Source organism: Archangium gephyra (genome assembly GCF_049060025.1).
Classification (GTDB): Bacteria; Myxococcota; Myxococcia; order Myxococcales; family Myxococcaceae; genus Archangium; species Archangium gephyra_A.
The window spans coordinates 6,771,749-6,998,288 of sequence record NZ_JBMEQQ010000002.1 but is presented as its reverse complement, the minus strand read 5'-3'; the positions used below and the strand labels follow the sequence as shown (position 1 = coordinate 6,998,288).

At 70.0% G+C, this 226,540-nt stretch carries 197 protein-coding genes and 12 pseudogenes (2 of these 209 cut by a window edge); 112 read left to right on the top strand and 97 right to left on the bottom strand.

Annotated elements, in window-relative coordinates:
- The 11 genes from ACN28I_RS30385 to ACN28I_RS30335 form a co-directional block, all read right to left on the bottom strand.
- Positions 1–409, bottom strand: partial view of a cytochrome c oxidase subunit 3 family protein gene (locus tag ACN28I_RS30385; RefSeq protein ID WP_420945410.1) — the 5' portion only. The gene continues 230 nt to the left of window position 1, outside the view; only the first 409 of its 639 coding nucleotides appear in the window; the start codon lies at positions 407–409; its stop codon lies off the left edge, out of view.
- Positions 399–2,021: a cbb3-type cytochrome c oxidase subunit I gene (locus ACN28I_RS30380; RefSeq protein WP_420945409.1), complete on the bottom strand. Its 1,623-nt coding sequence runs from the start codon at positions 2,019–2,021 to the stop codon at positions 399–401. The genes ACN28I_RS30385 and ACN28I_RS30380 overlap by 11 nt, the downstream gene beginning before the upstream one ends.
- Positions 1,999–3,120 carry a cytochrome c oxidase subunit II gene (coxB, locus tag ACN28I_RS30375; protein WP_420948747.1) on the bottom strand — a complete coding sequence of 374 codons (1,122 nt, stop codon included), beginning with the start codon at positions 3,118–3,120 and terminating at the stop codon, positions 1,999–2,001. The genes ACN28I_RS30380 and coxB overlap by 23 nt, the downstream gene beginning before the upstream one ends.
- Positions 3,121–3,149: 29 nt before the next feature.
- Positions 3,150–3,548: a hypothetical protein gene (locus ACN28I_RS30370; protein WP_420945408.1), complete on the bottom strand. Its 399-nt coding sequence runs from the start codon at positions 3,546–3,548 to the stop codon at positions 3,150–3,152.
- On the bottom strand, positions 3,545–4,726 hold the full coding sequence (locus ACN28I_RS30365; protein ID WP_420945407.1) for a hypothetical protein: 1,182 nt from the start codon (positions 4,724–4,726) through the stop codon (positions 3,545–3,547). Before ACN28I_RS30365 ends, ACN28I_RS30370 begins: the two co-directional genes overlap by 4 nt.
- A complete protein-coding gene (locus ACN28I_RS30360; RefSeq protein ID WP_420945406.1) occupies positions 4,723–5,313 on the bottom strand; it encodes a c-type cytochrome in 591 nt (196 codons plus the stop codon). The genes ACN28I_RS30365 and ACN28I_RS30360 overlap by 4 nt, the downstream gene beginning before the upstream one ends.
- The gene (locus tag ACN28I_RS30355; RefSeq protein WP_420945405.1) at positions 5,310–5,843 is read right to left on the bottom strand and encodes a DUF3341 domain-containing protein; all 534 of its coding nucleotides are present in this window, start codon (positions 5,841–5,843) and stop codon (positions 5,310–5,312) included. The genes ACN28I_RS30360 and ACN28I_RS30355 overlap by 4 nt, the downstream gene beginning before the upstream one ends.
- A 3-nt stretch (positions 5,844–5,846) precedes the next feature.
- Positions 5,847–7,226, bottom strand: coding sequence for an NrfD/PsrC family molybdoenzyme membrane anchor subunit (gene nrfD, locus ACN28I_RS30350; RefSeq protein ID WP_420945404.1), 1,380 nt, complete (start codon positions 7,224–7,226; stop codon positions 5,847–5,849).
- On the bottom strand, positions 7,166–10,234 hold the full coding sequence (locus ACN28I_RS30345; RefSeq protein WP_420945403.1) for a TAT-variant-translocated molybdopterin oxidoreductase: 3,069 nt from the start codon (positions 10,232–10,234) through the stop codon (positions 7,166–7,168). Before ACN28I_RS30345 ends, nrfD begins: the two co-directional genes overlap by 61 nt.
- Positions 10,222–10,869, bottom strand: a complete 648-nt coding sequence (locus tag ACN28I_RS30340) for a cytochrome c3 family protein (RefSeq protein WP_420945402.1) — start codon at positions 10,867–10,869, stop codon at positions 10,222–10,224. The genes ACN28I_RS30345 and ACN28I_RS30340 overlap by 13 nt, the downstream gene beginning before the upstream one ends.
- A gap of 155 nt (positions 10,870–11,024) precedes the next feature.
- On the bottom strand, positions 11,025–11,405 hold the full coding sequence (locus ACN28I_RS30335) for a phage holin family protein (protein ID WP_420945401.1): 381 nt from the start codon (positions 11,403–11,405) through the stop codon (positions 11,025–11,027).
- 295 nt (positions 11,406–11,700) lie between these two features.
- Between ACN28I_RS30335 and ACN28I_RS30330 the strand changes: the two genes are divergently transcribed.
- On the top strand, positions 11,701–12,249 hold the full coding sequence (locus tag ACN28I_RS30330; RefSeq protein ID WP_420945400.1) for a hypothetical protein: 549 nt from the start codon (positions 11,701–11,703) through the stop codon (positions 12,247–12,249).
- 5 nt (positions 12,250–12,254) lie between these two features.
- On the opposite strand, the gene ACN28I_RS30325 is transcribed toward ACN28I_RS30330, so the two are convergent.
- From ACN28I_RS30325 to ACN28I_RS30315, 3 genes are all read right to left on the bottom strand, one after another.
- Positions 12,255–13,031, bottom strand: a complete 777-nt coding sequence (locus ACN28I_RS30325; RefSeq protein WP_420945399.1) for a DUF3226 domain-containing protein — start codon at positions 13,029–13,031, stop codon at positions 12,255–12,257.
- Positions 13,032–13,033: 2 nt separating this feature from the next.
- Positions 13,034–14,158, bottom strand: coding sequence for an AAA family ATPase (locus tag ACN28I_RS30320; RefSeq protein WP_420945398.1), 1,125 nt, complete (start codon positions 14,156–14,158; stop codon positions 13,034–13,036).
- A gap of 197 nt (positions 14,159–14,355) precedes the next feature.
- A complete protein-coding gene (locus tag ACN28I_RS30315) occupies positions 14,356–15,270 on the bottom strand; it encodes a UbiA family prenyltransferase (protein WP_420945397.1) in 915 nt (304 codons plus the stop codon).
- 473 nt (positions 15,271–15,743) lie between these two features.
- On the opposite strand from ACN28I_RS30315, the gene ACN28I_RS30310 reads away from it, so the two are divergent.
- The 3 genes from ACN28I_RS30310 (at position 15,744) to ACN28I_RS30300 (ending at position 18,023) form a co-directional block, all read left to right on the top strand.
- Complete coding sequence (locus ACN28I_RS30310; protein WP_420945396.1) at positions 15,744–16,154, top strand: hypothetical protein; 411 nt, start codon at positions 15,744–15,746, stop codon at positions 16,152–16,154.
- 154 nt (positions 16,155–16,308) lie between these two features.
- Positions 16,309–16,740 (top strand): CBS domain-containing protein, encoded by a 432-nt coding sequence (locus ACN28I_RS30305; protein ID WP_420945395.1) that lies wholly within the window; start codon positions 16,309–16,311, stop codon positions 16,738–16,740.
- 131 nt (positions 16,741–16,871) lie between these two features.
- On the top strand, positions 16,872–18,023 hold the full coding sequence (locus ACN28I_RS30300; protein WP_420945394.1) for a site-2 protease family protein: 1,152 nt from the start codon (positions 16,872–16,874) through the stop codon (positions 18,021–18,023).
- Positions 18,024–18,056: 33 nt separating this feature from the next.
- Here ACN28I_RS30300 and ACN28I_RS30295 read toward each other — a convergent pair whose 3' ends face one another.
- Positions 18,057–18,560 carry a hypothetical protein gene (locus ACN28I_RS30295; protein WP_420945393.1) on the bottom strand — a complete coding sequence of 168 codons (504 nt, stop codon included), beginning with the start codon at positions 18,558–18,560 and terminating at the stop codon, positions 18,057–18,059.
- Positions 18,561–18,934: 374 nt separating this feature from the next.
- Between ACN28I_RS30295 and ACN28I_RS30290 the strand changes: the two are divergent.
- A pseudogene (locus tag ACN28I_RS30290) lies at positions 18,935–20,518 on the top strand (gamma-glutamyltransferase family protein); the annotation flags it as partial.
- 306 nt (positions 20,519–20,824) lie between these two features.
- On the opposite strand, the gene ACN28I_RS30285 reads toward ACN28I_RS30290, so the two are convergent.
- The gene (locus tag ACN28I_RS30285) at positions 20,825–22,270 is read right to left on the bottom strand and encodes an ATP-binding protein (RefSeq protein WP_420945392.1); all 1,446 of its coding nucleotides are present in this window, start codon (positions 22,268–22,270) and stop codon (positions 20,825–20,827) included.
- Positions 22,271–22,646: 376 nt separating this feature from the next.
- Between ACN28I_RS30285 and egtB the strand changes: the two genes are divergently transcribed.
- The 3 genes from egtB to ACN28I_RS30270 all read left to right on the top strand — a co-directional run bounded on the left by egtB (position 22,647) and on the right by ACN28I_RS30270 (position 26,058).
- Positions 22,647–23,978, top strand: a complete 1,332-nt coding sequence (egtB, locus tag ACN28I_RS30280) for an ergothioneine biosynthesis protein EgtB (RefSeq protein ID WP_420945391.1) — start codon at positions 22,647–22,649, stop codon at positions 23,976–23,978.
- A 3-nt stretch (positions 23,979–23,981) separates the two neighbouring features.
- Positions 23,982–25,007 (top strand): L-histidine N(alpha)-methyltransferase, encoded by a 1,026-nt coding sequence (gene egtD, locus ACN28I_RS30275; protein ID WP_420945390.1) that lies wholly within the window; start codon positions 23,982–23,984, stop codon positions 25,005–25,007.
- A gap of 268 nt (positions 25,008–25,275) precedes the next feature.
- Positions 25,276–26,058 (top strand): GntR family transcriptional regulator, encoded by a 783-nt coding sequence (locus tag ACN28I_RS30270; protein WP_420945389.1) that lies wholly within the window; start codon positions 25,276–25,278, stop codon positions 26,056–26,058.
- A 207-nt stretch (positions 26,059–26,265) separates the two neighbouring features.
- On the opposite strand, the pseudogene ACN28I_RS30265 reads toward ACN28I_RS30270, so the two are convergent.
- A pseudogene (locus ACN28I_RS30265) lies at positions 26,266–26,577 on the bottom strand (formate/nitrite transporter family protein); the annotation flags it as partial.
- Positions 26,578–26,662: 85 nt separating this feature from the next.
- Positions 26,663–27,058: pseudogene (locus tag ACN28I_RS30260) on the bottom strand (formate/nitrite transporter family protein); the annotation flags it as partial.
- A gap of 188 nt (positions 27,059–27,246) precedes the next feature.
- Here ACN28I_RS30260 and ACN28I_RS30255 point away from each other — a divergent pair.
- Positions 27,247–27,432 carry a hypothetical protein gene (locus tag ACN28I_RS30255; protein WP_420945388.1) on the top strand — a complete coding sequence of 62 codons (186 nt, stop codon included), beginning with the start codon at positions 27,247–27,249 and terminating at the stop codon, positions 27,430–27,432.
- Between the two features lie 122 nt (positions 27,433–27,554).
- Positions 27,555–28,226: a DUF2231 domain-containing protein gene (locus ACN28I_RS30250; RefSeq protein WP_420945387.1), complete on the top strand. Its 672-nt coding sequence runs from the start codon at positions 27,555–27,557 to the stop codon at positions 28,224–28,226.
- 672 nt (positions 28,227–28,898) lie between these two features.
- Here the strand turns inward: ACN28I_RS30250 and ACN28I_RS30245 are convergent.
- From ACN28I_RS30245 to ubiE, 12 genes and pseudogenes are all read right to left on the bottom strand, one after another.
- Positions 28,899–29,462 carry a hypothetical protein gene (locus ACN28I_RS30245; protein WP_420945386.1) on the bottom strand — a complete coding sequence of 188 codons (564 nt, stop codon included), beginning with the start codon at positions 29,460–29,462 and terminating at the stop codon, positions 28,899–28,901.
- Positions 29,462–29,914: a bactofilin family protein gene (locus ACN28I_RS30240; RefSeq protein ID WP_420945385.1), complete on the bottom strand. Its 453-nt coding sequence runs from the start codon at positions 29,912–29,914 to the stop codon at positions 29,462–29,464. Before ACN28I_RS30240 ends, ACN28I_RS30245 begins: the two co-directional genes overlap by 1 nt.
- A gap of 3 nt (positions 29,915–29,917) precedes the next feature.
- A pseudogene (locus ACN28I_RS30235) lies at positions 29,918–30,833 on the bottom strand (ParB/RepB/Spo0J family partition protein).
- Between the two features lie 208 nt (positions 30,834–31,041).
- Positions 31,042–31,833 (bottom strand): ParA family protein, encoded by a 792-nt coding sequence (locus ACN28I_RS30230; protein WP_420945384.1) that lies wholly within the window; start codon positions 31,831–31,833, stop codon positions 31,042–31,044.
- 2,784 nt (positions 31,834–34,617) lie between these two features.
- Entirely contained in the window at positions 34,618–35,043 is a 426-nt protein-coding gene (locus ACN28I_RS30225) for a hypothetical protein (protein WP_420945383.1), read from the bottom strand.
- 360 nt (positions 35,044–35,403) lie between these two features.
- Positions 35,404–35,583, bottom strand: a complete 180-nt coding sequence (locus ACN28I_RS30220) for a hypothetical protein (protein WP_420945382.1) — start codon at positions 35,581–35,583, stop codon at positions 35,404–35,406.
- Between the two features lie 516 nt (positions 35,584–36,099).
- Complete coding sequence (locus ACN28I_RS30215) at positions 36,100–37,443, bottom strand: sensor histidine kinase (protein WP_420945381.1); 1,344 nt, start codon at positions 37,441–37,443, stop codon at positions 36,100–36,102.
- 378 nt (positions 37,444–37,821) lie between these two features.
- Positions 37,822–38,478 carry a 16S rRNA (guanine(527)-N(7))-methyltransferase RsmG gene (rsmG, locus tag ACN28I_RS30210; RefSeq protein ID WP_420945380.1) on the bottom strand — a complete coding sequence of 219 codons (657 nt, stop codon included), beginning with the start codon at positions 38,476–38,478 and terminating at the stop codon, positions 37,822–37,824.
- A gap of 97 nt (positions 38,479–38,575) precedes the next feature.
- A complete protein-coding gene (gene mnmG, locus ACN28I_RS30205) occupies positions 38,576–40,426 on the bottom strand; it encodes a tRNA uridine-5-carboxymethylaminomethyl(34) synthesis enzyme MnmG (RefSeq protein ID WP_420945379.1) in 1,851 nt (616 codons plus the stop codon).
- Positions 40,427–40,624: 198 nt separating this feature from the next.
- Positions 40,625–42,556, bottom strand: a complete 1,932-nt coding sequence (locus ACN28I_RS30200; protein ID WP_420945378.1) for an ATP-binding protein — start codon at positions 42,554–42,556, stop codon at positions 40,625–40,627.
- Positions 42,516–43,706: an ABC transporter substrate-binding protein gene (locus ACN28I_RS30195; RefSeq protein ID WP_420945377.1), complete on the bottom strand. Its 1,191-nt coding sequence runs from the start codon at positions 43,704–43,706 to the stop codon at positions 42,516–42,518. Before ACN28I_RS30195 ends, ACN28I_RS30200 begins: the two co-directional genes overlap by 41 nt.
- Positions 43,707–43,902: 196 nt before the next feature.
- The gene (gene ubiE / locus ACN28I_RS30190; protein WP_420945376.1) at positions 43,903–44,643 is read right to left on the bottom strand and encodes a bifunctional demethylmenaquinone methyltransferase/2-methoxy-6-polyprenyl-1,4-benzoquinol methylase UbiE; all 741 of its coding nucleotides are present in this window, start codon (positions 44,641–44,643) and stop codon (positions 43,903–43,905) included.
- A 274-nt stretch (positions 44,644–44,917) separates the two neighbouring features.
- Between ubiE and ACN28I_RS30185 the strand changes: the two genes are divergently transcribed.
- From ACN28I_RS30185 to ACN28I_RS30170, 4 genes are all read left to right on the top strand, one after another.
- On the top strand, positions 44,918–45,478 hold the full coding sequence (locus ACN28I_RS30185; RefSeq protein ID WP_420948746.1) for a Uma2 family endonuclease: 561 nt from the start codon (positions 44,918–44,920) through the stop codon (positions 45,476–45,478).
- A gap of 125 nt (positions 45,479–45,603) precedes the next feature.
- Entirely contained in the window at positions 45,604–46,029 is a 426-nt protein-coding gene (locus ACN28I_RS30180) for a hypothetical protein (RefSeq protein ID WP_420945375.1), read from the top strand.
- Between the two features lie 143 nt (positions 46,030–46,172).
- Positions 46,173–46,628 (top strand): VOC family protein, encoded by a 456-nt coding sequence (locus ACN28I_RS30175; RefSeq protein WP_420945374.1) that lies wholly within the window; start codon positions 46,173–46,175, stop codon positions 46,626–46,628.
- Positions 46,629–46,833: 205 nt separating this feature from the next.
- Entirely contained in the window at positions 46,834–47,370 is a 537-nt protein-coding gene (locus ACN28I_RS30170; RefSeq protein ID WP_420945373.1) for a DsbA family protein, read from the top strand.
- 11 nt (positions 47,371–47,381) lie between these two features.
- Here the strand turns inward: ACN28I_RS30170 and ACN28I_RS30165 are convergent, their stop codons facing one another.
- Positions 47,382–48,077, bottom strand: a complete 696-nt coding sequence (locus tag ACN28I_RS30165; protein WP_420945372.1) for a hypothetical protein — start codon at positions 48,075–48,077, stop codon at positions 47,382–47,384.
- Between the two features lie 139 nt (positions 48,078–48,216).
- Here ACN28I_RS30165 and ACN28I_RS30160 point away from each other — a divergent pair.
- A pseudogene (locus ACN28I_RS30160) lies at positions 48,217–49,071 on the top strand (hypothetical protein); the annotation flags it as partial.
- Between the two features lie 133 nt (positions 49,072–49,204).
- Positions 49,205–50,008, top strand: coding sequence for a TOPRIM nucleotidyl transferase/hydrolase domain-containing protein (locus ACN28I_RS30155; RefSeq protein ID WP_420945371.1), 804 nt, complete (start codon positions 49,205–49,207; stop codon positions 50,006–50,008).
- Positions 50,009–50,106: 98 nt separating this feature from the next.
- Here ACN28I_RS30155 and ACN28I_RS30150 read toward each other — a convergent pair whose 3' ends face one another.
- Positions 50,107–52,929 carry a M16 family metallopeptidase gene (locus ACN28I_RS30150; protein WP_420945370.1) on the bottom strand — a complete coding sequence of 941 codons (2,823 nt, stop codon included), beginning with the start codon at positions 52,927–52,929 and terminating at the stop codon, positions 50,107–50,109.
- Positions 52,930–53,199: 270 nt separating this feature from the next.
- Here ACN28I_RS30150 and ACN28I_RS30145 point away from each other — a divergent pair, with 270 nt between their 5' ends.
- Genes ACN28I_RS30145 through ACN28I_RS30135 form a run of 3 tightly spaced genes read left to right on the top strand, consistent with a single transcriptional unit; the run spans position 53,200 to position 55,143 of the window.
- On the top strand, positions 53,200–54,033 hold the full coding sequence (locus tag ACN28I_RS30145) for a class I SAM-dependent methyltransferase (protein ID WP_420945369.1): 834 nt from the start codon (positions 53,200–53,202) through the stop codon (positions 54,031–54,033).
- Between the two features lie 25 nt (positions 54,034–54,058).
- A complete protein-coding gene (locus ACN28I_RS30140; protein WP_420945368.1) occupies positions 54,059–54,523 on the top strand; it encodes a DUF6968 family protein in 465 nt (154 codons plus the stop codon).
- Entirely contained in the window at positions 54,520–55,143 is a 624-nt protein-coding gene (locus ACN28I_RS30135; RefSeq protein ID WP_420945367.1) for an imm11 family protein, read from the top strand. The genes ACN28I_RS30140 and ACN28I_RS30135 overlap by 4 nt, the downstream gene beginning before the upstream one ends.
- A 9-nt stretch (positions 55,144–55,152) precedes the next feature.
- On the opposite strand, the gene ACN28I_RS30130 is transcribed toward ACN28I_RS30135, so the two are convergent.
- Positions 55,153–56,112, bottom strand: coding sequence for an alpha/beta fold hydrolase (locus ACN28I_RS30130; protein ID WP_420945366.1), 960 nt, complete (start codon positions 56,110–56,112; stop codon positions 55,153–55,155).
- A gap of 325 nt (positions 56,113–56,437) precedes the next feature.
- Between ACN28I_RS30130 and sppA the strand changes: the two genes are divergently transcribed.
- The 3 genes from sppA to ACN28I_RS30115 all read left to right on the top strand — a co-directional run bounded on the left by sppA (position 56,438) and on the right by ACN28I_RS30115 (position 60,238).
- Positions 56,438–58,234 (top strand): signal peptide peptidase SppA, encoded by a 1,797-nt coding sequence (gene sppA / locus ACN28I_RS30125; RefSeq protein ID WP_420945365.1) that lies wholly within the window; start codon positions 56,438–56,440, stop codon positions 58,232–58,234.
- A gap of 119 nt (positions 58,235–58,353) precedes the next feature.
- Entirely contained in the window at positions 58,354–58,833 is a 480-nt protein-coding gene (locus ACN28I_RS30120; RefSeq protein WP_420945364.1) for a hypothetical protein, read from the top strand.
- 319 nt (positions 58,834–59,152) lie between these two features.
- Positions 59,153–60,238 (top strand): hypothetical protein, encoded by a 1,086-nt coding sequence (locus ACN28I_RS30115; protein WP_420945363.1) that lies wholly within the window; start codon positions 59,153–59,155, stop codon positions 60,236–60,238.
- Between the two features lie 16 nt (positions 60,239–60,254).
- Here ACN28I_RS30115 and ACN28I_RS30110 read toward each other — a convergent pair.
- The 10 genes and pseudogenes from ACN28I_RS30110 to rpmH all read right to left on the bottom strand — a co-directional run bounded on the left by ACN28I_RS30110 (position 60,255) and on the right by rpmH (position 67,549).
- A pseudogene (locus ACN28I_RS30110) lies at positions 60,255–60,841 on the bottom strand (Uma2 family endonuclease).
- 98 nt (positions 60,842–60,939) lie between these two features.
- A complete protein-coding gene (locus ACN28I_RS30105) occupies positions 60,940–62,406 on the bottom strand; it encodes a tRNA modification GTPase (RefSeq protein WP_420948745.1) in 1,467 nt (488 codons plus the stop codon).
- A gap of 56 nt (positions 62,407–62,462) precedes the next feature.
- The gene (locus tag ACN28I_RS30100; RefSeq protein WP_420945362.1) at positions 62,463–63,638 is read right to left on the bottom strand and encodes a hypothetical protein; all 1,176 of its coding nucleotides are present in this window, start codon (positions 63,636–63,638) and stop codon (positions 62,463–62,465) included.
- Between the two features lie 227 nt (positions 63,639–63,865).
- On the bottom strand, positions 63,866–64,096 hold the full coding sequence (locus tag ACN28I_RS30095) for a hypothetical protein (protein ID WP_420945361.1): 231 nt from the start codon (positions 64,094–64,096) through the stop codon (positions 63,866–63,868).
- Between the two features lie 36 nt (positions 64,097–64,132).
- Entirely contained in the window at positions 64,133–64,912 is a 780-nt protein-coding gene (locus ACN28I_RS30090; RefSeq protein ID WP_420945360.1) for a hypothetical protein, read from the bottom strand.
- Positions 64,909–66,747 carry a membrane protein insertase YidC gene (gene yidC, locus ACN28I_RS30085; RefSeq protein ID WP_420945359.1) on the bottom strand — a complete coding sequence of 613 codons (1,839 nt, stop codon included), beginning with the start codon at positions 66,745–66,747 and terminating at the stop codon, positions 64,909–64,911. Before yidC ends, ACN28I_RS30090 begins: the two co-directional genes overlap by 4 nt.
- Positions 66,748–66,763: 16 nt before the next feature.
- The gene (gene yidD / locus ACN28I_RS30080) at positions 66,764–66,982 is read right to left on the bottom strand and encodes a membrane protein insertion efficiency factor YidD (protein ID WP_420948744.1); all 219 of its coding nucleotides are present in this window, start codon (positions 66,980–66,982) and stop codon (positions 66,764–66,766) included.
- Entirely contained in the window at positions 66,979–67,176 is a 198-nt protein-coding gene (locus ACN28I_RS30075) for a hypothetical protein (RefSeq protein WP_420948903.1), read from the bottom strand. Before ACN28I_RS30075 ends, yidD begins: the two co-directional genes overlap by 4 nt.
- A gap of 4 nt (positions 67,177–67,180) precedes the next feature.
- Positions 67,181–67,381 (bottom strand): annotated as a pseudogene (locus tag ACN28I_RS30070) (ribonuclease P protein component); the annotation flags it as partial.
- A gap of 15 nt (positions 67,382–67,396) precedes the next feature.
- Complete coding sequence (rpmH, locus tag ACN28I_RS30065; protein ID WP_375769294.1) at positions 67,397–67,549, bottom strand: 50S ribosomal protein L34; 153 nt, start codon at positions 67,547–67,549, stop codon at positions 67,397–67,399.
- A 370-nt stretch (positions 67,550–67,919) separates the two neighbouring features.
- Between rpmH and dnaA the strand changes: the two genes are divergently transcribed.
- From dnaA to ACN28I_RS30040, 5 genes are all read left to right on the top strand, one after another.
- Complete coding sequence (gene dnaA / locus ACN28I_RS30060; protein ID WP_420945358.1) at positions 67,920–69,272, top strand: chromosomal replication initiator protein DnaA; 1,353 nt, start codon at positions 67,920–67,922, stop codon at positions 69,270–69,272.
- Between the two features lie 113 nt (positions 69,273–69,385).
- Positions 69,386–69,976 (top strand): hypothetical protein, encoded by a 591-nt coding sequence (locus tag ACN28I_RS30055; RefSeq protein WP_420945357.1) that lies wholly within the window; start codon positions 69,386–69,388, stop codon positions 69,974–69,976.
- Between the two features lie 165 nt (positions 69,977–70,141).
- On the top strand, positions 70,142–70,768 hold the full coding sequence (locus ACN28I_RS30050) for an NAD(P)-dependent oxidoreductase (protein WP_420945356.1): 627 nt from the start codon (positions 70,142–70,144) through the stop codon (positions 70,766–70,768).
- Between the two features lie 215 nt (positions 70,769–70,983).
- Positions 70,984–71,823, top strand: coding sequence for an alpha/beta hydrolase (locus ACN28I_RS30045; protein WP_420945355.1), 840 nt, complete (start codon positions 70,984–70,986; stop codon positions 71,821–71,823).
- Between the two features lie 36 nt (positions 71,824–71,859).
- On the top strand, positions 71,860–72,513 hold the full coding sequence (locus tag ACN28I_RS30040; RefSeq protein WP_420945354.1) for a hypothetical protein: 654 nt from the start codon (positions 71,860–71,862) through the stop codon (positions 72,511–72,513).
- Here ACN28I_RS30040 and ACN28I_RS30035 read toward each other — a convergent pair.
- Positions 72,482–72,997, bottom strand: coding sequence for a secretin and TonB N-terminal domain-containing protein (locus ACN28I_RS30035; RefSeq protein WP_420945353.1), 516 nt, complete (start codon positions 72,995–72,997; stop codon positions 72,482–72,484). The two genes, ACN28I_RS30040 and ACN28I_RS30035, sit on opposite strands and share 32 nt — an antisense overlap.
- Before the next feature lie 359 nt (positions 72,998–73,356).
- The gene (locus ACN28I_RS30030; protein ID WP_420945352.1) at positions 73,357–74,151 is read right to left on the bottom strand and encodes a DUF4190 domain-containing protein; all 795 of its coding nucleotides are present in this window, start codon (positions 74,149–74,151) and stop codon (positions 73,357–73,359) included.
- 127 nt (positions 74,152–74,278) lie between these two features.
- On the opposite strand from ACN28I_RS30030, the gene ACN28I_RS30025 reads away from it, so the two are divergent.
- The 12 genes from ACN28I_RS30025 (at position 74,279) to ACN28I_RS29970 (ending at position 85,985) form a co-directional block, all read left to right on the top strand.
- A complete protein-coding gene (locus ACN28I_RS30025) occupies positions 74,279–74,494 on the top strand; it encodes a hypothetical protein (RefSeq protein WP_420945351.1) in 216 nt (71 codons plus the stop codon).
- 89 nt (positions 74,495–74,583) lie between these two features.
- Positions 74,584–75,969, top strand: coding sequence for a cytochrome P450 (locus ACN28I_RS30020; protein ID WP_420945350.1), 1,386 nt, complete (start codon positions 74,584–74,586; stop codon positions 75,967–75,969).
- Positions 75,970–76,067: 98 nt separating this feature from the next.
- Positions 76,068–76,811 (top strand): hypothetical protein, encoded by a 744-nt coding sequence (locus tag ACN28I_RS30015; protein ID WP_420945349.1) that lies wholly within the window; start codon positions 76,068–76,070, stop codon positions 76,809–76,811.
- Positions 76,812–76,897: 86 nt separating this feature from the next.
- On the top strand, positions 76,898–77,698 hold the full coding sequence (locus tag ACN28I_RS30010; RefSeq protein ID WP_420945348.1) for a hypothetical protein: 801 nt from the start codon (positions 76,898–76,900) through the stop codon (positions 77,696–77,698).
- 185 nt (positions 77,699–77,883) lie between these two features.
- On the top strand, positions 77,884–78,579 hold the full coding sequence (locus ACN28I_RS30005) for a hypothetical protein (protein WP_420945347.1): 696 nt from the start codon (positions 77,884–77,886) through the stop codon (positions 78,577–78,579).
- Complete coding sequence (locus ACN28I_RS30000; protein WP_420945346.1) at positions 78,521–79,222, top strand: hypothetical protein; 702 nt, start codon at positions 78,521–78,523, stop codon at positions 79,220–79,222. Before ACN28I_RS30005 ends, ACN28I_RS30000 begins: the two co-directional genes overlap by 59 nt.
- Before the next feature lie 354 nt (positions 79,223–79,576).
- Positions 79,577–79,846 (top strand): helix-turn-helix domain-containing protein, encoded by a 270-nt coding sequence (locus ACN28I_RS29995; RefSeq protein ID WP_420940706.1) that lies wholly within the window; start codon positions 79,577–79,579, stop codon positions 79,844–79,846.
- Between the two features lie 22 nt (positions 79,847–79,868).
- Complete coding sequence (locus tag ACN28I_RS29990) at positions 79,869–80,651, top strand: IS630 family transposase (protein ID WP_420940705.1); 783 nt, start codon at positions 79,869–79,871, stop codon at positions 80,649–80,651.
- 145 nt (positions 80,652–80,796) lie between these two features.
- A complete protein-coding gene (locus ACN28I_RS29985; RefSeq protein WP_420945345.1) occupies positions 80,797–81,519 on the top strand; it encodes a class I SAM-dependent methyltransferase in 723 nt (240 codons plus the stop codon).
- Between the two features lie 75 nt (positions 81,520–81,594).
- On the top strand, positions 81,595–82,929 hold the full coding sequence (locus ACN28I_RS29980; RefSeq protein WP_420945344.1) for a sensor histidine kinase: 1,335 nt from the start codon (positions 81,595–81,597) through the stop codon (positions 82,927–82,929).
- Between the two features lie 150 nt (positions 82,930–83,079).
- A complete protein-coding gene (locus ACN28I_RS29975) occupies positions 83,080–84,489 on the top strand; it encodes a M16 family metallopeptidase (RefSeq protein ID WP_420945343.1) in 1,410 nt (469 codons plus the stop codon).
- Positions 84,489–85,985 (top strand): M16 family metallopeptidase, encoded by a 1,497-nt coding sequence (locus ACN28I_RS29970; RefSeq protein WP_420945342.1) that lies wholly within the window; start codon positions 84,489–84,491, stop codon positions 85,983–85,985. Before ACN28I_RS29975 ends, ACN28I_RS29970 begins: the two co-directional genes overlap by 1 nt.
- 178 nt (positions 85,986–86,163) lie before the next feature.
- Here ACN28I_RS29970 and ACN28I_RS29965 read toward each other — a convergent pair whose 3' ends face one another.
- Positions 86,164–86,457: a hypothetical protein gene (locus ACN28I_RS29965; protein WP_420945341.1), complete on the bottom strand. Its 294-nt coding sequence runs from the start codon at positions 86,455–86,457 to the stop codon at positions 86,164–86,166.
- 158 nt (positions 86,458–86,615) lie between these two features.
- Here ACN28I_RS29965 and ACN28I_RS29960 point away from each other — a divergent pair, with 158 nt between their 5' ends.
- On the top strand, positions 86,616–87,419 hold the full coding sequence (locus ACN28I_RS29960) for a DUF4190 domain-containing protein (RefSeq protein WP_420945340.1): 804 nt from the start codon (positions 86,616–86,618) through the stop codon (positions 87,417–87,419).
- A 111-nt stretch (positions 87,420–87,530) separates the two neighbouring features.
- Here ACN28I_RS29960 and ACN28I_RS29955 read toward each other — a convergent pair whose 3' ends face one another.
- Together ACN28I_RS29955 and ACN28I_RS29950 are read right to left on the bottom strand one after the other, a co-directional pair.
- Entirely contained in the window at positions 87,531–88,106 is a 576-nt protein-coding gene (locus ACN28I_RS29955; protein ID WP_420945339.1) for a 3-keto-disaccharide hydrolase, read from the bottom strand.
- 3 nt (positions 88,107–88,109) lie between these two features.
- Positions 88,110–88,937 carry a YciC family protein gene (locus tag ACN28I_RS29950; RefSeq protein WP_420945338.1) on the bottom strand — a complete coding sequence of 276 codons (828 nt, stop codon included), beginning with the start codon at positions 88,935–88,937 and terminating at the stop codon, positions 88,110–88,112.
- Positions 88,938–89,157: 220 nt separating this feature from the next.
- On the opposite strand from ACN28I_RS29950, the gene ACN28I_RS29945 reads away from it, so the two are divergent.
- The 5 genes from ACN28I_RS29945 to ACN28I_RS29925 all read left to right on the top strand — a co-directional run bounded on the left by ACN28I_RS29945 (position 89,158) and on the right by ACN28I_RS29925 (position 93,190).
- Complete coding sequence (locus ACN28I_RS29945) at positions 89,158–89,373, top strand: hypothetical protein (protein ID WP_420945337.1); 216 nt, start codon at positions 89,158–89,160, stop codon at positions 89,371–89,373.
- Between the two features lie 303 nt (positions 89,374–89,676).
- A complete protein-coding gene (locus tag ACN28I_RS29940) occupies positions 89,677–90,498 on the top strand; it encodes an acyl-CoA thioesterase (RefSeq protein ID WP_420945336.1) in 822 nt (273 codons plus the stop codon).
- Positions 90,499–90,653: 155 nt separating this feature from the next.
- Positions 90,654–91,025, top strand: coding sequence for a hypothetical protein (locus tag ACN28I_RS29935; RefSeq protein WP_420945335.1), 372 nt, complete (start codon positions 90,654–90,656; stop codon positions 91,023–91,025).
- A 244-nt stretch (positions 91,026–91,269) separates the two neighbouring features.
- On the top strand, positions 91,270–91,746 hold the full coding sequence (locus ACN28I_RS29930) for a hypothetical protein (protein ID WP_420945334.1): 477 nt from the start codon (positions 91,270–91,272) through the stop codon (positions 91,744–91,746).
- 271 nt (positions 91,747–92,017) lie between these two features.
- Positions 92,018–93,190: a hypothetical protein gene (locus ACN28I_RS29925; protein ID WP_420945333.1), complete on the top strand. Its 1,173-nt coding sequence runs from the start codon at positions 92,018–92,020 to the stop codon at positions 93,188–93,190.
- Positions 93,191–93,253: 63 nt separating this feature from the next.
- On the opposite strand, the gene ACN28I_RS29920 is transcribed toward ACN28I_RS29925, so the two are convergent.
- Both ACN28I_RS29920 and ACN28I_RS29915 read right to left on the bottom strand, forming a co-directional pair.
- Positions 93,254–94,537 (bottom strand): MFS transporter, encoded by a 1,284-nt coding sequence (locus tag ACN28I_RS29920; protein ID WP_420945332.1) that lies wholly within the window; start codon positions 94,535–94,537, stop codon positions 93,254–93,256.
- 299 nt (positions 94,538–94,836) lie between these two features.
- Entirely contained in the window at positions 94,837–96,423 is a 1,587-nt protein-coding gene (locus tag ACN28I_RS29915) for a CapA family protein (protein WP_420945331.1), read from the bottom strand.
- A 149-nt stretch (positions 96,424–96,572) separates the two neighbouring features.
- On the opposite strand from ACN28I_RS29915, the gene ACN28I_RS29910 reads away from it, so the two are divergent.
- Positions 96,573–96,944 carry a hypothetical protein gene (locus ACN28I_RS29910; protein ID WP_420945330.1) on the top strand — a complete coding sequence of 124 codons (372 nt, stop codon included), beginning with the start codon at positions 96,573–96,575 and terminating at the stop codon, positions 96,942–96,944.
- Positions 96,945–97,016: 72 nt separating this feature from the next.
- On the opposite strand, the gene ACN28I_RS29905 is transcribed toward ACN28I_RS29910, so the two are convergent.
- Positions 97,017–97,493, bottom strand: a complete 477-nt coding sequence (locus tag ACN28I_RS29905) for a hypothetical protein (RefSeq protein WP_420945329.1) — start codon at positions 97,491–97,493, stop codon at positions 97,017–97,019.
- A 349-nt stretch (positions 97,494–97,842) separates the two neighbouring features.
- Here ACN28I_RS29905 and ACN28I_RS29900 point away from each other — a divergent pair, with 349 nt between their 5' ends.
- Both ACN28I_RS29900 and ACN28I_RS29895 read left to right on the top strand, forming a co-directional pair.
- Positions 97,843–98,742: a metallophosphoesterase family protein gene (locus ACN28I_RS29900; RefSeq protein ID WP_420945328.1), complete on the top strand. Its 900-nt coding sequence runs from the start codon at positions 97,843–97,845 to the stop codon at positions 98,740–98,742.
- A gap of 157 nt (positions 98,743–98,899) precedes the next feature.
- Positions 98,900–100,102, top strand: coding sequence for a hypothetical protein (locus ACN28I_RS29895; protein WP_420945327.1), 1,203 nt, complete (start codon positions 98,900–98,902; stop codon positions 100,100–100,102).
- A 125-nt stretch (positions 100,103–100,227) separates the two neighbouring features.
- On the opposite strand, the gene ACN28I_RS29890 is transcribed toward ACN28I_RS29895, so the two are convergent.
- Positions 100,228–100,836, bottom strand: a complete 609-nt coding sequence (locus ACN28I_RS29890) for an imm11 family protein (RefSeq protein ID WP_420945326.1) — start codon at positions 100,834–100,836, stop codon at positions 100,228–100,230.
- Complete coding sequence (locus tag ACN28I_RS29885; RefSeq protein WP_420945325.1) at positions 100,833–102,194, bottom strand: AHH domain-containing protein; 1,362 nt, start codon at positions 102,192–102,194, stop codon at positions 100,833–100,835. The genes ACN28I_RS29890 and ACN28I_RS29885 overlap by 4 nt, the downstream gene beginning before the upstream one ends.
- A gap of 137 nt (positions 102,195–102,331) precedes the next feature.
- Between ACN28I_RS29885 and ACN28I_RS29880 the strand changes: the two genes are divergently transcribed.
- Together ACN28I_RS29880 and ACN28I_RS29875 are read left to right on the top strand one after the other, a co-directional pair.
- On the top strand, positions 102,332–103,270 hold the full coding sequence (locus ACN28I_RS29880) for a DUF2381 family protein (RefSeq protein WP_420945324.1): 939 nt from the start codon (positions 102,332–102,334) through the stop codon (positions 103,268–103,270).
- An 11-nt stretch (positions 103,271–103,281) separates the two neighbouring features.
- Complete coding sequence (locus tag ACN28I_RS29875) at positions 103,282–103,773, top strand: serine/threonine protein kinase (protein ID WP_420945323.1); 492 nt, start codon at positions 103,282–103,284, stop codon at positions 103,771–103,773.
- 24 nt (positions 103,774–103,797) lie between these two features.
- Here the strand turns inward: ACN28I_RS29875 and ACN28I_RS29870 are convergent, their stop codons facing one another.
- Together ACN28I_RS29870 and ACN28I_RS29865 are read right to left on the bottom strand one after the other, a co-directional pair.
- A complete protein-coding gene (locus ACN28I_RS29870; RefSeq protein WP_420945322.1) occupies positions 103,798–104,142 on the bottom strand; it encodes a hypothetical protein in 345 nt (114 codons plus the stop codon).
- Between the two features lie 1,050 nt (positions 104,143–105,192).
- On the bottom strand, positions 105,193–105,654 hold the full coding sequence (locus tag ACN28I_RS29865; RefSeq protein ID WP_420945321.1) for an SMI1/KNR4 family protein: 462 nt from the start codon (positions 105,652–105,654) through the stop codon (positions 105,193–105,195).
- Between the two features lie 213 nt (positions 105,655–105,867).
- Here ACN28I_RS29865 and ACN28I_RS29860 point away from each other — a divergent pair.
- From ACN28I_RS29860 to ACN28I_RS29850, 3 genes and pseudogenes are all read left to right on the top strand, one after another.
- Positions 105,868–107,056: pseudogene (locus ACN28I_RS29860) on the top strand (winged helix-turn-helix domain-containing protein).
- A 31-nt stretch (positions 107,057–107,087) separates the two neighbouring features.
- The gene (locus tag ACN28I_RS29855) at positions 107,088–107,639 is read left to right on the top strand and encodes a GNAT family N-acetyltransferase (protein ID WP_420945320.1); all 552 of its coding nucleotides are present in this window, start codon (positions 107,088–107,090) and stop codon (positions 107,637–107,639) included.
- A pseudogene (locus ACN28I_RS29850) lies at positions 107,636–107,713 on the top strand (hypothetical protein); the annotation flags it as partial. The gene ACN28I_RS29855 and the pseudogene ACN28I_RS29850, both read left to right, overlap by 4 nt.
- Here the strand turns inward: ACN28I_RS29850 and ACN28I_RS29845 are convergent.
- Complete coding sequence (locus ACN28I_RS29845; protein ID WP_420948902.1) at positions 107,686–107,949, bottom strand: hypothetical protein; 264 nt, start codon at positions 107,947–107,949, stop codon at positions 107,686–107,688. The pseudogene ACN28I_RS29850 and the gene ACN28I_RS29845 overlap by 28 nt on opposite strands.
- A 32-nt stretch (positions 107,950–107,981) precedes the next feature.
- On the opposite strand from ACN28I_RS29845, the gene ACN28I_RS29840 reads away from it, so the two are divergent.
- Positions 107,982–108,431 (top strand): hypothetical protein, encoded by a 450-nt coding sequence (locus tag ACN28I_RS29840; protein ID WP_420948901.1) that lies wholly within the window; start codon positions 107,982–107,984, stop codon positions 108,429–108,431.
- 29 nt (positions 108,432–108,460) lie between these two features.
- Positions 108,461–110,017 (top strand): alpha/beta hydrolase-fold protein, encoded by a 1,557-nt coding sequence (locus tag ACN28I_RS29835; RefSeq protein WP_420945319.1) that lies wholly within the window; start codon positions 108,461–108,463, stop codon positions 110,015–110,017.
- Positions 110,018–110,099: 82 nt separating this feature from the next.
- Here the strand turns inward: ACN28I_RS29835 and ACN28I_RS29830 are convergent, their stop codons facing one another.
- Positions 110,100–110,879 (bottom strand): tRNA1(Val) (adenine(37)-N6)-methyltransferase, encoded by a 780-nt coding sequence (locus tag ACN28I_RS29830; RefSeq protein ID WP_420945318.1) that lies wholly within the window; start codon positions 110,877–110,879, stop codon positions 110,100–110,102.
- A 128-nt stretch (positions 110,880–111,007) separates the two neighbouring features.
- Here ACN28I_RS29830 and ACN28I_RS29825 point away from each other — a divergent pair, with 128 nt between their 5' ends.
- From ACN28I_RS29825 to ACN28I_RS29810, 4 genes are all read left to right on the top strand, one after another.
- Positions 111,008–111,520: a hypothetical protein gene (locus ACN28I_RS29825; protein WP_420945317.1), complete on the top strand. Its 513-nt coding sequence runs from the start codon at positions 111,008–111,010 to the stop codon at positions 111,518–111,520.
- On the top strand, positions 111,521–112,045 hold the full coding sequence (gene nrfH / locus ACN28I_RS29820) for a cytochrome c nitrite reductase small subunit (protein WP_420945316.1): 525 nt from the start codon (positions 111,521–111,523) through the stop codon (positions 112,043–112,045). It abuts the gene before it with no gap.
- 30 nt (positions 112,046–112,075) lie between these two features.
- Positions 112,076–113,581 (top strand): ammonia-forming cytochrome c nitrite reductase subunit c552, encoded by a 1,506-nt coding sequence (locus tag ACN28I_RS29815; protein WP_420945315.1) that lies wholly within the window; start codon positions 112,076–112,078, stop codon positions 113,579–113,581.
- Positions 113,582–113,765: 184 nt separating this feature from the next.
- Positions 113,766–114,326 (top strand): hypothetical protein, encoded by a 561-nt coding sequence (locus ACN28I_RS29810; RefSeq protein WP_420945314.1) that lies wholly within the window; start codon positions 113,766–113,768, stop codon positions 114,324–114,326.
- A gap of 15 nt (positions 114,327–114,341) precedes the next feature.
- Here the strand turns inward: ACN28I_RS29810 and gshB are convergent, their stop codons facing one another.
- Both gshB and ACN28I_RS29800 read right to left on the bottom strand, forming a co-directional pair.
- Complete coding sequence (gene gshB / locus ACN28I_RS29805; RefSeq protein WP_420945313.1) at positions 114,342–115,301, bottom strand: glutathione synthase; 960 nt, start codon at positions 115,299–115,301, stop codon at positions 114,342–114,344.
- Positions 115,302–115,404: 103 nt separating this feature from the next.
- Positions 115,405–115,626: a hypothetical protein gene (locus ACN28I_RS29800; RefSeq protein ID WP_420945312.1), complete on the bottom strand. Its 222-nt coding sequence runs from the start codon at positions 115,624–115,626 to the stop codon at positions 115,405–115,407.
- 966 nt (positions 115,627–116,592) lie between these two features.
- On the opposite strand from ACN28I_RS29800, the gene ACN28I_RS29795 reads away from it, so the two are divergent.
- From ACN28I_RS29795 to ACN28I_RS29780, 4 genes are read left to right on the top strand one after another with little or no spacing between them, the layout of a single operon-like run.
- Positions 116,593–117,855: an endonuclease domain-containing protein gene (locus ACN28I_RS29795; RefSeq protein ID WP_420945311.1), complete on the top strand. Its 1,263-nt coding sequence runs from the start codon at positions 116,593–116,595 to the stop codon at positions 117,853–117,855.
- Entirely contained in the window at positions 117,842–118,855 is a 1,014-nt protein-coding gene (locus tag ACN28I_RS29790) for a hypothetical protein (RefSeq protein WP_420945310.1), read from the top strand. The genes ACN28I_RS29795 and ACN28I_RS29790 overlap by 14 nt, the downstream gene beginning before the upstream one ends.
- 34 nt (positions 118,856–118,889) lie before the next feature.
- The gene (locus ACN28I_RS29785) at positions 118,890–122,144 is read left to right on the top strand and encodes a helicase HerA domain-containing protein (RefSeq protein WP_420945309.1); all 3,255 of its coding nucleotides are present in this window, start codon (positions 118,890–118,892) and stop codon (positions 122,142–122,144) included.
- 16 nt (positions 122,145–122,160) lie between these two features.
- A complete protein-coding gene (locus ACN28I_RS29780; RefSeq protein ID WP_420945308.1) occupies positions 122,161–122,478 on the top strand; it encodes a DUF1330 domain-containing protein in 318 nt (105 codons plus the stop codon).
- Between the two features lie 52 nt (positions 122,479–122,530).
- Here the strand turns inward: ACN28I_RS29780 and ACN28I_RS29775 are convergent, their stop codons facing one another.
- Entirely contained in the window at positions 122,531–124,294 is a 1,764-nt protein-coding gene (locus tag ACN28I_RS29775) for a protein kinase domain-containing protein (RefSeq protein WP_420945307.1), read from the bottom strand.
- Between the two features lie 295 nt (positions 124,295–124,589).
- Entirely contained in the window at positions 124,590–124,877 is a 288-nt protein-coding gene (locus ACN28I_RS29770) for a hypothetical protein (RefSeq protein WP_420945306.1), read from the bottom strand.
- Between the two features lie 200 nt (positions 124,878–125,077).
- Between ACN28I_RS29770 and ACN28I_RS29765 the strand changes: the two genes are divergently transcribed.
- The 4 genes from ACN28I_RS29765 to ACN28I_RS29750 all read left to right on the top strand — a co-directional run bounded on the left by ACN28I_RS29765 (position 125,078) and on the right by ACN28I_RS29750 (position 129,676).
- Positions 125,078–127,261 (top strand): tenascin-X, encoded by a 2,184-nt coding sequence (locus ACN28I_RS29765; RefSeq protein WP_420945305.1) that lies wholly within the window; start codon positions 125,078–125,080, stop codon positions 127,259–127,261.
- Between the two features lie 90 nt (positions 127,262–127,351).
- Complete coding sequence (locus tag ACN28I_RS29760; RefSeq protein WP_420945304.1) at positions 127,352–127,996, top strand: hypothetical protein; 645 nt, start codon at positions 127,352–127,354, stop codon at positions 127,994–127,996.
- 26 nt (positions 127,997–128,022) lie between these two features.
- Positions 128,023–128,496: a hypothetical protein gene (locus tag ACN28I_RS29755; RefSeq protein ID WP_420945303.1), complete on the top strand. Its 474-nt coding sequence runs from the start codon at positions 128,023–128,025 to the stop codon at positions 128,494–128,496.
- A 145-nt stretch (positions 128,497–128,641) separates the two neighbouring features.
- Positions 128,642–129,676 (top strand): phytoene/squalene synthase family protein, encoded by a 1,035-nt coding sequence (locus ACN28I_RS29750; protein ID WP_420945302.1) that lies wholly within the window; start codon positions 128,642–128,644, stop codon positions 129,674–129,676.
- Between the two features lie 93 nt (positions 129,677–129,769).
- Here the strand turns inward: ACN28I_RS29750 and ACN28I_RS29745 are convergent, their stop codons facing one another.
- Positions 129,770–130,750, bottom strand: a complete 981-nt coding sequence (locus ACN28I_RS29745) for an aldo/keto reductase (protein WP_420945301.1) — start codon at positions 130,748–130,750, stop codon at positions 129,770–129,772.
- A gap of 212 nt (positions 130,751–130,962) precedes the next feature.
- Here ACN28I_RS29745 and msrB point away from each other — a divergent pair, with 212 nt between their 5' ends.
- Entirely contained in the window at positions 130,963–131,442 is a 480-nt protein-coding gene (gene msrB / locus ACN28I_RS29740) for a peptide-methionine (R)-S-oxide reductase MsrB (protein ID WP_420945300.1), read from the top strand.
- A 13-nt stretch (positions 131,443–131,455) separates the two neighbouring features.
- Here the strand turns inward: msrB and ACN28I_RS29735 are convergent, their stop codons facing one another.
- Both ACN28I_RS29735 and ACN28I_RS29730 read right to left on the bottom strand, forming a co-directional pair.
- Positions 131,456–131,905: a DUF938 domain-containing protein gene (locus ACN28I_RS29735; protein WP_420945299.1), complete on the bottom strand. Its 450-nt coding sequence runs from the start codon at positions 131,903–131,905 to the stop codon at positions 131,456–131,458.
- 73 nt (positions 131,906–131,978) lie between these two features.
- Positions 131,979–132,056: pseudogene (locus ACN28I_RS29730) on the bottom strand (SAM-dependent methyltransferase); the annotation flags it as partial.
- Between the two features lie 187 nt (positions 132,057–132,243).
- On the opposite strand from ACN28I_RS29730, the gene ACN28I_RS29725 reads away from it, so the two are divergent.
- On the top strand, positions 132,244–133,698 hold the full coding sequence (locus ACN28I_RS29725) for a cyclic nucleotide-binding domain-containing protein (RefSeq protein ID WP_420945298.1): 1,455 nt from the start codon (positions 132,244–132,246) through the stop codon (positions 133,696–133,698).
- Between the two features lie 95 nt (positions 133,699–133,793).
- On the opposite strand, the gene ACN28I_RS29720 is transcribed toward ACN28I_RS29725, so the two are convergent.
- A complete protein-coding gene (locus ACN28I_RS29720; RefSeq protein WP_420945297.1) occupies positions 133,794–134,492 on the bottom strand; it encodes a head GIN domain-containing protein in 699 nt (232 codons plus the stop codon).
- Positions 134,493–134,586: 94 nt separating this feature from the next.
- On the bottom strand, positions 134,587–137,571 hold the full coding sequence (locus ACN28I_RS29715) for a protein kinase domain-containing protein (RefSeq protein ID WP_420945296.1): 2,985 nt from the start codon (positions 137,569–137,571) through the stop codon (positions 134,587–134,589).
- Between the two features lie 461 nt (positions 137,572–138,032).
- On the opposite strand from ACN28I_RS29715, the gene ACN28I_RS29710 reads away from it, so the two are divergent.
- The 5 genes from ACN28I_RS29710 to ACN28I_RS29690 all read left to right on the top strand — a co-directional run bounded on the left by ACN28I_RS29710 (position 138,033) and on the right by ACN28I_RS29690 (position 144,162).
- The gene (locus ACN28I_RS29710) at positions 138,033–140,096 is read left to right on the top strand and encodes a PilZ domain-containing protein (protein ID WP_420945295.1); all 2,064 of its coding nucleotides are present in this window, start codon (positions 138,033–138,035) and stop codon (positions 140,094–140,096) included.
- A gap of 231 nt (positions 140,097–140,327) precedes the next feature.
- Positions 140,328–140,696 (top strand): hypothetical protein, encoded by a 369-nt coding sequence (locus ACN28I_RS29705; protein ID WP_420945294.1) that lies wholly within the window; start codon positions 140,328–140,330, stop codon positions 140,694–140,696.
- A gap of 104 nt (positions 140,697–140,800) precedes the next feature.
- Entirely contained in the window at positions 140,801–142,018 is a 1,218-nt protein-coding gene (locus tag ACN28I_RS29700) for an ATP-binding protein (RefSeq protein ID WP_420945293.1), read from the top strand.
- Positions 142,019–142,622: 604 nt separating this feature from the next.
- The gene (locus ACN28I_RS29695; RefSeq protein WP_420945292.1) at positions 142,623–143,570 is read left to right on the top strand and encodes a hypothetical protein; all 948 of its coding nucleotides are present in this window, start codon (positions 142,623–142,625) and stop codon (positions 143,568–143,570) included.
- Positions 143,482–144,162: a hypothetical protein gene (locus ACN28I_RS29690; protein WP_420945291.1), complete on the top strand. Its 681-nt coding sequence runs from the start codon at positions 143,482–143,484 to the stop codon at positions 144,160–144,162. Before ACN28I_RS29695 ends, ACN28I_RS29690 begins: the two co-directional genes overlap by 89 nt.
- Before the next feature lie 9 nt (positions 144,163–144,171).
- Here ACN28I_RS29690 and ACN28I_RS29685 read toward each other — a convergent pair whose 3' ends face one another.
- Positions 144,172–144,795 carry a Uma2 family endonuclease gene (locus tag ACN28I_RS29685; protein ID WP_420945290.1) on the bottom strand — a complete coding sequence of 208 codons (624 nt, stop codon included), beginning with the start codon at positions 144,793–144,795 and terminating at the stop codon, positions 144,172–144,174.
- Between the two features lie 51 nt (positions 144,796–144,846).
- A complete protein-coding gene (locus ACN28I_RS29680) occupies positions 144,847–146,271 on the bottom strand; it encodes a hypothetical protein (protein WP_420945289.1) in 1,425 nt (474 codons plus the stop codon).
- 185 nt (positions 146,272–146,456) lie between these two features.
- Between ACN28I_RS29680 and ACN28I_RS29675 the strand changes: the two genes are divergently transcribed.
- Positions 146,457–151,745 (top strand): trifunctional serine/threonine-protein kinase/ATP-binding protein/sensor histidine kinase, encoded by a 5,289-nt coding sequence (locus ACN28I_RS29675; protein WP_420945288.1) that lies wholly within the window; start codon positions 146,457–146,459, stop codon positions 151,743–151,745.
- 7 nt (positions 151,746–151,752) lie between these two features.
- Here ACN28I_RS29675 and ACN28I_RS29670 read toward each other — a convergent pair whose 3' ends face one another.
- Positions 151,753–153,588, bottom strand: a complete 1,836-nt coding sequence (locus ACN28I_RS29670) for a bifunctional metallophosphatase/5'-nucleotidase (RefSeq protein ID WP_420945287.1) — start codon at positions 153,586–153,588, stop codon at positions 151,753–151,755.
- Between the two features lie 149 nt (positions 153,589–153,737).
- Entirely contained in the window at positions 153,738–154,307 is a 570-nt protein-coding gene (locus ACN28I_RS29665) for a hypothetical protein (protein ID WP_420945286.1), read from the bottom strand.
- 70 nt (positions 154,308–154,377) lie between these two features.
- Between ACN28I_RS29665 and ACN28I_RS29660 the strand changes: the two genes are divergently transcribed.
- The 4 genes from ACN28I_RS29660 to ACN28I_RS29645 all read left to right on the top strand — a co-directional run bounded on the left by ACN28I_RS29660 (position 154,378) and on the right by ACN28I_RS29645 (position 158,549).
- Positions 154,378–154,629: a hypothetical protein gene (locus tag ACN28I_RS29660; protein ID WP_420945285.1), complete on the top strand. Its 252-nt coding sequence runs from the start codon at positions 154,378–154,380 to the stop codon at positions 154,627–154,629.
- Positions 154,630–155,266: 637 nt separating this feature from the next.
- A complete protein-coding gene (locus tag ACN28I_RS29655) occupies positions 155,267–156,325 on the top strand; it encodes a hypothetical protein (protein ID WP_420945284.1) in 1,059 nt (352 codons plus the stop codon).
- A gap of 59 nt (positions 156,326–156,384) precedes the next feature.
- Positions 156,385–156,681 carry a hypothetical protein gene (locus tag ACN28I_RS29650; RefSeq protein ID WP_420945283.1) on the top strand — a complete coding sequence of 99 codons (297 nt, stop codon included), beginning with the start codon at positions 156,385–156,387 and terminating at the stop codon, positions 156,679–156,681.
- A complete protein-coding gene (locus tag ACN28I_RS29645; protein ID WP_420945282.1) occupies positions 156,678–158,549 on the top strand; it encodes an ABC transporter substrate-binding protein in 1,872 nt (623 codons plus the stop codon). Before ACN28I_RS29650 ends, ACN28I_RS29645 begins: the two co-directional genes overlap by 4 nt.
- Before the next feature lie 9 nt (positions 158,550–158,558).
- On the opposite strand, the gene ACN28I_RS29640 is transcribed toward ACN28I_RS29645, so the two are convergent.
- On the bottom strand, positions 158,559–161,183 hold the full coding sequence (locus ACN28I_RS29640; protein ID WP_420945281.1) for an SBBP repeat-containing protein: 2,625 nt from the start codon (positions 161,181–161,183) through the stop codon (positions 158,559–158,561).
- Positions 161,184–161,470: 287 nt separating this feature from the next.
- Here ACN28I_RS29640 and ACN28I_RS29635 point away from each other — a divergent pair, with 287 nt between their 5' ends.
- Entirely contained in the window at positions 161,471–163,573 is a 2,103-nt protein-coding gene (locus tag ACN28I_RS29635; RefSeq protein WP_420945280.1) for a hypothetical protein, read from the top strand.
- Positions 163,574–163,657: 84 nt separating this feature from the next.
- Here ACN28I_RS29635 and ACN28I_RS29630 read toward each other — a convergent pair whose 3' ends face one another.
- The 4 genes from ACN28I_RS29630 to ACN28I_RS29615 all read right to left on the bottom strand — a co-directional run bounded on the left by ACN28I_RS29630 (position 163,658) and on the right by ACN28I_RS29615 (position 170,362).
- Entirely contained in the window at positions 163,658–165,766 is a 2,109-nt protein-coding gene (locus ACN28I_RS29630; protein ID WP_420948743.1) for a kelch repeat-containing protein, read from the bottom strand.
- The gene (locus tag ACN28I_RS29625; protein WP_420945279.1) at positions 165,670–166,839 is read right to left on the bottom strand and encodes a Kelch repeat-containing protein; all 1,170 of its coding nucleotides are present in this window, start codon (positions 166,837–166,839) and stop codon (positions 165,670–165,672) included. The genes ACN28I_RS29630 and ACN28I_RS29625 overlap by 97 nt, the downstream gene beginning before the upstream one ends.
- A 222-nt stretch (positions 166,840–167,061) precedes the next feature.
- Positions 167,062–169,074, bottom strand: a complete 2,013-nt coding sequence (locus ACN28I_RS29620; protein ID WP_420945278.1) for a Kelch repeat-containing protein — start codon at positions 169,072–169,074, stop codon at positions 167,062–167,064.
- Between the two features lie 682 nt (positions 169,075–169,756).
- The gene (locus ACN28I_RS29615) at positions 169,757–170,362 is read right to left on the bottom strand and encodes a hypothetical protein (protein WP_420945277.1); all 606 of its coding nucleotides are present in this window, start codon (positions 170,360–170,362) and stop codon (positions 169,757–169,759) included.
- Positions 170,363–170,497: 135 nt separating this feature from the next.
- Between ACN28I_RS29615 and ACN28I_RS29610 the strand changes: the two genes are divergently transcribed.
- The 7 genes from ACN28I_RS29610 (at position 170,498) to ACN28I_RS29580 (ending at position 178,136) form a co-directional block, all read left to right on the top strand.
- Positions 170,498–171,592 carry a glucose 1-dehydrogenase gene (locus ACN28I_RS29610; protein ID WP_420945276.1) on the top strand — a complete coding sequence of 365 codons (1,095 nt, stop codon included), beginning with the start codon at positions 170,498–170,500 and terminating at the stop codon, positions 171,590–171,592.
- Positions 171,593–171,694: 102 nt separating this feature from the next.
- On the top strand, positions 171,695–172,336 hold the full coding sequence (locus ACN28I_RS29605) for a cyclase family protein (RefSeq protein ID WP_420945275.1): 642 nt from the start codon (positions 171,695–171,697) through the stop codon (positions 172,334–172,336).
- 120 nt (positions 172,337–172,456) lie between these two features.
- On the top strand, positions 172,457–174,316 hold the full coding sequence (locus ACN28I_RS29600) for a glycoside hydrolase family 15 protein (protein WP_420945274.1): 1,860 nt from the start codon (positions 172,457–172,459) through the stop codon (positions 174,314–174,316).
- A gap of 109 nt (positions 174,317–174,425) precedes the next feature.
- Positions 174,426–175,778: a hypothetical protein gene (locus ACN28I_RS29595; protein ID WP_420945273.1), complete on the top strand. Its 1,353-nt coding sequence runs from the start codon at positions 174,426–174,428 to the stop codon at positions 175,776–175,778.
- 146 nt (positions 175,779–175,924) lie between these two features.
- On the top strand, positions 175,925–176,827 hold the full coding sequence (locus ACN28I_RS29590) for a TIGR04222 domain-containing membrane protein (RefSeq protein ID WP_420945272.1): 903 nt from the start codon (positions 175,925–175,927) through the stop codon (positions 176,825–176,827).
- The gene (locus ACN28I_RS29585) at positions 176,824–177,660 is read left to right on the top strand and encodes a DUF692 domain-containing protein (RefSeq protein ID WP_420945271.1); all 837 of its coding nucleotides are present in this window, start codon (positions 176,824–176,826) and stop codon (positions 177,658–177,660) included. The genes ACN28I_RS29590 and ACN28I_RS29585 overlap by 4 nt, the downstream gene beginning before the upstream one ends.
- Positions 177,657–178,136, top strand: coding sequence for a hypothetical protein (locus tag ACN28I_RS29580; RefSeq protein WP_420945270.1), 480 nt, complete (start codon positions 177,657–177,659; stop codon positions 178,134–178,136). Before ACN28I_RS29585 ends, ACN28I_RS29580 begins: the two co-directional genes overlap by 4 nt.
- 107 nt (positions 178,137–178,243) lie before the next feature.
- Here the strand turns inward: ACN28I_RS29580 and ACN28I_RS29575 are convergent.
- Positions 178,244–178,648, bottom strand: a pseudogene (locus ACN28I_RS29575) (DinB family protein); the annotation flags it as partial.
- Positions 178,649–178,894: 246 nt separating this feature from the next.
- Here ACN28I_RS29575 and ACN28I_RS29570 point away from each other — a divergent pair.
- From ACN28I_RS29570 to ACN28I_RS29560, 3 genes are read left to right on the top strand one after another with little or no spacing between them, the layout of a single operon-like run.
- A complete protein-coding gene (locus ACN28I_RS29570) occupies positions 178,895–182,488 on the top strand; it encodes a hypothetical protein (protein WP_420945269.1) in 3,594 nt (1,197 codons plus the stop codon).
- Positions 182,489–182,516: 28 nt separating this feature from the next.
- On the top strand, positions 182,517–183,071 hold the full coding sequence (locus ACN28I_RS29565; RefSeq protein ID WP_420945268.1) for a DUF2071 domain-containing protein: 555 nt from the start codon (positions 182,517–182,519) through the stop codon (positions 183,069–183,071).
- Positions 183,046–183,315 (top strand): DUF2071 domain-containing protein, encoded by a 270-nt coding sequence (locus tag ACN28I_RS29560; protein ID WP_420945267.1) that lies wholly within the window; start codon positions 183,046–183,048, stop codon positions 183,313–183,315. Before ACN28I_RS29565 ends, ACN28I_RS29560 begins: the two co-directional genes overlap by 26 nt.
- Positions 183,316–183,327: 12 nt before the next feature.
- Here the strand turns inward: ACN28I_RS29560 and ACN28I_RS29555 are convergent, their stop codons facing one another.
- From ACN28I_RS29555 to ACN28I_RS29535, 5 genes are all read right to left on the bottom strand, one after another.
- A complete protein-coding gene (locus tag ACN28I_RS29555; RefSeq protein ID WP_420945266.1) occupies positions 183,328–184,197 on the bottom strand; it encodes an SDR family oxidoreductase in 870 nt (289 codons plus the stop codon).
- Positions 184,178–184,795, bottom strand: a complete 618-nt coding sequence (locus ACN28I_RS29550; protein ID WP_420945265.1) for a TetR/AcrR family transcriptional regulator — start codon at positions 184,793–184,795, stop codon at positions 184,178–184,180. Before ACN28I_RS29550 ends, ACN28I_RS29555 begins: the two co-directional genes overlap by 20 nt.
- A gap of 60 nt (positions 184,796–184,855) precedes the next feature.
- Positions 184,856–185,536, bottom strand: a complete 681-nt coding sequence (locus ACN28I_RS29545) for an alpha/beta fold hydrolase (RefSeq protein ID WP_420945264.1) — start codon at positions 185,534–185,536, stop codon at positions 184,856–184,858.
- A 301-nt stretch (positions 185,537–185,837) separates the two neighbouring features.
- The gene (locus ACN28I_RS29540; protein ID WP_420945263.1) at positions 185,838–187,127 is read right to left on the bottom strand and encodes an adenylate/guanylate cyclase domain-containing protein; all 1,290 of its coding nucleotides are present in this window, start codon (positions 187,125–187,127) and stop codon (positions 185,838–185,840) included.
- Between the two features lie 43 nt (positions 187,128–187,170).
- On the bottom strand, positions 187,171–188,934 hold the full coding sequence (locus ACN28I_RS29535) for a hypothetical protein (RefSeq protein WP_420945262.1): 1,764 nt from the start codon (positions 188,932–188,934) through the stop codon (positions 187,171–187,173).
- A gap of 118 nt (positions 188,935–189,052) precedes the next feature.
- On the opposite strand from ACN28I_RS29535, the gene ACN28I_RS29530 reads away from it, so the two are divergent.
- Together ACN28I_RS29530 and ACN28I_RS29525 are read left to right on the top strand one after the other, a co-directional pair.
- Positions 189,053–189,370 (top strand): hypothetical protein, encoded by a 318-nt coding sequence (locus tag ACN28I_RS29530; RefSeq protein ID WP_420945261.1) that lies wholly within the window; start codon positions 189,053–189,055, stop codon positions 189,368–189,370.
- A gap of 31 nt (positions 189,371–189,401) precedes the next feature.
- Positions 189,402–189,719 (top strand): hypothetical protein, encoded by a 318-nt coding sequence (locus tag ACN28I_RS29525; RefSeq protein WP_420945260.1) that lies wholly within the window; start codon positions 189,402–189,404, stop codon positions 189,717–189,719.
- Between the two features lie 27 nt (positions 189,720–189,746).
- Here the strand turns inward: ACN28I_RS29525 and ACN28I_RS29520 are convergent, their stop codons facing one another.
- Positions 189,747–190,238 carry an SMI1/KNR4 family protein gene (locus ACN28I_RS29520; RefSeq protein WP_420945259.1) on the bottom strand — a complete coding sequence of 164 codons (492 nt, stop codon included), beginning with the start codon at positions 190,236–190,238 and terminating at the stop codon, positions 189,747–189,749.
- 131 nt (positions 190,239–190,369) lie between these two features.
- On the opposite strand from ACN28I_RS29520, the gene ACN28I_RS29515 reads away from it, so the two are divergent.
- The 6 genes from ACN28I_RS29515 to ACN28I_RS29490 all read left to right on the top strand — a co-directional run bounded on the left by ACN28I_RS29515 (position 190,370) and on the right by ACN28I_RS29490 (position 195,945).
- On the top strand, positions 190,370–191,230 hold the full coding sequence (locus tag ACN28I_RS29515) for a DUF2381 family protein (RefSeq protein WP_420945258.1): 861 nt from the start codon (positions 190,370–190,372) through the stop codon (positions 191,228–191,230).
- Positions 191,227–192,534 carry a serine/threonine-protein kinase gene (locus ACN28I_RS29510; protein WP_420945257.1) on the top strand — a complete coding sequence of 436 codons (1,308 nt, stop codon included), beginning with the start codon at positions 191,227–191,229 and terminating at the stop codon, positions 192,532–192,534. The genes ACN28I_RS29515 and ACN28I_RS29510 overlap by 4 nt, the downstream gene beginning before the upstream one ends.
- A 40-nt stretch (positions 192,535–192,574) precedes the next feature.
- Positions 192,575–193,027 carry a hypothetical protein gene (locus ACN28I_RS29505; protein ID WP_420945256.1) on the top strand — a complete coding sequence of 151 codons (453 nt, stop codon included), beginning with the start codon at positions 192,575–192,577 and terminating at the stop codon, positions 193,025–193,027.
- Between the two features lie 89 nt (positions 193,028–193,116).
- Positions 193,117–194,058 carry an HNH endonuclease gene (locus tag ACN28I_RS29500; RefSeq protein ID WP_420945255.1) on the top strand — a complete coding sequence of 314 codons (942 nt, stop codon included), beginning with the start codon at positions 193,117–193,119 and terminating at the stop codon, positions 194,056–194,058.
- 317 nt (positions 194,059–194,375) lie between these two features.
- Positions 194,376–195,347, top strand: a complete 972-nt coding sequence (locus ACN28I_RS29495) for a hypothetical protein (RefSeq protein WP_420945254.1) — start codon at positions 194,376–194,378, stop codon at positions 195,345–195,347.
- 4 nt (positions 195,348–195,351) lie between these two features.
- Positions 195,352–195,945, top strand: a complete 594-nt coding sequence (locus ACN28I_RS29490; RefSeq protein ID WP_420945253.1) for a hypothetical protein — start codon at positions 195,352–195,354, stop codon at positions 195,943–195,945.
- A 33-nt stretch (positions 195,946–195,978) separates the two neighbouring features.
- On the opposite strand, the gene ACN28I_RS29485 is transcribed toward ACN28I_RS29490, so the two are convergent.
- The gene (locus ACN28I_RS29485) at positions 195,979–197,973 is read right to left on the bottom strand and encodes a hypothetical protein (protein ID WP_420945252.1); all 1,995 of its coding nucleotides are present in this window, start codon (positions 197,971–197,973) and stop codon (positions 195,979–195,981) included.
- Between the two features lie 597 nt (positions 197,974–198,570).
- Between ACN28I_RS29485 and ACN28I_RS29480 the strand changes: the two genes are divergently transcribed.
- The 3 genes from ACN28I_RS29480 (at position 198,571) to ACN28I_RS29470 (ending at position 201,446) form a co-directional block, all read left to right on the top strand.
- Complete coding sequence (locus ACN28I_RS29480) at positions 198,571–199,023, top strand: YdcF family protein (RefSeq protein ID WP_420945251.1); 453 nt, start codon at positions 198,571–198,573, stop codon at positions 199,021–199,023.
- Between the two features lie 125 nt (positions 199,024–199,148).
- Positions 199,149–200,309, top strand: coding sequence for an App1 family protein (locus tag ACN28I_RS29475; protein ID WP_420945250.1), 1,161 nt, complete (start codon positions 199,149–199,151; stop codon positions 200,307–200,309).
- Between the two features lie 135 nt (positions 200,310–200,444).
- A complete protein-coding gene (locus tag ACN28I_RS29470) occupies positions 200,445–201,446 on the top strand; it encodes a hypothetical protein (RefSeq protein ID WP_420945249.1) in 1,002 nt (333 codons plus the stop codon).
- A 56-nt stretch (positions 201,447–201,502) separates the two neighbouring features.
- Here ACN28I_RS29470 and ACN28I_RS29465 read toward each other — a convergent pair whose 3' ends face one another.
- The 4 genes from ACN28I_RS29465 to ACN28I_RS29450 all read right to left on the bottom strand — a co-directional run bounded on the left by ACN28I_RS29465 (position 201,503) and on the right by ACN28I_RS29450 (position 208,736).
- Positions 201,503–204,067 (bottom strand): AAA family ATPase, encoded by a 2,565-nt coding sequence (locus tag ACN28I_RS29465; RefSeq protein ID WP_420945248.1) that lies wholly within the window; start codon positions 204,065–204,067, stop codon positions 201,503–201,505.
- Positions 204,064–205,485 carry a hypothetical protein gene (locus ACN28I_RS29460; protein WP_420945247.1) on the bottom strand — a complete coding sequence of 474 codons (1,422 nt, stop codon included), beginning with the start codon at positions 205,483–205,485 and terminating at the stop codon, positions 204,064–204,066. The genes ACN28I_RS29465 and ACN28I_RS29460 overlap by 4 nt, the downstream gene beginning before the upstream one ends.
- 36 nt (positions 205,486–205,521) lie before the next feature.
- Positions 205,522–206,337 (bottom strand): RelA/SpoT domain-containing protein, encoded by an 816-nt coding sequence (locus ACN28I_RS29455; RefSeq protein ID WP_420945246.1) that lies wholly within the window; start codon positions 206,335–206,337, stop codon positions 205,522–205,524.
- A 713-nt stretch (positions 206,338–207,050) separates the two neighbouring features.
- On the bottom strand, positions 207,051–208,736 hold the full coding sequence (locus ACN28I_RS29450) for a hypothetical protein (RefSeq protein WP_420945245.1): 1,686 nt from the start codon (positions 208,734–208,736) through the stop codon (positions 207,051–207,053).
- 219 nt (positions 208,737–208,955) lie between these two features.
- Here ACN28I_RS29450 and ACN28I_RS29445 point away from each other — a divergent pair.
- The 3 genes and pseudogenes from ACN28I_RS29445 to ACN28I_RS29435 all read left to right on the top strand — a co-directional run.
- Positions 208,956–209,945 (top strand): annotated as a pseudogene (locus tag ACN28I_RS29445) (PAS domain S-box protein); the annotation flags it as partial.
- Positions 209,946–210,258: 313 nt separating this feature from the next.
- On the top strand, positions 210,259–211,257 hold the full coding sequence (locus ACN28I_RS29440) for a GAF domain-containing sensor histidine kinase (RefSeq protein WP_420948742.1): 999 nt from the start codon (positions 210,259–210,261) through the stop codon (positions 211,255–211,257).
- Positions 211,258–211,314: 57 nt separating this feature from the next.
- Positions 211,315–212,058: a hypothetical protein gene (locus ACN28I_RS29435; protein WP_420945244.1), complete on the top strand. Its 744-nt coding sequence runs from the start codon at positions 211,315–211,317 to the stop codon at positions 212,056–212,058.
- Between the two features lie 110 nt (positions 212,059–212,168).
- Here the strand turns inward: ACN28I_RS29435 and ACN28I_RS29430 are convergent, their stop codons facing one another.
- The 3 genes from ACN28I_RS29430 to ACN28I_RS29420 all read right to left on the bottom strand — a co-directional run bounded on the left by ACN28I_RS29430 (position 212,169) and on the right by ACN28I_RS29420 (position 214,758).
- Positions 212,169–212,822, bottom strand: a complete 654-nt coding sequence (locus tag ACN28I_RS29430) for a DUF4276 family protein (RefSeq protein WP_420945243.1) — start codon at positions 212,820–212,822, stop codon at positions 212,169–212,171.
- Positions 212,823–212,824: 2 nt separating this feature from the next.
- Entirely contained in the window at positions 212,825–213,757 is a 933-nt protein-coding gene (locus tag ACN28I_RS29425) for an AAA family ATPase (RefSeq protein ID WP_420945242.1), read from the bottom strand.
- Positions 213,758–213,822: 65 nt separating this feature from the next.
- Complete coding sequence (locus tag ACN28I_RS29420; RefSeq protein WP_420945241.1) at positions 213,823–214,758, bottom strand: MBL fold metallo-hydrolase; 936 nt, start codon at positions 214,756–214,758, stop codon at positions 213,823–213,825.
- Between the two features lie 241 nt (positions 214,759–214,999).
- On the opposite strand from ACN28I_RS29420, the gene ACN28I_RS29415 reads away from it, so the two are divergent.
- Genes ACN28I_RS29415 through ACN28I_RS29405 form a run of 3 tightly spaced genes read left to right on the top strand, consistent with a single transcriptional unit; the run spans position 215,000 to position 217,067 of the window.
- Positions 215,000–215,533, top strand: a complete 534-nt coding sequence (locus ACN28I_RS29415) for a hypothetical protein (protein WP_420945240.1) — start codon at positions 215,000–215,002, stop codon at positions 215,531–215,533.
- Entirely contained in the window at positions 215,530–216,543 is a 1,014-nt protein-coding gene (locus tag ACN28I_RS29410) for a M28 family peptidase (RefSeq protein WP_420945239.1), read from the top strand. The genes ACN28I_RS29415 and ACN28I_RS29410 overlap by 4 nt, the downstream gene beginning before the upstream one ends.
- Entirely contained in the window at positions 216,540–217,067 is a 528-nt protein-coding gene (locus ACN28I_RS29405; RefSeq protein WP_420945238.1) for a hypothetical protein, read from the top strand. Before ACN28I_RS29410 ends, ACN28I_RS29405 begins: the two co-directional genes overlap by 4 nt.
- Before the next feature lie 16 nt (positions 217,068–217,083).
- Here ACN28I_RS29405 and ACN28I_RS29400 read toward each other — a convergent pair whose 3' ends face one another.
- From ACN28I_RS29400 to ACN28I_RS29385, 4 genes are all read right to left on the bottom strand, one after another.
- Entirely contained in the window at positions 217,084–217,599 is a 516-nt protein-coding gene (locus ACN28I_RS29400) for a hypothetical protein (RefSeq protein WP_420945237.1), read from the bottom strand.
- 356 nt (positions 217,600–217,955) lie between these two features.
- Positions 217,956–218,843 carry a TIGR02266 family protein gene (locus ACN28I_RS29395; RefSeq protein ID WP_420945236.1) on the bottom strand — a complete coding sequence of 296 codons (888 nt, stop codon included), beginning with the start codon at positions 218,841–218,843 and terminating at the stop codon, positions 217,956–217,958.
- A 101-nt stretch (positions 218,844–218,944) separates the two neighbouring features.
- Positions 218,945–219,655: a hypothetical protein gene (locus ACN28I_RS29390; protein ID WP_420945235.1), complete on the bottom strand. Its 711-nt coding sequence runs from the start codon at positions 219,653–219,655 to the stop codon at positions 218,945–218,947.
- Positions 219,652–220,701, bottom strand: coding sequence for a tryptophan dimethylallyltransferase family protein (locus tag ACN28I_RS29385; protein WP_420945234.1), 1,050 nt, complete (start codon positions 220,699–220,701; stop codon positions 219,652–219,654). The genes ACN28I_RS29390 and ACN28I_RS29385 overlap by 4 nt, the downstream gene beginning before the upstream one ends.
- Positions 220,702–221,239: 538 nt before the next feature.
- Between ACN28I_RS29385 and ACN28I_RS29380 the strand changes: the two genes are divergently transcribed.
- Positions 221,240–221,602, top strand: coding sequence for a hypothetical protein (locus tag ACN28I_RS29380; RefSeq protein WP_420945233.1), 363 nt, complete (start codon positions 221,240–221,242; stop codon positions 221,600–221,602).
- A 119-nt stretch (positions 221,603–221,721) separates the two neighbouring features.
- Here ACN28I_RS29380 and ACN28I_RS29375 read toward each other — a convergent pair whose 3' ends face one another.
- Complete coding sequence (locus ACN28I_RS29375) at positions 221,722–223,074, bottom strand: RtcB family protein (RefSeq protein WP_420945232.1); 1,353 nt, start codon at positions 223,072–223,074, stop codon at positions 221,722–221,724.
- A 195-nt stretch (positions 223,075–223,269) separates the two neighbouring features.
- On the opposite strand from ACN28I_RS29375, the gene ACN28I_RS29370 reads away from it, so the two are divergent.
- Positions 223,270–223,566, top strand: a complete 297-nt coding sequence (locus ACN28I_RS29370) for a hypothetical protein (RefSeq protein ID WP_420945231.1) — start codon at positions 223,270–223,272, stop codon at positions 223,564–223,566.
- Positions 223,567–223,827: 261 nt separating this feature from the next.
- Here the strand turns inward: ACN28I_RS29370 and ACN28I_RS29365 are convergent, their stop codons facing one another.
- The gene (locus ACN28I_RS29365) at positions 223,828–224,475 is read right to left on the bottom strand and encodes a tetratricopeptide repeat protein (RefSeq protein ID WP_420948741.1); all 648 of its coding nucleotides are present in this window, start codon (positions 224,473–224,475) and stop codon (positions 223,828–223,830) included.
- Between the two features lie 206 nt (positions 224,476–224,681).
- Complete coding sequence (locus ACN28I_RS29360) at positions 224,682–225,422, bottom strand: hypothetical protein (protein ID WP_420948900.1); 741 nt, start codon at positions 225,420–225,422, stop codon at positions 224,682–224,684.
- Here ACN28I_RS29360 and ACN28I_RS29355 point away from each other — a divergent pair.
- From ACN28I_RS29355 to ACN28I_RS29345, 3 genes are all read left to right on the top strand, one after another.
- The gene (locus ACN28I_RS29355) at positions 225,346–225,678 is read left to right on the top strand and encodes a sigma-70 family RNA polymerase sigma factor (protein ID WP_420948740.1); all 333 of its coding nucleotides are present in this window, start codon (positions 225,346–225,348) and stop codon (positions 225,676–225,678) included. The genes ACN28I_RS29360 and ACN28I_RS29355 overlap by 77 nt on opposite strands.
- A gap of 79 nt (positions 225,679–225,757) precedes the next feature.
- A complete protein-coding gene (locus ACN28I_RS29350; protein ID WP_420945230.1) occupies positions 225,758–226,108 on the top strand; it encodes a pilus assembly protein N-terminal domain-containing protein in 351 nt (116 codons plus the stop codon).
- A 53-nt stretch (positions 226,109–226,161) separates the two neighbouring features.
- Positions 226,162–226,540: the 5' end (the start) of a protein kinase domain-containing protein gene (locus ACN28I_RS29345; RefSeq protein WP_420945229.1), read on the top strand. The gene runs 1,031 nt beyond the window's last position; only the first 379 of its 1,410 coding nucleotides appear in the window; the start codon lies at positions 226,162–226,164; its stop codon lies beyond the right edge, outside the window.

The window sequence follows — 226,540 nt, the reverse complement described above, 5'->3', positions numbered from 1 at the left end:
ACTCCGCCAGCCGGTAGTACTCCCCGGGCAGCGCTCCGTCCGTCCAGTGCTTCCAGTACTCCCAGCCCTTGATGCCGAGGAACCCCACCCCCATCCCCATCGCCACCAACAGCACCAGCGCCGTCAGGAATTGTCTCCCCTGCCGGATGTAATGCACCGCCAACGCCACGAAGAGGCTGCTCGTCACCAGCAACAGCGTCTGCACCGTCGCCCACCCCGCCTCCAGGTGCTTGCTCGCCTCGATGAAGACGTCCGGGTAGTAGTACCGGTACACCGCGTAGCCCACGAACAGGTTCGTGAAGAGCAGCACCTCCGAGCCCAGGAAGATCCACATCCCGAGCTGCGCCGCCTTGCTCTGGTTCTCCCGGCTCCCGAAGTGCTCCTCCCACGGTGACGTTTCAGTAGACACGGGGCGCCTCGGGCACGGTGTAGTCGTGGACCTCGCGCTCGAACCTCGGCGCCTCCGTGAAGTTGTGCGGCGCCGGGGGCGAGCCGCTGTGCCACTCGTACCCCTTCGAGCCCCAGGGGTTGGGCGTGCTCTCCGGCCCGTACCTCAGCGACCACAGCAGGTACACCGCGATGAGCGAGAACCCGAACGCCAACAGCGAGGCCCCCGCCGTGCTCAGCACGTTCAGCCACTGCAGCTCCGCCGGGTACTGGTAGTAGCGCCGCGGCATCCCCAGGTTCCCCAACAGGAACTGCGGCAGGAACGTCACGATGAAGCCGAAGATGATGGTGCTCGCCGCCAGGAACGACCAGCGCTCCGGGTACACCCTCCCGAACATCTTCGGCCACCAGTAGTGCAGCGCCGCCAGGAACGCCATCAGCACCGCCCCCACCATGATGTAGTGGAAGTGCGCCACGATGAAGTACGTGTCGTGCCAGTGCACGTCCAGTGACGTCGTCGCCACCGCCACCCCCGTCATCCCCCCGAACATCAGCAGGAAGATGAACCCCAACACGTAGAGCAGCGGCACCTTCAGGTCGATGCTCCCCCCGTACATCGTCGCCACCCAGTTGAAGATCTTGATGGCCGTGAAGATGGCCACCAACATGCTCAACACCCCGAAGAACCCCGAGCCGAACGTCGACTGCCCCGACACGAACATGTGGTGGCCCCACGAGAAGAACCCCACGACCGCAATCCCAAACGTCGACGCGGCGATCATCTTGTAACCGAAGATGTTCTTCCGGCTGAAGGCACACACCACCTCGGTGATGACCCCCATCGCCGGCAACACCATGATGTAGACCGCCGGGTGCGAGTAGAACCAGAACATGTGCTGGAAGAGCACCGGGTCTCCTCCCCTCGCCGGGTCGAAGATGCCCACCCCCATCACCCGCTCGAAGAACACCAGCAGCAACACCATCCCCAGCACCGGTGTCGCCACCACCTGGATGATCGACGTCCCGTAGATCGCCCAGACGAACAGCGGGATGCGGCTCCAGTGCATCCCCGGCGCTCGCAGCGTGTGCACCGTGGTGATGAAGTTCAGCCCCGTGATGATGGTGGAGAACCCGATGACGAACACCCCCATCAAGATGGGGGTCACCGCCGTCGGCGAGGTCGTGCTGTACGGCGTGTAGAACGTCCACCCCGTGTCCGCCCCGCTCCACAGCATCCCGAACAGCGTCAGCGCCGCTCCCGCCACGTAGATGTACACCGAGGCCAGGTTCAGCCTCGGAAAGGCCACGTCCTTCGCCCCTAGCATGATCGGCAGCACGAAGTTGCCGAACGCCGACGGAATCGCCGGAATCATGAACAGCCACACCATCGTCACCCCGTGCAGGGTGAACATCCGGTTGTATGTCATCGCGCTGATGATCGTCGGCCCCGGTGTGAGCAGCTCGATCCGTATCACCATCGCGAAGATGCCCCCGAGCAGCAGCGCCAGGATGACCAGCACCAGGAACATCACGCCGATCCGCTTGTGGTCGCGCGTCAGCAGCCACGAGCCCACCGTCGTCTCGTGGTTGAGATACGTCACGGCTGGCTGACTACTTTCCGCCGACGGGTTCATACGCGGGCCCCTCCGACCGGATGGTCTCCAGCCGCGCACTGCGCAGCGTCTTGATGTACTCGACCAGCGCCGCCACCTCCGCCGCCTCCAGCACTCCCAGGTACGTCGGCATCACCGGCTCGAACCCCGCCACGATCCGCACCTGCGGCTTCATCATCGACTCCGTCAGGTATGCCTCGTCCGCCACCACCGTCTCGCCGCTCGTCAGCCGCTCCCGCCGCCCGTACAGGTCCAGCCACGTCGGCCCGATGTGCGCCGTCCCATCCACCGTGTGGCACTTCAGGCATCCCCGCTCCGCCGCCACCCGCTCGCCTCGCTCCGCCAGCGTTCCCCGCTCGCCGGACATCAGCTCGCCGTGGGGTTGCTGGGCGTCGTAGCGCGCCGCCTGCCGCGCGGGCTTCCGGGGTGATTCGCGCTCGAGGGCGCTGGGGGTCGCGTCCCGGCGCGCCACCATGCCCCTCCGCTGCTCCTGCATCCACGCCTCGTAGTCCTCCGGCGAGAGCGCCACGACCTCGGCCCACATCTCCGAGTGCTTCAGCCCGCAGTACTCCGCGCACATCACCCGGTAGCTCCCCGGCTTCGTCACCTCGAACCACGTCTGGGTATAGGCCCCCGGCAGGGCGTCCTGCTTGATGCGGAACGCCGGCACGTAGAAGGAATGGATGACGTCCCGGCTCGTCAGCAACAGCCGCACCGGCTTGCCCACCGGCACCCGGAGCACTCCGATGGCGTTGGGGCCCTCGGGATAGGTGAACTTCCACATCCACTGCTTGCCCACCACGTACACGTCCATCGCGTCCGGCGGCGGCGTCTGCATCCGGATGAAGTCGTGGTACCCCATGAAGAACCACACCAGGAACGTCGTGAGCGGCAGCCCCACGAAGAGCACCTCCCACCCCAACGTCCCCTGCACCTTCCTCGTCACCTCCGTCTCCGAGCGTCTCCGGTACCGGATGAGGAAGTACGCCGCCGTCCCGAAGATGAGCGTCGCCGCCACCATCGTCGTCGTGATGATGATGTAGTGCAGGAAGTCCACGTCCCTCGCCACCGTGGACGCCTGCTCCGGCAGGAAGAGCATCCGCCGGAAGAGCTCGTTCACCGTCCCCCCGAGCGATTCGTCCGCTGGCGTCATCGCCCGCCTCCGTCCCGCTGCGGCTGCCCCGCCACCACGCGCTCGATGGCCCGCTCGATGGGGATGTGCACCACCCCCGCGTCCCGGTCCACCCAGCCGTACCCGTGCAGCCGCCGCTGTTGCCCGGCCTTCTCGTCCTCCGCCCGGGTGTCCAGCGGGATGAGCCCCGTGTTGACGATGTTGATCTCCGCCCTCCCCAGCTCCCGCGGCTCCGAGGGCCCCGCCGGGTTGAGGTTCTTCAGGCGCTGCTGGAGCTGCGCCCACGTTCCCACCACGAAGAACGTGAAGAGGATGAGGGCCCCGGCGATGACCCCGCTCACACGCCTCCCGCTCACCGGCCGCTGCTCGCGCTCGGGCGTCTTCCACTCCACCTTGGATTCGTCCTCGCCGCTCATTCGCCGTACCCCAGCGACTCGTGCAGGTAGGGGTCTCCCACCGGCACCGTGGCGTGTCCTCGGAGTCTCCACAGCGTGAAGGCCACCGCCGCTCCTCCCACTCCCACGAACGCCGAGACGTCCGCCCAGTGCAGGCTCGGCCCTCCAGGGCTCACCACCGGAATCACCAGCCACCACGTGTCCACGACGTGCGCCGCCAGCAGCCACCCCGCCGCCACCGTCAGCGTCCTCCGGTGCTGCTTGAAGGGCCTCGACAGCAACACCAGGAACGGGAACACGAAGCGCGCGTTCACGATGAACAGCGCCACCGGCTCCCACGCGCCCCTCGCTCGCAGCACGTACCAGGGCACCTCGTGCGGCAGGTCCGCGATCCAGAGGAGGAAGAACTGGCTGAACGCCATGTAGGCCCAGAAGACGCTGAAGGCGAACAGGAACTTGCCCAGGCTCGCCCGGTGCGAGTCATTGACCAGCTCGCCATACAGGTTCGGCCCTCGTGCCAGTGTCGTCGCCAGCGTCAGCATCGCCAGCGCCCCCACGAACGCCCCCGAGAACCAATACAGCCCATACACCGTCGAGACGAACAGCGGCTCCAGCGACATCAGCCAGTCCAGCGACGCGAAGGACATCGCCAGCGCCACCACCGGCAGCGCCCCCGCTCCCAGCCACCACTGCCACCGCGTGAGCTGGAGGTCTCCCGTCTCGTCCTGCTTCCGGGACCAGCGCAGCAACAGCTCGCCCACCGCGCTCCACACCGCGAAGTACAGCACCGAGCGCACCACCCAGAACGGGAGGTTCAGCCAGGCCCGCTTGTGCTCGAGCTTCTTCAGGTCCTTCTCGGGCAAAGGCGGTGGTTCCCCGAGCCACGGGTAGAGGTGGCTCGCCCCCACGAGGATCGGCAGGAAGAGCAGCGCGAACAGGGGCAGCGTCGCCGCCATCGTCTCCAGCATGCGCCGCAGCACCACCGGCCAGCGCGCCTTCGACGCGTGCCACGCCCCCAGCAGCACCAGCGACGCCACCGCGATTCCCGCCCAGTACGCGAAGGCGAACAGGTACCCGAAGAGCGCTCGCCGCGTGTCCACCGCGAGCCCGAGCCCCGTCACGCCGAGCCCCACCGCGCCCACCGCCGCGGCGGCCAGCATCGGCCCTCGTCCTCCCGTGAAGCGCTCCATCACCTTCATGGAGTGCCCTCCTTCTGGAGTCGCGGCATCTCCTCGGGCGGTACGTCCTCCAGCCCCGCCCGCTGGCTCTCCTGGAGCGCTCGCACGTACGCCACCACCGCCCACCGCTGCTCCGGCGTCAGCTTCTCCGCGTACGCCGGCATCAGCCCGTACCCCTGGCTGATCACGTCGTAGTAGTACCCGTCCGGGTACGCCGGCAGCTCCACCAGCGACGGCGGCTCGCGCAGCCCCATGTTCCTCGCCACCTGCGCCACCCCGTCCCCCAGCAGCCCGTGGCACGTCGCACAGTAGATGTCGAAGGACTTCTGACCGCTCTCCACCAGCTCCGTCGTGAGCGTGAGAGGGATTGTCTCCACGTACCCGCCATCCGGCGTGTCCCGGCCCGTGAGGTAGAAGCGATCCTTGCCTCGCCGGTTCCTCGGCACCGTTCCCGCGGGCGGCTGGCGCATCGCCCGCTCGTCCGCGAAGAAGGTGTTCTCCCGGTAGGGCAGCGCCTTGGGCTGCTGCTTCATCCCTCCCCAGCCCTGGAAGTCCACCGGGCAGCCCGCCAGCACCCACGCCAGCGGCACGAGGAGCAGGCGCCTCATTCCTTCTCCTCCACCACCGCAGTGTTCCTCGCCGCCAGCTCGCGCAGGTGGCGCAACACCGGCTCGGCTTCCTCCCTCCGCTTCGTGGTGACGCTCACCCAGAAGCCTCCCGTCGATGCCGTCCGGAAGGACTCCAGCTCGAAGAGCGGATGGTGCGGCCTCGGGAAGCGGAACAGCCACATCAGCCCGAAGAAGAGCGTCAGCGCCGCGAACAGCACCATCGTCTCGAACGTGATGGGCACGAAGGCCGCTCCCGCGTGCGGCGGCCGGTTGCCCACGTTCAGTGGGTAGTCCACCGCGTTCGTCCACCACTGCAGCGCGTACGCGCCCCCCGCTCCCGTCAGCCCCGCCGCGAAGGCCCACCCCCGCAGCGGCGAGGGCTTCAGCTCCAGCACCTCCTCGATTCCCTCCACCGGGTACGGCGAGAAGGCATCCAGGGTGTCCTTCGCGTAGCCCAGCTCGCCCAGCCGCCGCAGGGCCTTCTTCACCTCGTCTCCCGAGCCGAACTCTCCCACCACCCAGTAGCGCATGGCTCAGGCCTCCTTCTCGCGCGGGTCGGGGTCCGGCTCCTTCGTCAGCTCGTGGTGCAGCTCCTTCACCTCGCTGATGGGCACCGGCGGAATGAACTTCAGGAAGAGCAGGAACAGCATCCCGAAGAAGCCCATCGAGCCGAACAACAGCCCGAAGTCCACCCACGTGGGCGAGTAGTGCTCCCAGCTCCGCGGCAGGAAGTCATGCGCCAGCGACGGCACGATGATGGTGAAGCGCTCCAGCCACATGCCCACGTCCACCGCCAGCGCGGCGAACCACACCACCACCACGTTGCCGCGCAGCTTGGGGAACCAGAAGAGCTGCGGCACCAGAACGTTCGTGGCCATCTGCAGCCAGAAGATCCACCCCCACGTGCCCGTGCGCTTGAAGGCATACGCGGCCATCTCGTACTCGTCCCCGCTGTACCAGGCGAAGAAGTGCTCCTGCAGGTAGCCGTACGAGACCATCAGCCCCGTGGCCAGCAGCAGCTTCGTCAGGATGTCCACGTGCTTGTCTGTAATCACATGGTGCAGGCCCAGCGGTCGGCGCACCGGCAACAGCAGCGTCAGCACCAGCGCGATTCCCGAGAAGATGGCCCCCGCCACGAAGTACGGCGGGAAGATGGTCGAGTGCCACCCCGGCACCAGCGAGATGGCGAAGTCGAAGCTGACGATGGTGTGCACGCTGAGCACCAGCGGCGTCGCCAGCCCCGCCAGCAGCAGGTACGCCGTGCGCCAGTGGTGCCAGTGTCTCGCCGAGCCCGTCCACCCCAGCGAGAACAGCCCGTACCAGAACTGTCTCCGCGGCGTGGCCGCCCGGTCGCGTGCCGCCGCCAGGTCCGGCAACAGGCCCAGGTACCAGAACAGCAGCGACACCAGGAAGTACGTGGTGATGGCCACCATGTCCCACGGCAGCGCGCTCTTGAACTGCGGCCACACGTCCATGGTGCTCGGGTACGGCACCAGCCAGTAGAAGAGCCACGGCCTTCCCAGGTGCAAGAGCGGGAAGAGTCCCGCCTGCATCACCGCGAAGAGCGTCATCGCCTCGGCGAAGCGGTTCACCGACGCCCGCCACTTCTGCTGGAAGAGCACCAGGATGGCCGAGATCAGCGTCCCCGCGTGCCCAAAGCCAATCCACCACACGAAGTCGATGATGCCGAATGCCCACGCCACCGGGATGTTGTTGCCCCAGGCCCCGATGCCCTTCACCAGAGTCACCGCGATCGCCAGCCCGAACAGCCCCGTCCCTCCCAGCGTCAGGAGGAACAGCGCCCACCACACCCGCCCCGCCTTCCGCTCGATGGGCCTCAACAGCGAGCCCGTCAGGCTCTCCGCGCTCTGCGCTCCTTGGATGAGCGGAATGGGCTCCAGCGGATCAGCCATGCTCGAGCTTCCGGGTTCGGATTCTTGATGCGCGCCAGGTACGCCGTGCGCGGCTTCGTCCCCAGCTCGTGCAGCACCGCGTAGTGTCTGGGGTCCTCGTGGCGCTTCGCGACCTCGGACGCCTTGTCGTGCAGCGAGCCGAAGACAATCGCTTCCGTGGGACACACCTGCGCGCACGCCGACTGGAGCGTCCGCGTGTCGATGGGCCGCTGCTCCTTGCGCGCCTCGATGCGCGCCCGCTCGATGCGCTGCACGCAGTACGTGCACTTCTCCATCACTCCGCGCATCCGCACCGTGACGTCCGGGTTGAAGCCCAGCTTCTCCAGCTCCGTCACCTTCGGCCGGTACTCCAGGTAGTTGAACCGGCGCACCTTGTACGGGCAGTTGTTGCTGCAGTACCTCGTGCCAATGCACCGGTTGTAGACCATCTCGTTGAGGCCCTCGTCCGAGTGGACTGTGGCGTTCACCGGGCACACGTACTCGCACGGCGCCGCCTCGCAGTGCTGGCACATCATCGGCTGCGGTATCGCCTTCGGCTCCTCCGGCGGGCCCTCGAAGTACCGGTCCACCCTCAGCCAGTACATCTCCCGGCCCCGCTCCATCTGCTCCCGCCCCACCACCGGGATGTTGTTCTCCGCCTGGCACGCCACCGTGCACGCCCCACACCCGATGCACCGGTTCAGGTCCACCGCCATCGCCCACTGGTAGCCCTCTTCGTATTTGAAGGGCTCGTACAGACTCTCCACCGGGCCCTTCAGGTGCTTCAGGTACTCGGGCCGCTTCTTCTCGAACTCCTCCAGCGTGTCCTGGATGGCGATTTCCCGGCCCTCCATCGCCCAGTGGTCCTGGGACGTCGCGTAGCGTCCGCGTCCCTCGGACTTCTCGGCCTGCAGGCCCTCCGCGAACCACGGTGCGTCCGCGTGCCTCAGCAGGTACGCGTTGACTCCCAGCTCCTCGGGCTCGTCCGGGTTGCCGCTCCACTCGCGCCCCCAGCCCAGCTCCAGTGACACCGTGTCGTCCGCGTGCCCGGGCAGCACGTACACCGGTGCCTCCACCCAGCGCCCCCGGAACGTCAGTTTGACCTTGTCCCGGGGTTTCAGGAACAGGCGCTCGGCCGTGCTCGGGCTCAGCAGCGCCGCGTTGCTCCACGAGAGCATCGTCAGCGGGTCCGGCAGCTCCTGCAGCCACGCGTTGTGGAAGTACCGCCCGTCCCGCACCTTGTAGCCGGGCAGCAGGTTCAGCTCGAGGCCTTGCCAGGGTTTGCGCGCGAAGGAACGGATGCTCGCCTCCACCGCTCCCGCGTCCAGCGTGGCCGTGACACCTTGGGCCTGGGTGCCGGGAATCGTGCCCACCGCCAGCCACTGGTCCCACGTGTCATCGAAGGCCGCGCCCGAGGCTCCCGCCCTCCGCTGCCAGTGCGCCTTCACGAGTTGGTGGGGCGTCTGCTCCGCCACTCCCGCGAACGGGGAGAGCACGTCCAGCTCCGTCAGCCCCTGGAAGAGCGGCTCGATGAGCGGCTGGAGGATGCTCGCCGTCCCGTCCACCGCCCGCGTGTCTCCCCAGGACTCCAGCACGTGCGCCGCCGGGAGCACCCAGGCGGTGTGCTTCGAGGTCTCGTCCTCTCGCGAGGACAGGTACACCGCGTTGGGCACCGCGCTCAGTGCCGCCCCCAGTGTCACCCCCACCGGCGCCGTGTAGACGGGGTTGAAGGCTGTCACCACCAGCGTGTCCACCCGGCCCGCGCTCGCTGCTTCGGACAGTTCGCGCAACACCTCCGGCCCGCTGCGCACGGCCTCCACTCCGGGCTCGTAGAGCGTGATGAGTCTTGGGTGGCTCCCGAGTGCCTGGTTGAGCAGGTGCGCCACCGCGTGCACCCTCGGCGGTTGCCGCTCGCCTACCACCACCACCGCGCGCTCCCCGTTCCTCGCCAGGTCTCCCGCTACCGCTCGCACCTCGCGCGCCTTCTCCGGCCAGCCCAGCTCCAGCTCCCGGTAGCGCTCCAGTCCCGGGAGTGGGTGCGTGCGGGCCAGTTCCCCCAGCACCGCCAGGGCGAAGCGCTCCACCTCCGAGGGCTTCATCCGGAAGCGGTGGTCCGCGTTCATCCCCGTCACGCTGTAGTGGGCCTCCGCCACGTACAGCCGGCTCATCGCACCTCGCTCCGGTGTCCTCGAGCGGGAGAACTCGCGCGCCTCTCTCAGGGAATGGGGGCCCTGGGTGAGGAAGTCCGCGTCCAGGGACAGCACCGCGCGTGCCTCGTCGTAGCGCACCCGCGTCTCCAGCGGCCGGCCGTACGCGAGCCTCGCCCCCTCGTACACGTTGTCCCTCGAGAGGGCGTGGTACGTCTCCACTCGCGCCCTCGGGAAACGCTGGCGGATTCGCTCCACCAGCTCGCGTCTTGTCGGGGACGCCGAGGGCTCCAGCAGCAGCCACAGGCCCTCACCTCCGTTCGCCTCCAGTTGGCTCGCGTGCCTCGTCTGCTCCTGGAGGTATGTCTTGAAGGAGCGCGGGGTGCCTCGCTGCTTCACGCCTCGCACCCGTGTCGTGTCGTAGAGGTCCACCAGGAGTGCCTGTGCGAGGTGGTTCGTCGCTCCGAGGCTCGCCGGGTGGTCCGGGTTGCCCTCCACCTTCGTCGGCCGGCCCTCCCAGCTCGTCACCACCAGCCCCGCTCCGTAGCCCTCGGGTGCCCACGCCGTCGCGTAGGCGTTGGGAAGGCCCGGCGTTACCTCCGGGGGTTGGAAGGTGTACGGCATCACCTTCTCCGCCGGCTTCTTGCACGCCGCCAGCCCCGCCAGCGCCGCTGTCGTCCCCGCCAGTTGCAGGAAGCGGCGGCGGTCCAGGCCCCGCGGGGGCTCGGCCGCTCCCGGGGGGAATTCCCGCTCCGCCGCCCTCGCCAGCTCCGGTGAGCCCTGGAGCTCCTCCAGGCTGCGCCAGGCTCGCGGACGCTCGCCTCCCGCCCCCGGCGGGTCCTGCACCACGGGCAATGGATAGCGGTCGGTCAGCGGTGGCATGTCGTGCAGTTCGTTCGGGGTTGGACGTCGTAGCGCCTCGCCAGCTCCTCGGGTGTTGGGTCCCCGGGGCCGGGTTGCCAGCGCATCGCGGTGATGGCTTCCCGGGGGCGCAGGTTCGGCACCGGGTCGCGGTGGCAGTCCAGGCACCACCCCATCGACAGCGGCTGCGCCTGCTGCACCGAGGGCATCAGGTCCACCCTCCCGTGGCACGTCACGCACCCCACTCCCTTGCTCACGTGGATGGCGTGGTTGAAGTAGACGAAGTCCGGCAGGTCGTGCACCCGGCTCCAGGGAATCGGCCGGTCCGCGAAGTAGAACTGGCGCACCGGCTCGAGCAGCGGACTCTGGTTCCAGATCTGCGCGTGGCAGCCCATGCACGTGGCTTGCGAGGGATAGCCCGCGCTCGGGGAGTCCTCGACCGTGCTGTGGCAGTAGCGGCAGTCGATCGCCTCGTCCCCCGCGTGGTGCCGGTGGTCGAACTGCACCGGCTGCGGGATGGGCTGCCGCATGTTCTGCGCGAGCGGGCTGCGCGCGTACGCCCAGAGCCCCACCGCCCCGAGCGCCGGTGCGGCCAGCAGCCCCGCGGCGACGGCTCGGACCACCGTGTTCGCGCGAGGTGTGAAGATCCAGGCCATAGAGCGCCCTGGATGACCGCGCTCGGATGCCCGGCTCCCAGGGCTTTCGACCCTAGAGAGCGCCTCGGGGGGCAACAATCACCGCGTTTCACCGGCTTCCAGTTGTGAACCGTGAGTGCACGGGAACTGTCTGGAATCGCGCGGGGGGCTATGGCTCAGGAGAGGTGCTCCTTCAGCACCGTCGCTCCCTCCTTCAGCGCCGCCTTCGTCTGCGACAACGGCTCCTGCGGCATCGTCCTCAACCCCACTACTCCCAACGCCACCGAGCCTCCCAGCAACCCCAGTCCCGCCAGCAGCACTCCCCTCACCGGGTTGCGAGGCATCGCCATCGCCGCCGCCAACACCAGCGCGCTCAACCCCGTCATCCCCATCCACGCGCTCGCCCCCAACAGCAGGCTCCCCTTCGCCGCCTCCCGCGCGTCCTCCTTCAGCTCCCCTTCCGCCCTCCTCATCCCCGCTCGCGCCACCCTCCTCCCCTGCGTCATCAGCTCCGACAGGATGGAATCGCTCGATCCCTGGCCCTTCCGCTCGTCCATGCTCGCCTCTCTCGTGACGCGCCTTCGACTCACCGTAGGGACGCCCTCGCCTCCCGCGCAGTCCCTCCCCCTCGCCCCGCTCTTCCACCGGCCAGCCAGGGGTCCCGTGTCTGCCTGCCTGCCTCCGACGGTCCTCTGTCCCCGGCTCCTGTCCCGGGCGCGTTCTTCCCAAACCTGTCCGACAGTTGGACAAGTTCGTGACGCGCGCGCTCCGGAGGGCTTCCTCTCCGGCCCCGCCCGCCTAGCATGCGCCCTCCCCCACTCGGCCCTCGGGCCAGGAGGTGTCGCCTTGCCGATGGTGCTCTCGAACCGCTTCGCCCTGTGTCTCGCCGTGCTCGCCGCCAGCGGCTGTGCGCGCCAGCAACGCGTGGAATCCGCCCGGCCCCAGGCTCCCTCCGTCACCCGGTGCTCCAACCCCACCGGCCAGTACTCGATTGCCTACCCCTCCGCGTGGAAGACCAATACCGGCAATGCCGTGGAGCCCTGCCGCTTCTTCCACCCCTCTCCCTTCGAGGTCCAGCCCCACAGCGAGGAGCCCCTCGTCGCCGTCTCCGTCAAGCGCGAGCCCATGACGCTCGAGTCCTTCGTCCAGGGCAACACCGGCTCCAGCTACGAGGTCCTCCAACAGCAGAAGCTCACCCTCGCCGGCCGCCCCGCCGTGCGTCTGGAATTGCGCGCCACCCAGGAGTCTCCCCTGCTCCCTCCCGGCACCCGCGAGTACCTCTACGCCATCGGTGATGGGGACTCCGTCGTCCGCGCCAGCACCCTCGCCGTGCGCGGGCTCGACTACCCCGGCAACCAGGCCGTCCTCGATGCGATGGTCCGCTCGCTCAAGCTGCGCTGAGCCCTTCACGGCAGCAGCAGGAGCTCCCTCAGGAACTGCCTGACGGCGGAGATGCGAGGCAGGTCCAGCGCCGTCCCCTCCAACCACCGGTTGTCCTGGATGGATACCTGGATGGCCTTGCCGGGCCTGAGGATGCCCGCCATGCAGGCCACCATCGCCTTGTGCGGCCCAGCCGGCTTGTTGAAGTCCTTCAGGTCATCGGGCGTCAGCGCGTGCACTCCCGCCTGAACCTTGCCCACCAGCGAGCGGACCTCCGCGAGCAGCGCCGGATACTGAAGGTCCGCGCATTCCAGCAGGAGCGACTCCAGCGTCCCCGCGTTCACGTTGTCCGGCAGCACGAAGATTCCACACCGGGGTGATGCGGCGGAGACCAACCCAGGCTGAGCAGGTAGGGCGAGATTCACCTTGTCCAGCAGCGCTTTGCGGACCGCGATGAACCGAGCCACGGGAGGTACGGCCAGATCGGCGTCCAGCAATACTCCAACGGCATCTGGAAGCGTGGGCAGAGCAGCTTGAAGTGTCTCCTCCACCCGATTCGCGATTTCCGAATCACCTCCAGAGGCATGCACCGCGACCGAGACGGTGTCGGACACGAAGAACGTCGGAACCGGAACGCGCCGGCTCAGGTCACCGCCATCGGGGAACCTCGTCGGTACCAGCGGCCGCCAGTACGGGTCCAGGCGCGACTCGTTGTTCTCGCGTTTGAACTGGTGGGTCTTCAGCAGCCGACCAACGAACTCGACGTCGTGAGGGCCCTCGACCACGAGGCAGGCGTACCGCATGCTCACCTCACATCGAGCCCGCGCTCGTAACGCATGCGCTTGAGCAGGTCCTCACCAAAGCGCCGCGCCGACGTCCGGCCCTCCGTGCGCTCCAGCCGGAACCCCACGATGTCCTCTTCCGGGGTCTCATCGGCGCCGAGGATCGCATCCACCACCTCCAGGCTGTGCGTCGTGGCGAAGACCTGGACGTCGTACTGCTTGCAGGCCGCGAGCATCCAGCGGAACACCTTGCCCAGCGCCGAGACGTGGATGGCCGTCTCCAGCTCGTCGATCAAGAGCACGCCCCCCTTCACCTGTGGCAACGCCAGGGCCAGCAGCAGTGTGCGGCGGATGCCGTCTCCGTACATGCTCAAGGGAACTAGCCCGGCGACCGAATCCTTCAGGTACAAAACCGCATCTCCTCTGGGGGCAAGAACCTCCAATCCAAGAATACGTGGGTCTATCTCATGCAGCAGCGCGCGGACTGACTCCTCAAGACCACTCAACCGAATCTCGGAGAACGCCTCGACCGACACAGAGCCGAGCCACTGGTCCACAGGGCGGACATCGCGAACGGGTACGAACCAACGCGAGAAATCACCATCCGCTGAAGCCACCTGCTCTCCATCCCAGATAGTGAAGCTGGTCAATTCAGGAGGAGGAACATCCGCAGAGCTTGTTTCGATCTGAAGTTGAATCCTTGCTCCTCGTCGCTCTCTGTTCAGCTCCAGGTCCCGCTCTCCCACTTCATGCGGGCTCCGAGAGTGTCGCAGCCCCACAGCTCTGGGCCGAACTGCTCGTAACTCCTGATAGCTCGCCTGAACGCGTCGAACAGCCCCACGCCCCGTTGCCGACAGGTAGAGATGGCCCTCGCCCGCCTCCTGGGTCTCGCCTTTGTGCGGAAACAACCAACGCAGCAGCTCCGAGTAGGGCCCCAGGGCACTCACGAGAGGGTCTCGCCTGCTGGCCAACCAAACCCAATCCACCGGGGTCAGCGGATTGCAGTAGAGCGAGAGCGCCTCCAGCACCGACGTCTTGCCCGAATCGTTGCCTCCCACGAGCAGATTCACCCGCCCGAGTCCCGTCAGCTCCACATCCTGGAGCCCTCGCATGCGATGAATGGTCAGCGTGTCGAACGGCAGGCTCATGGCTCTCTCCAGCTCCCTCATCGGGGCGGAGCATGCTAGCGCCGCCGGCACGAGGGCTCATACCTCGCGCCGAGCATATACACGCCTCCTTCGGGCAGTGCCCCGACTTCCGCACACCTGGCCAGCATCCGTCACCTCGGCTCGTCCCCGGCTCCGTCAGGCGTGCGGCGGCCCCAGGCAGCGAAGACGAACCTCCCTCACAGCACCACGATCGTGCTCAGCAGCGCCAGGCAGTACCAGTAGGTGAACAGCAGGTACGTCCGGTGGTCCGCCCTCGGCGTCCTCCACCCCAGCACCCGCACCGCGATCACCCAGCTCACCAGCGCCAGCCCCACGTCACACGCCACCACCACCGCCGTCAGCCCCAGCGGCTTCATCAACACCTCGTGGATGACCAGCGGCAGCAGCCCGAAGAACGTCCCCAGCACGTACCTCGTCCGCTGCTCCCCGAACACCAGAGGGAACGTCTTGCGTCCGCTCGCCCTGTCTCCCTCCACGTCCCTCAAGTCCTGCAGCGACACCAGCAGGAACACCACGCTCGCCAGCACTCCAATCCACCGCCACGTCACCACCGTCAGCGGCCCCACCAGCTCCCACGCCGCCGCCAACTGCGTCACCACCCCCAACGCGATCAGCAGGTTCTTCGCCCACCAGCGCTTCGCTCCCCCCACCTCGTTGTGCACCACGATGATGAGCTGCCACAGCAGCGCCCACTCCCACACGCCGAACGCCCACCCCACCGCCGTCAGCAGCGTCATGCACGCCACCCAGCGCCAGCGCGTCCCTCGCACCGACACCTCTCCGCGCACCAGCGGCCGGTGCGGCTTGTTCACCCGGTCCTCCTCCACCCCCACCAACTGGTTGGAGAGTCCAAACGCATACATGAACAGCCAGAAGTACAGCACTCCCCGGCCCAGTGCCCCCCACGTCTCGGCCGCTCCCAGCCCGTGATGGCCGCTCGCCGCCGCGATGAACAGCAGCGGCGGCACCACCGCCGACGACACGTCTCCTCCCACGAAGCGCCAGCTCACCCATAGCTCCCTCAGGAGCCATCGCGGCCACGCCAGCGGATCCGCCAGGTGCGTCCCCTCCAACGCGGTCCGCATCGTCATTCTGGGCTCCATGGTCGCCGTCCCTGCCCGCCCCCACCGCGCGAGCGTTTTCCCAATCCTATCTCAAGCAGGACAGGCCCGGAGTTCCTGTCCACCCCGTCCCCGCTGTATCCAGCCACGCTGGGACTTTGCAGACCTCCTGGTGCCGCACGCCCCGTCCGCTTCCACCGTGCTGCAAGTGCACACCCTGGCTGCCGCTCCCGGGCCCTCTCAGGGCCTCGTGCCCCACAGCGGGCCCCGCACGCCGACTCCTGCGTGAAGGTCGGACAGCCCTCCCCCGGAGCGCTCCCGCCCCCGGCCAGTGCGGCCCGTGCTGAACCGGTTTTTCCTCCGTCGGATCGCGGGGTTGCCCCGCGGCCGGGGGGGTCCGGCCGGGAGCGGACACTTCAACCCCCCTGAATCCCCTCTTCCGGCAACGTCAGACACCCTCGGTATTGTGTTTCTCATCAAGCTGGCGGATCACGAGGTGCGGCATGAGCTGGATCATCTACCTGATGGGTGCGGCGGGCTTCGACTCGGTGAGGGATTTCCCCGAAGGCTGGTCGCCTCCTCCGCTCGGTCCCCGCGAAGCCGTCATCCGCCGCCTGCGCGACGTGCTCCCCACCGTCCTCTTTCCCACCCTCGCCGAGGGCTCCTTCCACGGGGAGGGTTTCTCCATCACCTTCGAGCTCGGCCCCTGGGAGCCCTCGCCCCGCGTGAAGCTCATCGTCCATGGCACCGGTGACGAGGTGCTGGATTTGATTGGCAAGGTGGCCGAGGCGCTGGACGCGCGCGCGCTCGACACCGGCCTGGGCGACTTCATGCGCTTCCACAAGGACCCGGACACCGGCCGCCACGTCTGGCGTGACGCGCCCCAGCCCGGCCAGTGGATGGCTCCCGCCTGAGGAAGCAGACAGGCGGGCCCTCGTGCCCGCTCGCGCGCTCTCCGGGAGGACGGCCCCGGCCCGCGTTGCTCCTCGCCGGGATGCTCCCCACGGTTCTCCGGAGGAGTCGGTTCCCGGCACCCCCTTCCCAGGGGCACCCACCTAAGGAGCGGCCATGGCCCAGACGATTCGTGAAGTGATGTCCAGCGACGTGGAAGTCATCAACCCCAATGACACCCTGCGCGACGCCGCCGAGAAGATGCGCAGCCTCAACGTCGGCCCCCTGCCCGTCTGCGACGGCGAGCGCATCCTCGGAATGATCACCGACCGCGACATCGTCGTGCGCGCCATCGCCCTCGGGCGGGATCCCAACACCACCCAGGTGGCCGACGCGATGAGCTCCGGCATCGAGTACTGCTTCGACGACGACAACGTGGACGACGTGCTGCGCCGGATGAAGGTGAAGCAGATCCGCCGGATGATCGTCGTGGACCGCAACAAGAAGCTGGTGGGCATCGTCGCCCTGGGCGACCTGTCCGGCGAGGTCAGCGAGCAGAAGGTGGGCGAGACCCTCGAGGGCATCTCCGAGCCCTCCAGCTCCATCTGACGCCGCCGGGCCCCGGCGCTCGGAATCCCGAGGCCGCCTCCCCGCTCTCCAGCCGGGTGGCGGCCCTTCGTGTCTGGGAAGGATGGTTCAGCGCGTGACGGTCCCCACCTTTCCCGGAGCGAGGTGACACCGTGCGCGGAGCCTTCCAAATCGCGTCCCTGCGGGGCATTCCCATCCGGGTGCACTACTCCTTCCTGCTGGTGCTGCCCTTCCTGGCGTGGCTCTTCGGCCAGGCCTTCCGCGGCGCCGCCCTGGCCGCCGACGTGCCCCCCGAGGCCCTCAGGGGCCACCCCTTCCTGTGGGGCCTGGGACTCGCCGTGGCCCTCTTCCTCGCCGTGCTCGTCCACGAGCTCGCGCACTCGCTCTACGCCCTGCGCAAGGGCGGCGAGGTCTCCGACATCACCCTGTTGATGATCGGCGGCGTGTCCCGCATCACCCGCATGCCGGACGGGCCCCGCCACGAGGCCCTCATGGCGCTCGCGGGCCCCGTCACCAGCCTGCTGCTCGGCGGCCTCTTCCTCGGCGTCTACGGGCTGCTGGAGGGCGCGCGCTCCTTCAACCTGCGCTTCGCCTTCTTCTACCTGGGCTCGCTCAACATCTTCCTGGGCATCTTCAACCTGCTGCCCGCCTTCCCCATGGACGGAGGCCGCATCCTGCGCGCGCTCCTCACCGGGCGGCTGGGCCGGGTGCGCGCCACCCAGACGGCCGGCCTCATCGGCAAGGGCTTCGCCGTGCTCTTCGGCATGCTGGGCCTCTTCAGCGGCAACTTCATCCTCATCATCATCGCCTTCTTCGTCTTCATGGGCGCCGAGGCCGAGTCGCGCGAGGTGCTCATGCAGTCCCTGCTCAACCGGGTGTACGTGCGCGAGCTGATGGTGCCGCGCACGGCCGCGGTGTCGGCCGGGGACTCGCTGGAGGAGGTGGCCACCCGCATGCAGGCCGAGCGGCGGCGGGCCCTGCCCGTGCTGGAGGACGGCCGCGTGGTGGGGCTGGTGACGCTGGCGGCCGTGCGGCAGGTGCCCGCGCCCCGGCGGGGCCAGGTGCGGGCCCGGGAAATCGCGCTGCCCGTGCCCGAGCTCACCCCCGAGTCCACCGCCTGGGAAGCCCTGCGCCACATGGGCCAGCGCCGTCTGCCCCAGTTGCCCGTGGTGCAGGACGGCCTGCTGGTGGGCACCGTCACCCAGGAGGACATCATGCGCGGCATGCAGCTCCGCGAGCTGGAGGACACCCACCGCCATGGCCCGTGGGGACTCGGGCCGGGACAGCGCGAGTCGCCCACCTGAGTCACCGCGTCACGGCGTCACCGCGTCACCGCGTCAGAAGTCCGCGTCCGGCGGCCCCAGCGCCTCGGCCAGCGTCTCGAGCGCCAGCCGCTCCTCCCCGCGCACCCGGCCCAGCAGCAGGCCCGCCAGCCCGTTGGAGGCCCTCGCCACCCGCAGGCCCACCTCCAGCAGGCACGCGTGGAATCGCGCGGCCTCGCCCAGCCCCAGCCGCTCCGCCACCCGCGTCACCAACGGACGCAGCGGCTCCAGGTCCGGCACCTCCCCCAGGCGCTCGGGCCCCCACGTGTCGAGCTGGCGCAGGGACTCCAGGCAGATGCGGCCCACCAGCGGGCTGCGCGCGTACAGGCCCGCCTCCAGCACCCGCCGGCACGCCCTCCGCTCCCGCGCCCCCGCCGGGCCGTCCGCCGTGGCCACCCACAGGAAGGCCCTCAGCGGCGCCTCCTGCAGCACGCCCCACTCCTCGTCCGAGAAGCCACACCGGCTGAAGGCATGCTCCACCTTCCGGGCCGTCTCGCACGCCTCCTTCCGGACGAGCAAGGCCCATGCCTCCTCCCGCCCCTCCCGGACAGACCAGACCCGATGGTCCATGCACTCTCCCAAGACATGTCTGGGTTTTCCGCCCACCCCGGTAAAAACCGGAGCCCGGTACCCGTCTCACGGCCCTACCGGCCGTCCCCCCACATTGCTTCCGGGCGTGCATGGTAGGGATGCGCCCGGGCCCTACAAATCGGCCCCTCCCGTGACACGCCGCAAACCCGACACACGCGCGCCGCTCGTGTGCAATGCCTGTCATCCGCGCGCACCCGGGTACGGCCCGCTTCCACTGGCAGCGTCTGGCGGGTGAAGTCCTCTCAGACTCCGAGACAGGAGAGCGCCAGGAAATGGACACCCGCTGGTAGGCTTCGCCCCCCATGCGAAGGCTCCTCTTCTCCGTCAGTGCATCCCTGTGTCTGGGGCTCGGCCCCGGTTGCGCCACCACCCCCAGGGCCGGGGCCCCGTCCCTCCCGGCCTCCACCGCCACCGGACGCGGCGGCGCCGCCGCCACCGTGGACGTGCGCGCCACCTCCGCCGCCCTCGAGGTGCTGCGCTCCGGCGGCAACGCCGTCGACGCCGCCGTGGCCGCCGCCAGCGTGCTCGGCGTCACCGACCCCTTCTCCTGTGGCATCGGCGGCGGCGGCTTCCTCGTCGCCTACCTCGCCGGAGACAAGCGCGTCGTCACCCTGGACCACCGCGAGACGGCCCCCGCGGCGCTGGAGCGCTCGCGCCTCTATGAGAATGGCGAGCCCCTGCCCTTCGACGAGTTCGTCACCAGCGGCCTGTCCGTGGGCGTCCCCGGCTCCCTCATGGGCTGGAGCGAGGCCCTGCGCCTCCATGGCTCGCGCTCCCTCTCCGAGGTCCTCCAGCCCGCCATCCGCGTCGCCGAGCGGGGCTTCCCCGTGGACGCCACCTTCGTCGAGCAGACGCGCCACAACGTCGAGCGCTTCCGCGACTTCACCAGCTCCGCCGCCCTCTTCCTCGGGCCCGATGGGCAGCCCTGGCCCGTGGGCTCCACCTTCAAGAACCCCGGCCTCGCGCGGACGTACCGGCTCGTCTCCGAGGGCGGCGCCCCCGTGTTCTACCGGGGCGAGATCGCCCGAGCCATCGTCTCCACCGTCACCCGGCCTCCGTTGGCCCCAGGCGCCTCGCGCACGGTGCGCCCCGGCGTCATGCGGTCGGCGGACCTCGAGCGCTACGCGGCCATCGTCCGCCCTCCCGTGACGAGCACCTACCGCGGCTACACCCTCTACGGCATGGGCGCCCCCGGCAGCGGCGGCGTCACGCTCGCCCTCACGTTGAACCTGCTGGAGGCCCAGGCGCCGGACTCGGTGTCTCGCGCGGGATTCCTCCACCAGTATCTGGAGGCCTCGCGGCTCGCCTTCGCCGACCGCAATGCCTTCCTCGGCGACCCCGCCTTCGTCTCCGTCCCCGAGGCAGGCCTGCTCTCCCGCGAGTACGCCGCGCAGCGCCGCTCGGTGCTCGATGCGGCACGGGCCTCCACCACCGCCGCGGCCCCCGGCAATCCGCTCCCCTTCCAGGGTGCGGCCTCCACGGTGATGCCGCCGCTGCCCGAGGTGGCCCGCCCCGCCTCCGAGGAGACGGCGCCCAACAAGGAGACCACGCACATCACCACCACGGATGCCGCGGGCAACATCGTCGCGTACACGTGCACCATCGAGGGCGAGGGCGGCAACGGCATGGTCGTCCCCGGCTACGGCTTCCTGCTCAACAACGAGCTGACGGACTTCGACCTGCCCGCCTCCCCCGACGCGCCCCACCCCAACGCTCCCGCTCCCGGCAAGCGGCCCCGCAGCAGCATGAGCCCCCTGCTCGTGTTCAAGGACGGCGCCCCCGTGCTCGCGCTCGGCAGCCCCGGCGGCTCCACCATCATCACCACCGTGGGGCAGACCCTCGTGAATCACCTCGACTTCGGCATGCCCATTGAAGAGGCCCTGGCCGCCCCTCGCGTGTCCCAGCGCAACTCGGTGGATAACCGCAGCCAGGCCGAGCCCGCCTTCATCGCCTCGCCCGAGGCCGCGGAGCCTCGGCGCGCGGGGGCATGGGTTCACCGACGTGGGGCCGATTGGCGCGCTCACCGCCATCCGCTTCCACCCCGATGGCACCGTCACCGCCGCCGCCGAGCCGACCCGCCGCGGAGGCGGCAGCGCCATGGTCGTCGAGCCCGTGAAGTGAGACGAATGGGGGTGGGGCCCGGCCTGGAGCTCCACCTCCTCGCGCCGCCGGGCCTCCTCGCGCGGGCCCCTCTACCCCGTGCGCTTCCTCGGGCTCGCGTAGGGCGCCAGCAGGTCCGGCCGGTCCACCAGGCAGCGCAGCGCCTTGCCCGCGAAGCCCTCCAGCCGATCGATGAACGCGAAGTCGTGCTCCTCCCCCGCATCGTGCGCCAGCTCGTGCAGGATGATGCCCAGCGTCCTCGGCTCCAGCGGCTCGTCCAGCCGCACCCGCCCCTTCATGTTCACCCGCAGCACCCGCCGCTCCCGGTCGTACTCCGCCTCCACGTGCGCGCGCTCGTCTCTCACCTTGCGCTCGAAGAATTCCACCCCCACCTCCCTCCCCGTCAGCTCCTTCGACAGGCAGCGCACCACCCCCACCAGCCGCTCCGCCCTCGCCCCCGGCCGCACCACCACGTCCCGCGGCGGTCCCTCCATCCGCTCCACGTACGCCTCCGCGCTCTCCACCACCGTCTCCAACTGCTCCAGCGCCGCATCCGGCATCCCCCTCAGGTCCACCACCTTCGCCCCCAACTGTCTCGCCCGGTCATCCACCCTCGGCCCCACCGACAACACCGCCCTCGCCGGCAGCACCTTCTCCACGTACGCCCCCAACGCCTCCTCCCCCAACGTGAAGTGCGCCAGCACCTCCGTCACCCACGCCCCCGACAGCTCCTGCCGGCTCAGCTCCGGCGCCAGCGACTCGAGGATGATCGCCGCCAGCAGCCGCTTGTACGGGTCCCTCGCCGCGTCCCGCTCGGCCGCCAGCGGAATGCGCTGCTGCACGTCCACGTGCCACGGCAGGTGGTGCGGCTCCACCGGCAATCCCAGCTCGTACAGGTGCGGCGTCTCCCCGGGCCTCGGGTAGTACAGGTCCACCCGCGCCGGCCGCTCCGCGTACCGCTCCACTCCCCGGTGCAGCTCCACCGTCTCCAGCGGGCAGCCTTCCAGCGAGTCCATCGCCCTCGGCGGCCTTACCGCCTTCCCGTTGATGAGCAGCTCCACCCCCGGCGGCGGAATCGTCAGGCGGAGCAGCTGCACGGCCTCGTCGCGCTCGCGCTCGCTCGTGCGCCGGAAGAGCCGCAGGCACGTGCCCACCGTGCGCGTGTTCGCCTTCACGTGCCGCCCCGTGTCGTCGAAGACGAGCGTGCGCCCCACCGTCTCCACCTCGGCCCGGTCGCTCGCGGCGATCATCTCCTTCAGGCCCCGGCCCTTGCGCCCCCGCCACGTGGGCGGCGTGTCCTTCTCCCCCAGGAACACCGTGAAGGCGAACTCGTCCCGCGCCAGGCCCGCCGGGGCGTCGTCCTCGATGCGCACCTCGTCCGCCTCCAGGCGCACCTTCACCCGCCGCGCCCGCTGATCGAACGCGTTCTGCAGCGCCTCGCGCACCAGTTGTCCGAGCGGCCGGGCGCGGTTGGAGCGCCTCCAGCCTTCCTCCGACAACTCGAACCACTCCGAACGGCCGTTCCGCGCCTGCCCCATCGAGACTCTCCCCGCTCCGGGCTCCCGCGGGCGCATGCGCCGCCCGCGGGGCAGCCGGGCAACTGGGGAGAACACCCGTGACCTCTCGTCTCTTCCGCCCTGGCGCGCTCGCTCGGGCCAGCGGCTGGGGGGCTTCCGTGACGACCCTCACCCCAGCCCTCTCCCAGAGGGAGAGGGGGCTTCACACGGGCTCAACCCGGGGTCCTGGCACCCTCACCCCGTCCCTCTCCCGGAGGGAGAGGGGTTGTGGCGTCTGGCTCCCGACATCCCACCCCGAGCCCCCTCCTCCCGGGCGTATGCTGGCTCACGGGGGACTCGCGCGCCGGGACGGGGACACTCCCCCTCCCCTCCCCCCCTTCCTACCTTCGGAGCCACGATGCGCAGTCCTCTCGAGGCCCGCCGGGACACGGGCCAGCAGGAGCTTCGTCCCTGGAAGACGTGCGCCTTCACCGAGCTCACCGCCGCCCGCTCGCGCCTGCTGCGCATGCTCGAGGGTCTCCCCGAGGACGCCCTCACCCGCCAGCACTCGCCCCTCATGTCCCCCATCGTCTGGGACGTGGCCCACCTGGCCAACTACGAGGAGCAGTGGTTGTTGCGCGCGCTCGGCGCCCCCGCCCTCACCGACTCCTCCGTCGACTCCCTCTACGACGCCTTCCGCCACCCGCGCGCCTCGCGCTCCCAATTGCCCCTGCTCTCTCCCGAGCAGGCCTTCGCCTACGCCTCCCGCGTGCGCGCGGCCTCGCTCGAGTGGCTGCACCAGCTCCCCGAGGACTCCTCCGCCCCGCTGCTGCGCGGGGGCTTCGTCTTCGGCATGGTGGCCCAGCACGAGCAGCAGCACCTGGAGACGCTCGCCGCCACGCTGCAGCTCATGACGAGCCACGCGTACCGGCCCGCCGCGCTCGCCCGTCCCCGTCCCGCCCGCGCCGCCCAGCACGAGGTCTTCCTCCCCGGCGGCCCCGTGCGGCTGGGCAGCGACGCGCCCTGGGCCTACGACAACGAGCGCCCCGCCCACAGCGTGCACGTGCCGGACTTCCTCCTGGACTCGCACCCCGTCACCAACGGGGACTTCGCCGTCTTCGTCGACTCCGGTGGCTATGACGACGCGCGCTGGTGGGACCCCCAGGGCTTCGAGTGGATTCACGCCCAGGGCATCCGCCATCCCCTCTTCTGGTTGCCCCAGCAGGGCGGCTGGTGGCGGCGGCGCTTCGGCTGGGTGGAGCCCCTGCCCAGGGACGAGCCCGTGCAGCACGTGTGCTGGTACGAGGCGGACGCCTACGCGCGCTGGGCCGGCAAGCGGCTGCCCACCGAGGCCGAGTGGGAGAAGGCCGCGACGGGCTCGGACGGACAGCCCCGCGGGTACCCCTGGGGAGACACGGCGCCGGGCCCGGCCCACGCCAACCTCGGCGGCGACACCTGGGGCCCCTCGCCCATCGGCGGCTACCCGGCGGGCCAGAGCGCGGACGGTATCTGGGGGCTGCTCGGGGATGTCTGGGAGTGGACCTCCAGCACCTTCGATGGTTACTTTGGGTTCAAACCATTTCCGTACCGTGAATATTCAGAGGTGTTCTTCGGGACGGAGTACCGGGTGTTGAGGGGCGGAGCATGGGCGAGCGCGCCGGTGGCGGTGCGCAACAGCTTCCGCAACTGGGACTACCCCATCCGCCGGCAGATCTTCGCCGGCTTCAGGTGCGCGCGGGACGCGAGGTGAGTCATGGGACAGGGGGGATGGATGGGCGAAGGAGGACTGGGGCGGCGGCGCGAGCCGGAAGTGACGGTGGAGGTGCACGTGCGGCCGGGGGACGCGCGGCGGGCACTGCACTCGGAGGTGCTGGCCGGCCTGTGCGGCGAGGGCGGGCTCCGGGAGCTGTCTCCCAAGTGGCTCTATGACGAGCGCGGCAGCCAGCTCTTCGATGAGATAACGCGGCTGCCGGAGTACTACCCCACGCGGCGCGAGCGCGAAATCCTGCTGGCGCACGCGGGGGACATCGCCCGGGCGAGCGGGGCGGACACGCTGATGGAGCTGGGCAGCGGGAGCAGCGAGAAGACGCGGCTGCTGCTGGACGCGCTGCGAGGCACGGGGCAGCTCAGACGCTTCGTGCCCTTCGACGTGAGCGAGGCCTTCCTGAGGCAGGCGGCGCGGGCGGTGGCGGGCGAGTACCCGGGGCTGCGGGTGCACGCGGTGGTGGGGGACTTCGAGCGGCACCTGGAGCGGCTGCCCAGGGGAGGCCGCAGGCTGGTGGCCTTCCTGGGAGGCACCATCGGCAACCTGAAGCCGGCCGAGCGCGCGCGCTTCTACGGGGAGCTGGCCGCGGGGATGGAGCCGGGCGAGGGGCTGTTGTTGGGGACGGACCTGCTCAAGTGCCGCGAGCGGCTCTTCGCGGCGTACAACGACAGCGCGGGGGTGACGGCGGCCTTCAACCGCAACGTGCTGTGCGTGCTCAACCGCGAGCTGGGGGCGGACTTCCAGCCCGAGGCCTTCGAGCACCTGGCGCCCTTCGACGAGGAGAACGGCTGGGTGGAGATGCGGCTCATCTCCACGCGGGCGCAGACGGTGAAGCTGCCGGCGCTGGAGCGGTACGTGAACTTCGCCGAGGGCGAGGTGGTGCGCACGGAGGTGAGCTGCAAGTTCCGCCCGGAGCAGGTGGAGGCGGAGCTGGCGGCCGCGGGGCTGCACCTGGCCGAGCGCTGGACGGACGCGGCGGGCGACTTCGCCCTCTCGCTGGCCCTCAAGCGCTGAGCGCGGGTCCCCACCCCGGGGAGGGGACACCTGCCGGGCGCGCGCTCGCGCAACTGGTCCGATTGTTGGACCAGTTGGCGCATCTCGCGCCCGGAGGGAGGCCTGCCATTCCCCTGGTGCCGTGTCCCAGAGGTGGACACGCATCCGGTACGAGCGACGCACGCGAAGAGTTCCTCGTAGGGCGGTGACTCTGCTCCTTGTCTGGCCCACCTGCTGCAACGCCCCCCGCTGGGAGGCGGACATGAACCCCGTGTTACCGACGAAGCTCGTGGCGCGCATCGAGGAGGATCTCGAGCGCATGATTTCGCAGGGCAGACTGCCCAGGAGTGGCGGTCTTCCTTCAGAACGAAGGCTGGCCCAACACTACGACGTGGCCCGAGGGACGATTCGGGAAGCACTCCTGCGTCTGGCCGCGCGTGGGCTGGTGGTGCGGCACCCGGGGCGCCAGGCACGTGCAGTGGCTGTCGAGCACGCTGTGACGCTCGAGAGTCTGGGTGTGGTGCTCCATGCCATGAAGCACGCACGGCCAGAAAGCCGGCGTCTGCTGGAGGGATACTTCGAGCTCAAGCGGGAGACGCTCGTCGCATTACTGGTGCTTGCCTGCGAGCACGCGTCCGAGAAGGCGTTTGAGCGGCTCTCGGATGCCTGCTTCACGCTTCGTGAGGGCGCGCGCTGGGACGATGGTTCCAGGCACTGGGTGAAGCAGGAGTTCGCGCTGCTCCGGATGGCAGCGGGTGCAGCGGATCGTCCCGGGCACTTCCTGCTCGTCCAGTCGCTGGAGCGGGCCTTCTGGGGAATGGCCGGAGTCGTGCGGCCCCTCCTCTCATCCGAGGCGGTCCGCCACTGGTCCCAGCAGACACTGAGCTGGCTGTATGACCGGGATGTGGAAGCGCTCGAGCGCGACCTCCCACCGCTGCTGCTCGCCTGCGATGAACACGTCCTGCGGAGCCTCGGAGCCGCCTCCGGGGGACAGGGCATCGACAGCCTCTCCCCCGACAGTGACCGGGCATCGGAATCACGTCCACCCCACCACGGCCCGGAACCCCGATGAGCCAACCGCACGCGGCCCCCTGCAGGACGGCACCTCACGGAAGGAACGCCGGTGCGCCCTCACTGCCCACTCGAGTCACCCCCCTCGAGCCGGGATGGCCTCCGGCCGCGTGCTTCACCAACTGGTCCAACAATCGGACCAGTTGCTCGCTCTCGCGCCCGGCGGGCGCCTGTACGCGCCCCCAGCAGCGAAAGCCTCCAGGGGCCGTCACGAGGGTGGGCGGGGCTGGTCGGTGTTCGTCTCCACCTGCCCGTAGTTGAGCAGGCTCACCAACCCCACGCCGCCCACCGCGTTGCCGAGCACCGCCATCGCCAGCCAGCGCAGGAAGTGGCTCACCGGCAGGCCCTCGGTGAGCACCGCCGCCATCACCTCGGAGCTGCCCGCGATGGAGTGCGCGAAGTGCCCCGCTCCCACGATGAACGTGAAGAACCCGATGAGCGAGAGCTGCCCGAACGTGCTGTGGCTCGCCGACACCAGCCACGCCACCAGCGCGATGAGCCACCCGCCCACCACCGCTCCCCAGAAGAGCCTCCGCGCTGCCCCGCTCCACCGCCTCCCTCCCGAGCGCCGCCAGCTTCACCACCACCCCGTGCTTCACCGCGCCCGTGCGGCTCACCAGCAGCGTGAAGAGGAACGCGCCCACCAGGTTGCACGCCAGCACCACCGCCCACAGCAGGAACAGCCTCGCCCACCGCGCCGGCTCGCGCAGCACCACCACCACCGGAAACAGCGTGTTCTCCGTGAAGAGCTGCGCCCGCCCGACGATGACCGCGATGAAGCCCGCCGGGTAGAGCGCGAAGCTCGCCAGCCGCGCCCCCTCGCCATCTCCCAGGAAGGAGCGCATCAGCGCCACCCCCATCCCACTCAGCCCCATCAGCAGCGCACCGGCCACCCCCGACCAGGCGAGCTGCCCCACCGGCCGCGTGAGCTCCTCGCGTCCCGCCTTCACCACGTGCTCGTAGATTTCATGGGCCGTCAGCCGCGGCTGCTCATCGTTCATCCCCCCACTCCACCGGAAGCCTCCTCCCGGGACGAGCACCTCCGCCTCCTGGCGTGTGCTGCCCGACAACCCCCGGCCCCCCGCGTGCACGCCCTGCAGGCAGGCGGCCCGGCCATCGCTCCCGCTCGTGACGGCCCGCCCCGGCGTGCCCAGCTTCCGGAAAACTCCTTCCAGGGCGAGGTGGGGACATGGACAAGAAGAACGAGCGGAAGAACCCGGACGAGACGGCGGTCCCCCGGCAGGGCGCGGGCGAGGACGAGCAGGTCCGCCACAAGGGCCCGGATCGCTCCACTCCCGAGGAGAAGAAGTCCGGCCCCCAGCCCGATGGCAACGGCGCCACCGGTGAGCCCGCGGCCTTCCCGCCGCACAACTGAACTCCCCGGGGGCGGGAACGGCCACGGCCCGGTTCTCCGCCCACGACGACAACACGCCCCGGGGCATGGACTGGCTCCAGCCGCGCATCGCCATCCGCACCCGACTCCCAGGAGGCCTCTCCATGAAGATGCTGCTCCACGAGCTGCACCCGGCCGTCATCCACACCCCGCTCGCCCTGCTCCCCACCGCCACCGTGGCCGACGTCATCGCCGTCACCACCGGCGACCGCGCCTGGGCCAAGGTGGGCCGGCGGTTGTGGGTCGCCGGAACCCTCAGCGCCCTCTTCTCGGGACTCGCCGGACTGGCCGCCTCCCAGGAGGTGAAGCTCGAGGAGCCTCGCGCTCGCGACATGGTGTTCCTTCATGGGCTCGGCAATGCCGTCATCACCCTGGGCGCCGTGGGCGTGACGCTGTGGCGGCTCGCCCGGCCTCCTTCCGCCGTCCAGTGCGCGCTCGGGCTCGCCGCCAACATGGCCGCCGTCTACACCGCCACCCTCGGCGGCAAGATGGTCTACGAGCTGGGCGTGGGCATCAACCCCATGCCCGTGGAGGGCTCGGTGGGCACGCTCAAGGGGCCTCCGCTCCTCTCGCGCGAGGCCCCCACGGCCCTCATCCGCGATGCCGTCCTCGGCATGCGCTGGCTGCTCGGCCGTGCGCGCGTCCTCCTCTCGGGAGCCGAGCCGCTGGCCTCCGGCGCCAAGGGCTTCGGCGAGGGCACGCGCGTGCCCGCAGTGACGAGCGAGCCGCTGGTGGATGACGCCACCCTCTCGCCCTCGCCCAGGCCGCTCATCTGAAGAGGCCGGGGCCTTCGACACGCTGGCAGTGCGCGGAACGGGCCGGGTGGCAACCTGTCCCGTCCGCGCGCGCCTCCCAGGCGTCCCGCTCCGGGCGCTCCGGTGACTCCGCGCTGGCACGCCCCGGTGTCGTCAGGCTCTCCGTCCGCACGGAGGACTCCTGCGCGTGGACTCCCATCCAGGTGCCCTCCCGGCTGCCCCGGTTCGACGTGGGGCAGGACAGCGATGCCCATGGTGGAACCCTCGTCGTCGACGATGAACGCCACGCCGTCTACGTGAGGGTGTCCCACAGCTGAGCGCCCGCGCTCCACCCGGGCGAGGTGTGCACTCCGAACGCCGTCACCCGCGCGGTGCGGAATACGCCGTGTGCCCGAGGTTCCGGGGGCGGAAGCGAAGGCCACCCGACACGCGAGGGGACGAAACGCGCGGCGAGCGTCCGCGGGCACACACACCTGTCGAAGTCAGCCCGGAGCGGGAAACCCCCGCGAGACACTCAGCCGTCCACCCCTCGCCGTGGCACGCGCGAGGGCCACACGACTCACGCATCCACCAGAGCGCCGGCCGTCCGGGGGGAAGGGCCGGTTGCCTGGTGCGAGGGGGGAAGCAGCGGGCGCGCACCCGGAGAACATGGGGCTCCGGGTGGCCGCGCCCGATGTTTTCGTGGAGGGCCGCTCAGCGCGGCGGTTGGAACTCGATGCCCCGGCACGCCTCGGAGGCCTGGAGCACCTCGTCCGCGGAGACGCCGGGGAAGGTGGCGCACAGGAACAGGTCCTTCTCCACGCGCCGGGCCCCGAAGAGCGCCGGGTAGCGCGCGCCCATGCCCCCGTCCTCCAGCTTCGGGGTGAGCTGCACCCGCACCAGCGAGAAGTCTCCGCCTCCCGCCTGCTGCTCCAGCGTGTGCTCGAAACCGGCGAAGGACTCCGCCACCGTCTGGGCGAGGGCCTCGGGAGAGGGCAGCGTGGCGCCCTGGCCGGGGCGCAGGTCCACGCGCAACACCGGGCGGCCGGGCGGGCCGAACTGGAAGCTCCCATCCTGCGCCACCTGGGCCGTCCACCCCGGCGGCATGGGCACCTTCACGCCCACTCGCCGCTGGGGGACGGGCCGCTGCTCCGGGGCCTCGGCCTCCGGAGTCACGGGCGCCTCCTCCTGCTGCTGCTTGCAACCACCGCAGCCGGCCGCCAGCAAGCACAGCGCCACCCACGCGGCGCGCACCTGCCGGCGCCCGGCGCGGCGCACTACTTCTTGCCCTCGCCACCGGGCGGCGGCGGCGTGCCTCCGCCCTTGTTGAGGTTCTCCATCTTCGTGGTGCCCTCGAAGACGACACCCCGGTCCATGGTGAGCGCGGGGCTCTCCAGGCTGCCCTTCACGCGCGCGGGGGCGTGCAGCTCGATGAGCTGCGCGGCGCGCACGTTGCCCTCCACGGTGCCATTGATGATGACGGTGCCGGCGGAGATCTCCGCCTGGACACGGGCCCCGTCCCCAATGACGAGCACGTCCTTGGTGACAATCTGCCCGCTGAACTTCCCGTCGATACGAACCTGTCCCTCGAAGGTGAGCTTCCCCTCGAACTCGCTGCCCTTGCCGAGCAGCGTGTGAACCTCACCCGGACGCGTTGCCACCGATTCATCCTCCCGTCTGCCTAGAAGCGGTACGTTGGTCTTCTCTTCTTTTTTCCCGAGGAGCGCCACGCGCTACTCCTTCCTGAGTACCTTCAGGATGCGATCGAGGTCATCGTACGAGAAGTAATCGACCTCGATGGTGCCTTTTCCACTGCTCTTCTCCACCAGACGCACTTTGGTGCCCAGAATGCGCTGGAGCTCCTCCGTGAGGGCCTTCACCTGGGGGCTCTGCTTCTGCGGCTTGCCCGAGTCCTTCGCCTTGGTGCCCTTGGCCTGCTGAACGAGCTTCTCGGTGTCGCGCACGCTCAGCTTGCGGGCGGCGACCTGCTGGGCCAGCTCGGTCATCTCCGGGATGCGGGGCACGCCGAGCAGCGCGCGGGCATGGCCGGCGCTCAGGTTGCCCACGGCCACCATCTCCTTCACCTCCGGGGGCAGGCCGAGCAGCCGCAGGGCGTTGGCCACCGTGGAGCGCTCCTTGCCGACGCGCTGGGCCACCAGCTCCTGCGTGAGGCCGAACTCCTCGACGAGGCGGTGATAGCCCTCGGCCTCTTCCATGGGGTTGAGGTCCGCGCGCTGGAGGTTCTCCACCAGGGCGAGCTCGAAGGCCTCGACCTCCGTCACCTCGCGCACGATGGCGGGAATCTCATGGAGGCCGGCGAGCTGCGAGGCGCGCCAGCGGCGCTCCCCGGCGATGATTTTGTAGCCGTCGCCGTCCTTGCGGACGAGCACGGGCATGAGGACGCCCTGGGCCTTGATGGACTCGGTGCAGCTCGCGGAGCTTCTCCTCGTCGAAGTGGCGGCGGGGCTGGAGGGTGTCGCGGTGGATGGCCTCGATGGGGAGCTTGAGGACGCTGCCCTTGGGAGGAGCGGGAGGCTCGGGAGGAACCACGACGGCCACGGCGGCCGCGGAGGGAGGAGGGGCTGCCTGGGGGATGAGGGCGGAGAGGCCACGGCCCAACGCCCGCTTCTGCTTGTCACCGTTCAGCACTGCGTGTCTCCGCCGGGCAGTCCCGGCACTACCAGCCCGAGCTGTCCCGGGTGGCCACGTCCCTGGACGGCATCGCCTCGGCCGGGGGGACGCGGGAGCCCGGCGGGGCCGGGCAGAGCGGGGTCACCGCTCCAGCCCGATTCAGCACTGCGAGGGCTCGCCCGGAAGCCCGCCTATATAAGGATGCGGGCGGGAGGCGGCCCGGGGACTAGGCGACCTTGCGAGCGGGGGGCGGGTTGGGCTCGCGCTGCATGATTTCGCGGCCGAGCGCCAGGTAGCTCTCACAGCCCTTGGACTTGATGTCGTAGAGCAGGATGGGCTTGCCGAAGGACGGGCACTCGGACAGGCGCACGTTGCGCGGGACGACGGCCGTGAAGACCTGCTCCTTGAAGTAGTCGCGCACGTCGGCGACGACCTGGTTGGCGATGTTCGCGCGCGAGTCGAACATGGTGAGCAGGATGCCCTCCATCTTCAGCCCGGGGTTGAAGGCCTGCCGCACCAGGTCGATGGTGTGGTTGAGCTGGGAGAGCCCCTCGAGCGCGTAGTACTCGCACTGCAGCGGGATGAGGACGGAGTCCGCGGCGATCAGCGAGTTGAGGGTGAGCAGGCCGAGCGAGGGCGGGCAGTCGATGAGGATGTAGTCGTACTGCTCGGCGAGGGGCCGGAGGGCATCGCGGAGGCGGAACTCGCGACGCTCCTGGTTGACGAGCTCGACCTCGGCGCCGGTGAGGTCCGGGGTGGCGGGGACCACCTGGAGGAAGCGGAGCTCGGTGGGGTGGAGGAGCTCGCCCATGGGACGGCCCCCGAGGAGGGCGTCATAGACGGTGCCCTGGAGGTTCTCGCGCTTGAGGCCGAGCCCGCTGCCGGCATTGCCCTGAGGGTCCATGTCGACGAGGAGCACCTTGCGCTCAGCGGCGGCGAGGCTCGCGGCGAGGTTGATGGCGGTGGTCGTCTTGCCGACGCCGCCCTTCTGGTTGGAGATGCAGATGATTCGACCCACGTGGCCCATCCTTGCGACGCCCCGGGAGTGCCCGGGGGCTCTGCGGGGGAGGCATGTACCGACTCCCGTATTGATCCATCAAATCGTCGGCTGATCCAGTCCGCGACCGGATCAGACTTCTAGCTCGCCTGCCTGACATCCACCCTCGCCGGGCAGGGGGTACATCCCGGACCGAGCCTCCCCCAAGACCGCGCCCCTCTCCCCCCGCGCCCCTCTCTCCCCCGCGCCCAACGCCCCTCTCCCGCCGGGAGAGGGACGGGGTGAGGGTATCGAGGACCCCGGGTTGGATCCGCGCGGAGCCCCCTCTCCCCCTGGGAGAGGGCTGGGGTGAGGGTGGTGCACCGTGGCTCCACCGCCCGGAGCCCCGAAGCGGCGGACCCGAGCCCGGCCCCCTCCACCCCACGCCGCGGAACCGCCAACGGCCTCCGGTCCCCCGGACGCGTTCCACCTGGACCCCCCCCCGGAAAAGCCAGACAGCGCCCCTCGCCCCATCCCGCCGGAGCCGCACGTCGAGGCGCCGCCTTCGGCTTTCACGCTGGAGGAGCCCGGACAGAAAGCAACTCCGCAGCAGCCGGAAACCGGACCGGGACACCGGCCCTTGAGCCTGCCCCAGGTCCACGGTTCCACGTGGAACACGCCACGGCCAGAAGGCACTCAAAGCGCTCCGAGGAGGCCGCACCCCATGCGCCGCCGGAAGAACGGGAGCGCTTCAACGGGGGGACTGCTGCGCCCAAACCAGACACGTTCCACGTGGAACACGCCACGGCCAGAACGCACTCAAAGCGGGTGCCTCCGCATCCCGGTGGAGCGAACAGCTCGAACCACAGCCCTGACGTTCCACGTGGAACACGTCACGGCCAGAAAGCCTCTCATCCAGCCGTTGGGGGGCGGCACCTGGAACTGCCCCGCCCTTCTGCGCCTGTATCGGGTCCGATGTTCCACGTGGAACGCGCCACGGCCGGAAGGCGCTCAAAGCGCTCCGTGAACGCCGCACCCCATGCGCAGCCGGAAGAACGGGAGCGCGTCAACGCGAGGGGGATGGCTTCGCCCAAACCAGACACGTTCCACGCGGAACACGCCACTGCCAGAAAGCGCCCAAAGCGAGTGCCTCCGCATCCCGGTGGAGCCGCACCGGTCGGTCCTCGGTCCCGATGTTCCACGTGGAACAGGCCACGGCCAGAGTGCGCTCAAAGCAAGTGCCTCCACATCCCGGTGGAGGCGCACAGCTCGGTCTTCAGTCGATGTTCCACGTGGAACAAGCCACGGCCAGAAAGCCTCTCATCCACCTGGAGCACCCGCGCCCTGAACAGCCTCGCCCTCCTGAGCCTGGATGGGGTCCGACGTTCCACGTGGAACACGCCCGGCCAGAAAGCCTCTCATCCAGCTCCCGGTTCCGGTCCGGCTCCCCCTTCTCCATCCAGCCCGATCCGGGTCCACCGTTCCACGTGGAACTCCCTTGAGAGAATCCCAGCACCAGCCAGGCATCTCCCCATGCCGGACCCCGGCACAGCGTGTTCCACGTGGAACACCTCCCGGCCAGAAAGGTCTCACCGGATTCCCTCCAGGTGCCGGACAGGCAGCGGCCTCCGGGGCCTCCAGCCCATGCCGCAGGACCTGCACGTTCCACGTGGAACAGCCCCTCGGCCTGAGCGCCTCCCTTCCCCATCGGGTGTCCCGGCCAGGGCCCCCGCCTTTTCCTCCTGATGCAGGTCCGCTGTTCCACGTGGAACCTCTCCGCCAGGAGTTCTTCACCCCGTGCCCCTCCCGGGGCCCGGGCCCCCACCCGGAGCACCCCGATCCACTCCCCTCCCCCGGGAGCCGGTGTTCCACGTGGAACCTCTCCGTTGTCAGAGGTCCCTCTTCAGGAGGGGGTGCGGCGTCAGAGGGGGCGGGCCTGCGCCATAGAGACCAGGCTCCTGCTGGCAGGGGTCCCCCGCTCCACGACTCCGGCGTGGCGGTCCGGATGGTCAGGACCCCCGTTCCGGGCGGGTCCACGGACGAGAGGGATTCACGCGCCAGGCGGCGCACGCCCACTCCGGTGCGTGCTCGAGGGTGGCTCCGGCTGCCCGAGTTCCCCGTCCCGCCGCGCGCCGCGAGTGGGCAGTACCGCCGGGACGTTCCACGTGGAACATCCCCACGGTCTCCAACCACCCCGTCAGCGCTCCCGCTCCAAGCCGTACCGCTCCCGGCAGCTTCAGGACCGCCGGGGACTGCCGCAACCCTGGCAGTCCGCCGCCCCCACCTCGCCTCCCGCCCCATTCCGTCCCAGTCTCGGAAGGGCAGACTCCGCTACCGCTCCGGCTTCAGGTGCGCCCGCTGCGTGCCCGCCTTCAAGCCGGAGGTGCATGCGCAGCCGGAAGACGCACGGACTCGAGCCCAGGGAAGCCAGAACGAGGAGCAGGCGCAGCACTCCCCAGGAAACACCACCGGCCGCTCCGCGCCGCGAACCCGGAGGCGTGCTCGGACTCGCTCTCCGCGCCTCTCCCTCGAACGGCCCTGGGTTCCAGTCCTCGGGCGCTCCTGCTGGCTCGCCCTGGGGGGCGCCTTCTGCTTCGTCCCCTCCTGCAACGGGTTCTTCCTCTTCATCGTCCGGTCCTTTTCCGGCGCGTGGGTGCGCCACGCGGGAAAAGGGGCGGCGCTTCGTCCGGTCCGAGCGCGCACCAGGAGAACCCGGCCAGGGTCAGCTCCCCGCTGGCAACGTTCCACGTGGAACACGGTTCCGGGCGGCGCCTCCGGCCGGGACGCCTCCGGCCCTCGGCCCGGGGCTCGCCCCCCGCGCCGGACTCACTCGTCCCCGCCGCCGTCCAGCATGAAGGCCAGGCCGAACTGCACGTGGGGTCTCGCTCCCTCCCTGCGCAGCTCGGTCGCCCCGGGCAGCGGGCCCACGGGCAGCATCGCCGCCACCTCCGGCATGAGGCGCACGCGCGGACCCACCCGGAACGCGTAGCCCAATGAGCCTCCCAGCGCGAAGGCGTTCTCGGCCGGCAGGGACAGGGACTGTTCCCGTGGAAGGCGGAGCCACGTGGGTCTCAGCCCCAGCACCCACTGCGAGCCTCCCGCCGTCTCCCACCCCACCAGCACCGGCAACGCGGCGTAGCGCTGCTCGCTGTAGGCCATGGCACCGTCGAACCGCATCGCCAGCTGCCGCACCCCCGCCACCGGCGCCAGCGCCACCACCCATGGCGAGTCCTCGGAGTCCACCAGCTCCACCTTCCCCGAGAGCCTCCAGTCCGAAGGTGGAGGCGCGACCCCCTATCTCCACCCGGCTCCGTCACCCGCTGCGCCAACACCTGGGCACTTCAGCGCGTCTTCCCCGCGCCCACCGTGTCCGCCGTCTGCAACGTGCCCATCGCCGCGCACCCCGACCACAGCGGGACGCTCAGCACCAACAAGAGTCTCGAGGGATTCGAGTGCATGCGTCCGCGCGGTGCACGGCTCCTGCCAGGGCTCGCCCTCGCACCGCGGTGCGGACCCGCGCCGGCTCGCATGCACCGCGCTGCACACCGTGCAGCCGCGGCGACACGCCGCGGGGCCGGGCTCCTTCGCCCTCGCCCCGCTCCCGCGCCTCGCTCAGCGCACCGGGTCCATCAGGAAGGCCACGCCGAACTGCAGATTCGGCGCCTCGCGCATCTGCGTCCAGGAGCCACCCACCCGCTCGTAGACGGGCAGCAGCGCGGCCACCTCCGGCATCACCCGCAGGCCCGGGTTCACCCGGAAGGCGTAGCCCACCGACGCGCCCAGCCCCACCATGTTGCGGACCCCGGGCTCGATGAAGCTCGTCGAACCGCATCCACGTCGGACGCAGACCGAACACGAGCTGGGAGCCGTCCTCGGGATTCCGGCTCGCGAACAGCAGCGGCAGCGCCGCGTAGAGCTGCGTCTTCGACTTCCACTCCACCTCCTCCCACGCGTGCGAGAAGAGCACCGCCCCCACCGTGGGCGCCACCGACATCACGAACCACGAGCCCTCCTCCCTCCCCGCGAGCTGCACCTTCAACGAGCCCTCCACCCCCTGGGGCGACAGCCTCCCTCCAATGTCCACCCCCTCCGCCACTCCCGCCCGCCCCGACACCGCGAACTGCGGCAGCACTCCGGGCTTCTTCCCGTCATCCACCCCCTGCACCCACGCCTGCGCGTTCAGCCGCGTCTTGCCTCGCTGCACCGTGTCCGCCGTCTCCAGCGTCCCCAGCGACGCGCACCCTCCCCACAGCGGCGCGCTCGTCAGGAGGAACAGCAGTCGGGTGGCGGTGGAACGTGAAGCGCGGCTCATGAGACATCCTTTTCCAGGGGTGTGCCGGTGCGGAGTGCAATACCCGGACCCTCGGTGTTGACGCCGTACCCGCCCGGTGGATCTCCGGGGTTCGCCGGGGGTGGTGCGGGCTCGTCTCGCGACACCGGCAGCCTCACCGTGAAGCACGAGCCCCTCCCCGGCTCCGACTCCACCTCGATGCGGCCTCCATGCCCCGTGATGATGCCGTAGGCCACCGCCAGCCCCAGCCCCGTCCCCTCCCCCACCGGCTTCGTCGTGAAGAACGGCTGGAACAACCGCCCCACCACCTCCTTCGACATCCCCACCCCGTTGTCCCTCACCTCCACCACCACCTCCTCCCCCTCCGCTCGCGTCCTCACCTTCACCACGCCCCCCTGCGCCGGCACCGCCTGCACCGCGTTCACCAGCAGGTTCAACACCACCTGCCCCATCTGTCTCGGCTGGCCCACGATCGGCGGCAGCGCCCCCAGCTCCAGCTCCACCTTGCACCGGCTCCTCCGCTCTCCCTGCGAGAGCCTCAGCGCCGAGGACACCTCCGCGTTCAGGTCGAACTCCACCGGCTGCTCGGGGTCGTTCCGCGCGAAGCGTCTCAGGTCCGCCACGATGGCGTTCACCCTCCGGATTCCGTCCAGCGTCGCCGGCAGCACGTCGTCCACGTACTCGCGCAGCTCCTCCGGGAGCTGCCGCTGCGCCGCCAGGTCCCGGCTCAGCAACCGCACGTTGCTCGTCACGAACGCCATCGGGTTGTTGATTTCGTGCGCCACCCCCGCCGCCAGCATCCCCAGGCTCGACAGCTTCTCGTGCTCCACCAGCCGTCGCTGCATCCGCTGCAACTGACGGTGGCTCTCCCTCGACGCTTCCAGCGCCTCGATGAGCATCCGGCAGCGGGCCTCGCCCAGGCCGTAGAAGCCCACCGCCGCCAGGCAGAACAGGCCCACCGTCCCGGGCTCGACTCCCTCGCGCAGCCCCAGCCCCGCCGACACCGCCACGTACAGGCCCAGCCCCACCCGCCGCTGCGTGAGCCCCTCCCTCGACGGCGCCCCGTTCAGGGACACCGCCTGGAGCACCATCGTGAGCCACGCCACCAGGTTCCACCTCAGGAGCTGCGACTCCAGCGTGCTGATCGTCAGGTTGCCGATCAGCAGCAGCCACAGCTGCACCCCACGCAGGGGGCTCGTCCGTTTGGCCCTCCAGTAGAGGCTCATGTTGAGCCCGGCCCGCACGGCGAAGAGCGCGCACAGCGCCCCCACCACCGTCCATCTGCCCCAGGCATGCGCCACCAGCAGCACCTGCGCGCACACCACCGTCGCGCCTGACCAGAGCGCGAGGCCCCGGTTCATGGAATCGCCGCTCCCGTCCCCTTCGGGACGGACCACAGCCTCCTTCGCGGGCACTGTGCTCATGTCGCGTTCCCCCCTGTGAACGCTCCCGACGACTCCCGGACTGGCCCGGCCCCGGCTTCACCCCACCGGCCACTCCCATCGGTGCGTTCAAAAGCTTAGGGCACGGGGACCACGCGGGCCCCTCCGGGCCTCCCTTCCGTGCGGTGCAGGACACGCGGTACCGGCCCCGCTCGGGTTCAACCCGGGGACCTCGGCACCCTCACCCCGTCCCTCTCCCGAGGGGAGAGGGGTGGATGCGCGGCGGGGGGTGGATTCGCGGAGGGCAGTCCGGGGTCCTCATCCCCTCCTTTCCGCCTCCTCCCCTCCTCTACTCCTTCACTTCGCGAACGCGGCCACCTGTCGCTCGGCTCCCGAGAACGGCAGCCGGTAGGACCTCGCCGACACCAGCTTCAGGCCCCGCTTCTCCGCCTGCGCCTTCAGCTCGTCCTCGCTCAGCGCCTTGCCCAGCATCGCCACCACGTGCCCGCCCTCCGCCAGGTACGCGGGTGCCAGGTCCAGCCAGTCCGGCAGGTCCATGAACGCCCTCGCGATCACCCGGTCCGCTCGCGGCAGCCCCTCCGCCTCCGGCTTGCCCTCGGCCCGCGTGTGCACCGCCTTCGTCCCCGTCAGCCCCAGCCCCGCCACCGCCACCACCGCCTTCAGGTACCCCACCTTCTTCCCCACCGCGTCCACCATCGTCACCGACAAGGACGGCCTCGCCATCTTCAGCGGCAACCCCGGGAAGCCCGCCCCCGCTCCCACGTCCAGCACGCTCCCCGCCCCCTCCACCTCCGGCAGCACCGCCAGCGAGTCCAGGAAGTGTTTCTCCACCACCTCCTCCTCCGCCGTGATCGCCGTCAGGTTCACCTTCGCGTTCCACTTCAACAGCTCGCCCATCAGCCGGTTCAGCCGCGGCGGGACGTCCTCCCCCACCGTCACCCCCAACGCCCTGCACCCCTGCCCAATCAGATCGCCGAAGCGCGCGTTATCCACAGCCACCCCTCCCGACTTGGTTCCCAAGTCCTTGAAATGTCTCGCACCTTTCGGTGCCCAAAACTTCTCCACACCTTGTCCACACCCCCCTGTGCGATCAGAACCCGCAGCCGCCCGGGCCTGAATCGCTCCCCAACCGGCTCCGCTTGAGCGCCACCAGCACCAGCGAGAACGCCGCCGGCGTCAGCCCCGGAATCCGCCTCGCCTGCCCCACCGTCGCCGGCCTCACCTTCTCCAGCTTCTCCACCGCCTCCGCCGACAGCCCCCTCACCCCCGCGTACGCGAAGTCCCCCGGAATCCTCCACCCGTCCCACGCCTCCGCCTCCCGCGCCGCCGCCCGCTCCGCCATCACGATGTAGCCCTCGTACTTCACCTCCACCTCCACCTCCTCCACCACCTCGGCGCTCAACTCCGGCCAGCCCTCCGGCTTCTCCGCCGCCAGCGCCGCGTACGTCACCTCGGGCCGCTTGAGCCGCGCCGCCAGCCCCGTCCGCTTCAGCCGCGCCACCTCGTCTCCCACCGAGCGCCGCTTCTCCTCCACCCGCTCCAGCACCTCGCGCGGCACCAGCCCCACCCGCGCCCCGTGCCTCGCCAGCCGCAGGTCCGCGTTCCCCTCGCGCAGCTTCAGCCGGTGCTCCGAGCGGCTCGTGAACATGCGGAAGGGCTCGTCCACCCCCTTCGTCACCAGCTCGTCCACCAGCACCGCCCCGTGCGCCTCGTCCCGGCCGAGCACCAGCGCCGGCTCGCCCTTCACCTTCAGCCCCGCCTGGATTCCCGCGTACAGCCCCTGGAAGGCCGCCTCCTCGTAGCCGCTCGTCCCGTTGAGCTGCCCCGCGAAGTACAGGCCCTCCACCTGCTTCGTCTCCAGCGTCTCCTTGAGCTGCGTGGGCGGCGCGTAGTCGTACTCCACCGCGTAGCCGAAGCGCGCCACCTCCACCTTCCCGAGGCCCGGCAACGTGCGCAGGAACTCGAGCTGCACCTCCGCCGGCATGCTCGTGGACAGGCCCGCCGGGTACACCAGCGGGGACGCGGGGCCCTCGGGCTCGAGGAACACCAGGTGCCGCTCGCGCGCCGAGAAGCGCACCACCTTGTCCTCCAGCGACGGGCAGTAGCGCGGGCCCCGGCCGACAATCTCCCCCTGGAAGAGCGGCGAGCGGTGGAGGTTGTCGCGCAGAATCCGGTGCGTCTCGGCCGTGGTGTACGTGAGCGCGCACGTCACCGAGGGCTGGTTGGGAAACGGCCCCTCCCCGAGCCCCCACCGCGTGCGCAGGGACAGCGGGCGAGGCGGGAAGTCTCCGGGCTGCGGCTCGATGGAGGCCCAGTCGATGCTGTCGCGCACCAGGCGCGCGGGCGTGCCCGTCTTGAAGCGCCCCAGCGAGAAGCCGAGCGAGCGCAGCGAGTCCGACAGTCCCTTCGCCGCCTCGTCACCGAGCCGCCCGCCCACCTCCTTCTTCTCGCCCACGTGCATGAGGGCCTGGAGGAAGGTGCCGGTGGTGAGCAGTACCGCGCTCGCCGCCACGTGCGTGCCGTCGCCGAGCACCACGCCCGCGACGCGTCCGCCCTCGGCCACCACGGAGGAGACCTCGGCCTCGTGCACGGTGAGGTTCGGCTGGGCCCGGAGGACGGACTGCATGGTGCGCGCGTAGGCCTCCCGGTCGCACAGCACGCGGGTGGCCTGCACGGCCGGGCCCTTCGAGGCATTGAGCGTCTTGAAGTGCGTGCCCGCGAGGTCCGCCGCGCGGCCCATCTCGCCGCCGAGCGCATCCAGCTCGCGCACCAGATGGCCCTTGGAGGTGCCCCCCACGGCGGGGTTGCAGCTCATGACGGCGGCGCGCTCGCGCTTGAGGGTGAGGCCGAGGGTGGACAGACCCATGCGCGCGCAGGCCAGGGCGGCCTCGCAGCCCGCATGGCCGAGGCCCACCACGATGACGTCATACCGAGGCTTCATGTCGGGCAGGGGAGGGGAGAAGGTGGAGCCTCACTTCTCACGCGGAGCCCCCGGGAAGGCAAGCCGGGAGGGAGCGGGCGAGCCGGGGAGGGCTCAGCGCGGTGCCCGCGTCCGGGACGGAGACCCCTCCGGACCCGGCGTCGAGCAACTGGTCCGATTGTTGGACCAGTTGGAGACGCGCGCGCCCGGAAGGTCTCCTCACTCCACCGGCAGCTCCACCGTGAACGTGGAGCCCTCGCCCGGCCGGCTCTCCAGGGAGATGCGCCCGCCGTGGGCCGCCACCAACCGCTGCACCAGGTACAGCCCGAGTCCGAGCCCCCCGTAGTGCCGCACCGGCACCCCTCGGCCGAAGCGCTCGAAGATGCGCCGCCGCTCGTCCTCCGTCATGCCGATGCCGTGGTCTCTCACCTCCAGCACCACCGTGCCGTCCCGCGGCGTCACGCGCACGTCGACGGGGCGGCCCTGGCCGAACTTCAGCGCGTTGTGCAGCAGGCCCGCCACCACCTGCTCCAACCGGCGCGCGTCCCACCAGCCCTCGGCGGGCGTCCGCAGCTCCAGCCGCACCTCGGAGCCACTGTCCTCCACCTGCGGCCGCATCTCCTCGAGCACCCGCGTCACCAGCCCGCCCAGCTCCACCTGCTGGCGGCGCAGCTCCAACGGGTGGCCCGCGCTCAGGTTGGACACGTCCAGCAACTGGTCCACCAACCGGCCCAGCAGCCGCGTCTGCCGCTCGGCGGTGGCCACCTCGCCCAGCAGCCGGGCCGGGTCCACGGAGGCACCGCTCCGGCCGCGGCGCAGCAGGCTCTGCAGGCGCAACTGCAGCGGCAGCAGGGGCGTGCGCAGCTCGTGCGCGGCCACGGAGAGGAAGACTTCCCGCAGGCGGATGGCCTGCTCGGCGTGCCGGAACAGCCGCGCGTTGTCGATGGCGATGGCGACGCGGCGCGCCAGCTCCCGGGCCAGGGCGAGCTCGGCGGGCCCGAAGCGCTCCGGCGTGGCCGAGACGAACGTGATGGCGCCCAGCGTGTGCCCGCGGGCCACCAGCGGCACCGCCAGCAGGCTCTGGATGCCGAGCGTCCGGATGAGCCGCACGTGCTCGTCGTCCACGCTCAACGCGCGCAGCCTGTCCCCGGTGAGGCGGGGCTCGAGCACCGGCCCGCCCCCGCGCAGCACCTGGGCCGACGGGGACGCCGAGCCGGGGCCCGGGGGGTAGCGGAGCCGCAGCTCCTCGAGCACGGGCCGCATCGCCGCGTCCACGTGCGCGCCGCCCACCCGGCGCACCTCCCCGTCCTCCGCCAGGTCGATGATGCACCAGTCGGAGAGCGGCCCCACGCACAGGGCGGCCACGCGCGGCAGCATCTCCTCCAGCTCGAGCGAGCCGAGGAGGACCTCGCCGGCCTCGGCCAGGAAGGCGTTGGCGGCCTCGGAGCGCTGGCGCTCGCCCAGCTCCTGGCGCAGCGACTCGCGCATCTCGTTGATGGCCGAGGACACCTCGTCGAGCTCGTCCCGGACGGCGTGCCCGCGCTGCAACACCAAGGGCGTGTCCAGGTGCGAGGGGTCCAACCCGCGCGTATAGGCCGCCATGGTGGCCAGGTGCTGCGTCACCAGGCGCTGCACGACGAAGAGGACGAAGAGGGCGATGAGGAACGTCTGCGCCGCCTGGGTGGCGAGGATGACGAGCACCCGGTCCCACAGCCGCGCGTGGATGTCCTCCAGCGTGGCGCTCACCCGGAGCGTGCCCAGGAGGAGCTGCCCGTGGTGCAGCGGGATGGAGCGCACCCGCACCTCGTCCGCGGCAGGCGCGGCGCCGGCCACGTAGTGGGTGCCCAGCGCGCTGTCCACCTTGGCCCGGACGATGCCCGGCAACGTCGTCATCCCCTCGAGCTGGAGGCGCAGCGGCTCCTCGTCGAGGGACCAGAGGCTCTGCGCGACGCTCCGCGCGGAGCTGGAGCGGATCTGCTCCAGCCGCTCCTCCAGGGCGCGGACCTCGCCCCGGTAGTCGGCGGCGAGCTGCACGGTGGTGCCCACGAGGCTGGCGGCGACGCTGAAGAGGACGATGGCCAGGAGCAGCCGGCGGCCGAGCCGGTTGCCCTCAGGGCTGGCGCTCGGGGGGGAGGGGGCGCGCGTGTCCATACTGCTCCAGGAGGGTGCCCGGGAAGCGGAGCCGCCGCTGTGCGAAGAGGGCCCGGAGGGAGAAGTCGTAGTGCGTCAGCGCCGGGTTGGCCACCTTGGAGAAGGCGCGGAAGTCGAGGGCCTCGAAGTCGCCCTCGCCGAGCCACTGGAGGACGGCGTCCACGTTGGCGCGCGAGACGGGAGCCAGGGACGTGCGCCAGTCGAGCCCCTCGGAAGCGAAGTCGCGGCCCCGGTGGTAGTCGGAGAGCAGCACCAGGGCCCACGCGCCCTCGAGGAAGTGGCCGCCGAGCGTCGTCACCAGGCGGCCCTCGCGCACGGACTGGAGGGCCCGGGGCGTCCAGTCGATGCCCCCCACCAGGACGTCCACGCCGGGGCGGCGGCCCGCGTCCTCCAGGGCGAGCAGGGCGCCCTCCGCCATGGAGTCGTTGGCGGACCAGATGACGTGGAGCTCCGGGTAGCGGCGCAGCAGCAGGCGCGTCTTGCGCAGGGCCACCTCCGAGTCCCAGGAGGCGGAAACGCCCTGCAGGAGCGTGGCGCCGTCCCACCCGGCCACGGCCTCGTGCAGCCCGGCGGTGCGCCCCAGCGCGGAGGCATCCCCCAGCCGGCCCTCGAGCGCGACGAGCGCCACGGGGGAACCGGGGGCCCGCTCCCGGGTGGCGGCCTCCAGGAGGAGCCGGGCGAGCACCCCGCCGGCCTGCGCGTCGTCCGGCAACATCTGGCCGAGCCAGAGGGGGAAGTGCCCGCGAGGTCCCCCCAGGCGGGCCACGTCCCCGGGCAGCAGGCCGGAGTTGATGACGAAGACGGGGACGCGGTGCTCCTGGGCGAGCTCGAGCAGGCGGGTGCCGATGCCCCGATGCATCGAGAAGAGGAGGTAGTCGGGCTTGTCCGGCCCGCGCAGCACCTGGCGCGCCCGCTCGAGGATGTTCCCCGGCCAGTGGCCGACGGGGTGGTGGGTGAAGTCGATGTCCAGGTCCCGCGCGGCGGCCCGCATGCACGCCAGGAGGTTGCGCCGCCAGGGATTGGCCGGCTCCAGGGCATCGAGGAAGGCCACCCGCATGGGCCTGGGCTCCGGGAAGACCGGGGCCGCCGCGTCCGCGGCCAGCGGCAACAACGCGAGCATGAGGACGACGCACCGCCAGAGCACGGGCATGGGCCAGCTCCCCCCATCGAGCGTGGTACCGGGAGGGGACGCTACCGCCCGGGACCCCACCCCGCAGCACACCGGCGCCCGTTCCGTCGACAGGTCCACGCTCCAGGGCCGCGAGTGGACCCCGGGAGGACCTCGCGCCAACGGAGCGCGGGAGGGCGGCTTCAGGCCCGAGAGACGGCCGCCGGGACAGCGGGGCTCAGCGAGGCCGGGCCACGTACAGACAGCACACGCCGAAGGTGAGCGGCGTGACGCGCAGCACCTCGAGACCGGACTCGCGCATGAGGTCGGCGAACACCTCGGGCTCGGGGAAGGAGGCGATGGACTGCTGCAGGTAGCGGTACTCGCCGGCGCCGGACAGCAGCCGGCCCATGAAGGGCACCACGGTGCGAATCTGGAAGCGGGCCATGGGCCCGAGCAGCCCCTTGCGAGGCTCGGACAGCTCGAGGATGGCGATGCGCCCATCGGGCCGCACCACGCGGGCCATCTCGCGCAGGGCGAGGGCGCGGTCCGGCACGTTGCGGATGCCGAAGGCCATGCACAGGCCGTCGAAGCTCCTGTCCTCGAAGGGGAGCGCCTGGGCATCGCCCACCTTCAGCTCGCACACGCGGGTGAGCCCCTTGGCGGCCACCTTGCGCCGGCCCACCTCGAGCATGCCCTCGGAGGGGTCCACGCCCACCACCGTCGTGTCCGGGTGGCGCTGGAGCACCTTGAGCGCGAGGTCCGCGGTGCCGGTGGCCAGGTCGAGCACGCGGGAGCCGGACTCGAGCTCGAGGGCATCCACCGTCTTGTTGCGCCAGCGCTGGTCGACGCCGAAGGACATCAGGCGGTTGAGCAGGTCATAGCGCGGGGCGATCATGTCGAACATGGCGCCCGAGCCGCCTTGAGGCGCGGAGGACCCGGAGGAGGGCGTGACGGAGGACTGGGGAGCGGTGCTCATGGGGGGCGGCTATAGCACCCACCCCGCCGGAAGGCCGCACACGGCGGTGGGGCCGAGGGTGCGGCGCTAATCCCACGAATTCGACCAGGTCGTCCCGGAGCGGAGGCCCGAAAAGCGGCGAAGCGAGCGGCCCCGGGACAGGGCCAACGTGACAGAACCTCCCGGGGTACCTGATGTCAGAAGTAGGGTGTAGTGTCTTCGTATGCACCCTGACTCCAGCAGTGGGGCCCGAGCGCCCCTTGAAGAGGCACGCCCGGCTGCCCATGCTCCGGACATGGGCGGTGGCCAGAGACGCAAGGCGACGTACGCGGACCTGGAAGCGGTCCCTCCACACCTCGTGGCGGAACTGGTGGACGGCGAGCTGTACACGAGCCCCCGCCCGGCTACACCCCACGCACTCGCACACGGAGCCCTGCACCATGAGCTCTATGGGCCCTTCCACCTGGGAAGGGGAGGCCCGGGCGGCTGGCTGCTCCTCTTCGAGCCCGAGCTGCACCTGGGCGAGGACGTGCTGGTACCGGACATCGCGGGCTGGCGCCGCGAGCGCATGCCCGTGATGCCCGAGGTGGTGGGCCTCACCCTCGCGCCAGACTGGGTCTGCGAGGTGCTCTCTCCCTCCACTGCGGTGCTGGACCGGGAGAAGAAGATGAAGGTCTACGCTCGCGAGGGCGTGCGCCACCTGTGGCTGGTGGATCCGCTGCGGCAGGCGATGGAGGTGTACGGCCTGGACGGTGGCCATTGGGAGCCGTTGGGCACGCATACCGCACAGGCCCACGTACACGCCGAGCCCTTCACGCCCCTGCGGCTGGAGCTGGGCCTGCTCTGGCAGCGCTGACGCTGGATTCCGGGCAGCCGGCCGGGTGGGCGCTCGCAGGTCACGAGTCGCGCGAGCCCCCTCAGCCTCGGCGAAACCCGCGGCGCTCCGCGAGGGGTCGCCGCCCAGACATGCGAGGCAATCCTATGAACCAGATGGAATCCACCACGCAGGGCGCGGCCGTTTCTCCCGTCTCTCCCAACCAGTTCACCCTGCGCGGGAAGGACATCCAGGTGAGCTTCTCGACCACGAGCATCACCGGTCAGCCGCTCATGCAGTACCGGGATCGCAGCCGTCAGGTGAGTGCACGAGGCGATGAAATCCGTCAGGTGGAGGTGGGGATCGGCACGCTGGTCACCATCGTCCTCCAGTCGAACGCGGCGGATGACGAGGGAATCTTCTTCAGCGTGCTGATTCCCAGCGCCCTGCTGACGGGAGGGGACCGCCGCGTGAAAATCCAGACGCTGGGCATCACCACGCGCACCCCGGGGTTCGTCGCCCCCTCCACCCGGCAGACCCAGACGTACTCCGAGGTGAAGCTGACGGGAGAGGCCACGCTCGTGTTCTCCTGACGTGGGCCCCGCGGCGGGGAGCCCCTGGAACGCGGAGGCACACCGGGGGTGACCCCGTCCCGACATGCGGACTTGCCCGGGACGGAGGAGCCGAGGAGTCTCGTGGGCCCCGCCGGGGAGCGGGACCTTCCCCAGGAGCACACATGCCCAAGACGATTCCGGACGGATACCACTCGCTGACGCCGTACCTCTCGCTGCGCGACGCGGCGAAGGCGATCGAGTTCTACAAGACGGCGCTCGGCGCGACGGAGCTGTTCCGGCTGTCGATGCCGGGCGGGAAGATCGCGCACGCGGAGCTGCGGATTGGCGACTCGCGGCTGAAGCTGGCGGACTCGATGCCGGAGTGGGGCAACAAGAGCGCGAAGGATCTGGGCGGCACGCCGGTGAGGCTGAGCCTCTACACGGAGAACGTGGATGCGCTGAACGAGCGCTTCCTGAAGGCGGGAGGCAAGCAGATGCGGCCGCCGGAGAACCAGTTCTTCGGGGACCGGACGGCGTTGGTGGAGGACCCCGAGGGCTACCAGTGGCTGCTCGCGCAGCACGTCGAGGACGTGTCGCCCGAGGAGATGCAGCGCCGGATGGAGAAGCTGGGCGGGTAGGGCGGCAACGCCCGTGGGACGGGGCGGCCGCGGCACCGTGGAGCATTCCCACGTGGGAGCCGCTGGCCGTGCCGACCGGGGAGAGAGCAACCGTCCGGGCCCGGGGTTTGCGCTCGGAAGGAGCGAGGTCCAGCTTCGGTGGGGTGAGGCCCTCGAGAGGGCTTCCCGGCGCGAGCGCTGAAGGCCCCCCTCCGGAGGAAGCACCGTGAGTCAGCTTCGAATCAAGATCGGTCCCGAGGACCACGTGGACGGACCGAAGGACGCGCCGATCTCCCTGGTGGAGTACGGCGACTTCCAGTGCCCCTACTGCGCCAAGGCCTACGTGTCGGTGAAGCACGTGAAGCAGGTGCTGGGGGAGCGGCTGAGCTTCGTGTTCCGGAACTTCCCGCTCACGCACCTGCACCCGGACGCGATGCCAGCGGCGCAAGCGGCGGAGGCGGCGGGCGCGCAGGGCCGGTTCTGGGACATGTACGGGCTGCTGTACGAGAACCAGCAGGAGTTGGAGGTGCCCGCGCTGGTGGGCTACGCGGATGAGCTGGGGCTGGACGTGGACCGGTTCGAGCGGGACCTGGCGGAGCACCGCTTCCTGGAGCGGATCCGCCGCGAGGTGAGGGAAGGGGAGCGCATCGGCGCGAAGGGAACGCCGTCCTTCTTCCTGAACGGGCGCCGCTACGAGGGCGACTATTCCCCCGATGGATTGCTGGCGGCGATCGAGGGAGGCCCGGCCGCGTACGGCGGGTGAGCAGGGAGTGATTAACGCGGAGAGCTACCGCTCGGGAGAGCCTTGATCTCCCTCAACCCCTCGATGACCTCTGTGTACATCTCTGAATGGGAGCGCCGGGCTTGCGGGTGGCTCGTCCAGACGAGCAGGGTGTCGAGCGCCTTGGGGCGAAGCCAGTACAGGGGTGGCGTCGTCGACGTCTTTTCCCATTTGCTCCAGTGCTCATCGAAGAGGATGTGCTTGGCGATGTCCCCGACACCGCAGGCGATGATGATGTGGGGGGCGTAGAGACGAAGCTGCCGGATGAGAAACTGCCTGTCCCGGTAGGCGGCGGCCCAGAGCTCCGAGTCGACGCTGGTCGCCGTGCCGCCACACTTGTTGAGATTGACGACGGCGATCTTCGAGATGGCCTCGCGCCGGGATTCGACGTCTGCCGCAGGGACATCCTCCCAGGAAAGTCCGCCCCGGTGGATGCCATGGGTCCAGTAGGAGATGACGGTCCACGTCGGGCCGATGCTGCCATCCCCCACCACGTCGAAGAGGTTCCAGGCCGGCACGCTCTCGTCCGCGTTGACCTCCTTGAGGAGGAAGAGCACTCGCGGATTTGAGTCCCAGTACGAGGAGCCCCTGGCCATCCCATCCGGGTAGAAGGAACGGTTCCCCTGCGTGAGGTGCTCCTTCCACTCCGCGAACAGCGCCGCCTCTTCCTGCTCGATGCTCTGGTTCATGGGCCCCCTGTGCTCGTGACGTTTGCACCTCGACAGGGAGCGCACAACCCCGGGGGTAGACGGTTCGAGGCTCGTGGTAGATCGGCTGCGGCTGACCTCACGTTTCATTACTCCTCGAAAACGTACGCCGCTTCAGGTCATGAGCCCGTCCATCTCCCTCCAACAACTCACGTTCAGCGGCGGTGAGAGCATCGAGCTCGAACCCGACTCCATCGTCGTCATCGTCGGTCCCAACAACGCCGGGAAGAGCGCAACGCTTCGCGAAATCATCAACCTGGTCCAGGGCCACGCATCGGAAAACAACGTGGTCACCGGGTTGGTGATTCAGCATTCCGGAACGACCCAGGAGTTCCTGGAGCGATTAGCTCCCTACCGTCGGCCAGACTCCTCTCCCACCGCACCGGAATACAACCTCAAGGAGTTCGAGGACTGGGTGCTGCATGGAGACATCAGGACCTCAATCTCCAGGGTGTCCTTTCGTGCCGACCTCTACCGGGTGGGTGAGGAGCTCCTCCGGTGTTTCTGGGAGGATGCGAACGCCACCCATCTCTCCCCGTTCAACTCTCTCTTCTTCTACCTGCTCGATCTCCCCAATCGATTCACGGCGACCGAGCCCGCCAAGGCCATCAACCTCGCGACAGGCACCGCGCACCATCCCATCCAGAAGATGTGCATGGATGAGGCACTGGCCCAGCGGCTCAGCCGCTACTTTCAACGCGCCTTCGGACAAGCACTCATCCTCAACCGCGCCGCCGGTAGCAAAATCCCGATCCATTGCGGCGAAGTTCCTCCCTTCGAGCCCGGCGAAGACCGTGTCTCCGCCAGCTATGCCCGGAAGCTCGAAAAGCTCCCTCTGCTCCAACACCAGGGAGACGGAATGCGCAGCTTCGCGAGCTGCCTCCTCCAGGTCACGGCTGTCGACAAGTTCGTCGTCTTGATCGACGAGCCCGAGGCCTACCTCCACCCGCCCCAGGCCCGCTTTCTCGGAACGTTGTTGGCCAGGGAGAAGCCCGCCGGACGCCAACTCATCATCGCGACCCACAGTGGGGATCTGCTTCGTGGGCTCCTGGATGCGAACTCCGCGAACCTCAAGGTCATCCGGCTCACGCGCGAGGGAGATGTCAATCATGCGCGTGCGCTCGATACCAGCCGGATTCGAGAGCTTCTGGGACGATCCCATCCTCCGCTTCTCCAATACCCTGGACAGCCTCTTCCACGAGCAGGTCGTGCTCTGCGAGGCGGATGGAGATTGCCGCTTCTATGCCGCGCTCCTGGAGGCGGCTCAGCCCGAGAACACGGACACCCGGATACCGGATGTCATGTTCACGAGCACGGGTGGCAAGCACAAGATACCGACGATCGCCGCCGCCCTGGCCAGCATCGGCATTCCCACCCGTGCCGTGGTGGACTTCGATGTCTTGAACAGCGAGTCCCCTCTGCAGCAGGCCATCGCGGCGCTCGGCGGCACCTGGACCCACTTCCAACCGCGTTGGAAGCAGGTCAAATCAGGCGTCGAAAAGCGGCGGCCAGAGCTGGAAACCACTCATGTCCAGGCAGAAATCGGAAAAATCCTGAGTCAGGTCAACACAGCGGTCTTCCCGAGCGAGGCCACGAAACGCATCCAGGAGATCCTCAAGAAGACCTCGCCTTGGGATGAGGCGAAGCGGGTAGGACTGGACGCGGTGCCAGCGGGGCAGGAACGCCAGACGGCCGAGAAGCTCCTCGCCGACCTCAAGCAGCTCGGGCTCTTCATCGTGGAGCGGGGCGAAATGGAGAGCTTCGACCCCACCGTGGGTGGACATGGAAACGCCTGGGTGGCGGAGGTCCTGCGCAAGGACCTTCGACAGGATCCGCACCTCGAGCAGGCCAGGCGGTTCGTCCGTGAATTGATTCACACCCCGCTGAGGGAACCCCGGAAACACGAAGGGTGAGGGCAGTGGCGAACCCGGGGTCCGCACCACCCTCACCCCGTCCCTCTCCCGAAGGGAGAGGGGAAGTGGCCGCGGTGAAATGGCCGCGGTGAAACGCCTTACTTCGCGGGCGGCGTGGGCACGGGGGCCTTGGCCTTCTTCTCCGCTCCCGCGAAGTCGCCGGCCTTGACCACCGTCACCTTCTTCCAGTCCAGGTAGCGCGAGAGCGCCGTGCGCACGTCGTCGGGCTTGAGCTCGCTCATGCGCTTCTCGAAGGCCGCGTCGAACTCCAGCGTGCGCCCGTAGTACAGGTACGACGCCAGCGTGCGCGCCAGGCCCCCGTCATCCGCGCGGCCCGTGCGCCGGTACTCCAGCAGGCCCGAGCGCGCCTTCTCCAGCTCGTCCGCGGTGAAGCCCTGGCTCAGCACCTTCTCCAACTCCTCGCGCACCGCCGTCTCCAGCTTCGCCGCGTTCTGCGGCGCATAGATGGCGTACGTGGAGAAGGAGCCCACGGGGTCCAACGAGCCCGCGCTCAGCGAGCTGCCCACGCTATAGGACAGGCCGTCCTGCTGGCGCACGCGCGTGGCCAGCCGCGAGTTGAGGAAGCCGCCGCCGAGCAGGAAGTTGCCGAGCACCAGCGCCGGGTAGTCCGGGTTGTCGTCGCGCACGCCGAGCCCCTGGCCCGCCAGGAACAGCGCGTTCGCCTTGTCCGGCGTCTCGAGCATGAGCGCCTGCGTCCCCGCCTTGTACGGCTGCGCCGGGATGCGCGCGTAGGGCGCCGGGCTCTTCCAGCCGCCGAACAGCTCGGCCACCTGCTGCTTCAGGGCCTCGGCGTCGAAGTCGCCCACGGCGGCGAGCTCGCCCTGCGAGGCGCCGTAGAAGTCACGGTAGAAGGCCCGCGCCTGCTCCAGGGTGGTGCCCTTCGCGCCGGCGAGCGACTCGTCCAGCGTCTCCGCGTAGTACGGGTGCCCGGCGGGGTAGGGCGAGAGCGCGCGTGAGAAGGCGATGCGGCCCTGCGTATTGGGCTCGCTGCGCTGCGCCTCCAGCCCGGCCAGCCGCTCCTCCTGGAGGAGGGCGAACTCCTTGGGGTCGAAGGCGGGCTCGCGCAGCACCTCGGCCACCAGCTTCATCACCTCGGGGAGGTTCTGGCGCGGGGCTTCAATCCAGACACTGGCGCCGGTGGCACCGCCGTCCACGCCCACGCGGGCCTTGAGCTTGTCGAAGGTGTCGCGCAATTGCTGGCGCGTGTGCTTCTTCGTGCCGCGCATGAGCATCATGCCCGCGTAGTCGGCGGCGTCCGAGCGGCCCCAGACGGTCTTCTCGGTGCCCCAGCGCAGGTTGAAGGTGACGTTGACCATCTCGCCGCGCGTCTTCTTGGGCAGCAGCGCCAGCTTGAGCCCGGCGGCCTGCGAGCGCTGCACGCGCTGCTCGATGTTGGCGGGGGAGGGATCGAACGCCTCGCCCACGGCGACCTCGCCGCGGCCCTTGTAGCCCTCGAGCATGGAGGCCATGTTGACGCGCGGAGGCATCTCCGAGCGGTCCGGCTTCGCGGTGGGGATGAACTGGCCGAGGGTGCGGTTGGAGGACTTGAGGTAGCTCTGGGCCACGCGCGAGACGTCGGCGGCGGTGACGGCTTCAATCCGGTCGCGGTGGAGGAAGAAGAGGCGCCAGTCGCCGATGGCGGCCCACTCGGAGAGCTGGATGGCGGCGCTCTCCGAGTCGTTGAGCATCAGCTCCACGTACTTGAGCAGGGCCGTCTTGGCGCGGTCCACCTCGTCCTGGGAGAAGGGCTTGAGGGCGGCCTCCTCGACGGTCTTCAGGAGGGTGTCGCGGGCGGCCTCGAGCGGCTGGCCCTCACGGACCTCGGCGGAGAAGGCGAGGATGCCGGGGTCGTGGAGCTGGAAGTTGGAGGCACCGGCGCTGGAGGCCTTCTTCGTCTCCACGAGGGCCTTGTAGAGGCGGCCGGAGGGAGCGTTGCCGAGGATGTGCGTGAGCACGTCGATGGCGGCGAAGTCGGGGTGGGCACCCTCGGGCACGTGGTAGACGGCGGTGAGGGCGCTCACATCGCCCACGCGGCGCAGGGTGACGAGCCGCTCGCCATCCTGGGTGGGCTCCTCGGTATAGGTGACGGGGAGGGGCTCGGCGGGCCTGGGCAGGGCGCCGAAGGTCTTCCGCACCTCGGCGAGGGCCTTCTGGGGCTCGAAGGCGCCGGCGATGACGAGCATGGCGTTATCGGGCCGGTAGTACTTCCGGTAGAAGGCCTGGAGGCGCTCGATGGGGACGTTCTCGAGGTCCGCGCGGCTGCCGATGGTGGGCTTGCCGTAGTTGTGCCAGTTGAAGGCGGCGCTCATGACGCGCTGGAAGAGGATGCGAGAAGGGTCGTTCTCGCCGCGCTCCAGCTCGTTGCGCACGACGGTCATCTCGCTGTCGAGGTCCTTCTTGGCGATGAAGCTGTTGACCATGCGGTCGGCCTCGAAGGAGAGGGCCCAGGAGAGGTTCTCGTCGGAGGCGGGGAGCGTCTCGTAATAGTTGGTGCGGTCCAGCCAGGTGGTGCCATTGGGGCGGGCGCCGCGCTGGGTGAGGGCCTGGGGCACGTTGGTGGTGGTGGGGGTGCCTTTGAAGAGGAGGTGCTCGAGGAGGTGGGCCATGCCCGTCTCGCCGTAGCCCTCGTGGCGCGAGCCGACGAAGTAGGTGACGTTGACGGTGACGGTGGGCTTGGTGGGGTCGGGGAAGAGGAGGACGCGCAGCCCGTTGTCGAGCCGGTACTCGGTGATGCCCTCGACGCTGGTGAAGGGAGCGGAGGGGCTGGCGGGGGCCTCGGCGCGGGGCTGGGAGGCGGCGTCGGAGGGGGGCGCCGAGGGGCCCGGCCCGTTGACGAGCGGGGGAGTACAGGCGACGAGGAGGGCCGCGACGAGGAGGCGGAAGCGGGGGTGAAGGGTCATACGGGAGAGGCCTGCTTTCGCGAGGGGGAGACAGAACGACGTCCGGAGGCTACCAACCGGGCATCCCCCGGCCGTGTTCCCGAGGGAAGGGATACAGCGGGGGAAAGCCCAGGGCTGAACGAAGTGGGCCGGGACTGGCCAGGGGAGCACTCGGGCCATCCCCTCTCCCTCTGGGAGAGACCGGGGCGAAGCGGCGGCCGAGGGCTCGTCGTCCCCTCCTGGCGCCGGATAGCATGCGCGAGCCGCTTCAACCCCGCGAAGGGAGCCCCCATGTCGCGCCCGGAGTCCGTGAAGGCCGCGGATGCCTATGTGTTCGCCCGAGAGGAAGTCCGCGAGCGGTTGGAGTACCTGGCGGAGCATTCGGATCCAGCCACCCACCGGCGCGTTCGGCGGCTGGGCCCGTGCGAGGGCTGGCACTGCTTCGAGCTGGGCTTCGGCAGTGGCTCGATCGCCTTGTGGCTGAGCCAGCAGGTGGGCCCTCGAGGCCGGGTGCTGGCGGTGGACCTGGACCCGCGCTTCCTGGCGGGGAAGGCGGTGCCGAACCTGGAGGTCCGCCAGCAGGACATCACCCGAGTACCCCCGCCCGAGCGGACCTTCGACTTCGCGCACGTCCGGCTGGTGCTCATGCACCTGCCGCAGCGGGAGCAGGTGCTGGAGCAGCTCGCCGCCTCGCTCAAGCCCGGGGGGTGGCTGTTGGTGGAGGAGCATGAGTCCTTCCCCACGCTGCTGGAGAAGGGGGTGCCGTCGGCCTATCCGCGGCTGTGGGAGGCGATGTTCGAGGCGGGGCACCGCCGGGGCATGGATGGGGCGTGGGCGCGAAAGGTGCCCGGGTTGATGCGGAAGCTGGGGCTGGAGCAGGTGGGCACCGACGTGGACGTGCCCTTCTTCCATGGGGGCTCGCCGGCGGCCGAGTTCTGGAGGCTCACGGCGGAGCAGCTCCAGCCGCAGATGGAGGCGCATGGATTGCTCACCCGGCAGGAGCTGGCCGAGGCCACCACGCTGATGCGAGACCCCTCGGCCTGGCTCTTCGGCCCCGCCATGGTGGCCACGTGGGGACGGCGCCCGGCGAACCCGCGAGGCGTGGACGAGTCCGGTGTGGAGTGAGGCTGGGCGTGACCCTGGAGGGCCGATGGCCACCAGAGCGAAGAGATCCACCACGAAGAAGAGCGCCCCCGGGCCCCATGCACTGGGAACGGTCATCGCCGAACGAACCCTGACGGTCGGAGGGCAGGGTGACTCGTCCGTACGAATCCGAATCGGGAAGCCCAGGAAGGATCGCGCGACGGGCGACTACTTCTGCCCCTACAGCCTCGAGGGACTCGGAGACCGGACGGTCCGCGAGGCCTGGGGCATGGACTCCATGCAGGCCCTTCAGAATGCATTGCAGGCCATCCGCCTCGGCCTCACCCCACATGCCAAAGCCCTGAGTTGGGCGGGAGGACAGGACGGCTGGCTGGGATTTCCCAAGGTGATTCCCGACCTCTTCGGACCGGCGTTCACCCTGCGGCTGGAGAAGCTGGTGGACCGGGAAACGGACCGCTTCGCTCGCACGCTAGAGGGTCGTGGAAAGCGGAGCACCAAGCACCAACGATGAATCCCACAGCTCTCGTGAAAGGACTGAATCCCAAGACCGAGGTCAGCGCGAAAAGCGTGCCCAGGTACTACGAACTAAGGGACGACGTGTATCACCCCGGGCGCTGGCACCTTCGGCATCCCGTCGATGAGCACGGGCAGAAGATCAATCCCTGGCAGTTCAGTGAGGGCAAAAGGCTCGACGCGATGGGAACGATCCGCTTCCCCGTGAGGCCCGACGGAGTGGAGCTCGACTTCAGCTGGGACTCATTCTCCATCCCTCTGGTGAACAGCCGCTTCATCCAGTGCATCGAGCAACTGGGCATCCAGGAGGTCCAGTTCCTCCCCGTCCAGGTGGACGGCCACGCCGGGCCCTATTTCATCCTCAATGCGCTGCGCATCCTCCGCTGCATCGACGACGCCCGCTGCGCCGAGGTGAAGTACTTCACGCCCGATGACGGCCAGCCGGAGAAGATTGGCGAGTACAAGTACGTGCGGGGGATGCGCATCGACCCGGCGAAAACAGAAGGCGCCCGCGTCTTGCGCCCCTGGGGCTGGACCCTGTCCCTCATCGTCTCCGAGGACCTCAAGCAGGCCCTGGAGCGCGAGGGCCTCACCGGCACGCGCTTCACCGAGGTGTAACGGGGCCCCCTACCAGCACCGGGCGGCGAAGGCGGCCAGCTCGCGGTTGAAGCGGCGGGCGTCCTCCCAGAAGGGCGAGTGGCCGACGCCCGAGTACAAGGACACCTGGGCCCCGGGCACCAGCGAGGCGATGTGCCGGCTCGAGGCGGGCAGCACCATGCGGTCCTCCAGCCCGTGCGTCACCAGCACCGGCACCGAGAGCCCCTGCAGCACGTCGTCATAATCCTCGGAGCGCGAGCCGAGCGCCTCGCGCACGTACGCCGGCACCAGCTCCGTGTACGCCAGCACCCGCTTGCGCGTCTCCTGGGACACCGGCTGGTGGTGCAGCAGCGACACGAAGCGCTCCAGGGTGTCGCGGCCCCCCTCCTCGGTGAACAGCCCGGGGACGAGCGCGTGCATCTCGGGCGACAGCATCCCGAAGGCCTCCTCGGAGCCGCTCTTCACCATGGCGGACACGAAGTGCACCCCGGCCACGTACCCCTGGCCGAAGTGGCGCAGGTAGTCCGCGACGATCATCGCCCCGTAGGACCAGCCCACCATCAGCGGCCGCTCCAGCTCCAGCGCGGTGATGACGGCATGGAGGTCCCTCGCCCACACCCGGCCATCCCCGTAGGAGTCCCGCGGCTTGTCCGAGAGCCCATGGCCCCGCAGGTCCAACGCCACCAGCCGGAAGCCCAGGCCCAGGGCGCTCTGGAACTGCCGCCGCCACGCCAGGTGGCACTGGGAGAAGCCGTGGACGAAGAAGAGCGTCGGCCCGTACACGTCCCCCGCGTCGTACACGCGCAGGGCCACGCCCCCGGCGCCCTCCACCGTGTGCACGCGCACCGGGATGGGCTCGAAGAAGGGCGACTCGTTCTCCGGGTCCCTCCAGGCCGTGGGCGGCTCCAGCACCGTCATCGCCGGGCCCTGGCGGGGCCGCGCCATCGGAGAAGGCATCTGCACGGAGGGTGAGAGGAGTTCGTCCATCATGGCGCGCGTTCCTGTCGGGGGACGGACCCGGAGGGTCCGGCTCCGCTAGGAATAGGCATCCCCTTCAGGATCGGGAGCCCCCCTTCTCCGGAAGTCCTCCGAAACCCGTGCGCCACCAGAATACTTTTCCAGCCCAGGACAAACCGCTTTCCCCGGAGGGTGGGGGAGGGTGCCCGCTTGCAGGGCGCGGGCCGGGGGAATGCGCGGTGGGAGACGTCTGGCCGCCCAGGGGGCGCGGGGAAGGGTGGAGCGGGCGTCGTCAGGCGAGGCGGTTAGTAGTAAGCCCACGTCGTACACGGACACGCAGGTGTCGGGAGCTTCTCGCATGAAACGCTTCTTCGTCGGCTCGCTCGCGGTGGTGGGCGCGCTGAGCATTCTCCTCTTCGGTTGCCTGGTGGGGCTCCTCATCCTGGGGGCGTCCAACAAGCCGACGGTGCCGGGCCAGGTGGTGCTGGAGCTGGAGCTGGACGAGCGGCTGGTGGAGTACGTGCCGGAGGACTCGCTGGCGAGCGCGTTCGGCTCGGAGCGGCTGACGGTGAGGGACGTGGTGGACGCGCTGGAGAAGGCGGGGGGTGACGAGCGGGTGAAGGGGCTGGTGGTGAAGGTGAGTGGGACGCCGGGGAGCACGGCGGTGGTGCAGGAGCTGCGGGACGCGGTGAAGGCCTTCCGGGCGACGGGGAAGAAGGCGGTGGCGTACGCGGACACGTTCGGCGAGAGCGGCAACGCGACGGGGGGGTACTACCTGGCCTCGGCGTTCGACGAGGTGTACGTGCAGCCCTCGGGCGAGGTGTCGGTGACGGGGGTGGCCATCGAGACGCCCTTCGCGCGGGACGCGCTGGCGAAGCTCGGGGTGAAGCCGCGGATGAGCAAGCGCCACGAGTACAAGGCGGCGGTGAACACGTTCACGGAGCAGACGTACACGGGGCCGCACCGGGAGGAGACGGAGCGCTTCCTGACGAGCCTCTTGGGGCAGATGGTGAAGGGGGTGGCGGAGGAGCGGGACCTGAGCGAGGAGCAGGCGCGGGCGGCGGTGGACGCGGCGCCGTTGCTGGCGCAGGAGGCGCTGGAGGCGAAGCTGGTGGACGGGCTGCTGTACCGCGACGAGGTGTACGCGAAGGTGAAGGAGGCGGCGGGCGAGGGGGCGCGGCTGCTCTACCTGGAGAAGTACCTGGAGCGGGCGGGGCGGCCGAACCAGACGGGCCCGCAGTCGGTGGCGCTCATCTACGGAGCGGGGGAGATTTCGCGGGGGCAGAGCCGGGCCAACCCCATGTCGGGAGACGTGACGATGGGGAGCGACACGGTGGCGGCGGCGTTCCGCAAGGCGGTGGAGGACGAGCGGGTGAAGGCGATCGTCTTCCGGGTGGACAGCCCCGGAGGCAGCTACGTGGCGAGCGACTCGGTGCGCCGCGAGGTGCAGCGGGCGCGCGAGAAGGGCAAGCCGGTCATCGTGACGATGGGCACGTACGCGGCGAGCGGCGGGTACTTCGTGTCGATGGACGCGGACAAGATTGTCGCGCAGCCCGGGACGCTGACGGGGAGCATCGGCGTGTACAGCGGGAAGATGGTGACGGCGGAGTTCTGGGAGAAGCTGGGGGTGAACTGGGAGCCGTTGGGGGCGGGGAAGAACGCGACGATGTACACCTCGGACGCGGACTTCACGCCGGAGCAGAACGCGAAGCACGAGGCGTCGTTGGACCGGGTGTACGCGGACTTCACGGGCAAGGCGGCGGCGGGGCGGAAGATGCCGCTGGAGAAGATGCAGGACGTGGCCAGGGGGCGGGTGTGGACGGGGGAGGACGCGAAGGCGCACGGGCTGGTGGACGAGCTGGGCGGCTTCCCGGTGGCGCTGAAGCTGGCGAAGGAAGCGGCGAAGCTGGAGGGCCCGGTGCGGGTGGAGGTGTTCCCCCGGAAGAAGGGAGCGGCCGAGGTGCTCTCGGAGCTGCTGGGCGAGAAGCAGGGGGACAACAGCGAGGACGAGGCGGCGGGCGTGCGGATGACGGCGCCGTGGCACCCGGTGTTCGAGCAGACGCGGGCGCTGTACCGGCTGGGCACGCAGCTCGGCGTGGTGGGCGAGCAGCGCCGGCAGGTGCTCTCCGCGCCGGTGCCCGAGACCTCCTGGTAGTCCCGGGCCCGCGAGGTCAGTAAAATCACGTATTCCTGGATTTGCTTGACCCAGGTAAAGACACACAGCATGGTGGCCGGCAGGGGAGCCTGCCGGCCCTCGTCTCACAAGGAGAAGCCATGCTGAGCAACATGCCGAAGTCTGTCTTCAACGGACTGGCGGCCCTGACGGTGGCCGTTCCCGTCCTGGCCTGGAGCAACCTGCTGCCGGTGCACAACGTGCGCTCCTCGGCGGTGTCCATGTTCCACGAGTACGATTACGCCCTGCAGCAGGGCACCAGCCACACGGTGGGCTACAGCCGGGCGACGTTGAGCTGGCAGGAGGGCACGCTCCAGAGCTTCGGCAACCTGCAGCTCAAGACGAAGACGGACACCTTCGAGCTCAAGCTGGTGCGCACCACCTCGTCCGACGTGGACGAAATCCAGGGCGAGTGGGACGTGTACAAGAATGGCAATCCCACGTGCGCCGGGTGCAAGGGTTCCGTCTACGTGGCGCCGGTGGGGCTCGGGTACGAGTACTTCAAGGGCTGGGTCGACAATGGCAAGGTCGCCTACTCCTTCTACGGCGACCTGGATCCCAACACGCGCTACGACTACTGAGCGCGTCCTTCGATGACTGACCACCGCGCCCATATCCCCTCGCCCTCCGGGAGAGGGACGGGGTGAGGGTGCCACGCCCCCTGGGTTGAACCCCTGCACCCCACCGCGGGCCACGGGTCGAAGAACGGGCGACGCCGGTGAGCCGCCTCCGCCGCCGTCGGCCACCGGACACGAGGAACCTGTCGCACGCCCTGGATAACCAGACAGCCCCTGAAGACAGACAGGAAATCGCGCCGGGACGCAAGCTCGTGACGCGAACAGACAAGACAGCCCGGGAGGAAATGTTCTAGAGAGCCGCGCACGCATGGGGGAGCGGCCAATGCAGACGAAGAAGCGGCTGGGCGAAATCCTGGTGGAGCTGGGAGTGATGGATGGGCCGCGGTTGCAGTCGGCCCTGGCCTACCAGCGCAAAAGGGGCGTGCCGCTGGGGCAGGTGGTGGTGGACCTGCGCTTCTGCACGGCGAACCAGGTGCTGGAGGCGCTGGCGCACCAGACGGGCGTGCCGGCGATGGACCTGGACGCCGAGCGGCTGAACCTGGAGCTGGCGGAGCTGGTGCCGAGGCGGCTGGCGGAGATGCACCGGGTGGTGCCGCTGCGGCAGGAGGGCCCTCGGGACATGGTGCTGGTGGTGGCGATTGCCGCGCCGGCGAGCCCGCAGTCGCTGGACGCGGTGCGCGGCGTGGCGCGCAAGGCGCGGGTGGTGCCGTGGCTGGCGACGGACGCGGCGATTGGCCGGGCCATCGAGCGGCTCTACCAGGACGGAGCGGCGGCGGCGCCGAGGCGGGCGGAGGTGGAGTCCATCACGCTGCCCGAGGCGGACGTGGACCTGCCGCTCAACCCGGGCTGCATGGCGGCGCTGACGGAGGGGGGCCGCTTCGACGAGGCGCGCGGCATCCTCCTGCCGGACCTGAATCCCGAGCGCGAGACGCTGGACATCCCGCTGCTGGAGCCGCTGGACGTGGAGGAGCTGGCGGGGCTGCTGGAGCTGCCGGAGCAGGCGGAGCCCCCGGCGGGCGCGGTGCTCATCTACGGGTGGGGCGCGGCGGCGGCGGCGGGGCTGGTGCGGGTATTGGGGGAGGCGGGTTTCCGGGCGAGCGTGGCGAGCACGGAGCAGGTGCTGGCGGCGGACGAGCGGGCGGTGGTGCTCGCGCCGTTGCCGTCGCTGGAGGCGATGAGGCGCAGGCCGGTGGCGCAGTTGCTGGTGGCGGGCAAGGTGCCGGAGCTGGACGTGGTGAGGGCGCAGGCACTGGGAGCGCGCGGCTTCCTGGCGGCGCCGCTGGACACGGACCTGATGCTGCGGGCGGTGAGGCGGCTGCTGCGCGCGGCGGGCGAGCGGCCCCGAGTGCCGGTGGCGGCACGGCGGCAGGCCGCGGGAGAGGCGCCCCGGCTCCGGGCGGCGAGCTGAGGCGCCTCGGGACGGCTCAGCGCACCAGCTCCAGGAAGCTCTCGGTGGGCATCCACAGCGAGGAGAAGCTCGAGCGGGAGCGAGGAGAAGGGCTCGGCGCGGACGATGGCCTCGCCCTCGTAGGAGTCGACGAGGAGCCAGCCGCGCTTGACGCGCTGGAAGAGCTCGAGCGTGTGGGCGGCGGGATCGATGAGCCACACGTGAGAAACACCGGCGCGAGCGTAGGCGGGGAGCTTGCGGGTGCGGTCGAGCGCGGCGGTGGAGGGCGTGAGGACCTCGCAAATCCAATCCGGCGCGAGCGTGAGGAAGGGCTCATCGGGCGTGGGAGCCTCGGTGAGCCGGTCGCGGCGCCAACCGGCGAGGTCCGGGACGAGCACATCGCGGCCGAGCCGGGAGCTCGGGAGCGCGCAGGAAGCACCACCGGCCGGACCCACCGCGGCGCGGGTCGAGCCTTTCACCGAGTTCCACACCCAACATGAAGGCGGCGCGGGCCTGACCAGGCGCCGGCCGAGGCGAAGCCACCAGCTCCTCGTCCACGATCTCCCCAACCCATCCCATCGGCAGCGCCTCGAGAGCCGAGTACGCAGCCTGGCTGTTGCACATCGGAATCACCCTGTCCTCCTGCGGCCCTGGTGAGTGGGCCGGGCAGGGGAAGCAGTCTAGGGAGGGGTCTGACATGCGCCCGGCGGCGGGGCAGGTGTCTACTTGCCGATACAGAAGCGCTGGAAGATGGCGTCGAGGAGGGCCTCGGAAGCGGAGGTACCGGACACTTCGCCGAGGGACTCGAGAGCGAGGCCGACCTCCCCGGAGACGACCTCGAGGGTGGAGAAGCGGCAGGCGGACTCGGCGCGGGAGAGGGCCTCGGCGGTGCGCCGGAGGGCATCGGCGTGACGTTCGGAGACGAGGGCGACGGCGGAGGGAGCACCGCCACCCCACAAGCGAGAGAGCATCGCGGAACGAAGCCCCTCAACACCCTCACCCGTGAGCCCACTGACAGCCAAGGCCGAACCAGCCACGAAGTCCCCAGACCCACGGACATTTCCCCTCTCCCCCCGGGAGAGGGACGGGGTGAGGGTGCCCGCATCCCGGGTTGAGCCCGAGTCAATTCCCTCTCCCTCTGGGAGAGGGTCAGGGTGAGGGTCAGCACCGTCCCGAGCCCCCCTGACATCACACTTGCCAGCCACGAGGAGAACAGGAGTAGCGCCCGCGTCACGGAGCCACCGCTGAGCCTCACCCTCACTGACCTCGGGAGGGAGCACGAGCACGGCGAGGTCGACGGAACCGAGCACCTCGCGAGTGCGAGCAATGCCCAGCGCCTCCACCCTGCCAGGAGCCTCACGAAGCCCGGCGGTATCGAGCAGCACCACACCGAGCCCGTCCCACTCGACGCGGGCCTCCAGGACATCACGAGTCGTGCCCGGCTCCTCATCGACGAGTGCACGCGCCTCCCCGAGGAGCCGGTTGAACAGGGTGGACTTGCCCGCATTCACGGGCCCATACAGGGCCACCCGAGCCCCGCGGCGCACGAGCCGTCCACGACCCACCTCGGCGAGCAACGAATCCGCGGAAGCCCGCAGCGCGGAGACACGGGCGTGAGCGCCCTCATCGGCGCCCTCGGCCTCCTCGGGAAAGTTCAGCACGCCCTCGAGGTCGGCATGGAGCGAGCGCAGCGGCTCCTCCAGCGCCCGCACTCGAGCAGCCAACGCCCCAGCGAGCCCCGCGGCCGCAGCCCGCACAGCGGCCTCCGAGTCCGCGGCGACGAGGTCGGCCACCGCCTCGGCGCGGGTGAGATCCATGCGGCCATGAAGGAAGGCGCGGCGGGTGAACTCCCCGGGCCCGGCGGGGCGGACGGCGGGGTGCTCCAGGGCGCGGGCGAGCAACATGCGGAGGAGACGGGGACTCCCATGGGCCTGGAGCTCGACGACATCCTCCCCGGTGAACGAATGGGGCGCGCGGAAGAACAGGAACAACCCCTCATCGAGCACGGAGCCGGAACCATCGACGAAGGAGGCCAGATAGGCATGCCGCGGAGTCGGCGAAGCGGGCACACCGGGGGCGAGCAGGCGGCCCACCTCGAGGGCCGCGGGGCCGGAGAGGCGGAGAATACCGACGGCACCGGCGGCGGGAGCGGTGGCGAGCGCGGCGAGGGTAGCGGGAGGGGAGCTGATGAGGGGGACGTCATGGGAGCCTCACCCGCCCCCCGCGCGGGGAGCACATGCGGGCGCTACCGGCCCGAGGGTGAGACAGGGGGATTGAAGTTCTCGTCGTAGCAACCGTTGAAGGACACGATGCCATTGCCATCGGCCTTGCCACCACGGAGTTGGGAGGCGGCGATGCGGATGGTGTAGCCCTCGGCGCTGCGGACGGTCTGGGTGGAGCCCGAGAGGGTGGAGCGCTGCACGTCCACGAGCTGGGGAGCGGCATCGGAGCGCAGCACCTCCAGCGCGCGAGCCTGGTGCCCCGAGGAGCCCAGACCCGAGAGGGTGCTGTCCCGGACGGAGGCGGGGGTGGAGGCCAGCCGCATGCCCAGGGACACCCCGCCCTCGGAGCCCGAAACCTCGGCGCGCACGAGCGCCAGCCGGGAAGCCTGGGCGTCGACCCCGATGGCCGCGGTGCCGCCCTGGGCGGAGGCGGAGGAGTCCCACAGCTCCACGGTGCCGGCTTGCACGGAGACGCCGGTGGCCCGGTCCCCGCCCTGGGCGAGGAACGTGGAGCCGGACACCTTCACGGAGCAGCCCTCGCACGAGAAGCCCACGGTCTCCCCGCGGGAGGAGGAGGCACTGGCCTGGACGCGCTCGAGGCCTCCGGGGCCGGGGCCGGCGGAGGACAGGAGGGCGACGGTGCGCGTCGAGCCCTCGCGGGCCACGGCCACCACGTCGCGGGCGCGGAACAGGGGCGAGGGGTTGGAGAGGGCCACGGCCTCCCCGGAGCCGCCCAGGTGCTCCACGGTGAGCGAGCGCAGCTCGGTATGGTCCGCGGCCACCAGGGTGGGGCCCGGGGCGCGCGAGCGCACGGTGGTGAGCTGCTGCCCGGAGCCCTGGAGGTGGATGTAGGGCCGGAGCTGCAACCCCTGGGGGCCGAGGTCGTACACCCCGGGCTCGACGAAGAGGAGCCAGGGCTCCTCGGCGGAGACCTTGGTGATGGACTGGAGGGCGTTGCGCAGGTTCTCGCCGCCGATGAGGGGGGTGTCGCCCGGGGGCACGACGCGGATGCGGGCGAAGTTGCCGGGGGGCCCCATGGGGCCGGGGTCTCCCTTGGGACCGGGCTCGCCGGGGGGACCGGGGAGGGACTCGCCCATGGGTCCGGGGTCCCCCTTGGGTCCGGGGTCGCCCTTGCCTCCCCCACAACCGGAGGCGGAGACGAGCAGGATGCACATGGGGAGAACGACCGAGCGCCGCATGGAGAGGCCCTCCTGTGCCCGAGGGGCACGGCCCACCGGAACCTTCCGGCGGGAAGCCTCCAGGAACTACGTGCGCCCTCCCTCCGCGTCCAGCCAGCAAGAGGCGGGGCCCCGCCAGCGGACGCTCCGAACGTCCACCAGCGGCGCCCTCGCGGGGGCCGAGCCCACCGGCCGACAGAGACCCACTCCCGTGGGACATCGCCCCGGAAGACTAGCCCTCCGGGGCATCAGCCGCGCGGGCCCTGCACCGGAGTGGAACCGCGGGCGGCGCGTTCCACCGTCTCGCGGTTCTCCTCGATGTACTTCTCGACCGCGGCGTCCTCCAGCTCGAGATCGCGAAGTACGCCGGGGTAGACGAACTTGAAGGCGGGGGACTCCTCGTCCCCGCGCAGCCGGAAGCTCATCTTCATCACGGCCGCGCCGTATAGCTTGTCCTTGAGCGACTTGGCCTTTCCCATGGAATGCCCTTTCGTCGGTGGGCCTCGCAGGGCGGCTCAGCCCTCGAGGTCATCCTCGTCATCGTCGTCCGGCAGCATGCTCCGCTTGGGGATCGGGGCAGGCTTCTCCGGAGTGAACACCACGCGCCGGTTGCGGCCCTCGCCCTCGCAAGAGACCTTCACCCCCGGCACACCCTCTACTGCTTTCAGGACGCGCGCGCGGTCATCTTGCTTCACTGTAACGAGGGCATAGAAGCGGCCCAGGGAGGCCGACTTCTCGGCGAGCTTGCGAGCCACCTCGCGCAGGGCGGCATCCTTGGCCACCTCCAGGGAGCGCTCATCCGAGTCGGAACCCCGGGCGGAGGCGGCGGGAGCCTTGGCCTGCTGCGGGGCGGGCTGGCCCCGGGCGGGCTTGGGCTGCCGGGGGGCGGGCGCGGGAGGAGGCGGCTGGGGCGCGGGCGCGGCGGCCTGGGGCGCGGGCGCGGCCTGGGCGGCGGCCTGCTCGCGCTTCAACCGCTCACCGCGGGGCTCCGGGTGGACGCCGACGCCCACCAGGAGGAAGCGCCGCTCGTTGCCCGGGCGGTGGAGCATCTTGTTGAGGAGGAACTGCAGCGAGTCCACCATCTGGCTGCGCTTGCCCTGCTCCACGCCCGGAGGCAGCTCGCCCTGGAAGTGCAGGGCGACGGAGAGGCTGCCATCGCTGGCGTCCTTGAAGTCGAGCCGGGCGGGGAAGCCCATCAGCCCGAGGATGTCGGTGAGCAGCCGCTCCACGCGGGGGCGGATGTCGGCGCCGCCGCCGGGCGCCGGAGTGGACTCGGGTGCCTGCACGTCGCTCACTTGCGCTTGCCTCCCGCGGTGGCCGTCGCCGGCAGTCCGCCTCCGCCACCACCCTCGCGCCGCTCCAGCCACTTCCTCAGGCCGTACTGCTGGGCGATGGAGAGGATGTTGTTGGTGAAGATGTAGAGCGCCAGACCGGCCGGGTAGTTGAGCAGCGTCAGCGTGAAGAGGATGGGGACGAACCAGGTCATGATTTTGGCCTGGGTCGGGTCACCCATCTGCGGCTGGAGCCGCTGGGTGATGATCATGCTGATGCCCAGCGCGAGCGGCAGGATGTAGGTCGGGTCCTTGTAGGTGAGGTCGCGCCACACCGGGCCGAAGAAGGGCTCCTGGTAGAGGTCGTAGCTGTTGCGCAGGGCGGTGAAGAGGGCGATCCACACCGGCATCTGGATGAGCATCGGGAGGCAGCCGCCGAGCGGGTTCACCTTGGCCTCCTGATAGACCTTCATCGTCTCCATGTTCAGGCGCTCGCGGTCGTCCCCGTACTTCTTGCGCAGCTCCTCGACGCGGGGCTGGAGCTTCTTCATGGCCTCCATGCTCACCATGGAGCGGTGGGTGAGGGGCAGGAGGATGGTCTTCACCAGCACGGTGAGCAGGATGATGGCCACGCCCCAGTTGCCCATCAGGCCGTGGAAGAACTTCATGATGCTCACCAGCAGCTTGGCGATGACGGCCCACATGCCGTAGTCGATGGTGCGGGTCAGCTCCGGGTTGTAGGCGGCGGCGGCGCCGGCGGCCTCGCGCACGGCGGGGCCGGGCACGGCGGCGAGCAGGTCATCGTCCTTGGGCCCGAAGTAGCCGCCGAAGCGCAGCGTCACCGTCTCGCCGGGAGCGGCGGTGAGGGGGAAGCTGGCGGTGACGGCGCGCGCGGTGGTGGTGGCCACGAAGTCGCAGCGGCCCGGCAGGGGGCCGCCCAGCGGGTAGAGCGCGGAGAGGAAGTACTGCTGGTCGATGCCGAAGTAGTGCACCGGGCCGCGCGACTCGTCCGCGTCCGGCAGGCTCTGCTCGGGGGCCAGCTTGTGCTCCTCCTCACCCACGCGGCACGAGGCGTAGCTGAGGTTGCCCACGCCGCCGAAGAAGGACGGGGCGTGCTCGTTGTTCGGGTCGATGGCGCGGTTGAAGTGGAGCTGCAGCTCGCCGGTGGCCGGCTGCGCCGAGGTGTTCTTCACCTGGAGGGTGTAGAGCAGCTCGAAGCCCTCCCGGGGCCACTGGAGCGTCTTGGTGACCTCCCACGGCCCCTGGCGCGCGGTGAAGGTGGCGCCCGTCTCCGGGTTGGCCGTCTCGGCCACGGCGTAGCGCGCGTCGGCCGGCAGGGGCGAGGGGCCCGTGATGGAGACGGCCAGGGGCAGGGGCTGGCCCGCCACCGGCTGCGCCAGGTTCATCTGCGGCGGAGGCGGCACGTCCCCGCCGAAGAGCAGCTTGTAGCCCTCGGCGATGGAGACCTCCCCCTGCTCGCGCATCTTCGGGCCCTGCAGCGGCGCCGAGACGAGGCCCGCGCCCTGGGTGGAGAAGGAGTAGTGGGCCGACTCGCGCTGGAAGTCCAACGTGCGCACGGGCGGGGCCGGCGCGGCGTCGGCCACGGCGGCCTCCGGGCCCGGGGTGCCCGCGGGCGGCGGCGTCCCGGCCGTCCCCGTACCGGGGGTGGGGGCGGCCGTGCCGGCGTCCGTGCCGGCCACCACCTGCCCCGCGTCCGCCACCCCGGCTCCGGGCGGCGGCCCCTGCGGGGCGAAGAAGTAGGTGTAGGCGAAGGTGAGCGCCATGGCGAGCGCGAGCGCCACCATCAGTCGCCGCTGGGAGTCAGCCGAGTTGGGCGAGAGCGGATCCAGATCGTTCATAGAAGGGGTGGGGCGGTCAGGGCACCGGGTCGAAGCCGCCCGGATGGAAGGGCTGGCAGCGCAGGAGGCGCCAGACGATGAGGCGGACGCCGCGCAGGGCTCCGTGCTTGTGGAGGGCCTGAAGGGCGTACGAGGAACAGGAGGGGTGGAAGCGGCAGGCCGGGGGAAGCAACGGCGAGAGGAACCGCTTGTAGAAGCGGATGGGCAGCGCGAGCAGCCAGGCGAGGGGGCTCATCGGGTGGACTCCCGGGGGCCGGAGGGAAACAGCCTCTGCAGCTTGCGGGTGACTCCATCGAAGGCGCGGGAGAGGTCCGAGAACGACGCCTCCTTGGCGGACTGGCGCACGACCAGGACGACGTCCACCCCGGGGGGCCATTGCCCGTGACGCTTGCGGAAGAGCTTCCCGGAGGAGCCTTCGCAGGCGGGCACGCTCCACGGCATTGCCCACCTTGCTGGAGACGGTCAGGCCCACGCGGCTGTAGGGCCGGGCGTTGGGCCGGGCGAGCCCCAGGAGGCAGTCAGAGGGAAGCTTCTGACCCTTGTCCTGGACCTCGAGGAACTCGCGCCGGGTGAGCAGGCGCAAGGCCTTGGGAAAGCGCTCGTCGCGAGGTGGCGCCTGGCCCTCGGCCTTCACGCGAGCGTCCCGGGGCTACTTCTTGTAGGACGCAACCACCAGGCGCTTACGGCCCTTGGCGCGACGGCTCTTGAGCACGTCCTGACCGCCCTTGGTGGAGTTGCGCTTGCGGAAACCGTGGGTGCGGTTGCGCCGGATCTTGGAGGGTTGATAGGTGCGCTTGGACACGGCTGGACTCCTGGGACGACGAGACACCCGCCGATGATGCGGGCGCCCTTATCCACGAGACTGAGGAAGGCGGCGCTCGTAACCCGATCTCCCACCCAAGTCAACGTCGGATCACTCCGGGCTGTCCGGACCTGGGGGTCCGGGGCCCTTTGCACCCCACACCCGGGGTGAAGCGGGGTGGGGGTGGGAGGGCTCGCACCACAACCGGTGGGAGGGGGGTGGGATTCCACCCAAGCGGCTGAGATCGGACGAGCGGGTGTAGGGCAGCGGAATGTCAGGGGTTGGGGCCGCAAACTTGATCGCCCAGGGGGGGCCTGTTAGCACGGTCGGCCCCCTCCCCGGCGGTCTCGCCGGGGTTCCGGAGGCCATCGTGACCGCGCTCGCCCGCCCCCTGCCCCCACAGCCAAGTGCCGAGAATCTCTGGGCGAGGCTGCTGGACCGCCTCACGCAGGACGGGAAGGAGTACGCCCTGAACTGGCTGGGCAAGATGCAGGCCCTGGACGTGCGCGACGACGCGCTCGTGCTGGCCGTGCCGGACCGCTTCTACCAGGACTGGGTGGACGACCATTACCGGGGGCTGCTCGAGTCGACGCTGGCCAAGGTGACGGATTCGCCCACCCGGGTGGCCTACGAGGTCGTGCCGGGCCTGGCGCCTCCGCCGGAGCTCAAACCCGCACAGGCGGTCAAGTCCGACGGGGCCCGGCCGCCCCGGCTCAACGCCCGCTTCACCTTCCAGAACTTCGTGGTGGCCGATAGCAACCAGCTCGCGGCCGCGGCGGCCCAGGCGGTGGCCGACACCCCGGGCCGGGCCTACAACCCGCTCTACATCTATGGCGGCACCGGGCTGGGCAAGACGCACCTGCTGCACGCCATCGGGAACAAGATCTGGGACAGGGATCCGACGCAGCGGGTGGTGTACCTGTCGAGCGAGCAGTTCACCAACGAGTACATCGAGAGCGTGCGCGAGCAGCGGATGCCGGAGTTCCGCCGGAAGTTCCGCGAGGAGTGCGACGTCCTGATGATCGACGACGTGCAGTTCCTCGGGCGCAAGGAGGAGACGCAGCGGGAGTTCTTCCACACGTTCAACACGCTGCACGAGCAGGGCAAGGCCATCATCCTGACGAGCGACATGGTGCCGGGGGAGGTGCCCGGGCTGGAGGAGCGGCTGCGCAGCCGCTTCAGCATGGGGCTGATTACCGACATCCAGGAGCCGAGCTTCGAGACGCGGGTGGCCATCCTCCAGAAGAAGGCGGTGATGGAGGGGTTGGATCTGCCGGACGAGGTGGCGCACTTCATCGCGCGGGCCTTCCAGAAGAACGTGCGGGAGCTGGAGGGGGCGCTGGTGAAGGTGAGCGCCATCCACTCGCTGTCGAGGCACCCGGTGACGGTGGACTTCGCCTCGCACGTGCTCAAGGACGTGCTGCCCTCCCGGCAGGTGGTGGACGTGGAGAGCATCCAGAAGGAAGTGGCGCGGTACTACAAGGTGCCGGTGGAGGCGCTGAAGGAGGACCGGCGGCACAAGGCGCTGGCCCACGCGCGCCAGGTGGCCATGTACCTGAGCCGCAAGCTGACGAAGGGCTCGTTCCCGGAGATCGCCGCGCGGTTCAACAAGGACCACTCGACGGTGATTTCCGCGGTGCGCAAGGTGGAGAAGCAGCGCGAGACGGACGCGTCGGTGAAGCGCGAGCTGGACGAGCTGGAAGCGAAGCTGACCGGCGAGTGAGTGGCGCTGCCCCGGAAGGCGGGCATCCAGACACCTGACCTGAGCGGTGACTTGACGGGAGGTGACCTCATGGGTCAACCTACTCGGGAAGTCACCACAGGAGGAGTGTGTCGATGGAACGGTCCACGCCGGTGCCCATGGGGATGGGCGAGCAGTCCCTCACGCCGGGCGAGCAGCGCATCCTGGCTTTGATGGAGCAGGGCCAGCAGCGGTTGGAGCAGCGCCTGGATCGCATGGACCAGCGCCTGGATCGCATGGACCAGCGCCTGGATCGCATGGACCAGCGCCTGCAATCGCTGGAGGGCGGGCAGAAGCGCACGGAGCAGCAGCTCAAGGAGCTGGCGTCCAAGGTGGACCAGGAGGCCGCCGACAGCAAGCTGCGAGACCGGAAGCTGGCCGCTGCCCTGGAGGGTCTGCGCGAGGAAGGCCAGAACCAGAAGGTCTGGCTCGTGGGAAGAATCGAACGCTCCCAGAAGGAGATGCTCGAGGCCATGCACCTGGAGCTGAACTCGCTCCGGACCCAGCTCTCCACGCGGCTCGACCAGCACGAGACGCGTCTGCGCGCCGTGGAACACACGCTCGAGCGGCACGAGGAGCACATGCGCGAGCACGGCCAGTCCATCCGGGGCTTGCAGCAGGAGATGCAGAAGCTGACGGCCGCCGTCGAGCGCCTGGTCCAGGCCCCGCACAGGGAGTCCCGGTAGAGGGAACCCACGATCCACCCGCCGGCTCTGGACGCCTCGTGACGTGAACAGCTTGCGGACAACCCGGTACCAGGGGCGCTATACACCGGGAGCCTCGCTCGTCCGAGCCGGGGCCTGACGGGCCCGGCCCATGTACACGGGACGGGGCACGGAGGAGCAACACCCATGCGGTTGACGGTCTTCGGAGCGACGGGGCGCGTCGGGCACACGCTGGTGCACGAGGCGCTGGGGCAGGGGCACGAGGTGACGGCGTATGTGCGCGACCCGAAGCGGCTGGGGCTGAAGCACGGGCGGCTCTTCGTGAAGAAGGGCAGTCTGGAAGACGGCACCACCGTCGCCGATGCCCTCCGCGGCGCCGAGGTGGTGGTGAGTGCCATCGGCGCTCGGGACGCGACCCATGCCGTCACCGTGGTGACGCAGGCCACGCGCGCCATCGTCACCGCCATGAAGGCCGAGGGTCTCCAGCGGCTCGTCACGGTGGGCGCCGCGGGACTGCTCCCGCACCCGGCGGGGGGGCTCACCGGAGAGCACGGCCTGCCTCCCTTCCTGCGCCATGCCTTCGAGGACCACCGGGGCGCGCTCCAGGTGCTGCAGGAGAGCGAGCTGGACTGGGTGGTGGTGTGCCCCCCCGTCATGCCCAGTGGCGTGAAGACGGGCAAGTACCGCACCGCCGTCGAGTCCCTGCCCACCGGCGGCCGTCAGGTCTACGCCGAGGACGTGGCCGACTTCACCCTCAAGGCCGCGCTCGGCAGCGAGCACCACCGCGTCCGCGTCGGCATCGTCGGCGACTGAGCCCCGGCTCCCGGGCGCGCGCGTCTCCAACTGGTCCAACAATCGGACCAGTTCGCGCCCTTCGCGGCCGGAAGGCTCTCCACCTCCCTCCCCTCGCCCTCCGGGAGAGGGTCGGGGTGAGGGTATCGCGCGCCCCGGGTTGCCACTCGCCCTGGCGAACCCCGGGCCCGGGCCTTACACAGTGCCCCCCCCGTGAGCCTCCGCGAGCCCCTCGTATGAAGCCGGCCCCGCTGTCCCTCCTCCTGTTGTCCCTCGGGCTCGCCCTGTCCGGTTGCGCCCTCCCCGCGCCCACTTCCGGCAGGCTGCTGCGCTCCGGGCCCTCCCCCGTCTCCGAGGCCCTCTTCCAGGTCCGCGCCCGCCACACCGACCTCGTCGACGTGCGCGTCCTCTTCCCCTCGGACTCCGAGGGCCGCCCCGCCCGGCCCACCGGCGGCGGCCCGCTCCCCGCGCTCGTCCTCGTCCACGGCGGACTCGTGCCTCCCGAGGACTACCTCTGGCTCGCCGAGTCCCTCGCCGCCCTCGGCTACGTCGTCGCGCTTCCCTCGCACCCGCTCGAGCTGCCCCTGTCCGCCATCGACAACGGCCACTTCGCCCGCGAGCTCCTCACCTCGCCTCCGGAAGGCTCGCTCCTCGAGGGCCTCGTCCACCCCGAGCGCATCGCCATCGCCGGCCACTCGCTCGGCGGCGTCGTGTCCGCCAAACTCGCCCTCGATGGCGGCTTCGCGGCCCTCGCCCTCCTCGCCAGCTACCCCGACCCGGCCGACACCGGACGCCTCCCCTCGCTCGCCATTCCCTCGCTCTCGCTCGCCGGTGAGTTGGACTGTCTCTCCGAGCTTCTCCCGCGTCCGGGAAGATGCCTCCCGGCTCCCCGCGCCCTCGGTGCTCGCCGTCCTCCAGGGCGTCACCCACTTCCAGTTCACCGCCAGCGACCGGCGGGACGTGGAGGACGGCTGCGCTCCCACCGTGCCGCTCGCCACCGCGCACGAGCGCATCACCGAGGTCCTCTCGCGCTTCCTCCACGCCGCGCTCGCCGGACAGGGCACCGGCGCCGATGACATCCGCCTCGTGCCCGGCACGGAGGTCACCGCCCGGTGAGAGCCCTCGTCTTCACCACCACGCTGCTGCTCGCCCCGGTGGCCGCCGCCGAGGCCCCCGTCCTCACCGCGCGCGGCCGTGTGGATGACTCGCACCTGTCGCTGCTCGCGGGCCCTCGGGGCGTGGGCCTGGGCTTCCTCCTCGCCAGTCCTCCCGTGCCCGGCTCCCGGCCCGTCGCCTTCGGCGGCGAGCTCTTCGTCCTGCCCGCCACCGGCGTGCTGGAGTTGCGCGGCGCGGGCCAGTGGCAGCTCTCCTCGGGCGAGGGGCTCGTCCAGGCCTCGGCGCAGCTCGGGCTCACCACCTATGGCGTGGTGCGCGGCCCCGCGGACCTGGGCCTCGGGCCCCACGCGGGCCTCACCGCGAGCCTCGGTGGCCCCCGCCTCGAGGCCCTCCTCGGCGCCCAGGCCGGACTCGAGGCCTTCCTGCGCACCGGCGGCCCCCGCCTGCCCGTGCGCGTCCTGCTCGGCGGGCGCGGACGGCTGGGGCCCTGGGGCCTCGCCCTCACCGCTCGCGCCGGACTCGACTTCGAGCGCGGCCTCTCCGCCACCTGGCGCGGCGACGTGCTGCTCGCCCTGAGCTGGTACGGCCGCGTCTCCGAGGCGCCTCCCGAGGGGCCACCTACGGCAGCCTCGGCGCCTCCACGTCCGTGACGATGAGCGTGTTGGTGCGCGCGTCCACGCTCACGCTGCCCCTGGGCGACAGCACGCCCTTCACGTGCGGCAACATCTCCGACGCCCGCGCGTAGTTGACCGGAATCAGCCACGTGCGCAGCGGCGCCGTGTCCTCCTTGGCCTTCTTCAGGCGCGCGAGCGACTCGGCCTCCTCCTGCAGCGTCTTCAGCGACGCCACCCGCAGCACGCTGCCCCGCCGCTCCATGCCCAGCCCCCGCGAGGCCAGCACCACGTCCAGCGCCTCCGTCCACGGCACGTTGCGCAGCGACAGCGTCACCGTGCCCTGCACCTCCTCGGACACCACCAGGTTCAACCGGCCCACGTCCGCGAGCATCCGCAGCACGTCGTGCACGTTGGCGCGGGTGACGTCCAACGAGATGCGCTTGGACTCCTTCGGCGGCTTCGCCACGGCGGGCGTGGCGGCGAGCGCCAGTGCGAGCAACACGGCCCGGGCATGCCTCATGGAACTCCTCCGGCGGTAACGGGAAGGCACCAGTCTAACGCCGCGGCCCCCCTCGCTTCCCGCCCCTCCCGCGTCTTCTGTCCTCCACGGACCCTGGAGTGGGACACCTCCCGAGTGGGACCCACCCGTCCCCGCCCGTCCCCGCTCCACCTCCCCGGGCCTTGTGGCCGGTGCCCCACCTCCGGGGTCTTTGAAGCAACACACCCGAACCGGCAGCCCTGACGCGCGCTCCCCAGCGATGCGCCAGCAAGCCGGTCCGCACACGGTGGGTGCCTCCCACCGTGGCTTCGGGGCCACGCCCCCTCCAGGCCTCCACCCTGGAGGGGGCCGTGCGGCCTCCCCCCACGGCCCCCGGGTGCCTAGCCCGCGGCGAACAGCTCGCCCAGCAGGCGCGGCCAGAGGAATCCCACCCACAGCACGAGCGAGCCCACGCCCAGCGCCATCGCGGCCAGGGCCTGGCCCTTGCGGCCAATGGGGGGACGGGCCTCGGGATTCACCCGCCGCAGCGCGGCCAGGCCGAGCCCCAGCGCCACCGGGGCGAAGAGCGGGAAGAAAACCCCGTACACCCCGAGCTGCACCCCCACCAGCGCCAGGGGATTGTTCTCGTGCCGGTTCCACAGCCGCAGCAGGACGGCGTCCGGGAGGGGCAGCCGGTGGAAGAGCTTGTGCCTCGGGTCCTGGTGGATGGAGACGCCCATGACCAGGAAGAAGGGGGAGGGGATGACGAGCAGGGGCTCGCCCTGGAGCAGCCCGGCCACTCCCATCAGCAGGGGCAGGACGAGGAGCCCCGGCCGCGCCCACCGCTGGCCGAGGAAACTCCCCACGCCCACTCCCGAGCAGGCGAGCAGGAAGCCTCCGGCGGCGAGGTGCCCGCTGGCCAGCAGTGAGAGGGCCGGGCCCAGCAGCACCAGCCCTCCCACGCCGAGGAACCAGGCCCACGTGTCCCGCCGGCCCCACCGCTTCTCCCGGAATGTCTCCAGGTAGTTGACCTCGGGCAGGGCGGCGCAGGCGGTGCAATACACGGCGCCGAGCACCGTGCGGGCACACCCCTCGCAGAAGAAGCCGCCGCAGCGCCCGCAGATGCCCGCGGCCGGAACCTCCGGGTGCTCGGCACAGCGGGGAAGGGCGGCGCCCGGGCCATCAGCGGAGACCATGCGCCCCACTCTCTCACGAAGCCGCCCGCCCCTTCCCCGGCGGACGGGGCAGGCGCCGCTTGTTGCCAACACTCCCCACTCCCACCCTCGAAGGGGAGGGCCACTACCCAGGGACGAGGGACACACCATGGCGGACCACAATTGGGGCAACTGCAAGGGCTGCCGCTTCTTCAACAGCCACAACGCCCAACCCGATGACACCGAAGTCGCCCAGTGCACCCAGCCGGAGCTCCAGGAGTTCGAGCTGCAGGTGACGGGGATGAGCGGCTGCAAGGAATTCGAGGCCCGCACCGGCGTCTCCGGCGGCGTCTACCAGGAGCCGGAAGCCTCCACGATGCACTGAGCGTGCGTCCCACCCGGCTCCCCCGCTAGCGTCTCCCCCGTCCGGTTCCCCCTCGGGGACCGGCCCACCTCACACGAGAGGGACGCGCCATGCCGGAAGCACGCACGCTGGGAGAAGCCCCGGGTCCCCGGGGTCATTGGTTCTGGGGCAGCATCCAGGAGCGGCGCCACAGCCCGCTCCAGCTCTTCCTGCGCGCCCACCAGGAGTACGGCGACTTCGTCCGGCTGCGCATGGGGCCCACCATCAGTCTGCTGTCCCTCACCGGCCCCGAGCTCATCAAACACGTCCTCGTCGACCACGCCGACAAGTACGGCAAGCCCGCGGGCCTCGTGCGCGACGCCTGGCCCGTGCTCGGCAACGGCCTCTTCACCAGCTCGGGCGACTTCTGGAAGCGCCAGCGCCGCCTCATGCAGCCCGCCTTCCACCGCGAGCGCCTCGCCGCCCTCGCCGGCTCCATGGTCGAGGCCACCCAGCAGATGCTCGCCCACTGGCGCGCCCGCCCCTCTCCCTCCACGCCCCTCGACGTCTCCGCCGAGATGATGCACCTCACCATGGGCATCGTCGGCCGCGCCCTCTTCTCCACCGACGTCAGCGGCACCGCCAACCGCGTCGGCCAGGCCCTCACCGTCGCCCTCGCCGAGACGAACCACCGCATCCTCTCGCTCGGCCTCTACGCCCCCGACTTCATCCCCACCCCGCGCAACCGCGTCTTCCGCCGCGCCCTCGACACCCTCGACTCCGTCATCTTCGACATCATCTCCCGCCGCCGCGCCGGACAGACGCAGGGGGATGACCTGCTCGGCACCCTCATGGCCGCCCAGGACGCCGACACCGGCGAGCGCATGACGGACGCCCAGCTCCGCGACGAGGCCATGACGCTCTTCCTCGCCGGCCATGAAACCACCGCCAACGCGCTCTCCTGGATGTGGCACCTGCTCGCCCAGCACCCCGAGGTGGAGGCCCGCGCCCGGGCCGAGGCGGAGCGGGTGCTCGGCGGCCGCGCCCCCACCGCGCAGGACATTCCCCAGCTCCGCTACCTCACCCAGGTGTTCGAGGAGACCATGCGCCTGTACCCGCCCGCGTGGATCACCGCCCGCCAGCCGGTGAAGGAGGACGTGCTCGCCGGAGTGCAGTTGCCCGCCAGCCCGCGCATCGTCGTCGTCATCCCCGCGTACGCCCTGCACCGCAACCCGCGGCTGTGGCCGGACCCCGAGCGCTTCGACCCGGAGCGCTTCTCGCCCGAGCAGTCCGCGGGCCGCCCCCGCATGGCGTACCTGCCCTTCGGCGGCGGCCAGCGGCTGTGCATCGGCAACAGCTTCGCCCTCATGGAGGCCACCCTCATCACCGCCCTGGTGCTGCAGCACTTCCGCCTGCGCGCCGTGCCCGGCCACGCCGTGGAGCCCGAGCCGCTCGTCACCCTGCGGCCCAGGGGCGGCCTGCCCATGCTCGTCGAGCCCCTCCACGCCAGCGCCTGACGCCCCCGGCCAAGCCTCGCTCCCCCGTATCATCGGGATGAGGCCTGTCAGCCCCTCATGTATTCCTCCCCAACCGCACCGGGAGGAGCATGTTGGACATGAAGAACAGTGGAACCAGGACGAGGAGCACCTGGAGGCTGGCGGGTTTTCTCCTGGTGCTCGTGGCGGCCCTCGGTGCCCAGGCGGAGCCGCCCTCCTCCACGCTCCCTGGCCGTCAGCCGGACTCCAAGGAGCCCTGGGGTGCATTTCTTGGCAAGGCCGCGCATGAGGCCATTGGCAGAGCCTACCTCGTGCAGCACCCCTTCAACACCGTCTTCCTCAACACCGTCGACCTCTACAGAATCGTGACGAGGGGGAAGTTGGGGGACCCCGAGCGTCTTCCGGAGTTCGTGAGGCGCTTGCGCCCGGACATCACCGACACCGACGCCCTCGTCCTGTTCGAGCTCAAGCCGGACAATGAGGAGTCACACGAGAAAGGGAGAGCAGAGGCGGGGCGCTACCTGGCGGCGCTCAATGAGGTTGTCAGGCCTGACAAGAAGCTCACGGGAGGCACCGGCTTCGAGGGGTCGCTCTTCCTCGAATTCGAGAACGGGGGAGCACTCTGGCAGTTGTCCTGGCGCACGCCGGAGCCCGGAGTGACGCTGTACCGCTGGAGCTACCGGCGCAAGAAACCCGGTGCTTCCTGGAAGGAGCGGGCGGCTCAGAAGGAAGAGGCGTTGCCCAGGGAAGAAATAGAACAGCGCGGTGAGTTGGCCGAGCAGGCGATCCGGGCTGCCTATGAAGGGGGCGAGCGGCCCAAGGGCTTCCAGGGCCAGGTCTACCTGTCTGGGGACTGCCGCTGAGCGGGCGGGAGGCGCCCGCCGCCCTCGGAGCGCGCGAAGTGCCTGGCGCTTGAGGCGCGTCTGACCGCTGTGGTAGGGCGAAAGCCATGACCCCGGAACCCTCCCCGGTGCTCGAGTTTCCAGCGTGGCTCTACGGCACCACCGCCGCCATCCGCCGCAAGGCCGAAGCCGAGGGCCGCTGGTGGGCCCGGGAGTACCTGAAGACCGGTGCCTTTCCCCAGCCCCGGCAGATGCGCCAGGTTGCGCCCGGCGAGGTGCTGGTGATGCACTCGGGGGCCGAGTTCGACTTGGGCCGCACATGCTGGTGGATGCACATGTTCGGCGGCGTCTTCATGGGCTTGAATGAAGGCGTCCCGAAGGAGGAGCGTCCATGCATGAGGGACACCTTCGAGTCCTTCTGCCTGAGCACTCCGTGGGGGGCACTCGATTATACCGTGTCTCCGTCCCCGCCTCGGAGCGTGGAGCGCGTGGCGCACCGGCTCGCCTCGGTGCTCCGCTTCTGGGAGGTGCTCCAGGGCCCTCGCTACGCGTTCTGGCCCGGTAGGAAGGACACGCTGGAAGAACTCATGGAGGATATCTACCGCAAGACCCTGGAGGCCTGGTGCCCCGGAGGCCCGGCCTCGGTCCGCGAGCACCTGGCCCTGACGGTGGAGCGCATGGCTCGCGCGACCCGAGAGGACTGCCTGGAGGCCGTGCTCCGGGTGATGCCTGTCGTGGTGGAGGCGAACACCCATCTCAAACACCGCGAGGTGCTCAGTGACCCGGACTTCCTGCGTGAGCGCCTCTCCGTGCTTCCCCCGGAGGACTTCGAGGATGTTTCCAGCGCCGACAGATACGCGGTGAACGGGCAGTTGTACGCCTGGGACAGGGAGTTGGGGCGGCATTAGCATCAGAGGCCCTATTCCCAGACGAAGACGCGGACGAGGCCCCCGATCGTCAGGGACATGCGGCTCACCACGCACACCAGGAGGTCGGCCGTTGCGCATCATCGGATGCACTGACGGTGCTGTGATAGACGAAGCCTGCCTGCCCCCCAGTTCAACACCCGCTTACGGAATGAGAGGGCGCTTCATTGTCCTGGACCAACTTTGTATTCCCTGCCGTACGACAACCTGACCGGAAGGTCATTGCCGCCGTCCTGGCGTTTGCCGAGGACGTAGAGGTGAAGCTCCATTCGGTTAGCTTCCAGTTTCAGAGTGGTGCCGCCCTGGAAGCGCAGGGGGAGACCGCACAATCCTGCGAAACGCTTCTGAAAGCACTGCCTGCGGATGACAGCGACATCATGCGCTCGCTGACCGTTCAATTCCTCGTTCGGGCACAGATGGTCACGGTCAACATCAGTCGAGATCCTCAGCAGGCGCATGACCAGGTCACTGTCCAGCTGGACAATCTGCAGAACCTTAGGATGCCACAGGACCTCGTGACAGAGGTGAACCGGCTGATCGTGCACCTCAAGAAGCGCCTTCACGCAGTCGATACCCGTGCCGGTGTGGCGGCCCTCCTGGGCAAGGAGACGCAGCAGAACCTTGAGCGCCGCGAGCTGGAACTGCAGCGCATTGAGGCCCTCGGGCGCTCGTTGGCGGAGAATCTCGCCAAGGCTACATCCGAAACGCGACTGCAGCTTGAGGAGGAGTACCGCGCGCTTCGGGCCAGCGTGGAAGCTGAACGTCAGGCGAACGCCGAACGAGCCCGCGCCCAAACTGAAGAGCGTGAGCGGGCCCTGGACGATCGGCAGAAGGAGGCTCGACGCTCGCCTCGCGGACATTGACGACCGTGATGTCCGGCACGCGCGGCGTCAGATTCGGAAGGAGCAGAAGAAGGAGCTGGAGGCCAGTGCCAAGGAGTTCAAGCTCACGGCGGGTACGCAGAACCTTCGGAGACCGGTCGAGTGGACCTGCTGGGTACTGATGCTGCTTCTCGGTGCCGGGGCAGTCGTCTCGACCTGGAAAAACCTCCACTACCTGGACACTGGAGCGTCCTTTCCGGTCGCAACGTGGATCTGGCTGTGGGTCAAGCAGGCGGCTCTAACGGCTGGCTTGGTCAGTACGGCGGTGTTCTACATCCGGTGGAACAACCGCTGGCTTGAGCAGCACGCCTCTGAGGAGTTCCGCTTGAAGCGCCTGAGCCTCGATCTCGACCGCGCGAGCTGGCTCGTCGAGACGGCAATGGAGTGGAAGGACGAGAAGGGGACGGAGATCCCCAATGTCCTTGTCGAACGCCTCAGCGCCGGCCTGTTCGAGCCCGAGAAGCCGAAGGAGGCGTCCCTCCAGCCCGCGGACCAACTCGCCTCCGCGCTGCTCGGCGCCTCGGCTGAGGCAACGATCGAGGTACCTGGCGGAAGCAAGATCCGGCTCGACCGGAAGGGGCTGAAGGCGCTTCAGAAGGGAACCGGCGGCGAGAACGCCGCCTAAGCCAGTGGAAGTAAGTTCTGTCAGGGGTGCTCCTGCGGGCACGCACGGGGCGCCTTCCGGCCGCGCGGCGTGCCGACTGGTCCGACCATCGGACCAGTTGCTCCCCATCGCGGCCGGAACCTCCCCCCCTGACAGGACTTACCCCTCCTGGCTTAGCCTGAGCCCCAGACAGCAGGGAGCCCTCCAAAGGAGCGCCTCGCGGTACAGAATTCATATCCAGGGGGGCTAGTGGAGTGTCCGACAAGTTTTTCAACATAATCGGGCCAGCGGGTAGGTTGGGTGGACGAAGAGACCGGGTAAGTTGGGTGGATGAGGAGACGACCGCCGCATCTCCTCCACCTTTCGCCTGGGGAAGTGGCCTACCTCAAGACGCTGGTGGAGGACGGACGTACCGAGCAGCGCGTCGCGCGTCGAGCGCGCATCCTGCTGGCCATGACCGCCCCGGACATCGTCGTGTCGGAGCTGGCCGACAGACTCGAACTGGAGCGCACCACCATTTGGAACTTGTGTCGTCGCTACGAAGCATACGGTGTCGATGTGGTGCTGGATGCACCCCGCTCCGGCCGTCCGCGGGAGCTTTCCCCCCCTGCAGCGAGTGGAGGTGGAGCAGTTGGCATGTTGTGAGCCGGCGGGCGTCGGTTTGGAGATGACGCACTGGTCCACCCGGAGCCTGGCCCTGGTGGCACGTCAGCGTGGCATTGCGCCCACCATCTCTCACTCCACGGTGGCGCTCATCCTGCACGACGCTGACTTGCAGCCGCACCGCACGCGTTACTGGAAGACACCCACCCTGGACGACACTTTCCGTCACAAAGCGGCCCAGGTGCTGTGGTGCTATGAGCAAGCGCAGCAGTTGGCCCAGAAGGGCGAAGTGGTGTTGTGCGTGGACGAGAAGCCCAACATCCAGGTGCTGCACGGCGACCAGCCCGTGCGGTCCATGCAGCCCGGCCTCATCGAGCACCGGGAGTTCGAGTACAAGCGGCACGGTACGGTGAACCTCCTGGCCAAGCTGGTAGTGCACTCCGGCCGCATGCGCAGCTGGGACCTGGAGAGAAACAACGGGGACTGCTTGCGAGCCGTACTGCCGCAACTCCTTGGGGACCATCGCGACGCCAGGCGCATCCACCTCATCTGGGACAACGGCTCCAGTCACACCGCCAGGCAGACGCTCGACTTCCTTCGCACCCACTACCCGCACGTCCGGGTGATTTTCACTCCAGCTCATGCCTCCTGGCTCAATCAGGCGGAGTTGCTGCTTCGCGCTTTCACCGAGCGCTACCTGCAACGAGGGGACTGGGCCAGCCGTGACGAGCTCATCAAGCACCTCGACGCCAGCTGGCCCGAGTACAACCGCCTCTACGCCCACCCCTTCACCTGGTCCTGGACTCGCGCCAAGATGCGTTCGTGGGTGGACCGGCACCTGTCCTGACTATGTTGAAAAACTTGTCGGACACTCCACTAGCGCCCCCGGCGCACCTCACCCCACCCCTCTTTCGTCCAGAATCACGCGATTTCTCCAGCCCCACTGAGAGAAAGGTCGCACCTGCGGAGGGGTTGGGGTACAGGGTGGGCGCATGTTCCACCCCAAGGGACCCAGCTTCGTGGAGCTCGTCCAGCAGGGCCTCAGCTCGGTGGAGCGGGGGTATGACCTGCTCGCGCCGAAGTTCGACTACACGCCCTTCCGCACGCCGGACGACGTGCTGAAGGCGAGCCTGGAGCAGGCGGGGCCGGCCGGGAGCGTGGCGAGCGCGCTGGACGTGTGCTGCGGCACGGGGGCGGCGATGCGCCACCTGAGGCCGCTGTGCCGGGAGCGGGTGGTGGGGGTGGACCTGAGCCAGGGCATGCTGGACGAGGCGCGCCGGAGGTTGGCGGACGCACCGGGGACGGCGGCGCTGGAGTGGATACAGGGGGATGCGCTGGAGCTGCCGTGGCGCGAGGAGTTCGAGCTGGTGACGAGCTTCGGCGCCTTCGGCCACATCCCCGAGGAGGACGAGCCGCGGCTGGTGGAGGCCCTCCACCGGGTGCTGAAACCGGGAGGCCGCTTCCTGTTCGTGACGGGGGAGGAGCCCTCGCGGCTGAGGCCGGGCTACTGGATGGCGAAGGCCTTCAACGCGGCGATGCGGGTGCGCAACGCGGTGTGGAAGCCGCCCTTCGTCATGTACTACCTGACGTTCCTGCTGCCGCGCGCGCGGGCGCTGCTGGAGGCGCGAGGCTTCAGCGTGGACGTGCGGCGGGGTGTGCTGCCCGAGCCATACGCGCGGTACGGGCTATGTGTGGTGATCGCCACGCGGCGGTGAGGGAGCCCGGCTGTGCAACCCTACCTGGAACGTCATAACATGGAGGGAGCCCCCCGCTGGAGTCCCGCCGCCCCCATGCCTCGACCGCAACCCACCCCGGATGAGGGCAGGAGCGCCCGCCGCCTCTCGCGGGAGGAGGCGCAGTGGCAGTGGAGGATGGCGCGGGTGTTCAGCACGACCATCCTCGCGCTCCATCTGCTGGACGTGCTCATCCTGAAGGGCCCGAGCCTCGCGACGCTGCTGGTGCGGGTGGCGTGGGCGGTGGAGATCTTCACCTATACGTTGCTGTTGGTGCGGTTGGACGTGCGGTGGCTGCCGCTGCTGCGAGGCGTGCACGGCGTCCTGCTGAGCGTGTGCTTCCTGGGGCTCGTCTTCTTCACGGGTGGGAGCGACAGCCCGTACATGGCGATGGTGCCCTCGATGCCGCTGGTGATGGCGCTCATCCAGCCGCAGGAGCCGAGGCTGGCCATCCTCTGCGGGGTGACGAGTGCGCTGGGGGCCCTGGGGATGGTGCTGCTGACGGAGGGCGAGGTGCTGAAGGCGCTGACGTGGGCGGGGACGGTGGGGTCGGCGACGTTCTTCGGGGTGTACGGCTCGACGCAGTTCCGCAAGGCGCAGGTGGCGGAGCACGAGGCGCGGGTGGAGCGCGAGCGCCGCGAGTCGATGGAGAAGCTGACGAAGGCCGAGCACTCCCGGGCGCAGTCGGAGAAGCTGGCCACGGTGGGGCGGCTGGCGGCCAGCGTGATGCATGAAATCAACAACCCGCTGGCCTTCGTGTGCTCGAACGTGGAGTTCCTGCGCACGGAGGTGCTGGCGCAGCAGCTTCCGGACGAGACGCGGCAGGAGTTGAAGGAGGTGCTGGAGGAGACGCGCTCGGGGGTGGAGCGGATCCGGCAGATCGTCACGGACCTGAAGGGCTTCTCACGGATGGACGTGGAGGAGCCGAGCGAGTGCGCGCTGGCGGACGTGGTGACGGACGCGGCGAGGCTGGCGGCGGTGCGGCTCAAGCACGTGGCGAGGCTGAAGGTGGAGATACCGGCGGAGCTGCCGGAAGTCTTCGCGACGAGGCGGAGGCTGGCGCAGGTGATTCTCAACCTGCTGGTGAACGCGGGGGACGCACTGGAGGAGGCGAAGGTGCAGGGCGGGGAGGTGAAGGTGACGGGGGTGGTGGCGGAGGAGGGGAGGGTGACGTTGCTGGTGGAGGACAACGGCCCGGGCTTCGCGCCGGAAGTGCTGCCGAGACTCTTCGAGTCCTTCTTCACGACGAAGGGGCCGGAGAAGGGGACGGGGCTGGGGCTGACGATTTCGAGGGAGATGGTGGAGCGCTTCGGGGGGACGCTGAAGGCGGAGAACCGGCCGGAGGGAGGGGCGCGGCTGCGCCTGGAGCTGCCGGTGCACAAGCCCGCCTGACGAACGCGGGGTGAGGGTGCCTGACACCCCGGGCTGCCGCTGTCCACCGCCGTACCCGGAACCCGATTCCCCGAGGGATTCACGCTCCGCGAGGAACAAGTCACGTGCTAAGCGGTTTGCCTCCGCACACCGAGGAGGAAACCGCTCCGCATGAAGAAAGCGCTCATCACCGCCGCCGTCCTCGCCTTCGGCCTCCCGGCCTTCGCCCAGCAGCAGCAGCAAGAGGCGAAGCCGCTCGGGCCGGGGCGTGAGGCGCTGGCCATCCCCTACGAGAAGTACACGCTGCCCAATGGCCTGGAAGTCATCCTGGCCCAGGACCCGAAGCTGCCCGTGGTGGCCGTGAATGTCTGGTACCACGTGGGCGCCTACCACGAGCAGCCGGGCCGCACCGGCTTCGCGCACCTCTTCGAGCACATGATGTTCCAGGGCTCCAGGCACGTGCCGGACGACGTGCACATCGCGATGCTCGAGCAGCTCGGCGCGAATGACCTGAACGGCACGACGAACTTCGACCGGACGAACTACTTCGAGACGGTGCCCACCCACCACCTGGCCACGGCGCTGTGGCTGGAGAGCGACCGGATGGGCTTCCTGCTGGACGCGCTGGACGAGAAGAAGCTGCGCACCCAGCAGGAGGTGGTGAAGAACGAGCGGCGCCAGAACGTGGAGACGCGCCCCTACGGCATCGCCCACGAGAAGCTCTGGAAGACGCTCTTCCCCGCGCCGCACCCGTACCACGGGAAGATCATCGGCTCGATGGAGGACCTGGACGCGGCCACGATGGAGGACGTGAAGGGCTTCTTCCGCAAGTGGTACGCGCCGTCCAACGCCACCCTCACGGTGGTGGGGGACTTCGAGCCGAAGGAGACGCGCGCCCTCATCGAGAAGTACTTCGGCACGCTGCCGAGCGGCCCCAAGCCCGGGAAGCCCGAGGTGGCCCCGGTGAAGCTGACGGGGGAGAAGGTCATCCGCCACGACGAGCAGGTGGGCACGCTGCCGCTGGTGGTGATGTCCTGGCTCAGCCCGCCGTACCTCAGCGAGGGAGACGCCACGGCTGACGTGCTGGCCAACGCGCTGGCCACGGGCAAGTCCAGCCGCCTCTACAAGCGGCTGGTGCTGGAGAAGGGCCTGGCGCAGAGCGTGGATGCCAGCCAGCGGAGCCTCGGGGCGCAGTCCGTCTTCAGCATCGAGGCGGTGGCGCGGCCGGGAGTGTCCAGCGACGCGCTGGCCAAGGAGCTGGACGCGGTGCTGGAGGAGGTGCGCCGCGGAGGCATGACGCAGCAGGACCTGGACCGGGCGCGCACGCTCTTCGAGACGCAGATGCTGGCGGGGCTGCAGTCGGTGGGCGGCTTCGGCGGCAAGGCGGACGTGCTGCAGAGCTACAACCACTACCAGGGAGACCCGGGTTACCTCGACGAGGACCTGGCGCGCTACGACGCGGTGACGGCGGACCGGGTGCGGGACTTCGCCCGCGAGTACCTGAAGCCCGACGCCCGCGTGGTGCTGCACGCCGTGCCCGCGCAGAAGGGCCCCCTCTCCGCCGCGAAGGAGACGCACTGATGCGCCGCTTGTTCATCGCCCTGTCCGTGCTGGCGCTCGCCGCCGGCTGCAAGACGGCCCCCGAGCCCGTCCCCGAGGCGCCCCAGCCGCCGGAGACACCGGCCCCGCCGCCGGAGGACCCGAACGCCTTCCGCCAGCAGCCGCCGAAGCCGGGCGAGCCGCCCGAGCTGGTGCTGCCGAAGTTCGAGCAGGCGAAGCTGGACAACGGGCTCACCGTGCTGGTGAGCACGCGCAAGGAATTGCCGCTCGTCTACGCGGGGGTGGCCTTCGCGGCGGGAGGCTCGCAGGACCCGAAGGGCAAGTGGGGCCTGGCGGACGTCACGTACAAGATGCTGCTGGAGGGCGCGGCCGGGAAGGACACGACGGCGTTGGACCAGGCCTTCCAGGACCTGGGGGTGTCGCCCGTGGTGAGCACCAACCCGGACGGGGCGTTCATCGGGGCGCGGGTGCTGAAGCGGCACTCGGACACGGCGCTGGGGCTGCTCGCGGACGTGGTGCGCAAGCCGAACCTGGCGCAGAAGGACTTCGACCGGCGCAAGAAGCTGCAGCTCGCCGAGCTGGTGCGCGCCATGGGCAGCCCGGGCTTCCTGGCGCAGCAGGCGTACCTGGACGCGGTGTTCGGCCCGGAGCACCCGTACGGGCACCCGGTGAGCGGACTGCCGGCGACGGTGGACACGCTGACGCTGAAGGACGTGCGCGCCTTCTACGAGAAGCGCGTGGGCCCGAAGGCGGCGGCGCTGGTGATGACGGGTGACATCACGCTGGACGAGGCGATGGGGCTGGCGAAGAAGTACTTCGGCGACTGGAAGGGCAATGCGATGCCGCCGCCGGTGCCGCCCACGCCCGCGGCGACGCCCCGGCAGCAGGTGGTGTACGTGCCCAAGCCGGGGTTGGATCAGACGATGATCGTGGTGGGCCGGCCGGGCATCGCGGTGGGGCACCCGGACGAGTACGCGTTGGACCTGGCGACGACGGTGTTCGGCGGCTTCTTCGGGAGCCGGCTGAACATGAACCTGCGCGAGGACAAGGGGTACAGCTACGGGGCGGGGGCGAGCGCGGACGCGCGGCTGGGCGTGGGGCCGCTGACGGCCTCCTCGGCGGTGCGCAAGGACGTGACGGGCCTGGCGCTCAACGAGTTCTTCGGGGAGATGAAGGGGCTTCAGGAGCGCCCCATCACGGAGAAGGAGCTGGCGGCGGCGCGCGAGGGGCTCATCCGGGCGATTCCGGGCGAGTTCGAGACGGTGGAGGGCCTGGGGGCGAGCGCGGCGACACTGTTCTTCCTGCGCCGGCCGATGGACGAGTTCGCACGGACGGTGGTGGGGCTGGAGAAGGCGACGCCGGCCGAGGTGCAGCGGGTGGCGGAGGCGTACCTGGGCCCGGCGGCGATGCAGGTGGTGCTGGTGGGAGACCCGGCGGTCATCCAGGAGCAGGTGGGTCCGCTGGAGCTCGGCAAGCTGACGCCGAGGGCTCCGGTGGCGCCCCCGGCGAAGAAGTAGGCGGGGAAGAAGCAGGCAAGGGAGAGGGGACCCACCCGGTGAACAACCAGGTCAGTCCCTCTCCCTCTGGGAGAGGGTCGGGGTGAGGGTAGGCGTCAACCACCCCTCTCCCCCCGGGAGAGGGACGGGGTGAGGGTGCCCGTCCCCCGGGTTCTCCCCCGTGCGGAAACCCGTGGTCTCAGTCCTGATCCTTGTCCCGCTCCTCCTGGCCGCGGAGGATGCGGACCTCCTCATCGGCCTCGTCGATGGGGCTGCGGATGTCGGGGACGTAGCCGCCGACCTCGGCATCGCTGTCGAGGGCGAACTTCTGCTCGCGGGTGCCGTGGATGGAGTCCGCGGAGTAGAGGGGGAGGGTGTCATCGGCCTCGAGGCCGCGCTCGACGCGGTCCTTGGCGAAGGGAGGCTTGCCTTCCTCATTCTCCCGCGGGTGCACGGGGTTGTACTTCCGCCCCTTGTCATTCTCGTTGGCCATGTTGACGGCTCCTCATGGAATGCGGACGCGCGGGGTTGCGCGACCCTACGAGGTTCAATGTGGGGCGCACGCGGGGCGCTCCAAGCTTCCCGGGGAGGGACGAACGCCCGCACGGCTGGCCGGTGCACGAGAAGCCCGGCGCGTGAGAGATTGCGCGCATGAGTGCCCCCGCTCCCTCGACGGCCCTGCCGGACACCCCGCCCTGCCCGCGCCACCCGGAATGCGCGGCGGTGGGCACATGCGCGCGCTGCGGCGGCTTCTACTGCGAGCCCGAGGCCATCCAGCACGGAGCGCACACCTACTGCGAGGCCTGCGGGCACCTGCCCGAGGTGAGCCACCTGGAGCGGATGCGCCAGAAGCTGTGGGGGAAGCGGGACGGGTGGGCGTGGCTGATGCTGGCGAGCGCGCCGCTGCACCTGACCTTCACGCTGGCGGTGGGGATGGAGCGGCTGTGGCACTGGGTGGGGGTGGGAGCGGCGGACACGGCGGTGGTGGTGGCCTGGTTCCTCGGGGTGCGGCGGGCGAGGCCGGCGCTGCTGCTGCTGCTGCCCCTGTGGCTGGGCGTCATGCTGCTGACGGAGAGGGACCTCTGGGTGCTGGTGCCGCTGGTACCGGCGATGGGGCTGGCGCTGTGGCTGTACGCCAGCACGCGGGTGCGGCTCTACTTCCAGCTCGAGGTGGACCGCGAGCGCCTCGCGCGGCTGTGGGACGCGCGGGAGAACAACCCGCTCGCGCGCCACGCCCTGGTGTGCGGAGTGGCCGGGCTGGTGCTGCCCGTGGCGGCGCCGGTGGCGATGGTGCTGGGCCTCCTGGGCCTGCACCGGGTGAACCCCGAGGCGAGGCCCCCCATCGGCAAGGGGAACCACGCCCTCGCGGGAGTGGTGCTCGGAGGAATCGGCCTGGTGTTCTGGGCGGTCGTCCTGCTGTGGCGCCTGTCCCTGGGACTGTCGCCGCTGCCGTGACGGCCGCGGCGTTCGAGGCGGTGAAGAAGTTCGGAGCCGTCGAGGGCGGGAAGCAGAACCTGGACACGCTGGAGGAGCACCTGGCGAAGCCGCGGGCCTGGCGGGACGGGGCTACACGAGCCGCTGGATGCGGGGAGCGCGGAAGCGGACGCGCGAGCCCTCGTGGTGGGTCTGCAAACCGATGCGTCCGGAGCGGGGCTTGTGCGTGGGCGCGGTGAAGGCGCACACCTCGACGCCATTGAGCACGACGCGCAGCTCCAGCCCCCGGGCGAGGATGTCGAAGGTGTTCCACTCGCCCAGGGGACGGGAGGCCAGTTGGAGCGCGGGGGCGAGCGTGTAGAGGGCGCCGGTGAGGTGCGGGGAGCTGCCCATCGTGCCGTGCTCGGGGTCCACGCCGCGGTCGTCGATCTGCACCTCGAAACCGGCCTTCCAGTCGGGCTGCTTGCGCGCGAGCTCGGCGGTGGGGAAGCGGAAGAAGACGCCCGAGTTGTCCTCGATGGAGTGGGCGAGCCAGTCCACCTGGAGGCGGAAGTCGGAGAACTCGGAGGGGGTGTACCAGAGGAGACCGGAGCCGCCCTCGGATTCGAGGAGGCCGGGGCCCACGGGAACGAAGCGGCCCTCGCCCGCCATGGCCCAGGCGCCGGGAGTGTCGAAGGACAGGGTGTCGAAGGAGTCCATGAGCCTCATGGGTCAGGTGGACACCGGAACACGCCCGGTGATGCGCATCCAGGCGAGCACGACGGTGCCGTAGAAGAGGGCCGAGCTGAAGGCCTGCCCGGTCAGGAGGAGGCCCGTCCACATCCAGGGGGAGAGGCCCAGCTCCGGGAGGAGCGTCAGGTAGAACCGGCCGAGCAGCATCACCCCGGCATGCAGGAGGACCATGACCCCGAAGACGGCCAGCAGGGTCCACCGGTGTCCCTGGGTGAGCCGGTACGAGTGGTGGAGGGATTGAAAGGGACCGAGCCCCTCGAGCACGACGAGGGAGGGGGCGAGGGACATGCAGAGGGCGAGGTAGATGCCCGGGACGATGAGGAACAACATCCCGGTGGCCACGACGACGCCGAAGATGACGCTCATCAGGAGGAGGGGGAAGAAGCGGAACAGGCCATGCTGGAGCGACGAGAGCAGGGAGCGGCCGGTCTGCTGGAGGAGCCCGTCGGCGGTCCAGGAGAGGAAGGCCGCCATGGAGAGCGACGAGAGACAACCGAAGAACAGGTTGACCAGGAGCGCGTTCGCTTCGGGGTTCTGGATGAAGGAGCCCAGGTACGCGGCGAGGAGGTTGAAGCCCAGGAGGAGGCCCACGCCCGAGAGGTTGCGGCCCAGCAGGGAGAAGGAGTCCTGGAGGAGCACGCCCGCGGAGAGACTGCCGGCGGGAGCCACCCGTTGGACGCAGGCCTGACAGAAGGTGGACGAGGAGGCGCCCCGGCAGTCCTCACAGCCGAAGGCCCCACAGCGCTCGCAGGTGAAGACCGCTCCGATATCCGGATGGACCGCGCACGCGGCTGAAAGTGACTGCATGGAAGCCCCCCCGTCTGGCGTTGCCGTACCCTGAAGCAACGGGGGCCGGAGGTAACGACAAACGACGGGAGGGAGGAGTGAAGGACACTCCCCGCGTCGGATTCACGGCAGACAGGGAGGGCATTCGTTCACCTGGACGACGAACGGAACGGGGCGTTGCCGGGGCTTGGATTCCTCCCGGGGTCTGGCCGATGTCAGGGGTAGGACGTACATTTTCGCCATGGCCCGTAAACCTGAAGACCTCTCCCGGCTCGCACGGGAACTCGCGGAGCTGACGCCCGAGGAGCGCGCCCAGGTCATGGCCGAGGTCGAGCGCCAACAGCGGAAGTTCCGCCCGCTGCCGCAGGGCTTCGAGCCTCCCGTGCTCGAAGGCGGCACCGCGTGGACCGGCGGCTCGCTGAGCCGCGAAGAGCTGTATGGCGACGATGGCCGCTGATCCCGTCTTCCTCGACACGAGCCTGCTGGTTGCCGCATCGGTCGGTCAGCATCCGGGCTCTCTGGCGGCCAGGGGCTACCTCGCCACGCTGGGGGCGAGCCAGACTCCGACCTGCATCAGTCCCCAGGTGTGCCGCGAGTTCATGGTCGTCCTGACGCGGCAACCCGTGTCCGGCCGCACCTTCACCCTCGCAGAGGCCCTCGCGGCGCTCGATGCATGGCGCTCGGTCTGCGCGCTGCTGGAGGAGGACGAGCACGTCGTCCGGGCGTGGCCCTGCTCGCGGGCCTTCGTTAGGGTGCGGCCATGTCCGCGAACACCTCCGAGTCCCCCTTCGTCACCGCCACCACCTGGAAAGCGCTCGGGGAGGGGCGCTACCAGGGCGCCATCCGCCCCGAGTGGTTCCAGGGCCGCGGGGCCTATGGCGGGATGCTCGGCGGGGCGCTGCTGCGCTCGATGATGCGCGAGCTGAACGAGCCGGCCCGCGCACCGCGCTCGCTCACCGTGCACTTCTGCGCGCCCGTCACCGAGGGCGAGGCCTCGCTCGTGGTGCGCACGGAGCGCGCCGGGCGCCAGGTGACGCACCTGTCGGCGCGGATGGAGCAGGCGGGGCAGGTGACGTGCCTGGCGAGCGCCACCTTCGCCACCTCGCGCGAGACGCCGCTCGTCTACACGGACGCGCGCCCGCCGCAGGTGCCGCCCCCGGACGACGTCCCCCAGGTACCCGACGCGATGCTGCCCACCTTCGGCGCGCAGTTCGACTACCGCTGGTGCGTGGGCGCCGTGCCCTACTCGGGAGCCGCCGAGGCGCGCGTGGGGGGATGGATTCGCCCGCGCGTCCCGGCGCCGCTCGATGCACCGCTGGTGGTGGGGCTGCTGGATGCCTTTCCCCCCGCGGCCTTCGCCCGGGTGGAGGGCTTCTGCAACGGCGCCACCATGGACTACACGGCGCACTTCTACGCGCCGCTGCCGCTCGAGGCCGCGCCGGACGCCTTCTACCTGCGCACCGGCCACTCCCGTCACGCCGCGCACGGCTACGCGGATGACCTCGCGGAGCTGTGGAGCCGGGACGGGAGGCTGCTCGCCCAGCTGCGTCAGATGGCAGCGGTATTCCCCGCCAACCGGTGAAACGGCCCGTGATTCTTCCCCTGTCTGGGAAAGACTGCCGCCGGGCTGAATTGACGCGAGGCGTAAGACTTTCTTGTATGGGTTGGAAGTTCGCCTGAACTCACTGCGAGTGCTAACACGGCGCCACTTCCCCGAAGTCCCCCAGGAGCAACCCCATGCGTCAGTTCATCCTCCTCAGCGGTGCCGCGCTCTCCCTGTTCGTGGGCTGTGCCACGCCGCAGTCGGTGTGCGAGACGGGCGCGCAGACCACCTGCGCCAAGCTCTACGAGTGCGCCTCGGACGCGCTGAAGAGCAACAGCACGTTCCAGCAGAGCTACGGCACCAACGTGGCCGAGTGTGAGAGCAAGGTGATCGCCGCCAACAAGTGCTCGGAGAAGAAGGAGTTCAACCAGCTCTGCGCCAACACCACGATGGAGTACGACCTGGGCAAGGCGTCGGAGTGCTCGGATGCCATCAAGGCGCAGGCGTGCGCGGACTTCAACGACACGGCGAAGCGCCCGGCCGTGTGCGGCGAGGTCTGCAAGTAGTTGCGCGCGGGGCCTCGGAGGTAGCGGGGCGCTGACGCACGAGGGGCCGGTCCTCCGGAAAGGGGGCCGGCCCTTTCTTCATGCGGGAGTCCCCGCGGTGGGACGGCGCCGGCGGGGATTCTCACGGGAGGTAGGAGGCGGGGGTTCGCTGGGGGCCACTTCCGCTCCACGCGGGGCTCGGGTAGTTTGCGCCGCCCCTGCGTTCGGCAGTTCCGCAGTACGCAGCAAACCGAGGACATCAACGATGGCACGCATTTCCCAGGACCAGGCGCAGGAGCGCCACGCGTTCCTGCTCGACCTCTTCCGCAACCAGCCGGACATCAGCCGCAACGAGGCGATGGACGCCTACAAGGACAAGTTCGGGGCCTCGCTGAACGCGAAGACGTTCAACGAGCTGCGCGAGCAGGCGCTGCGGGATGCGGAGAACGAGGAGAAGGCCGAGGAGAACGTGAGCGAGGCCGAGGAGACGCCGGTGGAGGAGACGAAGCAGCGGGTGGTGGCGGCGGCGCCGGATCTGACGAACGGCGCGGGGGCTCCGTCGGCGGCGAAGAAGCCGAAGGCGAAGGGCGTGGGCACGAAGAACGTGTTCGTGGACGCGACGCAGGAGCAGCTCCAGTTCCTGGAGAAGGTGCTGATCCAGTTGCAGGACTCGGGCGCGAACAACGTGCGCATCGACCACTCGACGGACCGGTGGATGGTCCTCACGGTGGAGTCGAAGTAGTCCGCGTCGCCCCGCGGTCCCAGCAGCACCGCCCAAAATCCCCTCCCTCTCCCCTCGGGAGAGGGTCGGGGTGAGGGTGTCCGCCCCCGTGTTCCACCTCGAGTGTCAGAGCGTGGGGGTATGGAGTGTCCCAGCGGCAGCCGTGCCCCCCGAGAGGCGCACGGGCCGCGGGGGGAACACCGGATTACCCACACACATCGAGGCCCTTCCCTCCGGTTCATCGACGATGACCCACCGGTGGGCCTCGCTTGACGCGAAGGAGCAACGACAGATGAAGGGAATGAGAGCAGCCACGGGACTGGCGCTGTTGCTGGGAGTGGCGGGACAGGCGCGGGCGGCGGAGCCCTATGCCAAGCAGGTGATCAGTTCCGTGGTGCTGACGGGAAACGTGGGCAACAACAACGCGAACCCGTTGGATGTGCTGGGGGCGCCGGACAGCAGGTTCCTGGCGATGGGTGGCCCGGGCGCCTCCGTGGTGCTGGACATGGGGGATACGCCCATCGTGAACGGGAGCGGACCGGACCTGGAGATCCGCGAGCAGGGCAGCGCGACGGGAGGAGTCGACGAGCTGTACCGCGTGCTCATCTCCGATAGCACGGACCCGGCCAGCTTCGTGGAGGTCGGTACCGGCTCGGCGTTCAGCCTGCTGGACATCGCGGGGACGGGGCTGTCCTCGGCGCGGTATGTGCGCATCGAGGATCTGTCCACGGCGACGAGCAACTCCACCACGCCGGGCTCGGACATCGAGTCGGTGACCTCGTTGCAGTCGTCGGTGAACGGCTCGCTGCCTCCGGTGACGGGGCTGTCGCACACGGTCACGGGCAATGGCGTGCGGCTGTTGTGGACGCGCATGACGGGCTCGGGCGTGCTCGGCTACAACATCCGCCGGAGCACGAACGGCTTGCGCTTCGACAGCACGCCGAACTGGACCGTGACGGACCTCGAGACGGCCTTCCTGGATACGCAGACGAGCCAGGTGGGGGATATCTGGTACGCGGTGAGCGTGCGGTACACGGGAGGAGAAAGCACGCTGCAGGTGGTGCACGTTCCGTCCAGCAAGCTGACGCTGCACGATCAGGTGGTGCACCTGGGAGACACCACCGTGGCGGGCTGGGAGCAGCCGTCGCCGTCCAGCAACAAGCTGACGCTGAGCTTCAACCTGCCCGAGGTGCCTCGCGGGCCCATGGTGAAGCTGGACTTCCAGGTGTTCGACGTGGACATCAACCGGAACCGGGTGATCATCAATGGCCACGGTCCGCGCTCGCTGCCGATGCAGGATGCCGCGTCCTGGCTGGGCGTGTCGCTCCTCGTCGAGAGCAGTCAGTTCCTGCAGGGGACGAACACCATCGAGATCTACAGCCGAGACAGCACCGGCGGTAACGGCACCAACAGCCTGGACGATTTCCAGATTGGGAAGATCGAGCTGACGCGGATGAATCCGTAGCACGCTCGCAGGAGGGCGCGCCCGGGAGTGGGGGGCGCGCCTCCTGACGGGGCCACCAGCGGACTAGAAGTCGCCGGAGCTGCCGGGGCTCACGGCGGGGACGAGCTTGGAAGGAGCCTCGGTGGCGTCGAAGGCGCGGGGGCGCAGCAGGCGCAGGGTGAGGACGAGGGCGAGGAAGAGCACGGCGCAGCTCGCGGTGACGAAGCGCACGCCGACGCGGTCGGCGAGGGCGCCCTGGGCCCACACCCCGGCGGCGTACCCGACGCCGAGCATCATGCTGTAGAGGCTGTGGATGCGGGCCTGCAGCTCGCGGGGGACGCGCAGCTGGCACAGGGTGTTGAGGCCGGTGAGGGTGGCCATGTAGAGCCAGCCCAGGCCCACCATGGCGAGCGCGGCGAGGTGGAGGGTGGGGGCCAGCCAGTAGAGGGCGGCCACGGGGCCGATGAAGAGCAGACACCCCTCGAGCACGCGCTGACGGCCGAACCTCGCCACGAGGGGGCCGAGCACGACGGCGGCAATCACCGCGCCGACACCCTGGGCGGTGACGAGCAGGGAGGTGGCGGCGGCGCCCTGGTGGAAGACGCGGATGGCGTACACGGGCACCAGGCCGATGAAGGGGGCCACGAGGGTGCACATCGTCAGGGTGCCCATCATCGCGAGGAAGATGCCGGCGTCCTCGCGGGCCACGCGGGCGCCGCGGACGATGCCGGGCCAGAGCTCATCCTGGGACAAGGTGCTGGCCTTGGCCGAGGGGCGCACGCGCGAGAGGGCGACGAGCACGGCGATGAAGGACAGGGTGTTGACGAGCAGGGCCCAGGCGATGCCATGGGTGGAGAGCACCACGGCGGCGAGCGCCGGACCGGTGATGCGGCCCAGGTTGAACTGCGCCGAGTTGAGGCTGACGGCGCTGTGCAGGTCCTCGGGAGGGACGATCTCGGAGACGAGGGCGGTGAAGGCGGGGTTGGTGAGGGCGCTGACGCAGCCGTTGAGGAAGGAGATGACGGCGACGGCGGGCACGGTGAGGTGGCCGGTGAAGGCGAGCACCGTGAGGATGCCGGCCAGCAGCGCGTGCAGCAGGGTGCCCACGGCGACATAGGTGCGCCGGTCGAAGCGGTCCGCGAGCGCCCCGGCGACGGGAGACAGCACGAGGGCGGGGATATAGGTGAGGGCGGCGATCCCACCGGTGGCCTCGGCTCGGCCCGTCACGGTGGTGACGAAGACACCCAGCGCGAGGATCTCCATCCACGTGCCGATGTTGGAGACGAGCGCGCCAGACCAGACGTGGACGAAGTTCCGATGCCCGAAAGCACGGAGCGAGGAGAAGCGCGACAAGTGGAGGGCAGTCACGGCGCTTCCCTTGTAACGCACCTGGGTGACGTGTGCCCGGTGGGCACCTGCGCACACGAAACCAATTGCATGCTCGCCAACTGGCTTGGCAGACACCCGGCAAGCCTTCAGTGACGGCGAAGTCATATGAACACAAACAAGAAATGGGGCCCACCGGGGCCGGCCGGAAAAAACGAGAGCGCCCGGGGAGAAAACCCCGGACGCTCGGACGAACACAGAACTCCCTCTCCCCTCGGGAGAGGGTCGGGGTGAGGGTGCCCGTCCCGGTGCTCCTACCCGGCGGACCCCCAGCGCGGACCCTACTGCGCGCCCGTGGCGATGGGCCCCTTGCGCGAGGAGATGGAGCCATCGGTGCCGATGACGGCGCCGGTCTCGGGGAAGTCCTCGGAGGTCAGGCGGCGAACCAGGGGAATGACCTCGCCCGAGGCGTCAGGAACGGGGATGCCCCTGCCCTCCTGCTTCGTGGGGAGGATGCGGCCGGAGCGGAAGCGGCCCTGGGAGTCGAGCTCCACATCGACGACCATGCCGAGTCCCTGGGGGCCCTTGAGGTTGAAGGAGCCGTAGGTGGCGAAGTTGCCCATGGAGTAGACGATGAGGCGGTCCTTGTAGAACTCCATGGCGCGCACGACGTGGGGCCCGTGGCCGAGGACGAGGTCGGCGCCGGCGTCGATGACGGCGTGGGTGAAGAGACGCAAGTCACCGCGGTCCTCGCCGTAGAAGATCTCCCGGCCCTTGGGGATGTTGAGGGCCTTGCCGCCCTTGGCGCCGCCGTGGAAGGAGACGAGGACGAGGTCGTGGCTCTGCCGGGCCTGGCGCACGAGCGCGGTGGCGGTGGCGGTGTTGTTGAGGTGGTTGCAGGCGGGCGAGGTGTGGAAGGCGACCATGCCGATGCGCAGGCCATTGCGCTCGACGGTGGCGATGGAGCCGGGGGGGCCGCTCCAGGGGATGCCGAGGGAGTCGAGGGTGGCCTCGGTCTCGCGGCGGCATAGCTCGCCGAAGTCACCGGAGTGGTTGTTGGCGGTGGAGGCGAGGTCGACACCGGCCTCCTTGAGGTACTTGCCGTAGCGGGTGGGGGTGCGGAAGGCGTAGCAGTTGCCGCCCTTGCGGCACTTCTTGGTCTCGCCGTTGTCGCAGAGGGGGCCCTCGAGGTTGATGAAGGTGAGGTCCGCATCGCGCAGGAGGCCGTAGACGGAGGAGAGGCTGGAGGCGCCGTCATCCGGGGGGAGGAGCCCCTCGGGGAAGTCGGTGCCGAGCATCACGTCGCCGACGGCGCGGATGCGGACGCGGGCGTCCTTGGGAGGAGCGGCGCGGGGAGCGGACTTCGAGTCAGCGGAAGCGAGCTTCTGCTGGAGGGAGGACTGGCCACGGGCCTGGGTGAGGGCGTCCTCGAGGTCGGGGTAGCTGGGGTCGAGCTTCTGGACGGAGGTCCACTCGGTGAGGGCGTCGGACCAGCGGTTGAGGAGGGAGTAGGCCCAGCCGAGTTCCCAGTGGCAGTCGATGCGGGAGGGAGCGGCGCGGGTGCAGGCGGAGAAGGCGGCGATGGCGGCGGGGGCGTCCTTGGCCTTGAGGGCCTCGACACCGCGAGCGTAGAGCGAGTCCGCGGACGCTCCCTCTCCCTCTGGGAGAGGGCCGGGGTGAGGGACTTCGGCCGTGGCGGCGGGAGCGGGAGCGGGAGCGGGAGCCGGAGCCACCGCGGGAGCCGGAGCAGGAGCCGCCACGGGAGCCGGATCCGCCGCGGAAGCGGAGGCACTGCCAGCGGAGCCCTCCTCGGCGGGCTGGGAGAGGGAGACGGACTCGGACTCGGCGACGGAGGGGCCGCGAGCGGTCGCGCAGCCGCCGAGGGCGGAGAGCGCGAGCACGGAGAGCACAAGAGAGCGGGAGCGCATGAGGGGGCGCATCTTAAAGGCGCCGGGGCGGCTCCCCGAGAAATGCGTCGCGGGGAGTCCGGCGCTCGACGGCCGGGCGGCCGGGCGGGCTCGGGGGAGAGGAGGCAAGCGTCCTATAGTGGGCGCGGTCTGTCCCGCCGGAGGAGTCCATGCGCATTCATGCCGTGCTCGCCGTGTCCGCCGTGGTGTCCGCCTGTGGCAACTTCAATCAGGGCTTCTGCACGCTGGAGGCGAGGGCCTCGGTGCAAGTGAGGGTGGTGGACGCGCGAGGCACCGTGCAGCGGGACGCCCGCGTCACCTTCACGCTGGATGGAGGCCCCGAGCAGCAGGCGCTGTGCAATGGCAGCGAGCAGGCGCAGGGCAACTGCGAGACGTGGGTGACGGGGTACGAGCAGGCGGGCGACTACGTCCTCACGGCCACGAGCGCGGATGGCCAGCGCACCGCGCGGCAATCGGTCTCGGTGGAGGAAGACGAGTGCCACGTGCAGGGCCGGAGCGTGACGCTCACGCTGCCGGACTGAGCCGCGCTCGGGAGCAACTGGTCCAACAATCGGACCAGTTGGGACGCCGCGCGTCCGGAGGGCACCCCCGCCTCAGGGCGAGCAGTCCCCCGAGGCCGACAGGCGGTAGCCCGGAGAGCACCTGCCCGACTCGACGCACCAGCCATCACCGCCGTCGTGCCGGCCGGGCCCGCAGGCGGAAGGGTCGAAACACCGCCCATTCGCGTCGCCGGTGCTGAGCAGCCGTCCATTCAGCTCCAGGCCCCCGAGGTTCACCGCCAGCTCCGCGGGGGAGGGGCTCGAGCGGTAGAGGCGGATGACGCGGTCCGGAAAACCCAGGCGCACCGTCTCCAGACACACGGACGCGGCCTGGGGCTCGGAGACCTCCTGGGGTCCGAGGTAGCTCCAGGGCGCGAAGCCCGCGGGGGAGCTGTAGACACCCTCGACCGCGTCGAGAAACCCCGGGCACGCCGAGTCCGCCGTGAGCCGCACCTCGGTGAGCCCTCCGAAGGAGCCGTTGCCCGCGCCGAAGACGAGCTTCAGGGGACAGGCGCCCTGGGCGAGCGCCACGGTGCAGCTCGAGCCGGCTGACGCACCGGTCCTCGATGGCGTCCACATCCACCTTGTGCACGGAGCGCGCGGACACCTGGCCTCCGCCATAGTCGATGGGAACCGGGCCCGTCTGGACGGAGCCGGAGGGCACCAGCCGGGAGACACAGCCGCCCGCGTCCGGCTCGTCGTCCGGGTAGTAGCCGGGATCCACCTCGATGCCGGGGTCGAGCACCCAACATCCCGCCGTCATCACTCCCATCAGAACGGAAACGGGCAACATCCTTCCAAGAGCCGAGCTCACATCTCCTCCCGGACTACGTTGACGGCGTCTCGTTGCATTGAACGAACAACCCCGGAGTGGATCCCCATGAGCCTGACACACCTGCTGCGCCGCGCGGGGAGCGCGGTCCTGTTGCTGAGCCTCGGCGCCTGCCAGACACCGGGAGCGACGGGACCGTCACCGGGAGAGGAGACACGGGGAGGTCCGCCCCAGGTGCTGGTGGGAGCGGGGGACATCGCGAGCTGCGAGTCGGAGCAGGACGAGGCCACGGCGGCGATGCTGGAGGGAATCGAGGGGACGGTGTTCACGCTGGGAGACAACGCGTACCCGGACGGGACGGCGGAGGACTTCGAGCGGTGCTACGGCCCGTCGTGGGGGAGGCACAAGCAGCGGACGAGGCCGGTGCCGGGCAACCACGAATACCACTCGGCGAAGGCGGGCCCGTACTTCGAATACTTCGGAGAGGCGGCGGGCGAGCCGGGCAAGGGCTACTACAGCTACGAGCTGGGAGGCTGGCACGTGGTGGCGCTCAACACCGAGCTGCCGGAGCAGGCGAGGGCGGAGCAGGAGCGGTGGCTGCGGGAGGACCTGAAGGCGCACCCGGCGAGGTGCACGCTGGCCTACATGCACCGGCCGCTCTTCAGCTCGGGGCTGGGCCGGGACAACGCGTGGGTGAAGCCGCTCTGGGCGGCGCTGTACGAAGCGGGGGCGGACGTGGTGGTGGCGGGGCACGACCACTTCTACGAGCGCTTCGCCCCGCAGACGCCCGAGGGCGTAGCGGACGCCGAGCGGGGCCTCCGGCAGTTCGTGGTGGGGACGGGAGGCATGAGTGCCTACGTCTTCGGTCCGACGCTGCCCAACAGCGAGGTGCGCGAGGCGGGCACGTACGGTTTGATGAAACTGACGCTGGAGGACGGCGCGTACACCTGGGAGTTCCTCCCGGTGGGAGGCGGCGTGAGGGACCAGGGCCGGGGTAGCTGCCACTGAGGTGCCGGAAGCCCACGGGGGCTGAGCGCGGGCACTGGCAGTGAAGGGTTGGCCGCTGGACGTCCAGGCGGACACTCCCGGTGGGGTGGGTTGGAGCGTCGAGCCCGATGAGTACCCTGGGCGCCCTCCACCCTGAAACCACACCGGGAGCCTCCTCATGATTGAAGCGTCCTCTCGCACTCCAGCAGCGCGCGCCGCGGAGGGAGCCACCCCGCTGGAGGACAACCGCCGCATCACCGAGGGCTACATCCAGCTCGCCCAGGCCTTCCAGGCGCTGCTGGATCCGGACTTCCAGCCCGGGGGGACGAGTGGCATCCGTCCCAACTGGTTCGCCTTCGCGCCGCACGCCTCGCAAGCGGCCGGCAAGGGGATGCTCAGCGCGGCGCTCGCGCGGCGCATGCTCGACGTGGCGCGGGGAGGGCCCTTGCTGTCCGTCGTGGAGGCCTTCGAGCGGGTGGGCCTCACGGGCACGCCGCGCCCGTTGGTGGAGCGGCTCTCGCTGGAGCTGGTGGCGCGGGGGCTGCCGACGGGCGCCGCCGCGACGCTCGGGGCGCTCACCACGGGGATGAATGGCGAGGCCCTGGCGGATCCGCGCACGCTCATCACCACCGCATCACGCTTCGCGGCGCTGTACTGGAGCGCACCGGGGCTGCTGCCGCTCGACAAGGCGGAGACGGTGGTGCGCACGCTGGAGCGCACGCTGCATGGGGGCAACGTGGCCATCTTCGCGGACATAGGAGGCGCGGCGAACGCGTACCTGGAGTGGCGCCAGCCGGCCGGAGAGATGAGGCCCGAGCGGGTGCTGGCGGAGTTCGCACTGGCGGGCGCGAGGCTCGAGGAGGCGCGGCTCGCCTACGACCATGCGCGGGCCCACCTGTACGACACCCCGAGGCCGCACGCTTTCGATGCGCTGTTCCCCGGGATGGATGGGCGGAGCCTGGTGGTGGCGGCCTTCGCGCTGTACGAGCTGGCGCGGCGCACGGAGGGGCGCACGGAGCGCGAGGCGCTCATCGCGGTGGCCAACAACTATCTGGCCTGGCGCGAGCAGCACGACTCGGTGCAGGGGGCCTTCACTCCGGCCGAGGCGTACGAGGACGAGGTGTCACGCCCGGAGGTGATGAGGACGATGACGCCGATGCTGGTGGTGCACTTCGGCACGCTGAAGTGGACGCTGGCGGATTACGCGTATGCCCAGGCGGACCGGGACGGCAATCCACTGACGTCGCAGCCGGCGGAATACGGTTGGGCGACATTCTGGGACCGCTGGCCGCCGATTCTCGATTCCTTCGAGAAGGGATACGGAGAACCCACGGCGCTGTGGGTGATGCCGGAGCCGCTGGAGGATCCGACGGCCGGGTGAACCGGCTTCACGAAGAGAAACACATCAAGAGGAAACACATCCCTCAATACATCCCCTCTCCCGCCGGGAGAGGGACGGGGTGAGGGTGCGCGTACCCGTGTTCACGCCCATGAGCGCGCGGCCGTTCAGACCTCGATGAACTTGATGCCAGTAATCCCCTCGGCCTCCATCGCCTGCTTCACGTATTCGGAGACGATGAGGACGACCTTCCAGCCCCAGGGGCGGAAGATGTGGGCGCCTCCTATCTTCTCCGGATCCACCTTCAGCCCCGCGACGTTGCGGTACTGGCCCTCCTTGTCCGGGCGGTTGTCCTCCGGAAGCCAGTAGAGCACCTCTTCACACCGGGCATCATCGATGCATCGGATGATTCGCAAGGCATTGAGGATGAACCAGGGCTCCGTCTGTCCCTCCACCTCCACGGGGATGAACTGCACCTCTTTCTGGAGCCCCAGACGCTCGAAGAGTGAGACCACCCGCCGGTGGACGATGGGAGTCCCCATGGCCTCACTGAATTCGAGCGCGATGCCGGCCGGCTTCATGGTCAAGCGGATCGGCCTCTCGATTTCCAGCAAGCGGCCCTCCTTGAACCGGTAGGTGTCGAACAACTCGCGCTGGTCATCGTCCTCACGCCCACCCTCATCCTCGCCATCCGCGAAGAGAGGAAAACCCAAATCCCAGCGCCCTGGAATGTATACGTCGTCGTATATGTCGTAATATTTCATCTGCGCGCTCATGGTGTTCTCGTCGCCAGCTTGTTGAGTCTCGACCCAGGCCTACACACCTCACCTGCAATCTCGTCGAGTTCTTCCACAAGCTTCGCTCGACACTCGGCCCGAGGCCGACAGGTTCCAAGTACCTCCTCCAGCCGCCTGAAAATCTCCCGGTGGTACGCCTCGGGATGCGGTCCCTTGTGGTCTCGCAGGTAGACGATGTTCGCCGGGTCATCCAGGCGCATCCCCGCCCGTGCGAAGAGTTTCTCGAACCGGGGCGTCCAGGGGCCACCGTTGTTCTCGGATAGGTCATTCTTGTTGGTGCACAAGTGATGGGCATGGTTGTCGTCCTGCTTCGACTCCGCACACACCCCCGTCGTCCGGGCGGAGGACACCGCCGACGCCACCGCGCCGGCCGCCGTGCTCCCTGTCACCCCCATCAGCACCACCGTTCCATCCGCCACGCTCACCTGCGCCCTCGTCCCCGCGCCCACCCTGAAGCCGCCCTTCACGCCTCCTCCCGCCATGGCGAAGCGCGGCGGTGACACGCTCGCCCAGAGCCCTCCCTTGGGCACCTCCGGCAACCCTCGCGCCAGCTTCGCCCCCGCCACCGTCACCAGCACCCTCAACCCCACTCCTCCCAACGCCTTGCCGAAGCGCTTGGCCGCCGCCTCCAGCTCCTCCCTCGTGCTCGCCGCTTCCGCTTCCCGGTACAGCCTTAGGCACGCCTGCCCCACGTTGTAGAGCTCCGCCGCGCTGTACGTCAGCAGCAGCCCCAGCGTCACCGCCGCCGCGAACGCCTTGGAGAAGAGGGGCTCCGGTGCCGCCCACGCCACCATGTACAGCACCAGGGACGTGCCCACCGCCAGCAGCACCGCGGGCGCGCTGAACAGCTCCAGCGCCGCCTCTCGCACTCCCTCGCCCATGTAGCGCGGCGAGAGCTTCAGCGCCTGAAACCACCTGGCACTCTCCAGCGAGCCCGGTAGCCCCACCAGCGCCGGCCCCAGCAGCGCCTCGTACTCCTCCCTCACCTGCCTCTCCAGCGCCGAGGGCCTCGTGTCCACCGGGGGCAGCAAGCCCGCCATCGTCCGCGTGTGCGCCTCCGGCAACAGCCTCAATCCGGGCCTCGGCTTCGCCCCCTGGAACTCCCCTTCCAGCGCCTCCACCACCACTCTCGCCTCTCCCACCCTCCACAACCCCAGCGCTGGATTCGGCTCCAACCTCTTGAAGGCCAGCCTCAGCCCCTGCCCCTCCTCTCCGGAGTACCCGCTCACCTCCACCGGCTCCAACACCGGCGGCCCCGCTTCGGCTCCCGCCGCTCTCCCCTGGAGCATCAGCGCCACCAGCAGCAGGAAGAGGGCGTGCGTGACTCTCGGCTTCATGTCCGGCTCCTCCGTCCCTTGCACGTCCAGGGACGGCGGCGGCCAGTGTCCCGCACCTCGAAGACGGGCTGCCAGACCGGCCCCTCCCCACACCCGGCTGGCCACCTGCCACCTGTTCTGGTAGGTAGTGCCGCGCGATGTGGAAACGCCTACTTCAGCGGTCTACCCTCCTCCTCGTCCTCGTGGCCTCCGTGGCCGTTGCCAGGGACCGCGCGCCCCGCGTGCGCAACGTCTACCTTCGGGACGATCCGAAGGACGAAGCGCCGCGGGTGTACGTCACCGGGCAGGTGGTCACCGTGCTCCGCTTGCAGCAACCCTGTGACCCCTCACGAACGAGGATGCCGGGCTGGGAGGGCCGCTTCGAGCCCGTGGAGTGCTCCGGAAAGCGGGTGCTCGTCGAGCCGCTCCAGAACCTCGAGTCCGAGGATCGCTTCCCCTTGCTGGTGACGCTCGCGGACGGGAAGGAACTGCCCTTCACCATCACGGCCATCGGCAAGGAGTGGGAGCAGCCCGATCAACAGGTGGATGTCTTCCTCGCGCCCGAGACCCCGGAAGTGCTCCGGGCGAAACTGGAAGACACACGCACCCGGGAGCGGCTTCTGCAAGAGGCCACCCTCCGGTATGGGCGGGAGGACACGGAAGATCACGCGCTCGCCAGACTCGTGAGCAGAGGTTCCGTACAGCTCACCCGGCTCAAGCTCCGCCGGAGGTGGTTCCTCAGAAAAGAGGGCATGACCCTCAAGGCGGACCTCCTCACCGGCGAAACCAAGGCGGCGGTCTTGTTCCGGGTGACGAACCACGATCCATCCAAACCCTGGAGCCTGGTGGAGGCTCGGGTGTTGACCACACGGCCAGGGCGAAAAGCCCCCACCTTGTTCGGCGAAGCCAGACCGTTCGCACTCCACAAGGACTGGGACGAGCTTGCCCCAGGCTCAGCGGGTTCTCTTGCCGTCGTCGTGGACAAGAGCGCCTTCACTTCACAGGAGGGTCCTTGCGATCTCACCGTGGAGCTCTACCGGCATGACGGTCTGCGGGTAGGCCACGTTCTGATGGATCGCCGCCTCTTCCGCGAGTAGGAGTGCCACCCATGCCTTCGATCAGAGCACTGCGCTCATTCGTGTTCCTGGCACTGATTCTCGCGGCCTCGGGCTGCCCTTCGGGAAGCGTCCTCTTGCGGCCTGACGGCAGCCCGGGACCGGAGAAGTGCCCGGAGGAAGCCCTCAAGGCGATGCGGATTCTGCGTCTGCGGGTGGGGGACTCGGCCTGGGTCGATCTCGATGTGAACCAGGCCGACACCAGTCCCATCACGTTGTACGAGGGACCGATCGAGAGCATGGTGAACGATCAGCTCGGACCCCTCGAATCCCCCGCCCGGCTCTACGGACGGGTCTGGACCGAAGGCCCGCAGGTCGTCATCCGGTACTACGAAGCGAGTCCGCCGGATGGAGACGTCATTCCCATCTGCGCGGTGGCGCGGCTCGCGAAAGGCCAGCTCAAGAAGCTGCCCGGCTCGAAGCCTGGAATGGCGATTGTCGAGTTCTCGGAGGCCGGGGTCTACATCGTGGACCGGTTCCACTGATCCACTGCCCGCGCGAAGCGCCGCCTACCTGCCGCGCTTCTTCACGGGCTTCCTGGCGCCGCGGCAGAGCGGGTTCGGCTTCTTGTCCACGGAGGCGAGCTGGAACGAGCGGCGGCCGTTGCAGGCCACGCGGAACTCGGGGTTCTCCTCCTTGGGAATCCGGAACGTCTTCGCCTTGGCGCCGCGCAGCGGCAGGTGCTGCCACCACACCTTGGACTTGTCCTTCCCATACATGCCCGCGCCGCACTCCAGGTAGGGCAGCCGGCCCAGCACCGGGGTGAAGGACGCGGCATGCACGCCCTCGACGAGCCGCGCGCCGAAGAAGACGCGGCCCTCGTAGCGCACGAAGCCGCAGCCGAGCTTCCTCATACCCCTGCCCATCTCCCCGCGGCACGGCGACGAAGGCGGGCAGCTCGGGGCGCTCGGTGTGTTTGAGATAGAAGAAGCGCGCATCGCGCGGCCGGCAATCCGCGTCCACCTCGAAGGTCTCCGCGTCCGCGAGGTCCACGCGCGTGAGCACGTCGGCGCGCTGGCCGCCCGGCTCGTTCACGTGGTCGTCCTCGCTCAGGGGCCGGCCCCAATAGACACTGGTGGAGTAGCGGAAGAAGCCGCAGCCGATGGGGCGGAAGGAGCCCGGCGCGAAGGGCACCGGCGGGCGATTCTTCAAGGGGCGCTGCAGCAGCAGCGTGCAGCCGCGGCGCACCCGGTTGCCATCGGCGTAGAAGCCCTGCCCGAGCGGACGCAACATGCCCTCGCCGGTGCCCACCTGCGTGTCGCCACAGTGGGTGATCTCCGGCTCGACGGGCGAGACAGGCGTGGGCGCGGGGGCCGCGGCCTGGCTGGCGCTGTCCGGAGCGCTGGGCGGCGGGGTGCTCGCGTCCTGGGCGCGCGCGGCGGAGCCGGTGATCAGCGCCCCGAGCAGGAACGCCAGGGGGGCCCCAAGCCGCTTCGATGAATGCCTCGTGCTTCCCATGGCGGTGCATCATGGCGCGTCTGGAGCCCGGGTGCGAAGAAACCCACCGTCCGGGCACCGGCGCCCGGGAGCCCGGACGGGAGGCGGGCAGGGGCTCAGGAGGCGGCGGCCTCGGTGACGGCACGATCGGGGGCGAAGATGGAGCGGGTGACCGGTGCCAGGGGGCGCGCGTCTGGGGACCGAGCAGGGAAGTGGAGGCGGCGGGCCCGAGCCCCAGCCCCATGAGCCCGAGGCTGAGGAAGGCTGCGGAGGTGCCCCAGTCCCGGGAGACGCCGAGGGCGAGCAGGCAGGCAGCGCTCAGACAGAGGGCGAAGCCGCCCCCGGCGCTGGCTCGGAGGCCACCGCGCAGGAAGACGCGGACGCCGAAGGTGGGGCCACAGGCCCACCCGCCGAGCAGCGGCACCAGGGCGAGCCCGGCTTGAGTATGAGGATCGCGAGCACGTCTATCAGTGGGACTCCCCCTCCTTGACCTCCTTCTCGACTCGCTCGGCGAGCCACATCACGAAGTCTGAAGCCACCTGGGCGGGTTCTTGCTGCTCACCCGCCGTGTGGTCCCAGAAGACGACGGGGGGCTCACCCGCTCCCCTCGAGTCGAGGCAGTAGAGGTTCCCACCCCCGTCGTTCATCAGCGGAATGAGATGTACGGGAAGCCCCGGGCGCATCTCCTCCCGCTCGCTCCTGGTCATCGAGGTCAGACTCAGGTACGGCGGCACATCCGCACCGAGCCCGAAGAGCTCGAGAGACCCAACGCCTCCCCACCCGAAGCGCCGCAAGAAGAGCCGGTAGCCACCGGCCAGCTTCGTGCCGAGTCGAGCGCCAGCGGTGTTGATCTCCGCCTCGCCCACTCCCCGGCCGAAACTCTTCGAGGAGTGTCGCTCCATCAGCTCCGCGAGTTCATCAAAGGTCATGGAAGATGGGGGTGGTTCAGCTTGTAATTGCTCCCGAGGCGGTGCTCGGTTCGTGTCAGGGCGAGAAACCGTCACTTCCAATGGGAGGCTTGCCGTGCTTCATCCTAGCGATGTTCTCGGGTGAGTACGGGCCGGGACGTACCTCCAACGGACATGGTCCACCCACACGCGCGGAGGTAGGGTTGATTGGTCCCTGATGGTCATCCATCCCCCATGCCCAAGACAACCCCACCTCCCGCAGTGACGCTGCCCGCCGATGAGGCACGGGCGTGGCTCGTCAGCCACCTCGGGCTCGCCACTCCCGCGTACCCCCAGGGCGCCGAGGGCGTGCGCGCGCTGCTGCGCCACCTGCGCCACATCCAGTTGGATCCGCTCGACGTCATCGGCACCAACGCGGACCTCGTGGCGCTCGCGCGCGTGGACGGCATCTCCAAGGGTGACGTGTACCGCCACCTCTACCCCGGCCACGCCTTCGAACACTGGGCCAAGGAGCGCTGCCTCCTTCCCGCCAGCGCCTTCCCCCACTACCGCGAGCGCTCGCTGGAGACTCCCTGGTGGGGACTCGCCACGCGGCTGGAGCGGCTGCCCGAGAAGGTGCTGGGCGCCGTGCTCGAGGAAGCTCGAGGCCCGTGGCCCCCTCACCGCCGCGGAGCTGTCCGACCACGGCGCGGTGACGCCGATCGACTGGAGCGGGTGGAAGGGCACGGGGAAGGCCACCTCCATGGCGCTCGAGGTGCTGTGGACACGCTGTGAGATCGTCGTGTGCGGCCGTGGCCCCGGCGGCAAGCGCTACGACGTGCCGCACCGGGCCCTCCCGGACGCCGCACGCGCCCACGCCGGCCACACCGGTGACGAGAGCTTCGCGCGCTGGGCCCTCACCGAGCGCGTGGAGGCCGCGGGCCTGCTCTCCCGCGCGAGCGGCCCGCACTGGTCCACCCTGTCTCCGGTGCGCACCTCGCCGCTGCCGGACGCCATGGTGCGCGAGGGCCTGCTGGAGGAGGTGTCCCTTCCCGGCGCGCCCCGGCGCTACCTGGCGCCCGCGGGCTTCCGCTCGCGGCCCGTGACGGCGCCGGACGAGCGGATGCGGATTCTGGGTCCCCTGGATCCACTGCTGTGGGACCGGGCGCTGGTGAAGCAGCTCTTCGGCTTCGAGTACGTATGGGAGGTGTACAAGCCCGAGGAGCAGCGCCGCTGGGGCTGGTACGTGTGCCCGCTGCTGCACCGGGGCCAACTGGTGGGACGGCTGCAGGCGCGGGTGCAGGAGGGCGTCCTGCGTGTGGAGAAGTTGTGGAGGGAGAAGGGCGTGAAGCTGGACGACGCGGCGCTCGACGAGGCCCTGGCTCGCCATGCGCGGGCGTGCGGTGCGGTGAAGGTGCGCCGGCCCCGGGCCCGGGTGGGCTGAGGCCCCTCCACCTGCTAGGGTGGTGCCCCGCATGTGGCGCACGACAGCTCCGAGAGCAGAGGCCCTGTTCGAGGCCGGGCAGTACCGGGTGCGGCGGCTCTCCGAGGAGGACGCGCCGCGCATCCGCGCGCTGGGCGAGCGCTGCCTGGACCACCTGGAGCTCCACTACGGCTCGCCGCCCGACCCCGGGCAGATGATCCGCGATCTGCTGACGGACCTGCCTCCGGGCAAGACGCTCGGGGACAAGTTCGGCATGGGCGTCTTCGACGGGGCGGAGCGGCTGGTGGGCGCCATCGACGTCATCCGCGACTACCCGGAGCCGCGCGAGTGGTACCTCGGCCTGCTGGTGCTCGAGCCGGGCCAGCGCAACCAGGGACTGGGTGCGCGGCTGTTGGAGGCCCTGACGCACTGGCTGCTGCGGCGCGACGCCGCGTACCTGCGCCTCGCGGTGTCCGAGCACAACGCCCCGGGCCTGCGCTTCTGGAAGCGCTCGGGCTTCCGGCCCGTGAAGCAGGTGCTCGCCGAGTTCGGCAACAAGACGAGTCTCTTCCACGTCATGCGCCGTGAATTGGAGGTGCGATGAAGTGTCCGGAGTGCAAGGGGCAGATGGCCGAGCGGTCCTTCGAGTCTCACAAGGGATGGCAGGTGACGTTGGACGTGTGCCACACCTGCCGCGGCGTGTGGTTCGACACGCAGGAGAGCCTCCAGCTCTCCGCGGGAGGAACCCTGCGGCTCTTCCGCGAGCTGTACGAGCGGCTCGGTGAGCGCCCCCCGCACAACCACGGCCCGCTGTCGTGCCCGCGCTGCGACACGAAGCTGGAGCTGACGCATGACCTGGCGCACAACAACCGCTTCCAGTACTCGCGCTGCACGCGGGGACATGGGCACTTCATCACCTTCTTCCATTTCCTGCGCGAGAAGGGGATTGCCCGGGATCTCACGCCCCGGGAAGCTCACCGAGCTGCGCAAGCACGTGGACACGCTGCTGTGCTCCGGCTGCGGCGAGCCCGTGCGGCTGGCGAACCTGACGGCCTGCGTGCGCTGCCAGGCGCCGCTCTCGCTGTTGGATCCCGAGTGCGTGGAGAACACGGTGCGCGGCGCGCAGAAGCCGGACGGCTCGCGCCGGGACGTGGCGCCCGAGGTGGCCGCCCGGCTCCTCATGAACGAGCTGAAGCTCAGTGGCTTCCACCGCAAGCCCCCGTCCCGCGACAGGCCCGAGCACCGCTCCAACGCCGTTCCGGCCGTCACGCTCGAGGCCCCGGATCGCCGCACCTCGGAGGCCTGGAGACACGCGGATGACGCCGTGGACCTGATCGAGCTCGGCATCGAGCTCGTCGGCGGCGGCTTGAAGGCCCTGGGCAAGCTCCTCTCCTGATTTCCCCTCACCCGCCGTACCCCCCGACAATGACGCACCCACCATCCCACCGGCTCCCGCTTCTCCTCCTGCTCACGCTGACGGCCCTGGCCGGCTGCGATCCCAAGCCCCCGCCGACACCGGGGCAGAACTACTCCGAGGTCCAGTTCGACGTGACGGTGCCGCTCGAGACACCGGTGGACGCCACGCTGCTGCTCACGGGCGAGGATGCCGCGTTCAAGGGCCTCTCCGGACAGGGCCTGGAGCTCACCTACCAGGGAGGCACCACCTTCACGGTCAAGGCGCGGATGCCCAAGAACCAGCCACTCACCTACACCCTGCGGATGACGGCGCCGTCCACGCACGTGGCGCTCGACGCGGCGGGGACCGCGGTGCCCGCTCGGACGCTCGAGGTGGACGAGAACGAGGAGAACGTGAGCTTCAGCGTGGAACGCTGGGGCCCGGAGAGCGGCGTCACCCAGCCGCAGACGGCCTTCGTGGTCGCGGTCCCCGAGACGACTCCGCCGCAGGACGGCATCTGGCTGGCCGGCAACCATGAGAAGCTGGGCGGCTGGAACCCGGCGGGCGTGAGGCTCTACAAGGCGGTGAACAGCGGCTACGCCACCGTGCTCTCCTTCGAGCCGGGCACATCGCTCGCGTTCAAGACGACGCGCGGCTCGTGGGAGACGGTGGAGAAGAGCGCCGAGGGCGCGGAGATCAGCGACCGCACGCACAAGACGGGGACGGGTTTCGAGCGCGTCTCCATCTCGGTGGGGGCGTGGGCGGACTTCGCCAACGTGCCGCCCGAGCCGACGATCACCGGGACGGTCGAGTACCTGCGCGACGTGACGCCGAAGGACACCACCCTCGAGAAGCGCGATGTCATCATCTGGCTGCCGGCGGGCTACGACAAGGCGGACACCTCGCGCCGCTACCCGGTGCTGTACATGCATGACGGGCAGAACCTGATGGACGCCGCCACGGCGTTCGCCGGGGAGTGGAACGTGGACGAGACGGCCACGGAGCTCATCGCGACCAAGGCGGTGGAGCCCCTCATCATCGTGGGCATCTACAACACCGCGGCTCGCATCCCCGAGTACACCCACGTCCCGTACTCCACGTACGGCGGCGGCCGGGCCGATGACTACGGCAGGTTCCTCGTCGAGGAGCTCAAGCCGCTCATCGACAGCACGTACAACACGAAGCCGGAGGCGGAGTCCACGGGACTGGCGGGCTCGTCGCTGGGTGGCCTGGTGTCCATGTACCTGGGCATGAAGTACCCGGAGACGTTCAGCCGGCTGGGTGTCGTGTCGCCCTCGGTGTGGTGGGCGGACAGGGACATCGTCGCGAAGGTGAACGCGCTGCCCGCGAAGCAGCCGCTGCGCATCTGGTTGGACATCGGCACCGAGGAGGCGGGCAGCAGCACGGACGATGTGGAGACGGTGGCCGATACCGTGGCGCTGCGCGAGGCGTTGGTGAACAAGGGCTGGGTGCTCGACAACGACCTGAAGTACCTCGAGGCCGAGGGCGGCAAGCACAACGAGGCTTCCTGGTCCGCGCGCTTCGGGAGCATTCTCCAGTACCTGTTCCCCCGGACCTCTCCGTGAAGTGACTCCGCCCCCTCCTCTCCCTCGCCCTCCGGGAGAGGGGCGGGGTGAGGGTGCCCGTCACCGTCCTCCCCCCCGTGGCTCAGCCCGGGGGAGGGCGCTCGGCCCGGGGTGGCTCCATGAGCGCGGCCACCTCGGGTGAGTAACCCCCGGGACCCTCTCCATGCGCGATGAGCGGTGGGCGCACGGCGAGCCCGCGCTGCCTGTCGCGCACCGCGTGCACGAGGAAGCGCGTGGCGGGAGCGTCCACGCGGGCGTGCACGAAGCGCAGGGCCACGGGGTACAGCTTCGCCGCCCCGAGCAGGCCGAGCACCTCGGCCACCCGTGCCGCCGGATACACGAGGCTCACCCGTCCTCCCGGGGGCAGCGCATGCCGGGCCGCGGCCACCACCGAGGGGGCGTCACACGCCAGCTCCTGCTTGGACAGGGCGCGCTCCTCATCCGGGCTGCGCACGCCCGCGTTCACCGGACGGAAGGGCGGGTTGGACACCACGTGCGCATAGGCGCCCGGGGCCCACAGCGAGCGCGCCTCGCGCAGGTCTCCCAGGCGGGGCCGCACCCGTCCCTCGCAGGCATTGAGGGCCACGGCGCGCACCAGGCGCGCATGCACCTCGGGCTGCAGTTCCAGCGCATCCACCGGCCCGAGGCCGAACTGGCACGCGAGCAGGAAGGACACCACGCCGCTGCCCGCGCCGAGCTCCAGCAACGGGCCTCCGGCGTCCTGTCCCTCGGTGGCGGCGAAGGCGGCGAGCAGCACCGCATCCAGCGTGAAGCGGTAGCCGCTCCGGCGCTGCAACAGCTTCACGCCCGAGGTACCAATGGAGTCGAGCGTCTCGTCGGGGGCGTGGCTCTTCTCGCTCAAGAGGGGCTCCGGAGAGTGTCGGACAGAGGAACCTCAGTCTACCCGGCTGTCCATGGGCGGAGGGGGTAGGCGTTTTTCCGCCATGCCGGGGTTGGCATCACGGGACGAATGCACAGCGTGCATGCCCCATGAGGCACGTCTCCCTTCCTGTCGTACTCCTGGCCCTGGCGTCCAGCGGCTGCGGCGCCGACCCGGAGCCGTGTATCAACGGCTGCCCCGACATCTCCGGGCTGTATTCCGTGAAGGCCGCCACCCCGGTGGGGCAGTGCCCCTTCAGCCCCTACGTGCCCGCGCCCACCGTGCAGTTGCAGCAGGTGGATGACGGGCGGAGGGCCGTGTTCCACGTCATCGATCCGGCCACCAGGCTCCAGGTGCCGCTGACGGGCGACGTCTACGCCCCAGGGCCGAAGGATGGGCCGGAGGTGCTCGGCTCGTTCCGGGCCGACTCCGTGGTGGTGCGCTCCACCAGCCCGTCGGACGAGCGGATGCGGACGCTGAACCTGAACGTCTCGGGCTCGGTGTCCCTGCACGAGGGCCGCCGTGTGCTGACTGCCACATTGAGCACCACGGACATCACGAATGAGTCCACTCCGGACAGGGGCTGTGGCATCACGCTCTCCCTCACCGGGGAAGGAGATTGAGTGGCCACGGAAGTTCCCACACCTGAATCACCCAGCGGTCCCAGGCGCCGGGGGCCCTCGGTCTTCGGCTGGCTCAGCCTGGGGGTGTGCGCCCTCATCGGAGTGGCGATTGGCATCGGGAGCTTCACCTTCGCCTATGCGAAGGGGGCCTCGTACATGACGGACGATCCCACCGCGTGCGCCAACTGCCACGTGATGAGGGATCATTTCTCCGAGTGGACCAACTCCAGCCACCACACCGTGGCCGTGTGCAATGACTGCCACACGCCGCCGGGCTTCGTGAGCAAGTACCTCTCGAAGGCGCGCAATGGCTGGCACCACTCGGTGGCCTTCACGGCGGGGGGCTTCCACGAGCCCATCCAAATCACCCCGCACAACCGCGCCATCACCGAGCAGCGCTGCCGCTCGTGCCACCAGGCCATCGTCCATGCCATCGACGCGCACGCGGCCCACACGCGGGACGAGCGCGACGACGGCTCCATCTCCTGCATCCGCTGTCACAGCGACGTCGGACACGCTCCCTAACCACTTCCCACTCCCACGGAACCGGACTGTATGGAAGCCTCACGTACCCGCCGCCGATTGATGCTCCTGCTCGCCGCGATGGTGCTCGCCGCGGGAGCCGCCGCCGCCGCCGCCGCGCTCGCGGTGAACATCATGGAGCGCAAGCAGGAGGCCCGGAATCCCTTCTACCGGGTCGTCGAGCTCAACGACATGACGGAGGACCCGGCCATCTGGGGCAAGAACTTCCCGCTCCAGTACGACGACTACAAGCGCACGGTGGACATGACGCGCACGAAGTACGGCGGCAGTGAGGCGGTGCCGCGCGCGCCCACGGCCAACGATCCGCGCACGGTGACGGCGCAGTCCCGGTTGGATGAGGACCCGCGGCTGAGGACGTTCTGGGCGGGCTACGCCTTCGCGGAGGACTTCCGCGAGGAGCGCGGCCACGCGTACGTGCTGGAGGACCAGCTCTTCACCGAGCGCCAGCACCACACGAAGCAGCCGGGCGCGTGCGTCCACTGCCACGCCTCGGTGTACGTGCCCTACAAGAAGCTGGGCGAGGGAGACCTCATCAAGGGCTTCGAGAAGATGAACGCGATGCCCTACCCCGAGGCGCGCAAGCACGTGGAGCACCCGGTGGCGTGCATCGACTGCCATGACTCGCAGACGATGCAGCTCCGGGTGACGCGGCCGGGCTTCCTGGAGGGCATCCGCGCGCTCAAGGCGAGCCAGGGCGTGCAGAACTACGACGTGAACAAGCAGGCCACGCGCCAGGAGATGCGCACGTACGTGTGCGGGCAGTGCCACGTCGAGTACTACTTCAAGGGCAAGGAGAAGCGGCTGACGTACCCGTGGGCCAACGGCATCAAGATCGAGAACATCCTCACGTACTACGATCAGAACCCGCACACGGACTGGGTCCACGCGGAGACGGGGGCACCGGTGCTCAAGGCGCAGCACCCCGAATTCGAGATGTACAACCAGGGCATCCACGCGCGCTCGGGCGTGGCGTGCGCGGACTGCCACATGCCCTACAAGCGCGAGGGGGCGCTGAAGATCAGCGACCACCACGTGCGCAGCCCGCTGCTGATGGTGAACCGGGCCTGCCAGACGTGCCACAACTGGACGGAGGCGGAGCTGACGCAGCGGGTGACGACGATCCAGGACCGCACCTTCGAGCTGCGCAACCGGGCGATGGACGCGATGGTGGCGCTGATTGGGGACATGAAGGCGGCCAGGGGCGCGGGCAAGACGGACGCGGACCTGAAGACGGCGATGGACTTGCAGCGCCGCGCGCAGTTCATGGTGGACTTCGTGGAGGCGGAGAACTCGATGGGCTTCCACGCGCCGGAGGAGGCCGCGCGCATCCTGGGCATCGCGATGGACCTGGCGAGGCAGGGGCAGCTCGCGGTGCGGCAGGCGGACTACACGCCGAACACCTTCCCGAGCACGACGCCCTCGGTGAAGCCCACGGAGCGCGAGGTGACGCCGGCGCCGGGGAGCGCGGCGGGAGGCACGGGAAGCGGGAGCCAGGGAGGCGGCGGTACCGGCCACTGAAGGCCCCCCAAGCCACACCCCCGGGCCCCCAAGCATGTAGCCGGGCAGCCCATCGTCCGCCTCGTCCGCTCATTGGATGGTCGCCCCTGGACGAGCCGGGTACACTGGTCCGGAGGACACCCCCATGGCGAACAGCAGCACCCAGCCGGCCCCACTCCCGTGGCAAACGCCGCACATTCTCTGGATGGCTGGCTCCCTCGATGGGGCTCCGGGCCCGGGTGTACGGCCCGCCCAGGGTGGGCTCCGGACGGAGACGCAGGGCCCCAAGCGCATCCTGATCGTCGACGACGACCCGGCCATCCTCAACGTCTGGCGCCGCGTGCTGGGGCAGAAGGCGCGCTCCTCCTCCCTGGACAACCTCGAGAAGAAGATCTTCGGGGCCAACCCGCCCACCGCGTCGGCCGAGGGGGGCTTCGCCATCGACACCGCGTCTCAGGGGCAGGAGGGCTACCAGAAGGTCATCCATGCCCTGGAGGAGGGACGTCCCTACACGTTCGCCCTCGTGGACATGCGGATGCCGCCGGGCTGGGACGGGCTGGAGACGATCGTCCACATGCTGGAGAAGGATCCCCGGCTGGAGGTGGCCATCTGCAGCGCCTTCTCGGACATCTCCCGGGAGGAAGTGGCCAAGCGCGTCGGCCGGGCGGACCTGCAGTGGCTCCGCAAGCCGTTCGATCTCGAGGTCGCCCGCGAGCTGGCCCGCAAGCTGAGCGAGCAGGGCGCCCAGCGCCGCCAGTCCCGCTGATTCTGAACCGGCCCTTCAGCGCCGCTGGCCCACGAGCCGCTCGGCGACGTCGATCACCCTGGCCTCGACGTGGGTGTTGTCGAGCGTGTCGATCTCCGCGATGCCGGTGGGGCTGGTGACGTTGACCTCGGTGAGCCAGTCGCCGATGACGTCGATGCCCACGAGGTAGAGGCCGCGCTCCTGGAGCGAGGGCTTGAGACGGGCGCAGATCTCCAGCTCGCGCGGGGTGAGCCGGGTCTTCATGGGAGTGCCACCGGCGGCCATGTTGCCGCGGTGGTCATCCTGGGCGGGGACGCGGAGCACGGCGCCACAGGGCTCGCCATCGACGAGGATGATGCGCTTGTCACCCTGGCGACTCTCGGGGAGGTAGGCCTGGGCGACGATGGCTTTCTTGCCGCCGAGGGTGATGATCTCCAGGAGGGAGCGGGTGTTGCGGTCCCCGGGCTGGAGGAAGACGATGCCCTGGCCGCCGAAACCCTCGACGGGCTTGACGATGGTGCCCTGGGGGTGGCCGGAGACGAACTGGGCGAGGGCGGCGAGATCGCGGCTGATGAGCGTCTCGGGCATGAGCTCGGGGAAGCGCAGGCCGAAGAGCTTCTCGTTGGCGTCGCGGATGCCGGTGGGGTTGTTGATGAAGACGGGCTCGCGGCCGTTGCACAGCTCGACGAGCTGGGTGGCCAGGAGGAAGTCGGCGTCGACGGGGGGATCCTTGCGCAGGAAGAGGACGTCGAGGCTGGAGAGGGGGCGGACCTGCTCGTCGAGGATGTCGAAGTGGCGGCCGGGCTCGCGGCGCACGGTGACGGTGCGCATGCGGGACTCGGCGCAGGAGCCGCCGAAGCGGAGCCAGGGCTGCTCGAAGTAGCGCACCTGGTGACCGCGGCGCTGGGCCTCGAGCATGAGGGCGAAGGTGGAGTCATGGTCCACCCGGACCGTCTCGAGGGGGTCCATGAGGAAGCCGAAGGTGAGCGCGGCCATGGGGATGGAAGCCTCCTGGGGGGTGCGAGGGATGATACCCGGTGAGTAGACGCACGGAGGCGCGCGCGCGACAGAAAAAGCACGGGGAGTGGGGAAGAGGGGACTACGGGTGGCGGCAGAGGCCCTGGACACAGGAGGTGCCTGGAGGGCACCCGGGCCCACCGTCCGAGCAGGAGACGAGGGAGCAGGCCATCTTCAGCTCCAGCCGGGAATCCTTGTAGCGCGGGGGCCAGACGGAGCAGAGCCCCCCGTTGGAACAGGGCACCTTCTGGCAGTTCTCCCCGCGCACCACCGCGCAGACCGAGATGCCCTCGTGCAGGGGCACGCACTCCTGGCCCTCGACGCAGCCCGATGCTTCACAGGTGGGAAGGCAGGAGGGGCCGTCCAGCCCTTCCCGGCAGAAGAAACCCTGTGGACAACTCTGGGGATCCTTCAGCTCACAGCGACGGCCGCACCAGCCTCTGTTGCAATGAAGTCCCTGCGCGCAGGTGTTCTCCCCGGGCCCTCTGGCCGGAATGCAGGCCTCGCCCTCCTTGCGCTCTCCCGGATGGACACACGCCCGCACCAGCGGTCCGTCATCCAGCGTGGGCAGGGTCCGGCAGGATTTTCCTTCCCGGCACTGCAGATCCGTAGTGCACCAGCTATCGCTGCAGAGCCCCTCGCGCCGGGTCCCCGAGAAACTCAGGCATCCAAGTGGCGGCTCGCAATCCTTCCCTCTCCAGCAGCTCTGCAAGTAGGTCTGGAGCTTCCACGTCTCCTCCAGCTCCAGAATGGGAGTTGCCGCCGCCGCCCTCAGCCCCTCCTCGGACCAGGGATTCCAAAATGCCGTTCCCACGATGATCAGGAGAGGCATCGGAAGCAGCAACCCAAGCAGGAGGGTGAGGAAGGTGTTCCGTTTCACCGGCACGTCACCGTGCAAGGAAAAGTCCGGCAATCCCAGTCCTCCACCTTGTCATCAGGGCAGATCCTCTCCTCCTCTTCGAACTCCAGACTCCTGGACTCTTCGTCACGCCGATTGAATTCTGCCTCCCTGTCCTTTTGCATCGCCCGGTCGAGCTTTCCGCCCTTCCGATAGGTATGCGGACAGCCCGTTCCGAGCATCAACAACCCCATCACTGTCGCGAGCAAGGCGCGGTGAGACATGAGGGCCCCCCAACAGAATGTTGCAGCAGGGGGTAGTGTATCCCCCGGATGAAACGGTGCGCCATCCGTGAGAGGTGACGACTCCCGGACACAGCAGCGGGGGAGGGCCCCTTGATACCGCGCCTCGACTTCAAGGACGCTCGTGTCCGTGCCCCCTGTCAGACCCCCTCCCCGGAGTGACACCTCGGTCCTCCAAGAGTTGGAGCGCCACCAGCTCCGGCGCGAGCAGGGCATCCCCAAGCTCACCGTGCTCGCCGGTCCACCGGGCAGCGCCATGTCCCTCTGGCGCAGGTGGCTCGACTCTCATGGCCAGGCCTCCTGTGTCTCGCTCGCTCCCGATGAGGCCGGCGTCGTCCGCGATTGGATGGAGACGCTCTCCCGCACCCGCGACCTCGAAGCCGATGCGGCCGACTTCCTCGGGGCCGCCGCGGGACTCGGCCCCGGTGAGCTGCGCTCGCGGCTCGCCGGAAAGACAGCTCACGAGCGCGACATCCTCCTCCAGGAGCTCTTCCCCGCCATCACCAGCGAGGATGTCTCCGCCGCGTGCAGGTGCCTGCTCCAACCTCCACGAGTTGTCCACAAGTCCGGGGAGCCCCTCGGCGCCGTACTCGACGCCTGCGAGCGGAATCCCCTCCGGGCCCTCGCGGCGCTGCATGCGCTCATCCCCGAGGGCTCGGCTCCGGCCCTGCTGCTCTCCGGCTTCGGCCCCACGTGGCTCACCCACGCGGCCCGGGTGGCCACCCGGCTCTGTGACGCCGTGCCCCCCCTCGTCGTGGCGCTCCACACCGAGCGGCCCACGCTCGACACGTACCTGCGAGGCAGCGAGAGCCAATCCCTGGCCCTGGTGCGCGAGGGGCTGCTGGAGCTGGAGGCCCCTTCCCCCGAGGAGTTGAGGCGGCGGCTGGAGACGCTCGGCGTCCAGGCCACGGAGGTGCTCTCCGAGTCCCTGGCCCGGCTGGCCGCCGATGGGGTCACCGAGGAAGTGCTGGCCTGCTATGGCGAGGCGGCCCGTGAGCGCGAGGCCTCCACCCACGCGCCCGAGGCGGCGGACCGGGCCCGCAGCAGCGCCGAGCGCTTCCTGCGCGCGTTGCTCGACTCGCTCCCCGCGACCCAGGGCCTCTTCGAGCTCAACGAGCGGGCCGATTTCCGCATCAACAACCGGCCCGTCGAGGTGGACTTCCTCTCGCGCCGGTTGCGCCTGGCCATCGAGGTGGACGGCTACTACCACTTCCAGGATCAAGACGCCTACCGGCGCGACCGGCGCAAGGACCTGGCCCTCCAACAGCACGGGTACCTGGTGCTGCGCTTCCTCGCCAATGACGTGGTGGCGCGGCTGGAGGAAATCCGCGACACTATCTTGGAAGTAGTCTCAGTCCGACGTCACAGGGAGGATGCAGATGGAGGGGCATGAGGTGTCTCGCGTGGGCGAGCTGGTGCTCGTGTGGTTGCTGACGCGCGCCGAGGGCAAGGGCTCCCGCAGTGCGCTGTCCAGCGCGCTGAAGTCCTTCGGCTCGCACCGGTGGAGCAGCGGCGAGTGGAGCACCCGGCTCGACGAGTCGCTGGTGGCGCTCGAGTCCGGTGGGTTCCTCCAGCAGACGGCGCGCAAGGGCGTCTCCCTCACGAAGGAGGGCCGCGCGCGGGCACTGGAGTTCCTCGGGGTGAAGCAGCTCCCCAAGGGCCTCACCTGGAAGAAGCTCCGGCTCACCCACCTGACGGCGCTCTCGCTGGGGCTGCCTTCTTCCAACGCGGGCAGGCTGGACAAGGCGGACAACCTGCGCGCGGTGCTCGTGCAGAAGCAGCTCGGTCTCGACGGCGTCGGCACCCGGAAGCTCAAGGACGTGCGCGACCAGCTCTGCTGGAAGCAGCTCGGCGTGGAGACGGACAAGCCCTTCACCCTGGCCGCCGTGCAGTCCTTCCTGCTCGGCCAGGTGCTCCAGGCCTCGCGCGAGGTGAAGCCCTCGCAGGCCATGCAGCAGCTCGCCGCGCGCAGCGTGGGCGCCCGGCGCATGGATGCGGAGAGCCTCCGCGTCGCCGCCCTCCAGTCCTGGCTCATTCCCGCCGAGGAGCCCGCGTCCCCGGCTCCTCCCGCGCGTGCCTCGGAGACTCCCGCCCCGGCACCGCGCCCCCCGGAGGACGGTCTTCCCGCCTTCGCCGAGCGCGTGCTGCACACCGCCCGTCACGCGGAAACGGGACGCTTCGGGGATGACCGCGTCTTCATCTCGCACGTCTGGCGCGCCATGCGCGGCCACGGCCTGGACGAGCAGTCCTTCAAGAACCGGCTCGTCGAGGCCAACCAGAAACGCCTGCTGTCGCTGAGCCGTGCCGACATGGTCGAGCTGATGGATCCAGCGGATGTCGAGGCTTCGGAGATCCGCCACCTCGGTTCCACCTTCCACTTCATCGCCCTGTAGGACTCCACCTCGTACGGCAATCGGGGGAACGCCGATGAACCAGAACGATCTCCGCCTCGCCTCCTTCCTCTCCGACCGCACCGAGGTCTTCCACTCCATCCAGCACCGGCACGAGGTCTGGCGGGAGGATCCATTCGACGTGGAGACGGTGCACCAGGAGGCGCGCGCCGCCTTCGAGCGCCTGCTGCTGCGCGCCACCACTCCACCCGGAGTGGACTCGGGACGCATCCTGCTGCTGCTCGGCGACTCGGGCTGCGGCAAGACGCACCTCCTGAGGGCCTTCCGCGCCATGGCCCACGAGCGCTCGCTCGGCTTCGTGGGTTACATGCAGATGACGACGTCCACGTCCAACTACGGGCGCTACGTCCTCTCCAACCTCATCGACTCGCTCGACCAACCCTACAGCGAGCCCGCCGAGGCGCGCTCCGGACTGCAGAAGCTCTCCGACGCACTGCTCTCCCACTGTGGCCAGGTGGCCGCCCTGCTCGCGGACCCCGAGCAGGACGCCGAGGAGATTCCCAATCTGGTGGAGATCGCCGCGGACGATCTCCAGAAGCAGCCTCTGTTCCAGAAGCTGGATCTGGATCTGCTGCGCGCGCTCCTGTTCCTCCAGCGCGACGACACGCGCATCCGCAGCCGGGTGCTCAAGTACCTGCGTTGCGAGGATCTGTCCGGCAACGATCGCAAGGTGCTCGGTGGGCTGGTGCCCCGCACCTACGACAACCACCCCCAGGAGATGGTGGAGCACCTGGGCCGGCTCGCGGCGGCGCTCAACCACTCGCTGGTGCTGTGCGTGGACCAGCTCGAGGGCTTCGATCTCGACGCCGCGAACGCCCAGTCCTTCCGGCGGGCCATGCACATGCTCTGTGACTTCGCGGAGCGTGCGCCCTCGTCGGTCATCGTCATCAGCTGCCTGCACACCTTCTGGACGGGCCTGCGCGGCCAGCTCACCCAGTCGCTGCTGGACCGCATCGAGAGGGATCCCGATCTCATCAAGCTGGAGAACCTGCGCACGGCCGAGGAGGCACGGCTCATCACCGAGCGCCGGCTGGAGCACCTCTACTCGCTGGAGGACGCGCCGTTCGATCCGGCCGAGCCCACCTATCCCTTCCCCCACGAGGGTTTCGAGCGCCTGTCGGGCAAGAGCACGCGGGACGTCCTCGACGCGTGCCGCCGCTGGCGCGAGCAGGCCATCCGCGCAGGTGCGCTGCCCGACCGCTTCCCCCTGGACAGCGACAGCGCCCCGGAGTCCTCGCAGGTCTCGCGGAAGCAGGAGGAGGAGAAGAAGAAGACGCTGGAGCTGGACCAGGCGTGGAACGACTTCCGCTCCTCGTACAACACGTCGCCGCCCGAGGAGGATGCGCAGCTCGCCGAGCTCCTGGTGTGGGCCCTCGAGGCCTGCGCGGACGAGGTGGAGACGGGGCAGCGTTTCGAGGCGCGCCTGTCGGGCGAGGTCATCCACGTGGAAGTCTCTCCGGGAGGGGCGAAGCTGCACGTGGCCCTGTGCAACAAGGGCACCCAGCGGGGCGGGCTGGCGAACCAGATCGAACAGGCCCGGAAGGACGCGGGCAGGGATCGCACGCCCATCGTCGTGCGCACCAGCGACTTCCCGAGCAACCCGAAGACGAACACCGCCGCGGAGCTCGGCAAGCTCCTGAGCAAGGGAGGCCGCCGGGCGGTGCTCGAGGACAGCGACAGCCGCACGCTGCTCGCGCTGCGCGAGTTCCGCGAGCAGCACGAGTCCCGTCCCGACTTCGCCCAGTGGGTGCGCACCAACCGGCTGCTCACCCAGCTCAAGCCGCTGCGCGACATCCTCGGTCTGGAGCAGTTGCGCTCCCCGCAGCCCGAGCTGGCGCGGGCCGTCACCCCCGCCCCCCTCCCCACGCCCCCCTCCACACCGGCCGCCGCCTCGACGCCGCAGGCCACCCGGCCCGAGCCCCAGACTCCGAAGCCGGCCGCCGCCTCCGGGGCGCCTCCCGCGCCGAAGCCCGTGGCTCCACCGCCTGCTCCCGCGCGGAAGCGCGAGCCCCTGCGCATCGGCGAGACGGACAGTCTGCTGCGTGAGCCCGTCCTCCTGGTGCCCGACGAGCTGGCCCGGCATTCCGCGTTCCTGGGTGGCTCGGGCAGCGGCAAGACGACGCTGGCGCTCAACGTCATCGAGCAGCTGCTCCTGCAAGGCATTCCGGCCATCCTCGTGGACCGGAAGGGAGACCTCGCCGGCTACGCCTCCGAGTCCTTCTGGACGCGCCCCATCGAGGACGCGCGCCGTGCCGAACGCCGGGCCCTGCTGCACGAGCGGCTCGACGTGGCCCTCTTCACCCCGGGCCATCCCCATGGACGTCCCCTGGGCATCCCCATCGTCCCGGAGGGGCTCGCCGCGCTCTCGGATTACGAGCGGCAGCAGGCCACGCGCCACGCCGCCGAGGCGTTGGCTGGCATGTTGGATTACCGGCAGAACCCTCGGGACAAGTCCTGCAGGACGCTGCTCGCGCAGGCGATCGATCAGTTCGTCCAGCTCACGCAGGAGGGCGTGACGCTGGAGAGGCTGGTGCGCTTCATCGGTGACAAGGATCCGCGCCTGGTGAACGCCGCGGGCCGGTTGGACACGAAGCTCTTCGACAAGCTCGCCGATGACCTGGACCGGCTGCGCATCGACGCCAAGCACCTCATGGGCAGCGAGGCCGAGCGGCTCGACCTGGATCTGCTGCTCGGCCGGGGGGTGCACGCGAAGACGGGCAGGACGCGGCTGAGCATCATCAGCACCAAGTTCCTCGGGGACACCAACAGCGTGCTCTTCTGGGTGTCTCAACTGCTCATCGAGACGGGGCGCTGGCTCAACCGCAACCCGGCCCACTCGCTGCAGGCGGTGCTGATGTTCGACGAGGCGGACCTGTACCTGCCCGCCATGCGCCAGCCGTCCACCAAGCAGCCCATGGAGAACCTGCTCAAGCGCGCGCGCTCGGCGGGCCTGGGGTTGATGCTCGCCACCCAAAGCCCCGGGGACTTCGACTACAAGTGCCGCGACACCATCCGCTCCTGGTTCATCGGCAAGGTGAAGGAGAAGGTGTCCCTGGACAAGATGAAGCCGATGCTCAGCGAGGCCCGGGTGGACGCCACGAAGATTCCCGGCCAGTCCCCGGGCGAGTTCCACTTCGCGCGGGATGGCAGGGTGGATCGCGTCAAGGCCGAGCCCTCCGCGTTGGCGACCGAGCAGCTCTCGGATGATGAGTTGCTGCAACTCGCCGCGAGGACCGCGCCGAAGGACACCGGCCCGCACACGGATGCCTGACGCGAAAGGGAAACGAATGGCTGCCTACGTGGTCGTCGAAGTCACGGTGAAGGACGCGGAGACGTACGAGCGCTACAAGCAGCTCGCGCCACCGACGATTGGCCTCTACGGAGGCCGTTACCTGGCGCGCGGGGGCAGGTTGGAAGTGCTCGAGGGCACGTGGGACACGCCTCGGTTCGTCATCCTCGAGTTCCCCAGCTACGAGCGGGCCCAGGAGTGGTGGAACTCTCCCGAGTACGCTCCCGCCAAGGCGCTCCGTCAGGCGTGCACCCAGACGGACATGCTGCTGGTGGACGGCCTCCCGCCGGGCGCGGATCCAGCGGCCAGGAAGTAGCGGGGCGACCCTCACCCCGGCCCTCTCCCAAAGGGAGAGGGAGCGCACCGGCTCAGCGCTCGGGGATGTCCGTCAGCTTGAGCTTGAACTGCGCCGTCTTGCCCGCCTGGATGGGCACCGACAGCTGCCTCCGCTTCCCGTCCGCGCCCTTGATGCGCAGCAGGTGCTTGCCCACCGGCACCGGCTTCTTGATCAGCGGCGTCTTCCCCAGCGAGCGCCCGTTCAGGAACACCTCGGCCTCCGGCAGGATGACCAGCGTCAGCGCTCCCTGCCTCACGTTGCGCACGGGCTCGCTGTCCTCCTCCTTCTTCGCCGGCTCTTCCTTGCCCTCCTGCGCCTCCGCCGCGGGCTGCGCTGGCGCGGTGGCCTGCGCGGTGGCACCCGGTTCCGCCTTCTTCTGGCCCGGCGGCTCGATGGGCGTCATCGGTGACAGATCTCCCAGCGGCAGGGGAATGGGTGTCCCCTCCGCCTCCTGGGCCTTCATCGCCGCGATCAGCTTCACCGCGCCATAGCCCGCGCTTCCCCCCACCACCAGCAACGCGAGGATCGCCGCCCAGAACTTCCCCATTCCTCCCCGCGTGGGCGGCGCCGTGAGCTGCGTCTCCCGTGGCGCCGCGGGCCGCTCCTGCGTCACCCGCCTGCCCGTGGTGAGCACGCCCGTGGCCCGAGCCTCGCCCGTCTCCGTCCTGCGTGCCCCCTGTCCCCGTACCGGCGGCTTCGCCTCCGTCTTCTCCGCCCGCACGCCCTGCTGTGTGGGATTCGGATCCGTGGGCGCCATCCCCGCGGCCTCCGGGGCCACCGGCTCCTTCACCTCCTCGGCGCTCTCCAGCAGCCGGCGCGTCGCCTGCATCCGATCCTGGAAGTGCTCGAGCATGAAGGCCGCTCGCTGCTCGGAGTCCATCAGCAGGGGGCCCGCCGCGGACTCGATGGCCCGCGCCAGCTCCCGGCCGCTCGCGTAGCGCTCCTCCCGCTCGCGCGCCAACGCCTTGAGCACCACCGCCGCCACCTCCGCGGGCAGCCCCGGCACGTCCGGCACCGGGATGGGCGCATTCAGGATCATCTCCATCTCCTGGCGCTCCGTCTCCCCCGAGAAGAGGCGGTGGCCGGTGAGCAGCTCGTGCAGCATCACCCCGGCGGCGAACAAGTCACTGCGCCCATCCAGCGGCTCGCCCCGCACCTGCTCCGGGGACATGTACCCGGTGGTGCCCTTCACCATGCCCGCCTGGGTGCGCACCACGCCGTCGCGCGCCTTGGCGATGCCGAAGTCCAGCAGCTTCACCACCCCGTCGTACGTCACCATCACGTTCTTCTGCGACACGTCCCGGTGGATGACGGGCGAGGGCTTCCCGCCGGGCGTGGTGAAGGCATGCGCGTAGTGCAGCGCCAGGCACACGTCGCGCACCACCGCCAGGGTGAAACCCACCGGCAGCGCCTTGCCCCGGCGCTTGCACACGTGGGCCACCTGGTTGAGGTTCTGCCCCGCGATGAATTCCATCGCCAGGAAGAGGCCCTCGCCGTCCTGGCCCAGCTCGAACACCTGGCCGATGTTCGGGTGGTTGAGCGCCGCGGTGATGCGCGCTTCATCCAGGAACATCTTCTCGAACTGCTCGTCTCCCCGCGCGTCCGGGAGGATCCGCTTGAGTGCTACATACTTGCGGAACCCGCCCGGCCCCGAGGTGAAGCCCAGGAACAGCTCCGCCATGCCCCCCACCGATAATTGGGTGAGCACCTGATATCTTCCGATGCGCTCGCCCTGGTGCGGATCGGCGAGGGCGGAATTCTGGGACTGGGGAGCGCCCCGGACGGGTGCGGACATGGGCCGGACCATAGCCCAGCGACCCTGTGGACGGCCTGTGGATGGACCGGGTCCCCTCTGTGGATAACCCCCGGGCTGATCCACACCCTGTGGGAGGCGGGGGATAAGCTCCAACTTCCCCACATGTAGCAGCTTCGGGATTCCTCAGTGGTTCCGAGTGCTTACTGACTTTTCCACAAGCCCACAGGCTCTGCTGTTACCTCTGATTGATCTAATACTCTATTCACTCAGTACAGAAACAGAGGGCCCTGGGGACAAGTGGAACTGTGGAGAACCGCCCCCGGCTCCGAGCCCGTCAGTACCGGCCGCGGATGAGCGAGACGAGGGTGAGGCGGGCCCGGGGTGCATCCAGTTCGATGCCCACATCGCAACCGGCCAGGAGGAACTCCAGGGTGACGGGGCCGTGGCGGGGCAACAGGCAGCGCTCCTGCCAGGCCTGGACGGCGAGGCGGAAGAGCTCGCCCAGCAGGGTGTGACGGGTGTCGGCCGGCAGCAGATCCATTCCCGGCTGGAGCTCGTACGGGATGCAGACCGTGAAGGCCTGCGCCAATTGCTCGGAAATGGCGGATTCGATGGAAGCCATGACTCCGGAAGGTGCGAGAAGCATACCGGGGGTGGCGACCGTGATTCCGGGGGTTTGCGGGGACTCCCCCCCGGGGTGGACCGTAAAAACGCCAGTGCGAGGGAGGGTGGGATGGTGAACGGGACGGCGGCGGAGGTGGGCCGGGCCCCTCGTGCCCGGGAGGAGGCGGGGCTATAGCCGTGGGGAGCGGGGGCTCACGCATGGCGAGCGGAACGAGAGCGGACGGATGGGGACGGGTGCTGGCGGCGATGCTGCTGTGCGGGCTGCTGGGGGCCTGCCATGAGGAGAAGCCGCCCCTGGTGGGCTCCTCCAGCCAGGTTCGCTTCTCTCAGGAGGCGATGGCCTTTCCGGCCACGTACGTGGGTGCCTCGCGGGAGGGCTCGGTCCGGGTGGTGAGCGCGGGCCGCTCCGGGGTGCGGATGGAGTGGAACGGGGTGCAGGGGCCCTTCTCGGTACAGGGGCTGCCGGCGCGGGTGGGGCCCTCGGAGGAGGCCACGGTGCAGGTGGTTTTCGCGCCCGAGGCCCCCGGGACGTACTCGGCCACGGTGGTGGGCACGGAGGAGGGGGGCCGCACGGTGACGCTGCGGCTGTCGGGGGAGGCCCGGCCCACGCCGCCCTGTCCCATGCCCTCGGCCTGCCACCGCTTCACGTTCGACGCCATGCGCGAGGAGTGCGTGGAGGAGGTGCTGGAGGACGGCACGGGGTGCGATCCGGGCAACGCGTGCGTGCTGGACGCGGTGTGCCAGGAGGGCCGGTGCAAGGGGCGCGAGCGGGTGTGTGACGACGGCAACGCGTGCACCACGGACGTGTGCAGCCCGCTGGATGGGTGCCAGGCGGTGCCCGCGCCGCCGTGCCCGGGGGATGGAGCGTGCCAGCAGGGGTGGTGCGATCCGCGGCGGGGCTGCCAGTTGAAGCCCGCGCGCAACGGCACCTTCTGTGGCGAGGCCCGCGGGTGCGATCTGGCGGACGTGTGCGTGGAGGGGGCGTGCGTGAAGAGGGATCCACCGGATCACTTCGTGTGCGCGCCAGCCTCGCCGTGCCAGGGCGAGGGCCGGTGCCGGGGCTCGGTGTGCGAGCAGCCGCCGGCGAAGCCGCTGGTGCCGGACTGGACGTACGACGCGGCGGCCGAGGATCGGAGGCTGCATGATCTGCTGGTGGGCCCCGAGGGGGACGTGACGCTGGCGGGCTTCTTCGAGAAGCCGGTGCTGGACGCGGCGGGGAAGGGGCCGGTGCACGCGCAGGTGACGGGGCGGCGGTGCATGTTGTGGAACGAGCGGCTGCTGTGCATGGACCTGCCGCAGCAGGGGAAGGTGTCGCTGATGGAGCGGGCGACGGCGGCACCGCGCTGGAGCTTCGACCTGGGGAGGGCGAGGCCGGACATCGCGAGCAAGTCCTCGACGCTCTTCATGGCGCGGCTGGCGGTGATGGCGCCGGACCGGCTGGCGGCGCTCTTCGAGGGGTACCCGGCGGGACAGGACTCGAGGTCGCAGTGCCGGCTGTACTACCTGGTGGTGCTGAACGCGGCGGGAGGGCTGGTGTCGGCGCAGCTCCTGGAGGATCCGCTGTTGTCCGAGTGCAACCACCCGCACCCGTTCGGGCTGGCGTCGGATCCGGCGGGGGACCTGTACGTGACGTTCAGCCCGACGGTGAACTCGGGGGCGCCGCTGAGGGCGGGGTCGCCGACGCTGGTGATGGCGTTCTCCTCGGACGGGGTGCCGCGCTGGAGGAGGACGCTGCCGTTCCCGGGAGGCGAGCTGGGGCTGGTGAGGGGACTGCTGATGCCGGAGGGAGGGACGCAGCCGTTGCGCACGTCGGATGGCGAGCCGGTGGCGGAGCTGCCGCTGAGGCTGGGGAGGGCGGTGGCGACGCGCGAGGTGCTGGTGCCGAGCCCCGAGGGGGCGACGGTGAATCCGGACACGGCGCCGCCGGTGTCTCCGAGGCTGGAGGGGTACGAGGTGCCGGGGCTGAAGCCGGCGTGGACGTACCGGCTGCCGCAGGGGGCGAGCTTCGTGTCGAAGGAGCTGCGGCTGGGGACGTGGCCGGAGGGAGGGGTGAAGCGGACGATGGTGCTGGGTTTCGCGGCGGAGGGACGAAGTCCGGTGCTGGTGGGGGTGAGGGCGGGGGATGGGAGCGAGGCCTTCCGGTGCGAGCTGGGCTACACGCCGCGGACGATGCCGCAGCTCTTCGAGCTGGGGCCGGGGTCGCTCACGATGATGGACGGGGCGACGAGCTGCGGGGAGTGCGATCCGCCCTTCTCGGAAAGCCGGGCGCGCTTCCAGCGTTTCACCCTGCCGGGGCTGGAGCCGGCCGAGGCACCCTGGCCGGGCACGTTCGGCGGACCGGGACATGATCACCACGAGGATCCGGTGCGCGCGGCGCCGTGAGGCCGCCCGAGGAGCATCCAGGGGAGCACCCGTTCCTGCCCGGCGTCCGCGCCCCTAGCTTGAAGGGGTCAATGAAAGGCAGGTGACACCGTGACACAGCCGGCGTTCCCGAGGCGCGGCCTCCTCGCTCTCCTGGCGGTGATGCTGCCGGGCCTCGGCCCGCCCGCCGCCGCCCAGGTCACGGTCTCTGTCCGGGAGCCGCTCCTGCTCCAGGTAGGCGAGCGCCGGCTCCAGCTCCGCGTCGGAGCCGAGTCCATCTCCGGCAGCGGCCTCCAACTGCGCCGCGTCCCCGACGGCCTGCGCGGCACCTTCAAGGGCCAGCCCGTGGACTTGAAGTGGAACGGGGACGGCGACATCACCGGCCGGGCAGCCGGCGCCTCCGTGGAGCTCACCGCCGTCTCTCGCGCGCCCCAACCCGGGCTGACCCTGCGAGGCTGGTTCGGCGCGGACCCGGCCGAGCTGACGCTGACCCCCATGGCCATCGCGGGCAGCGTGGGTGGCTGCAGCTACTCGCTTCCGATGGCGGGCAACCGCTACTCGGGCTGGCGCACGTGCGATGTCACCCGCGGCCCTCCCGTGCCCGTGACGCTGCGCATTCCCGAGGACGCCGTGCCGCTCGGACTCGCCGAGGAAGGCGCCCTCCTGGCCCTCCTGCTCTCGGACGAGGCCCTCCCTCCGGCTTCCTCCCCGGGAGAGACACCGGGCGTGGGTGGTTCGGGCACCCCATCTCCATGAGGAAAACCCAGACACAGGAGGCTCCCATGGCACGCAAGGTGTTGGCATGGCTCGCAGTGCTCGGGCTGGCCGCCCCGGCGGGCGCGCAAGAGGCAGGGGACGCGGAGCGCGGCAACATCGATCGGCAACGGCCCGCGGAGGACATCCCCGACAACATGGACGAGTTCCGCCAGACGCCGCACACGGATGACATTCCCGTCACGGACGAAGCGGCGGGCGTGGGCGGCTCGGGGACGGCCGGTCATGACGAGGCGCGGCAAGGCGAGCTCCACGGCCAGGTGGTCAACGTGCAGGGGGACCAACTGTGGCTGCGGCATGGCGGGGCCGTCTTCCCGCTCGAGCTGACGCAGGAGACCCGCTTCACCCCGGACAAGCGCCAGGCGCTCCAGCCGGGACAGGAGGTGCGGGCGCGCTTCACGATCGAGGGTGACGGTTATGTGGTGAACGCCGTGGAGCCCACCGGGCAGGAGCCGGCCGCGAAGCAGCCCGGGGAAGAGTGAGGGAGCCGAACGGATTGCGTGCACCCGGCGCCGGTCTGGGGTAATCCCGCGCCTCGTGCCGAGTGGGAGAGCGATGGAAGACCGTCCGTACGTCCTCATGTCCAGGGACGAGCCGTCACAGCCTCCCGCGTCGGCCAGGATACCGATGCAGACCGAGCCCGCCGCGATCGCCTTCTGCCGGGAGGTGCTGCCGGCGGTGTCGCGCACCTTCGCGATGAACATTCCCGTGCTGCCGCGCCCGTTGGACACGGCGGTGATGGTGGCCTACCTGCTGTGCCGGATCGCCGACACGCTGGAGGACGAGGCGCACGGCCCGGCGAGCGAGGTATTGCTGGCGGAGCTGGCGCGGCTGAGCACGCTGCCGGCGGGGTGGGAGGAGGACGCGCGGCGCTTCTCGGAGGAGGGGGCGCGGGTGTTGCGGGCGCAGGCGCCGGAGGCGGAGGTGCGGCTGGTGGAGGGGACGGCGCGGGTGCTGGAGGCGCTGGCGGTGCACGCGGCCCCGGTGCGCGAGCACGTGGCGTCCTGCGTGGCGACCATGACGAAGGGCATGGGGAAGATGGGGGACAAGGGGCGCGCCTCGGGAGGAGGCCTGGGGCTGGCGAGCCTCGAGGAGACGCTGGAGTACTGCTACTACGTGGCGGGCACGGTGGGGGAGATGCTGACGCGGCTCTTCCAGTGGTACTCGCCGGCCATCGCCGAGCGCTCGGCGGCGCTGGAGCCGCGGGCGGTGGCGTTCGGCAACGCGCTGCAACTCACGAACATCCTCAAGGACGTGCGCGAGGACCTGGAGCGCGGCAGTTGCTGGCTGCCGAGGACGCTGCTGGCCGAGTATGGCCTGACGCCCGAGGCGCTGCTGGAGCCCGCCAACCGGGGCGAGGCGATGAAGGCCCACGGGCAGATGGTGGCGGTGGCGCACCGGGAGCTGCGCAAGGCCTTCGAGTACGTGATGGCGCTGCCGGGACAGGAGCGGGGCATCCGCCTGTTCTGCCTGTGGCCGCTGTTCCTCGCGGTGATGACACTGCGCAAGTTGTATGGGAATGCGGCGGTGCTGGAGCGGCAGGCGGTGAAGGTGTCGCGGCGCACGGTGAAGTGGGTGGTGGGCTCGACGAAGCTGCTGGTGGGACAGGACGCGGCGTTGAAGCTGATGTTCTCCACGCTGACGGCCCCGCTGCCCCGGTAGAGCCCGCCGTTCGCGCGGCTCGCCAACTGGTCCGATTGTTGGACCAGTTGATCCCGGCCGCGCCCGGAAGGTCTCCCCTCCTCGTGGAGCCCCTCAGTTCCATGGCAGGGCGGAGCGTCTCGCCCAGTAGGTCTCCGGCGGCTCGATGAGGCGGCGCAGCCTCTCGTGCGCCTCGTCCCCGAGCCTCACCTCCAGCGCGCGCAGGTTGCTCTGGAGTTGCTCCACGGTGGTGGCTCCGCTGAGCACCACGGACACCCACGGCTGCGCGAGCACCGCGGCGATGGCCACCGCGTCCACCGGGGCGCCCAGCTCTCCGGCCACTTCGCGCAGGGGCCGCAGCGATGGGTCCTCGTTGCGCGCCGTGAGCCGCCCGTTGGCGACGGCCTCCTTGATGATGACGCCCCAGCCAGCGGCATGCGCCTCGGCGAGCGCGGGGCCCGCGGAGGGCTCCAGCAGGTTCCACGTGGCCTGCACGCAGGAGAACAGCGGGGAGCCTCCCGCTTGGACCTCCAGGGCGCGCCGCAGCACCTCCGCCTGCCGGGGTCCGCTGAGCGACAGCCCCACCCGCATGCCCGAGTCCCTCAGCCGCCCGAGCTCCTCCCGGACGCTCGTGTCCTCAAGCACCCCGCTCTCGAAGGTGGCGGAGTGGATTTGATACAGCCGCAGCCAGGGCCCGAGCAGCGTCTGGCTCTCTCCCCACTGCCGGCGCAGGGTGGGCAGCGAGTGATCCTTCACCTCGTGGCGCTCGGCGTCCACGCGCCAGTCAGCGGTATAGGTGTAGCCCCACTTGGAGCCGACGGTGACGTCCTCGGGGCGCAGGCCGCGAGCCTTCAACCACGAGGCGAGGAAGGCCTCGGCGCGGCCATAGGAGCGGGCCGCATCGAAGTAGCGCACGCCCGCGCGGTACGCGGCATCCAGGACCTCATGGGCCTGGCGCTCCATGGCCTCGACGGATCGGCCGCCTCCGAGATCCTCCCCATGGCCGAGGGTGATGTACCCGGGGCGGCCGAGCGCGGCGAGTCCGAGGCCCAGCGGAGACACGGCGGGCCCGGAGGCCCCGAGGGTGCGTGGCATGGCCTCCTGCCTACCTGAAGCGGGCGGTCGCGGGGAGGCTCGCGTGGTGGCACTGCGGGAGAGTGGACGGCCGGATTGTGGAGAACTTGGGGACGGAGCGGGGAGGCACTCTTCCCGGAGAAACGCCGGACCCGTGGCGCCTTCCTGTAACCGAAAAGGGCCGAGCCACTTATCCACAAGATATGAGCCAGGAGAGACGAAGCCGATACGGGGTGTTGCTGCTCCTGCCGTTGCTGGTGCTCGGGGGGCTGGCGGCCGGAAACCCCGAGTCCGGGCATTCCCATGAGGAGGGCACGAAGGTGTACGCCGTCCAGAAGACCGACGCGGAGTGGAAGCAACAGCTCACGCCCGAGCAGTACAAGGTGTTGCGCAAGCAGGGCACGGAGCGGGCCTTCACGGGGAAATACTGGGACCTGAAGGCCGCGGGCACCTACCACTGCGCGGCGTGTGGCCAGCCGGTGTTCAGCTCGGAGACCAAGTTCGACTCGGGCACGGGCTGGCCGAGCTTCTGGCAGCCCCTGACTCCCGGCTCCGTGGACAACCGCGAGGACAAGGGTTGGTTCACGACGCGCACCGAGGTGGTGTGCAGCCGCTGCGGCTCGCACCTCGGGCACGTGTTCGATGATGGCCCGCAACCCACGGGCCTGCGCTACTGCATGAACTCGGTGGCGCTCGACTTCCGGCCAGAGTGAGCCAGCGTCAGCCTCACCCGCCGCGCTGGCGGAACACCACGGTGAAGTTGTTGCTGGGCATGTCGATGACCCGGTCGAACTCCAATCCGTGGGCCCGCGCCTCCGCCGTGACGGCGCCCAGCTCGCGCACGCCCCAGGCCGGGTTCCGCTCGCGCAGCGAGGCATCGAAGGCGAGGTTGCTCGGCGCGGTGGGCCGGCCCTCGATGACATACGCCCCGTAGAGGATGAGCGGTGCTCCCGGGGACAGCACCCGAGCGGCGCCTCGCATCAATCCCTGACACGCCTCCCACGGGGAGATGTGGATCATGTTGATGCACACGATGGCGTCCGCGGACTCCACGGGCCAGGCCGATGCACTGGCATCCAACGCGAGCGGCTCGAGCACATTGGGCAGACCTTCCTCCCGGCGCCACGCCTCGATGCTCGCGCGAGCGACGGGGTCGGCATCGGTGGGCTGCCACACGAGCCTCCGGAAAGGCGCGGGCGAAGAAGACGGCGTGCTGGCCGGTGCCGCTGGCCACCTCGAGCACGGTGCCGCGCGAGGGCAGCAGCTCACGGAGGATGGGAAGAAGAGGCTCGCGGTTGCGCTCGGCGGACGGGGCGTGCTGTTTCATGGGTTGAGCATGCTCCCTCTCCCTCTGGGAGAGGGCGGGGGGTGAGGGTCGTCACCCGACCATATTGCGGACCCGCTACAAAAATCCGCCTGACTTCGCCCGAGTCCGTGTTCATCCCTGGAAGCGAGACTCCGGGTGCCTTGACCCCCCCCATCACCAGGGACAGGCTCGCGGAGTGCTGCCCTTTTTGCAGAGCAATCTCTCCCTGATCTCGGGTGTCCTCCTCACGCTGCTGGTCATCGGCGTCCGGGCGGCGAGCTCGGACTCGCAGTTCCGCAAGGAGCTGGGCGGAGCGCTCGGCTTCCTGGTGACGTTCCTGACGCTGCGCGTGGTGGAGGGGCAGTTCGGTGAGCAATTGCACCCGCGGGTGCTGCCGCTGCTGCGCGTGGCGTGGATGCTCACCTTCGCCTTCGGCAGCATCCGGGCGGGGATGTCGCTGGCCGTCCTGACGGTGACGCGCCTGGGCATCCGGACGCCGCCGCCGAAGATCCTCCGCGACGTGGTGGAGATCTCGCTCTACGTCATCGCCGTCGTCCCCATCCTCCGCACCGAGCTGGCCATCGATCTCACGAGCCTGCTGGCCACGTCGGCGATCGTGTCGGTGGTGCTGGGTCTCGCGATGCAGGACACGCTGGGCAACCTCTTCGCGGGCCTGTCCTTGCAGCTCGAGCGCCCCTACCAGGTGGGCGACTGGGTCACCATCAAGGAGATCACCGGGCGGGTGGTGCAGGTGGCCTGGCGCGCCACGCGGCTGGAGACGTCGCGCAAGGAGATCATCACCCTGCCCAACAACGTCTGCTCCAAGGAGGCGGTGAAGAACTACTCCAAGGGCGGGCAGCCGGTGGGGATGGACCTGTCCTTCCATGGCCCGTACGACCGGGCGCCCAACGAGGTGAAGGAGGCGGTGCTGGAGGTGCTGGAGCAGGTGCCGCTGGTGCTGAGCGCGCCGCCGCCCATGTGCCGCACGGTGGGCTTCGAGGAGCTCGGCATCCGCTACCAGGTGCGCTACTACGTGGAGGACTTCTCGCAAGCCGACGCGGTGATGGCCGAGTTCTACACGCGCATCTGGTACCGCTTCCGGCGCGAGGGCATCGAGCTGCCCGCACAGCGCAAGCTGAACATGTCCATGGGCGCTCCGGGCTCCGAGTTCACCCCGGAGATGATCGCCGACATGCTGCGGCGGGTGGATCTCTTCAAGGTGCTGCGGGAGGAGGAGCGGGCGAAGCTGCGGCAGGAGATGGTGCCCCGGCGCTTCGCCAGGGGCGAGCACGTGATTGAGCAGGGCGAGAAGGGCAACACCTTCTACCTGGTGGGCCGGGGCGAGCTGAGCGTGCGCACGGGCGGGGTGGAGGTGTCGCGGCTGTCGCGGGGCAACTACTTCGGGGAGATGTCGCTGCTGACGGGCGAGCCGCGCACGGCCACGGTGGTGGCGCTCACGGACGTGGTGCTGCTGGAGCTGGGCCGGCCGGTGTTCGCGCGCCTCTTCGAGGAGCACCCCGAGCTGGCGCCGAAGCTGTCGGGGATGCTGGCGCACCGGCGCATGCAACTGGACGCGGCGATGACGGCCTCGGGCGAGACGCTGCCCGATTGCGAGGAGATCGACATCCTCGGCCGGCTCAAGAACATCTTCCGGCTCAACTGAGCCCCCGGAAACGAGAAGGGTGGAGACACGGAGCCCCCCAGCCCCGTGTCCCCACCCCGGTACCTCGTCATCGCTCGCGAGTCCTACTTCAAGAGCTACTCGTACCGCACCTGAGAACCGCCCGAGCTGTTCACCTGTACGCTCGCGGGCTTCTTTCCGGCCTTCACCGTCGAGCCCCCGGAGAGCACGCCCTGGATGCTGCGCTCGGGGGAGGCCTCGATGCGGGTGCCGCCGCTGGCCGTCACCTGGAGCGAGTCGGTCCGCAGCTCGTCGGCCTCGATGACCGAGCCCCCGCTGCCGGTGATCTTCAGCTCACCCGCGCGGCCCTCGAGGTCCACCTCGGAGCCGCCGCTGGCCGCCACCTGGAGGTTCTGCGAGTCCACACCGGTGAGCTCCACCTCGGAGCCGCCGCTGGCCGCCACCTCGAAGGTGTCCACGCGGGTGGCCTGCGCGTCCACGTCGGCGCCCCCGCTGGCCGCGACGCTCTCCACGCGCGGGCTGGTGACGTACAGGCGCACGTCCTTGAGCCCCTTGTTGGAGAACATCGAGGTCTTCTCCACCTGCGTCGTCAGCACGCCGTCCCGCACCTCGAGCTTCACCCGGGCCACGTCGTCCTTGTTGCCCTCCAGGCGCACCGACTTGGGGCCCGGCTTCACCTCGGCGCGGATGCCGTAGCCCACCGCCACACCGCGGAAATCGGGGACGTCGATCTGCCCGGCCTTGGCGGCGTCCTGAGCGAAGACGGGGACGGACACCAGGAAGGCGGCGGGAAGGAGCAGGGAGCGAAGCTGCATGCGGTGGACCTCGGGGAAGGGAGAGGCACGGAGCCTCGTGTCCTTCAGGGTACGCACCGCGCCGCGAGCGATTGCACGCGGCCCGCCCGGCCGCTCACTCCCGGAGCTTCTCGAGGGGAGCGCGGATGGAGGTGACCTCGCCCGCCTGGATTTCCACCTGCAGCTTCAAGGGTTTGAACTGGGGAGCCACCAGCCGCAGGGTGTGCTTGCCTGGGGCCAGGGGCACCCGGAAGAGGGGTGTCTCGCCCAGCAAGCGGCTGCCCAGGTACACCTTGGCGTAGGGCTCGGTGACGAGCGTCAGGGAGCCCTTCCCACCCGAGGGCTCGGCCGCGCCCGTGCGCTCGCGCTCCAGCGCCTGCCAGGCCCGGTCCGCCTCGTCGGCCGTCGTCACCCGCTCGGGCGAGGTTTCCATGTTGGCGGTGGCGGGAGCGGAGGTGCGTGCGGTGCGGCGCGAGGGCGCCACCTTGCCGCGCTTCGCCGGTGGCGCGGACTCCGGGGGCTCGGCCGGGGCCTCCTCCTTCGGCGACGCCTCCGCCACGGCGCCAGCCTCGGGGAGGGCCTCGGTCTTCGTCTCGGGCGAGCCCGTACCGGTGGCGGCGCTCACCTCCGTGGGGGCCGCTGCTTCCGGTGCGGCGGCGGCGGGCGCGGGGGCCGTCTCGGGCGTGGCGCTCGCGGCAGCGGCCTCGGGGGCCACGGGCGCCGGAGGAGCGGAGTCCACGGGCGGAGCCGGTACGGCCTGGGGTTTCGGCGGGGCGGCCCGGGCGGGAGCCTCGGTGGCCTCGGGCGGGGGTGGGAACAGCCGCGAGGACAGGATCCCCCCATCGAGCCGCAACACGACGAGGGCGGCCAACCCGCCCACCAGCAGCAGGAGGATCAGCGCGGCCCACACCCCCCGGCGCGAGGGCTCGGACGAGGGAGCGCCGGAAACGGTGAGATCCTCATCGTCATCCAGGGGCTTCACCGGAAGGTGTTTGCGGGAGACGGAATGAGGATGGGCGGGCGTGAGGTCTTCCTCGTCCGGATCCTCGTTCCGGGGCCCCGGGAAGGTCCGGGAGGCCGCGGGCGGCACCAGGAGGGGGGCGGTGCGGAGCTCGTCCTCCTCGTCGGGCTCCACCGGGCGCGGCCGGGAGGACGCGGAGGGCGGTACCAGGAAGGGGGCGGTGCGGAGCTCGTCCTCGTCTTCGTCCCCGGGATCCAGCGGCGGCGGCCCGGAGGACGCGGACGGAGGTGCCAGGTAGGGGGCGGTGAGGAACTCGGGCCCGTCCTCGTCCACGGGCGCCACGGGCGGCCGGGCCAGGGGCGAGCGCGCGACGGGGACGGTGGGGGCCTCGGGGGGTAGGGCGCGCGAGGGGGGCGCCGGAGGAGCCGAAGGCCCGGGAGGGAAGGTGGACGAGCCGGTGGGCAGGGTGACGGCGTCCAGGTGCGGCAGCGAGGTCCGGCGTGCCGCGCGTGTGGCGTCGTAGCGGGGCAGCGTCTCGTCCGAGGTGACGGGCTGCTCCCCGGTGGGCGTGGCGCGCGAGGGCCGGATGACGGCCGTCTTCTGGGAGGGCTCCGGGAGGACGGGCACGGCGTCGGAGCGGCCCAGGCTGCGGGCGCGCGGCTCGGCCCGGGTCTGCTCCTGGGGCGTGGGGGCGCGGACGGGGCGGGGCGGCTCCACCAGGACGGGCAGGGAGGGCAGGGTGGAGGGATCCACCGAAGCGCGGGCCGGGGACGGGGCCCGGGGCGGCTCCACCAGGACGGGCAGGGAAGGCAGGGTGGAGGGATCCACCGGGGTGCGGACCGGACGGGTGCGGGCGGCGGGCTGCGCCGGCGGGTGGATGCCCGTCTCCGGGGGAGGAGGCGGAGGCGTGGCCGGGAGCTGGGCGGAGGAGGCGGTCCGCTTCTCCCCCGGGGGCGAGGCGGGAGGCTTCGTGACCACGGAGTAGGAGACGAGCTCCGTCTCCTCGGCCCGGGCGGGGCCGGGCGCCGGGAGGTGGGGCGCGGAGATGGTGGGCAGGCGCGGCGTGGCGGGCGCCGGAGGCGGCGTGGCGGACGCGTCCCGATCCGGGAAGAGCTGGGCGAGCTTCACCACGCCCGTGCTGTCGACACCGGCCCGGCCGCTGGCGAGCAACTGGCGCGTCTGCTCGCGCCGCTCGGCGAAGAGGCGCCGCATCAGCTCGCCACTCTGCTCGGGCAACCAGATGAGGGGAGCCACGGCGCGCTCCAGGGCGCGGGCGAACTCGAGCGTGGTGGCGTACCGGTCCGCGCGCTTGCGCGCCAGCGCCTTGAGGACGATGGCGTCCAGCTCGGGGGGAATGGCCTTGTTGGTGCGAGAGGGCTCGGGGATGGGGCCCTTGAGCACGGCGTTCACCACCGCCATGGGCGCCTTGCCCGGGAAGAGCCGCATGCCGGTGAGGCACTCGTGCAGCACCACGCCCAGGCTGAACAAGTCACTGCGGGCGTCCAACGGCTCACCGAGAATCTGCTCCGGCGACATGTACCCGCTGGTGCCCTTCACCATGCCGGCCGCGGTGCGGCTGACGGCCGACAGGCTCTTGGCGATGCCGAAGTCCAGCAGCTTGGTGACGCCCTCGTACGTCACCATGATGTTCTTCTCGGCCACGTCCCGGTGGATGACGGGCGAGGACTGGCCGAGCGCGTCCGTGAAGGTGTGCGCGTAGTGCAGCGCCAGCGCGGTGTCGCGCACGGCCGCCAGCCCGAAGCCCGGGGGCATGGGCTCGTTGGCGGCGCGGCAGGCACGGGCCACTTCAATGAGCGTGGCGCCCGGGACGAACTCCATGGCGAGGAAGAGCTCGCCATCGTCCACGTCCAGATCGAACACCTGGGCGATGTGGGGGTGGTTGAAGGCCGCGGTGACCTTGGCCTCGTCCAGGAACATCTGGACGAACTCCTCCTGGCCCTGGATGTCCGGGAGGATCTTCTTGAGCACCACGGGCTTGGTGAAGCCGGCCAGGCCCCGTTTGGAGGCGAGGAAGATCTCCGCCATCCCACCGGTACTCAGGCGGCAGAGCACCTCGTAGTTGCCCATCCGCGAGCCGCGCACATCACCCGGCGCGAAAGGGAGCTTCGACCCAGCCATTCGAGAAAACCAAGCTTATAGGACCGCTGGCTTCCAGGCGAAAGCCACCACCGTGATTTTCGCGTGAGAGCGCAATGGCAGCGGATTCCACCCACACTTCCCCCGCCCGCGCCGCTGAAACGGACGCGCCAGGCAGCGGGGGAGGCGCGGCCCTCCGGCACTCGTTTACGAGAATCGAGGAAAACTCCAGGAGGCACGGAATGGCCATGCCCTGGGTGCGAGAGGGAACTCGGGCAATCCCTACCCGGGGTACGGGGGTGCTGTTGACTGTCCAGCACGTCACGAAGGCGGGGTTGGTTCGCAACGCTTGAGGAGATCCGGCCCCCGGGTGCCGCTGCAAGCGCTTGGGCGTGTGTCCACATTGGCGGAACCGAAATTCCATCCAGGTGGCCGGTACGACGGTGGGGATAAAAACTTTCAGTGTTCACGTAAAACGGCTCTCCACGACAAACGGAGTTCCCATGGCGACGGAGAAGGCGGACCGCGTGCGAACCCGAGAGAGTGGCCTGGGTTACCGCATGGGACCGGGGCTGGCGGCGGTGGCGGAGGTGGAGGGGGAGCTGTGCTCGGAGGGGAGGCTGGTGCAGCTCTCGCCGGAGCATCTGACGTTGAGCCTGACGAAGCCCACGGGGTTGAGGCCGGGGCAGCGGACGAACGTGTTGCTGGGGGTGGGAGGCGAGGCCCAGATGCTGAGGGCCGAGGTGATGAATGTGTACGAGCCCGGGCCGGAGGAGCAGCCGGAGCTGAGCCTGCGCTTCGTGGCGCCGCCGTTGGATCAGGGCCGGCACATCGTCACGATGCTGGAGGGCTGGAGGGATCTGGGCCAGCTCGAGGCGCCGGACTCGCACCCCATCTGGCGGGAGCGGATTACCCGGGTGGACAGGATTGGGCGCATCTTCGAGGCGCTGACGGCGAGGCGGTGCCGGGGAATGGCGCGCTCGGCGGGTGGGGACGTGGAGCTGGTGGCGGCGCTGTATGACAAATACGACGGGCGGGTGTCGTGGGAGGTGAGGGGCACGCTGCCGCCGATGCCTTTCAGGTTGGAGGTGTTTGGCTTCAGCTCGGTGTTGCACTTCCAGGTGGATCACGCGGTGTACGAGGACGGGCTGTGGACCGTGGCGCTGCCGCGGGAGCTGCTGCGCTACCGGCACCGGAAGCTGAGGAGGGCGCCCGCGGGAGAGGGGTGCTCGGCGCGCTTCGGACATCCGCTGTGGCCGCAGGTGAGGGTGGAGCGGGAGCTGACGGACATCTCGTACGAGGGCCTGTCGTTCGCGACGCAACCGGGGGAGGACCTGCTGTACCCGGGGCTGGTGCTGCCGGAGCTGGAGGTGGGGCTGCCGGGGAAGGAGCCGGTGAGGCTGCGGGCGGAGGTGCGCAACATCACGGGCACGGCGCTGGGACGGCGGTGCGGGATGAAGGTGGAGCCGCTGGGCGAGCGGGAGCTGGCGCGGTGGCGGGAGCTGGTGGAGGAGCAGAGCCATCCGAACACGCGGGTGTCTGGGGATTGGAACGGGGGGACGTGGGATTTGTTCGAGCGCTCGGGATACTTCCGGCTGTCGGGGAAGAGTCCGGGGGACTTCGAGCGGATGCAGGCGGAGTACCGGGAGGCGCACGAGAAGCTGGAGGGGTACCGGAGGCTGGGGTACCGGGTGGTGAGGCCGATGCCGAGTGGGACTTCGGTAGAGGCGAGCCTGTCGTGGCTGAAGCCATACTCGGGGAGCTGGCTGGCGCACCAGTTGGCGAGACACCAGCCGCGCAACGAGAAGCTGAGGAGCACGGCGCGCGAGGCGCTGCGGGACGTGTATTTGAGAGGGTTCGAGCCGGCGCAGACGGACCCGGAGGTGAAGTGGTTCCTGGCGTACTGCGAGGCGAACGTGAGGTGGGTGCGCTTCACGGCGTTCGACTTCGCGGAGTGGTACCAGCACACGGGGCAGGCGTGCATGGTGCCGTTCCGCTTCATGGAGGCGGACGCGAAGCGGGAGTGGGAGATGCCGGAGGGCTTCAGCCTGGGGGCGCCGACGGAGGAGGAGAAGGCGGCGCTGTTCGAGCGGCTGAAGGAGACGAGGCCGGAGGCGTACCGGGAGGCGTTGGACCTGGTGCCGGAGCGTTTCGGGCTGGAGGAGCTCAAGGCGAAGTGGGCCGAGGCGGGGCTGAAGCGGGAGCGGGACGTGCTGGTGGCGCGCAAGGACGGGCGGGCGCTGGCGGTGGGAGTGCTGGAGACGGCGCACGTGGGGCTGAACCTGTTCCACGTGTTGGACGGGCTGCGAGTCATCTCGCTGGTGGACGAGGCGTCGGCGGAAGGGCAGGAGGCGATGCTGGCGCTGCTGGCGGGAGCGGCGGAGTGGTACCGGGCGCGAGGGCTGAACGTGTTCGTGCACTACGTGGAGTCGGAGCACACGGCGTACACGGAGAAGGCGAAGCTGGTGGACCTGGGAGAGGGGCGGATCTGGATCCTCTCGGCGCAGCTCCTGCCGGACTTCATCGAGCACCTGTGCGAGGCGACGACGCCGAGAGGCGATCTCTGAGAGTCATTACCAGCAGCAAGCAGGCCCAATGAGCCCAATCTCCGCCCAATCTCCCCTCGCCCTCCGGGAGAGGGACGGGGTGAGGGTGCCACGGACCCCGGGTTGAGCCCGTGCGATGCCCCCTCTCCCTCTGGGAGAGGGCTGGGGTGAGGGTCTCGGTGAGGCGGTGCACCGTGAGTCCGCCAGCATCTCGGGTGCTACGATGGGAGCAAGGAACCCGGAGCCCGCACGATGGCCGAAATCTTCAGCGCCTACGCTCGATCCCAGAGGAACGTGGGCCAACAGTTGGCAAACGCGGTGATGGCGCTCGCGGTGTTGTTCGTGTGTCTGCAGATGACGCAGGTCATCAGCCCTCAGGAGACGCTGATCGTGAGCCTGACGGGGGTGCTGGTGTGGGGCCTCGCGATGCTGAGCGCGATGCTGTTCCCGAACCGGGTGAGCTTGAGCTTCGCGGTCGGGGGCGCGCTGCTGGTGGGGGTGGGGCTCCTCGCCGTCGCTTACGGTCCGGCCTGCTACTGTGAGGGCTCCTCCGGACTCCTGCCTTCCATCCGGAGGGGCATCACGGGAGAGCCCCAGCAGTTCACCCTGAGCTGCCTTTGAAAGCAGCCCCGTGTACCAGCTGAAGCGAGGGGACGAGTCCCCGGCTCCAGGCCGAGGAGGCGTGCGTCCCGCGCCTGGCGTCGTCCTGTAGAATGGGAGCCGCGATGAGTGACTCCCGGACCCCCCCTCCGAGACCCTATGTCGCGGAGCGCCTCGCGGCGGATGTCGCGGCGGTGGGCCGCATCGATGCCGTCAAGACGGTGCTGCGGGTGCTCCTGCAGACCACGGGATTGGGGCTCGCGGTGGTGGCCCGCGTCACGGCCGAGTCCTGGACGTGCTGCGCCGTGCTGGATGAGATCGACTTCGGACTGCGCCCGGGTGACACGCTGGAGCTCGTCACCACCTTCTGCAACACGGTTCGCGGCTCGGCGGCGCCGCTGCTCATCACCCATGCGAGCAAGGATCCCCGGTTCACCCACCACCCGGCGCCGAAGCTCTACAACGTCGAGAGCTACATCGCCGTGCCCTTGCTGCGGCGGGATGGGAGCTTCTTCGGCGTGATGTGCGCGCTCGACCCGAAGCCGGCCGACCTCCCGGTGGACAAGCTGGAGATCTTCCGCCACCTCGCGGACCTCGTCGGCCACCAGTTGGAGCACGAGGACGAGCTGGGCCAGCGCGATGCCCAGCTCCTCAGCGCGCGCGAGGCCACCCAGTTGCGCGAGCAGTTGATCGGCATCGTGAGCCATGATCTGCGCAACCCGCTCAATGCCATTGCCCTGTCGGCCGCGACGCTGCTGCGCCGCACGGACCTGGATGACCGGGCCCGCCGGGGCATCCGCCGCATCCTGGACGCCGCGGACCGGGCCAACCGGCTCATCCTGGACCTGCTCGACTTCACCCAGGCGCGCATGGGCCAGACGCTGCCGATGAAGCGCCAGTCCCTGGACCTCCATGCCTTCACCCAGCAGGTGGTGGACGAGTTGCGGCCGGCCGTCATGGAGCGCGAGCTGGAGCTGGAGAGCGAGGGGGAGGGGCAGGGCGAGTGGGATCCGGACCGCATCGCGCAGGTGCTCACCAACCTGCTCACCAATGCCTTGCAGTACAGCCCCGCCGGGACGCCCATCCGGGTGAGGACGCGAGGCGAGGCCACGGCCGTCCTCCTCATCGTGAGCAACGAGGGGCCGCCCATCCCGGTGGAGCTGCTGCCCACCCTCTTCGAGCCGATGACGCGTGGCACCGGGGAGGGAAGTGAGCGCCGCAGCATCGGCCTGGGCCTCTTCATCGTGGATCAGATCGTCCGGGCCCACGGGGGCCGCATCGAGGTGAGCTCCACGGCGGAGGAGGGCACGTCCTTCCGCGTCCTGCTTCCCCGCGGCAGCTAAGCCAGTGGAAGTAAGTTCTTTCAGGGGTGCTCCCGCGGGAAAGCACGGGGCGCCTTCCGGCCGCGCGGCGTGCCGACTGGTCCAACAATCGGACCAGTTGCTCCCCCTCGCGGCCGGAACCTCCCCCCTGACAGGACTTACCCCTTCTGGCTTGGGCGCGGTGCTCCTCCACCAGGGAAGCGGCGGAAGAGCGGGCGTGCCGTTGCTCGAGGGATTCCGAGCCGGGCGGCCCGCCTGATACCGCGCCCCTGTGTGGACTTTCCATCAAGCCAGGTCCCGGCCTCGCTGGAGCAGTCAACGCGCGCTTGAAAATGGGAGAAGGCAGCCTAGATTGAACGGTGACGCTGACGCGTCGACTTGGACGGGCGCCTGTTGGGCCATCCACGAGCGGCAAAGTGGCACGAGTTCGTGTCCGGCCGTTTCCCTCTTGGTTCGTAGTGCACCATTGAGCGTACGCCCGGCGTGCGCCCTCTCATCCTGTGTCTACGCGGCCGGGCCCTCCGGCCACGGAGGTCCATCCATGTCTTCTGAGAACTTCGCGGTGACGGATACGGAGCTGGACGAGCCCACGCTCAGACGGCTCGTGAAGGAGCCTGAACTGGCCTTGCGCCGCCTGGAAAGGGAACCGCGGCATGCGATCCGGCTCATCTCCGGGCTGTTGAAGGACAACCTGGACGCGCTTTCCGAGGAGGAGCTGAAGCGACTGCTGAACGCCGCGGCGCTGGAGGCGTTTCCTGCCGAGTTGAGAGCACATATCGCGAGAACCCTCCTGAAGGAGGAGGAGGCTCCAGAGGTCGAGAGCTTCCTCGAAGCGCTCGCGCGGGATGCCGCTGATTCACCCGCCGGCATGACCCTGCTGCTCCAGTACACCGAGTGCTCGGGTGTACCAACCCGGCTGGCTCTGACGTGGCTGGCCAGTCCTCATCAAGAGCTGCGTGAGCTGAGCGCGGTGAGCCTCATCCGCTCCGGAAAGCTGTGGCTGCAGGCGCTCAACGTGCTGTTGGTGGATGGCAGGCGCGAGCGCATCACGGAGCTCGAGCAGGAGTACGAGGAGAAGTTCGGACTGAATCTCAAACAGAAGCACTTGCTGCGGGAGGCTCTGGCCTACGTGCAACTCGGCCGCTGCCTGAAGAGGGCTTCGCGCAGCGCCCTGGCGGATGTCTTGAAAGCGGGATCGCCCCTGGGGTGGGAACTGCGTGACAAAGGGCGATACGGTTTCTTCAGCTCCCAGGAAGGACTCCCAGGCGCTCTTCCCCAGGAGCTTCCCGCGATTGATGAAAGGTTTGAACTGGCCCTGTTGGAGCTGCGGCTGTTGCTCGACGCGGGAATGGAGAAGGAGGTTCTGGAGCTGCTGGAGTACTCGAATGGAGGCTACAAGCAGAGCCTGATGACAGAGCTTCCTGATGTCCACACCCGCCGAGGACAAGACGAGACAGCGGCGGCTGGCGGGGGTGCTGGGCCAGATGCCTCGCCGGGAGATCGAGTGGCTCCGCGGTGCTTTGCCTGTACCGCTCGCGACCGCCTGGGCTCGCAGTCACAAGACACCTCGTGAGGTACGGCGGGTGGCTGCCGCGGTGGCGCTCCGCGATCCCCAATTCGATCCAAAGGACTGCACGCTCTCGGATGACGCCTGGCTCCTCGCGCAGTTGTTCCAGGAGCTGCCCTATTCCCTCGAGAATTCGACGAAGGCCGCGCAGGTGCTGCTGCGCGCGGCGGTCAACCTGTTGGTGCACCACCCTCCTTCCCAGCAGGAGTTGGAGGAACAATCGGCTCCGTACTTCCAGATTCGAGAGCACGTCCGCAATTGGGTGCGGACGCCGAGGCACCCCGAGCTGGAGGTCCCTTCGTTGTTACGCGCCGACCTGACCGACCGCGTTTGGAATGCGCTGCGCAGGGTTCACCATGATGGCCGCTCCCTGGTGCCTTCGAGACAGGTCGTGGAAGCGTGGCTGGAGTGCGCGGCGGTCCTGAGGGACAGGCGGTTGCTCGATGCCGTGGAGAAGCTCGAGGCGACCCTTCGAGACGAGGAGCGGGCCGCCCTGAGTGAAACCCTCCGGCAGGTCAAAGAAGAACTCGTCCTGCGGCCGAATGAGGATGATGTGGAGGTCGTGATTCTGGCCCTCAAGGAACTGCGGGTGGCGTGACCCCGCTCGCTACTCGGACCAGAGGAGCGCCAGGTCGAGCTCGAGGGCATCGAAGGGCTCGGCGCGCACCCGCTCCTCTCCGGCGAAGGAGTGGACGAGGAGCCATTCGCGCTCGATGAGCCGGAACACATCGAGCGTGTGGGCCAGCGGGTCCACGTGCCACACGTGCCGCACGCCCTCCCGGGCGTAGATGCGCATCTTCTGGCCCTTGTCCCTGCGCCGCGTGCGCTCGGAGAGGACCTCGCACGTCCAGTCGGGCGCGAGCGCATAGTGTGCCGGGGCGTCGTCTCCTCCCACGGCGCGTGGCAGGCGCTCGCGCCTCCACCCGGCGAGGTCCGGCACGAGCTTGTCCGGCCGGGGGCCGAGGTGGAGCTCCGGCTCGTAGAGGATGACCCAGCCGCCCGGTCCACCGCTGCCGAACTTGAAGGGCGCCATGAGGATGCCGGCAAGGTTCGACGCCACATTGGCGTGTGGGCGGGCCGGGCGCGGGCTGAGGTGCAGCGCACCGTCCAGGATCTGCGCCACCATCTCCTCGGGCGTTGCCTGGAAGGCCGCCTCGACGGACGGGGCGTTTCGCTCGGTGGACTCGGAGTCGGGAGGACGGCGGGTGGCCATGAGGGAGGATTTCATCATGCCGCCCTCCCCGTGCAATGCCGGGGCCGGGAGCCGTCTCTCTTCGAGACACTAGGCGCGGCTGTCCTTCCACTGGAGCTCGCTCAGCTCCCGGCCGAGCTGCTCCCTTCGGCCCTCGGCCTGGGTGACGGCCTGTTCCAGGCGCTCGGGGTCATACGTCCGCGCCTGGGCGGGGGAGAAGATCTCCGCCACCTTGCGCAGCAGGCCGCACAGGCGCTCGACATCGGCGCGGGACGTCTCGGTGGCCTGCTTCAGCCGCCGCAGCGAGTCCTCCAGCAGGGGCTCGGCCACCACGCGCTTCAGCTCCTCGGCGGTGTTCACCTTGGCGCCCTTGCCCAGCAGACCCGCGAGCACGCCTCCGAGCAGCGCCGCTCCCATCACTGCCCACCCTCCGTGCTTGCGCGCCACGCCCGTCAACAGCGCCGCGCCCACTCCGGCCATTCCGCCCGTGCGCGCGAAACCCCAGTCGAAGAAGAGCGAGCGCGGCTCGACGAGCCGGCCGAAGCGGTCCGCCAGTGCCAGGGTGGCCTTGCCGCCGTCCTTGCCGCCGTCCTTGTCCTCCAGGTCCCGCGCCAGCTCGCGCGCCAGCACCGCGTCGAGCCGCTGGCGCAGCGCGTGCGAGCGGGGCTCCACCCGGGCGCTCAGCTTCTCCCGGAAGGCCTGCGTCAGCCGGCGCTGGGCCTCGGGCAGCCGGGGCTCCAGCTCGCGCAGGCTGTCCTCCGCGAGCCGGGGCAGCTCGCCCTCCAGCCGCTGGCTCTCCTCGCGCAGCAGCTCGTCCAGGCTCACCTGGAGGCGGGTGAGCGTCTCCGGCCGCAGCTTCGCCAGCTCCCTCATCCCGAGCAGCGCCTGCACGTCCTCGAGCAGACGGCTCCAGTCCTTCAAGGCCTCCTCGAGCAGCCCCCGCTGCCGCCGCGCCAGCTTCCCGGCCAGCTCCTCGCGCAGTGACTCCAACCCCGCGCCCCCCGTCCCGGAGACGGTGAAGACAGACAGCGTCCGGTGCGGCACCGCTTCCCGCAGCACCTGCTCGAGCCGCTCCCGCGCGCCGTCCGGAGTCAGCCCTTCCGGGAGCAGATCGCAGCGCGTGAGGACGAGCTGGAGCGAGTCCTCGGGGAACGCCTCGGCGAGCTGCTGAAGCCACGCCAGCATTTCCTGGGACGGGGGCGCTTCCGCGGCGAGCACCAGCAGGCAGTGCTCGGCCAGCTCGCCCACGCTCAGGCCTCCCTCCTCGCCGGAGCCGCCGGACTCCACCTCCAGCCACTTCCAGGGGACGTCCGAGCCCAGGGCCCTCAGGAGGGTGCTCTTGCCCACCGAGGCGTTGCCGGCCACGGCCACCACCGGCCGGGCGATGCGCTCCAGCGCCGCCGGTGTCCTTTCCAGCTCCCGGGCGAACGGCACCTGCTCGAAGAGGCCCCGCCGCTCAGCGGCCAGGCTCCGAGCCAGCTGCGCCTGCTCCCGGATGTGCTCGTCGTGCCTCATGTCCCTCCTCACTCGCACGCTCAGCGTAGCGCACCGGGCGCCCTGTCATGTCCATTGCAGAACACTCTCGAATCGTGGCACAGCTTGGGGTCACAACGATTCATGCCGCCAAGGTTCCTCTCCAGGGGGCGCCGCCCCTTCCCGGGGCGAGGGGGCCGCCGCGGACGTTTGAGGCCAAACCCTTCATGATGGACATCCCCGGCCATACCCTGCGCGGCGCGTTGCGAGCGACGGGCGCGAACCTGCTCTTTCACGCGGTGTGTGGGACGAATAACCGGCCCGTCATCGTCAAGACGCCGGCGCAGCCCTCGCCCGGCCCGCGCGAGTGGGAGCGCTACCGCCGCGAGCACGGCATCCTCCAGCGGCTCCGGGACGTGAGGGGGGTGCCCCGCGTGCATGCCTGTGAGCTCATCCAGGAGCGCCCCGTGCTGCTGCTGGAGGAAGTGGAGGGCGAGCCCTTGTCGACGCGGGTGGGCCAGCGGCTCGAGCTCACCGCCTTCCTCTCGCTGGCCATGTCGCTGGCCTCGACGCTCGGGGAGATCCACCGGCGCGGCGTCATCCACAAGGACCTGAAGCCCTCCAACCTGATCCTCACGCCGGAAGGGGAGGGGCGCATCATCGACTTCGGCTCCGCCACGCTGCAGCGGGTGGAGCACGTGGACGCGGCGGTGCCCCACCTCATCGAGGGGACGCTGGCGTACCTGTCGCCGGAGCAGACGGGGCGGATGAACCGGGTGGTGGACTACCGCACGGACTTCTACTCCCTGGGCGTCACCTTCTATGAGCTGCTGACGGGCAGCCTGCCCTTCCAGGCGAAGGACGTGCTCGGGTGGTTCCACGCGCACCTGGCCAGCCATCCCCCGCCGCCGCACGAGCTCGTCGCGTCGGTGCCGCGGGCCCTGTCGGCCATCGTGATGAAGCTGTTGGCCAAGGCCGCCGAGGAGCGCTACCAGGGCGCGGACGGGCTGAAGGCGGACCTGGAGCGGTGCCGGGAGCGGCTGCTGCGGGGCGAGCGCGACGTCTTCCCGCTGGGTGAGCACGACTTCCCCCACCACTTCCAGATGCCCCAGCGGCTCTACGGGCGCGAGGCCCCGGTGGCCACCCTCTTCGAGAGCTTCCAGCGGACGGCGCGCGGGGAGCGGCCGGAGCTGGTGCTCGTCAGCGGCTACTCGGGAATCGGCAAGTCCTCCGTCATCCACGAGTTGCACCGGCCGGTGGTGGAGCGGCGCGGCTTCTTCCTGCAGGGCAAGTTCGATCAATTCCAGCGGGACATTCCCTACGCCACGCTGGCGCAGGCCATCCGCGGGCTGGTGCAGCAACTGCTGGCGGGCACCGACGAGGAGCTGGCGGCCTGGCGCGGGCGGCTGCACGAGGCGTGGGAAGGCCAGGGCCAGTTGCTGGTGGACCTGGTGCCCCAGTTGGAGCTCGTCGTGGGCCGGCAACCGGCCCTCCCGGAGCTGCCGCCCGCCGAGGCCCAGCACCGCCTGCACCGCGTCTTCGGCAAGTTCCTCGGCGTCTTCTCCACGCGCGAGCACCCGCTCGTCATCTTCCTGGATGACCTCCACTGGGCGGACCTGGCGAGCCTGAGGCTCATCCAGCACCTGCTGGGGGGCCCGGAGGTGCCGTCCGTGCTGTGGGTGGGGGCCTATCGCGACAACGACGTCAGCCCGTCCCACCCGCTGATGCTGATGCTGGAGGAGCTGCGCAAGACGGACGCACGCCTCACCGGTGTGCGGCTCGAGCCGTTGAGCCTCGCGCAGCTCCGGCGGCTCATCGCCGACGCGCTGCCGGGGGCGGGGGAGGACGTGACGGTGCCGCTCTCGGCGCTCGTCCTGGAGAAGACGGGGGGCAATCCCTTCTTCCTCATCCAGCTCATGATGACGCTGCACCAGGACGGGCTGCTGGCGCGCCTGCCGGAGGGGCGGTGGCGGTGGGATGCCGAGGGCGTCCGGGCCCGGGCGTACTGCGACAACGTCGTGGACTTCATGGTGGGCAAGCTGCGCCAGCTCCCGGAGGCGACGTGGTTCCTGCTGCGCCTGGCGGCGTGCGTGGGCAATGACTTCGCGCTTCCCTTGCTGGCGCTCGTGGCCGGCCTGGAGCCGCTCGAGGTGGAGGAGAACCTGGAGCTGGCGCTCCAGGAGGGCATGCTGGCGCGCAGCGGCCCGGAGCACTTCCGCTTCCTGCATGATCGCATCCAGCAGGCGGCGCAGGAGCTCATCCCCGAGCAGGAGCGCAAGGCCGTGCACCTGCGCATCGGCCGCCTGCTGCTGGCGGGCCTGACGCCCGAGGCGCTGCGCGAGAAGCTCTTCGACGTGGTGGGGCAGCTCAACGCCGGGGCGGAGTTGCTCGACACGCCCGAGGAGCGCCTGCGGGTGGCGCGGTTGAACGCGGAAGCGGGCTGGAAGGCGCGGAGCTCGGCGGCGCACCGCTCGGCCATCACGTACTTCAAGGTGGCCTTCGAGCTGCTGCCGGGGGACCCGTGGACGGTGGACCCCTCGCTCACCTTCCGGATGTGCCTGGACTGGGCGGCCAGCGAGCTGATGAGTGGCAATGCCGCCGGGGCGCGCCGGCTGGTGGAGGTGCTGCTCTCCCGGACGAGGAGCCGCGCGGACATCGCGGCCGTCTACCGCCTCAAGGGCGAGCTGCTCATGGGGGCCGGGCAGATCGACCAGGCGGTGGCGTGTCTGCTGGAGGGCCTGGAGTCGCTGGGCATGCACCTGCCGCCGCGCCCCTCGTGGGAGGAGGTGGTGGCCGCGCAGGAGGAGGTGCAGGCCCTGATGGGGGAGCGCTCCATCGAGAGCCTCCTGGAGCTGCCCCTGGTGAGCGATCCGGACATGAAGGCGGTGCTCGGGGTGCTGGCGGCCCTGTTCACCCCGGCGTGCTGCACCGACAACAACCTGCTCATCCTCCAGCTCTGCCGGGTGGTGTCGCTGAGCCTTCGGCATGGCAACAGCGAGGCGGCCGTCATCGGCTACTCCTGGTACGGCCTGGTGCTGGGCCATGCCTTCAAGAAGTACCGGGAGGGGCATGCCTTCGGTGAGCTGGCCTGCGCGCTCGTGGAGCGTCACGGCTTCTCCGCGTACCGGGGCATGGCGCTCTACAGCCTGCAGATCATCAACCCCTGGACGCAGCCGATGGCCCGCTCGCTGGAGCTCATCCGGAGCGCCTTCCATCACGCGCTGCTGGCCGGGGACTTCCAGGCGGCCTGCTACTGCTGCAACCACATCGTCACGGACAGCCTCATGCTGGGCCAGCCGCTGGACGAGGTGCATGCGGAGTCGGTGGCCCGCTACGACTTCGTGCGCCGGGCCGGCTTCCAGGATGTGCTGGATGTCATCCGCGGCTCGCAGCGCTACGTACAGCAGATGCGCGGGCTCACGCGCTCGTTCGACACGCTGAGTGGCGAGGACTTCGAGGAGGAGGCCTTCGAGGCCTCGCTCACGCCGGATCGCATGAGCACCATGCGGTGCTGGTATTGGATCCTCAAGATGCAGGCGCGCTACATGTGCGGCGCGTACGAGGAGGCGCGTGCGGCGGGAGACAAGGCCGCCGGGCTGCTGTGGACCTCCATCGGCCACATCCAGCTCCTGGACTTCCACCTGTACCGGGGGCTGACGCTGGCGGCGAGCCTGCCGGGAGCGGCGCCCGGGGAGCGGGAGCGCTGGCTGGAGGAGCTGCGCGGGCACCAGCGGCAGCTCGCGGAATGGGCGGGCCATGGCCCCGGGAACTTCCTCGCCCCCGAGCGGATGCTCTCCGGGGAGCTGGCGCGGGTGACGGGCCGGAGCGAGGAGGCGATGAGCGCATATGAGGAGGCCATCCAATCGGCCCGGGAGCATGGCTTCCTCCAGAACGTCGCGCTGGCGAGCGAGCTGGCGGCGAACTTCTGGCGCGCGCGGCGCTTCCCGACGATCGCCGACTCGTATGCCCGAGGGGCCCGGGAGGCGTACCTGCGCTGGGGCGCCCACGGCAAGGTGAAGCAGTTGGAGTCCCGGTGGCCGGAGCTGGCGCTCGCGGCGTGCGCGGAGCGCGAGTCCTCGCATGACACGGACTCGTCGCAGATCGACGCGCTCACCGTGGTGAAGGCGCAGCGGGCCATCTCCGGGGAGATCGTCCAGGAGCGGCTGGTGACCACGCTCATGCAGGTGGCCATCGAGAACGCGGGGGCCCAGCGCGGTGCGCTGCTGCTGGTGCGGGGGGACACGCTCCGGGTGATGGCCATCTCCGGCGAGTCACCGGAGGATCCCATCCTCCTGCCTCCCGAGGGCGCGCCGGCCGAGCTGCCGTGGACGCTCATCGCCTACGTCAAACGCACGCGCGAGGACGTGCTCATCGGCGACGCCAGCCGGGCGCACCCCTTCCCGGCGGACGAGTACCTGCGGCGCGGCCGGGCCCGCTCGGTGCTGTGCCTTCCGCTGCTGCGCCAGGAGGCCCTCTACGGCGTGCTGTACCTGGAGAACAACCTGGCGGCCGAGGCCTTCACCCCGGATCGCCGCGCGCTGCTGGAGCACCTCGCCTCGCAGGCCGTCATCTCCATGGAGAACGCGCGGCTGTACGCCGAGGTGCAGCACGCCGAGGCGGCCCTGCGCCGGGCCAATGACGAGCTGGAGGCGCGGGTGGAGGAGCGGACGCGGGAGCTGAGGGAGGCGCAGGGCCGCCTGGTGGACACCGCGCGCGCGGTGGGCATGTCCGAGGTGGCCTCGAACGTGCTGCACAACGTGGGCAACGTGCTCACCAGCGCCGTCGTCAACCTCGAGGTGTTGCGCGAGACGGTGGCCGCCTCCCGCGTCAACCGGCTCAAGCAGTTGTCGGCGCTGTTCGAGGAGAACCGTGGGCGCCTGGGGGAGTTCTTCACCCACGATGCGCGCGGGCTGCAGATGCCGGACTACTTCTCCGCGCTCACCGAGCAGCTCCTCCAGGAGCAGGGGAAGGTGCGCGACGGCCTCTTGGAGATGGGGTGGCATGTCGAGCACATCCGCTCCATCGTCCAGGTGCAGCAGACCTACGCCAAGACGGCGCTGCTCATCGACGAGTGCGAGCTGTCGGAGCTCGTGGATGATGCGATGCGCATCCAGATGCCGGCGCTCAAGCGCCACGGCGTCACCGTCACCCGCGAGCTGAAGGACTCGCGCAAGGTGCGCGTGGACCGGCACAAGGTGCTGCAAATCCTCATCAACCTCGTGAGCAACGCCAAATACTCGCTGGACGAGATGCCCGAGGGAGAGCGGCGGATGATCGTGCGGCTCTCCATCGAGGGGAACAAGGCCCGCATCCAGGTGGTGGACAGTGGCGTGGGCATCGCGAAGGACATCCGCGACCGGCTCTTCTCGCACGGCTTCACCACGCGCAAGGATGGGCATGGATTCGGCCTGCACTCGAGCGCGCTCGCCGCGCAGCTGCTGGGGGGCAACCTCCAGTTGGAGAGTGACGGGCCGGGCAAGGGTGCCACGGCCACGTTGGAGCTCCCACTTCAGTAGCGACTCGCTACGGCGCCGAGCACTTCACCGGGCCGAGCGAGGCCTGGAAGTAATAGCCATACAGGTCCGGCGTGAGCGAGAAGTTGCACGTGTTCACGTCGGTGGGGTCCAGGTGGGGGTGGCCCTGGATGTAGCGGGCGACGTAGTCACGCACCCCGTCGGCCGAGGTCCAGAGCACGGTGCCCTCCTTGAACATGGCGTAGCCGCCACCGCCGCTGGCCCGGTAGTTGTTGATGGCGATGCGGAAGGATTGATCATCCCGCACGTCCAGGCCCTTGTAGCGCAGGTGGGTGAGGCGCGAGCCCACGGGCTTCGTGAGGTCGTACCCGTACTCGATGCGCGAGTAGAGGTCCCAGTTGTAGTTCTGCACGTTGCCCACCTTGGCCGACTCGGGCCTGGAGGCATCCGGCGGGGCGCTGGGGTTCCACTGGGCGAAGTAGCCGGCGTTGAGCTCCAGCGCGCGGCGCAGGATGGAGCCGTTGATCTCCATCACATACAGCGTGTTGTCGTAGATGTAGATGCTGTAGGCGTCGCGCAGGGTGATGTCCCCGGCGGGCAGCATGCCCTCGTCGGTGAAGAGCGCGGCGAGCGAGAAGTCCACCGGGTGGCCGTTCTCCTCGGCGGCTTCCTCCTGCACGGTGTTGATGAGATCGGCCAGGGCGCTGTCCACGTAGCGGGCGGCATAGCCTCCGGTGAAGGCGGCGCGGGTGGTGCCGAGCTTCGCGCTCACGTAGTTCAGCGTGGTGTCGTGGTGCACCTGGGTGAGCTGCGTCACCCGGGCGTCCTGCTCCACGCCGGCGTTCACCTCGAGCAGGCGCGAGTCCTTGCCCTCCACCTTCCAGCGGCCGTCCGCGTGGACGATCGACAGGTCCACCAGACCCAGGTGGCTGCCCCAGCGGTTGGGCTGGATGAGGAGCACGTCCTGGCCCTGGCCGTTCTTCAGCAGCATCTTCGGGATGGGCTGGTGGGTGTGGCCGGTGAGCAGCACGTCGATGCCTTCGATCTGCTGGGCGATCTGCACCGCCTGGTTCTCGCCGGGAAGGTTGCCGCGGTCGGCCCACTTCGCGGGGTCGGCGTAGTCGTTCAACCAGGAGGCGGGGTTGCTGGCACTGCCGGTGGGCTGCTTGTCCGGGCCGCTGTGGATGGCGACCACCACCACGTCGGCGCCCTCCTGCCGCATCCTCGGCACGTACACGCGGGCCGTCTCCAGCGGATCATCGAAGCGCAGGCCGGGGATGTTCTCCGGACGCTCCCACGTCGTGACGCCGGGCGTCACGAGGCCGAGGATGCCCACCTTCACCCCGCACACGTCCTTGAGCAGGTAGGGGGTGAAGGCCTCGCCGCCGCCGTCGCTCTGGCGGATGTTGGCGCCGAGCAGGGGGAAGCTGGCCTCGCCCTTGAACTTGGAGAGGACGCCGAGGCCGTAGTTGAACTCGTGGTTGCCGAGCGCCATGGCGTCATAGCGCAGCTCGTTCATGGCCACGGCCATGGGGTGCTGGGGCGCGTTGTCCACCAGGGCGTAGTAGGTGCCCAGGGGCGTGCCCTGGATGGTGTCGCCCGTGTCGATGAGCAGGTTGCAGTCCGGGTTCTCCGCGCGCGCCTGCTTCACGAGCGTGGCCACCTTGGACAGACCGCGCTGGGGGTCCGCCTTGCCGGTGAAGTAGTCCCAGGGGAAGAGGTTGGTGTGCAGATCGCTCGTCTGCATCAGCCGCACCGTGCGCGGCGAGGTGTCCACGGGCGGCGGCCGCGGCTCGGGATCGTCGCAGGCGGTGAGCTGGAGCAAGGCACAGGCGCCCAGCAGGGGAAGGAGCGGGCGGGAACTGGCGGGAAGACGCGGAGACATGGGAGGTGACCTCGGAGGAAAACCAGAGGCCCGGAGTGACGCCGCCGGGCGCGCCTCTCCTATGAGGCCCCCTGCCTCCTTGCAATCAACAGGAGCGGGACCTGTTCCACCGTGCTCGTTTGACGGGCCGCCCGGCGCGCTGGCAGCCTTCAGGCGTGACCGACCTCTTCACGCCCCTGTCTCCCGCCCAGAAGACCGACTTCCAACGGCGCTACCTCGCGTACCTGCGCGGACGCGACGGCGAGCCCCAGTGGCGGACCCACACCTTCTCGGTCCGCGAGGCGTTCTACCAGAACCTCGAGCAGCGGCCCGTGCGCCGCACCGGAGCGCCGGTGGTCCACCAGGACGTGTTCAACCGCCACCATGCGCAATACCGGCCCGGGGAGAAGCTCGATGAGGCCACGCTCTGGGCGCTGTGCGTGGCGAAGACCAACCGGGGCGAGCGCTTTGGCGTCGAATACGCCCATCGGATCGGCAACGCGGAGCGCGATGGCGATCCGGACAATCCGCTGACGTACATCGGAATCGAGGAATTCTATCACACGCGAATCCTGCGGGACGCGCTGCGGGTGATTGGCCTCGAGATGGAGATGCTCAATCCCACCCTCGGCCAGCAATTCATCATCAAGGCGATGGCGCGGCTGCCGAAGACGATGGGTTATCCGATCATCTTCTGCGGAGAGATTTGCGGCGTGGCGTTCTTCCACCTGCTGCTGCACAAGGCGCGGGAAGCTCTTCGGGGATCAGCCCGAGCCGCTGGCGCGCATCGAGGCGCTGTTCGCGCAGATCATGGTGGACGAGGTGGGCCACGTGTACTTCGCGCGCAGCCAGATGGACGCACCGGGGCTGGCGCTGGCGAAGCGGCTGCTGCCGCTGGTGGCGCGAGGCCTCGTGGATGGAATGCCCGAGTACTACCAGCTCTTCGGACGCGAGCGGCTGATGCGGGAGATCCTCCGCGCCGACGTGGACGCCGCCGCCCTGCCGTACCCGGATCGCTTCCTCCCGTTCGAATCGGCGGACCCGGACCGGTCCGCGGCCTGAGCGCCGCGGAGGAGAAGCGCGCTACCCGGACGCGGTCTGGGTGCGGGACTCCCCGGCCAGTTGCGTGAGCAGGAGGAAGCCGGGATGGAAGTTACGCCGCACCAGGACACATAGCCCCTCCGCTCATGCTCAGACTTTAGACCTTCTTGTATTGATGAGTGACTGAGACGAGGTCCACCAGTGTCTGCCCGCCAGCCTTGGCGATGATTTACAGGCATTGGCATCGATGCCGTAGCTCGGACATGAATCGTTCATGCGGTCGAGGTCTCGCATGATGCAAGTTTGAATTCCATCTGGGGACAAATCAGACAAAATCATGATTGGGGGGAGCTGTTGCTCGAGGAGGAGGTGCACCACTCTTCAGCAGTAGGGTAGCGATGTCCCTCATTACCTGACGGTGATTGCCCACTCCCAGTTGGATGTCAATACACCCCTCTTGTATGTGTGATGAATGGGGTGACATATCATTTACGGAATGTCAGACCCCACGTTCATAGTGGACCCATCGCACGCCAGGTGGGTCTGCTCCGTATGGGGTCCGTCTGGTCCTCCGAGAGTCGGGGGAGCCGTCTTCCCGCGCACGGTTGGTCGCTCGCGACGTGTCACTTCAACGTTGGATCAGCAAGGAAATACATCCATGGACAAGAAGACCAAGACACGCGGCAAGGCGCAGGGCAAGGCGGACTCCGGGTTCGAGAAGGATCTCGGGCCGCTCACCAAGGCCATCGACGACGCGGTGGCGGGCATCCAGAACCCGAAGCAGCGCCGGGAGGTGCGCCAGGCCGTGGGGGAGGCCGTGCACGGCGCGATGAAGGATCTCACCCTGCGAGCGAAGGGCCCCGCGGCGCTGCTCGACGGGCCGGACTCCGTCTCCAAGGCCACGGCCGCCATCAAGCAGGTGAAGGAGCTGGGCTTCGTGGAGTTCACCACGGGCCTCATCAACGGCACCTTCGACGCCATCGTCGGGGCCACCATCAAGCAGATGAAGGCGTACTCCGAGATGGTGGCGCAACTGGCCAAGACGCTCGTCGACTTCGAGGCCGACCACGTCACCCCCGCGGACATCACCAAGCACCTCTCCGGCACCTACCCGGATGGTCTGGGTGGCACCAGCGTGCGGCACACCTACGTCTTCGTCGGGACCCCCAAGAACGACGATCTCGGCATCCCCGAGCAGACGGCTCGCGAGAATCTGATCCTCGTGGCCGACGCCCTGGTGAAGGAGGTGAAGAACGCCTCGCCGGAGTTCACGTTCGTGGAGGAGGACATCCAGACGACCCAGGAGTCCTTCACGGAGGACTGGGTCAACAAGGCCCGTGATGCGGTGAGCAGGCAGCTCGCCAAGAGCATGATCGAGCACCTCCGGGCCATGGCGCGCGAGGGCATGGCGCGGATCGTCGTCACCAATGGCGAGCTGCTGTCCAGGCTCACCTTCAAGGTGAACGCCACCGAGCAGGAGATCTCCTCCACGAGCCGCTACGATGCGCAGAGCAGCGGGTGGGGCGTGAGCGCGCGCTACGGGGGCGGCCGCTTCGGCTCCGGGTTCTCCTACGGCTCCAGCAACGTGAGCGTGTCCACCATGGACGAGCGCTCGTTCGACTCGGTGACGATGAGCGCGGAGATCATCGGGCAGGTGAAGATCAACTTCCGCACCGAGTCCTTCCCGCCCTTCATCAAGGACGATCCCATCGTCTGAGCCTCTCGCGCCAGGAGGCCGGTGGCCCTCGTGCCGCCGGCCTCCGGGCCTTTCCCGCCATGGCTGACATCACCCTGGGTGACCTGCTGTCCCTGCTCTTCGAGGACCTGGCCCCCTCCCTCCAGCGCGAGTCCGAGGACGCCGCGTTGATGCTCCACGTGACGGACGTGGACCTGGACCTCCCCGCGCACCTGCGGCTGAGGGCCGCCGGACCGGATCCCGAGCACGAGCCGGCCCGCCTCATCCTGTCGCTGCCGTCGGCACGCGAGACGCCCACCGCCGGGCGCCTCGGCCGCGTCAGCATCACCCTTGGAGTCCGGCCGGGCCTCGTGCCCGAGCCGTCGGAGGACCCATGAGTTCCGATGACAACGTGGAGTGGCAGCTGGCGGACCTGGTGGACGCCATCTCCGCGGAGGTGGACCGCGCGGAGGACACACTGGCCCTCAAGTCCTACGCGCGCCAGGTCTCCTTCGCCATCAAGAAGATCGCCTTCGACGTGGAGGTGACGATGCGGCGCGCGCCGGACGGGCGCCTCTTCTTCCGCTCGTTGGATCCAGGCGGCACCAGCGACACGCTGCTGAAGCTGGACTTCGCCCAGGTGCTGGAGAGCCAGCTCGCCGGGATGCGCAAGCCGCTGGATGACTCCACCACCTCCGCGCCGTTGAGCACGCTGCCAGGTATCACGCCCGAGGAGCTCAAGGCCCTCAACGCCATCGCCATCTACTCGGTGGACGATCTGCTGCGCTACACGCGCACGTCCGCCATGTTGTCGGAGGTGAGCCGCAAATCCGGCATCGCCGAGACACGGCTGCGCTTCTGGCGGGGCCTGCCCTTCGTCTCGGCCCTCAAGCCGGGGAGGGGAGCGCCGGGCAGCCACGTGGTGCTCGAGGGCGGCAACTTCGGCGCGACGCGGCCTGCGGACGCGCAGGTGATGTTTCACGGGTATAAGGCGAAGGTGTTGGAGTGGAGCGGCTCGCGGCTGACGGTGGAGGCGCCCGCGGAGGTGCTCGGAATGGGCCTCGTCTTCGTGGTGATGAACGCCCAGCCCACCAACGTGGTGGTGTGGGAGGGCACCACCCTGGACCTGCGCGTGGAGGAGGTGCTCACGGGCACGGATGCTCCGTTGGAGGGAGAGCCCGTGCAGGTGGAGGCGGTGCTGGCGAACCGGGGCACCATCCCCACACGCGCCTTCTCCGTGCAGTGGTCCGTGGACGGGGTGCTCGGGCTGGTGCTGCCGCATGGACCGCTGGAGCCGGGACAGCGCTCCACCGAGAGCGTCCTGCGCCGCGAGCTGAAGCTCCCCGCGGGGCACCATACGGTGCGCTTCGTGGCGGACGTGGCGGACGTGCTGCCCGGCCTGGACAGGGCCGCGCTCTCCTTCAGCCGTACCCTGGAGGTGCGGCCCCTGCAGTCGCTCGTGGTGGGCGATTACCGGGTGCCCGCCACGCTGGATCCGCTGCTCGTGGGCCCCGTGGATGGCTCGAACGTCCTCGGGCTGGTGTTCCGTGGCCTGGGACGCCGCGATGCCACGGGCACCCTGGTGCCGGATCTGGCGGCGTCCTGGACGCCTCCCACGCCCGTGGAGGTGGCAGGGGCTCGTGTCTACTCGGTCACCGTCACGTTGCGCCCGGACGTACGCTTCCACGACGGCTCCCCCGTGACGGCCGAGGACGTGCGTTTCTCCTTCCTGCGGCTGTGGTCGGTGGAGTCGCCCTGGATCGAGTCCATGATGCGTGTCCACGAGGTCCTCCTGGACGGGCCCCGGGTGAAGTTCCTCTTGTGGGCACCGGATGCGCTCGAGCCGCTGCTGACCATGGGCATCGTGCCGCAATCGGCGTACGAGGCGGACCCGGTGGGCTTCGGCCGCGGACCAGTGGGCTGTGGACCCTTCCGGGTGGAATCCTTCTCGCCGGAGCGGGTGGTGCTGCGCGCCTTCCGCGGCCACTTCCGGGGAGCGCCGCGGCTGGACCGGATCACCGTGCTGGGAGTGCCGGATCGGGATCGGCTGGGGGAGCGAGTGGAGCAACAGGAGCTCCAGCTCGCCGTCATGCCCTACGACGACGCCTGGTTCGAGCGGCTGAGGGATCTGGGTGAGTGGACCCTGACGCGTGTCCCCTCCACCTCCGGAGAACAGCTTCACGTCCAGGTGCCGGGCCTGTTGGAGCGGGACCCGGCGGGCCCGGACGTCAACGGGAGCGCATATCTCTGGTACCTCAAGCAGTGAGGCGCGCCCTCAGGGGCAGGGCGAGGCTCCGGCCGTGGCGTGGTGCAGCAGGAGGACATCCAGGTCGCCCTGGCTCGTGTTGTCCCCATAGGTGCCATAGGTGCTGCCGGCGAGGGTGAAGTCGCCGGCGGCATCGACGGCGAGGCCTCGGGCGTGCTCGTCCATGGGGGTGCCCTGCTGGCACTGCCATTGGAGCGCACCGCTCGCGTCGTGTTTGAGGAGGACGATGTCCTGTCCACCCTGGCTGGTGCCTCCGGAGAGGATTCCCTGCGTGCTCCCGACGAGGAAGGAGTTGCCCACCCGGTCGGCGGCGAGCCCACCCGCGATGTCGGTCCCGCTCGTTCCCGTCTGGAGGACGCGGTCCACGTGTCCGCTCGCCGCGTCCAGCCAGAGCAGGAGCAGATCCTCCGCGCCAGCGTTGCTGTATCCCGGCACCGCGCCCGTGGTGGAGCCCGTCACGTGGACCCGTCCAGGTGCAACCGCCGCGATACCCGCCGTGTACTCATCCCCGGAGGTCCCGTACTGCGTCACCCACCGCCGTGTCCCATCCGCGTCGAAGCGGGCGACGACGACATCCCAGCCGCCCTGGTTGGCCCCCGCGAGTGTCCCGGCGGTATGGCCCGTGAGGTAGATGGCTCCGTCAGGGCCCACGGCCACCCCCGCGGTGGCCTCGGCCTCCTCCGTGCCCAGCTGGCGCACCCATCGGAGCGTGCCGTCCGCCTCGAAGCTGGCGAGGAAGAGGTCTCCCCCCCCGAGCCCGGTGGCCGTCCCGTCCTCCTCCAGGGAGCCATCGGTGGTGCCGGCCACGTAGACGCGGCCACTCGCGTCGGTGGCCACGCCCATCGCGCCATCGAAGCCGCTGGTACCGAACTGGTGGGCCCAGCGCAGTGTGCCCGAGGCCTCGTAGCAGGCGAGGAACACGTCGAGGCTGCCGGCGCTCGCCTCTCCCTCGAGCGCTCCAGAGGTGGTGCCGGCCACGTAGACGAGACCGTCCCCGCTCACGGCGACGCCCTGGGCCGAGTCGTCCTCGGGGGTACCGAGTTGTCGCATCCACACGGGGTTGCCGGAGGCGTCGTGCTTCACCAGGAGGGCATCCTGGCCGCCCTGGTGGGTGTTTCCTTCCAGGCTCCCCAGCGTCTGCCCGACGAGGTAGACGCTGCCGTCGCTGGCCCTGGCGACGCTCTCGGCGCCGTCCTCGAAGGCGGTGCCGAGCTGGCGGCTCCAGGAGGCGCTCTTCCGGCCCCAGCCATAGGCCAGGCGGCACTGGCCCGGGGTGTCACGCTCGCAGCCGTCGGTGTAGCGCACCAGCGCGGCGTCCTTGCCACCCGCGCCTGCGGTGCCGCCGAGCCCGCCCTCGGCGAAGCCCGCCACGTAGACGCCGGTGCCGAGATCCGCTGCGACGGCGAGTCCCCAGTCACTGGGGGTGGGGGTGCTCGCGGCGGCGGTGGAGCCGAGCTGGCGGGCCGCGCGCCGGGTACCGTCGCGGCCGTACTTGAGCAGCACCAGGTCGTTGCCGGCCAGCGCGGTGCCCGTCTCCAGGTCACGGCTCACGGAGCCGGTGACGTAGACGTTGCCCGCTCCGTCGGAAGTCACCCCCGAGGCCGAGTCCTCCGCGCGGGTACCCGTCTGGCGCGTCCAGAGGCGGGTGCCGGAGGCGTCGTAGCGCACCACGACGATGTCGTAGTCGCCGAGCTGGGGGTTGCCGTCGAGCCCGCGGCCGTCCGCGCCACCCGCGGTGCGGCCCACCACGTAGACGTCCACCTCGCCAGTGGTACGCCGCGAGGTGGCCACGCCCTGGACCACGTCATGGCCACTGGTGCCGAGCTGGCGCGTCCAGAGGCGGGCGCCGGAGGCGTCGTACTTCACGAGGAAGAAGTCCTGCCCGCCAGCGCTCGGGTTGCCGTCCAGGCCGCCCCAGGTGAAGCCCGCCACGTAGACGTGGCCCTCCACGTCCACCGCCACGCCGCGGGCCTGCTCGTTCTGCGCCGTGCCGAGCTGACGCGTCCAGAGGCGAGCGCCGGAGGCGTCGTACTTCACGAGGAAGAGATCCTGCCCGCCAGCGCTCGGGTTGCCGTGCAGGGCGCCCGAGGTGTAGCCGGTGACATAGACATGGCCGTCCGCATCGGTGGCCACGCCCTGGGCATAGTCTCCCGCGCTGGTTCCGAGCTGGTGCGTCCAGAGGCGGGTGCCGGCCGCGTCGAGCTTCACGAGGAAGGCATCCTGTCCGCCAGCGCTCGGGTTGCCGTGGAGGGCACCGCCGGTGTAGCCCGTCACGTAGAGGGAGACGGCGGTCAGGTCCCGGTCGTGCACGGCGAGCCCCGTCACGTAGTCATTGCTCGAGGTGCCGAACTGGCGGAGCCACTCCCGTGAGCCGCCCTCGGTGTGCCGGGTGAGGAAGACGTCGAAGCCACCCGCATTCGAATTCCCTGGCATCGCTCCACCGGTGTAGCCCGCGGTGAAGACGGCGCTGGAGGAGGTGGCCACGGCCACGGCCTGGTCATGCCCGCTGGTGCCCAACAACCGGCTCCAGCCGGGTGGCTCGGTGATTGAAGCCGATGCTGTCAAGGACCCACTGACGACTCCGAGTGCGAGGGCCGCTGCTGCCGTGCCCACGTTCTTCCACCAGCTGCGCATGTGTCGCTCCAGTCCGTGTTGGACGTACCGTCCACGAGGGGAACGGTTTTGACTGCGGGTGAAGACTGACCAAACCCGGGGCCCCCTGCAAGGCATGTAGTGCACGTCCCATGAGCACGTGTCTTTTATTACCAATACCTTTCAAGTACCGGGTCACCGGGCCCTGCTCTCCAGCGCTCGTACGCGCCGCCGGGCACACTTCTACCTGCAAGACTTTGCAAGTCCGAAGGCCCGGAAATGTCAGACCCATACAACATCATGGCCTCGCAACACTCACGGAGGTCGCAATGTCATACACGAAGATCGACAGCATCATTGGCGGGCGTGGCGCGGACAGCCTGCCCGATTCGGAGTACATCTACTTCCTCGAGCGCAACAACCCGACGAACGCTTCCGGCCTCATCAACGAGTGGCGCATCACGCCGTACGCGCTCGTCTCGGGCGGCGTCGCGGAGCTGCCCAACGACGCGTCGGGAGCATACGGGATGGACCTGGATGGTGATGGTGCTCCGGACATCCACTGGGATGGGGTGGAGCTCTTCCCGGACATGTCGTCGGGCCTGGCGCGCATCCCCCGCTACGACACGGACGCGGAGTCCCTGAAGGACCTCGTCTACGGGGACTCCGGCTTCCCCGAGACCGGCGGGTCCACCTCGGGCAACTCCTACGCGGTCGCCACCAGCAATGGCAACTTCGCCAAGCTGCGCGTCTTCAAGGACACCGCGGAGGGCAAGACGAAGCTCGAGTGGGCCGCCTACCGCTTCGACAATCACATCATGCCGGTGGGCTTCGGCTACCAGGACCCGCGCGATCTGGTGCTGGCGGTGGAGAATGGCGTCACCGTGGCCTACGTCTCCGCCCTGCGCAAGGTGGCTGGGCGCGACGTGGGGACGGTGTACCGCGTGCCTCGTGATGAGACGGCGGGCTCGCGGTTCTTCAAGCCGGTGTCCACGGCTTACATCGTGGCGGAATGGCCCAAGGAGCCCACGCGCAACAATCCCCGGCAGCTCGCGCTGCACAACAGCTACCTGTACATCGTCAACAATGATGCCCTCCTGCGCGTGCGCATCAACACGGCGGTGAGGGCGCCGCTGGAGCTCGTGTACACCGGTCTCACCAGCGCCACGGGCCTGCTGCTGAGCGCGGATGGCACCCGGGCGTACGTCACGGACATGGCGGTGGACGCCACCTCCGGCAAGACGGGCCGCCTGCTGAGCATCAACATCGACTCCGAGGGCAAGGGCACCCTGCACAAGGTGCTGAGGAGCGAGTTCGGTGCCAGCGGCCTCCTCGAGTGGGCGGATGCCGAGCACACGGCCATCTACCTGTCGCAGCTGGACTCCAGCGAGGTGATCCGCCTGCGTGACCTGGAGGCCCCCACCCTCGCCGCGGAGCCGGTGCTGACCGCGGCTCCGAAGCGCTCCCAGAGCGTCATGGTGATGACCACGCGTGGCCTCTTCATCGTCAGCGACGAGGAGATCGGCACGCTGGCCATGGAGCTCCCGGTGGACCCGGGCATCCTGGTCATGGGCATCGGCCACGTCCCCTTCCAGTTCATCGAGCAGGATGAGGCCAGTCCGAACGCGGGCCGCGCGGACACCACCACCACCAGCTACTTCTTCCAGGTGAAGAACGTGCCGTTCGGCGGCACGCTCCACCTGATGATCAATCACAAGGATGCCTACCTGGCGGAAGCGCGCTACTACCGGGTGCGCTTCATCCAGGAGGATGGCACCATCGTCTCCGTACCGGGCGGCTTCACGGACCTCCTGTGGAACCGGTCGCTGGCGCTCTGGGAGCAGGCGCCCATGTCGCAGCTCACGATGGGCGGTTTCTCGGGCCTCTACCCGCTCCGCGTCCCGAATGACCTCTGGTACAACGCGTACCTGGGCGCGGTGCTCAACAGCCGCAAGGTGAAGAACGGGCTGACCAAGCTGGAGGTGACGTTCTTCGATGGGGCCGGCAAGCCCATGCCCGGGCTGTCCTACGAGCGGCTGGTGCTCATCGACAACAACAACGCCAGCGTGTCCCTGAAGCTGCCCGTCATCGGCGGACGCGAGCAGACGCCCACCTGCGGCGCGCTGCAGTACAAGGCGAAGACGGACGAGTTCCTGGTCGACTACAAGGTCTTCCACCCGAACAACAACGCCGACTACTCCCTGAGCATCCGTGGTGGTGGCCATGGGGTGATCTCCGAGAGCGGCAAGGTGGTGGACGCCAATCCGCCCAAGGTGACGACGGTGCAGGACGTCATCGGCACCTGCAACATCGCCAACGTCACCATGGGGCTGAGTGTGAGCGTGCGCGTGACGGACGGCTACCAGTGGATTGGTACCGCTTACACGTCGCGCTCCTTCACGCTGGTGCCCGACAGCATCCCGCTGCACTGAAGACTTGTCTGGAGGGCTGAAAACCCTCCAGCAGGAGGCGGGGTTCCGGGACGGCGCGGCGTCCCGGAACCCCGCTGCTTTTCGTCAGGGTTTGTAGCGCTCGGCGGAGGAGAGTCTGCCCATTTCATCCTCTCCACCAATGAGGAGCACCTCGCCGGAGGACAGTGGCGTGGCGGTGTGATGGTGACGAGCCTGGGTCAGACACGCGGTGGACGTCCAGGTGCCGGTGTCCGGGTCATACAGCTCGGCGGAGGTCAGGGAGCTGCTGCCGTCGTGACCGCCGGCGACGAGCACCTTGCCGGAGGGCAGCAGGGTGGCGGTGTGGTAGCGGCGGGGCGAGGCCATGCTGCCGGTGGAGCTCCAGGTGTTGGCGACGGGGTCGTAGAGCTCGGCGGAGGCGAGGGTCGCCGCGGCCGGGCCCCCAAAGCCGCCGGTGACGAGGACCTTGCCGGAGAGCAGCAGGGTGGCGGTGTGGTTGGAGCGCGTCGTGCTCATGGAGGACGACGTGGCCGCCCAGGTGTTGGTGACGGGGTTGTAGCGCTCGGCCGTCCTCAGGTTGTTGGGGGGCACGCCGGTGCTGGTCGTGCCATAGCCGCCGGAGACGAGCACCGTGCCGTCGGGCAGCAGGGTGGCGGTGTGGTAGCGGCGGAATGCTCTCATGCTGCCGGCGGAGGACCAGGAGTGGGTGGCCGGGTCATAGTGCTCGGCGGTGCGGATGGAGTCGTTGCCACCAGAGACGAGCACCTTGCCGTCGGACAGCAAGGTGGCGGTGTGGTAGCGGCGCAGCGTGCTCATGTTGCCGGTGGTCCACGCCTGGGTGGCCGGATCATAGAGCTCGATGCTGTTCAGGCCGGAGGCGGAGGCGGTGATTCCACCCGTCACGAGCACCTTGCTGGTGGTCAGGAGCGTCGCGGTATGGCCATAGCGGGGCGTGGTCAGCGAAGCGGTCGCATTCCAGGTCCAGGCTCCCGTGGCCGGGTCATGGAGCTCGAAGGAGCCGAGGGAGCCGGCGCCGTCATCTCCCCCCACCACGAGCACCGCGCCTCCGGACAGCAGCGTGGCGGTGTGGTCGCGGCGGGCCTTGTTCATGTCTCCGGCGCTCGTCCAGGTGCCGGTGCCCGGGTCGTACAGCTCGACGGAGGCGATGGGAATGGATTGGGCATTGCCTCCGACGACGAGCACCTGCCCGGAGGGAAGCAGGGCCGCGGCGTGCCCGGCACGCAGCTCGGCCAGATCGGTCGTGGGGGACCAGGTGTGGGTGGCAGGGTCGTACAGCTCGGCGCTGGAGTACGGGTAGAGCCCCTCGCCCCCCGCGACGAGCACCTGACCATCAGGCAGCGGGGTGGCGGTGTGCGAGGAGCGGGGAAGGGTCATGCTGGAGGCGGCCGTCCAAGTGCCGGTGCCCGGGTCGTACAGCTCCGCCGAGGCGACAGTGCCCTCCTCCGTGTCGTTGCCGCCGGCCACGAGCACCTTGCCGGAAGGCAGGAGGGTGGCGGTATGCAGGTAACGGGGGACGGTCATGCTGGCGGTGGGGGTCCAGGTGCCAGTGGCCGGGTCGTACAGCTCCGCGCTGGAGCGCGCGCCATCAGTCCAGTGGGTGCCACCCACGACGAGCAGCCTGCCGTCGGGCAGCAGGGTGGCGGTGTGGCTCTGGCGGGGGACGCTCATGGGGGCCGTGGCGGCCCAGGTGCCGGTGGCCGGGTCGTAGCGCTCGGCCGTGGCGAGCGTGTCGCTCTCGAATCCCCCGGTGACGAGCACCTGCCCGGAGGCGAGGCGCGTGGCGGCGTGGGAGGAGCGAGGGGTTCCCATGCTGGCGGTGGGAGTCCAGGTGCCGGAGCCCGGGTCGTACAGCTCCACCGAGGACAGGTTGCTGGAGACGTAGTTGAACCCTCCGGCGACGAGCACCTGTCCGGAGGTGAGGCGCGTGGCGGTGTGCCAGGTCCGGCTCGCGCTCATGTCCGCGGTGGGAGTCCAGGTGCCCGTGGGAGGGTCATAGAGCTCGGCGGAGGCGAGCGGCGCGTCGTTGCCCTGCCCGCCCGTGACGAGGAGCTGGCCCGAGGGCAGTGGGGTGAGGGTGGGAAGGCTGCGGGCCGTATTCAGGGTGTGAGTGGGCGTCCAGGTCTTGGCGTCGGGGTCATACAGCTCGGCGGAGGCGAGCAGGCCGGAGGCGCCCTCTCCTCCCGCGAGGAGCACCTTGCCCGAGGCGAGGAGGGTGGCGGAGGCGGGGAAGCGGGGCTCGTTCGGGATGCTGGTGGGCATCCAGGTGTCGGTGGCCGGGTCATAGAGCCGGAGGTGAGGGACTCGGAGCGTGCCGCCACCAGGAGCACCTTGCCCGAGGGGAGCCGTATCGTCGTATGCCCGGAGTGTGTCCTGTTCATCGTGCCGGCGGGCATCCAGAAGCCGGTGGCCGGGTCGTACAGCTCGGCGGAGGCCAGGGAAGTGCTGCCAATGGAGCCACCCGCGACGAGCACCTTGCCATTGGAGAGCAGGGTGGCCGAGTGCAGAGCGCGGGGCTCCCCCATGTCCTCGGTGGGAGCCCAGGCGCCGGTGGCCGGATCGTACAACTCGGCCGAGGCGAGCTGGCTGCCGTAGCTGTTCGTGCCTCCCGTGATGAGCACCCGGCCCGAGGACAGCAAGGTGGCGGTGAATCCAGCGCGGGGCTCCCCCAGGCTTCCGGTGGGAGTCCAGGTGCCAGTGGCCGGGTCATACAGCTCGGCCGAGTCGGTGGCGCTCGAGCCGCCGGTGACGAGGACCTTGCCGGAAGGCAGGAGGGTGGCGGTGTGCTGGCCGCGGGGCGTGCCCATGTTGCCCGTGGGCGTCCAAGTGCCGGTGGCCGGGTCGTACAGCTCGGCGGAGGCGAGCCTGGTGGTGGAGCTCGAGCCGCCGGTGACGAGGACCTTGCCGGAAGGCAGGAGGGTGGCGGTGTGCTGGCCGCGGGGCGTGCCCATGTTGCCCGTGGGCGTCCAGGTACCGGTGGCCGGGTTGTACAGCTCGGTGGAGGCGAGCCCGGCGGTGGAGCTCGCGCCGCCGGTGACGAGGACCTTGCCGTCGGGCAGGAGGGTGGCGGTATGCCATTGGCGAGGCGAACCCATGTTGCCCGTGGGCGCCCAGACAGGCGTGTAGCTGGGGCCGGCTGGGCACGCCGCCAGCGACGCGGCTGTCCAGGGGAGGGAGGTTGATTCCTGGCGCGTGCCGCTGCCGCAGCCAGCCAGGGTGGCGCAGAGACCCGCGAGACAGAGCAGTGCGGTGATGGCTTTTCGATGCATGGTGGACCCTTCGTCCTGGTATCGAGCCCCGTATGGGCGATCGAGTAGGCCATCGTCAGGTGGAGGAACGGTTTTCACAAGGAGTATGAGAGGGTTTGCGCCGATGGGCGTTGCTGCGCGGACATCCCCCAGGGCGGGAGCACTCCCATGAGGCATGACAGGGTTTGAAGCGGGAGGGCTCGCCGCGAGGGATTGCTCCGGCGTGAAGCGCGCGTGGGGATGTCAGGGGTGGTAGCGCTCAGTGGAAGCGCGCGGGTTGAAGTCCTGCTCGCCACCGATGGCGAGCACCCGGCCCGAAGGCAGCACGGTGGCCGTGTGGTACCGGCGCTGCAGGGTCATGCAGGGGGTGGGGGTCCAGGTGCTGGTTGCGGGGTCGTACAGCTCCGCCGAGGTCTGCATGCCGGCCTCGTCCGTGCCGCCGGCCACCAGCACCCGCCCATCCGCCAACAGCGTCGCCGTGTGGTTGCGGTGGGGGGCAAGCATCGCGCGGGTGGGCATCCAGGAGCCGGTGGAGGGGTTGTATATCTCGGCGGTCTCCAGGACCCGCGCGGACTGGCCCACGCCGGGGGAGCCGTAACCGCCAGCCACCAGCACCCGCCCGTCCGGCAGCAGCGTCGCCGTATGGTCCAGGCGCGGCGTGCCCATGCGCATGCTGTAGGGAGCGGACCAGAAGCCGGTGGCCGGGTCGTACACCTCGACGCTGTGGAGGGGGGTGGCGGGCTGCCCGGTCTGCGAGACGCCGTAGCCGCCGCTCACCAGCACCCGGCCGTCCGGCAGCAGCGTTGCCGCGTGATAACGACGAGCGGTGAGCATGTTGCCAGCGCCCGTCCACACGCGGGTGGCCGGATCGTACAGCTCCGCGAGGCGTGAGGACTCATTGCCGCCGGCCACCAGCACCCGGCCATCCGCCAACAGCGTCGCCGTGTGATAGTGGCGTGGGAGCAGCATGTCGCCCGTGCTCGTCCATGTGCCGGTGAGCGGGTCGTACTGCTCGACGGAACGCAGGGAGGAGGCGGCGAGCCCTCCGGCGATGAGGAGCTTGCCCGAGGGCAGGAGGGTGGCGGTATGCGCATAACGGGGGGTGCTCATGTTCCCCGCGGCGGACCAGGCTCCGGAGGACGGAGCCAATCGCTCCGAGGAGGCAAGCGGGCCGCTGTCGCCAAAACCGCCGGTGACAAGCACCTGGCCATCCGGGAGGCGGTTGGCGGTGTGGCGGTAGCGCGGCGTGGCCAGGCTCGCGGCGGAAACCCAGGTGCCCGCATCAGGGTCGTACAGCTCGGCGCGCACGAGCTGGTTGCCGGGACCATGGCCACCCGTGACGAGCACCCGGCCATCGGCCAGCAGCGTGAGGGCGTGCCGGTAACGGCGCTCGACCATGGAGGCGCTGGCGGACCAGGTGCCCGTGGCTGGGTCGTACGACTCAGTGGAGGCGAGGATGCCGAACCAAGGGTCATACCCGCCTGTGGCCAGCACCTGGCCCGAGGGCAGCAGGAGTGCGTGGTGCTGGCTGCGGCGGTGGAGCATGTCGCCGGTGGGCTGCCAGGAGCCGGTGGCCGGGTCGTATAGCTCAGCCGAGGCCAGGGAGTTGTCAGCCGAATCGAGGCCGCCGAGGACGAGCACCTTGCCCGAGGGCAACAGCGCGGCCGCGGGTTGCGCGCGGCCCACGCGCAGGCCGCCGGTGGAGGTCCAGGAGCCGGTGGCCGGATCGTAGAGTTCGGCGGAGGCCAGGGAGTTGCCGCTCGCGCCGGTGCCTCCGGTGACGAGCACGCGCCCCGAGGCCAGTACGACGGCGACATGCCGGCTGCGCGCGCTGGCCAGGCTCCCGGCCGCGCTCCAGGAGCCGGTGGCCGGGTCGTAGAGCTCGGCGGAGGCCAGGGGGTTGCCGCTCGCGTCGATGCCTCCAGTGACGAGCACGCGCCCCGAGGGCAACACCGCGGCGGTGTGGGAGCGGCGGCTCGTGCTCATGTTGTTGGTCGTACGCCAGGAGCCAGTGGTTGGATCGTACAGCTCGGTTGTGGCCCCAAGGCCGCTGCTAGAGCCTCCCGTGAAGAGGACTTGACCGGAGGGGAGCAGGGTGGCCGTGTGGTAGGACCGGGCCATGCTCGCCTGGCCCGTGGCGTTCCAGGTACCCGTCGCCGGATTGTACAGCTCCGCCGAGTGGGTGAAGCCCCCGGCGGCGAGCACCCGGCCGTCGGGCAGGGTGATAGCGGAATGAAGGGCCCGGTGTTCGACCATCCTATCCGTTAGGCTCCACGTGACACTGGGGGGAGCGGTCTCGCAGGATGCCGTGAGCTCGTTCGTCCTGTTCGCCAGGACGGCGGGTGCGCGGACTGACTCCGCGTCGCAGCCAGCCAGGGTGGCCGCGTAGAGCCCGGCCCCCAGGCACAGCTCCCTCCAAGTCTTCGAATGCATCGGTGTTCCTCCGCAGACAGGTCTTTGCCGCCCAGCAGCGGCGCGGAGGCGATTTTTACATGACAGCCGTTGGGTTTCACCTGCAGTGAATGGATTTTTCCGTTTCGTAAGCGTTTGCTGTGTCGAGTTTGAAAAAGAGGGGGAGGCTGTCAAGGGTCCAGCGGCATGACGGAGGGCAGGAATGTTCTTCCGGAATGCAGAGAGGCTGATCCAAGCCAATGCCCTAACCATTTACGGACTGCTTGCTGCCATGGTTGGCCGTCGTGGAGTAATTCAAACCAAGACAGAACATCGGAATTTGTTCCCAGCGTGCAGCCCAATCCAAGGAAGTGTTGGTGATCCCGGAGTGCCACGTTTGCCGCCAGTTCTTTGCGCAAGAACGCCAAACAGCGAATTCAGGCTCCTGCGGGAAGGTCTCCAGGGACTTGGCGGCAAGGGCTACAGGGTGATCGGCGTTCCTCGCAGGAGAGTTGAGTGAGGCCTGGCCTGAGCGCCGCGAGGCCCGCTACACCGCCGGAGGCGCTGCCTGGGCGCGCTCCTGGCGGCGGCGGCGCATGGCGCGCCAGGTGAGGAACAGCCCCAGCAGCAGCACGAGCACCGCCGCCACGGTGAACATGACGCCCAGGCGGCTGGCCTGGGGCCGGTTGTCGTGCCACATGGTGAAGCCCGGGGCCTCGGGGTTCTTGAAGCGGTTCACCGAGATGACGGTGCGGTTGGCCTCCCGCTCCTCCGCCACCCAATGGTGCGACAGGGGGAACTCGCCTCGCGTGGTGACGAGCACCGGGCGGTAGATGTTCTGCTGCTCGCCCCGGGGGCTCCGGCCCCGCTCGACCCGCGCGCCTTGAATCTCCGCCCGCGTGAAGGTGATGGGCTCTTCCTTGCTCAGCCAGCCGATGCGCGTGAGGGTGCAGGGCCCTCCGCGCTGGCACTGGAATTCGACGCGGGCCTTCGTGTCCAGGAAGGCCAGCCCGAAGACGAAGAAGGGCACGGACAGCGCCAGGACGCTGAGGGCGCCGATGAACAGGGAGCGCGAGGGGGTGACGGAGGGCGCGGAATCGCTCACGGCCCCGTCATAGACCCGCTCCCGGGTGGGGAGCACGCGCAAACGCACGCCCGGCTCCGTTGACCGGTGCGCACCCCGCCCGCCCCGAGTGTCCACCACCGGGGCTCCGGGCTCCTTGGCGGGTGCGCTCCGGGTGAATCCAGGGCATCGACGGCATCGACGGGACTCACAGGAGGTCGCTCCATGAAGGCCGTGGCGGTGTTCCCGAAGGGCCGCGAGGTGAAGGTCATCGACGTGCCGGAGCCGAAGCTGGGCTCGCCCACCCAGGTGCGGGTGCGCACGCTCGAGGTGGGCGTGTGTGGCACGGACAAGGAGGTGGTGGAGCAGAAGCACGGCAAGCCCCCCGAGGGGGAGGACCACCTCATCGTCGGCCACGAGTGTCTGGGCGAGGTGGTGGAGGTGGGAGCGCAGGTGAAGCACCTCGCACCCGGGGACCTGGTGGTGCCGCGGGTGCGCCGGCCCTGCCCCCGCGCGGAGTGCGAGCCGTGCCGCGAGGGGTACTCGGACTTCTGCGTCACCGGCGAGTACACGGAGCGGGGGATTCAGGCGGCGCACGGCTTCTGCGCGGAATTCTTCGTGGACGAGGCGCTCTACCTGCACAAGGTGCCGCGCGAGCTGCGGGGCGTGGCGGTGCTGACGGAGCCCCTCACCATCGCCGAGAAGGCGCTGCGCGAGGTGGCGTGCGTGCAGACGCGCATGCCGTGGAAGCAGAAGGAGGTGGGCCGGGCGGTGGTGCTGGGCGCGGGGCCGGTGGGCCTGCTGGGCGCCATGGCGCTGATGCGCGCGGGCTTCCAGACGACGATGTACTCGCGCTCGCCCAAACCCAACCCCAAGGCGGAGATGTCCGAGTCGCTGGGCATGCCCTACGTGTCCTCCAAGCAGCACCGGGTGGAGGAGCTGGTGAAGCAGCGGGGGCAGGCGGACGTGGTGTACGAGGCGGCGGGCGTGGCCAGCGCGGGCTTCGAGCTGATGAAGGCCCTGGCCCCCAACGGCGTGTATGTCTTCACCGGCGTGCCCGGCCACGAGGAGGGCGAGCTGGACGAGGGCGAGCTGATGAAGCAGTGGGTGATGAACAACCAGGTGGTGCTCGGCACGGTGAACGCGGCGCCGGAGGACTTCGAGGCGGCGGTGGCGGACCTCGGACGCTTCCGGACGAAGTGGCCCGGAGGCCTGGAGCGGCTCATCACCGCCCGGCACTCCCCCGAGGACTACGCCGAGGTGGTGGCGGGCAAGAAGGGCAGCCCCATCAAGGACATCATCGTCTTTTCCGGAGGGTGAGAAACAGGTGACACTGCGTAGGTCCCCTCTCCCCCTGGGAGAGGGCTAGGGTGAGGGTCTTTCAACCCCAGAGGACACCCGCGTCCCGAAAAGGAGAAGCACATGGAGGGAGCCTGGCTGGACATCTCGGTGCCATTCGGTGAGGAGCCGCCGCCGGAGGGTGAGGGGTCGGCACCGAGGGCGGAGCTCCCGGAGAGCTCGGCGCAGCAGGCCGAGTGGCTCAAGCGCGCGGCGTGGATGGGGACGTACGTGACGGCGCCGCCGAGCCTCGAGCTGGACCTGGAGGACATGGAGCGGCTGCCGCTGAGCGCCACGGTGGGCAAGGCGCGGGTGCTGCACCTGGACGACGTGGACTGCATCCGGGCGGACTCACTGGCCGACTACGAGCCGAGGCCGGGGGAGCGGTTGCTGCTGCGCACGCGCAACTCGCAGCGCGAGTGGTGGAAGCGGCCGCACGGCGAGGACTTCGTGCGCCTGTCGGACGCGGCGGCGCGGCTGCTGGTGGAGCGCCAGGTGGCGTGCGTGGGCGTGGACTACGTGTCGCGCTCGGGCTTCCACACGGAGGGGCTGGCCGTGCACCAGATGCTGCGCGAGGCCGGGGTGTGGATCATCGAGGGGTTGGACCTGACGGACGTGAAGGTGGGGGTGCACGAGCTGGTGTGCCTGCCGCTGAACGTGAAGGCCGAGTGGGGCTCGCCGGCCCGGGCGCTCGTCCGGGCGATGCGCGACCCGGCCGTGGGGTAGACGGGCGGGCACAGGCCGTCCTCCCGTCACCTTCCGCCCCCGGGGCGCATACATCTCCTAGACGCCGCGGGGCCGCCGGAGGCGAGGACGCCGGGGCCCGTGCGCGCGGGAGGAGCCTGTATGGATGGGCAGAAGACGTCCCGCACTCCAGCCATCGAGGACCACGGCGTCATCGGGGACCTGCGCACGGTCGCCCTGGTGGCGACGGACGGGACGATCGACTGGATGTGCTTCCCCTACTTCGACAGCCCGAGCGTCTTCGCGGCGCTGTTGGACCCCGAGAAGGGCGGGCACTTCCGCATCTCCCCGGAGATGGACGGGGAGCGGGTGGTGCACAAGCAGTTCTACTGGCCGGAAAGCAACGTGCTGGTGACGCGCTTCTACTCCCCGGACGGCGTGGGCGAGCTGGTGGACTTCATGCCCATGGGGCGCGCGGGCACGGGCCGGGTGCGCGAGGTGGTGCGGCGCATCCGCGTGGTGCGCGGCGAGCTGGCCTTCCGCGTGGAGTGCGCGCCCGCCTTCAACTACGGCCGGGACGAGCACCAGGTGCGGCTGCTGCACGGCGGGGCGAGCTTCCTGTCGGAGAAGCTGAAGCTGACGCTGGTGACGTCGGTGCCGTTGGAGACGGATGGGAAGCGCGTCAGCGGGCGCTTCACGCTGCACGAGGGACAGTCGGCGGTGTTCGGCCTGCGCGAGGGCGCGCCGGACTCGTGCCATGACACGGTGATGGGGCACGAGGCCTCGGAGGCGCTGTTCCGGGGCACGGTGGACTACTGGCGGCACTGGGTGGAGGGGTGCAGCTACACGGGGCGGTGGCGCGAGGTGGTGCAGCGCTCGGCGCTGGCGCTCAAGTTGATGACGTTCGAGCCCTCGGGGGCCATCGTCGCGGCGCCCACGTGCAGCCTGCCGGAGTCTCCGGGAGGCGTGCGCAACTGGGACTACCGTTACGTGTGGATTCGCGACGCGGCCTTCACGGTGTACGCGCTCATGCGCATCGGCTTCAAGAAGGAGGCGGGCGCCTTCATGCGCTGGCTGGAGGCGCGCATCGCGGAGCTGCCCGAGGGCGAGCCGCTGCCCCTCATGTACGCGCTGGATGGGGGCGAGGTACCGAAGGAGCAGGAGCTGTGGCACCTGTCCGGGTTCGGGGGCGCCAGGCCGGTGCGCATCGGCAACGGGGCGGCGCACCAGCTTCAGTTGGACATCTACGGCGAGCTGATGGACTCGGTGTACCTGTACAACAAGCACGGGGCGCCCATCTCGTATGACTTCTGGAGACACTTGCGGCGGCTGGCGGACTGGGTGTGCGATCACTGGCGAGACAAGGACGAGAGCATCTGGGAGGTGAGGGCGGGGCAGCAGAACTTCGTGTACTCGAAGATGATGTGCTGGGTGGCGTTGGACCGGGCCATCCGGCTGGCGGACAAGCGCAGCTTCCCGGCGGACCGGGCGCGGTGGCTGCGGACGCGCGACATCATCTTCGAGGACATCATGCAGAAGGGCTGGAGCGCGAAGCGGGGCGCGTTCATCCAGTCGTACGAGACGAGCGCGCTGGACGCGGCGAACCTGGTGATGCCGCTGGTGTTCTTCCTGTCGCCGGTGGACCCGAGGATGCTCTCGACGCTGGACATCCTGCGCAAGCCGCCGGCGCAGGGAGGGCTGACGTCGGACGGACTGGTGTTCCGCTACGACGCGGAGGCGACGGAGGATGGGGTGTCGAAGGAGCGGGAGGGCACGTTCAACCTGTGCACCTTCTGGCTGGTGGAGGCGATGACGCGGGCGAGCGTGACGAGGCCGGATCTGCTGCACGAGGCGCGGCTGACGTTCGAGCGGATGCTGGGCTACGCGAACCACGTGGGGCTGTACGCGGAGCAGACGGGGGCGTCGGGAGAGGCGCTGGGCAACTTCCCGCAGGCACTCACCCACCTGTCCCTCATCAGCGCGGCCTACAACCTGGACAAGGCGCTGGGCCACCGGGATTGAGGGGGCGCGACGCAGAGGGCGGAGCAGGGAGGGCATGACCGGAGGAGTCACTCCGATGGCGTGACTTTTCGGGTCATCTCCGCGCCCGAGGCTGGTAGCGTGGCGCGCCATGAATTCCAACTCGGATGATGACAAGGTGGTTCCCTTCCCCGGTCGCCGGGCCTCCCGCTCCCAGGTGTCAGGGACTCCGGTCCTCGAGCCCGATGCGCTCTATGTCTTCAAGCTGGGACCCATTGAGACGCGGGAGGGCCGGTGCTTCGTCTATCTGGCCCTGCAAGGGGATGGGACAGCCCACGTCCCCTCGGTGGCGGAGAGCGACACCCGGGGGCTGGCCGGGCTGGCCTCCCACTTCCAGGGGCACCGCCTCTACTGCGAGCCCCGGCTGGTGCGTGCTGGGGCCTCGTATGGCTTCGTCTCACGCCCCATCCCCCCGGAGCTCTTCCCGTTTCGAGCCGTGATGGCGCTCTCCACGCAGTGGGGCCCGCTGGGCCCGAAGGAGCTCGTCCCCGAGCTCATCTCGCCGCTGCTCGAGGCGGCCAGTGACTTGTGGCGGGCCCGCCCCTGGGAGTGGTGGACGAACATCGAGGTGCTCGCGCTGCGGCTGGAGGGCCCCGTGCCTGTCTGGCGCGAGCTGTGCGTGTTGGGCAACGGAGGCGAGGAGTTCGGCTTCGCGCTCTACGAACAACCCGGCTCCGTCGAGCGCATGGGCCGACTCTCGGAGGAGGAGCGCATCCAACAGTCATTTCACCAGGGGAGCCTCGCCCTCCTCTATGAAGAGGAGCCGGCCTGGGTGCGCACCGAGGTGCGCCGGGTCACCGGCCTTCCCGTGTTTCCCGCCCCCCTGCGGATTTCGGGGGGAGACTTCGCGCCCCTGCGCCGGGAGGACCTGTTGACGCTCCTCGCGGTCGCCCGTGCCCTCGCGAGGCTCTCGCCGGAGCGGCTCGAGCTCCAAGAAGAAGTGTCGCTGGGAGGGCTCCAGGTCACCGCGCACCTGCGTGCCCACGTGCCACTCTTCACCGCGTGGCATCCCTTTCCCGAGTCCCCGCCGAAGCGCCCCCGGCCCGTGGGGCAGCAGGCCGCCCCCGTGCCCGCGGTGCCTCCCCCGCCTCGCCGCAAGATTTCCCAGACGCTCCTCTCCTTCGTCCAGCCGCTCATCCCGGAGCCCGAGGAGATGGACCCCGACCGGTTCATGACGATGCTCGACCTGGCGGTCACCACCTGGAATGCCGTGGTGCTCGACACCTGGGAGCCCGGCCAGGACAGGGTCGAGGCCACCCGGGCCGCCGTGCGGGCGCTCGCGGGGGAGGTGCGCGAGGTGTTGCTGCCCTTCTTCGAGGCCCTGGTGGAGCGCAAGCGAAGCAGCTTCCAGGAGGACCCCCGTCTGATGGGCGGACTGCGGGTCCGCTGGACCTTGGAAGGAGAGCCGCGTTTCCGGTTACAATGGCGCCTGCCGGGCACTTGAGCCGCGCCGTGCGCCGGGCCCGTGCGTCACCGGTCCGACCCGGGCCAGTCACCGGGATGTCACAGGACGAGCCGGTTACCTCCGGCTGTTTTCCCTTCAAAGGGAGACGAAACCCGAGAAGGGCGGAAGCCCGAAGGAGGGATGTCGTGAACCCCTTGGATTGGAATGGTGGGCAGTTCCTGAGCGCCTACATGCCGTTCGTGTTGGTGCTGCTGATGGCGGCGAGGGTGTGGCAGTCCACGTTGAACCATCCGTCGGAGGAGCCGCTGAGCACCGAGCTGCGGATGGATCCGTACCAGGTGGCGGCGCTGCAGCATCGCGAGGGAGCCGTGAGGGCGGCGGTGACGGCGCTGGTGCATGCCGGGGCGCTGCGCCTGGAGGATGGAGTGTTGAAGGCCGCGGGCCCTCTGCCCGCGAACGCGGTGCCCTTCGAGCGCGCCGTGCACGCCGCGCTGGCCGGGCCGGTGGGGGACGTGAAGGCGCTGAACGAGACGGTGGACAGGGAGCTGGACGGGCTGGAGGAGGGGCTCCGGCGCCGGGGCTTCCTGATGAATCCCGAGGTGGCCTCCCGGTACGGCAAGTACCCGAAGATGCTCTTCTTCGGAGCGGGGCTGGGGCCGGGGGTGCTGAAGCTGGGAGTGGGGCTCTGGCGAGGCAGGCCGGTGGGGTACTTGGTGATGCTGCTCTGCATCGCCACGGTGATGGGCTTCTGGATGCTGGGGGGCAAGCCCCGGCGCACGCGCAAGGGGGACAAGGCGCTGGCGAAGCTCCGGGCGGACAACGAGGCGCTGCGGACGACGGCGAAGGCGGACGGGGCCTGGGGGACGATGAGCAGTGGGAGCGTGGCGCTGGCGGTGGCGCTCTTCGGCACGGGGTTGCTGGCGGCCTCGGGGATGGGGGACCTGCGGAGCTACCTGATGCCCCCGGGCAGCGGGGGAGGAGGCGCGGACGTCGACTTCGGCGGCGACAGTGGGGGTGACAGCGGCGGAGGAGACGGGGGAAGCAGCTGCGGCGGAGGCTGCGGCGGTTGTGGAGGAGGCGGGGATTGAAGCTGCCAGCGGGGGTGGGGCTGGGGTGGAGGCGGCAGTTGGCGCACTACCTCGACGAGGCGCGGGGCGTGGACTTCGTGGAGGTGCTGGCCGAGCACCTGGATCCAAAGGGCCCGCTGCCGGAGCCGCTGAAGCGGTTGAAGGCGCGGGGAGTGCCGGTGGTGCTGCACGCGGTGTCGCTGGGGCTGGGGAGCGCGGAGCCGCCGGAGCGCGGGAGGCTGGACGCGCTGGCGCGGCTGGCCGAGCGGTTGGGCGCGGTCTGTGTGAGCGAGCACCTGGCCTTCGTGCGAGCGGGAGGAGTGGAGAGCGGACACCTGCTGCCGCTGCCGCGCACGGAGGAGATGTTGGAGGTGCTGGCGGAGAACGTGCGGCTGGCGGAGGCGGCGCTGCCGGTGCCGCTGGCGCTGGAGAACGTGGCGAGCCTCTTCGAGTGGCCGGACGCGGCGATGACCGAGGCGCGGTGGCTGGCGGGGGTGCTGGAGCGGACGGGGGCGCGGGTGCTGCTGGACGTGGCCAACCTGTACGCGAACACGCTCAACCACGGGACGGACGCGCAGGAGGTGCTGGAGGCGGTGCCTCGGGAGCGGCTGGCGTACGTGCACGTGGCGGGAGGGGTGAAGCGCGGGGGCCTGTACCACGACACGCACGCGCACGCGGTGCCCGAGGGGCCTCGGGTGCTGCTGGAGAAGCTGGCGGCGCGGGTGGGGCCGTTGCCGGCGCTGCTCGAGTGGGATGACCACTTTCCGGCGCCGGAGGTGCTCGGCGCGGAGCTGGAGGCGATGAGGGCGGCGCTGGCGCGGGGCGTGGCACGGTGGAAGGGCGAGGCGGCATGAGCGCGCGCGAGAGATTGGCGAAGGCACAGGCGGAGCTGGCCCGCGCGCTGGGGATGGGCGAGCCGGTGCCCGCGGGTTTCGACGCGGAGCGGGTGGGAGCGGCGGCCGAGGCGCTGGGGATGAAGCGCCGGAGGCTGGTGCAGCGGACGTGGCCGATGTTGGCGGCGGCGTTGGGAGAGGGCTTCGCCGGGAGGTTCGACGCCTGGGCGCGGGAGAATCCGTTGCTGGGGGTGGAGCCGAATCCGCTGGCGGACGGGCGGCGCTTCGCCGGGAGCCTGCGAGCGGCGGGGGCCTTCCCGGCGGAAGCGGAGGAGGAGTGGCTCGCCTTCGAGCTGCGCTGGAGGCTGACGGACGAGGGCGGACTGTCCGCGCGCCGGGGGCTGGTGGTGAAGACGGCGCGGGTGGGCAGGGCGGGGCGGAGGGTGTTGGCGGTGCGCCTGCCCGGAGGCCGGGTGCTTCGGCTCAGCGGGCCCTGACGGCGTAGAGGAAGCGGGCGTAGCCGATCTCCGCGGCGTTCTTCGTGCAGCTCGACATTGGCCCAGGCGATGACGTCGCCGAACGGCTTGTCCTGGAAGGGCCAGCGAGTCCGCTGGGCCGAGAGCACGTCGTCGCCGGTGAGCTGCTCGAGCCGGGCTCGCCACTGTCCCTGAAACTGGCCGATCCACTCGCGGACGCCGTCGGCGGTGCCAGGCCACAGCACGTTCTCGCGTGCGAGCGTCCCGGTGCCGAAGGAATGATCGAGCACCATGGACCACCAGAAGCCGAGGTGCCACGTCAGCCAGGCGATGCTCGGCGGACCGAGGTCATAGCCCTCGTGCTCGGGCCACTCGGCGCGCCACCGTCCCTCGGGATCTTGCCGCACATGCAATCCCGCCTGAGCGGGGCGCCACAAACACTCCTCGGTGGTGAGTCCATCGAGGTGGTAGCTGGTGAGCGCCCACGCCGTGTCGAACTGCCGGAGCAAGTAGTCACGGACTTCATCGGCCATGGGCGGAGCGTACCCGGGCACCAGTCTTGAGGACATATCCCCTCGCCCTCCGGGAGAGGGACGGGGTGAGGGTGCCACGGGTCCCAGGTTGCTCCTTGAGCCGAAGATCACCCACTCGAATATCCTGACAATCATCAAGGAACCTCGAAACACCAAGCCCGCCCGCCCTCCACTCGGACAACCTGCGTGAGGCCCCTGTCCCACGCCCCCGGCTGCTAAGCTGGGACCGTGCGGAACGAGCCCCTCGTGGCCAACCCCTTGCCCCCCGACACCCGCCCCTACCGGGGCCTGCTGGCCTTCGAGCCGGAGCACCGCCGCTTCTTCTTCGGGCGCGGCGAGCTGGAGCGCGAGCTGGTGCTGCGCGTCCGCGCGGCGATGGGAGGCTGGGGCTCGCGCTTCCAGGTGGTGGTGGGGGCCTCGGGCAGTGGCAAATCCTCGCTGGTGCTGGCCGGGCTGGTGCCCCGGTTGCACGAGGACGCGCGCGAGCCCTGGGACACCGTCGTGCTGCGGCCCGGCGAGGCCGGCGCCCCCCGGATGCTCGAGGTGGAGGAGGGCCCGGGCCGCTTCAGCTCGCTCGGAAGGCTGCGCGCGCTGCTCTCCGGGCTTCATCGCCCGAGCGAAGCGCCCGCGGGCCACGGGGCCACCGTCGCCGAGGTCCTCCGCGAGGCGAGGCTGCTGCGCGAGGCCCGGCCGGAGCGCTGGCTGCTGGTGGTGGTGGATCAGCTCGAGGAGCTCTTCACCCAGGTGCCCACCGTCGAGGAGCGCGAAGCCCTCATGCGGGCTCTGTGGAGGCTCGCGCACACGCCGGAGGTGCGGGTGCAGGTGGTGGCCACGCTGCGGGTGGACGCGCTCGGGCGTTGCGAGCACGTGCGGGTGGACCACCAGGGCCCGCAGTTGGAGGCGGTGGTGTACTCGGCGGCACACCGGCTCTTCGTGGGCCCGCCGCGGGCCGAGCAGCTCGCGGACGTCATCGAGGGCCCCGCGCGGGTGGTGGGGCTGGAGCTGGAGCCGGGCCTGGTGGAGGCGCTGCGGCGGGACGTGGAGCAGGAGCCCGGAGCGCTCCCGCTGCTGCAACACGCGTTGGATCAACTCTGGGAGCGGCGCGCGGGAAACCGGCTGACGCGGGCGGCGTACGAGGAGCTCGGCGGGGTGGTGGGGGCGATGGCGCGCACGGGGGACAAGCTCTACGAGTCGCTGCCCGAGGCCGAGCGGCACCAGGCGCGCCGGCTGCTGGTGCGGCTGGTGGACTTGCGCGAGGAGATGAGCCCGCACGCGCGGCGCGAGGAAGTGAAGCGGCTGCGCCCGGAGCGGGAGGAGCACGCGGCGGCGTTCGACGCGGTGGTGGAGAAGCTGGTGCGGCACCGGCTGGTGGTGAAGGGCGCGGACGGGGGAGCGCCAGCGGAGCCGTGGCTGCGGCTGGCGCACGAGGCCTTGCTGCGCCGGTGGGGCCGGCTGGTGGAGTGGGTGCGGGAGGACCGGAAGCGGGAGCCGCGGGCGCGCGAGGCCGAGGAGCGCGAGCGGGAGCGCACCCGGTACGCGAGGGACGTGGCGCGGGTGCTCCAGGCGCGGCGGCTGCTCGAGTGGGACCTGGCGCTGACGGTGCTGGTGCTGCGCGAGGTGGCGGAGCCGGAGCGGACGCCGGAGTGGCACACGAGCGCGCTCGAGGCGCTGCACCGGGGCGCGATGCAGCCCGGGGTGCTCGCGGGGCATGAGGGGCGGGTGGAACTCGCGGCGTTCAGCGTGGACGGCGAGCGGGTGCTCACGGCGTCCGCGGATGGGACGGCGCGGGTGTGGCGGGCGGACGGCACGGGGGAGCCGGTGGTGCTCGCGGGGCATGAGGGAGGCGTGTGGTCGGCGGAGCTGAGCGCGGACGGCACGCGGGTGCTCACCACGTCGCAGGAGGGGCGGGTGCGGGTGTGGAGGGCGGACGGCACGGGCGAGCCCGTGGTGCTCGCGGCCCACGAGGAGCGGGTATGGCCCGCGGAGTTCAGCCCGGACGGGCAGCGGGTGCTCAGCGTGTCCGAGGACGGCACGGTGCGGGTGGGGCTGGCGGATGGCACGGGCGAGCCCGTCATGCTCCGGGGCCACGGCGCCCGGGTGACGAGCGCGGAGTTCAGCGCGGACGGCGAGCGGGTGCTCACGGCCTCGGAGGACGGCACGGCGCGGGTGTGGCGGGCGGACGGCACGGGCAGGCCCGTGGTGCTCCGGGGCCACGAGGGCGGGGTGCGCTCGGCGGCGTTCAGCGCGGAGGGGCACCAGGTGGTGACGGCCTCCGAGGACGAAACGGCACGGGTGTGGAGGGCGGACGGCACGGGCGAGCCGGTGGTGCTCGCGGGCCACGTGGGAGCGGTGGCGAGCGCGGCCTTCAGCGCGGACGGAGAGCGGGTGCTCACGGCCTCGGAGGACGGGACGGCGCGGGTGTGGAGGGCGGACGGCACGGGCGAGCCGGTGGTGCTCGCGGGCCACGCGGGAGCGGTGGCGAGCGCGGTGTTCAGCGCGGACGGGCAGCGGGTGCTCACGGCTTCCGAGGACGGAACGGCGCGGGTGTGGAGGGCGGATGGCACCGGCGAGCCGCTCGTGCTCCGGGGCCACGTGGCGGAGGTGCGCTCGGCGGCGTTCAGCCCGGACGGGCAGCGGGTGCTCACGGCCTCCGAGGACGGAACGGCGCGGGTGTGGAATGGCCTCGGAGAGCCGGCGGTGCTCGCGGGCCACGAGGGCGCGGTGGCGAGCGCGGAGTTCAGCCCGGACGGGCAGCGGGTGCTCACGGCCTCCGAGGACGGAGCGGTGCGGGTGTGGAGGGCGGACGGCACGGGAGCGCCGGTGGTGCTCGCGGGCCCCGAGGGGGAGGTCGGAGCCGGGGCCTTCAGTCCGGACGGGGAGCGGGTGGTGACGGCCTCGCGGGCGGGGACGGTGCGGGTGTGGAGGGCGGACGGCACGGGCGAGCCCGTGGTGTTGCAGGGCTACCTGGCGGTGCTGTGGCCCGCGAAGCTCAGCGCGGACGGGGAGCGGGTGCTCACCAAATCCCAGGAAGGGGCGGTGCGGGTGTGGCGGGTGGACGGCGCGGGCGAGCCCGTGGTGCTCCGGGGCCATGAGGAAGAGGTGTGGTCCGCGGAATTCAGCCCGGACGGGCAGCGGGTGCTCACCCGGTCGCAGGATGGAACAGCGCGGGTGTGGAGGGCGGAGACGGAGGGAGCCCCCGTGGTGCTCGAGGGCCACGCGGGAGGGGTGAGGGCGGCGGAATTCAGCGCGGACCGCGAGCAGGTGGTCACCGTGGCGGAGGACGGGACGGTGCGGGTGTGGAGGGCGGATGGCACGGGCGAGCCACGCGTGCTCGCGGGCCCGGAAGCGGAGGTGGAACTCGTGGCCTTCAGCGCGGACGGAGAGCGGGTGCTCACGGCCTCACGGGACGGAACGACGCGGGTGTGGAGGGTGGAGGGCGCAGGGGAGCCCGTGGTGCTCCGAGGCCATGAAGGACGGGTGGAGCGCGCGGCGTTCAGCGCGGACGGCGAGCGGGTGCTGACGGCGTCGGAGGACGGGACGGTGCGGGTGTGGAGGGCGGATGGCACGGGCGAGCCGCTCGTGCTCGGTGGACCCGGCGGAAGAATGGAGCGCGCGGCGTTCAGCGCGGATGGCGAGCGGGTGCTCTCGGTGGCGGAGGACGGGACGGTCCGTCTCTGGACGGTGGGAACCGCCCGGCTCCAGGCCCTGTTGCGCGAGGCGGTCACGGGCTGTCTGACGCCGGAGCAGCGCCGGCGCTACCTGCTCGAGACGCCCGAGGAGGCGCGGGCGGGCCACGAGCAGTGCGAGCGCGAGCGGGCCGGACGACTCCCGCCAGGATGAGCGGTGAGGGAGTAGCATCCGGCGCGAGATGACCGCACCGTCCGAGGCCCTCGCAGCAGGCGCACCCACCACGAGCCCCTTCGTGCCGCGCCCCGCGAGCGGCCCGTGGGACGTGACGACGCTCCTGCTCGACTTCTCCATCATCACCTACGCGGTGCCACCCGAGGCCCTGGCGCGCCACCTGCCGCCGGACTTCGAGCCCGACACCTTCGTGCTGGCGGACGGGCGCCGGGTGGCCTTCGTCTCGGCCGTGCCCTTCCGGGACGAGGAGTTCCGTTTCGGCTTCGCTCCCTTCCTGCGGGCGCGGATGGGGCAGACGAACTACCGGGCCTACGTGCGCTACCGGGGCGAGCGCGCGGTGTGGTTCTTCGGAACCTCGCTCGACTCGTTCTGGGTGGGAGTGCCGCGCTCGCTCTGGAAGCTCCCGTGGCACCCGGCGCGCATGCGCTTCCAGAACGCGCTGGTCCGGCGAGGACGGGCCCTGCGAGCACTACCGCCTCGACACCGAGGGCGCATGGGGCCGGGCGGAGCTGGAGCTCGTGGGAAGCCAGACGCCCATGGGGTGCCTGGACGGCTTCCGTGACGAGGAGGAGACCGCGGTGGTCCTCACCCACCCGCTGCGAGGCTTCTACACGCGGAGGGATGGCAGGCCCGGCACGTACTCCGTGTGGCACGAGCGCCTGCGGCTCCACCGCGCCCACGTCCACACCGCCCGCTTCCACGTCTTCGAGGAGCTGGGGCTGACCACCCCGGAGAGCGTGCCGCACTCGGCGCTGGTGCAGCGCAGCACCGAGTTCATCATCTTCCTGCCGCCGCGGCCGCTGTGAGGCGGGCCCGCGTCACCTCCAGCAGGCCTGGTGGTCCTGGATGAACTGGCGCATGGAAATGGGCGCCCGGCCGAGCAGTGTCTGGGTTTCGGGCGTCACGGTGCCGGCGAGCCCCAGCCGGCACACGGTGTAGATGCCCGTCATCACCGCGATGAAGGCGGCGGGCTGCTTGCGCTGGTACCAGCGCGCGGCGAAGCGCAGGGCCCCGGGCTCCGGGTAGCGGATGGGCCGGCCGAGCACCTCGGTGAAGAGCGCGGCCACCTCGGCGTAGGTGAGCGCCTCGGAGCCGGTGAGGTCATATGCCTTGCCCTCGTGCCCGTCCTCCAGCAGCGTCCGGGCGGCCACGGCGGCGATGTCTCGCGCGTCGATGAAGCCCGTGCGCCCCTTGCCCGCGGGGACGAAAATCTCGTGGTGCTCGCGGATGTCGTCGCGGTGCGTGGTGCTCAGGTTCTGCATGAAGAAGCTGGGGCGCAGGAAGGTGTGGGGCACCCCGGCCTCCAGCAGGAAGCGCTCCACCTTCGCGTGGGGCACCACCGGGTTCTTCTCCACCCCGAGCAGCGACAGGAAGACGGTGTGCCGCACGCCCGCGTCCTTCACCGCGCGCACCACGGGCAGCAGGTGCCGCTTCACGTCCGAGATGGCGGGTGGACGCAGGAGGAACACCTTCTCCACCCCCTCCAGCGCGGGCGCATGGGTGGACGGGTCCTCGAAGTCGAAGCGCACCGCCTTCGTCCCCGCGGGGGCCCGGGTGCCCTCGCGCGAGGCCACGAGCACCTCCGCGCCTCCGGCCACCAGGTGCTCCACCAGCGGCGCACCCACGTTGCCCGAGGCCCCCGTGACGAGCACGCGCGGGCCCTTCGCCTCAGCCGCCGCGCTTCCCATGGCCCTTCTCCGGTGCCACCCCGCGCCAGAAGATGTCCACCATGCGATCCAACCAGGGATCCTCGGCCTCCGTCGGGACGCTCTGGTTCGTCACGTGGGCCAGGAAGTAGCGGTGCTGCAGGCCCGCCAGGAAGAGGCTGGCCATCACGCCCGGGTCCCCCTCGCGCAGCCGGCCCTGCTCCTGGGCCCGGCGGAACCACCCCGCCATCGCGATGCTGGCGCGCACGGGGGCGGGAATCTCCTTGTTCTCGCCCCGCCACTCCTCGGGGGTGATGCCCGCCTCGCGCATCACCGCGAAGGCCGGCACCATCTCCCGGAAGAAGGCATCGATGGCGCCCGCCAGCTCGCGGATCTGCACCGCCAGCTCGCGCGCGTCCGGCCCCGCCTCCAACAGGTGCAGCCACGGGGGGGGCTGCCCGATGGAGAACGCCGCCTTGAGCAGCTCCCGCTTGCTGCCGAAGCGTTTGAGCAGCGCCGGTCCCGACACCCCCAGACGCGCGGCGATGGTGTCCGTGCTCACCGAGGCTCCGTGCTCGATGAAACACGCCCGCGCCGCTACCAGAATCTCCTCGTCCAGGACCTGTCGGGGCCGCGCCATGACTCCACTCGCTGATTGGTTAGCTAGTGCTAACTAACTAACTCTCCGAGGGGGTTGGAATCAAGGGGGAGGGGGAGCCAACCCACCAGGACGGGTCACCAGCGGGGAGTCGAGGAAGCGGCCGATGCGGGCGGCCATCTCCTCGGGGAGCTCCAGCATGGGGAAGTGGCTGCGCGCGGGGAGCTTCTGCGCCTGGTACCAAGGGTGCGAGGAGGCGAACGAGCGCTGGGCCTCCAGCCAGGCGCTGTCCTCCGGCTGGGCGTAGAGGTGGAGGGTGGGCACGGGGGGCGAGAGGGTGGCGAGCGCCTCCAGCGGGCTGGCGTACTGCGCGTACACCTTCTCGATTTCCCGCCCGGCGCGCTTCCACATGGCCTCGCCGAAGGAGCCCATGTCGTCGCGGATGAAGCGGATGACGTCCGGCGAGCCCACCCCCCGCAGCCACAGGGAGAAGAGCCCATCGCGGGCCTGCTTCCACTGGGGGGACTGCAGCGCCTTGAGGGCCAGGAGGAAGGGCGGAGGCGGCTCCAGCACGAGCCAGTCCAGCAGCACCATGGCGGGGATGCGCGGGCCGAGCTGGCGCCGCAGCTCGAGGGCCCACCAGCCGCCGTGGGACAGGGCCACGGGCACCACGTGGCGCGCGCCGCTGGCCTCGATGACGGCGCGCAGCGTGTCCACCACGGTGGCGTTGCCGAAGTCGGGGCCGGGCGACTGGGACTCGCCGTGGCCGGGCAGGTCCACCACGAGCGCGCGGTGGAGGATGGAGTCTCCACGGGACGAGTTTGCGGAACACCTCGCGGCTGGAGCACCAGCCGGGGATGAAGAGCAGGGTGGGCTCTCCCTGCCCGATGTCGTCATAACGGATGCGAGCCCCACCCACGCGCGTCTCGGCCATGTGCCTCTCCCCCCGGCGGCCGTTTCCCACGCCTCGCCGCCATGGCGGCCAGTCATGCTCCGGGCGGGCCCCTGGAGGACAGGGGACGGCGGTGCGGTAGGGCTGTCCGCTGCCCGGCACTCGGGCCCCGAGTGTGCCCGGGAAGACGGCTCAGGCGGCCTGGCGCGAGTCGCGCTCGGCCACGCCGAACACCTCGAGCTGTTGGATGCGGCCCTTCACGAAATGGGCGCCGAGCGGCTCGAGGACGCCGTCCTCGCCGAGGGCCTCGCGGCACTCGCGGGTGAGGAGCAGGGAGCGGCCGAGCACCTTCGTCAGGTCCTGCACGCGCGAGGCGATGTTCACCGTGTCGCCGATGACGGTGTACTCCTGGCGCTGGGCGCCGCCCACGTTGCCCACCACGGCCTCGCCGCGGTGCAGCCCCACGCCGATGCGCAGGCCGGGGAACTCGCCCTGCTCGCTCATGCGCTCGGCCTCGGCGAGCATGTCGCGCGCGGCGGCCACGGCCCGCTGCGCGTCGTCCGGCTGGTGCGTGGGCGCGCCGAAGACGATGAGCATCCCATCCCCGAGGAACTTGTTCACCAGCCCGCCGTGGGCCGCGACGATTTCACACATGCGCCCGAAGTAGAGGTTGAGCAGGCGCAGCGTCTCCTCGGGGGGCTGGGACTCGGCGAGCCGGGTGAAGCCGCGGATGTCGGTGAAGCAGACGGTGACGGCGCGGCGCTCGCCGCCCTCGGGGATGTTGCCGGAGAGCAGGTGCTCCATGACCTGCTCGCTCACGTGCATGCCCAGCAGGCCGCGCACGCGCTCGCGCTCGACGGCGCTCTCGGTGAGCCGCATCAGCAGCGCGCGCATGGAGCCGCTGGCCACCATGCCGAGCGCGCCGATGGTGACGAGGAAGATGGCCTTGGCGAGGGTGACGTAGAAGTCGTAGGCGCCGGTGGCGAGCATCTCCGGGGAGGCGGCGGGACGCAGGACGAAGTGGGTGACGGCGACGAGCTGGGCCGCGGCGGCGAGGCCCGCGAAGAGACACAGGCGGGGCTGGAGGCGGGGCGTGGCCGCGGCCACTCCCACCGCGTAGAGGGCGGGCCCGCCGGCGGACAGGGCGAAGACGGGGCCGTTGACGTTCAAATCCAGCAGGGCGACGACGGTGCCCATGGACACGTCCACGAGCGAGGAGGCGTAGCGCATCCACGGACGGAAGCGGCCGGTGCGCAGCAGCAGCGACACACAGGAGTACCAGAGGAGGTAGCCCACGGTGGCGCAGAGGATGATGGCGGGGATCTGCGAGCCGGAGAAGAAGGCGACGAGCACCAGCACGGTGGCGATGAAGCCCGCGGTGGTGGCGACGTGCGTCACGCGCGCCTCCATGAGCCGGACGGCATCCCCGAGGACGGCGTCGAAGCCGTCGGGGGCGGGGCTGGAGCGGAGGGAGGCGGGCATGCGGAGCGCAGGATAGCGCCTGGAGGAGGAACGCGTCAGGGCGTCAGCGTGGGGGGGTGGCGCCCACGGCCGCATCCAGCTCGGCCTGGAAGGCGCGGTGGCGGCGGAAGCTCTCCCGGAAACCGGCGAGCAGCAGATTGCCGCGTGCCTGCTCGCCGTGCAGCCAGAGGACCTCGGCCCCGGCGGCGAGCAGCATGGCGGCCTTCCCGTAGCTGCGCCGGTGCTGACGGCTGACGATGGTGCTCGCGCGCTTGCGGGCGATCTCCAGACACCACTCGCGCAGCCGCTCCCGCTCGGCGGGCTCCAGCGCGAAGGCGGGGAGGGCCTCGGCATAGGCGCGGGTGAGCCGCTCGCGGAGGGCCTCGTCGTGACGCGCGCCACCCGAGTACCAGTCCCCGGCCTGGGTGCCGGACTCGAGCGCCTGGCGCCAGAGCCCGTCCACGTTGCGGGGCAGCCTTCCGAGGGGCTGGCCCGACAGGAGCACGAGGAAGGCGGGCACGACGAGACCCTGGGGGTTGTCGCCATACGTCCAGCCGAGCGCACGCTCCTTCGCGGCGAGCGCCTGGGCGGCCTCCCAGTCATGAGCGAGCAACCAGGCATGGGCGAGCAGCCGGCGGTCGGCATGCGCGGGGACCTCGAGGCTGTCCTGGGCATCGGGCAGGGCGGCCATGGAGCCCGAGGGGGCACGGGGTTGCCGCAGCACGGCCTCGAGGTGGCGGGCGGCCTGGAGGAGGAGGGGGACGCGCTCGGGCTCGGAGGGGCGGGTGTCGCGGAGCTCGAGGAGCCGGGGGAGGGTGGGTTGGGAGACGAAGGCCTCCCAGCGGGCGGAGCGGACGGTATCGGCCTGGCCGAGCCGCTCGGCGGCGGAGGCGAGGAAGCCGGCGACGGCGGCGCGGAGGGGGAGGGCGGGGGGCAGGACCGCGAGGGCCTCGCGGGCGGTGGTGAGCACGGCGTCTGGCGGGCCCTCGCGCTCGAGGGCGGAGAGGAGATCCACGAAGGCGCGGGGATGGCGGGAGGGCTCGGAGAAGGCGAGCTCGCGCAGTCCGCGGGTGCCCTGGGAGAGGCGGGTGGCCTCGCGCAGCCAGGCCTCGGCATCGGGGCCCTCCTGCTGACGGAGGAGGGAGAGCCAGTCACGCAGGAAGACATCGGAGCCGGGGAGGGGCTCGGAGGAGATGTCGAGCCACTCCTGCACGAGGGGCCGGGGCCCGCGGGGCAGGAGCGTGCGCATCCAACGCATCTGCTCCAGGAGGACGGAGGGGCGCTGCTCGGGGGGCGTGGTGACGTAGACGGCGCGGAGGTAGCGGGCGCGGGCCTCGGGGAAGTCGACGTGGGAGAGGTGCTCGGGGCGGAGGCCCCGGCCGCGGTCGTCCTGGAACTCGAGGAGGGAGAACAGCGCCCGATAGGCCTCGCGGGCGAGCGGGTACTGGCCCCGCTCGGAGGCCTCCTGGGCGCGCTGGAAGAGGGCGGTGAGGGGGGCGAGGAGCTCGGCATAGGGACCGAGGACATCGTTCTCGGTCCAGAAGTCCTCCCACTCCCGGGCCTTGTCCGGGAGGGATTGGGCCAGCTCGGTGATGTCCGCGAGCAGCTCGTGCGGGTGGAGCGCGGCCTGGGCGTTGGAGTCCGAGGGCGCGTGGAGGGAGTGAAGGAAGGCGAGCCGCTCGGAGGGCCGGACGCGGCTGGCGAGGAGGCGGAGGAGGGCGCGCAGCTCTTCGGGAGAGAGGTCCTCCAGCCGCGCCTCGACGGCCTCGCGGAAGTCCTTGAGGGGCAGCTTCTCGGAAGGGGGATGGGACAGGTCGACTCCAGCCATAGGTAGCCAGAAGATGACCTCGGCGGTCACGTGCGGCCACCCCGGGGTTGCTCGGCTGGTTGCAGGGGACTCCGCTTTGGCCGAGCGTCCGCCCATCGGCTGTGCGAGTTTCCGGGCCATGACCTTCGACCATTTGAGATTCATCGAAGTCGAGCTGCAGATGCCGCTCATGAAGCTTCCGGTGCGCACGAGCCTCATCGAGCTCGAGCGGGCCCGAGTGCTCTTGTCACCGGGCTCGACGCTCACCGAGGCGCAGCTTCGCGAGGCGGGAGAGATCACCGACATCATCGCGCCCAACCTGTTTCATGCCGGTGGAGTGAAGGCCGCCGCGGCAGCCCACCCGCGAGCCCGCCTCTGGGGCCCGGCCGGCATCAAGGAGAAAGTCCCCGAGCTTCCCGTGGCACGGCGTCCTGGGAGTCGACGCCTGGCCGTATGACGAGGAGCTGCGCCACGTGGCGCTTCGAGGAATGCCTGGCTTCAACGAGAGCGTGTTCCTGCACCACCGCTCGAAGGTGCTGCTCGTGAGTGACCTGATCTTCAACATCGAGGAGACACACGGCATCGGTCCCTGGCTGATCCTCCATGTGTTCGGCACGTATCGCCGGTTGGGGGTCAGCCGCCTGTTCCTCCGCTACGTGAAGGATCGAGCCGCGTTTCAGGAATCCATCGAACGGATCGCCGCGCTCGACTTCACGCACATCGCTCCCGCACATGGGCGCGTGGTGTCGGAACAGGGGAAGGAGAAGCTGCGCGCCGCGCTGCGCGAACGGGGCTACACGATCTGAGGATGCGCTGGAGTTAGGAGCGAGGCGTCACCGTTTGAGGCCTGCCCAGTCCCTGGCCATCCAATAGACACGGCCGTCGCTCTCCAGGGCGCGCTCGAGGAAGTCGGAGAAGGACCAGGCGATCCGCGCACTGTGGGGAGCATCGGGCCGCGAATCCCGGGAGCACTCGAAGACGGGATGGAGGCCCTGGGCGGTGTGGCTCATGTCGATGGCGGCGTAGTCCCCGTCCTGCACGGAGCAGAGGACGAACCAGGACGCCGGCCCGTACGCGTCCGTATCCCCGGTGCTTCCGAAGAGGGCCACCCGCGCCCGGACGATCTCCGACAGCGAGAGCACCCGATAGGGAGAGTCCGGCCGGCGGAACAGCGCGGCGCCATTGGAGCGCAGATAGAAGGCGCGCAGCTCCTCATCCAGGGGCCAGCCCACGCGCTTCTCGAATCGCTCGAGCTGCTCGGGCGAGGCCGGGGGATTGCGGAAGTGGAAGAGGCGGATGCTTTCAACCAACCGGTCGATGGACATGGCAGGGACGCAGTCTACGGACCCGGAGGTGATTTCGCGAGTCACCTGTGCGGAGGTGACCGCCGGAGTCGAGCAGTCCTTGCCCAAGCAGGCGGCCTCCTCTACCCTGCGGCCCTCCCCATGGAGTCCGCGTGCGCCCACGTCCCTGGTCCATCCTGCTCTGGGTCCTCCTTGTCTCCACGGCGGCCACCGGGCGGGAGACGCGGCAGGGCACCGTGCTCGTCGCGGGAGAGCCAGGGGGAGCGCCGCCCGTGCTGTACGTGGCCGCGCGGCTGTCCACGTTGGTGGACTTCGAGGGCCTGCTCGAACCCCAGGTAGCGCTGACGCCCGAGCTGAGCGAGCGCGTGGGGGTATTTCCGGTGGGAGCGCGCGCCCTGGTGGTGGTGCCCGTGCGCGACCTGGCGCGGGGCGAGCGCGTGCTGCTCCCGGTGACGGGACGGACCGGGGACGGCGAGCCCCGCACGGTGACGCTGGCCCTCGTCACCCGGCAGGACGAGGTGGACCTGCAGGCCCAGGTGTCCCTCGTGCAGCACGAGCCCTCGGGGCCGGACGCCGCGGAACAGGGAGGGGTGGGCACCGTGGCGGGGATGCTGCTCGCGAGCCATGAGGCAGGGGCGGGCCCAGGGCTGGCGCTCGTCACGCCGGACAAGAAGGAGACGCTCATGCAGGTGGGTGGTGTCCGGGGTTGGATCGCATCCGTACTCCGGATGGAGCGGCGGAGTCTTTTCGTCACCGTGGCCATCGAGAACAAGGTGCTCGCCTCGCCTCCATGGCGGCTCGCCCGGGTCCGCTTGGAAGCAGGATGCCGGGACGGTCGCACGGGGTCGGAGATTCCGCTGCCCGTCTTCAGGACTTCCGCCGTCCCCGGGTCAATGGAGCAACGCCACACCTTCGCGACCCTGCTCCCAGAAGGGGCAGAGTGCCTGTCATTGACATTGGAGGAGGACGGCCTCCGGACACTGCATCTGGAGGACTGGAGGCTCCCCCCATGACGAAGCCCTTCCACCCGGACCTGCTCCAACCCGGCGACACGGTGCGGCACTACCAGGTGGTGCGCCGCCTGGGCAGCGGTGGCTTCGCGAACGTCTTCCTGGTTGAGACCGGAGGGCGGCCCTACACGATGAAGATCGCGGCGCGCCCGCCGGGGGATGAAGACGAGGCCCGCGAGGATGAGCGGGCTTTTCGCGAGGCGATCTCCCTGGGGCACTTCCGCCACCCCAACCTGCTGACCGTGCGCGAGCTGGGCCGCTGGCCGGAGTTGGAGGGAGGCCACTTCTTCTTCGTCACCGACTATGTCCCCGGCTTGCCCTTCAACGCGTGGCGATGGAAGACGCAGGCCCCGTTGCGCCGGTTCATCCAGGTAGCGAGTGAGCTGGTCCTGGTGATGGGGGAGCTGCACGAGCGCGGCGTGTGCCACCGGGACATCAAGGCGGACAACGTCCTGGTGAGGGACGGGGACGACAAGCCGTTCCTCATCGACTTCGGCGCGGTGTTCCTGCCCGGCGCGTACACGCTGACGCGGGAGCTTCCCCCGGTGACGTTCCACAACATGCCGCCCGAGGTCGCCGCCTTCCTCCGAGGGGGCGAGTGGGAACAGGGCGCGCACTTCCCCGCGAGCCCCGCGGCGGACCTCTACGCCTTCGGTGCCCTGCTCTACGAGGCCCTCACCGACTGCCACCCCTTCAACCCGCGCCTGCCGTTGGACAAGCTGCTGCTCGCCATCGAGTTCCTCCCGCCGGTGGAGCCCGGCCAGTTGGACCCGCGTGTACCGCCGGGCCTGGGCGAGCTGGTGATGAGGCTGCTGGCCAAGGAGCCAGCGCAACGGCCCCCGAGCGCCAAGGCCGTCCACGAGGAGCTGATGGGGCTGCTGGAGCGAGAGGGGGAGTCGGAGCCCTGGAAGGAGCCGTATGCCTTCGCCACGCACGGGCCGGGGGATGCGGAGGTTGCCGAACCGGACCCGTCACCCAAGCAGGACGCTCAGGAGGCCGGGCCTGACGGTGCGAAGCGGGAAGCCGGGCGGCCACGCGAGAAGTGGTGGTGGGCGCTCGCGGGGCTCGCAGCCGTCCTGCTGCTGCTCGGGATAGGGTGGGGACACGTCCGCACGGTGTCCGCGTCCGCCCTGGAGGCGGTGTGTTCCGGCGCGGCGCCCACCGCGCTGGTCTCGCCAGCGCCCTTCGAGAAAGGATGCGAAGCCTTGCACTTCTCCACACCGAAGTCCCTTGGCGAAACCCTGACGCTGGTCTGTGCCGCCTCGGTGCATTTCCTGGCTTGCAGCGGAGCTTCCCGTCCGCCCTGACCCCGAGGGATTTCTGGAACGGTGTCCTCCCGAGGCGCGCATGACGGCCGTGCGGCTGGGCTTCGAGAAGAAGCCCATCGCGAAGGTCGAGCTGTGGACGGGCATTGATGTCGGCCTCCCCCCGGCCGACCACATCCTCAACTTCAGGAACGGTCCCGTGGAGGGCTGGATGGTGCTTCCTGACGGGAGCATCCATTGGGTGACCGGCGCGGCGAGGATGTACCAGGGACACATCTACATGGAGTTCGATCGCATCTACCTCGATGCGCTCCATCCGATACGCGGAAGCATCCCCACTCCCCTCTGTGCCGTGCTCGTGGACAGCCAGAACTGGAGGAAGCTCGGAGAGGGGAACATCGAGTACGGCATGTACACCAGTGCCCAATACGTCGATCCGGCCAGGTTGGTGTTCAAGGGCCCGGACGCCGCCATTCTTCCCACCCGTCTGGTGGACACGTACGTCCAGCTCCCCGGCCGCCGCTTCCCGGATTAGGGGCATCGAGTGAAGGTCTCCTGCTCCACCGGAGACGTGGGGGGTAGGTTGTGGGCGGAGGGTGGGCCCGTTAACCTGGTCGGGCTCCCATGGCCCTCCCCACGGTTGATCCAGACTGGGAAATCCGCGCCGCCGCCTTCCATGCCTTGGAACGGCTGGTGGCGCGCCATGGGCCGACGTTGACGTGGGACACCATCCAGCAGGGCTTCGAGCTCAAGGGCCAGCACCTCTACTTCGCCACCAAGGCCAAGGGCATCTTCCGCCCGAAGGAGATGCGAGGCGCCGCGCTCTCCATCAAGACCATCATCCCGCGGGGCAACCGCCCCGTGCCCTACGAGGATTCCGCGACCGATGAGGGGGTCTTCACGTACAAGTTGCGGGGAGACGACCCGGACAATCACGACAACCGGCTGCTCCAGCAGGCGTGGAAGGGGTCCACGCCGCTGATCTACTTCCTCGCGGTTGAGCCGGGCGTCTACCAACCCCTCTGGCCCATCTTCATCCGGGGCATCGACCGGGAGCGGTTGGAGTGCACGCTCTCGGTGGATGATGCGGCGCTGACGGAGAGGGAGTTGCGTGTCCCGATGGTGGCGGATGCGAGGGCCATCGAGATCCGCCGCCAGTACGTCACGGTGCAGGCGAAGCGCAGGCTGCATCAGTCACGCTTCCGGCTGGAGGTGCTGAGGGCCTACGAGAAGCGGTGCGCGGTGTGCCGGCTGCCTCGGGAGGAGCTGCTGGAGGCGGCGCACATCGTGGCGGACCGGGAGGAGACGGGGGCGCCCGTGGTGCCCAACGGGCTTGCGCTCTGCCGGCTGCACCATGGCGTCTTCGATACGGACCTGATGGGCATCCGGCCCGATGGAGTCATCGAGCTGTCCAGGTCACTGATGGAGACTCGGGATGGTCCGACACTGGAGCACGCGGTGAAGGCCTTCCAGGGCCAGCACCTCCATCTGCCCCGGCGCCTCGAGGACCAACCGGGACAGCGTTTCCTGGAAGAGCGGTACGAGCGTTTCCGCCGGGCGGGGTGAGCTGAGAGGGGAACTCTCTTGTCCCTCGTCGAACCGCCCCTGAGAATCCTCTTGGTTCAACCCGGGAGAGGACGAATGGCGGGCTCGCTGGCGGCATGGCTCCTACGTCTGGTGGTAAATGAGCCCTACTACTGTGACCATGAATGATGTGACGGCTGTTCCATGGGCGCGTGAGTGATGGATTGAAGAAGATGAGACAGACCTACAGAGGCCTCACTCAACCGCTTCTCCTCGACGCCGTCGGGCCTGACGGCAAGAAGCGGCTCATTCAGGCATTCCTGAAGGTCGGTGATCCGAAGCTGGGGATCGTTCGTGGATTGAGAGCATTTGAGTTGTATCTACCGCGCTTCTTCAAGCAGCGGCGCGGCAGCGACCTTTTGACTCCGGAGCTGGGCACTTCCCTTCACGCGCTTCTGGAAACGGAGGACGAGCGGCAGCGCGCTGAAATCGTCCGCCGCGTGGCGCATGAGGAAATCCCGGGGACGTTTGGCAAGTACCTCGAGACCCTCCGGTCCTTCGATGTCACCGTGCACCCCGAGGCGCGCACGATGCGGGTGTCCCTGGAGCTGAAGCCTCACGGGGCCGGGTGGGTGTCGTGGAGCTTCGAGTTGAGCTTTCCTCCGCAAGAGGAGGGGGGGAGCCAGGAGCCGGCCAGGCCTCGCCCGAGCCCCGAGGCGATGAACGACCCCCGGACCGCGGAGCTCATCCGCGTTGCGCGGCACTACTACCCGGCGGGCTACCCCCTCTGGGAGGATGACGACGAGGAGCCCGAACCCGCCCATTGGCGGACGACCGAGTTCCAGCGATGGCGCACGCTCCGGCAGCGGACCTGGGACGATTGGAAGGAGTGGGACGAGTTGCTGCAGCGCTTGCGTGCCGCGTTCCCCGGGCACGATGTCTCGGATGTGACGCATCCCTCGGCGGACGCCTGTTCCCGTTGCTGCGTGTATCTGGAGCAGCCGCTGCCGGAGGGCGGCCGTGCCGTGACCCGGGTGGTGGGGGCCATCTCCATCCTGGCGCCGCTGTACCTCGTCTACGTGACCACGGAGACGATGCGTCCCGGTGACACGGCGGACTGGCCGCCACCCGACTTCTCCCCCACCGGCGAGGCGAAGTCCGCCGCGGACACGCTGGCCCGGCTCATCGAGCAGGTGTTCGGCTACCGGCCCTTTCCGCTGGAGCTGGCCGACATCCCCCTGCCGGACCTCCGGATCGATTCGCTGCACGAGCCCGCCACGCTCCTCGGGGCCCTCTTCGCGGACCGGGGCACGCTGGCCAACCTGCCCTGAGCCCATGCCGACTTCAGCGCAATACCTGCTTTCTGTTGCCCGGAACTACTGGCGTTCGGACCATGAGTTCGACGGCAAGCTGGAAAGGAGCCCTGAGCTGGAGCGATTCCAGGCCTTGTGGGAAGAGAAGCTCCAAGGGATGGATGAGTGGCGCGGGCTCCTGGACGAGCTCCAGGCCGCGTTGCCCCAATTCAGGATAGGCAATGCCACGGCCACCTGTGATGCGTGCTTCCGCTGCTCGGTGTACCTGGAGCGGCAGCCCGTCCCTTCGAATCTGGGGGATGAACCGCTGACGCGCCGCCAGGTCGTTGTCGGCTGCGTCAGCATCCTGGCGCCTGTGTATACGGTCTATGGCGTGCAGTACGACTACAGAGGTGAAGAGCGCATCGCCGATAGGGCATTTTTCGAGCCGCTTCCGCTCGAAATGAGGGCTCCCGCGGAGGTCGTAGCCAGGAAGCTCGAGGCGAGGTTCCTGGCCGAGGCCGTTCCTCACGAGATCGCCGGGACTCGAATTCCGCTCATCGTGGGTCCACATGAGCCGCCCGAGACCACCCTCTTTCATGCGCTCTTCACGGGCTGGCCCGAGAGCGTGCCGTGATGGGCCAGCCCGGCAGGGCCCGGCACACCGTGCTCACTCGGTGGGCAGGCTGTCCGGGCCTCGCTGCCACCGGGGCCGCAGCTCGTGAGTCACCGTGCCCGGCTCCGGCACCCACAGCTCCTCCACGTGCACCTCCACCGGCCTGGCGCGCGCGTCCCTCACCGCCAGCAGCGTGTAGAGGCCCGGTGGGATCAGCCGGAAGATGTAGCCCTCGCGCTCGCCCCCGCCGGACTCGTACATGGCCGAGTGGGCCCGCGCCTCGGCTTCCAGGAACGCCGCGCGCGTGAGCGGCGGCCCCAGCGTGCCGGGCACCAGCAGCAGCCGGCCCACCGGGCCCGAGGGGCTCCGCACCCGCACGAGCGCCCCCTCGCCGGGCGCATCGAAGTCCACCGTCACCGTCCCCCGCGCCGCGACCTCCACCCACCGCGAGCCATGGCTGGGCAGCGTGCGGTTCTCGAAGACGTGCAGCTCCACCTGCACGGCGTAGCGCCCCGCCTCCAGCGCACACGTGCGGTACCGGCCGTCCCGGATGTCCGCGAAGGCCGCGCGCCCGCCCTCCGCCGTGCGCACCTCCACCCGGCCGTGCCCCGACACCTCGCCGCCCACGCTCACCGCCCCCTCCACCCGGGCCCCCGGCCTCAGGGCCACGGTGAGCTCGCCCTGCCTCGCTCCCAGCGGCTCCCACGTCCCCAGGTAGCCGCAGTGCTCCACCCGCACCACCCTCGGCCGCTCCTCCACCGCCGGCAGGCGCACCACGCCCTCTGCGTCCGTCAGCCGCATCTTCTCGCGCTGCCAGTGCCTGGGCGCCCCGGACGGGTAGAGCAGCGAGGTGTCACTCCCCGCCCCGGTGTCGGCCGGGTCCCTCACGTCCACGAAGGCCCCCTCCACCGGCCGCCCGGTGTCCGCGTCCACCACCCGCAGCCGCACCTCGCGCCCGGTCTCCAGCACCACCTCGCCCAGGTCCACGTCCACGCCCTCCTGGAAGCGCACCTCGCGCCGGGTGCTGGCCAGTCCCGGGGCGCTGAAGACGAGCACCCCCCTCCCGTCGCGCAGGATGGACAGCCCGAAGGCGCCCTGCTCGTCCTCGTACGGGTCGCCGTCGAGGGTGAAGCGGGTGACGGGCGAGCCGTCCGCCCGCACCACCCGGCCGTGCATCCGGGCCAGGGCCTTCATCACCAGGCGCACCTCGCCGGCTCCGGGGGTGGTGAGCACTCCGGGCCTGCCCTCGAACGTGCGCACCGGGCCCGGGGTGGCCCGCTCGTCCAGGGCGTACCCGCTCCGGGACGCGCCCACCAGCAGGGGCCCCGGGGGCAGCCGCTCCAGGGTGAAGCGGCCGCTGCCCCCGGTGTACCGGGACAGCGAGGTGCCGGAGCGCCACTCGCGGCGGGCCCGGAAGGAGAAGGGCTGCAGGTCTCCCTCGCCGAAGGCGGACTCCAGCAGCGAGGCGGGCGCGGCGCGCACCTCGGCGAAGATGACCGGCTGCCCCCGCCCGTCCACCACCACGCCCGACAGCTTCGGGGCCGGAGCGAAGCGCAGCACCACGGACGTGCGCCGCCCGTCCACCAGCTCCACCTCCGCGCCCACGGTGCGCAGCGGCTCGTCCTCGGGCGTCGCGGCCGCCACCCGGCGCTTCCCGGGCTCGAGCGCCTCGAGCAGGGCCTTGCCGGCGCGGTCCGTGTGGCCGGGCCGGGAGCTGGGGAGCAACTGCACCTCGGAGCCGGCCAGGGGCAGGCCGTCCTCGTCCAGCACGGTGACCTCGAGCGAGGCGCCGCGGCGCAGCACCAGCCGGGCCTCCCGCGCCGGGAGCGTCACGGGCAGCGCGGTCATGCGGAAGGCGGGGTGGTGGACGGTGACGCGGTGGGCGCCGGGCCGCCGCGCCTCCAGGAGGAACGTCCCGTCCTCGCCGGAGGCGGTGTCGTGGACGTGGGTGCTCCGTTCGTCCGGGGCCAGGTCCCCGGTCCGCCCGGGGTCGAGCTGGTACAGGTGGAGCTGCGCTCCGGCCACGGGGCGGCCGCTCTCGTCCACCACGGTGCCTTCCAGGGCCGAGGCCTCGAGCGGTTCGTCCCCGGTGGGTGTCCCGGAGCCCGGGGTGGGCTCGTGCGGCCCGGGGTGGGCCGCCGGAGGGAGGGCAGCGGTGTGGGGCGCGCGCCAGGCGCCACGCCCCGCGGGCCCCGGCGGGGCAGGAGTCTCGGGCGGCGCGTTCCCGGGCCTCCAGAGGAGACCGGCTCCCGCCACCAGCAACAGGAGCGCCGCGAGGGTGAGAAGGCGTGGAAGCAGGGGGGAGCGGAGGACCGGAGGCGGGAGGGTCATTCCAGAGGTGGGGCGGGAGAAGGTGACGTACCCGGTCCACCGTAGCAGAAGTAGGGCTCCCGTCACCCCCTTCCGAGGTCACCCGGAGCACGCCCGCCCGCCGGACACGCGGCCACCAATGGCGTAGCCTGCGCGCGATGCCTCCGCTTGCTCTCCGGAAGGGGCCCGGTGCCTTCCGCAAATGGCTCTTCGTGGGCCTGGGTGTGGCCACCTTCGGCCTCTATGGCACCGCCTTCGTGGTGCACCGTTTCGGCCAGCACGAGCGCGCCGTCCCCGCCGATGTCCTCGTGGTGCTCGGCGCCCGCGTGCTGCCCGATGGCGAGCCCTCTCCCGCCCTTCGTGCCCGCATCGAGAAGGCCGTCGAGGCTCTACCACCAGGGTCTCGCGCCCCGGCTCCTCTTCTCCGGCGGCGTCGGCCTCCACCCTCCCTCCGAGGCCCGCGTCATGCGCGACCTCGCCGTGCGGCTCGGCGTCCCTCCCGAGGCCTGTCTCCTCGAGGAGCAGAGCCACTCCACCGAGCAGAACGCACGCTTCTCCGCGGAGCTGCTGCGCTCGCTCGGCGCCCGGCGCGTGGTGGTCGTCTCGGACCCCTACCACCTCCTGCGCGCCCGCCAGTACTTCCGGCTCCACGGCTTCGAGGTGGCCACCAGCCCCGCCTTCCTCACCGAGCGCAACATGCGTCTCTTCGACTGCTTCTACTGGACGCTGCGCGAGGCCGCCGCCCTGCTCCTCCATCCGCACGTGCTCCTCGCGCGCAAACCCTCCTGAGCCTCCCTGCTGGTGGTCGTGGGTGGCCTCGTCTCCAAGCTCTTCGGTGGGAAGAAGACGGAATAGGCGCCTCCCCGCCAATCCGGGCCAGGAGTCCCCGAGGCCGCTGCTAGACTCCGGCGGCCATGTCCCGGAAGCCTCCCAATCCCCTCGTCCGGCTCGCCTTCCACGTCGAGCACCATGTCGAATCCTGGGGCTGGCGCGTCCGGCGCAAGCTGGGGCTGGCGCGTCCGCCTCGCATCCTGCCGTACCGGGGTTACGGCTCGGCCCGCCAGTCCGTCATCAAGGCGCGCGTGCTGGAGAACCGGCATGTGCGCCCGCCCTGGAAGCGCCACACGCTGCTGGGCAGCGCCGTCGCCTCGTGGAAGCGCTACATGACGGTGGAGATTCCCCGGGCGCGCGTCCTGGTGCGCTGGGGGGACCACCGCTGGGAGGGCACCACCGACGAGGAGGGCTTCCTCGAGCTGTGGGTGGAGCCGCCCCCCGGGGCCAGGCCCGGTTGGAACGACGTGGAGCTGGAGCTGCTGTCGCCCTCGCCGCAGGGGGTGGAGCGCGTGCGGGCCCCCGTGCTGCTGGCCGGTCCTGAGGCCCAGTTCGGCGTCATCAGCGACATCGACGACACCGTCATCGTCACCAACGTCACCAACTTCCTCAAGCGCGCCTGGGCGCTCTTCCTCACCGAGCACCGCACCCGGCTGCCCTTCGAGGGCGTGGATGCCTTCTACGAGGCGCTCCACCAGGGCAGCTCCGGCTCGGCGGGCAACCCCATCTTCTATGTCTCCTCCAGCCCGTGGAACCTCTACGAGCACCTGGACGAGTTCCTCGGGCTGCACCGGATTCCCGCCGGGCCGCTGCTGCTGCGGGACTGGGGCCTGAGCCGCACCGGCTTCGCTCCCGGCGGCGGGCACGGGCACAAGCTGGAGAAGATTCGCGGGCTGATGGGCACGCTGGAGTCGCTGCCCTTCATCCTCATCGGTGACAGCGGGCAGGAGGACGCCGAGCACTACCGCACCATCGTCCGCGAGTTCCCCGGCCGCATCCGCTGCGTCTACATCCGCAACGTGTGGCACCGCCCCGGGCGCGAGAAGGAGCTGGCCTTCATCGCCGCGGACATCCGCGCCGCCGGCAGCGAGATGCTCACCGTGGACGACACCGTGACGGCCGCCCGCCACGCCGCGAGCCAGGGCTGGATTCGCTGGCAGGAGGTGGCCGAGGTCCAGGCCCACCAGGCCGAGGACGTCCAGGCCCGCACCCTGCTCGACAAGCTGGACCGCGAGCACGGCTGAGCCTCGCGTCCGCCTCGGGGGAGGGGGATGCCCATCCCATGAGAGGGGCTTCCAGTATCATGGTGTTTCTCTCATGTTGCTTGAATTCCACGAATCCCCATGTCACATCCATCCTCCCCCCCAACCCCGAGGACGATGATGATGGGTCTCAAGTGGATGAAGGCGCTGGCCGTGATGCCCATGGCGGTGCTGGCCGCCTGTGGTGGTGACGTGGCCGGGACGGAGCAGGCGGAGGAGACAGGCGAGAACACCCAGGGCGTGCTGTACGCGCCGCCGCCGCCCGCCAGCGGCAACATCCTGGACTCCACCACGTACCTGGGGCCGGTGAACCTGGGCAGCGCGGTGCAGACGTACTTCACCACCAATCCCCAGCACTACTCCTTCAAGGTGCAGGTGCCGGCCAGCTCGCAGATCATCCTCGAGGTGACGCACGCGGGCAGCTCCATGTACCTGGACACGGGCCTCTTCGTGTACGGGCCGAAGAACGCGTCCGGCAGCTACGGCACCACGGTGCTGGCCCAGGACGACGACGCCGGTTACGGCCAGCTCAGCAAGCTGCCCGCGGTGAACGTGGTGCAGGGCGGCGAGTACCTCGTGGTGGTGAGCTCGGGCAATGGCTCGGGCAAGCAGTTCCGGCTGCAGACCAACTGCGTGGCGGGGGCGTGCCTGCCGCCGTCGACGCTGCCCCCGGCTCCGGTGGGCTACCAGCTCACGTTGACGGAACAGGCCATCACCTCGCAGCTCAGCGCGACGCTGGCCACCGGCGAGGCCGAGCGTGACTGGACGACGGCCTCGGTGCGCCGGCTCGACTTCGCCTGGCCGTACTCGGGTGCGGCCACCCTGGCCCAGGCGGACGCGGCGGTGCTGGGCTTCCAGGAGTACGAGTCCTACGGCTACTCCGCGGGCACCGCGCTCACCTATCCCCAGCTCAATGACTATCTGTACTCGGAGTTCCAGCCGCTGCACCCGCAAATCCTCTCCACCTATGGCAATGGGTGGGAGAACGTGCAGGTGATGACGCACTACTACTCGCGCGCGGTGGCGCCGGGCGCGGATGGCTGGTTCCGCCTCAACGTCATCCTCTTCCCCCAGTCGAAGAAGATCATCGTGCTCGAGCAGATCGGCTACGAGACCTGAGCCACATTGCTACCCATGGGAACGGTTGAGCGCCGGTGGGAGCCGTCGCTTCGCCGTCAGCCCAATTTCGACAGCAGGAACTTGAACAACTCCCGAAGCTCGGCGGGCACACGTCCGAGCTTCTGTCTCAATCGAGGGCGTTCTTCAGGGGTCAGCGCCGTGGCGATTTCCAGCAGCTCCGCTACCTTGAGATGGAGACGGAGCTGCTGTTTGTGTTCGGACGCTAGAGGGGTCTCCAGTAATTTTTTCAGCCATACGGCCAGTTCCTGGGGGGAAGAGTTCAAGAAGAATACTGTCGGGTTTTTCAGGAAGCTCAGGGCAGCTCCAGGCGTCACTTTGCTCATCATGGGCCCGTAGATGCGCCACATGTTATCGGAAGGGAGAGATCTTCCTTGCCTTTCCGCTTCAGCAAACTCACGCAGAGCTGTGAAGAAGCTGAAGAATTCGGGTGGCTCGTCGGAGAGCAGTTCACGAGATTGATCGAACCAGTCATCAAGGGCGCCCAGCCGGTCGTTGAGAGGGAGCCGACCATCCGCAGCTTGGAATACGATGAGTCTGAGTCTTGCAAGGGCCGAATCTCTGCGGAGTTGCCGATCAAGGCCCTTTTCATCCATTCGCACCAACTCCTGAAGAGCCTTCTCCTCTTCGTGCTGTTGCCCCATGTCACCGAAGGCCAGTGAACGCCACATGAGCGCTTGGTGGATGAGCCCTTTGATATGGTTTGAGGAGCCCTTTCTGGCTTCTTCCAGAAAGTGAGTGCTGGCATCAATTGTCTCTTCAAGGCGGCCTAGTCTATACAAAAGTCCCACACGGAATATCAATGCGGACAAGAAAAGTAGGTTCGACATCCTGGACTGATGAACTTCAGGTACAGAAAGGATGATGTCTGCCTGCCCCAACGCATCATCAATGCGATTGAGTTTCTCGAGTTCGTCAACCAGGAACACACGCGTGTAAGCCGCTAGATGGCGGACCCATGTGTTGTGGCTGGATCCAAAGCTATCCGCGAGCAGCCCGATGAGAGCGACATGTTGAGCCCCCTCTTCGTGAGTTGCTTGTTGGACTTCCTGGATGAGGAAGTCGGCGGACTCGAAAGCCGTCTGTTCCGGCATGGGCTCTTGGGAAGCAATGGCTTTCTCAAGAGCCTCGCGTGCCTTGTCTGCCTTATTAGAGACCGCCAGAGCAATGGCATCAGAGAGGGCTCGTTGGAGGAATGGAGCCAGAGTCGGAGAGGAGCTGGAATTAGTGGCGCGTTCCACTGCTTGACGGCACTCCTCCCAGAGACGCTGCCGCTCCAGCCGTCCTCGTTCGGAATTGGCCAACCGGACCGCTGCTTCGATTTGCAGCAGGGTGAGCTTCGCGGTGTGCCCACCCTTGGCCCCCTGCTGGGTGAGTCGCTGTTGCATGGCCTCTGCCACGCTCTGCAGTTCATTGGGGTCGTACCAGTAGGCGAGGAATCGGACGAGAGGTTCCAGGAGGAACCGGCCCTTGCGGTACTGGTACCAGATACGGAAGAGGCCCTCGCTGAGTCCGTACAGCGTTCCCTTGCCGCCTGTGCCCTCCACGGCTTCCACATGTCCCTCCTGCTCCAGCCGGGACACGTGGGTGGACAGGGACTTCTCCGGTAGCAGGCTCTTCTCGGAGATTTCCTTGAGGGTGAGGTTCTGGTCGGCAAGCGCCAAGGTGGTGACGATGGAGCGCTCGCGCGGTGCGAGCCGTGACAGGCGGGCCTCGAAATAGGCCGTCTGTGCATCCAGGAAGACCCGCAGGTCCTCCACGAGGGGTTGGATGCCCTCCTTGTCGCGCAGAACTTCGAAAGCCATGATCGCCGAGCGCGGCAGGCCTCCCGTGAGTTGATGGATGATCCGCTGCTTCAACTCGGCGTCCGGACCTTCTCCGAGCAGTTCCTTGCGGCCCGTGATCTGCGTCAGCTTGGAGAAGAGGGCCCCCACTTCCTCCACCTGCAGTGGGTTGAGCCTCCGCTCCTTGAGGTGGGCGAAGAGCGGTGCCTTGGGGTCGCTCAGTTCCTTCAGGTGCCGGGTGGGCGTGGTGCTGATGAAGAGGAAGCGCTGGTTGCCGAGCAGCAGGGAGCGCAACTGCCGCGTCTGGGCCGTGCGCTGTTTGGGTGCGAAGCTCTCGAAGAGCGCGTCCAGGTTCTCCATCAGCACGAGCAGGATGCGCTCCTGGCGCTCCGCTTCGTCCGTCAAGAGGGCCGCCAGCTCCTCGAAGAGCGTGTCCTCGTCGCCGGTACCCTCCAACGTGCGGAGTTCCTCCGCGAGCTTCGCACCCGGTACCGCCTCCACCAGCCGCTCGGCGATGCGCATCAAGAGCGTTGCCGGCGAATAGACCTCGTAGACATCCGCCTCGCCCAGCCACAGTGGGCGGTAGACTTTGGATAAGGCGGGGTCGGTGCTGATGCGGTGATGGATGATGCCGGTGAGGTGCGTCTTGCCGATGCCTCTTGGGCCCCGGAGCAACCAGTGTTGCCGGGTCGGGGCCTCCACCTGTTCGCGCAGGCTGTCGAGGATCTCCTTCAGCAGGGGCTCCCGCCCCGTCAGCATCGCTTCGAGCTGCTCGGGATGGGTATCCCGCGGATTGTAGAGAGAAACCTTCTCGCTCATGCGCCTGCGCCTCCATGGGTCCGCCAGTAGCGGCGGAAGAGGCGTGAGGCCAACTCCACGCGCTCTCCCTCTACATTCAAGGGGAAGTGCTCCACCAACCAGCTGAAGTTCGCGGCCTGCTCTGCCGGTTCTCGGCCGAGAACTGCCTTCACATCGGACACATCGAGCGGCCCACTGGCTCGCGCCAACCGGTCAAGCGCTTCCTCCACTGCCTCCGCGCTTCGGGGCTCCTGCTGGGCCAGTTGCTTGAGTTGCTCTTCCAATTCGGCGAAGGCGTCAGTGCTGGCGAGGTCGTCCACTAACTCCTGTTCCAGTCGCTCGGGCGAGAGCGGCCGATCATGGGCTACGGAGGTGAGCTGTCCCAGGAATCGCATCGCGGGGTAGGGCATGGCCAAGTCGACGCTCTCCACGAGCCAGGTGAGATCCCCTTGTTGGAGCACCAGACCCGTCCCGAGCAGCACCCGGCGCAGGTTGAGCACGAGCCGCGATTTGGCCAGCGGGGGAAGAGGGAAGCGGTGCAGCTTGCCGAACAGGCCCGGGAGCCGGATGCCGAGCTGATCGCGCGCGACCCGTTCCACATCCAGCGAGCCCGCGATGACGAGCCGCGCACGCGTCTTCACCAACGCCTCTCCGAGCGTCTCCAGCAGCGCGTACGCCATCTCTCCTTCGAGGTGCTCGAGGAACCAGGCCAGCTCGTCCAGGATGAGCACGAGTGGACCGGGGCCCCGCGCCAGCGCCTCCATGGCCTCGGGCAGCACCACCCGCCAACCCCGGCTCCGCACCTGCTTCAGCGCCTCGATGAACCGTTGGGAAGAGGCGCGCGCCAGCAGCTCAGCCGTGAGCGCCTCGGCGTTCCGGAACTTCTCGACGTCGAGCAGCACAGGATGGAACCGTGGGGTGAGCTGCTCCGCCAGCCTATGCAACACCGAGGTCTTTCCGGAGCGCCGGGGAGCAACGAGCAGGACGTGCTGGCCCTCGTCCAGCAGTCGTTGAAGTGCCGCCAGTTCGTCCTCCCGGTCCAGGAAGTCGACTCCCTTGGCCACGCTGCCCTCCGTCCGGGTCGCGCTGGGGAAGCGCACCTTCTCGGCCTCACCCAGTTGGGAGATGGCTGGAGCGAGCAGGGCGCGCAGCTCCGGCCGGGACAGCCCGTGGAACTCGGCGACCTCGAACCGGGTCACACGGGCTGAATCGAGACGCGCGTCCACCGCCGTCAGCTCGAGCTGATTGGCCACGGTATGCCAGTGGAAGCGGTCATCCCCAGCGATCAATTCCTGGCAGGTGCTCTCGATATCTCGCAGGGGCGCGATGTCCGCGGCTCCCTCGACGAGGAAGAGAATGCTGGCGTTGCGCCGGGGGTTGTCCCGGTCGAAGAAGGCCAGCAGGGTTCCGGTCCTGAGGGATTCGTTGCGAAGGCGCATGAGGATGTTCCTGGCCGAGGGGGCTCACTCCGGCTCTCAGCCGACGCGCTCGTCCTGCCGCGTGCTGGCCTGCTTGAGCTGATCGAAGGCGCGGTCGGTGAGGTACAGCTGCTCGCTGAGGCTGAAGCTGAGCTGCTCATGCTCCTCGTCCACCGGGTAGCCCGCGCGCCGCCGTTCATAGATGAGGAAGTGATCCTTCTTGTCCCAGGCTTCCTGGAGCACGGTGAGGATCTGTACCTCGACACGGCGGGTGTGGTGCTCGGGCGCCTTGGGGGAGAAGAGCCCCTTCCGGCAGCGCTCCCCGCTCGTGCGTTTCCGCGGGTGCACTTTGATCAGATCCTCGAAGCGGTTGGCTTGGAGCCTGAACTCCTGGCGCAAGGTCTGTTGCTGTGAGGAGAGGCGAGTCCGTTGCCGGGTGTCGAAGGGCTCCTCGAGGTGCTGGCAGATCCACGCCACGTCAGACAGGAAGTTGGTGACGATGCGGAAGCGGCCCAGGTCATTCAGCTCGTCGAGGTTGTTGAAGCCGATGGGGGGCGCATGGGAAGGGTTCTCCCATCGGCGGGCCATCTTCTCCAGGATGCTCTCCGGCGTCTTGAGCACGTGCCGGTCGTCAATCCGGTAGAGCAAGCGGCTCCGTTCGGTGGGCGGCAGTCCCTGCTGCAGGCTGGACAGGATGGGATCGATCCGGGCGATGAGCGCCGTGGCGACTGCCCGGTAGACGGCGGTCTCCTGCTCAAGCCACCGCCGGACATACGCGAGCCGCTCCTCCCAGCGATGGGGCACCGTTCCTTCCCAAGGAAAGTGCTCGTCCACCAAGAGGGTGACCTTCTTGCGCACGGGTTCCGGGAACATGCCGCTCTCCACAACAAGCTTGTTGGGCAACAACCTAGTTGTCCAACAAGCTTGTTGTCAAGGAGAGGGGCAGTCACGCTGGTGGCCGAGGGACACCCTCAGACGCTCGTCTCAAGGCCCACCGGGCAATCCTACATACCGCAAAGGTCGCTGACGTAACAAGTTGGGCTGGGCAATGCTGTGCCTTTCACCGGCAGTCGGAGTCCGCCTCGTCCGCGCGGCCGTCCGCGTCGTCGTCCGCGCCGTTGGCACAGCGGCCCGTCTCCCGGGGCACGTACTCGGTGATGTGCAGGGTGTAGCGGATGGGCCAGGCCCCGTCCTCGCTGGCCGGGCCGTCCACCACCACCAGCACCCGCTGCCCCTTCTCCAACGTCAGCTTCACCACCGGCGCGCCCGTCTTCCCCGCCGAGCGGCTCGCCGAGCAGCCCAGCTCCAGGCCCCGGCACCCCGTCAGCACGTACAGCGCGTTGCCGTAGCTGCTGCCCACCGTGTCGAAGACGAAGGTGCCGCTCTTCGGTGCCGTCCACAGGTGCGCCCGGTCATGCTGCAGCACCGCGCCGCACGTCCCCTGGAAGCCGTCTCCCGCCTGCGCCGTGTCCCCGGAGAACGTCACCGGCAGCGCGCTGCCCAGGTCCGTGTCCGCGCACCCGCGCCCGTCGCACAAGGGCTCGGCCTGGCAGTCCGTGTCCGCGCAGTCCACCCACCGGTCCCCGTCATTGTCCGCCCCGTCGAAGCAGTGCCCCGCCTCGGTGGCCGACTGCTCGTGGATGTGCAGCTCGAAGTCTCCCTTGCTGAAGCTGCTCCCCCAGGTGGCGCCGTCCACCACCACCAGCACCCGCTGGCCCGCCTCCAGCGTCGCCGACACCCGCGCGCCTCCGCCGTAGCTGATGCCGTCCGTGGCGCACGCGAGCCTCCTCGCCCGCGCAGCCGTCCCGCCGCAGGCTCAGCAGCGAGTCCATCGCCGAGCGCGCCGTGTCGAAGGTGAAGGTGCCGCTCCTGGGCGCCGTCCACAGCAGGGCCCGGTCCGGCGAGCCCCAGCCGCCACACGAGGACTGGTGGTCCTGGCTGGCCCACACCGTGCTGTCCTTCAGCCGCACCGGCAGCGCGCTGCCCAGGTCCCGGTCCACGCACACCGGCGGGGGACGGTGGCACACGTTGGCCACGCCCCCTCCACCACACGTCTCCCCCGCCGGGCAGGTGCCACAGTCGAGCATCCCGCCGCACCCGTCCGTCACCGTGCCGCAGTTCTTCCCCAGGAAGGCGCACGAGTAGGGCTGGCAGGCGGGCGCCGCGCAGACGTTGGGCACGCCGCGGCCGCCGCACGTCCCGCCCGCCGGGCAGGTGCCGCAGTCCACCACCCCGCCGCACCCGTCCGGTATCGAGCCGCACTCCTTGCCCAGCTCGGCGCACGTGGCCGGCAGGCAGCGCGCGCTGCCGCACACGTTGGCCACCCCGCCTCCGCCGCACGTCTGGCCGGAGAAGCACTCGCCGCAGTCGAGCAGTCCGCCGCAGCCGTTGGAGATGGTGCCGCAGTTCTTCCCCCGCGCCGCGCACGTGGTGGGAATGCACGAGGCCGGGCCGCACACGTTGGGGCCGCCGCCGCCCCCGCAGGTCTCCCCCTCGGGGCAGGTGCCGCAGTCCAGCACCCCGCCGCACCCGTCCGGAATGGGGCCGCAATTCATCCCCAGTCCCGAGCACGTCAGGGGCGTGCACGCGGGAATGCCGCAGACGTTGGGCACGCCATCGCCGCCGCACGTCGTGCCGTCCGGGCAGGCGCCACAGTCCAGCACCCCGCCGCACCCGTCCGACAGCGTGCCGCAGTTCTTCCCCAGCTCCGCGCAGGTGAAGGGCCGGCAGGCGGCCCGGCCGCACTCGTTGGGCGCGCCCCCGCCGCCGCACGTCTCGCCGCCGGCGCAGGTGCCGCACTCCAGCACCCCGCCGCACCCGTCCTGCACGCTGCCGCAATTCTTCCCCAGGCCCGCGCACGTGGCCGGGGTGCAGTGCGCCCGGCCGCAGACGTTGGGCACGCCGCCGCCGCCACACGTCTCGTCCGCCGCGCAGGTGCCGCACTCGAGCGTGCGCCCGCACCCGTCCGGCAGGCTGCCGCAATTCTTCCGCGAGGACTCACAGGTGGCCGGGGTGCACGGCGCCGGGCCGCAGATGTTGGGCACGCCTCCGCCGCCGCACACCTCGCCCCCGGGGCAGGTGCCACAGCGCAGCACGCCGCCGCACCCGTCGATGGCCGTCCCGCACTCCAGGCCCTGCTGCTCGCACGTCCGGGGTTGGCACCCGTTGCGCGTGAGGGTGCCCGGGAGGGGCTCCGTCGTGTCCGTCCCACCACATGCCAGCCACACCGCGGCCAGGGCCCACCACCCCAGCCCCATCCAACGCCCGCCCATGCCCCGCCCTCCACCCGGCCTCCGAGTGGCCCTGGGGGTACAACCTGGGATGGCTCCCCCCGGGACGGAAGGGGCCCCCCGGTGGGAGCCGCCCGGTGATGAACGGATGGCGCCACCCCCGGGGCAGGCGCGGTGCCCGCTTTCCGACGTCTCCCTGCCCGGGAGCCCTGATTCCTACGCGTGCGCCCATGCGCCACTTTGTAGGGCTGGGTCCGGTCTATGTGGGTGAGGGGGAGGAGCTTGAGGCGTCCCTGGACTTTCGCGAGGCGCATCGCCGTGGGGTTCGCCGCCTCGCTGGGGGTAGCCCTGGCCATCGCCGCCATCACCGCGCTCGCGCTGAGCTCGGTGCTCACCGGCAGCGAGCACATCTCCGAGAGCGCCGTCCGGCACCGGGTGGCGGTGGAGCAGCTTCACCGGGCCTTCAGTGACAAGCTCGCCAGCGAGCACGGCCATGCGCTCACCGGCGAGGCGTCCCTGCTGGAGGAGGCGCGGCAGGCCCGCCTCCAGTTCCAGGCGCTGCTGCGGGTCCTGCGCTCGCACGAGGAGGGGCAGCGCGAGCGCGGCCTGTTGGACGGGCTGGCCCAGGCCGAGCAGGCGCACGAGGACGCCTACCGGGCGCTGAGGGAGGCCCAGGCGCGGGGCGTCTCGCGCGAGGAGCTGGCGGTGCACCAGGAGCGGGTGGGCGTGGCCCGCGGCCACACCTACGAGGTGCTCGACTGGTTGTCCTGGTACACCGAGGACGATTTCACCCAGCGGACGCTGCGGGCGGACCAGGCGGAGCAGCGGGCCTTCTGGCTCATCATCGCCGTGGCCACGCTGGGGTTGCTGGTGGCCATGGGGCTGGCCTGGGTGCTCACCCGCGCGCTGGGGCCCCTGCACCACCAGGCCCAGGCGAGCCAGGCGCGCTTCCGGCTGCTGGTGGAGGGGGTGAAGGACTATGCCCTCTATATGATGGATCCCGAGGGCCGGGTGGTGAGCTGGAATCCCGGCGCCGAGCGCATCCATGGCTGGCGGGCCGAGGAGATCATCGGCCGCACGGTGGACATCTTCTATTCCCCGGAGGCGCGGCAGGAGGGCCAGCCGCGCAGGGACCTGGAGCAGGCGGCGCGCGAGGGACGGCGGGAGTGGGAGGGCCTGGGGGTGCGCAAGGACGGCTCGCGCTTCTGGGCCGAGTCGCTCCTCACCGCGCTGCGCGGGGCGGACGGGCGGCTCGAGGGCTTCGCGGTGCTCACGCGCGACAGCTCGGAGCGCAAGCGCATGGAGCGCGCCCAGCACCTCTTCACCGAGGCCGAGCGGCTCTTCCTCACGGAGAAGGATCCGGACCACGCGGTGGTGGAGCTGACGCGGCTGCTCGTGCCGGAGCTGGCCGACGGGTGCCTGCTCTTCCTGCTCACGCCCGAGGACGAGCTGGAGCCGCGCGCCGTCCTCCACGTCTCGCCGGAGAAGGAGCGACTCCTCCGGGAAGCTCCTCCAGCGCAGCGGCGGGCCGAAGCCCGGGCGGCCCCACGGGGCCTGGCAGGCGCTGCGCTCGGGGAGGACCGAGCGCATCCCCGAGGTGACGCTGGAGCAGTTGAAGGAGGTGGCCGGCGGGGCGGGGGACCTGGAGCGGTTCCAGCAGCTCGAGGCCGCCTCGTTGCTGTTGGTGCCGCTGCGCGCGGCGGGGCACTCGGTGGGGGTGTTGATGCTGGTGTCGCAGCGGCCGGAGCAGCGCTTCGCGGAGACGAACCAGGTGTTCATCGAGGAGCTGGCGGGCCGGGCGGCGCTCTCGCTGGAGAACGCGCGGCTGTTGCGCGAGGCGCAGGCGGCGTTGGAGCTCATCGGCGTGGCGGCGCACGACCTGGGCAATCCCTTGCAGGCGTTGCAGTTGATGCTGGGCAAGTTGCGGCGCGCGCCCCCGTCGGACCCGGAGAAGCTGCGCGAGGTGCTCACCGCGGCGGTGCGGCACACGCAGCGGTTGGGGCGGCTGCTGCACAACCTGTTGGACCTGTCGCGGCTGTCCTCGGGGAAGCTGGACCTGGAGCTGGGGGAGGTGGACCTGGGCGAGCTGGCGCAGGAGGCGGTGGAGCGGCACGCGGAGCAGGCGGCGGAGGTGGGCAGCCGGCTGGTGCTGGAGGTGGAGCCGGGGGTGGTGGGGCGGTGGGACCGGCTGCGGCTGGAGCGGGTGCTGACGAACCTGCTGTCCAACGCCTTCAAGTATGGAAAGGGCCAGCCCATCGAGCTGCGGGTGGAGCGCACGGACGGCCATGGGAAGCTGAGCGTGCGCGACCACGGGCCGGGCATCGCCCCGGAGCAGCAGCGCGCCATCTTCGAGCGCTTCAAGAAGGCGCCGGCGACGGGGGAGAAGAAGGAGGGCTTCGGGCTGGGCCTCTACATCGTCCGGCAGCTCGTGGAGGCGCACGGAGGCAGCGTCCTGGTGGAGAGCCGGGAAGGGGAGGGCGCGGCGTTCACCGTTGAACTTCCCCTGGTGGGGGCGAGCCGGGAAGTGGACACCCGCGCCTCGCCCCCAGGGATGGTGCATTAATCCGATTGAGCGGGATTACGGGCCGGTTCACCCTGGGGGCAGTTCGCGAGGTGAGTCATGGTGAAGCTGGCCCTTCTGGGAGAGTCCTATCCGGCGCAGCTCCGGGAGAATCCGCAGGCGCTCCGGGACGTGCAGGTGGTGTGGTCGGGCACGTCGGCGGAGGCCTTCCGGGAGGAGGTACCGGGGCTGAGGCCGGACGTGCTGGCCCTGGACTTCCTGGAGCTGAACGGGGTGCAGACGGGAGTGGTGCCGGCGCTGCTGGAGGGCAGTGGGGCGCGGCACGCCATCGTCACGTACCGCTTCGCGCGGCGCGGGGTGCTGCAGCAGTACCCGGCGGGCAAGGTGCGGCTGCTGCAGGGGCCCATCTCGCTGTCGCTGCTGCGGGCGCACGTGCACCTGGCGGTGCTGGACGATCTGCTGCAGCCCCAGCCGGTGAAGGCGGCGGCGGCGGTGGCCCAGGCGCCCACGGCCTCGGCTTCCACGCCGGCGCTGCAACTGGGGGCGCCGGGCGCGGTGTCCACGGTGACGGTGCCGGCCACGCCGAAGGCCCCGCTCTACTCGCCGGAGCAGCTGGGTGTGCTGCTCGAGGTCTCCAGCGCGGTGCAGTGCGAGTGCCCCAACCACCTGTCGCAGATTGTCAGCAGCCTGCAGGCCTTCGAGGAGTACTCGAAGCACTGCGAGAACCGGAACGAGGCGGACCGGCAGGTGCACGCGCTGCTCTACCGGTACACGGCGGCGGCGCGCGCGGTGATGGAGGAGGCGCTCACCGCGCTGGTGAAGCACGAGAACATCAAGCTGTAGCCCGCGGGCCTCGGGTTGCGAGCACCCTCTCCCTCTGGGAGAGGAGCCCCCCGTCGTTCAAAGGGGGGGCAAGCCCCCCGGGGTGAGGGTCGGGCGTTTGCGCGTGCGGCTCACGCGCGAGCGGGCCCGAGCCTGCGAAGGAACTCCGCGAAAGAGGAGCAAGCGCGAGCGACCGTGTCCAGGTCGAGCTGTTGCACGAGCTGGCGGCGGAGCTCCGGGGGGTCCTGCTTGCTGGCGTGCTCATCGCACCACTGTTGGAGCAGCTCCTTGGCCTGACGGCGCCCGAGGCGCTCGGGAGGCTTGGGCGGTGAGTGCGGTCCGCGGAGGACGGACTTCACCGCCTCGGGGTCCGCGATGAGCCACGCCTCGAATTCTTGAATGGCCACGGCGGCGACGGCTTCGACCGTGAGGTGCTCGAGTGCCGAGTCGAGCTCCGCCTGCCGCTCCTCCTTGCCGTCCGCATCCACGAGCACGATGGCGAGATCGGGCCGCAGGTCCTCGTCCGCCCAGAAGAGGAGGGGACGGAGGGTGGTGCGGCTGTGGAGCATGCTCCCTCGTGCGAGCTTGCCGCGAGAGCGCAAGGGCTCCTCGAACTGGATGGCGTGAGGAGCGAGCGCGCGGGAGCGTTCGAGGCAGCGGCGCACGAGCAGGTGGGCCGCGCCCAGTTCATCCTCGGTGAGGGACGTGCCCGGGGCTCGCTGGCGGCTCGTGTCCGGGCCGGAGAGCTCGCCTGGGCCTTCGGCGTAGACGACGACACGGAACATGCTCAGGCCCCGGGAACGCCGCCCATGCCACCCGAGAGCCAGATGTTCCCGAGGGACTGGTTGTACTCCTCGTAGACGCGCCGCCAGTTGGTCGTATCAGTGGTGGCCTGATTCACCTGGACGGAGCCGTCCTGCTGCGAGCGGGTGAGGAAGCGGACCTCCTCGGGGCGGACGTAGTCGAGCAATTCGGCGGAGTGGGTGGCGAGGACGACCTGGACGGGCTTCTTGCCAATCTCACCGGTGGTCATCTTGCGCAGCATCTGGATGAGCTCATCGAGCAGATAGGGGTGCAGCGCCCGCTCGGGCTCTTCGATGGTGATGAGGCTCACTGGAGGGTTCTGGTACTGGAGCACGAGGAAGGCCAACAGCAGCATCGTGCCGTCGGAGACCTGATCGGGTGCGAGCCAGAAGTCTGGCCTCCAGCGATCCTGGAAGCGCAGCCGGTGTTGCCCCGCGGCAGTGGGCTGGAGGTCCACATCGCTGAACATCGGGACGAGCCGGCACAACTCCTTGGCGACAGCGGCCTGCTCTTGGCGCGACAGGGAGGCGAAGACGTTGGTGAGGTTGTCCCCGTTTTGAGACAGCCTCCGAGCGAGGGCCAGGACGTTTTCCCGTCGAAGCGCCGCCAGGTCGAGTGCGAGTGATTGGTACGGGTGGGCGTTTGCGCGGCTGGAATGACCAAACGGATTGTGCAGCCTGGCCTGGAGACTCAGCGGGTCGCCGACGTCGTAAACCCAGTCGACGGAGACGATCCGCGACGTGTCCTGTTGCCAGAAGTCAGACGGGCCCAAGCTTTCGCGCCCATAGGAGCGCAGCCCCTCCAGCACGGTGGTCTTCCCGGACGAGTTGGGGCCCACGAGCACCGTCAGGGGCTCGAGCGTCAGCTCCACGTCCCGCAGGGAGCGGAAGTTCTTGAAATGCACCTTGCGAATCACGGGCACACCTTAACAGCCCCGGAGCCCTGGGGCTCCAGGTCTCACCTGCCAGTGTCCCGCCGGCCTCACACCGTGGGGATGTTCGGCAGCGGCGGCTCGGGGAGCTGGACCTTCGCCTCCACCACCACCACGGTCTGGCCGCGCAGCGCCGGGTCGTAGGCGCGCGACTCCTCCTCCAGGCGCTCGAACTCCACGGCGTCGTGCGCGCAGAAGACCCGCACGTCCTGGCTGTGCAGGCGCACCAGCTCGCGCAGCCGCTCCTGGTTGAGCTTCCGCAGCCGCCCGTCCTTCTGCATCAGCTCCTGGTAGGCCAACAGGCCCGGCGTGCACCGCGGCTGGTGTGGATCCATCTCCTCGTGGAAGAAGTACGCGTCGCCCGCGTGCAGCAGCCACCTGTCGGCGAGCTGCACCGCCACGCCCGTGTGCCCCAGCGTGTGCCCCACCAGCGGCACCATCAGGATTTCCGGCGGCAGCCCCGCCAGCTCGCGCACGCACTCGAAGCCATACCAGCGCTCGCCCCCGCGCGGCGTGGGGTACGTCACCCAGTGCGGCTGCGTGCTCCACTGCCTCGGCCGGAAGCGCCGCCGGTCCAGCCACGTCGCCTGCGCCACCGCCGCTTCCGCCTCGGCCGCCATCACGTGCACCCGCGCCGCCGGGAAGTCGTCCAGCCCTCCGGCATGATCGAAGTCCAGGTGCGTCAGCACGATGTGCCGCACGTCCCCGGCCTTGAAGCCCAGGCGCTCGATCTGCCGGATCGCCGTCATCTCCTCGTTGAAGCTCGGGCGGTTCAGCGTCAGGAAGAAGGGGCTCAGCCGAGGCCTCGGGTTGCGCACGTCCTCCAGCCCGAAGCCCGTGTCCACCAGCACCAGCCCCTGCTCCGTCTCCACCAGCAGGGTGTGGCACACCAGCGCCGCCGGTACGCCCTTGGGCCGCCGACGCCCATCCATCAGCCGCCCGCCCGGTGGGCACATGGTGATGCAATTCAGATGATGGACGCGCATTCCCCGCTCCCCTTCGGCTTGGTTCGCCGCAAAGGTGGGGAGTGGCGCGGGGACGGGCCAGGGGCCGTTGGGGGCGCGGATGCTCGGCCGGCGCCCTCTCCCAGAGGGAGAGGGAGTTGACGCCCGGCTGGCTGCTCTCCGGATGGCCGTGCACCACCGGGTGCTGGAGGGGCTCATCACCGGCGTGGCGATGATCGGGGCGTAGCCTTCCCCGGCGCGTGCGGGATAGGGTCCCCCGCCCATGCGCCCCTGGTTGCTCCTCGCCGCCGCGCTCCTCCCGGGCGCCGCGGCCGCCGGACAGGATGTGTCCCTCGGCGTCACCGCCGTCACCCTCACCAACGGTGGCGTCTACAACGTCACCGCGCCCCGGCTCGGGCTCGACGCCTCCTATGCGTACGAGCTCGGCGCCTGGCGGCTCGGCGGCGGTCTGCGCTGGGCTCCCGCGGGCCGCGGCAACCTCCCGGTGGAGGTCTACGCCCGCGCCCTGCTCTTCACGCGCCTGGGCCGGTGGCAGCCCGCGGTGGGCCCCGAGTTGGGCGTGAGCGGCCTGCCCATCATCCTTCCGCCCGAGGGCGGCTTCCCCGATGACCTCTCGCGCCAGCAGGCCGCGCAGCTCGGGCCCGCCTACGTGGCCGTCCACGCCGCGCCCCTGCGCTTCGCCTTCCGCCGCTTCACCGTGAGCGCCCTGGAGCTCCAGTGGGGCACCACGCTCGACCGGCCCGGCTCCACGCTGCGTCTGCAATTCGGCCTCGTCCACCTGGGGGTGACGCTGTGAGGGCCCTGTCCGCCGCGCTCCTGCTGCTCACCGCGGGCGCCTGTGCCTCGCGGCCCTCCGTCGAGGACGCCGCCGTCTCGCGCGCCGGAGACTTCGCCTCGGGCGTGGAGCGGGCCCGCCTGGTGTCGGACGTGGACGCGCTCGTCGCCGCCCACGATACGGATACGCCGCTCGACTGCGCCCTCTTCGACACGTCGGTGATCGACACCACGCGCCGGCCCGTGTGCCACGTCACCCGCGAGAAGGCCCGCGAGCTGGTGCGCGCGCGCTTCGAGGCGCTCGGCTACACCGTCAGCACGCACGAGACGGAGGATGAGCGCTTCCCCACCGTCAACGTCGTCGCCGAGCTGCCCGGCGCCGAGCACCCCGAAGAGGTGGTGGTGGTGGGGGCGCATTACGACGCGTACTACTCGGGCGCGGATGACAACAGCTCGGGCGTGTCGGCCCTGCTGGAGATGGCGCGGCTGGCCGCGGGCAAGCGCTTCGCGCGCACGGTGCGCTTCGTGGGCTTCGACCTGGAGGAGCTGGGGTTGGTGGGCAGCACGCGCTACGTGCAGTCCCGCCCGGGAGAGGAGATTGTCGCCTCGCTCATCTTCGACTGCATCGCCTACAAGGATGCACGTCCCGGCGCGCAGCAGGGCCTGCCGGGCTTCCCCATTCCGAGCACGGGGGACTTCCTCGCGGCCGTCGCCAACGAGCAGTCGCGCCCGCGGCTGGAGGAGCTGTACGCGGTGGGCGAGCGGCTGGGGTACGGCGGTTTCCTGCGGGGCGTGGTGACGCCGAAGGATGGCTCGGGCCCGGCCTCGGGCAACCTCATGCGCAGCGACCACGCGCCCTTCTGGATGGCGGGGCACAGCGCGCTCTTCCTCACGGACACCGCCAACTTCCGCAATCCGCACTACCACAAGGCCAGCGACGTGCCCGCCACGCTGGACTTCGACTTCCTCACCGACGTCACCCGGCTGTCCGCGGCCGGGCTCTCCTTCTGGGCCGAGGGTCCGCTGCCATGAGTGTCTCCGCGCTGCTGGTGCTCTCCACGCTGGCCACCTCGCCCGCCCCGAGCGAGGAGGCGCAGCCCCCGCGTCACCAGCTCACGCTGTATGGGCGCTCGGGGGTGACGGCGTACCTCTCCGCGGCGCGCACCCACGGGGGCGTGGGCGGCGGCTTCGGCCTGCGCGACACGGTGGACGGGCGGTGGTTGTTGCAGGTGGACGCGAGTGGCCTGACGGGCCTGGGCTCGGCGCTGGCGGTGCGGGTGGGGGCGGGCGTGCAGCGGCAGGGGTGGTGGGCACCCGCCGCGCTGGTGAGCCTCACGGGCCTGTTCGGAGACAGGCTGGACTTCCTGACGCCCGAGCACCCCGTGCCCGTGGCGGGGCCCTCGGTGGGGCTCGGGCTGACGCTGGCGCCCGCGCGCTTCACGCTGGGAGGCGCGCAGGTGTCTGTGTTGGAGCTGGGGGTGGGCGCGGGCACGGACAGGCCGGGGCTCGGCCTGATGTATGGGCTCACCCTGCTCGAGGTGGGTGTGGCGCTGTGACGAGGGGGGACGGGGCTCAGTCCTGCTCCCACTTGAAGGTGATGCGCTTGCCCTTGGTGTCGTTCAGGCTCAGGTCAATGAAGGTCACGTACACACCGACGTTGAAGGCACCGGCCTTCCAGAACTCCAACCGGTAGTCGGCCGGCATCTGGGAGTCCACGCGGTACTCCGTGGTGACGTAGCGGACGTTGTCCTTCGTCTCGATGCGAGAGGTGCGGGCGCCCTTGCTGCCGTTGTACAGGGGGAACACGTCGAGCGACTTCCACCAGGTGATGTGGCTCGCCGTGCTGAGCACGAGCTGGGCCTTGGTGTTGTCGCCCGTGTTCGTGACCGTGTAGGTGATTCGTCCATGGCTGTCGCTGTAGAGGACGCCCGAGCTGTTGAGCACGGTGACCTTCTGCTCGACCGCCGCGAGCTCCTCGGCGACGGGGACCTCGGCGACGAGGGCCTCGCCCTCCTCCATGGGGCCCATGTTGCAGCCGGAGAGCAGGAGGGGCAGGGCGGACAGGGCGGACACGATGAAGCGCTTCATGGAGGGGCTCGTTTCAGGACCGCGGAGAAAGGACGCCGGAGCGGGATTCCGGTGTTTTGTGGTCTCCTGTTTATACGGGTATTGCCTGGAAGGCTTCGATTTACGCGCCAAAGCGTTGCATCTTCACGCCACGGTCATCGCACCGGGCGGAGGAGACAGACACGCCGTCCGTGGGAGTCTGTCCAGGCTCATCCCGACCGCGATGGGTTGTTGGAGGAGCTGCTCTCGCTCGCGGGGGCCCTCACGGGTTCAACCTGGGGTCTGTGGCACCCTCACCCCGGGGGGCTTGCCCCCCTTTGAACGACGGGGGGCTCCTCTCCCGGGGGGAGAGGGGAAAGTGTTGCTGAGGGAGATGCTCAGTCCGGGAAGAACATCGGCTCGCGCGTGGCCACGAAGTCCGTGATGACCGAGGTGATTTCCGGCGGCAGGTAGCTGAACTGCACGCCCAGCCCTGGCATCAGCTCCGGCGTCTTGTCGTTCACCTCGCGCGTCCAGCGCACCACCCCCGTCACCGTCATCGACCGCGTCCCCGGCAGCAGCACGTCCAGGTCCACCGTCGTCCCTCTCGGCACCGACTGCACCGTCGCCACGAAGATGCCTCCCTCGTGGATGCTCGTGGTGAAGCCCGTGAAGAAGTTCGAGTCGCTGCGCTGGTCGATCGCCGCCACCATCCGCACCCGCGATCGCGCCCCCTGCGGGCTCGGATCCAGTTGCGTCGTGTTCCCCTTCGCCACCGCCCGCGCCGCTCGTCCCTGTACCGCCTCGCGCTCCCGCTGACGCGCCGCCGCCTCGCGCTCCCGCTGCGCCTTCGCCGCCGCCTCCGCCGAGCGCTTCAGCCCCGCTTCCGCCTCGGCCACGTCCTGCTGCGCCCGCGCGTTGAGCTGTTGCAGCGTCTGCAGCGTCCGCTGTGCCTCCTGTGCCGCCCGGCGCCGTGCCTCCACCGCCTCGTGGCGCGCCGCCAGCGCCCGCTCCCGGGCCTCCTCCGTGCCGCCCGTGTGCACCGACGCCGATTCCAGCCGCGTGCCCGCTCCGCGCACGTGCTCGTCTTCCGGGCGCTCGGCCGATACCCGCTCCACCTGCTGTCTCAACTCCAGCAGCCGGCGCGACAGGGTCTCGGCTTCCGCCGCCGCCCGGGTGAGCTGCTCCCCGAGCCTCGCTTCCTGGCTGGCCAGCTCGGACTCGGCGCGCGCGAGCTCGGTCTCACGGGAGGGCGGATGGGTGGGGGCAGGGGCCGGCGCGGTCATCTTGGCCGACCATTCTAGCGTGTCCTCCCGGAGGCCGACGAGCCCACTGAGGCCCCTGCCCACCCGGGGCGTGTGGGCGCTCTCGTACCCCGGGCGCGGGGCTACGCCGCGGGCCGCGTACCCTCCTGGCCCCGCCGGGCCTGGGCCAACAGCTCCTCCCCCATCGCGTGGAAGAGGGCGAAGGTCTTGTCCACCAGCCCTCTCGCCCGCTCCACCTGCTCCGGCGTCAGCACCAGCCCGGCCAGCACCGCCTCGGCGTCCCCGCTCCCCATCACGTGGCCGCTCTCCAGCCCCTCGTGCGCCTCCCCGAAGTAGACGAGCCGCTTGCCCGTCTTCGCCTCCAGCTCGCGCGCCACCTGGCTGAACCGGCTGAAGCCCACGCTCCCGGCCGCCTCGACGCTCTCCACCACCGCCAGCCGCATCACCGGGCTCTCCGCCGACACCAGCGCCACCAGCCCGTAGATGAGCTGGCGCGCCTTCTTGCATTGCTCCCCCCACAGCCGCTCGAGCGCCCCGGTGAAGTCCATCGGCGCGTTCAGCTCCAGCGTCCGCAGGTCCCTCAGGAACATGCCCCAGTGGTGGTCGTCCTCCCGCGTATGCGTGTTGATGAGCCGTTGGAGGGGATCCTCCGAGGACTCGTCACGCAGGACGTACTTGTTCACATCCGCGAACCCCATCACGAAGGGCGCCAGGCCCGGGGCGAAGCTCAGCCGCCGCTGGGGCTCGAGGCTCGTGTCCTCGACGAAGGTGATGAAGGGAGACCTCGCCAGCTCCACCTTGCGCTGCTCGATGTGGTGCAGGACCCGTTTCATGGTTGCGCTCCGCCGTAGGCCTCGGTGGCCAGGTAGAAGGTGGTCCGCCGCCCGCCACCCTGCCGCCGCATGGAGACCCATTGGATGAGCCCCACCCCGTCCTCCAGCGGCCGCCGCGCGAGCGCCTTCACCGACCGCTCCAACAAGGCGCGCGACTCCGCGTCCAGCAGGGGGCGGATGCGCTGCAACGCCTCGGCATCGTTCGCCGCGTAGCAGCGGATGGGGAAGTGCAGCGTGATGCTGGAGGGACGCCGGGGCTCGTCGGAGGTGAAGGCCAGACAGGTGAGCGTCGGCCGGGCACCGCGGAAGCGGCCCACGCCCTTCTGCAACGCCTGGCAGAAGCCGCGCGCCTCACCGGGGACGTACTCGGGGGCCCGCGACAGGACGGACTCGATGTCCTCGGCCGAGGCCTCCCGGTGGGCGAGGTAGACCTTGATGCGCGCGGCGCGCCGCTCCGAGAGGTCCAACGAGAAGTAGAGGGGCTGGTCCAGGCTTCCCCGGCGCATGGCCACCGTGGACAGGAAGCGCCACGCCTCGGCGCAGCCGAGCCGCTCGAAGGCCCGCCGCACCCGCTCCTCCGCGCCCTCGGGGCCCCCGGCGGACGGGTTGAGGTACACCTTGAACGTGGGGGCTCCCCCCGGCGCGACACAGACGGCATGCCAGAGCCCGAAGCGGGCCCGTGCATCCACCGGCTCGAAGAGCTCCTTCACCTGCTCGAAGCGCTCCAGCGCAACGCCCAGCTCGCGGTGCAGCCGCTCGTTGAGCGCCAGCGCGGCCTCCCAGCTCGAGCGCAACGTGGTGGGCTCCCCCTGCGCCTCCAGCAGGAAGCGCACCTCGGGCTGGCCCCCCTCCATGGCCAACGAGAGCTCGAACGGCGTGTGGTCATCCGTGATGTCGGAACGCCAGGCCGGTATTTTTCCAATGTCTTGCTTTCCCCACGGGCCGCACATGCGCTCGAACGTGTGCCGCACTGTCTGGGTATCCCGCCCGTCGAAGCCCACCGCCTGACACAGTGCGGCGAGCCGCTCGCTTCCGAAAGACTGCAAGGATTGCCAGGGGATACGCGTCCGCGCCGCTGTGGCCTGCTCGTTCCGTACCCGCATGGGGGATGTCCGATCTCTTGCCAGGGGAGACCCAGTTTTTCCCAATGTAACAGAAAATGCGGGATTTTTCGGCTAAATCGGTTTTATAGGCAACACCCCGCGCCGGCAGCGGGAGCCTCCACCGGCTCCGCTCCCTCTGACGGAGGCCTCCGGGTGGCACCACTCAGCGGGCGCCGCCGCGCCTCGCCGGGCCTTCCGCTTCCGGGTTTTTGAGAAGGGATTGGTTGGAAGATGGGAAAAATGGGTGAGTCTTTATTCCGGCTCTCGCCGCTGTATCTGTTTGATACGGGCAAGACATACGTCTTTCTCCGGGAGAAACTTCACATTTCAGGCGTCGGGGATATGGCTTTTCGTCCGATAGCCCTATCATGAGTACCGAGGGTGAGACGGACGGTCCCGGCTGTTGCAACTGTCACCCCGCAGTGGGGGGAGTCTCATGGACGCGCAAGACGTGGGCAGTTCACTCCGCCAGGGAGGAAGCATGGACGCTCGACAGTTCGCGGCAGGGATGAAGACGCTGGCCAACGAGGACGAGGCCGTTCAGGCGGGCCGGGTGCGTGGCGAGCGCCGCCGCAACGCCCGCCGGCGTGTGGACTTCGCCGCCTATGAGAGCGTCCTCGAGCGCAACGCCGAGCTGGCCGCCGCCTGCGGGGCGTGTGTCTGTTTCGGCCAGCCCCACTGCCCCGACTGCGGCGGAGAGGGCAAGCCCGGCTGGCAGGTGCCGGATGCGAGCCTGTTCCGCCAGTACGTGGCCCCCGTGCTCGGGCGGCTCGGCGCCGCGCAGGACGAGGAGCGGCAGCACCGGCACGACTCGCCGTGGGCGGGCCAGTCCGCGAGCCTGTAACGCGGACACGGATTCAACCTGGGACATCCGATACCCTCACCCTGTCCCTCTCCCGAGGGGAGAGGGGTGGGGGCGCGGTGGGGATTTGGGCCGCCAGGGTTTCCGTCAGCCGGCTCCCGTCAGTCGGCTCCCTTGATGCAGGCGATGGGCTTGAGGCGCTTGTCCACCTTCGCCAGGCCCGCCATCTCCACCGTGTCGAGCACGTCGTCCAGGTTCTTGTAGCAGGGCCCTGACTCGTCCAGCGGCGTCGTCCGCGTGTTGAGCAGGATGCCCGCTTCCGCCATGCGCCGGTCCGTCTCGGACTGGTTGAGCACCCGCCGCGCCTCGCCTCGCGACAGCCTCCGCCCCGAGCCGTGGTTCACCGAGTAGATGGACTGCTCCGCCCCCTCCTCCGCGAAGAGGATGGCGCTGCCCGTCTCCATCGAGCCCGGAATGAGAATCGGGTGCCCCGTCTTCTCCCACTGCGTCTTGCGCAGCGCCGGGTGCCCGCCCGGGAAGGCCCGCGTCGCGCCCTTGCGCGCCACGAACTTCCCCGCCTCCTTCTGGATGAGGTTGTGCGAAATCTCGTAATAGATGTCCGCCGTCCCGCCGAACACCTCCTCGAGCGCCGCGCACACCGCCTCGCCGATGATGAGCCGGTTGGCCACCGCGAAGTTGGCCGCCATGTTGTGCAGGTTCCAGTACTCGCGCCCCAGCCGGCTCTCCGCGTCCAGCCAGATGAAGTCCTCGCTGCGCTTGCTCAGCCCCAGCGCCGCCGCCCCCTCCACGAAGTAGTGCTTCGCGATGTTCCACCCGAAGCCCCGGCTCCCCGTGTGCAACATCACCCACACGCGGCCGTCCTCGTCCACCTGCATCTCCGTGAAGTGGTTGCCGCCCCCGAGGCTCCCCAGTTGGTCCCTCTTGTCGTAGGCCCGCTCGGGGATGTCCACCCGGTCATCCTCCACCGGGATGAAGTCGCGCTCCGTCGTGGACGCGCCGCGACCCAGCGCCTTGGCCCCGTGGCGCACCACCTCGGCGAACGTGCGCGCGTTGATGCTGCGCTGCTTCTGCACCCGTGAGGCCCCCACGCCCACGGCGATGCGCTTCGTCACCTCGTTGATCCACTCACGGCGCTTCGCCGGGTCCGCCACGTCCTCGGCCGTGAGCGTCGTCTTGAGCTGCACCATGCCGCAGCCGATGTCGTAGCCCGCGGCCGTGGGCAGCAGGATGCCGTCCGTCTCCACCACCGTGCCGATGGGCACCCCGTAGCCCAGGTGACAGTCCGGCGTCACCGCCACCCGCGTCACTCCCGGGAAGGAGGCCGCGTTGACCACCTGATCGAAGACGCCCTCCTCGAGGCCCGGCAGCTCGGGGCCCTCGCCCCACAGCAGCTTGTCCGAGAGGAACAGGTGCGCATCCACCCGCATCGTCTTCGTCTTGGGCAGGACGAAGTGGCCCTCGGCGACCTTCTCCAACCTTTGCGTCCAGCTCATGGCGTCTCCTCCCGGATGAATTCAACCGCTGGCAGCGACGGAAGCGTCCTCTGGATGCTGACGGACAAAGCGAGCGGCCGGGCTTGCGACCGGTCAACGGCTGGCGTCCGGCGGATGTCATCCATATTGCGCCCGCAGTTGCCCCTTCACTGAAGAATTCCCATTCCTATTGCGGAGCTTCAAGGGGGTAGGGAGATGGGGATTCTCGGTGCGTTGCTGGTGGCGGTGACCGTGAACGCGGGGCCGGTGGAGGTGAAGACGGCGCCGGTGTTCAACCCGGCCGTGTGCAGCAAGAAGCGGGTGGACGCGTGCGGCTGCCACCACGTCTACGGGGTGCGTCACTGCCACCCCAAGCGCAAGAGCGAGCACTGTGAGGCCATGGTGCAGGCCACCGAGCCCGCCGAGCAGAACGCCTCCCACGCGCACGAGCTCTTCTCTCACGAGCCGGAGCACGACACCGGGGAGGAGCCGGTGGACTTCGCGGCCCTCTAAGCCAGGAGGGGGAAGTCCGGGGGGAGGTTCCGGCCGCGAAGGGGAGCAACTGGTCCGATTGTTGGACCAGTTGGCACGCCGCGCGGCCGGAAGGCGCCCGGTGCGTTCTCGCCACGACTTCCAACCCATGCTGGCGCTCGCCACGGCGTTGCGCCGCACCGGGCATGAGGTCCTGCGCTGCTCGTCTGGTTGTCGCCGCGGGCGCGGGGCTCACCGCGCGCAGTGTCGCCGAGGCCGCCCGCGTCCCGTTCCGCTACCCGCTCAACCCTCGGGCGTGACGGTCACTTCCAGCGTGAACTCCCGCGACATCACCCGCTCGAGGTCATCCACCTCGTAGGCCGTCAGCGGCGTGCGCGAGGAGATGACCACCCAGCGCGTCCCCGGCGCCGCCCTCATGGCGATCGTGTTCCCCGACAGCCTGCGCACCTCGGCCGGAGAGGGCAGGGGCGCCGCGGGCGCGGCCGGTGCCGGGGGCAGGGCCAGCCGCCCCGGGACATTCGCCTGCCGCGTGTGCAGCTCCACCATGTCCCGCTTGTGCTCGGGAATGCGCGAGGGTGGCGGCACCGCGGGAGGCACGTGCACCGTCTGGCGCTGCGCGTGCGCGGCCGACAGCCGCTCCAGCGCCCGCGCCACCTCGTTGTCCCTCGGGTCCAGCTCCAGCGCCACCTTCAACGCCGCCCGCGCCCTCGCCTCGCACCCGAGCTGCAGCAACAGCTCCGCCGCCGTCCGGTACGAGCTGATCGCCTTCTGCCTGTCTCCCGCCCGTCTCCACGCCTCGGCGTGGCGCACGTACAGGTGTGGATCCCTCGGGTCCAGCTCCAGCAGCTTCCCGTAGGTGCGCGCGCACTCGGCGAACTTCCGCCTCGAGTACAGGTCCAGCGCTTGCTCCTTCAGCTCCCGCACTCCCATCACCACCCCCGCACCGCCACCCGGGAACCACTCCCGCCACGGCCCTGTCCCTCGGAGCTACAAGCATGGGCTGTGCCGGGGAGCGGACGGGGAAGGGCGCTGCCAGGACGGGTCCTCCGTCCTCATCCCATCACTTGCGCTGTTCTCCTCGCGGCAGCCGGGGAGACGCGGCGCTCCTCAGGTGGGGAATTCCGGTACTTCCCGGTTCAAACAGCCTTCCCAGTCCCTGTAAGAAAGGAGGGGAGGCCCGTTCCACCCTGTAAATCCCGGCCGGGCTCACCACCCCCATGTCCCACCTTCCACCGCTCGCCCGGTTGCTCGTTCCCCACCTGCGCCCCGAGGCCCGCCTGTACGCGCAGCTCCCCTCCCTGGAGACGGTGCTCGCGGAGCTGCTCGCCTCCGCCCGCGCGGCGTGGCCCCGAGTGCGGCTCGAGGACGCCGTGTTCCTGCGCCACCTCGCCGAGCGCCTCGTCCCGGCCTCCGAGCCCGAGCGCACCCTGCGCGCCCTCCCCGCCGCGGACCTCTTCCTTGCCTGTGCCTGCGTTCACGGGGACGCCGCCGCCCAGGCCGCCCTGGACGCGCACTTCCTCCCCAAGCTGGCCGCCGCCGTCGCCCGCGTGCACCCGGGCGCCGATGCCGCCTCCGAGGTGTGCCAGGTGCTGCGCGAGAAGCTCCTCACCTCCGAGGCGGGCCAGCCGCCGCGCCTCGCCGGTTACCTGGGCCAGGGGCCGCTCGCCGCGTGGCTGCGCGCCGCCGCCGTCCGCACCGCCCTCAACCTGCGCCGCTCCGCCCAACGCCAGGCCCGCGCCGAGGAGGAGGCCCTCGCCGAGGCCACCCTCCCCGGCGGCACCCACCCCGAGCTGGAGGCTCCTGCGCCAGCGCCACCGGGCCGACTTCCAGACCGCGCTCGCCGAGGCCCTCGCCGCCCTGCCCTCGCGAGAGCGCACCGTGCTGCGCCTCCACTTCGTCGAGGGGTTGAGCCTGGAGCGCATCGGCACCGCGTACCGCACCCACAAGTCCACCGTCTCCCGGTGGCTCGCCCGCGCCCGCGAGGAGGTGCTCGAGGGCACCCGCTCCCGGCTCGCCGAGCGCCTGCGCCTGTCCTCCGGCGAGCTGCACAGCCTCCTGCGCGACGTGCCCGGACAGCTCGACCAGAGCCTCTCCGCGCTGCTGGCCGGCACCGGGGAGACGGAGGGCCCGTGAGTTTTTTTCGCGCCGCCGTGCAACGCCGCGCGGCCACCGGTGTCATCCGGGCAGAACGCGGGAAATAACGGAGGACACCATGAAGAACGTGAAGAAGATGATGGGCGTGCTGGCGGTGACGGCGGTGGCGGTGCTCGGCACGGCGGCGGGCGCGGAGCAGGTGGCTCCCGCGGCGGCCCAGGGCAGCCCCGCGGCCCCCGCGGAGACGATCAGCGTCAAGAAGGGCGAGGTGTACACCCTGGAGGTGAAGGACCTCGTGCGCATCGCCGTGGGGGACCCGGAGACGGCCGGTGTCTCCGTGGCCGACAAGGCGGAGAAGAAGGACGCGACGGGCGTGCGCATCACCGGGCGCAAGGCGGGTGAGACGACGCTGCTGACGTGGACGAAGGACGGGACGCGCAAGGCTTACAAGCTCGTCGTCCAGGGCTGAGCCGGGCCCGGTGGCTTCCCGTGGCGGCGCGCGCCTGCGACAATGGGGAGGAGATGCCCCTGGAATCGAGGTTGCGCGCGCCGGACGGGTGCCCGGACGAGAATGTGCTCGCGGGTTTCGCCTCGGGCGCGCTGTCCCACGGGGACACGCCGCGGCTGGAGCAACACCTGGACGGGTGCGCCGCGTGCCGGGCGCTGGTGGCGGCGGTGGCGGCCGAGGCCTCTGGGCCCGGTGACACCGGTGCTCCCACGTGTCTGGACACGGGTGCGCCCACTCTGCCCATGCACCCCGGAGCGCCCGCGCTCGTCCCGGGCGCCCAGGTGGGCCGCTACGTCGTCGAGGGGCTGCTCGGCGAGGGGGGCATGGGCGTGGTGTACGCGGCGAAGGACCCCACGCTGGGGCGCACGGTGGCGCTGAAGCTGCTGCGCCCGG

Bases quoted from the DNA above. Each gene is read 5' to 3' on its own strand.
- ACN28I_RS29810 (WP_420945314.1), top strand. From the start codon at position 113,766: ATGGCTGGCTCCCTCGATGGGGCTCCGGGCCCGGGTGTACGGCCCGCC.
- ACN28I_RS29845 (WP_420948902.1), bottom strand. From the start codon at position 107,949: ATGAAGTGCCCATGTCCCCGCGTGCAGCGCGAGTACTGGAAGCGGTTG.
- ACN28I_RS30360 (WP_420945406.1), bottom strand. From the start codon at position 5,313: ATGAGGCGCCTGCTCCTCGTGCCGCTGGCGTGGGTGCTGGCGGGCTGC.
- ACN28I_RS30335 (WP_420945401.1), bottom strand. From the start codon at position 11,405: ATGGACGAGCGGAAGGGCCAGGGATCGAGCGATTCCATCCTGTCGGAG.
- ACN28I_RS29680 (WP_420945289.1), bottom strand. From the start codon at position 146,271: ATGAGGCACGACGAGCACATCCGGGAGCAGGCGCAGCTGGCTCGGAGC.
- ACN28I_RS29350 (WP_420945230.1), top strand. From the start codon at position 225,758: ATGAAGAACGTGAAGAAGATGATGGGCGTGCTGGCGGTGACGGCGGTG.
- ACN28I_RS30195 (WP_420945377.1), bottom strand. From the start codon at position 43,706: ATGCCCGTGCTCTGGCGGTGCGTCGTCCTCATGCTCGCGTTGTTGCCG.
- ACN28I_RS29685 (WP_420945290.1), bottom strand. From the start codon at position 144,795: ATGATGAAATCCTCCCTCATGGCCACCCGCCGTCCTCCCGACTCCGAG.
- ACN28I_RS30095 (WP_420945361.1), bottom strand. From the start codon at position 64,096: ATGGGAAAGGCCAAGTCGCTCAAGGACAAGCTATACGGCGCGGCCGTG.
- ACN28I_RS29620 (WP_420945278.1), bottom strand. From the start codon at position 169,074: ATGGTCGAACACCGGGCCCTTCATTCCGCTATCACCCTGCCCGACGGC.
- ACN28I_RS30355 (WP_420945405.1), bottom strand. From the start codon at position 5,843: ATGCGCTACTGGGTGGTGGGAGAGTTCGGCTCGGGAGACGAGGTGAAG.
- ACN28I_RS29490 (WP_420945253.1), top strand. From the start codon at position 195,352: ATGCCGACTTCAGCGCAATACCTGCTTTCTGTTGCCCGGAACTACTGG.
- ACN28I_RS29895 (WP_420945327.1), top strand. From the start codon at position 98,900: ATGATTGAAGCGTCCTCTCGCACTCCAGCAGCGCGCGCCGCGGAGGGA.
- ACN28I_RS29610 (WP_420945276.1), top strand. From the start codon at position 170,498: ATGAAGGCCGTGGCGGTGTTCCCGAAGGGCCGCGAGGTGAAGGTCATC.
- ACN28I_RS29925 (WP_420945333.1), top strand. From the start codon at position 92,018: ATGAAGGGAATGAGAGCAGCCACGGGACTGGCGCTGTTGCTGGGAGTG.
- ACN28I_RS29525 (WP_420945260.1), top strand. From the start codon at position 189,402: ATGCCTGGCTTCAACGAGAGCGTGTTCCTGCACCACCGCTCGAAGGTG.
- ACN28I_RS29555 (WP_420945266.1), bottom strand. From the start codon at position 184,197: ATGGGAAGCGCGGCGGCTGAGGCGAAGGGCCCGCGCGTGCTCGTCACG.
- ACN28I_RS29655 (WP_420945284.1), top strand. From the start codon at position 155,267: ATGGACAAGAAGACCAAGACACGCGGCAAGGCGCAGGGCAAGGCGGAC.
- ACN28I_RS29560 (WP_420945267.1), top strand. From the start codon at position 183,046: ATGGGGTGCCTGGACGGCTTCCGTGACGAGGAGGAGACCGCGGTGGTC.
- ACN28I_RS29865 (WP_420945321.1), bottom strand. From the start codon at position 105,654: ATGACCTTTGATGAACTCGCGGAGCTGATGGAGCGACACTCCTCGAAG.
- ACN28I_RS29390 (WP_420945235.1), bottom strand. From the start codon at position 219,655: ATGAAACGGGTCCTGCACCACATCGAGCAGCGCAAGGTGGAGCTGGCG.
- ACN28I_RS30050 (WP_420945356.1), top strand. From the start codon at position 70,142: ATGCGGTTGACGGTCTTCGGAGCGACGGGGCGCGTCGGGCACACGCTG.
- ACN28I_RS29915 (WP_420945331.1), bottom strand. From the start codon at position 96,423: ATGCGCTCCCGCTCTCTTGTGCTCTCCGTGCTCGCGCTCTCCGCCCTC.
- ACN28I_RS29935 (WP_420945335.1), top strand. From the start codon at position 90,654: ATGCGTCAGTTCATCCTCCTCAGCGGTGCCGCGCTCTCCCTGTTCGTG.
- ACN28I_RS29645 (WP_420945282.1), top strand. From the start codon at position 156,678: ATGAGTTCCGATGACAACGTGGAGTGGCAGCTGGCGGACCTGGTGGAC.
- ACN28I_RS30175 (WP_420945374.1), top strand. From the start codon at position 46,173: ATGCCCAAGACGATTCCGGACGGATACCACTCGCTGACGCCGTACCTC.
- ACN28I_RS30180 (WP_420945375.1), top strand. From the start codon at position 45,604: ATGAACCAGATGGAATCCACCACGCAGGGCGCGGCCGTTTCTCCCGTC.
- ACN28I_RS29625 (WP_420945279.1), bottom strand. From the start codon at position 166,839: ATGCATCGAAAAGCCATCACCGCACTGCTCTGTCTCGCGGGTCTCTGC.
- sppA (WP_420945365.1), top strand. From the start codon at position 56,438: ATGAAACGCTTCTTCGTCGGCTCGCTCGCGGTGGTGGGCGCGCTGAGC.
- ACN28I_RS29640 (WP_420945281.1), bottom strand. From the start codon at position 161,183: ATGCGCAGCTGGTGGAAGAACGTGGGCACGGCAGCAGCGGCCCTCGCA.
- ACN28I_RS29765 (WP_420945305.1), top strand. From the start codon at position 125,078: ATGGCGAGCGGAACGAGAGCGGACGGATGGGGACGGGTGCTGGCGGCG.
- ACN28I_RS30340 (WP_420945402.1), bottom strand. From the start codon at position 10,869: ATGGCCTGGATCTTCACACCTCGCGCGAACACGGTGGTCCGAGCCGTC.
- ACN28I_RS29880 (WP_420945324.1), top strand. From the start codon at position 102,332: ATGTGGAAACGCCTACTTCAGCGGTCTACCCTCCTCCTCGTCCTCGTG.
- ACN28I_RS29955 (WP_420945339.1), bottom strand. From the start codon at position 88,106: ATGAGGCTCATGGACTCCTTCGACACCCTGTCCTTCGACACTCCCGGC.
- ACN28I_RS29400 (WP_420945237.1), bottom strand. From the start codon at position 217,599: ATGAAGCGCTTCATCGTGTCCGCCCTGTCCGCCCTGCCCCTCCTGCTC.
- ACN28I_RS30200 (WP_420945378.1), bottom strand. From the start codon at position 42,556: ATGGACACGCGCGCCCCCTCCCCCCCGAGCGCCAGCCCTGAGGGCAAC.
- ACN28I_RS29985 (WP_420945345.1), top strand. From the start codon at position 80,797: ATGTTCCACCCCAAGGGACCCAGCTTCGTGGAGCTCGTCCAGCAGGGC.
- ACN28I_RS29565 (WP_420945268.1), top strand. From the start codon at position 182,517: ATGACCGCACCGTCCGAGGCCCTCGCAGCAGGCGCACCCACCACGAGC.
- ACN28I_RS30185 (WP_420948746.1), top strand. From the start codon at position 44,918: ATGGGCGGTGGCCAGAGACGCAAGGCGACGTACGCGGACCTGGAAGCG.
- ACN28I_RS29755 (WP_420945303.1), top strand. From the start codon at position 128,023: ATGGCACGCAAGGTGTTGGCATGGCTCGCAGTGCTCGGGCTGGCCGCC.
- ACN28I_RS29690 (WP_420945291.1), top strand. From the start codon at position 143,482: ATGCCTCGCCGGGAGATCGAGTGGCTCCGCGGTGCTTTGCCTGTACCG.
- mnmG (WP_420945379.1), bottom strand. From the start codon at position 40,426: ATGAAGCCTCGGTATGACGTCATCGTGGTGGGCCTCGGCCATGCGGGC.
- ACN28I_RS29510 (WP_420945257.1), top strand. From the start codon at position 191,227: ATGACGAAGCCCTTCCACCCGGACCTGCTCCAACCCGGCGACACGGTG.
- ACN28I_RS30120 (WP_420945364.1), top strand. From the start codon at position 58,354: ATGCTGAGCAACATGCCGAAGTCTGTCTTCAACGGACTGGCGGCCCTG.
- ACN28I_RS30380 (WP_420945409.1), bottom strand. From the start codon at position 2,021: ATGAACCCGTCGGCGGAAAGTAGTCAGCCAGCCGTGACGTATCTCAAC.
- ACN28I_RS29875 (WP_420945323.1), top strand. From the start codon at position 103,282: ATGCCTTCGATCAGAGCACTGCGCTCATTCGTGTTCCTGGCACTGATT.
- nrfD (WP_420945404.1), bottom strand. From the start codon at position 7,226: ATGGCTGATCCGCTGGAGCCCATTCCGCTCATCCAAGGAGCGCAGAGC.
- ACN28I_RS30315 (WP_420945397.1), bottom strand. From the start codon at position 15,270: ATGACGATGCGGACCGCGTTGGAGGGGACGCACCTGGCGGATCCGCTG.
- ACN28I_RS30025 (WP_420945351.1), top strand. From the start codon at position 74,279: ATGGCGGACCACAATTGGGGCAACTGCAAGGGCTGCCGCTTCTTCAAC.
- ACN28I_RS29885 (WP_420945325.1), bottom strand. From the start codon at position 102,194: ATGAAGCCGAGAGTCACGCACGCCCTCTTCCTGCTGCTGGTGGCGCTG.
- ACN28I_RS29975 (WP_420945343.1), top strand. From the start codon at position 83,080: ATGAAGAAAGCGCTCATCACCGCCGCCGTCCTCGCCTTCGGCCTCCCG.
- ACN28I_RS30220 (WP_420945382.1), bottom strand. From the start codon at position 35,583: ATGGTGGGGCTGGGCGCGTCGGTGGGCTACGCCTTCCGGGTGAACCCG.
- ACN28I_RS30010 (WP_420945348.1), top strand. From the start codon at position 76,898: ATGACCCCGGAACCCTCCCCGGTGCTCGAGTTTCCAGCGTGGCTCTAC.
- ubiE (WP_420945376.1), bottom strand. From the start codon at position 44,643: ATGAGCACCGCTCCCCAGTCCTCCGTCACGCCCTCCTCCGGGTCCTCC.
- ACN28I_RS29475 (WP_420945250.1), top strand. From the start codon at position 199,149: ATGTCCCGGAAGCCTCCCAATCCCCTCGTCCGGCTCGCCTTCCACGTC.
- ACN28I_RS30325 (WP_420945399.1), bottom strand. From the start codon at position 13,031: ATGCGGTACGCCTGCCTCGTGGTCGAGGGCCCTCACGACGTCGAGTTC.
- gshB (WP_420945313.1), bottom strand. From the start codon at position 115,301: ATGGCCGCGCTCACCTTCGGCTTCCTCATGGACCCCCTCGAGACGGTC.
- ACN28I_RS29930 (WP_420945334.1), top strand. From the start codon at position 91,270: ATGGCACGCATTTCCCAGGACCAGGCGCAGGAGCGCCACGCGTTCCTG.
- ACN28I_RS30015 (WP_420945349.1), top strand. From the start codon at position 76,068: ATGAAGAACAGTGGAACCAGGACGAGGAGCACCTGGAGGCTGGCGGGT.
- ACN28I_RS29910 (WP_420945330.1), top strand. From the start codon at position 96,573: ATGCGCATTCATGCCGTGCTCGCCGTGTCCGCCGTGGTGTCCGCCTGT.
- ACN28I_RS29715 (WP_420945296.1), bottom strand. From the start codon at position 137,571: ATGGCTGGGTCGAAGCTCCCTTTCGCGCCGGGTGATGTGCGCGGCTCG.
- ACN28I_RS29420 (WP_420945241.1), bottom strand. From the start codon at position 214,758: ATGCGCGTCCATCATCTGAATTGCATCACCATGTGCCCACCGGGCGGG.
- ACN28I_RS29605 (WP_420945275.1), top strand. From the start codon at position 171,695: ATGGAGGGAGCCTGGCTGGACATCTCGGTGCCATTCGGTGAGGAGCCG.
- ACN28I_RS30100 (WP_420945362.1), bottom strand. From the start codon at position 63,638: ATGCGGCGCTCGGTCGTTCTCCCCATGTGCATCCTGCTCGTCTCCGCC.
- ACN28I_RS29500 (WP_420945255.1), top strand. From the start codon at position 193,117: ATGGCCCTCCCCACGGTTGATCCAGACTGGGAAATCCGCGCCGCCGCC.
- ACN28I_RS30135 (WP_420945367.1), top strand. From the start codon at position 54,520: ATGAATCCCACAGCTCTCGTGAAAGGACTGAATCCCAAGACCGAGGTC.
- ACN28I_RS29835 (WP_420945319.1), top strand. From the start codon at position 108,461: ATGACGCACCCACCATCCCACCGGCTCCCGCTTCTCCTCCTGCTCACG.
- ACN28I_RS29450 (WP_420945245.1), bottom strand. From the start codon at position 208,736: ATGGGCGGGCGTTGGATGGGGCTGGGGTGGTGGGCCCTGGCCGCGGTG.
- egtD (WP_420945390.1), top strand. From the start codon at position 23,982: ATGGGACAGGGGGGATGGATGGGCGAAGGAGGACTGGGGCGGCGGCGC.
- ACN28I_RS30320 (WP_420945398.1), bottom strand. From the start codon at position 14,158: ATGAGCCTGCCGTTCGACACGCTGACCATTCATCGCATGCGAGGGCTC.
- ACN28I_RS29700 (WP_420945293.1), top strand. From the start codon at position 140,801: ATGAGTGACTCCCGGACCCCCCCTCCGAGACCCTATGTCGCGGAGCGC.
- ACN28I_RS29380 (WP_420945233.1), top strand. From the start codon at position 221,240: ATGGACGCTCGACAGTTCGCGGCAGGGATGAAGACGCTGGCCAACGAG.
- ACN28I_RS29505 (WP_420945256.1), top strand. From the start codon at position 192,575: ATGACGGCCGTGCGGCTGGGCTTCGAGAAGAAGCCCATCGCGAAGGTC.
- ACN28I_RS29780 (WP_420945308.1), top strand. From the start codon at position 122,161: ATGGCTGCCTACGTGGTCGTCGAAGTCACGGTGAAGGACGCGGAGACG.
- ACN28I_RS30345 (WP_420945403.1), bottom strand. From the start codon at position 10,234: ATGCCACCGCTGACCGACCGCTATCCATTGCCCGTGGTGCAGGACCCG.
- ACN28I_RS29980 (WP_420945344.1), top strand. From the start codon at position 81,595: ATGCCTCGACCGCAACCCACCCCGGATGAGGGCAGGAGCGCCCGCCGC.
- ACN28I_RS29960 (WP_420945340.1), top strand. From the start codon at position 86,616: ATGAGTGCCCCCGCTCCCTCGACGGCCCTGCCGGACACCCCGCCCTGC.
- ACN28I_RS29660 (WP_420945285.1), top strand. From the start codon at position 154,378: ATGGTGGACGAGGTGGGCCACGTGTACTTCGCGCGCAGCCAGATGGAC.
- egtB (WP_420945391.1), top strand. From the start codon at position 22,647: ATGCGCAGTCCTCTCGAGGCCCGCCGGGACACGGGCCAGCAGGAGCTT.
- yidC (WP_420945359.1), bottom strand. From the start codon at position 66,747: ATGAACGATCTGGATCCGCTCTCGCCCAACTCGGCTGACTCCCAGCGG.
- ACN28I_RS29650 (WP_420945283.1), top strand. From the start codon at position 156,385: ATGGCTGACATCACCCTGGGTGACCTGCTGTCCCTGCTCTTCGAGGAC.
- ACN28I_RS30285 (WP_420945392.1), bottom strand. From the start codon at position 22,270: ATGGGGCAGGCGCGGAACGGCCGTTCGGAGTGGTTCGAGTTGTCGGAG.
- ACN28I_RS29900 (WP_420945328.1), top strand. From the start codon at position 97,843: ATGAGCCTGACACACCTGCTGCGCCGCGCGGGGAGCGCGGTCCTGTTG.
- yidD (WP_420948744.1), bottom strand. From the start codon at position 66,982: ATGAGCCCCCTCGCCTGGCTGCTCGCGCTGCCCATCCGCTTCTACAAG.
- ACN28I_RS29745 (WP_420945301.1), bottom strand. From the start codon at position 130,750: ATGCCACGCACCCTCGGGGCCTCCGGGCCCGCCGTGTCTCCGCTGGGC.
- ACN28I_RS29465 (WP_420945248.1), bottom strand. From the start codon at position 204,067: ATGAGCGAGAAGGTTTCTCTCTACAATCCGCGGGATACCCATCCCGAG.
- ACN28I_RS29705 (WP_420945294.1), top strand. From the start codon at position 140,328: ATGGCCGAAATCTTCAGCGCCTACGCTCGATCCCAGAGGAACGTGGGC.
- ACN28I_RS30115 (WP_420945363.1), top strand. From the start codon at position 59,153: ATGCAGACGAAGAAGCGGCTGGGCGAAATCCTGGTGGAGCTGGGAGTG.
- ACN28I_RS29405 (WP_420945238.1), top strand. From the start codon at position 216,540: ATGAGTGTCTCCGCGCTGCTGGTGCTCTCCACGCTGGCCACCTCGCCC.
- ACN28I_RS29600 (WP_420945274.1), top strand. From the start codon at position 172,457: ATGGATGGGCAGAAGACGTCCCGCACTCCAGCCATCGAGGACCACGGC.
- ACN28I_RS30370 (WP_420945408.1), bottom strand. From the start codon at position 3,548: ATGAGCGGCGAGGACGAATCCAAGGTGGAGTGGAAGACGCCCGAGCGC.
- ACN28I_RS29520 (WP_420945259.1), bottom strand. From the start codon at position 190,238: ATGTCCATCGACCGGTTGGTTGAAAGCATCCGCCTCTTCCACTTCCGC.
- ACN28I_RS29785 (WP_420945309.1), top strand. From the start codon at position 118,890: ATGAACCAGAACGATCTCCGCCTCGCCTCCTTCCTCTCCGACCGCACC.
- ACN28I_RS30130 (WP_420945366.1), bottom strand. From the start codon at position 56,112: ATGATGGACGAACTCCTCTCACCCTCCGTGCAGATGCCTTCTCCGATG.
- ACN28I_RS30150 (WP_420945370.1), bottom strand. From the start codon at position 52,929: ATGACCCTTCACCCCCGCTTCCGCCTCCTCGTCGCGGCCCTCCTCGTC.
- ACN28I_RS29535 (WP_420945262.1), bottom strand. From the start codon at position 188,934: ATGGCTGGAGTCGACCTGTCCCATCCCCCTTCCGAGAAGCTGCCCCTC.
- ACN28I_RS29940 (WP_420945336.1), top strand. From the start codon at position 89,677: ATGTCCGCGAACACCTCCGAGTCCCCCTTCGTCACCGCCACCACCTGG.
- ACN28I_RS29990 (WP_420940705.1), top strand. From the start codon at position 79,869: ATGACGCACTGGTCCACCCGGAGCCTGGCCCTGGTGGCACGTCAGCGT.
- ACN28I_RS30330 (WP_420945400.1), top strand. From the start codon at position 11,701: ATGGTGCTCTCGAACCGCTTCGCCCTGTGTCTCGCCGTGCTCGCCGCC.
- ACN28I_RS29595 (WP_420945273.1), top strand. From the start codon at position 174,426: ATGAATTCCAACTCGGATGATGACAAGGTGGTTCCCTTCCCCGGTCGC.
- ACN28I_RS29550 (WP_420945265.1), bottom strand. From the start codon at position 184,795: ATGGCGCGGCCCCGACAGGTCCTGGACGAGGAGATTCTGGTAGCGGCG.
- ACN28I_RS30365 (WP_420945407.1), bottom strand. From the start codon at position 4,726: ATGAAGGTGATGGAGCGCTTCACGGGAGGACGAGGGCCGATGCTGGCC.
- ACN28I_RS29855 (WP_420945320.1), top strand. From the start codon at position 107,088: ATGTGGCGCACGACAGCTCCGAGAGCAGAGGCCCTGTTCGAGGCCGGG.
- ACN28I_RS29890 (WP_420945326.1), bottom strand. From the start codon at position 100,836: ATGAGCGCGCAGATGAAATATTACGACATATACGACGACGTATACATT.
- ACN28I_RS29365 (WP_420948741.1), bottom strand. From the start codon at position 224,475: ATGGGAGTGCGGGAGCTGAAGGAGCAAGCGCTGGACCTGTACTCGAGG.
- ACN28I_RS30155 (WP_420945371.1), top strand. From the start codon at position 49,205: ATGCGCGTGCGCTCGATACCAGCCGGATTCGAGAGCTTCTGGGACGAT.
- ACN28I_RS30215 (WP_420945381.1), bottom strand. From the start codon at position 37,443: ATGAACCGGGGCCTCGCGCTCTGGTCAGGCGCGACGGTGGTGTGCGCG.
- ACN28I_RS30310 (WP_420945396.1), top strand. From the start codon at position 15,744: ATGAGCTGGATCATCTACCTGATGGGTGCGGCGGGCTTCGACTCGGTG.
- ACN28I_RS30140 (WP_420945368.1), top strand. From the start codon at position 54,059: ATGGCCACCAGAGCGAAGAGATCCACCACGAAGAAGAGCGCCCCCGGG.
- ACN28I_RS29430 (WP_420945243.1), bottom strand. From the start codon at position 212,822: ATGTTCCGTGTCGTCGTCTACGCCGAAGGCCCAGGCGAGCTCTCCGGC.
- ACN28I_RS29710 (WP_420945295.1), top strand. From the start codon at position 138,033: ATGGCGACGGAGAAGGCGGACCGCGTGCGAACCCGAGAGAGTGGCCTG.
- ACN28I_RS29790 (WP_420945310.1), top strand. From the start codon at position 117,842: ATGGAGGGGCATGAGGTGTCTCGCGTGGGCGAGCTGGTGCTCGTGTGG.
- ACN28I_RS29965 (WP_420945341.1), bottom strand. From the start codon at position 86,457: ATGGCCAACGAGAATGACAAGGGGCGGAAGTACAACCCCGTGCACCCG.
- ACN28I_RS29375 (WP_420945232.1), bottom strand. From the start codon at position 223,074: ATGAGCTGGACGCAAAGGTTGGAGAAGGTCGCCGAGGGCCACTTCGTC.
- ACN28I_RS30030 (WP_420945352.1), bottom strand. From the start codon at position 74,151: ATGGTCTCCGCTGATGGCCCGGGCGCCGCCCTTCCCCGCTGTGCCGAG.
- ACN28I_RS29460 (WP_420945247.1), bottom strand. From the start codon at position 205,485: ATGCGCCTTCGCAACGAATCCCTCAGGACCGGAACCCTGCTGGCCTTC.
- ACN28I_RS30255 (WP_420945388.1), top strand. From the start codon at position 27,247: ATGGACAAGAAGAACGAGCGGAAGAACCCGGACGAGACGGCGGTCCCC.
- ACN28I_RS29945 (WP_420945337.1), top strand. From the start codon at position 89,158: ATGGCCCGTAAACCTGAAGACCTCTCCCGGCTCGCACGGGAACTCGCG.
- ACN28I_RS29770 (WP_420945306.1), bottom strand. From the start codon at position 124,877: ATGGCTTCCATCGAATCCGCCATTTCCGAGCAATTGGCGCAGGCCTTC.
- ACN28I_RS30305 (WP_420945395.1), top strand. From the start codon at position 16,309: ATGGCCCAGACGATTCGTGAAGTGATGTCCAGCGACGTGGAAGTCATC.
- ACN28I_RS29970 (WP_420945342.1), top strand. From the start codon at position 84,489: ATGCGCCGCTTGTTCATCGCCCTGTCCGTGCTGGCGCTCGCCGCCGGC.
- ACN28I_RS29870 (WP_420945322.1), bottom strand. From the start codon at position 104,142: ATGAGGAAGCTCGGCTGCGGCTTCGTGCGCTACGAGGGCCGCGTCTTC.
- ACN28I_RS30035 (WP_420945353.1), bottom strand. From the start codon at position 72,997: ATGAGGCATGCCCGGGCCGTGTTGCTCGCACTGGCGCTCGCCGCCACG.
- ACN28I_RS29720 (WP_420945297.1), bottom strand. From the start codon at position 134,492: ATGCAGCTTCGCTCCCTGCTCCTTCCCGCCGCCTTCCTGGTGTCCGTC.
- ACN28I_RS30250 (WP_420945387.1), top strand. From the start codon at position 27,555: ATGAAGATGCTGCTCCACGAGCTGCACCCGGCCGTCATCCACACCCCG.
- ACN28I_RS29580 (WP_420945270.1), top strand. From the start codon at position 177,657: ATGAGCGCGCGCGAGAGATTGGCGAAGGCACAGGCGGAGCTGGCCCGC.
- ACN28I_RS29815 (WP_420945315.1), top strand. From the start codon at position 112,076: ATGGAAGCCTCACGTACCCGCCGCCGATTGATGCTCCTGCTCGCCGCG.
- ACN28I_RS29540 (WP_420945263.1), bottom strand. From the start codon at position 187,127: ATGCCCGCCTCCCTCCGCTCCAGCCCCGCCCCCGACGGCTTCGACGCC.
- ACN28I_RS29415 (WP_420945240.1), top strand. From the start codon at position 215,000: ATGCGCCCCTGGTTGCTCCTCGCCGCCGCGCTCCTCCCGGGCGCCGCG.
- ACN28I_RS29395 (WP_420945236.1), bottom strand. From the start codon at position 218,843: ATGACCGCGCCGGCCCCTGCCCCCACCCATCCGCCCTCCCGTGAGACC.
- ACN28I_RS30055 (WP_420945357.1), top strand. From the start codon at position 69,386: ATGGAACGGTCCACGCCGGTGCCCATGGGGATGGGCGAGCAGTCCCTC.
- ACN28I_RS29825 (WP_420945317.1), top strand. From the start codon at position 111,008: ATGAGGCACGTCTCCCTTCCTGTCGTACTCCTGGCCCTGGCGTCCAGC.
- ACN28I_RS30045 (WP_420945355.1), top strand. From the start codon at position 70,984: ATGAAGCCGGCCCCGCTGTCCCTCCTCCTGTTGTCCCTCGGGCTCGCC.
- ACN28I_RS29750 (WP_420945302.1), top strand. From the start codon at position 128,642: ATGCAGACCGAGCCCGCCGCGATCGCCTTCTGCCGGGAGGTGCTGCCG.
- ACN28I_RS29455 (WP_420945246.1), bottom strand. From the start codon at position 206,337: ATGTTCCCGGAACCCGTGCGCAAGAAGGTCACCCTCTTGGTGGACGAG.
- ACN28I_RS29530 (WP_420945261.1), top strand. From the start codon at position 189,053: ATGACCTTCGACCATTTGAGATTCATCGAAGTCGAGCTGCAGATGCCG.
- ACN28I_RS29675 (WP_420945288.1), top strand. From the start codon at position 146,457: ATGATGGACATCCCCGGCCATACCCTGCGCGGCGCGTTGCGAGCGACG.
- ACN28I_RS29635 (WP_420945280.1), top strand. From the start codon at position 161,471: ATGTCATACACGAAGATCGACAGCATCATTGGCGGGCGTGGCGCGGAC.
- ACN28I_RS29435 (WP_420945244.1), top strand. From the start codon at position 211,315: ATGGTGAAGCTGGCCCTTCTGGGAGAGTCCTATCCGGCGCAGCTCCGG.
- ACN28I_RS29480 (WP_420945251.1), top strand. From the start codon at position 198,571: ATGGCGAGCCCTCTCCCGCCCTTCGTGCCCGCATCGAGAAGGCCGTCG.
- ACN28I_RS29670 (WP_420945287.1), bottom strand. From the start codon at position 153,588: ATGTCTCCGCGTCTTCCCGCCAGTTCCCGCCCGCTCCTTCCCCTGCTG.
- ACN28I_RS29775 (WP_420945307.1), bottom strand. From the start codon at position 124,294: ATGTCCGCACCCGTCCGGGGCGCTCCCCAGTCCCAGAATTCCGCCCTC.
- ACN28I_RS30165 (WP_420945372.1), bottom strand. From the start codon at position 48,077: ATGAACCAGAGCATCGAGCAGGAAGAGGCGGCGCTGTTCGCGGAGTGG.
- ACN28I_RS30145 (WP_420945369.1), top strand. From the start codon at position 53,200: ATGTCGCGCCCGGAGTCCGTGAAGGCCGCGGATGCCTATGTGTTCGCC.
- ACN28I_RS30020 (WP_420945350.1), top strand. From the start codon at position 74,584: ATGCCGGAAGCACGCACGCTGGGAGAAGCCCCGGGTCCCCGGGGTCAT.
- ACN28I_RS29370 (WP_420945231.1), top strand. From the start codon at position 223,270: ATGGGGATTCTCGGTGCGTTGCTGGTGGCGGTGACCGTGAACGCGGGG.
- ACN28I_RS29950 (WP_420945338.1), bottom strand. From the start codon at position 88,937: ATGCAGTCACTTTCAGCCGCGTGCGCGGTCCATCCGGATATCGGAGCG.
- ACN28I_RS29470 (WP_420945249.1), top strand. From the start codon at position 200,445: ATGATGATGGGTCTCAAGTGGATGAAGGCGCTGGCCGTGATGCCCATG.